Here is a 211,459-nt window from a genome sequence, read left to right as displayed (position 1 = left end):
CGCGTGGTCGGTGCGCTGACGCTGGACAACGGCTCGGTCACCCTCGCCTCCGATGGCAATTCCACCTTCCTGCGCGGCACCTCGGGTGCATGGAGCATCGCCGGCAACGGCGCCATCCTGTTCGGCGGCAGCCACAACGCGGTGCGCGCAAACAACTACCTCGGCTACGGCTCCGGCACCTACTCGCTCTCCATCGGCTCAGGCGTCACCGTCGCAGGCTCCAACGGCGGCTATATCTACTTCGGCAACAACGGCACCAACGCCGGCACCATCGAAGCGGCCACCGCCGGCCGCGAAATCGTCGTCAATGCCTGGAACACCACCGACACCTGGACCAACGCAGGCACCCTGCGCGCCAACGGCGGCATCCTCAGCCTCAGCGACGCCTGGTCCAGTGCCGGCAACGGCGCACGCATTCAGCTCGACAGCGGCACCCTCTTCCTCGGCGGCAGCTTCAATACCGCATCGTTCAACACCCTGGTCCGACCCGCCGACGCCGACCGCGGCACGCTCAACCTCGTCGGTACGCTGAACAACGCCAACGCAACCCTCAACCTCAATGGCGCAACCGGCACGCTCAACTCCGGCGGCACCATTGCCGGCGGCACGCTGGCCATCGACAACGCCTCCGGCGGCGCCTTCAACACCGGTTACGCCGGCATTTCCGGTTCGTCTTTCGGCGGCACCAATGTCGCCACCCTGGACAACGTCCGCCTGAGCGGCAGCACCACCGTCGCCAACGGCGGTGACCTGCGCGTGGTCGGTGCGCTGACGCTGGACAACGGGTCGGTCACCCTCGCCTCCGACGGCAGCTCCACCTTCCTGCGCAGCACCTCGGGCGCCTGGAGCATCGCCGGCAATGGCGCCGTCCTGTTCGGCGGCAGCCACAACGCCGTGCGCGCCAGCAATTACCTCGGCTACGGCTCCGGCACCTACAGCCTGTCCATCGGTTCAGGCGTCACCGTCTCCGGCTCCAACGGCGGCTACATCTACTTCGGCGACAACGGCACCAACGCCGGTCTGATCGAGGCGGTTAACGCCGGCAAGGAAATTTCGCTGAACGCGTGGAGCAGCAACAGCAGCTGGACCCAGTCCGGCACGCTGCATCTGGCCAATGGCGGGCAGTTCCACATCGGCGACAACGTCATCAATTCGGGCGTGCTGCGCGGCGCCGGCAGCATCAACGCCAGCGGCCGCACCATCACCAGCACCGGTCTGGTTCATGCCGAAGGCGGCGTGCTGTCGGTCACCGGCAACCTGACCCAGGCCGCCGGCAGCACGCTGCGCTTCGACATCGGCGGTACCGAGCGCGGCACCGGCCACAGCGCGCTGGACGTGAATGGCACCTTCACCTTCGGCGGCACGCTGCAGGTGGTGCATACCAACGGCTTCACGCCTGCGGAGAACGAAGCGTTCCCGCTGATCCGCTACACCACGCGCGCCGGCAGCACGCAGTTCGCCACGCTCGACGTGCCGGCCGGGTCCGGCTACGGCAGCTACTACGGGGTTGGCACCTATCTGCTGGCTCGTGGTACCGCACTGAACGGCCAGATCAATGAATGGATCTCGAACAGCAGCGGCGACTGGTCGACCGGCACCAACTGGTCGCTGGGTGTGGCGCCGAACAGCGCCACCATGTCGGTGCTGATGGACCGCGTCGGCTTCACGCCCACCGTCACCATCTCGTCCGGCAGCTGGACGGTCGGCGAACTGATTTCGCAGGAACACCTGACGATGACCGGGGGGTCGCTCACCGTCGTCGGTGAAACCGCGATCGCCGGCCAGCTCACGCTGAACAATGCAGCGCAGCTGCTGACCCAGGGCCACCTCGATCTGGGCGCGGTGACGCTGAACGGCAGCAGCCAATTCACCGCGCAGCAGGCGGGCCACATCGCGAGCTTCGTGCAGAACGGCGGCACCAGCACTTTCAACGGTGCCGGTCTGGCTTTCGACGCGATCGATATCCGCGGCGGCACGGTGAATTACAACGCGATGCTCGCCCTGCCCTCTCAGGCGCTGCGCATCGCGAATCACACCGCCAACCTGAATGCCGACCAGGGCCAGACGCTAATACAGCTGCAGTCGGGCACGCTCAACCTCAACCTGGGCACGCTCGCGTCGGACGTGGACATGAGCGGCGGCACGCTCAACGTGGCGGGCAACACGGTCGCGAATGGCCGGCTGGACTGGACCGGCGGCAACATCAATGGCAGCGGCACGCTGACGCAGAACGGCGTGATGACGGTTGGCGGCAATGGCAGCTTCGGCCTCGGTGGCGGCATCACGCTGGTCCATGCCAACAGCAGCGGCAACAGCCGCATGGCCAAGACCGGCAGCTATTTCTATCTGAACGGCAGCGGCACCACGCTGCGCAACGCGGCGGGCGCGGTGCTCACGCTGGACAGCACCGACAACACCTTCGGCACCTACTACAGCGGCGGCACCGGCGGCCTGCTGCAGAACCAGGGCACGCTGATCAAGACCGGCACCGGCGTGTTCCGGGTGAACAGCCCGACCCGCTTCGAACAGGCTGGCCTGCTCGACATACGCGCCGGCAGCATCGACCTGTCGTACGGCACCGGCAACGTGTTTTCGGGCAATACCGTGATCGCCGCCGACAGCGCGCTGACACTGACCGGGTCGCATACGACCACCTTCACCTCCAGCGCCCGCTTCAGCGGCGCCGGGCAGATTCAGCAGACCGCCGGCAGCACCGCGATGGCCGACGGCGTACGCATCGACAGCAGCCTGCGACTGAGCGGCGGTTCGCTGGGCATTGCGGGCACGGTGCAGCAGAACGGCGCCTTCACCTGGACCGGCGGCGAAATCAACGGCGGCGGCACCCTGGCGGTGTCCGGCGTGCTCGATCAGAGCGGCAACACGACGGTGTATCTGCGCAACGCCACCACGCTGCTGCACACCAACACCGGTGGCAGCAGCCGCATCGCCAATACTTCGAGCAGCGGCCTGAACATCGACAGCGGTTCGGTGTTCCGCAACACCGGCACGCTGACGCTCGACGTGGCAGGCAGCGGCTCGATCATGTACATCGATCAGGACAGTGGCAGCGCCAGCCTGTTCGAAAACACCGGCACGCTGATCAAGACCGGCAGCGGACGCGTGGACATCGGCACCTACGGCATGGTGTCGCTGCGCCAGGCCGGCACGCTCAGCATCGACGAAGGATGGATCACGCTGGGCGGCAGCGGCGGTACGCCGCCGGCCCACCAGATCAGCGGTGCGCAGTCCATCGCCTCCGGCGCCCTGCTGCAGGTAAGCGGCGGCCAGACCACACTGGCATCGACCGCCACCTTCGCCGGCGCAGGCCGGCTGGAGGTGGCCGGCGGAACGCTGGCGGTCGGCAACGGCGTACAGCTCGGCTCCGACCTCGCACTGGCACTGAGCAGCGGTACCCTGAGCGTGGCCGGCCAGCTGCAGCAGAACAGCCGCTTCACCTGGACCGGTGGCCAGATCAATGGCGGCGGTGCGCTGACCGTGGCCGGCGTATTCGAACAGAGCGGCAACACCACGGTGTACCTGCGCGACGGCACCACGCTGCTGCACACCAACACCAGCGGCAGCAGCCGCATCGCCAACACCTCGAGCAGCGGCTTCAACATCGAGAACGGCTCGACCTTCCGCAACACCGGCACGCTGACGCTGGACGTGGCGTCGGCAGGCGGCGTCATGTACATCGATCAGGACAGCGGCAATGCCGGTCTGTTCGACAACGCCGGCACGCTGATCAAGACCGGCGCCGGCCGGCTGGACATCGGCACCTACGGTCTGGTGTCGCTGCGCCAGACCGGTACGCTGAACGTCAATGCAGGCTGGATCACCTTCGGCGGCAGCGGTGGCACGCCGCCCGAACATCTGCTGGCGGGCACCCAGACCATCGCCAGCGGCGCCCGCATCGAGGTCATCGGTGGCACGACCCGGCTGGCGAGCGGCGCGACCGTGAGCGGCGCCGGTCCGCTGCGGCTGACCGGTGGCGTACTGGCCATGGATGACGGCATGAGCACCGGCATCACGCTGCAGCAGAGCGGCGGCACGCTGTCGGGTGCCGGCAGCAATACGCTGAGCGGCCGCTACGAATGGACCGGCGGCACGGTCGGCGGCAGCGGCACGCTCACCGTCAGCGGGGCGCTGCAGATCAGCGGCTCCGGCAGCTTCGGCCTCGACGGCCGCTCGCTGCGGCATACCAATGCGGCGGGCAGCAGTGCCCTCTACAAGACCGGCGGTTATCTGTACGTCAGCAACGGCGCGACCTTCACCAACGCCGCCGGCGCCGCGCTCTACATCGACACCGCCGGCGGCAATTCCGGCGTCTGGTATGGCGGCACGGCCGGCAGCTTCGTCAATGACGGCCTGCTGGTGAAGCAGGGCAACGGCACCTTCAACTTCTGGAACCCGGTCCGGCTCAGTAATACCGGCACGCTGACCGTGGCGCAGGGCACGCTGTTCGCCGACAACTTCACCAGCAACAGCGGCACGCTGCACACCCTGTCCGGCGCCGTTCTGAACACCGGCAATACCGCGCTCACCAACACCGGCACGGTGTCCGGACACGGCACGCTGGTGATCGGCGGCACCGGCCTGCTCAACCGCGGCATCGTCGCACCGGGCGGCAGCAACGAGGACGGCACGCTGCGCATCACCGGTCACTACACCCAGGCCGCCGACGGCACGCTGCAGATCGAGCGTGGCACGCCGGGCACCGATGCACTGGTGGTGAGCGGCACCGCCACACTGGGCGGCACGCTGACGGTGAGCTCGCTGAGCGGCTACACGCCGACCGCAGTGCAGAGCGACATCGTCAGCGCCGGGACGCTGACCGGCAGCTTTGCAACCGTCACACTGCCGACCGGCTACAGCACGCTGGCGGTCGGCAACCGGCAGGTACTGAGCTATGCCGGTGCGATCTGCGGCGGCATCTGCTGGGACGGCGGCGCCGGTACCAATCTGTGGACCGACGCTGCGAACTGGACCGGCGATCTGCTGCCGGGCCTGAATTCGCTGGTATTCATCGACCTGCAGAACGGCGTCAGCGTGCTGCTGAACAGCGGCACCCATACGGTCGCGTCGCTCACCACCACTGCCGGCAACACGCTCACGCTGGCCGGCGGTTCGCTCACGCTGAGCGGCGGCGCGTCCGGTCAGAACGCCTCGACGCTTGGCGGCAACCTGAACATCAGCGGCGGCACGCTGACCGCGAATGCCGCCACGTCGATCGCCCGGCTGGCGCTGTCGGCGGGCACGCTGGGCGGCAGCGGCGCGATCACCTTCACCGGCGCCGGATCGAGCTGGACTGGCGGCGACCTCACCGGCAGCGGCAGCACGATCCTGGCCGCCGGCTCGACGCTGGACTACGCCGCAGGCAGCCGCAGTTCCGCCCGCCGCGTGGACATCCGCCAGGGCGCGACGCTGCGCCACCTGTCCGGCGTGCTCACGCTGACCGGCGGCGCCAGCAATGCCGGCGTGATCGACGTCGCGCAGGGCGTGACCGCACGTTACGGCGGCAGCGCGGCCTATCTGCTCGACAGCAGCGGTCAGTTCGCCGGTGGCGGCCGGATCGAATTCATCAATTCGGCCCAGGCCACGGCAGCCAGTACCGCGCCGACCATCGCCGAATCGACCTTCACGGTGCGGGTGCAGGACAGCGCCCGCTTCACCGCGACCGCACCGACCGCCATTGCCCGGCTCGAACTGGCGGACAGCGCCCAGGTCATTGCGCAGTCCGGTCTGCAGGCCGGTACGCTGACCCAGACCGGCGGCACGCTGACGGTGAATGCCGCCTCCGCGGTCGGCCAGTACAGCTGGGCCGGCGGCACGCTGGCCGGTACCGGTGCGCTCACGCTGCTCGGCAACGGCAGCTGGACCCGCGGCACGCTGAGCGGCAATCTCGTCATCGGCAATGGCGCCACGCTCACGCTGAGCACCACCGGCAGCGACGACGTGCAGGGCACCAGCTACAAGCGCTTCGGCACCGGCTCGCTGAGCAACTTCGGCACGCTGGCCTGGCAGGAAGGTCATATCGACGTCGTCGGCAACGCCCGCGTCGATAACCACGGGCTGCTGGACATCACCGGCAACTTCAGTTTCGGCGACCGCTCGGTCGGCGTCGGCACGATCACGCTGAACAACCTCGCCGGCGCGCTGATCCGCAAGAACGGTGGCGGCGAAACCAGCATCGGTTCGCTGGGCATTCCGGGCGGCACCGCGAACTACGCGGTGGTGACCAACGACGGCGCGATCATGGTCGGCAGCGGCAGCCTGCGTTTCGGCGTCGGGTATTCCGGTGCCCAGGGTGGCGGCAGCTTCATCCACAACGGCCAGATCGACGTCGTGGCCGGCGCCTTGCTGGAATTCGGTGGCAGCCTGACCCACAACGGCCATACCTTCATCGACAGCGGCGCCACGCTGCGTCGCATCGGCGGCTTCACCAACAGTGCGGCGGGCACGATACAGGGCTTTGGCACGCTGGACGTCGGCAGCGGCAACACCTTCCGCAACGACGGCACGCTGCAGGTGGGCGACGTGTTCACTGGCGTGAACGCCCACGGCACGATGCAGGTGACCGGCAACTATCTGCAGGGCAGCGGCGGCCGGCTGCTGATGGCGGTTGGCGGCAGCGCCGCCGGCCAGTACGACCGGCTCGCGGTCAGTGGCAGTGCGACCCTTGGCGGCAGTCTGGTGGTGAGCGAAGCGGCCGGCTATGCACGCGATTCGGTGGCGATCGACCTGATCACCGCAAACGGCGGCCTGAGCGGCGGCTTCGGCACCGTGACCCTGCCGGCCGAGGGCTACGCCGTCGCGCAGGGCGTGAACGCACTGCGTCTGAACTACGCCGCCATCGTGTGCGGCGGCATCTGCTGGGACGGCGGCGCCGGTACCGATCTGTGGACCGACGCCGCGAACTGGACCGGCAATGTGCTGCCCGGTCTGAACGATCTGGTGTTCATCAGTCTGTCCAATGGTGGCCAGGTCCGGCTGACCGGCGGCGACCAGCGCATCGCGGCGCTGAACACGGGCAGCGGCAGCACGCTGACGATATCCGGCGGTGCGCTCACGATCACCGGCCTGTCCGGCGGCAGCAGCGTCGCTTCGGCCGTGGCCGGCGATGTGGTGCTGACCGGCGGCACGCTCACCGTAGGCGGTCAGGCGAGCTTCGCCGGCCTGCGCCAGAGCGGCGGCTTCAGCCAGTTCGACGGCATCGCAACGGTGAGCCGGCTCGCGCTGTCCGGCGGCGAGGGTGTCACGCTGCGCACCAACGGCCGCCTCACGGTGAGTGACAGCTTCGACTGGCGCGACCAGGCCGATCTCGACGGCGCCGGCACCTTCACCACCGCCGGCCTCACCACGGTCACCGGTTCCGGCGGCCTGGGCTTCGGCATCAGCGTGGACTGGCACAACACCGGTAACGTCAATCTGGTCAATGGCGCGCTGCTGCACTTCTACTCGACCAGCGACGGCAATGGCGGCGCACTGATCAACGAGGCCGGTGGCGTGATCGATCTGTCGGGCGGCAACGCACTGGCGCTCGGCACCCACAGCGGGCCGCTGTCGCGCTTCGTGAACGCCGGCACGCTGATCAAGCGCAGTGGCGGAGACCAGCGGCTGGAAGGCAACTACAGCTTCGACAACCTCGGCACGGTGCAGGTCGATGGCGGCCGCCTGGATATCCGCGTGTCGAATGGCGATGGCGGCGCCGACACCGGCCGCTACGTCAGCAACGCCACGCTGGCATTCGGTGCCGGCCAGCGCATCCTGGCCGCCGGCAGCGACATCACCGGCAACGGCGCGGTGGAGTTCTCCGGCGCCCGGGTGACGGTCAATGGCGGCTACGGCATCGCCGGCACAGGCAACACGCGCATCAGCGCCGGCCGCGCCGACTTCGCCTCCGCACTCACCTTTGCCAATACGCTCACCGTGCGCGGCGGCGTATTGAACTTCAACGGCAACACCGTGCTGAACCGGCTCGAAATGGGTTGGTCCGGCGGCGACCTGGCCACCTACTCGGTGCTCGGCGGCACCGGCACGCTCACCTTCACCGGCAGCGGCTCGACCATCACCGACGGCACGCTGGCCAGCGGCGTCGTGAGCGGTTACGACAGTGGCGTGGGGCCGCTGTACGTGCAGGCGCCAGACAGCCGGCGCAGCATCACCGTGGCCAGCGGCGCGTCACTCACCTTGGGCGGCAGCGAATACGCCGACCTGTCGGGCATCGCGCTGAACAACCAGGGCACGCTGTCGCTGGTGGGCAACATCCACATCCATCTCGACAACACGCTGGACAACGGTGGCACGCTGCAGATCGGCACATCGGGCACACCGCTGAACCAGATCGCCGATGTCGCATGGAATGCGCCGGGCAGCCTCGCCATACGCAACACCGGCACGCTGGAAAAAGTGCGCGACGGCAGCGCCTACCTGGTCGCCTCACTGGTGAACGAGGGCAGCGGCAAGGTCGATGTGCGGGCGGGCACGCTGCAACTGGCCGGCGGCTACACGCAGGGCAGCCAGGCCACGCTGGCCGTAGGCCTCGGCTATGGCACTGCCGGTCGCCTGCAGGCGGACGGGGGTGCCACTCTGGACGGTACCCTCGAGGTCGGCGAAGCGGCCGGTTACAACCGGGCCTCGATCGACGCCAACATCGTGCAGTCCGCCAGCGGCGTGACCGGCCGCTTCAGCACTCAGCGCCTGCCTTCCGACTACACCCTTGCGACCTCCTCGACTGGCATCAACCTGCGCTACAACCTGATCAGCTGCGGCGGCATCTGCTGGGACGGCGGCGCCGGCACTGCGAACTGGCTCGACGCTGCCAACTGGACCGGCGACCGTCTGCCCGGGCTGACCGACCTGGTGTTCATCAACGCCATCCCGGGCGCCAATGTCACGCTGAACGCATCGCCCGCGCAGACGGTGGCCGGCCTGACGATAGGCAACGGCAATAGCTTCACGCTGAATTCCGGCGTGCTCAACGCACCGACCACGGTGCAGGCTGGCGGCACGATGACCCTGCTGGGCGGCACGCTCAATTCCGGCGGACTGTTCTCCAACGCCGGGACCGCGAATCTCGCCGGTGGCGCGCTGAATGCCAGCCAGCTCGCCAACAGCGGCACGATGAACCTGAGCGGCAGCGCACTGAGCGCCGGTTTGATCACCAACAACGGCACGATGAACCTGCTGCGTGGCACGCCGGGCAACCTGACCAGCACCCGCTTCGACAACAACGGGCTGATCGTTGCCGATACCGGCAGCACCCTCGAATTCGGCAGCGGTGGCGGCATGATCTTCGCGAACAACGGCGACGTGCAGGTGCGCAGCGGCACGCTGTCCGTGCTGGCGCACGACACCGATGCCTCCGGGCCGGGCGCCGATACCGGCGACTATTCGGTGGCTGCCGGTGCGACGCTGCGCTTCCGCGACGCCTTCCGGGACTTCGGTCCGGGCTCGTCGGTCACCGGCGCAGGCAACGTCGAATTCACCGCGTTCTCCGGCGGCGCCTTCAACGTGAATGGTGTCTATTCGGTCGGCGGCACCACCCGCGTAAGCGGCAACACGCTGGTGAATTTCAACAGTAGTGCCAGCTTCGGCACGCTGGATGTCGCCGGCAACATCGGCGGCGGCGGCACGCTCAGCGTCGGCGACCTGATCTGGACTTCGGGTGCCATCAGCGGCACCGGCCGCAGTGTCATCGTCAGCGGCGACGCTCTGATCGACGGCCGCTCGCTCAGCCTGAACGGCGCGCGCCTGAACATCACCGGCAGCGGTCTGATCGATGCCGGCACCCAGCTCGCGCTGAACACCGGTGCCCAGGTCATCGTCGGCAGCGGCGCCACCCTGGGCATGGGCAGCAACAGCGTGCTGAGCGGCAATGGCAGCGTGGTCAACCGCGGCACGCTGGAAGGTACGGTGGGCGGCGGCAGCTCGAATATCGGCGTGCTGCTGTCGAACAGTGGCACGGTGAACGCGGCCTCCGGCAGCCTGGGCCTGACCGGCGGCATCCGCACCAGCGCTGGCTCCTCCTTCGTGATCGGCAGCGGCGCGACGATGGAACTGGGTGGCGATCTGCCGGACGACATCTTTGACCAGATCAGCGGCAGTGGCGCGCTGAGCTTCTCGTCGGCGGTGCAACCAGTGATCAACCGCAGCTTCGCCGCACAGGGTGGCACGCCCTTCGTGTTCAGCCTGCGTTCCGGTGCGACCCTGCGCAGTGGTCCGTTGCAGGGCGAACTGACCGGCCAGGCCGCGGGCTGGACCTATACCGCACCCGACGGCTTCAATGGCCGCCAGAGCGCCGTATTCGAACTGAGCAGCGGCGGCGGTACCGCGCTGATCAACGTCGTGTTCAACGTGGTGTCGTTGCCGGCGGTGACGCCGCCGGTGGTGCAACAGGTCACCGTGCCGCTGCTGCGGGACGTGTTCCAGCCACCGCGCATCGACGTGCCACCGGCACCGTCGGCGCCGCAGGTGTCCTCGCCGGTGAGCATCGCCAGCCTGGATGCCCTCGACAACATCGCCACCGCATCCGGCCCGCAGATGGAGCAGCCGCTGCGCGATTTCCGCGGCAGCCGTCTGCAGTGCCGCTAAGGAGAGTTTCATGCAAACGCAGCCCGCCCTCACCCGCCTGATCGCCGTCGCCACGCTGTTTTTGGCAGGCCAGGCGGCCGCCCAGACGCCCAGCCCGGCCGCCGGGCGGGTGAGCTATCTGTCGGGCACCATGTACGTTCAGACCAATGACAACAAGACCCGCATCCTGGCGCGCGACTCGGCCATCTACAGCGGCGACGTGATCACCACCGAAAAGAGCACGGTGGCGCGCATCGAGTTCGGTGACGGCTCATCGCTGGCACTGAAACCGCGCAGCCAGGTCAAGATCGACGGCTTCGCCTTCGACGAGGCGAAGCCGGAAAAGGACAGTCTGCTGTACAGCCTGGTGAAGGGTGGCCTGCGGGCGGTGACCGGCCTGATCGGCAAGCGCAACCGCGAGGGCTACCGCGCCAGCACGGTGACCGCGACCATAGGCATACGCGGCACCCGTTTCGGCATGCTGCTGTGCGACGAGAACTCGAAGGACGACCCGGCCTGCCTGAAGGCACTGGAAGAAGCGAAGGACCGCAAGGCCGGCGAACCGGCGCTGGTGTTCGACGTCGAGGAAGGCAGCATCGAGGTGAAGAACGAAGGTGGCAGCAAAACCTTCGAGGTCGGTCAGGCCGGCGTGGTGTCGAACAGCAAGTCTGCCCCGCAGTCGCTGCCGGAAAACCCGGGTCTGGACCAGTCTCTGCCCTCCTCCACCGCAGCGCGCCCGGGGCCTGCAGGCATGGGCGGCAGCACCGGCCTGGGCAGTGACAGCGACGCGTCCTGCACCGTGCAGTAAGGCGCTGTCTCGGGCGCCGTGCCTGCAACGCTGCATCGCGACGGATGCGCACAAAAAAGCCCGGCCAAGGCCGGGCTTTTTCATTGCGTCATCGCTGCGCTCACTTCACGCCGGCGATGCGCTTTTCCAGCTGGGCCACCGGCACATAGCCGGGAATGCGTTCGCCATTGCTCAGGAAGATGGTGGGCGTGCCACGCACCCGGTACTTCTCGCCCAGCGCCACCGACTTCTTCAGGCCGGCGGTGTCGCAGGAGGCGGCCGCGGCCGGCGGCTGCACGTTGGCGGTCATCCAGTCGCCCCAGGCCTTCTGCCGGTCGGCCGCGCACCAGATCGCTTCCGATTTCTTCTGTGAATCCGGGCCCAGCACCGGGGTCAGGAAGGTGTAGATGGTCACGTCATTCAGCGTGAGCAGTTCCTTCGCCAGCTTCTTGCAGTAGCCGCAGTTCGGATCTTCGAAGGTGGCGATCACGCGCTTGCCGTTGCCGCGCACCTGCTTGATCGCGACGTCCAGCGGCAGTTCGGCGAAATTGATCGCCGACAGCTGGTTCACCCGCGCCTGGGTGATGTTCTGGCGGGTTTTCGGGTCGAGTATCTCACCGATGATCAGATAGCTGGCCTTCTCGTCGGTGTAGAGGATTTCGCCGCCGACGCGGACCTCGTACAGACCGAGATAGGGGGTCTTGGTCACGCCCTCGACCTTGGCGCCGGCACCCAGCGTGGCTTCCACCGTCGATCGTATGGTGTCCTCGGGATTGGCCCAGGCCAGCGAAGCCGACAGTGCGCACAGCAGTGCGGCGGTGTGCTTGATGAACATGCAGTGTCCTCGTTGTGGCGCGCGGTGCGCGCCGATTAACCCAATGCGTAGCGTACCAGTGCGTTCCGTACGACCGGCACGCGCGCGGTCAGTTTCAATCCGGTATTGCGCAGCCACGAAAGTGCCGGCCACTGCGGCCGGAACAGTTCGTGCAGCGCGTGCGTGGTGAGCTGCAGCGCATTCACCTCTTCGGCGCGCCGTCGCTCATAGCGGCGCAGTGCGCGCAGATCGCCCAGCACGCCGCGGTCCAGCCCGGCCAGCAGCGCCGACAGCTCGCGCGCGTCGGCAAAGCCCAGATTCACGCCATGGCCCGACAGCGGGTGAATGGCATGCGCCGCGTCACCGATCAGCGCCACGCCGGACGCAACCACCCTCGGCACCTGCATCAGCCGCAGCGGAAAGCCGGCCGCCGGCGTCACCACTTCGAGCCGCCCCAGCATGTGATCGCCGGCCGCCGCGACGTGAGCCGCCAGTGTCTCCGCGTCGTATTGCAGCAGTTCGCGCCCCACCGCTTCCGGCGCCGACCACACCATGGACATGTGGCCGTCGGGCAGCGGCAGATAGGCAAGCACGCCGTCCGGCCGGAACCACTGCCAGGCAGTCCCGAGATGCGGCCGCTCGCAGCGGAAATTGGCCACCACGCCCAGTTCCGCGTAATCGGTGAAACGCGCCTCAAGCCCGGCCTGCGCGCGCACCCAGGACTGCACGCCATCGGCGCCGACCACCAGCGCCGCGTCCAGCGTGCGGCCGTCCTCCAGCGCGAGCCGGGCGCGCCCGCCCTCCACCGCCAGCGCCGCCGGTTTCGCGGGGCACAGCAGCGTCACATTGGCCTGACGCTTGACGCCTTCCCACAGTTCGCGGGCGATCAGGCTGGATTCGGCGATCCAGGCCAGTTCGCCCACGCCCACGTCGAAGGCGGAAAAATCCAGCTGCGCACCGCGGTCGCCGAACACCTCGATGCGCGCCATCGGCTGCAGCCGTGTGCTGTCCAGATGAGCCCAGGCGCCGATCTGGTCGAGAAAGCGCGCGCTCGACGGGCTGACCGCATAGACGCGCGCATCCCAGCCGCCGACCGGCCATTCCGGCGGCCGGCCTTCGACCAGCGCCACCGACAGCTGCGTGCGGCGCAAGGCCGCGCACAGCGCCAGCCCGGCCAGCCCGGCACCCACCACCACCACGTCGAATTCAAGATCCCGCTGCATCGAGCACTATCCGTTCATGTGCGGAGCAACCGCTGATTGTCCGGCGGCCCTCGCATTCTTGACAAGTCTTGGTCGCTCAAGGACAATCCGCGTCCTTTCGCGTGGTGATGTAGCTCAGCTGGTTAGAGCGACGGATTCATAATCCGTAGGTCGAGGGTTCAAGTCCCCCCATCACCACCACCTGTTTCAGACGGCCCGCAGCGATGCGGGCCGTTTTCATTTGTACGCGCCACCGCATCGACACGCGCCTTGTGCACCGCCTGCGCGATCGCCGGGCCGGACACCTTGCCGGCCGCTGCCAGCCGCTGCGCGATCGCACCGGCCTCCACCGACCGGAAGGCCGCGGCCGCGGCCCGCACGATGTCCGCCTGCGGATACCCCGCCTCGTCACGCCCGGGACGGCTGCGCGCGTCTGCTTCGCAGGCGAGCAGGATGTCCGCCAGCCGCTCCGGCTTGCGCATCACGTCCAGCCGCTCCAGCAGCTTCACCATCGTGTCGGCGCGCAGTTCTGCGGCGCGGTGCACATTCGTGTGCTCCTGCGCCACCAGGCGGCCGATGTCGGCGACATCTACCGGTACCCGCAGCCGCTCGGCCACCTCGCGTGCCAGCTTGGCGCTGCGGGCCTCGTGTGCGATGTGGCGCGGCCATTCTTCCTTCGGCGTGGTGCCCTTGCCCAGATCGTGCGTGACCAGCGCCCAGCGCGTGGCGAGCGAAGCCCCGTGTGCAGCGGCCCAGTCCAGACACTGCATCAGATGCAGGCCGGTATCGATTTCCGGATGGTGCTGCGGCGGCTGCGGCACGCCGAACAGCGCATCCGCCTCCGGCAGCACCACCTTGAGCGCGCCACAGGCGCGCAGCACCTCGATCATGCGCGAGGGCTTCGCTTCCATCAGCCCGCGCGACAGTTCCTGCCACACCCGTTCGGCCACCAGCGCATCGGCTTCGCCGTTGTCGACCATGTCGCGCATCAGCGCCAGGGTGTCCGGCGCCACGGTAAAGTCGTGGAAGCGCGCGGCGAAGCGTGCCAGGCGCAGGATGCGCACCGGGTCCTCGACGAAGGCCTCGCTCACGTGGCGCAGCAGGCGTGCCGCGATGTCAGCGCGTCCGTTGCACGGATCGATCAGCGTGCCGTCGTCGGCGCGCGCGATCGCGTTGATGGTGAGGTCGCGGCGGAGCAGGTCCTGCTCCAGCGTGACCGTGCGGTCGGCGTGAAACACGAAGCCGCGGTAGCCGGGCGCGGTCTTGCGTTCGGTACGCGCGAGCGCGTGTTCCTCATGCGTGACCGGGTGCAGGAATACCGGGAAGTCGCGGCCAACCGGGGTATAGCCGGCGGCCACCATGTCTTCCGGCGTCGCGCCGACCACCACCCAGTCGCGGTCGCCCGGCGGCAGGCCCATCAGCTCGTCCCGGACCGAGCCGCCGACGCGGTAGATCTTCATCTATCTGTGCGCCTTCGAGCGCGCGTGCTCGAAGCGGTCAGTCGGCCGGAAATCGGCCAGACAGGCGTCGATCTCGCTCTCCAGCGTCGCCGGCACGAAATCGAAGGGCAGCGTGCAGCCAGCGTCGCACACATTGTCGACCTGCATCGAGCGCAGGTTGTCGCGCGACATGAGCGTAGGGCCGGGCGCCAGTTCGAGCGCCAGCGCCTGCAGCGAGGCCAGCGGACCGGGCAGGCCGATCACGCAGCGCTCGGCACCGATGGCGCGGCCGGTCATCTTCACCAGTTCGCGCATGGTGTAGACCTTGGGGCCGCACAGCGCGAAGGTCTGCCCGATGGCCGCGTCATCGTCCAGCGCGCGTACGATGCAGCGCGCGACGTCGCGCACCGATACCGGCTGGTAACGGGTGTCCGCACCCGCCAGCGGAAACACCGGCGCGATCTTCAGCAGGCCGGCGAACATGGACAGGAAGCACTTGCCGTCGCCGAAAATGAGCGAGGGGCGGAACACGGTCCAGGGCACGCCACCGTTGCGGATGGCGATTTCACCCGCGGCCTTGGAACGCAGATATTCGGACGGTGCAGCGTCGGCCGCACCCAGCGCGCTGACATGCACCAGCCGCTGCACGCCGGCCGCCTTCGCCGCGGCGGCGATGGCCTTGGGCAGCGCGACGTGGGCGCGCTCGAAATCGCGGCCCCAGGGCTGGCCGCTGCGGGAATGCAGGATGCCGACGCAGTTGATCACCGCGTCCGCGCCCGCCGCCAGTCGCGCCAGTACCGCCGGGTCATGCACATCCGCTTCGACCACATCGACCATGGGCAGCAGGATGAGGTGCTTGGCGCGGTCACGGCGACGGGTCGGCACGATGACGCGCACATTGCGTTCGGCCAGCAGGCCGGCCACCTGGCTGCCGACGAAGCCGGCGCCGCCGATCAGAAGGACGGTTTTCGGGAACATGTGAACTCCGGGTCTGTGGGTCGAGACTCTGTGTATTGGGAAACCCAGGGGAAACTCAGGGGAAAGCTCAGATCGGGTCGTCCGGCGACGGGCCGGCGCCCGGCTGTATGGTGCCGAGACGTTGCTTGAGGCCCGGCTCCTTCAGGCCGAACACCAGGCTGTACATGACCGCATTGGTCATCACCTTCTTCACGTAGTCGCGGGTTTCGGTGAAGGGGATGGTTTCGGCATAGATGGCGCCTTCGAGCGGCCGCGCCGCGCGCCACTTCTTGGCGCGGCCCGGGCCTGCGTTGTAGCCGGCACTGGCCAGCACAGGGTGGTCGTCCAGACTGTCCAGCACCAGCCGCATATAGCTGGTGCCGAGCAGCAGATTGGTGTCGGCGTCGGCGATCTGCGACGGGTGATAGCCGTTCAGGCCGATCTTCTTCGCCACCCATTTGGCGGTGGCCGGCATCACCTGCATCAGCCCCTGCGCGCCGGCCGACGATTTGGCGCTCATGACGAAGCGGCTTTCCTGCCGCATCAGACCGTACACCCAGGTCAGATCGAGCGCGCGCGCATTCACGTGCGGCTCGACCGCCGCGCGCATCGGCGCGAGATAGCGCAGCGCGTAATCGTGTTCGGCCACGGTGCGGTCGGCGGTGGCGATCGCGCGGTCCCACAGCTGCCTGTTCACCGCCAGATGGGCGACCGCGAGCAGAGTGCGGTCGTCCGCTTCGCGGATGGCCCAGTTCCATTCGCGCAGCGCCTCGGTGCGCAGATCGAGCGCGAACAGCTTGAGCGCCCGCTGTATCGGCGGCATCAGTTCGGCGCGACGGATGTCTTCCGGCGTGGGTTCGGCCGCGGCCGGCGGCAGTACCGCCTGCTGGCCCAGTTCCTCGCGCGCCAGCAGGCCGTAGAACTGCGGCTGGTCGGCGATGCGGCGGTACTGTTCGCGCGCCTGGTCGACGTGACCGGTGGCGGCGCGGGCGCGGCCGTTCCAGTAGATCCACTCCGGCCGGTCAGCCAGCGCTTCCGGCATGCGGCCGGTGAAGTCGCGCACCGCCTTCCAGTTGCCGGCGCGCAGCGCAGCGCGGGTGCACCAGCCGAACACTTCATCGCCGGACAGATCGTCGTCGGCCGAACGGCACCACTGCAGCGCGCGCGCGTCGTGCTGCATGCCGCCCTGCCAGCCGAGCTGGCTGAAGGCATAGCCGCGCTCGCGCGGGCTCAGGCGTGCAGCGATCACTTCCAGCGCGCGTTCGGCGGCGCGCGCGTCGCTGCGGGCAAGCCGGGCGATGGCCATCAGCGCCAGTTCGCGGCCGCGCCGGGTGATCGAGAAGTTGGCCGGCTGACGGTCCAGCCAGCGGGTCGGATTGGCGACGATGTCATCCAGCACCCTGCCCGGGCGACTGGCTTCGGGCAGCAGGTCCAGCAGCGCGCCCGCCTGCCCCGGCCGCTTGGCTTCCATCTGGCGGCGGGCGCGTGCCCACACATCGTCCTCGCTCAGTCGGCCGGCATCGAACAGCGCGGCGAAGACCGGCGTGCACGCCGACGGGGCATCGTCCAGCGTGTCCCACAGCGCACGCGCCTCGGTGGCGGCGGCCGGGTCGCCCAGCACCTGCAAGGCCCGCGCGGCATGGCAGCGCAGATCGTTCTCGGGCGAGGGGTTCTTCACCGGCAGCTTCGCGTACTCGGCGCGGTAGCTGCTCCACTGTTCGTTCTTCGCCAGCAGGCGCAGCCAGTCGCTGCGCAGCCGCTGCGCGATCACGGTGTCGGCGTTGCGTTCCAGGAAGATGGCGACGGCATCGGGCGATGTCCGCTCCAGATCCATCTTCAGCCGGTAGTACTCGACATACGCGGCGAGCGGATAGGACTGCAGGCCGGCGGCATGACGTTCGAACAGCTGACGGTTGCCGGCGGCGAAGGCGTCGCGCGCGGCGAGGAAGGCGGCATCCTGTGCGGAGGCGGCTGCGGGGAGGAGCAGGCTGGCGCCGAACAGCAGCGCGCGCAGCGGGAAAAGCGGGAATCGTATGGCCATCTGCTAGTGTTTCCGGGTGTGCACGAATGATACCTCTCGCAGATGAATGTTCCCGACGATCGCGCGCGCCGCAAGGCGCTACGCCTCGAACTGGTCGGCCGCCGGCAGGCCATGGATGCCGCCACGCTTGCGCCGCTGCATGCCGCGCTGGAAACCCGGGTCGAGGCGCTGCTGACGCAGCTCAGGCCGGCTTCGGTCGGTTTCACCTGGCCCTACCGCGGCGAATTCGACGCACTGCCGCTGATGCGCCGCTGGCTGGCCACCGACCCGGCACGCTGGGCCGCGCTGCCGGTGGTGGGCGAAAAGGGCCAGCCGATGACCTTCCGCCGCTGGGCGCCGGACACCGTGATGGCGACCGACCGCTACGGCATCCCCTACCCGGCCGACGGCGAAGCCGTGGTGCCGGCACTGCTGCTCATCCCCTGCAACGGCTTCGACGGCCGGGGCTACCGGCTGGGCTATGGCGCCGGCCACTATGACCGCACGCTGGCCGCGCTGGTGCCGACACCGGTGGCGGTGGGCGTGGCCATCGAGGACGGCCGGCTGGACGACCTGCAGCCACAGCCGCATGACCTGCCGATGGACTGGATCGTGACCGAAGCCGACACCTTCACGTCACACCGCTGACGCGTCGGGCAGGCGTGCGCAGGCGGTCTATGCTGGAAGCAGTCCCGACCTGATCGCGCGCCTGCCGCACCGGGGTGCGTGCCTGCAAGGCCCTGCACGAAGGAGGACGTCATGAAGCGCATCTATTTCCTGCTGCCCGGTATCGACACCGCACGCAGCTTCGTCAACGACATGCTGGTCGCGCGCATTCCGGAGCGGCACATCCACGTGCTCGCGCGTCGCGGAACACCGCTGGAGGAACTGCCGGAAGCCAGCATGCTGCAGAAGTCGGATTTCTCGCCGGCGGCGCAGCGCGGTCTGGCGCTCGGTGGCGGGGTGGCCATCCTGGGCGCGCTGATCGGGCTGGCACTGTCGCCGGGCGCAGCCATGATGGCCGGCGGCGTGCTGCTGGCATCCGGTCTGGGCGGCGCCGGAGCGGGCGCCTGGGTCGGCGGCATGGTGGGGCTGACCGCGGCCAACTCGCATCTGAAGGCGTTCGCGAACGCAATCGAACAGGGCCAGATGCTGGTCATGCTGGACCTGCCGCGGACCCGCGTCGACGAAATCAGCGCGCGGGCGCACAGCCTGCATCCGCTGGCGATGCCGCAGGGCGCGGATCCGGACATTCCGGTCTTTCCCTGAGCCGGCTGCGCCGGACGACCGCGAAAAAAAAGCCGGGCCACCGGGCCCGGCTTTCTGCCTTGGAGAAGGCGACTTACTTCTCCATGATCTTCTTCAGGTTTTCGAGGCCGCTCTTGTACACGCCGGTCACGGCGGTCAGCGCGGCTTCGTCGTCCTCACCCTTCGGGGGGTCGTTGTTCATGTACTTGCGGTAGAAGGCGCCGCGCCACTCGACCACCGAGGTACCGCCGTCACCCGGCTTCACCGTGAGGTTGGAGCTGTAGTTGGTCACCGGCAGCGCACCGCCGTCCTTGGCACGGTAGGAGAACTTCTTGGCCGCAGGGTCGATGGATTCCAGCGTCTCGACCAGCTCGCCGCCACCCTTGAGCTTCAGCGTACGCACCGAACCGGCATTGCTGCCGTTGGTGGCGGTGCTGCTTTCCACCGCCGGGTGCCAGCTCTGCAACTGGGTGAAGTCGCTCACCTTGGCCCACACCGCGTCGGGGCTGGCCTTGATGGTGATGGTTTCGAAGGCCTTCTGGCGGGTGGGGCCGTGGGCATGGGCGACCGATGCGGCCAGCGACACGGCCAGCATCATGATGAACGCCGAAACAAAGCGCATGGGGTGACTCTCCTCGTTGTCAGAGTGGTGCGGCGAACCGCCCGGGAATTGAAAAGGCTTGAAACGATAGCGGCAACGGCGACCCCGATCAACGGGCTGCCGGCCGGTGGATGAAGCGACCGAATCCGCGCGGGTTGCGCCCGAGTTCGATGCTGCCCAGCGACTGCCCGGTCCGCGCGTCGTACACGCCGACCAGATCGTCCATCCAGCTCACGACCAGCAGTTTATCGCCGGCCACCGCCACGCCCTCGGGATAAACGACCGATGGCCAGGTCGCGATGACGCGGCGTGCAGCGGTGTCGATCACCGACACGCTGTCGCCCTTCTGGTTGGTGACATAGGCGCGGGCGCCATCTTCCGAAAAGGCGATGCCATACGGCGCCTTGCCCACCGGCAGCGTCGCGACCACGCGTGCCTGCGCGGTATCGACCACGCTCACGTCGTCGCTCCACACGTTCAGCGCATACAGCGTGCGGCCGTCGGGCGACAGTTCGAGCGCGAACGGATGGCTGCCGACCGCGATCGACGCGGTCTGCTTCATCGTTTGAAGGTCCAGCACGCCGACCGCGTTGTCATCCCGGTTGGCGACATAGACGGTACGGCTGTCCGGTGCGGCCACCAGACCGGCCGGCGCATTGCCGACCTCGATCTCGCCCAGCGCGGCGAGGCCGGCGGCGTCGAACACCAGCACGCGGTGCGAGAACCAGTCGGCCACCAGCACGCGGCGCCCGTCCGGCGTGACGGTGATGCCGACCGGGCTGCGACCGGCCTTCATCTCACCGGCCACGGTGCGGGTGGCGAGATCGATGGCGGTGACGCTGGCGCTGTCCGGACTGCTGATGAAGGCGCGGCCCGCCGCTTCGCTGACCCACACGCCGGCCGGCGATTTGCCTGCGGGCAGACGGGCAACGATGGCCGAAGCCTCGACATCGACCACCGTCACTTCGTGCGAGCCCTGGTTCGTGATGTAGGCCAGCGGCCCGGCCTGTGCCGCGGCGCAGACCAGCGCGCCCATCACTCCCGTTGCGCCGGCCAGCCAGCGGGACAGCCGCCGCACCATGCCCGCCGCCCGCCTCATCCGAGGAACAGCTTGTAGGCGGGGTTGGCGGTTTCTTCGGTGTAGTCGTAACCCAGCGCATCGAGGAAGCGCTGCAGCGCTTCGGCATGACCCGGCGGCACCTGCATGCCCACCAGCACCCGGCCGTAGTCGGCACCATGATTGCGGTAGTGGAACAGGCTGATGTTCCAGTCGCGGCTCATGGCATCGAGGAATTTCATCAGAGCGCCCGGGCGCTCCGGAAATTCGAAGCGGAACACCTGCTCGTGGCCGACGTCCGGGCTGCGGCCACCGACCATATAGCGCACGTGCAGCTTGGCCATTTCGTCGTCGGTCAGGTCCAGCGCCGGATAGCCGTTGGCCGCCAGATGACCGACCAGTTCGGCCGCCTCGGCACGGCCGGACACCTGCACGCCGACGAAGGCATGCGCTTCCTTCGCGTCCTTGTAGCGGTAGTTCAGTTCAGTGATGTTGCGCCGGCCAAACAGCGACACCAGTTCGCGATAGGCGCCCGGCCGCTCCGGCAGCGTCACCGCCAGCACCGCTTCGCGCGATTCGCCGATCTCCGCGCGCTCCGCGACGAAGCGCAGGCGGTCGAAATTCATGTTGGCGCCGCTGGCCACCGCGACCAGGGTCTTGCCCTTCACGTTGTTGCGCGCCGCCCAGGCCTTGGCGCCGGCCACCGCCAGCGCGCCCGCCGGCTCCAGGATGGAGCGGGTGTCCTCGAACACGTCCTTGATCGCGGCGCAGATGGCGTCGGTATCGACCAGCACCATTTCATCCACGTACTGCTGCGCCAGCCGGAAGGTTTCCTCGCCCACCAGCTTGACCGCGGCGCCGTCGGCGAACAGCCCGACACTGTCGAGCTGTATGCGCTTGCCGGCGGCCAGCGAACGCGCCATCGCGTCGGCGTCCGACGCCTCGACGCCGATGATGCGGGTGTTCGGGCGCAGCCGCTTGATGTAGGCCGCGACACCGGCGATCAGACCGCCACCGCCGACGCAGCAGAACACCGCGTCGATCGGCTTCGGATGCTGACGCAGGATTTCGACGCCTATGGTGCCCTGACCGGCGATCACGTCCGGATCGTCGAAGGGGTGCACGAAGGTGAGCCCCTGTTCCGCCTCCAGCTTGCGCGCGTGGGCATAGGCCTCGTCATAGGATTCGCCGGCCAGCACCACCTCGCCGCCGCGCGCCGCCACCGCGTCCACCTTGATGCGCGGCGTCGTGGTGGGCATCACGATGACCGCCCGGCAGCCCACCTTGGCCGCCGACAGCGCCACGCCCTGGGCGTGATTGCCGGCCGACGCGCAGATGACGCCGCGCGCGCGGGCTTCGTCCGACAGCTGGGCGATCTTGTTGTAGGCGCCGCGCAGCTTGAACGAAAACACCGGCTGCATGTCCTCGCGCTTGAACAGCACGGTGTTGCCGATGCGCCGCGACAGGTTGGGCGCAGCGTCCAGCGGCGTTTCGACCGCAACGTCGTACACTTGCGCGTTGAGGATTCTTTCGAGGTAGTCGGTTTGCATGATGGGTACGGAATGCGGCCCGCAGCGGCGCGGGTCTGGCCGCTGCGCAAGCCTGCAAGCCTAGCAGCGCGCGCGCGCCGTGGGCAAATGGCGGTCGCCGGCCGGTGTTGAGCATGGACTTCATGCCGGGCGCCGACGCCAGCCTGGCCGGGCTCGCGGCCGCCAGCTTCCTGTCGGCGACCATGCTGCCCGGCGGTTCGGAGGCGGTGCTGCTGGCGGTGCTGCTCGCACATCCGGAACAGCGCGACATCGCGCTGCTGCTGGCCACCGTCGGCAACACTGCCGGCGGCATGGTGAGCTACGCGATGGGCCGCTTCATCCCGCGCAAGGAACTGCCGGGCCGGCTGGCGCTGGTGCAGCGGCACGGCGCGCCGGCGCTGCTGCTCTCATGGGTGCCGCTGATCGGTGACGCGCTGTGCATCGCCGCCGGCTGGCTGCGGCTGCCGCCGCTGCGCAGCGCCTTCATGATGGCGCTGGGCAAGGGTGCCCGCTACGTTGTGATTGCAGGACTGGTGGCATGACCCGACCGCCCCGCCCGGCCTCGCCGCACACCACCCACCTCGCGCGCAATCTGGCGCTGCTGTGGACGCTGCTGATTGCCTACGCCAGCCTGCACCCGATGGGACCGGTGCGCGACGCCGGCGGCGACCTGTTCGGTTTCCTGCTCGCCCCCTGGCCGCGCTACTGGACACGTTTCGACGTGATCGCCAACGCGCTGGGCTATCTGCCGCTCGGCTTCCTGGCGGTGGCGGCGCTGACCCCGGGCCAGCGCCGCGCGGCGGCATTCGGCACGGCGGTGCTGCTGTCCTGCGGGCTGTCGGTGTCAATGGAAGTGCTGCAGCACTTCCTGCCCAGCCGGGTACCGTCCAATCTGGATGTCGCCTCCAATACCGTCGGCGGCGCGTTCGGCGCGCTGCTGGGCCTGCGCTGGGGAGCCCTGCTCGGCCACGGCGGCCTGCTGGCGCGCTGGCGCACGCGGCGCATCGTGCGCGGCCACATCGGCGAATTCGCGCTGCTGCTGCTGTTCCTGTGGTGGCTGGCGCAGATCGACCCGGACACGCCGCTGTTCGGCCTGGGCGACCTGCGCGGCCTGTTCGGGCTGGAGGCGCCGGTCGATTTCACCGAGCGGCGCTACCGCGCGGTCGAGATCGGCGCCTGCGTGTGCGCCATGGTGAGCGTGGGCGTGATCGGCTGGCACACGATGCGGGCGCGCAGTCTGTGGCTGCTGGGCAGCACCTTCGGCATCGCGCTGGCGGTGAAGGCCGGCTCGGGCGCGGTACTGGTGCCGGACGGCGGCGCCTGGCTGTGGATGACGCCGGGCGCGCTGGCCGGACTGGCGGCCGGCGCACTGGCGCTGCGGGTTGCGCTGTGGCTGCCGCTGTCGCTGCGCTTCGGCGTCGCCGCGCTGGCGCTGCTGGCCGGCGTGGCCCTGGTCAATCTGGCGCCGGACAACCCCTACCCGTCGGCTGTGTCGGACGCCTGGAGGGCCGGACACTTCTTCAATTTCAGCGGCCTGACCCGGCTCACGTCGGCGCTGTGGCCGTATTTCGCGCTGCCCTACCTGATGGCTTTGCAACTGAAGGAAAGCCGGGGCCGCCACGCTGCGCACGATCACCGATAATCACGCTTTCTCCGGAACCGCACCTCATGAGTCACTTCAAGCACCACGTATTCTTCTGCTGCAACCAGCGCGCCGAAGGCGAACAGTGCTGCGCCACGCTCGGCGCCTCCGCGCTGCGCGACTACGCGAAGCAGCGGGTCAAGGCGCTGGGCCTGTCCGGCGAGGGCAAGACCCGGGTGAACATGGCCGGCTGCCTGGACCGCTGCGACCAGGGCCCGGTCATGGTCATCTACCCGGAAGCGGTCTGGTACACCTATGTCGACCGCGAGGACATCGACGAAATCATTTCCGAACACCTGCAGCACGGCCGCGTGGTCGAGCGGCTGAAGGTCTGATGAATACGCGCATCCAGTCCGACCGCACGGTCATCGCCGGCCCGGTCGGCGGCATCGAGGTGCTGGCCGAGCAGCCGGACCATGCGCCGCGCGCGCTGGCGCTGATCGGCCATCCGCACCCGCTGTTCGGCGGCACCATGGAAAACAAGGTGGTGGTGACCGTGGCGCGCGCGCTGCGCGAGCTGGGCTGCGTCACGCTGCGCTCGCAGTTCCGCGGTGTCGGCGCCACCGAAGGCACGCACGACGAAGGCCACGGCGAAACCGACGACCAGCTGGCGGTCATCGAACACGGCCTGAATGCTTACGGCGACCTGCCGGTCATCGTCGCCGGCTTTTCCTTCGGCGCCTTCGTCGCCACCCGCGTGGCCGACCGGCTGGCCGAGGACGGCCGCCCGGTGGCCGGCATGGTGCTGGTCGGCCTGGCCGCCGGCAGTGTCGAGGGCATCCGCCATTACGAGCCGGGCCCGGTGCGCGAGGACGCGCTGGTGATCCACGGCGAGCGCGATCAGGTCGTGCCGCTGGCGAACGTGCTCGCGTGGTCGGCGCCGCAGAACCTGCCGGTGGCGGTGCTGGGCGATACCGGGCATTTCTTCCACGGCAAGCTGCATGTGCTGCGCCTGCTGATCGAACGCTGGTGGCGCGCCACCGCACCGGCCGGGCAATGAGCGCCGATCTGCCCGGCGTGCTGCTGGTCATGACCACGCTGCCCAACGCAGACACCGCGGCGCGCATCGCGCGCGCGCTGGTCGAAGGCGGCCACGCCGCCTGCGTCAGCATCGGCGCACCGGTGCGCTCGGTCTACGTCTGGCAGGGCGCGCTGGAGGACGCCAGCGAAGTGCCGCTGGCGATCAAGACCACCGCCAACGCCTACGACGCGCTGGAAGCGGCGCTGCGCGCGCTTCATCCGTACGAACTGCCGGAAATCATCGCGCTGCCGGTGACGCGCGGTCTGCCGGCCTATCTGCAGTGGGTGGACGCCGGCTGCGGCGGAGCAGGCCGGTCATGCTGATGCGCATCCTGCTGGTCTGGCTGGCACTGCTGGCCAGCCCGGCCCTGCGTGCCGGCCCGGAACTGCTGCCGCTGGAACAGGCGTTCAGGCTGTCCGCCCGGGTGATCGACCGCAACACGGTCGAAGTGCGCTTCGACATCGCCGACGGCTATTACCTGTACCGCGACAAGTTCGGCTTCGCGGCCGAACAGGCGGTGCTCGGCGTGCCGGACATCCCGCCGGGCAGCCGCAAGCAGGACGAAATTTTCGGCGAAGTCGAGGTGCACCGCGACAGCCTGCCGGTGCGGCTGCCGCTGACCGCCGCCGGCGGCAGCCCGGTCACGCTCAAGGTCAGCTCCCAGGGCTGTGCCGATGCCGGCGTGTGCTATCCGCCGACCGAACAGACGGTCAGGCTGGATCCGGCGCGGCCGGGCGAGCGGGTGTGGGCCGCCAGCGACCCGGAAGGACACGGGCTGCTGGACCGGCTGCGGGCGCAGACAGCAGGCCCTTCCAGCGAGACGCCGCGCGCTGCCTCGAAAGCCGACGCCGGCGTGGCAACGACCGCCGACGACGGCTCGTTCGCCCGCCGCCTGCTTGAGGAAGGCCACCCCGCCTGGGTGGTCGCCTGCTTTTTCGGCTTCGGCCTGCTGCTGTGCTTCACCCCCTGCGTGCTGCCCATGGTGCCCATCCTGTCCGGCATCATCGTCGGCCACGGCGCGCAGGTGACACGCGGACGCGCGCTCACGCTGTCGACCGCCTACGTGCTGGGCATGGCGGTGACCTATGCCGCGGTCGGCGTGGCGGCCGGGCTGTCCGGCACGCTGCTGTCGGCCGCGCTGCAGAACGCCTGGGTACTGGGCGGCTTCGCGCTGCTGTTCGTCGCGCTGGCGCTGTCCATGTTCGGCCTGTACGAACTGCAGCTGCCGACCGCACTGCAGTCGCGGCTGTCCGACAGCGCAAATCACCGCCGCGGCTCGGTCGGCGGGCTGGTCGCGATGGGCGCGCTGTCGGCGCTCATCGTCGGTCCCTGCGTCGCCGCGCCGCTGGCCGGCGCCCTGCTCTATATCGCGCAGACCGGCAATGCCGCGCTCGGCGGGCTGGCGCTGTTCGCCATGGCGCTGGGCATGGGCACGCCACTGATCGCGGTCGGTGTCGCCTCGCGTTCGCTGCTGCCGCATACCGGCCCGTGGATGGAGGGCGTGAAGCGCTTCTTCGGCGTGCTGCTGCTGGCCACCGCGATCTGGATCGCACAGCCGGTACTGCCCGGCCTGCTGGTCATGCTGGCCTGGGCCGCGCTGCTGATCGGCGCCAGCATGCATCTGCACGCGCTCGACCCGCTGCCGGCGCACGCGAAGGGGTGGCAGCGCCTGTGGAAGGGCGTGGGCGTGATCGCGCTGCTGGCCGGCGCCAGCATCCTGATCGGTGCCGCCGCCGGCTCGCGCGATCCGCTGCAGCCGCTTTCGGTGCTGCGCAGCGGCGCCGCGGCCGAAGCCGGGCCGGCTTTCGAGCCGGTGCGCAGCGTGGCCGAACTGGACGCCCGGCTGGCGGCCAGCACCGGCCCGGTCATGCTGGACATCTACGCCGACTGGTGCGTGAGCTGCCGGGAAATGGAGCGCGACACCTTCGCCCATCCGGCCGTGCGCGCGAAACTGGCCGGTTTCACGCTGCTGAAAGCCGACGTGACCGGCAACGACCCGGCAGATCAGGCACTGCTCCAGCGTTTCGGCCTGTACGGACCGCCGGGTACGCTGTTCTTCAGCGCTGGCCAGGAGGTCGAATCGGCGCGTACTGTGGGTTTTGTGCCGCCGGAGCGCTTCGTTGCGACGCTGGACCGCATCGCGGCCGTCAGCAGCGCCCGCTGATCGCGTAAAATCCTGCTTCCTTTCCCCGCATCGACCTTCCCATGTTTTCCGGCATCGTGGCCGCCGTCGGCCGCATCACCCGCATCGACCCGCTTGAACAGGGCGTCCGCCTGACCGTGGACACCGCCGGCCTGGGCCTGGACGACGTCGCGCTCGGTGACTCGATCGCCCACAACGGCGTGTGCCTGACGGTAATCGGCATGGACGGCCGCAACGCACAGTTCGACGTGTCGAAGGAAACGCTGGACTGCACCGTCGGCCTGGACGCGCCCGGCGAAGTGAATCTGGAAAAGGCGCTGCGCCTGTCCGACCGCCTCGGCGGTCATCTGGTCAGCGGCCACGTCGATGGCGTGGGCACGGTGCGCCGCTTCGAGCGCATCGGCGAATCGCACGAACTGGTCATCGTCGCGCCGCCGGCGCTGGGTCGCTACATCGCCCGCAAGGGCTCGATCACGATTCAGGGCGTGAGCCTCACCGTGAATCGCGTGACCGACGTCGACGACGGCTGTGAATTCTCGATCAACCTGATTCCGCACACGGTACAGGTCACCACGCTCGGCAGCCTGAAGGCAGGCAGCCGGGTCAATCTTGAAATCGACCTCATCGCCCGCTACGCCGAGCGCATGATGTCTGCAGAGGGCACACACAAATGAGCGCACTGGCGCCGGTCAAGGACATCATCGCCGACATCAAGGCAGGCCGCATGGTCATCCTGGTCGACGAGGAAGATCGCGAGAACGAGGGCGACGTGGTACTCGCCGCCGAGTTCGTGACCCCCGAGGCCATCAATTTCATGGTGAAGCACTGCCGCGGTCTGGTCTGCCTGACGCTGACCGAAGAGCGCTGCGCCCAACTGGGCCTGAAGCAGATGGTGCGCGACAACCGCACCCCGCACGGCACCGCCTTCACCGCATCGATCGAGGCCGCCACCGGCGTCACCACCGGCATTTCGGCCCACGACCGCGCCCGCACCATCCAGGTCGCGGTTGCCCGCAACGCCAAGCCGGAAGACATCGTGATGCCCGGCCACATCTTCCCGCTGCAGGCGCAGAAGGGCGGCGTGCTGATCCGCGCCGGTCACACCGAAGCCGGCTGCGACCTGGCCCAGCTGGCCGGGCTGGAACCCGCAGGCGTGATCTGCGAAATCCTGAAGGACGACGGCACCATGGCGCGCCTGCCGGACCTGATCGAATTCGCCGCCGAACACGGGCTGAAGATCGGTGCCATCCGCGACCTGATCGCCTACCGCGCCGCCAACGAGGCACTGGTGCGCGAAGTGTCGAGGCGCGAAGTGAGCAATGCCTACGGCCGCTTCACGCTGCACGGCTTCGAGGACACCACGACCGGTGAAATCCATCTCGCGCTGGTGAAGGGCGACATCACGCCGGACACCGAAACGCTGGTGCGGGTGCACGAGCCGATTTCGGTGCTCGACTTCCTGGACGCCGACAGCGACCGCCACAGCTTCAGCATCGACCGCGCGATGCAGCGGATCAACGAAGCCGGCAGCGGCGTCATCGTCATGCTGCGCCGGACCGAAACCGACGCCAGCCTGCGCACCCTGCTGACTGACCCGACGACTGCGCCGGCGGTACGCTGGGACGCGCGTACCTTCGGCGTCGGCGCGCAGATCCTGCGCTCGCTGAACGTGCGCAAGATGCGTCTGCTCGCCAGCCCGCGCAAGATTCCCAGCATGGCCGGCTTCGATCTCGAACTGACCGGCTACCTGCAAGACTGAGATGCTGGCCCCCACGCTCACTCCGTTCGCTGCACCCGAGGGGGCAGAGCCCATCCCTGGGGCGGCCCGGCGGATGGCGCGGCGCCCTCATCCAGCGCAATGAACAACTGACACGGACATCGACATGCCCCGCTTCAACGACATCCCCGAAATCGAGGAAAACCTCGACGGCAAAGGCCTGCGGGTCGCGATCGCGACCGCACGCTTCAACCCGGACATCGGCAACGGCCTGCTGTCGGCCTGCTGCGACGAACTGCGCAAGCTGGGCGTGGCGCCAGCCGATACGCTGATCGTGACCGTGCCCGGCGCGCTGGAACTGCCGCTGGTGCTGCAGCGCCTGGCGCTGTCCGGCAAGTACGATGCGCTGGTGGCACTCGGCGCGGTCATCCGCGGCGAGACCTACCACTTCGAGATCGTGTCGAACGAAATGGCGCGCGGCGTGGCGGACATCCAGCTCAAGACCGGCGTGCCGATCGCCAACGGCGTGCTGACCACCGAAAACGATGATCAGGCGATCGCCCGCATGCACGAGAAGGGCAGCGACTGTGCCCGTGCCGCGGTCGAAATGGCCCGCCTGCTCGCCACGCTGACTGAATGACCATGGACGCCAAACCCGACGCCCCGCGCAAGTCCGGCCGCCGCCTCGCCCGCGAATACGCGGTGCAGGGCATCTACCAGTCGCTGCTGTCCGGCAACGACGCACCGGCCATCGACGCCCACCTCAGCGAGGACCCCGGGTTTTCCAAGGTTGACCGCAAGCTGTTCCGCCAGCTGCTGAATGGCGCGCTGGATAACGCCGAGACGCTGCGCGGCCATTTTTCCGGCCTGATCGACCGCAAGATCGACGAACTGTCGCCGGTCGAGCATGCCATCCTGCTGGTGGCCACCTACGAACTGGCGCACATGATCGAAACGCCCTACCGGGTGGTGATCAACGAAGCGATCGAACTGACCAAGGAATTCGGCGGCGCCGACGGCCACAAGTTCGTCAATGGCGTGCTGGACAAGCTCGCGCCGGTGCTGCGCGCAGTCGAGGTCGAAGCGGCGCGCAACCGCCCGCGCGGCTGAGTCCGAACGCCTCCACAGCGATGCGTGCGGTGTGCGCCGCGGGCGCTTCAGACAGCTTTGACGCGCCGGCCGGGGCATCCGCATGAGCGCCCCGCAGCACACCGCCGCGCCCAGCCCGGAGTTCGATCTCATCCGCCGTCACTTCGTGCGGCCGATGCGCGCCGCCGCGCTCGGCCCGGGTGACGACTGCGCGCTGGTGTCCCCGTCGCCAGGCCACGAACTGGCGGTCACCAGCGACATGCTGGTCGCCGGCACCCACTTCCTGCCGGACACCGACCCGCGCCGGCTGGGCTGGAAAACGCTGGCGGTCAATCTGTCCGACGTCGCCGCGATGGGCGCGACGCCGCGCTGGGTCACGCTCGCGCTGTCGCTGCCCGGCTTAGACCACGACTGGCTGGCCGCCTTCGCCGCCGGCTTTTTCGACTGTGCCGACACCTTCGGCGTGGACCTGATCGGCGGCGACACCACCCGTGGCCCGCTCAATCTGTGCGTCACCGCCTTCGGCGAGGTGGCCTGCGGCCGTGCCGTACGGCGGGGCGGTGCGCAGGCCGGCGACCGCATCTGGGTGTCCGGCCAGCCCGGCCGGGCGGCACTCGGTCTGGCCGAACTGCTGGGCCGGCTCACGCTGGCGCCCGCGGCGCGCGCCGACTGCATCACCGCACTCGAACAGCCGCAGCCGCGGGTGGCGCTGGGCGCGGCGTTAAAAGGCCTCGCATCCGCGATGATCGACGTGTCCGACGGCCTGCTGGCCGATCTCGGCCACATCGCCACCGCCAGCAAGGTGTCGGCGGTGGTCGAGGACGCCGCGCTGCCCTGGACTGCGCTCGACGCCGCCTGCAGCGACCGCGCCGCGGTGCGCGACGCGCTGCTGGCCGGGGGCGACGATTACGAACTTCTGTTCTGCGCACCGCCCGCCGCCGACGCGGCGCTGGCCGCGCTGTCCGCCCGTCTCGGGCTGGCGCTGACCCGCATCGGCCACATCGAGGCCGGCCAAGGCGTCCAGCTGGTCGATGCCAGCGGCCGGTCAATGCCGGTGGCGCGTCGCGGCTACGACCATTTTTCCTGATCCGGCAGCCCGCCTGCGCACATGAAAACCAGAACACCCTATCCCGGCCCCAGCTTCCTGATCCACCCGGCCCACATGCTGGCCTGCGGCTTCGGCAGCGGACTGATCCCCTTCGCGTCCGGCACCTGGGGCACGCTGGCGGCGTGGCCGCTCTACCTGCTGATCAAGCCCTCGTTCTCCGACGGCGCGTTCGCGCTCTTCCTGCTGGTCGCTTTCGCGCTGGGCTCGGCCTGCTGCCAGCGCGTCGGGCGGGTACTGGGCGTGGCGGACCACGGTGCCATCGTGTGGGACGAAATCGTCGCCTTCTGGCTGGTGCTGTGGGTCACGCCGGTCGGCTTCTGGTGGCAGCTGCTGGCCTTCTTCGCCTTCCGCTTCTTCGACATCTTCAAACCGCCGCCGGCGCGCTGGGTCGATGTGAACATGAAGCACGGCTTCGGCGTCATGCTGGACGACGTGATCGCCGCGGTCTTTGCCGCGGTGTCGATCGCGATCGCCTGGCGGCTCTACAGCGCCCTGTTCTGACGAGAGAGGATGGCGATGGACGCGGAACTGCAGCGGCTGTCGGTGGACGCGGGGGCTGCGCTGAAGGCGGCAGGCGCGGTGCTGGCCACCGCGGAATCGTGCACCGGCGGCTGGGTAGCTGAAATCGTCACCGCCACCGCCGGCAGTTCGGCCTGGTTCGACTGCGGCTTCGTCACCTATTCCAACGCCGCCAAGCAGCGGATGCTGGGGGTCGCCGACGCCACGCTGAAGGCGCATGGCGCGGTCAGCGAACCGGTGGCGCTGGAGATGGCGCGCGGTGCGCTCGCGCATTCGGACGCGACGGCCGCGCTGTCGATCACCGGCATTGCCGGTCCGGGTGGCGCAGTACCCGGCAAGCCGGTGGGCACCGTGTGCTTCGGCTGGGCGCTGGCCGATGGCCGGATACGCAGCGAAACCCGGCATTTCGACGGTGACCGCGAAGCGGTTCGCCGACAATCCGCATGTCATACACTGGCTGTGCTCCTGGCTTTGCTGGGCGCGACGCCGCAAGACCCCGTGGCAAGAACTGTGCCATAATCGACCGCATTCAGACGAAAGGATTACGCATGGACGACAGCAAGGCCAAGGCGCTCGCCGCAGCGCTGGCGCAGATCGAGAAGCAGTTCGGCAAGGGCTCGATCATGCGCATGAGCGACGGCCAGCTCGAGAACGACATCCAGGCGGTATCGACCGGCTCGCTCGGGCTGGATATCGCACTCGGCATCGGCGGTCTGCCGCGCGGCCGGGTGATCGAGATCTACGGCCCGGAATCGTCCGGCAAGACCACGCTCACGCTGCAGGTGATCGCCGAGATGCAGAAGCTGGGCGGCACCGCGGCCTTCATCGACGCCGAACACGCGCTCGACGTGCAGTACGCCGGCAAGCTGGGCGTCAACGTGAGCGACCTGCTCATTTCGCAGCCGGACACCGGCGAACAGGCGCTTGAAATCGCCGACATGCTGGTGCGCTCGGGCGGCGTCGACATCATCGTCATCGACTCGGTCGCCGCGCTGACGCCGAAGGCCGAAATCGAGGGCGAAATGGGCGATTCGCTGCCCGGCCTGCAGGCCCGCCTGATGAGCCAGGCGCTGCGCAAGCTGACCGCCAACATCAAGCGCACCAACACGCTGGTCATCTTCATCAACCAGATCCGGATGAAGATCGGCGTCATGTTCGGCAACCCGGAAACCACCACCGGCGGCAACGCGCTGAAGTTCTACGCCTCGGTCCGCCTGGACATCCGCCGTACCGGCGCGATCAAGAAGGGCGAAGAGGTGGTGGGCTCGGAAACCCGTGTCAAGGTGGTGAAGAACAAGGTGGCGCCGCCGTTCAAGCAGGCCGAGTTCGACATCCTTTACGGCGAGGGCATTTCGCGCGAAGGCGAAATCATCGAGCTGGGCGTGCTGCACAAGTTCATCGAGAAATCCGGCGCCTGGTATTCGTACAACGGCGACCGCATCGGTCAGGGCAAGGACAACGTGCGCGAGTTCCTGCGCGCCAATCCGGCCATGGCCCGCGAGATCGAGAACAAGGTCCGGGTCGCCTGCGCCATGCCCGAACTGGCGGTGATCGCCGCCGACAGCAAGGCGGACGCTGCGTGAACGACGCGCTGCGCGAGAAGGCATTGCGCCTGCTCGCGCGGCGCGACCACAGCCGCGCCGAACTGGCGCGCAAGCTGCGCGATGACGGCGACGATGAAGCGATCGCCGCATTGCTGGCCCGGCTGGAGGACAGCGGCCTGCTGTCCGACGCCCGCTTCGCAGGCCAGTTCGTGGCGTCGCGCGCGGCGCGCTTCGGTACCCGCCGGCTGATGCACGACCTGAAGCAGCGCGGCGTGCCGGACAGCGAGGTGGGCGAAGCCCTGGCTTCGGTCGAACAGGACGAGCAGGCCCGCGCCCGCGCGGTGTGGGCCCGGAAATTCGACAGTCGGCCGACGGATGCGAAAAGCTGGGCGAAACAGGCCAGATTTCTGCAGTCACGCGGCTTTTCCGCCGATAGCATTCACAAGGTACTGCGCGAACAGCCCGAACAAGATGAGTGAGAACCGGACCGTCAGCCTGCTCAAGGTCGAGCGGCTGCGCAAGAAATACAAGTCGCGCCCGGTGGTGAAGGACGTGTCCTTCGAAGTCGGCAGTGGAGAAGTGATCGGCCTGCTCGGCCCGAACGGTGCTGGCAAGACCACCTGCTTCTACATGATCGTCGGCCTGGTCAGCGCCGACGGCGGCGAGATACAGCTGGATGGCGAGCGGCTCACCCATCTGCCGATACACCGGCGCGCGCACGCCGGCCTGTCCTATCTGCCGCAGGAAAATTCGGTGTTCCGCAAGCTGGACGTCGAGGAAAACATCCTCGCCATCCTGGAGCTGAACGAGAAGGACGCCGCGCGCCGCAAGGCAAGACTGGACGAACTGCTGGACGAACTGGGCATCGCCCACCTGCGCAAGAGCCCGGCCGCCGCGCTGTCCGGCGGCGAGCGCCGCCGGGTCGAGATCGCCCGTGCGCTGGCCACCTCGCCGCGCTTCATCCTGCTCGACGAACCATTCGCCGGCGTAGACCCGATCGCGGTGATCGACATCCAGAAAACCATCCGCTTCCTGAAGGATCGCGGCATCGGCGTGCTCATCACCGACCACAACGTGCGTGAAACCCTGGGCATCTGCGACCGCGCCTACATCATCAACGCCGGCGAGGTGCTGGCGAGCGGCCGGCCAGAAGAAATCGTGTATAACGAGAGCGTCAGGAAGGTCTATCTCGGCGAGCATTTCCGCCTGTAGACGACGGCCAGAACCGGTAATCATGAAGCAGTCGCTGCAACTCAAACTTTCCCAGCATCTCGCGCTGACGCCGCAGCTGCAGCAGTCCATCCGGCTGCTTCAGCTGTCGACCATCGAGTTCAACCAGGAGATCGAACGCTTCCTGGACGAGAACCCGATGCTGGAGCGCGACGACAGCGAGGCGACGAGCTATCAGCCGCCGCCCGACGGCATGGGCGGCGAGACGCGCGAACGCGAAAGCGGCCCGTCCGAAAACAGCGAGGCGCCCGCGGACAACGGTCCGCAGGACGGCCCGGCCGGCGGTGACATGGACGACTGGTCCGGTGAAAGCGGCAGCTACGGCTCGCGCAGCGGCGGCGATGACGACGACGGCGACTATCAGGACGTGCAGGCCGCCGGCACCTCGCTGCGGGACCACCTGTGCAGCCAGCTCGCACTGTCGCAGATGAGCGAACGCAACCGTTCGCTGATCCGCCTGCTGATCGAAGCGCTGGACGACGACGGCTACCTGAACCAGGAACTGACCGAACTGGTCGATCTGCTGCCGCCGGAAGAGGACATCGACCTCGACGACCTGTCGATCGCACTGCGCCAGCTGCAGAACTTCGATCCGGTCGGTGTCGGTGCGCGCGACCCGCGCGAATGTCTGCTGCTGCAGCTGAATGCGCTGCCGACCGATGCGGTGTCCACGCTGGCGCGCGTCATCATCGACCAGCACATCGACCTGCTGGCCGCCCGCGATTTCGCCAAGATCCGCCGCGCGGTCGGCTGCGACGAGGAACTGCTGCGTGCCGCGCAGTCGCTCATCCGCTCGCTCAATCCGCGCCCGGGCGCACAGTTCGCGCCGATCGACGCCCGCTACATCGTGCCCGACGTGGTGGTGCGCAAGGTGCGCGGCCAATGGACCGCCATGCTCAATCCGGAAGCGATGCCGCGGCTGCGCATCAACCGGCTGTACGCGGAAATCCTGCAGGGCCAGCGCGGCAGCGGCCTGTCCGGCCAGCTTCAGGAAGCCAAGTGGCTGATCAAGAACGTGCAGCAGCGCTTCGACACCATCCTGCGCGTGTCGCAGGCCATCGTCGAACGCCAGCGTCAGTTCTTCGAGTTCGGCGAAGTGGCGATGCGGCCGCTCACGCTGCGCGAGATCGCCGAAACGCTGGAACTGCACGAATCCACCATTTCGCGCGTGACCTCGCAGAAGTACATGGCGACCACGCGCGGCCTGTTCGAACTGAAGTATTTCTTCGGAAGCCATGTGGCGACCGAAAGCGGCGGGGCCTGTTCGGCCACCGCGATCCGCGCGCTCATCCGCCAGTTGGTGGGCGCCGAGGATGCCAAGCGTCCGTTGTCGGACTCGCGCATCGCGGAAATACTGGGCCAGCAGGGCATCGTCGTTGCGCGGCGCACCATCGCCAAGTACCGCGAATCCCTGAACATCCCGCCGGTCAGCGTGCGCAAGGCGATCTGAAACCGATCGCCCCGCATTTTTCGTCCCGTAACGAAAGGAGGCAGCATGAACCTCACCATCACCGGCCATCACCTTGAAGTCACCCCGGCCATCCGCGAGTACATCGAGACCAAGCTCGACCGCGTGATCCGCCACTTTGACCACGTGACCAGCGTTTCCGTGATCCTGTCGGTGGAAAAACTGCGGCAGAAGGCGGAAGTCACGCTGCACGTCCGCGGCAAGGACATCTTCGTCGAAGCCGAAAGCGAAGACATGTACGCCACCCTGGACAACCTGATCGACAAGCTCGATCGCCAGGTGCTCAAGCACAAGGAAAAGACTGGCGACCACTCGCGCGAAGCGCTGAAGCACCAACCGGCGGAGTGAGGCGGATGCGCTGCGAGGCGGGCGTATAATCCCGTTTTTGCTGCAGCGCAATCAACTTCACGGCGCGGTGACCGTTAACAGCGGTACCGCGCCCGCCGCGTGTCCGGAGTCGTTCCAGATGAATCAAGCTCCACGCCTTTCCCGCTCACCGCGTCCTGCGGGTGTGACCTGTCTCCACGAGGCTGCTCCTCGAGTGAAGTCATGACGCTCATCGCCAAGCTGCTGCCGGCGGCCAACATCTGCCTCGGTCTCGAGGCCAGCAGCAAGAAACGCGTATTCGAACAGGCCGGCCTGCTGTTCGAGAACAACCAGGGCATCGCCCGCAGCCAGGTGTTCGACAGCCTGTTCGCCCGCGAGAAGCTCGGTTCCACCGGGCTGGGGCAGGGCGTGGCCATTCCTCACGGTCGCATCAAGGGCCTGAAGGAAGCCATCGGCGGTTTCGTGCGCCTGGAAACACCGGTCGCCTTCGACGCGCCGGACGGCCGCCCGGTCAATCTGCTGTTCGTGCTGCTGGTGCCTGAACAGGCGACCGAACTGCACCTGCAGATCCTGTCCGAACTGGCCCAGATGTTCGCCGACAAGGCTTTCCGCGAACAGCTGCTGCAGGCCACCGAAGTGGCCGCCATCCATACCCTGTTCACTGCCTGGCAGCCTGCGCATGCGGAAGCTCAGCGTCGCGCGGCTGTTTGAGGACAACCGCGACCGCCTGCGCCTGCAGTGGCAGTGCGGAGGCGGTGAAACGCTCATCATCGCCGACCAGACCGGCCTGTCGCCGGCGGATCTGGTCGGCCACCTGAACACCATCCACACCCACCGGATCCAGGTCATCGGCGTGCCGGAAATCCTGTGGGCCGAATCGGTGCCCACCCGCAAGGTCGAGGACATCGTCGAAACCCTGCTGGACGCCCGCCCGCCGGCCTTCATCGTGGCGGACGGCGCCGAGCCGCCCGCCGCCATCCGCGCCGGCTGCGCGAACCGCGGCATCCCGCTGATCACGACCCAGCGCAGCGCCGCGTCGGTGATCGACCAGCTGCGCGCCTATCTGGCCCGGTCGCTGGCCGACCAGACCACGCTGCACGGCGTGTCGATGGACGTGCTGGGCATGGGCGTGCTGATCACCGGAGATTCCGGGGTCGGCAAGAGCGAACTGGCGCTGGAACTCATTTCGCGCGGCCACGGCCTGGTGGCCGACGACTGCGTCGACATTTCGCGCATCGCGCCGAACGTGCTGGAAGGCCGCTGCCCGGAACTGCTGAAGGATTTCCTCGAAGTGCGCGGTCTGGGCGTGCTGAACATCCGCACCGTGTTCGGCGAAACCGCCTGTCGTCGCAAGATGAAGCTGCAGCTGGTGGTGCATCTGCAGAAGCAGGTGAGCGGCCTGCCGGAAGCCACCCGCATGCCGCTGGACAACGAAATGATGGACATCCTCGGCGTGAAGATACGCAAGGTGGTCATCCCGGTAGCGGCCGGCCGCAATCTGGCGGTGCTGGTGGAGGCCGCCGTGCGCACGACCATCCTGAGCTTCCGCGGCATTGATTCCACGCTGGAATTCGTCGAGCGGCAGCGCCGCGCCCTCGGCGGGGAGGACGGCTGACCCGACTGTACATGACGATGACATAGGCATACGATGCGTGCGGCCGCCGACAGGGCGGCTGCACGCGTTCTGTCTTTCCATCCGTCACACAGTCAGGAGGTCAGTCATGCCGCACATCCGCCGTACGTTCGCTCTCGCCCTGATCGGGCTTTCCGTATCCCTTCTTTTCCCCGGCACCGCAAGCGCGGGCGCCCAGCAGGACCGCATGCGCGCCTGCAACAAGGAAGCGAAGGAAAAGACACTGAAAGGCGACGAGCGCAGCAGCTTCATGAGCCAGTGCCTGTCCGCCGGCAAGAGCGTCGACAGCAAGGAAAAGACCGCGCTCGCCGACCGCCGCAAGCAATGCCGCGCGGACGCCCGCGAAAAGGCGCTGAAGGGTGACGAACGCAAGGCCTTCATTGCGGACTGCGTGAAAGCCTGATGCCCGCCTGCCGGCCAGACCCACTGGCCGGCAGGCGTTCGTGCGCTATGCAACACCCGGCGCAGAAGCGCCGGCAGACGCCCTGTCCGGCTTTGCTATAGTCCAGCGGTATTCCAACGCCGGAAAATTCAATGGCGCGCCTGACCTCCACTGCCTGCTGCCTGCGCGCGCTGATCCGCTGTACCGGCACGCTGGTGCTTGCCTTCTCGGTGCAGTCGGCGAGCGCCTTCAGCTTCACCGAGGACGCGCAGAAGGATGCCGCCGAGGACGCCGCTCGCACCGCGGCCGCCAGCGCCGGTCTGGCCGCCCTGCCCCAGCCCTGCCTGGACGAACTGAAGCGGCGCAAGATCATGATCGTGATGGGCGAACGCTCCGGTGAGGGCATCACCGCCGACCAGGCCCGCTACAGCCCGCATTTCAACGCCATCCACAAGCGCCTGCAGAAGCTGGGCATCCGCACGCTGACCCAGCAGGAGATCCGCGCCCAGGTGGCCCAGGCAGAAGTGGATGCCTATTTCCGGAATGACCCGGACGCCGCACTCGCGGCGTCGAAGAAGCTCGGCGCCCAGCTGATCATGCGCGGCCTGATCGAGGCGCGCAGCGGCATGAATCCGGTGCTGCACATTCCGGAAGTGTCGGTCAGCATCGATTACGCACTGCTCACCTCGGGCGGCACCCGTCTGTCCGACGCATCCGCCAGCGCCGAATCCTATTCCGGCAGCGACACGCTGGCGATGGCACGCACGCTGATCGAGGAACAGGCGGACGGCGTTGTGAACCGGCTGCTCGGCGGCTACTGCGCCGCCCGGCCGGCCGCCGATGAAAAGAAGGGCAGCCGCAAAGGCAAATAAGCGCCGCGCAGCATGACCGCGCGGCCGATCAACGGAACGGTACGGTTCCGGAAACTTCAGGGAAAGGGACTTTCATGCAACTGAGCAGACTTCACACGGCCGTGCTGGCCGCCGCCCTCGGCGGCATCGCGACGCTGGCGCACGCCCAGCCCACGTTCGAAAGCGCCTCGCCGACCGCCGGCAGCAGCGTGTCGCAGAAGGCGAACGAAGGTGCCGACAAGGCCATGTACAAGGCCATCGAGTACACCAACAAATCCAAGCCGGGCCCGACCGTGATCGTCGTGCCGGGCGAGATCAAGAGCAATAACGCCACCTTCACCCAGAAGTTCGCCTCGAACAACATCGCCGACTTCGGCGAACTGGAACTGTCGCAGGCCAATTTCAAGGTGCTCGAGCGCTCGGACCTCGGTCCGCTGCTGAACGAGTTCCAGCTCGCCTACTCGATGGGCGACCCGGGTTCGGCCAAGAAGATGCTGCAGAAGGGCAAGCTCAAGACGACCAAGTACGTGGTGAAGTTCGACATCCTGAAGGCCGAGCAGGTCGCCGCCGCCAAGGAAGGCATCAGTGGCCGCGCGATCGGCAACATCATCGGCATTCTCGGCGGCAGCCGTGGCAGCTATGCCGCCGGCGAGGCGGTCGGCTCGGTCGAGACCGGTGCGGCGGCCGGTGTGTGGATCATCGGCATGCGCTACAAGATCATGGACGCCAACACCACCGAACAGCTGGCCCAGGGCTATACCGAAGAGAAGATGGAAGTCGGTGCCAAGGGCTCCTCCATCCTCGGCGTGTCGAGCAGCCAGGAAGGCGGCATCACGCTGGACGGCATGGTTCAGCGCCTGGTGCAGAAGTCGGTCTGGGAAATCGATTCGAAGTACAAGTAAGCGGCCGTGCTGTGCCCGCGTTGCGGGCATGGCGATCCGCGACACAGCCGGTCCTGCGGGCGGAGGCGTCCGCCTGAATTCCGACGGAGCAGCCGAGTGAGCATCCCCGCCAAGCTGGGCAAGTACGACATCCTGCGCGAACTCGGCCAGGGTGCGATGGGCATCGTCTACGAAGGGCGCGACCCGGTCATCGACCGGCGGGTCGCGATCAAGACGCTGAAACGCGAACAGCTGGAGCGCAGCGAGGCCGACGAGGTGATCGCGCGCTTCAAGCGCGAGGCGCAGGCGGCCGGCCGGCTCAACCATCCGAACGTGGTGGCCATCTACGAGTATGGGGAAATGAGTGGCGAGGAAGCGGACGGCACCGCCTTCATCGCAATGGAATTCGTGCAGGGTCGCGAACTGAAGGACGCCTTCGATTCGGACGAGCGCATCGCGCTGCCGCTGGTCGGACGCATCATGGGCCAGCTGCTGGACGCGCTGGAACACGCGCACCGCAACGGCGTCGTGCACCGCGACATCAAGCCGGCCAACATCATCCTGCTGGCCGACGGCACGGTAAAGGTGGCCGATTTCGGCGTGGCCCGCATCGAATCGTCCAATCTGACCCAGGCCGGCACCGTCATGGGCACGCCGTCCTACATGTCGCCCGAACAGTTCATGGGCCAGACCGTGGATGGCCGCAGCGACCTTTTTTCCGCCGGCGTGGTGCTGTACCAGCTGCTGACCGGCGAAAAGCCGTTCACCGGTGCGCTCACCACCATCATGCACAAGGTGCTGAAGGAAGATCCGCCCTGGCCTTCGGTGCTGAACGTGCATGTACCGGCACGTCTCGACGCGGTGGTGAAGCGGGCCATGGCCAAGCGGCCGGAAGACCGCTTCCAGAGCGCCGCCGACTTCCGGCGCGCGCTCGACGCCGCGCTGACGGGAGCGCCGGCGGACGAGGACGCGACCATGGTCAATCTGGGCGACGCCACCCTGTCGGACGCCACGCTGGCCACGGCGACCATGGCCGGCGCACCGCCTGCGGCTCAGGCCGACGCGACGCTGCAGCAGCCGGCGCGCCCACCGGTCAGTGCCGCGCCGGCAAGCGGCGCCGCAGCTCCGCGTCCGGACACGCCACCCACGATGCCGCCTCCCGCCGCCCGTCCGGCACCGTCCCGCGCACCGATTGCGGTCGCCGTGACGGCCGCGCTGGTCGCGGTCGCCGCCGGCGGCTGGCTGCTGACCCGGCCGGCGCCGGAGGCCCCTGCGGCACCGCCGCCCACCGCCCCGGTCGCGGCAGAGCCGGCCACAGCGGCGCCGGTAGCCGTCACCCCTGCGCCCGCGCTCGATCCGGGCGTGGCGGTGATCAGCGCCATCGGCCTCGCGGACCCGAGCGATCCGAAACTGGCCGACAACCCGGCCGCCGTGACCCAGGCGCTGCGCGAGGATGCGCGCCGGCAGATTCTCGAAAAGGCGGTGGCGCTGTTCGTCGATCCGAAGTCGGTGAACGCGCATTACGACGCACTGCAGGCCAGGCTGCTCGACCGCAGCGGCGACTTCATCCAGGCGGTACTCGAAGAAGGCCCGCCCCAGCTGGGCAAGGACGGCCTGATGGCCGGTCAGGTGAGGGCGGCGGTCAAGGTGCGGCAGGTACAGAAGTCGCTGAACCAGATGTCGCAGGACGAGCGGGTCGATTTCATCCGCAACAACGGCGACCCGAAGATCGCGGTGGCCGTCGCCTCGCGCTGGGCCGAGGGCGATCCCAACGCGCCGGCGCAGCGCTCGGCACTGGCCGAGAACACGCTGAAGCAGCACATCCAGGGTTTCGGCTTCCGCACCTGGAATGACGACGCCAATGCGGCCCAGAACGCGGATTTCACCGTGGACAGCGAAGTGCGCTTCAAGCGCCTGAGCGCGCGGCTGCCGGCTTCCGGCCTGGTGGTCGAGAAGGTGGTGCTGACCTCATGGACAGTACGCTGCACCGACCGCAAGACCGGCGAGGAGGTGTATCTGAACACCGCCGTGCCGGAAGGCACGAGCTGGGCGTCGGAAGAGAAGGCGCTGGCCGACATCGGCAGGCGGGTGGGCGAACAGTTCAGCCGCGATTTCTTTCTCAGCCACTTCCACTTCACCGCACGCCGGGTGGCGCTGCAGCTGACCGGACTGCCGGGCGAGGACGTGGCCGGATCGCTGCTGCGGGAAATCGCGTCGATGCGTGCCGTACTCGGCGCCGAGGTGAAAATGCTGGGCCGCGACAGCGCCGCCTTCGTGGTGGACATGTCCGGTGGCCTGGCGGATACCGGACAGAACGTGCAGGCCGGCATACTGATGCCGCTGTCGCGCAAGCTGGGGCGCAACTGCCTGAGCGTGGCGGCGAGCAGCCAGGACGCGGTCACGCTGGCCTTCGACGCCGGCTGCGCGACGCCGGACATGCTGGCCCGGCTGCAGACGCTGCCGCCGGCCGCGCTGATGGAGGCTGCGCCGTCGCGTCGTCAGGCGGTGGTGAGCAATCCGGATACGCTGAAGAAGATCAGCATGTGAAGCCGGTGCTGGCAGCCGCCGGCACCGCGCGGTGCCTTACTCCAGCACCTCGAAACTCATCAGGTCTATGCCCTGTTCCAGCGCGCTGTGACCGAAACCTATGGTGCCCTGGCCGCGCAGGATGATTTCCTCGCGCTTGAGCACCACCTCGTTCTCGCCCTCGATGCGCAGGAAGGTGCCGTTGGTGCTCTGGTCGATCAGCACGAACTTGTCGCGCCGGCGCTCGATGCGCGCGTGATTGCGTGACGCGCGCTGGTCCTTGATCACCACTTCGTTGCTCATGTCGCGGCCGAGTGTCAGCGGGCCGTGGGCGTTGTCCACGGTCAGTTCGGTCTCGCGGTAGCGCAGCATCAGCCGCGCGACGTTGTAGCTGGCGACGATGCTGGTCGCCTTCATCGTCAGGTCGGCGCCTTCCTGCCACAGCACCTCGCACACCCGCACGTCGTCGGTCTTGCCCTTCACCGTCAGCGCGTCGATTTCGCGTACCTGCGGCGCCAGGCTCAGCGTGACCGCGGAAATCGTTTCCGCACTGGTCATGATCTGCCCGGCCTTGGCCAGCCCGGCCATGCGGGACGCCATGTTGACGGTGTCGCCGAACACGTCGCCGTTTTCCTCGATCGCCGGGCCGTAGTGGAAACCCACCCGGATCGCCAGCTTCACGCCGGACACCGGCGGCAGGTCGGTCACCCGGTGCTGCATCTCGCAGGCGGCCTGTATGCCGGCATCGGCGGTCGGGAAGGTGGTCATCACCTCGTCGCCTATGGTCTTGATCACCCGGCCACCATGGCCGTCGACCACCCGGCTCATGCGGTTCAGGCAACGTTCGACCGCGCGCAGCGCCTCGGCGTCACCCAGCTTCTCGTAAAGCCGGGTGCTGCCGGACACGTCAGCGAACAGCACGCACAGAGAGGGATGTTGGGATGTCATGACTGGCCGGATGGGCGGGAACTTTGCGCCATTTTACAAACTAAGGCGACGCTACACGCACGCCTTCACCGCGGCAATACGACAAAGGTTCTACGGATGCGTCACAAATGCACGCTGCGCCCGCCGTCGACCGCGATGATCTGGCCGGTGATGTAGGGCGCATCGTCCACCAGGAAGCGTACCGTACGGGCGATGTCCTGTGGGTGGCCTTCGCGCCGCAGCAGCGTCTGCTGCACGATACGCTCGCGCTCGGCGGCGTCGAACAGGTCGTTTTCAGGCCACTGTATCGGCCCCGGCGCCACGCCATTCACCCGCACCTGCGGCGCCAGCTCGATCGCCAGCGCCCGGGTGAGCGTGGCCAGCGCGCCCTTCGAGGCGCTGTACAGCGCGTAGCCGGGCAGCGGCCGGTCGGCGTGGATGTCAGCAATATTCACGATGCAGCCGCCGCTGTCGCGCAGCGCCGGCGCGGCCGCCTGCGACAGGAACAGCGGTGCGCGGAAATTGCTGCCCGTAAGGTCGTCCCAGTCGCGCAGCGTGATGCTGCCGACCGGGGTCGGGTAGAAGGACGACGCATTGTTGATCAGCGCGTCCAGCCGGCCGAACTTGGCCACCGTCTTGTCCACCAGTTCCGGCAGCCGGGCCGTATCCAGCAGGTCGGCAGACAGGCAGCACGCGCTCTTGCCGCGCCGGGCGTTGAGTTCATCCAGCAGCAACAGCGCTTCCTCCGCCGACTGCCGGTAATGGATGGCCACCCGCCAGCCGCCGTCGTGCAGCGTGCGCGCGATCTGCGCGCCCAGCCGCCGCGCCGCGCCGGTGATCAGGGCCACCCTGCCGTGTTCGATCGCCATCTTTCCCTCACCGTAGTTCCGCCCGGCGGTTTGTCCGCCGTGTCTCAATGCCGCATTATCGCGGACCCGCGCCCGCGCGTTTGCCACGATTACCGCACCATGTCCCTGCCCCAGCCCGATGCCGAAGCCCTCGCCCACAGCGCCCGCCTGCGTGCGCGCATGCTCGAAGAGCTTGCCGGCAGCGGCTGGATGCCGTTCAGCCGCTACATGGAGCGGGCACTGTACGCGCCGGGACTGGGCTATTACAGCGGCGCGCTGCAAAAGTTCGGCAGCGGCGGCGATTTCGTCACCGCACCGGAGCTGTCGCCGCTGTTCGGCCGCAGTCTGGCCCGCCAGCTGGCCGAACTGATGGCGCACAGCGCACACAGCCTGATCGAGGCAGGCGCCGGCAGCGGCCGTCTGGCGGCCGATCTGCTGGCCGAACTGGAGCGACAGGGCGCGCTGCCCGAGCGCTACGCCATACTCGAACTGTCCGCGGACCTGCGAGCACGTCAGCAGGCGCTGATCGCAGCCGAACTGCCACATCTGGCCGGGCGCGTGCACTGGCTGGACAGCCTGCCGGAACAGTTTGACGGCGTCGTGATCGGCAACGAAGTGCTGGACGCCATGCCAGTCGAACGGCTGCGCGCCGGCACCGACGGCATCGAACAGGCCGGCGTCGGTGCCACCGCCGACGGCGCGCTCGAAATCGTGTGGCGACCGGCGCCGCCCGAACTGGCGGCCGAGGCACAGGCGCTCGGTTTCCGCGACGGCTACGACAGCGAAATCAATTTCGCCGCCCGCGCGTGGGTGGCCGAATGGGCCCGCCGCATCGGTCGCGGCGCGCTGCTGCTGATCGACTACGGTTTTCCTCAGGCCGAGTACTACCACCCGGACCGGCGCACCGGCACCCTGATGTGCCACTACCGCCACCATGCCCACACCGACCCGCTGTGGATGCCCGGCCTGAACGATCTGACCGCCCACGTCGATTTCACCGCGGTCGCCCAGTCCGCCTTCGACGCCGGCATGTCGCTGGCCGGCTACACGTCGCAGGCCAACTTCCTGCTGAACTGCGGCGTGCTCGACCTGCTCGACCGCGACGCCGACGCGCTGACGCGGGCACGCGAGAACACCGCGCTGAACCGGCTCACCTCGCCGGCCGAAATGGGCGAACTGTTCAAGGTGATCTGCACCACCCGCGGGCTGGACGATCTGCCGCTGCTCGGCTTCGCACGCGGCGACCGCAGCCACACGCTGTAGCGCGCGGGCGGCGCGCTCAGAAGCCGATCTTCTTCGGCCGGCTGGCCCGCCCCGCGTCGAGATCGACCGGCAGCAGGTGGTCGCGCTGCGCCAGCTTGGCATTGCCGAAGGCGGCCAGCAGCACCTTGCGCATGTCGCGCGGCGGCACCTCGGCCAGCCGCTCCAGCACTTCGTCCGCCGGTTCCGGCTCGAAGCCCCAGTCATGTGCGGCCACCAGTTCCTCGTACAGCGTGCGGGCGATGGAGCCGGCCTGCTCGCGGTCCGGCCGCGGCACGGTATAGACATTCATCCGGCTCAGGATGGGCTCCGGAATGGCGCGCTCGTCGTTGGCGGTGGACACCCACATGATGTGGCTCGCGTCGATGTCGACCTCGACGAATTCATCGCGGAACTGGCGCGCGGTGTCCTGTTCGAGCAGGCCGTACAGCGCGCCCATCGGGTCGTAGCGCGCGTCGCCGCCGGCCTTGTCCACCTCGTCCAGCACCATCAGCGGATTGGCATAGTCGCCGCAGACCAGTGCCTGCGCCACCTTGCCCGGCTTGGCGTGCGACCACTGCGACGAGGCACCGGACAGGATCCAGCCAGCGGTGAGCGAGGACATGGACACGAATTCGAAGCCGGTGCCCAGCACATTGGCGAGCTGGCGCGCGAAATGGGTCTTGCCGATGCCCGGCTCGCCGAGCAGCAGGATGGGGGTGAAGCTGACCGGCTCGTTGCCGGCCACCGCCAGCGCCAGCGAACGCTTCAGGTCGTCCAGTACCGGCGCGAAATTGGGGCAGCGCGCGTACAGCGGCCGCAGCCCCTCGAAGGACGAGGGCTTGACCACGTAGCGGGTGCCGCCCAGCGACTTCATCTTGGCGTAGAAGGCGGTCAACGCCTCGTTGCTCGAGGGGCTGCCCGCCTCCATCGCGCGGTCGACGTCACCGACGTCGTAGATCTCGCGGCATTCCGCCAGAGGAATCCGAATGTCCGCCTGCTCCATGGCTGGTCTCCCGAAACCTGATGACTGCATCCACGGCGCGCCGCACCGGTTTCTGGAGCGGCGCGCACCCGTAAAAGATGAAGCATCATTCGCGCCCGATCAAGTCATCGGGTGCATGCGGGCGGGCGTCAGCCGGCGGACGGTACGATGAGGCGGGCCAGCGTCGGGAAGCGGCTGGGCTGGCCGAGCAGCAGCCGCACCAGTTCGTCCAGCCATTCGTTGCCGGCGTCATCCGCCGGCGGGGTGTAATCGACCACGCCGAAACGTTCGACGTTCTGCAGCGTGAGCCGCAGCGTGAGCGTCGCGAAATCGGCCACCAGTTCGGCACGGCCGCGCACTTCCGGCGCAACATCGAACACCTGCGCACGCAGCCGGCCGTAGTCGTCGCGAGAGGGCTGTTCCTCGAACCGCAGCCCGTGCTCCTTCAGCGCCGCCCGCAGCGCGTCGGCCGACAGTGCGTCGCGCTCGCAACGCAGCACCGACTGGCCGCGCAACAGCCAGGAGAGCGAAACCCGGGCGAGCTGATCCGGTGCCTCCGCACCACGCTGGCGCGTATTCACGTCCGAGGTCAGCCAGGACAGGCCGCGCAGCACGCCCAGACCGAGCAGCGGGTAATCGCGCGCCACCTGGGGCCGGATCACGTTGAGCTGTGCGGACAGCTGGGTGAAGTAATCGCGTACCCGCATCAGGCGCTGCGACAGCGCCTGTTCCGCGCCGCTGCGCGCAGCCTGTTCGCCCCGCTGCATCTGCATCGCATGCGCCCGGATGCGCTGCGCCTCGCCGGCCAGATCCGCCAGCAGCGAGGACGACGCCGCAACCGGCTGAGCCGCCGTCACGGGCGCGGAAGCGTGCGCAGCGGGCGTCACCGGCGGAGTGGCCGGCCGCGGGACCGGCACATCGGTCAGGGTCGGGAAGGCCACGGCTGCGGGCGCGGATTCGCGGCCGCTCCGTGCGGCCGGCCGCCCAGCGGGCGTGGGAGCGATCGACACGTCAGGCGTACCACGGGCCGAAAAGGCATCGATGTCGGCCGCCAGTTCGGCCAGCACATCCTCCACCGGCGCTGACGGCTTGCCGGAGCGCCCTCGCCGGTAAGGCGGCGAAGCCTCCTCCACGCCTGGCGCCGGTTGCGTGGCCTCCTGCGCCGCGCGCGCCGGCGCGCCGGCCGCATCGACCACCGCGCCACGCAGCGCGACAGCCAGCGCGCCGGCATCGGCGTAGCGGTCCACCGGCGACTTGGCGAGCGACCTCATCACCACGATGTCGAGGTCGGGCGGCACTTCGGGGTCGAGCGCGCTCGGCGTGGGCGTGGGTGCGTGGGCGATGTTCTCCAGCACCGTGGCGAGCGAACCGGTCAGCGGCGAGCCGAAAGGCGGCCGTCCGGCCAGCATTTCGAACATCAGCGCGCCGAGCGAGAACACGTCGGAGCGCGCGTCGGGCGCCAGACCCTGCACCTGCTCAGGCGCCAGATACTGCGGCATGGCCGGCAGCGCGTCCGGCGAAGGTACCGGCAGGCCGAAATCGGTCACCGACACCCGGCCGTCGCCGTCGATCAGGATGTTGGACGCCTTCAGCCCGCCGTGCACCACGCCGGCGGCATGGGCACAGGCCAGCGCATCCGCCACCTGCAGACCGATGCTGCGCACCCATTCGAAGGACATGCGCGGCAGCACATCGAGCAGCTGGCGCAGAGAACGGGCATCCGGGCGCTCGCTGGCCACCCAGGGCTGACCGTCGGTGGCCACGCCCTGGTCAAGCAGCCGGACCACGCCCGGATGGCGCAGGCCGGAGACCGCCAGCACGCTGCGACCGAGCGCGCGGACATAGGCGTCAGGATCAGCCGCGATGTCGATGCGGAACAGCTTGATCGCCAGCGTGCGGCCGGCACCCGGCTCGGTCGCTTCGAACACCGCACCGCGTTCGCCGCGGCCGATCTCCCGTCCGAGCACGTAGCGACCGAGCCTGCGTACGTCGTTCATGCGCAGGCCCTCAGCGGCCGGTACGGACGGGCTGGGTACGAGGAGTCATGCGGGAGGAATCGGGCGGAGCGCTGCATGCGCAGCATATTACCCGGGTTGAATGAGACAGGCGCTCGCAGCAGCGAGATGAAGCGGAAGAAAATCAGCCAGACACACGCCGGCCGCAGCGGACCGGGCGTACGTGGATCAGGACGCCGGACGGCGCCCTGACTGTCATTCCTGTGCGCGGTAGATGTCGCGCAGATAGGCGTCCGGATCGGCCACTGCGCTGCGCGGACGCGCCACCGGCGAACGGCGGCCGCCGGCCGCGGCTTCGAGGTGCGGCAGCCATCCCGCGTTCAGCACTTCGTCGCCGTAATCCTGGCTGCGGCCGATCGACTTGCCGCTCATGAAATCGAACAGATCCATCTTCGTCTTCCCGTACCCGAGTGCCGATAAGGCGGCTATCGGCCGCGCGTGTTCCAGCCTTTAATCATCCGGACGGCCGATATGCCCGTTCACCGAAATTTCACACGGGCGGTGCCCCGTTCGTCCGCGACCTTGCCGGCCGTTCTTGCTGGACTAATCTGGAGAAGACTGACCTCCTCCCCGCATGTTCATGTCCGGCCGCTTCGCAACCGTACCGCTGCTTCTGCTGCTCTGCCCGGCCTCGGTCGCGCTCGCCGGTCCGGCGGAAAACCAGGCGCTGATCGACACCGCGCGTGCCCGCTGGGAAGGCTCGCCGCAGGCCGGCTGGATGGTCCGCATCCTGCCGCCGTCGGTCGATGCCGCCGCACTGCCTGAAGCCGGCTCCGGCGGCGCGGCCCTGCTGGCGCGCTACTGCGCGCAGTGCCATCACCTGCCGAACCCGGCCATGCATCACCCGGACAAGTGGCCGAAAGTCGTCCACCGCATGGTGGACCGGATGCGCGGCCACGGGAACAGAGGTGCGCAGATGAGACAGATGATGGGCGGTCTGGCCGCGCCGGACGAGGAAGAAGTACACATGCTGATCGGCTATCTGCGACGTAATGCACAGAAGCCGATCGATGTCGCCCGCTATCCGGACCTGGACACCCGGGGCCGCAGCTTCCGCGACGCCTGCGAGCAGTGCCACGTGCTGCCCGAGCCCGCCAGCCGGACCGCCGGGGAGTGGCGCCGGGTGGTGAGCCGGATGGAACGCAATATGGCGTGGATGAACAGGGTGACCGGCTCGCAGGCCGTGCCCGGCGAGCCGCAGCTCCGGGTGCCGGACATCCTGTCCTATCTGACGGCGCACGCGGCGCCGGCCACGCGCACGCGCTAGTTGCCGGTCTGGCAGTCCGGTTCGTCGGTCACCGAGCCGGCCAGCGTCTCGTCCAGCCAGTCGAGCACGCGCTGGGCCACCTTGCGCCACTCGGCTTCCAGCATCATGCCGTGGCCCATGCCCGGAAACACGTGAGGCAGTACGCCCAGCGCGCGCGCGGTCATTTCGGTCAGCGCCGGCGGGATGATGGGGTCGCATTCGGCGCCGAGCAGCAGCATGGGCGGACGGTGCATGCGGGCCGGCTGCGGCAGGTTGAACAGGGTCATGTCCCAGATCACCCGCGCCGATTCCGGCTGAATCCTGGCAGCCATCTGCTGCAGCCGTTCCATCGATACCGGCTGCGCGAACAGGGCGTCGCGCAGCGCGTCCAGCGACGTGCCGCCGCCGGCCAGCAGCGCATTCAGTTCGGACATCACGTCGGGCTTGCGCAGGACCAGCCCGACCGCCGACGCCCACAGTCCCTGCGGTGGCACCGAGGCCATCAGGACGGCGGCGGGCACCTGTCTCACCTCGAGACACTTCTGTACCACCATGCCGCCCATCGAGTGACCGATCAGCACCGGCGGCGTCTCGAATCCGTCCATCACTTCGAGCACGTCCCGGACGTAATCGTCCAGGCTGATCAGGTCCAGGTATTCGCGACCGGGGCTGCCGCCGTGGCCGGACAGCGAAAGCGCGCACGCGGTGTAGCCCGCATCGGCGAAGAAAGGCAGGAAATGTTCGTCCCAGCACCAGGCTGCGGTATAGGCGCCATGCACGAACAGCAGCGGCACCGCATGCGCGTGCCCGGCCGGTCGGCGGGTGAGGATTTCCAGGGGACCCTGGCGCTTGATCATGAAAAGGACTCCGTCAGTGACTCGATACTGTAACCGGAAGCAGCATCCGGGCCAGCGGACCTGTGGAGAGCTTGCTCAATCGGCGGTGACCAGCGCGGCGCCGGTTGACGGACGGACGGCTGGCGCCGGCGCGGCATCGGGCGACTGCGCCCAGCGCGAGTCCCTGAACCAGCGCTCCAGCGCATCGGCCGGTATCGGCTTGCTGATCAGGTAGCCCTGCGCCAGATCGCAGCCGAGCGCACGCAGGCGCTCCAGCACTTCTTCGCTTTCCACGCCTTCGGCGGTCACCTTGAGGCCCATGTTGTGGGCCAGTTCTATGGTCGAGCGGACGATGATTTCGTCGTTCGGGTTGTCCAGCAGGTGCATTACGAAACTGCGGTCTATCTTCATTTCGCTGACCGGCATCTGACGCAGGTAGGACAGCGAGGAATAGCCGGTGCCGTAATCGTCGATCGACAGCGCGCAGCCGGTGTCGCGCAGCGCCTGCAGATTGGCAAGCGCCCGCAGCGGGTCGTCCAGCACCGCGCTTTCGGTGATTTCCAGCGTAATCAGCCGGGCCGGACAGGCGTGCTGCCGCAGCATGTCGGCAAACACCGCCGGCAGGTCGGGGTTCAGCAGGTCGCGCGCAGAAATGTTGAGCGACACGTTCACCTCCAGCCCGTTCGCCAGCCACTGACCGCACTGTCTCACCGCGGCATTCATGACCCACAGCGTGATCGCCTTGATGTAGCCGGTCTGTTCGGCGAAGGGAATGAACTCGAAGGGCGGCACGAAGCCGCGGGTCGGGTGTATCCAGCGCACCAGCGCCTCGACGTGGTGAACACGGTCAGGCTGGGTGGAGACCTTGGGCTGGAAGTACAGCACCAGTTCGTCGCGCTCGACCGCCTTGCGCAGTTCGGACAGCAGCGACAGCCGCTCGACGTTCTGGTCCTGATGACGCGGGTCGTAGATTTCGGCCACCGAGTTGTGGCGCTTGGCCAGATACATCGCGATGTCGGCCTGACGCATCAGGTCGCGCCCGCTGACCCCCTGCTCCGGGCAGGCGGACACGCCCATGCTGGCGCTCACGTCCACCACCTGTCCGTCCAGATTCATCGGCTGGTTGATCGCTTCGGCGATGCGGCTGGCCACGCCCAGCGCCTGGCGGGCATCGGCATCCGGCAGCAGCACGGCGAACTCGTCGCCGCCCAGCCGTGCCACCTGATCCCGCACATTGCGCAGCGCTTCGCGCAGGCGGCGCGCCACCTCCTTCAGCAGCAGATCGCCGAAATCGTGACCCAGCGTGTCATTCACCATCTTGAAGCGGTCGAGATCGAGGCTGACCACCGCCACACTGGCGGACCGGGCACCGGCTTCGCGGATGTACTCGTCCAGCCGCTCGGCAAAGTAGGCGCGGTTCGGCAGACCGGTCAGCGCGTCGTAGTAGGCCAGTTCGGTGATGCGCGCCTCGCGTGAGGCGATGGTGCCGGTCATATGGACAAAGGCGTCCGCCAGCTGACCGATCTCGTCACCGCGCGCCACCGTCGGCGGCTTGCCGTATTCGCCGGATTCGACCCGGCGGGCGAACTCGGCGAGCCGGACCACCGGCGAGGCGATCGAGCGGCCCATGAAGGCGCTGGCCAGCAGCGCGACCAGCATGCCCAGCAGCGACAGCCCGGCCCACTCCCGGTACAGCCGCTGCCAGGGCGCCAGCGCCCGGTCCAGCGACAGCTGCAGCACCGCGCCAACCTGTTCCTGCCCGCCGGCATCGATCGCGTGCAGCCGGCTCACGTAGTCATGACCGCTCAACGACAGCGTCACCGGCTCGACCCGGATCGATGATGCCGGCACACGCTGCAGCAATTCGCTCTGGAGGGGCTCGGCCAGTGTGCTCGACACCAGTTTCCAGCCAGGCTGTTCGGCGCCCAGGCGGACAAAGCTCACCTCGAGCCCGGTCACGCCCTTCAATTCGTTCATCAGGCGCTGGTCGACGCCGAAGCCCATCACCACCCAGGCCACCGGCAGCGGCGCCATCACCGGCACCACCACCACCTGATAGAGGCTGCCGGACACGACGGCAAAGCCGCCCCCGTCCTGGGTGCTGCTGCGCCGTGCCTGTTCGATCAGCTGGTGCAGGCGGTCCGGCGTGCTTCCGGGATCAAAGGGCGAACTGGCGATGACCGACTCGTCCAGCGCCAGCAGCAGCATCAGGTCCGCACTGATGCGGCCGCCGTGATTGGCCAGCGCGGACGTGATGGTGTCCCGGTCTCCGCTGAGCAGCGCCTCGCGGAAACCGTAGTCGGCGGACAGCACGCGCGCCGCCTGGGTGAGCTGCCCGGTGCGTTCGCGCAGCATGCGGTCGAATACCCGATGGCCGGTCTGCAGTTCCTCGCGCGCGTCGTCGTGCGCGCTGCTGCGGCCGATTTCGCCGAACAGCAGCAGACCGCCGGCCTGGGTGACCAGCAGCAGCGCGGCACACCACGCGGCGATCTTCCACTTCAGGCCGACACGCATCATGAGCTTCAGGGCTTCAGCTCCACTGCCAGCGTTTCGTTCAGATCGCCGGCCACCTTCAGCGGACGCAGCGGCAGGTCAGGCATGCCGAGACGGCGCGGGTGCCAGACCTGGACCTGATAGTCGCCCGGCGGCACGTCGCGGATCTGCGCCGCGCCGTCGTTGCCCGACACCGCGAACCACGGGGTATCGACCACCGACACATAGGCCACCATCTGGTCGTGGATATTGCAGCCCAGCACCACCAGCCCCGCCTTGTCGAACACGACCGGCTTTTCCGGCTTGCCGCTGTACAGCTTCAGTTCGAACACCTTGGCCGGCGAAAAGGAATAGACGTGATGACGAACCGTATCGTTGTTCGGGAATTCGATGGCCGCACCGACCTGCACCGCGGACACCTGGGGCATGAAGCTCTTCCGCACCTGTTCGATGCGTGCAGGGCGCGGCGCGGGCAGATTCGCGCGGGACGCCGGCAGCAGCGCGATCACCACGCCATCCAGCGCGCGACCCGCGCTGTCGACCGTGCGGTAGGCCACCGTGGCGGCCTGTGCCGGACCGCCGGCACAGAGGGCGGCCAGGAACAGCGCGGCGGCCCGCAGTCGCGGGCGGAATGCAATAACGGACACAGTGCTCGTTCAAAGTGCAGACAGGAAATCGGATTTACGGGCGGGAACCCTTCTTTCTTGAGGCAGCCAGAGCGCAAGGCCGGAAAAAATCGGACCTCCGGCACTCAAGGGCCCCGCACCATCGCCCGTTCACGCCCCCGGAACATGACAACAAAGGGCCGGCCTCACGCTGGCCCCACCACGGAGATCCCGCCATGCCCCGCCACGCACCGCCGTATCACCGCACCCGCCCCACCGCCCTGGCCGCAGCCCTGCTTGCGTCCGCAACCGGGCTGACCGCCTGCGCACATCGTCCGGCTGACGTGCCGGGCACGCCCCGCAAGGAGCTGGTGCGCGCGGTCACCCAGGATCACCGGCTGATCAGCTTCAACGCCGGCCAGCCCGGTCGCCTGCTGTCCGACCTGAAACTGAGCGGACTGGCGTCCGGCGAAACGGTGCTCGGCATCGACTACCGGGTGGCCAAGGGCGATCTGTACGCGCTCGGCAGCAGCGGTCGCGTATTCCGGGTCGACGTCGGCACCGGCGCGCTGACGCCGGTCGGTACCCGGCCATTCGCGATCCCGCTCGAAGGGCGGCGCTTCGGCTTCGATTTCAATCCGGCGGCCGACCGCATCCGCATCGTGTCCGATGCCGGACAGAACCTGCGCGCGCACCCGGACAGCGGCGAACTGGTAGACGGCTCGGCCGACCAGCCCGGTCTGCAGCCGGACGGACAGCTGCAGTACGCTGACGGCGATGCGCACGCGGGCGTGGCGCCGCAGATCGTCGCGGCCGGCTACACCTACAACAAGGACAACGAAAAGATCACCACCAATTACGCGATCGACGCCGCGACCGGCACCCTGGTGCGCCAGGGCTCAGTGGAGGGCGCGCAGCCGGTGGTTTCGCCGAATCTGGGCCGGCTGTTCACGGTGGGCGGACTGGGCGTCGGCCCGGTCACCGACGCCCACTTCGACATCGCCGACCTGAACAATGCGGCGCTGGCCGCGCTCAGCACAGCGGGCGATGCGTCGGTGCAGCTGTACGAGATCGATCTGAAAAGCGGCCGCGCCACCCGCATTGGTCGGGTGGCGGACGGCCAGCCGCTGCGCGGCATCGCGATCGAACCCTGAGCCGCGTCGCCGCCCGCCGCAGGGCGCGGACCTACTCGTCGGCGAACTCGCAGTGGCCAGGGCCCAGTTCGGCCGCCTGGGTGGCAGCCCGACGGGCGGCGGCGAACATCGATTCGGCGCCGATGTAGCGGGCGTCGGCGATGGCAATGCCGACCGATACCGGCACCGGCACCTCTTCCGCGCCAACGGTGAGCGGCGCCGACAGCTCCTGCACCAGCCGGCTCGCCAGCTGTGACACCGCAGTGATCACTTCGGTCGAACCGGCCAGCGCGCGCGCGGTTTCGCCGGCGCGGAAGTCGGTCAGCAGCACCGCGAACTGGTAGTTGTCCATATAGGTCACCGCCGCGCCCGGCCCATTGACCGGACGGAAACGGCGCGCCACCCGGGCCAGCGCCTGTTCGATCGCCTCGCTGCCGGCCTGCGTCTGCGCGCCCGGCCCGGCCACGCCGGTCGCCTGTATCAGCTCGACCCCGGTTTCGGGGGGCGACAGCCGGCCGGCCAGTCCGCTCACATCCACCCACAGCAGCGCGAACGGGAAATCGTTCACCTGCGACTGGTGCAGCGTCCACGCCAGCAGCGAATCGAAGATGGCGCGGCTGGTCATGCCGGTGCGCGCCTCGAACCACATGCGGCGGCGCGCCTTTTCCTCCGCGCCACGGCGCTCGCTCACGTCGGTGATGAAGCCCTCGATCGCCAGCAGTTCGCCCTGTGACGAGAACACGCCGCGGCCCTGCTCCCACACCCACAGGTAGTTGCCGCTCACGTCGGCCACCCGGTAGGAAATCTGGTAGGGCTTGTGCTGGGCCAGACTGGCCTGCACCTGCGCCCACAGGAATTCGCGGTCTTCCGGGTGCACCAGGCTGCCGAAGGACACGCGGTGGTTCTCCACCAGTTCCCACGGTTCGTAGCCGATCAGGTCCACGCTGCCATCGCTGACGAATTCCATCGTCCACTCCGGGTCGTTGCGACCGCGGTACACCATGCCCGGCACATTGGCGAGCAGGGTGTTCAGGTAGCGCCGGCTCGAACCCAGTTCCTCGCCACGGCGACGGCGGGTCACTTCGCTCAGCGTACCGACCACGCCCACCAGATCGCCGTCCGGCAGCGTGCAGGTCTGCGCGCGCAGCATGACCCAGAACACGTTGCCGCCGGTGTTCACGAGACGGACCTCCATGCTCAGGTGATCGGTCTGTCCGCCGGCCACCGACAGCATGGCCTTGTCGACCGAATCCCGGTCCTCCGGGTGCACCGCGGCCGACAGCATGCGGCCCCGGCTTTCCGGCATGCTGCGACCGGTCAGCCGCTCCCAGGCCCGATTGACATAGGCGATGCGTCCTTCGGCATCGGTCTTGAACATGACCAGATCGAGCTGATCGAGCACCACCGACATCGAGTTCTCGACGCCGTCGCGCGCCGGTGCCACCGCCGCGTCGGCGCTGAACTGGATGAGCCGGCTGCCGGGCACCAGCGTCAGCGGAGAAATGCTGGCGTGCAGTTTGACCGGACCGCCGTCCGCACGCACCAGCCGCAGCACGCCTTCGGCATCGGTCGCGTCATCGGTGCCGGCAATCGCCATCAGCGTGGCGAAGCGCGGATGGTCGACCGGGTGCAGCAGATTGGTGAAGGGAAGACCGACCACCTGATCACCGCGGCCGCCGTAATGCAGCAGCGCGAGAAAGGCCTGATTGGCGAAAGTGATCTCCTGCCCCTGTATCGTGACCGAAGGCGACGAAATGTTGTGGCACAGTTGACCCGCCCACTGCTCCTGCTGCGCAGTGGCTTCAGGCCGGTGCGGGGAGCCCACGTACCAGGGCAGCTTGCGGGCCAGCCACAGCATGGACAGCCCGGTGACCAGCACCGCGACCGGCAGCACGTAAGAGGTCGTCGTACCGTGCCAGGAGCCGACCACCACCGAGAACAGCAGTGCCAGCATCCACGCTGAAAAAACGTACAGAGTCATGTTGATCCGATCCTTCTTCGGCCCGAGCGGGCGCTTCCCTCTGTATACCGGATTGGTGGCGACTCTGGCGGGCTGCATGGTGGCCGCCCTGCTCAGCGTGTGGGGCAGCGTCGAAATCGAGCAGCTGTTCCAGCAGGTGTTCGGCCGCCTGGCCGACCTGTGCAACGAAGGCAGCTACAGCGGCGCGGTGGTGTGCGACGCCTTCCGCAGCGTCGAGAAGTCGCTGCTGGAGCGGGTGGCGGTCATGCTGCTGCTGCAGGTGCTGTGCAGCGCGCTCATCCTGGCGGGTGCGCTGCTCATCATGAAACGCGCGCATGACGTGCTGGTGCGACGCACCGAATCCGCGCTGTCGCTGATGTCGGACAGCGCACGCGTGCGCGGCCGCGATGAGATCAGCCGGCTGATCGACAGTCTGGCCGAACTGAGCGCGCGTCAGGCCGGCTTCGAAGCCGAGGGCCGCTGGCGCCAGCAGACCAGCGGCGAACAGCTCCGGCGCAAGAGCCAGGCACTGCAGACCCTGCACCAGGTGGCGCGCATGTTCACCGACGGCGTGGTGTCCGAATTCAGCCTGCGCAACGGCCTGTCCCTGCTGGAAACATCGCTCGGCGCGCGCACCGCCGGGCTGGCGCTGAATCCGGCGGCGCACAAGGCGCTCGGCACCGTGGCGCTGCTGCATACCCGGGGCGAGCCGGCGGTGCTGCGTCAGCTCGGCGCCGAACAGAATGCGCGCGAGGTGAGCGCGCGGGTGGTGCCGCCCTCCGGCGACTGCGCCGCGCATTCGCTGGTGGTGCCGGTGTGCCGCGGCGACGTGTCGGTCGGCACGCTGGTGATCGAATTTCCGGAGAACGCGCGGGTGGACGACCCGCAGGTGAATCTGGCGGAAAGCTTCGCCCACCTCGCCGCGCTGGCGATTTCCAGCGTCAGCCGCAGCCAAGAGGAAAGACGGGTCGCGCTGATGGAGGAACGCAGCGCCATCGCCGGTGAACTGCACGACTCGCTGGCGCAGTCGCTGGCCTACATGAAAATCCAGGTGGCACGGCTGCAGCGCGGGCTGGACCGCGAGAAGCATCCGACCGATGTGGCGCAGGCGGCGCGCGAACTGCGCGAAGGCCTGTCCGCAGCCTACCGCGAGGTGCGCGAACTGATCGCCGCCTTCCGCGTGCGCATGGGTCCGGGCGGCCTGCTGTCCACGGTGCAGGACGCGGTGGACGATTTCGCGCAGCGCAGCGGTCTGGACATCAGCTTCGTGCACGACCTCGGCCGCTGTCACCTCGAGGTGAACGAGGAATTCCACGTGATGCAGGTGATCCGCGAAGCGCTGTCGAACACCGTGCGGCATGCGCGCGCCTATCATGTGTGGGTGAGCATGCACTACGGCCCGGAGCACCTGCTCACCGTGGTGGTCGACGACGACGGTCGCGGCCTCACCAATCCCTATACCGAAAGCAACCATTACGGGCTGAGCATCATGCGCGAACGCGCCCACTCGCTGGGCGGTGACGTGTCGGTGGTGCACCGGCCGGGCGGCGGCACCCGGGTGCAGCTCACCTTCGCACCGCAGAAGCTGCCCGCCGAACTTCTGACAGAAGGCACGACATGAGCATCCGCATCCTGCTGATCGACGACCACCCGCTGTTCCGCAAGGGCGTGGCGCAACTGGTGCGCGCCGACGAGGAACTGGAACTGGCCGGCGAAGTCAGCGACGGCGCCAGCGGCATCGCGCTGGCCGCCGAGGTCGATCCTGACCTCATCCTGATCGACCTGAACATGAAGGCGATGAACGGCATCGAAACGCTGCGCCAGCTGAAGGCGGCCGGCGTGCGCGGGCGCTGCGTCATGCTCACCGTGTCGGACGACGAACGCGACGTACTCGACGCGATGAAGGCCGGTGCCGACGGCTATCTGCTGAAGGACATGGAGCCGGAAGAACTGTGCGCCCGCATCAAGCAGTCGGTCGGCGGCAATGTGGTGCTCGACGCCAGCGTCGCCGGGCTGCTGGCGCATGCGCTGAATGCGCCGCCGGCCGCCTCGCACAGCGACCTGACCGAGCGCGAGCGGGAAATCCTCGGCCTGCTGGCCGACGGCCGCAGCAACAAGGAAATCGCGCGCGAACTGGGCATTTCCGATGCCACGGTGAAGGTTCACATCAAGCACCTGCTGCGCAAGCTCAACATGAAGAGCCGGCTCGAAGCCGCGGTGTGGGCGCTGCAGAACCCGCAGTTCAGACAGGCGCTGCAGGGCTGACCTGCAAAAAGCGCGGCGGAGCGCTCGCCCCGCCGCACAAGGGCGCCCGGACCGGGCGCCCACGAGGATGACCGCGGAGAACGCTCAGAAGGTGCGCTTCACGTAGAGCAGCCACTTGCTGTCGCCAGTGTCCTTGCAGCGCGTCTGCACACCGCCGGCGTTGTCGCAGATCGTGTACAGCGTCTTGTCCGCGTTGGTGTCGATGTAGGCCACCGCCGCCTGCCAGCCGCCTTCGAAGTTCTTCGTCACCCCCAGCTTCCAGTCGGTGAAGTCGTAGTCGCCGTAGTTCTTCACCTTCTGATGACCCACGTGCGCGTTCAGCACCCAGCTCGGCATGAACTCGTAGTTCGCGTTCAGCTCCAGGTAATCCGATCCGTCCGAATCCGCTCCGAACGACTTCTTGCTGAAACCGAAGTAGTCGGTCACCGCGTACGAGTACTTCAGCTGGATGAACTTCCAGCTCACCGCCGCGTTCAGCTCCAGCGTGTTCAGGCTCTCGGTGCCACCGCCCACCAAGTCGTACTTGCCGCCCGGGAAAATGAACTGCAGGAAGCCCACGTCCACCGTCCAGTCGCCGTAGGTCTTCGCGAAGCCGCCATACAGGTCGATCTCGCCGGTCGCGTTCGACAGTGCCAGATCGCTCACATTGGTACCCCAGATGCCCAGATAGGCGCCGCTCTCGTGCGCAAAATCGAAGCCGCCCTGCACCGCCGGGTTTTCCTGCGTGTACGAAATGCCGCGGAAGATGTACTGCGAGAACACGCCGATGTTCGACGTGATCGTGTACGCCGGCGCAGCCGCTTCTTCAGCCTGGGCCGACAGCGGCAGTGCGCCGGCCAGCAGCGCGCACAGCAGGACGTTCAGTCGGTTTCTTGTCATTGTTCAACTCTCCTCTTGCGGTGGTGAAATCGCCGGATCAGTGCCCGGCATGGGTAAGAAGGGACTGCGCCTGCAGCCAGTGCAGCGCGCGCGCCACCGCCTCCGGCGGCGCCTGCAGGTGCTGGCCGATGTCGGCGGGCGCGGCCGGTGCGCCGGCGTGCAGCAGTTCGTCCAGCCGGCCGAGGTCGATGCCGTCGATGAAGCGCACGCCGCGCGGGTGTTCGCCGCTCACCACCACGCGGCGTTCGACGATGTAGCCGTCCTCGACCACCGGCCGCGACGCGAAGGACGCGCGTCCCGGCCGCGTTCCCTGCAACGCAGGCAGCGAAGGCGCACGGGTCATGCGCGCCCAGAAGGCTTCGTCACGCCAGTGGGTTTCGGTCGCGTAATGCTGGTGCGCCGCCTCGATGCGCGAGCGGAAGACCGATTCGGCGCGCTCGTCGAGATAGCGCAGCGCCAGTGCCGACGACTGCGGCCGCCGCAGCAGCGTGTTGATCACCGGCACCGCGGCGATGGCGGCCGACGCCGCCTCGAACATGCCGTGGCCGGACAGCGGGTCGCAGGTGTAGGCGGCGTCGCCGATGCGCAGCCAGTCGGCTTCCGCGATCACACCGCGCAGTGCCGGCTGTATGCCGCGCGCCCGCGCCGGTCCGGTCGGCTGCAGCGCACGGCCGAAGCGGCGGGGCAGCCGGCCGAGCATCTGCATGCAGGCGGCGTGCGCGGCATCGAGATCGCCGTCGTGCGCGGCCAGCAGTTCCGGCAGCACCACCACCTGCACATGGGCGCGCCCGGCCGGGTCGACACCGCCCCAGGCCCAGCCGGCTTCGAAGGATTCGATGAAGGTGGTGCGCGGCTGCGCACGCGCGCCGTCGAAACTGCGGCCGAGCGACACCAGCGTGTGGCCGGCCAGCCGGTCAGCCGCGGTCTTGGGCGCGGTATGGCCGCGACAGTCGGCCAGCAGCGCCGCGCGCAGCGTCTGCCGGCGGCCGCTCGCGTGTTCGAAGGCGACCGCCCGCCCCGGCTCCGGCAGCGGGTCCACGCTGCGCACCAGTCCTTCCTTCACCTCGATGCCGGCGGCCTGCACGTCGCGCAGCAGCGCCTGGTCGAATGCGCTGCGCTCGACCACGAACTCGCCATTCATCTCCACTTCCTGCGCATTCCAGCAGGACACCCGCTGCCAGCGCGGCCCGAGCAGATCGAGCGCGTTGCTGCAGCCGGACTGGCGCAGCGCCTCCACCACCCGCTGTGACACGCCTTCCACCGCCGGCCGGCTGCGCCGGCTACCCAGCAGCAGCGGACGCATGCCGTGGCGCGCCAGCGCCAGCGCCAGCAGACAGGCCGCCGGGCCCAGCCCGAGCACGGTCACATCGCTCATGCCGTCATCTCCCTGCTTCCGGCCGGCGCACGCAGCGCCAGCCACAGTGCGCCGACCGTCGCCAGCGTGAGCCCCAGCCACAGCAGCGAAGCGAAGGGCAGCACGCGCAGCACCACCACCGCCTGCGCGGTCTGCGGCCCGCCTTCGAGCGCGGCCACCGCGGCCGAGGTGGATACCCACAGCTGCAGGTCGCGCGACCAGCTGCGGTCTATGAAGGGGTGCAGCACATAGCCCGGCCGGTCGGCGTAGCGGGCATAGCGGTAATCCAGGATTTCGCAGATCTGGCGCACCGGCCCGGCATAGCCGGCGAGGGCGCTGCGGCCGTCGCGGTACAGCGTCTGGCCGCGCAGCACGCCGTGCGCCGGCGTGTCCAGCTCCACCTCGGCCACCGCGCGGAAGGCTGTGTCTGCCGGACCGCGCCCGCCATCCGGCGTGCGGTCCACCGCCAGTCCGGTCACGCGGAAGGCATAGCCGCCCGGCGCCGCCTGCCAGTCGGCGCCCAGCCCGACCAGATGCTGGGAATAGCCGTTCAGCGCGGTCGCCACCAGCCCGCCCCACAGCGCGATCACCGCGCCCACGTGCAGCAGGCCCAGCGGCAGCGCATAGCCGGCCGAGCGCCGCGCATGCCAGGCGGCATGCACGCTCCACGCCGCACAGGCGAGCGCCAGATAGCCGCCGGCCAGCAGTGCGGCGTCGACCCGCGGCAGCAATGCCACGATCTGCTGCGACAGCACGCCACCGCCGGCATAGCGCTCCTCCAGCAGGCCGCCCTGCAGCAACACAGTGGCGCAGGCCAGCAGCACGATGAGCAGCGACGCCGCCGCGACGCGGGCCGACAGCCGGCGCAGGAAGAACCAGCCGCCGACCAGACCGATGAGCATCATCGGCCACAGCAGATGGCGCGCCAGCGCATAGCCGTCGACATCCCACTGCGCGAAGGCGGTGCGCAGCAGCGGCAGTTCGCTGCCGCGCGCCCAGCTGCGCAGCGTTTCGAAGAAGGGGCGCAGGTCGTCCGGCCGCGGCGTGCCCTGCCACTGCGCGACGCAGGCCCAGGCGATGTGCCCGGCGGCCCACAGGCCGATCAGCGCGAACCCGACCTGGGTGGCGCGCAGCGCCCAGGTCGCGACGCTGCTGCGATGGGCGGCGTGGGCCGCCACGCGCCGGCCACGCCACGCCATCGCGACGCCGGCGAGCAGCAACAGCGCGGCGATCGCCAGATGCGCCGGCCAGGTGTCGGCACCGACGTAGCGATGCGAACTGGCCAGCAGGTCGTTGCGGGTGACGCCCATGGCGAGCGCGGTCATCGCCGCGGCGGCCAGTGCGGTGGCCGGCACCCAGCGCCACATTGCACGGCCGGCGCGCCAGCCGCCGACGCCGTGCAGGTGGGCACCGAGCAGGCACCACACCGCGAATACCGCGGTCTGCACCGGATCCCAGTGCCAGACCTGGCCGTACATCGCGTCCTCGAACGCCCACACCATGCCGAAGCCGATGCCGGCGGTGAGCAGCGCCCAGGCCCGACGGGCGTGCGGCAGCGCAGTCGCCGGCCAGCGCGGGGCGGCACCGGCCAGCGCCTGCAGGGCCGGCGCGGCCAGCGACAGCGTCCACGCGTAGGCGGCCAGGATGAGCGGCGCGTGCAGCAGCATCCACACCTTCATCAGATGCGCGTTCATGCCCTGCGACGCGGACTGCGCCAGCCACGCGGCCGGCGTGGCGGCGAACGGCCGCAGCCACAGCACGATGAGCACATAGGCGGCCGGCAGCAGCGCTGCCGCATCAAGGCGAGCGGTGCGGGCGGCGGCACCGCGCGCCGCCAGCGTGACGCAGAAGGCGGCGAGCAGCAGCAGCGTGCCTTCGTCGCCGCCCCACAGATTGGCCAGCTTCAGATGCGCCGGCAGCGCGCTGCCGCTGTAGATCCAGACATAGCGCACGCCGGTGCGGTCGCTCAGCAGCAGCAGCGCCAGCGCACACAGAGCGCCCCACAGCAGGCCGGCGGACAGGGCCAGCGCCTGCGCACGGCGCGGCACACGCAGGCCGGCATGCAGGACCGCCGCCGCGGCCAGCGCGAGCAGCGCGTCGCCGGCATCGGGCAGTGCATACAGCAGCACGGCCGCGAGCACGGCCACCGCCAGACCGGAACGATCAGGCATGACGACGCTCCGGTCCGATGTGCAGCGCCATGGACTGCAGCCGCGCGCGCAGCGTGTGCGGCGCATGCCCTTCTTCCAGCAGTGCGGCCAGCAGGCCGCTCATGCGGGCGGTGGCGATGCTGGCGCCGCCGCCCAGATCGGGCCGCCCGGGGCGAATCAGCGGATGGGTGCCGAAATCGGCCGCGGCGGTCGACAGCCACGACACTTCGCCCGGCGCACAGCGCGCGTCACCGGTCACCGCGATGCAGTCGGCAAAGGCGGCCGGATACACCGGCGTACCGCGCGCCGGGGCGGACGCCACCAGCAGCACGCCCTGCGTCGCCACCTCGGCGCAGGCCGACGCCAGCCGGCGGCTGGGTGTCGCCATGCCGAAGCTCATATTGATCAGCTGCGCGCCCTGCGCCGCCAGCCAGTGCAGGGCGTCGACCACGCGCCCGACCTCGGCTTCGCAGGTGCGGTCGAACACCGGGGCCAGCAGCAGACCGGCTGACGGGCAGTGTTCGAGCAGCGCGCCAGCCACCTGCTGGCCGTGACCGCCCTCCCCACTCTGCAGCGCCTGCGGATCGGAACAGGCGAGCACCGCGTGCGCCAGCCCGGCGCCGACCGGGCCGTCTATCAGCCCCACCTTCACCATCATGCCGGTGCTCCCGGCGGGAAATCGATCACCTGGTCGAACTGCGCCGGGTCCAGCGCGCGATGGCTCACCACGATGCGGGTGGTGCGCGGCAGCAGCGCGTCGACCGCGGCCAGCGCGCGCGCTTCGAGCGCACCGTCCAGCGACGAGGTGCCTTCGTCGATCACCAGCACCGCCGGTTTCATCAGCAGCGCGCGCGCCAGCGCCACCCGCTGACGCTCGCCACCGGACAGCGACGCACCGCGCGGCCCGACCCGGGTCGCCAGCCCGTCCGGCAGACGGGCGGCGAAGTCGTCCACACCGGCGGCACGTGCCACCGCGGTGACGTCGGCCTCGCTGGCATCAGGCCGGCCGTAGCGGATGTTGTCGGCCAGCGTGCCGGTGAACAGCACCGCCTCCTGCGACACCACCACCAGATGCCGGCGCAGTGCCGCGCGGTCGATGCCGCGCAGGTCGATGCAGGCCAGCGACACCCAGCCGGCGCTCGGCTCGATCAGCCGCTGCAGCAGGTCGATGAAGGTGGACTTGCCGCTGCCCGACGGGCCGCGCAGCCACACCCGCGCACCGGCCGGTATCGTGAGGTTCAGTCCGCTGAAGGCGGCGCGCGGCGCCCCGGCGTGGGTACAGGCCAGATCGCGCACGACCAGATCACCGGCCGGCAGCGCGCCGTCAAGCAGATCGCCTGCCACCTCGGGCGGTGGCGGCACCGCGCGCAGTTCGTCCACCCGGCCGAGCGCCACCTTCACCCGCTGCCACTGCAGATAGAGGCCCATCAGGGCGTGCAGCGGCGCACTGGCGCGCTGCACGCAGGTGGCGAAAGCGACCAGGGTGCCCAGCGTGAGCGGGTCGCCGGCCAGCATGGACAGGCTGCCGACGACGAAGATGCCGATCACCGCCAGCGACAGCAGCAGGTTCGGAAAGGCGCCGCCCAGATAGCCCCACAGCTGGGCGGCCAGCAGGCGTTCGCGCACCGTGGCGTGCAGCCCGCCCAGCCGCGACAGTTCGCGCGACTCGGCGACATGGGTCTGTATGCAGCGCACCGCGCCCACCTTCTCGACCAGAAAGCTGGACACCTCGACGCCGGCGTCGCGCGACTGGCGCGAAAGCGCCTCGATGCGCGGCCGCACCCAGGACAGCACCGCGGCATTGACCGCCATCAGCAGCGCCAGAAGCAGCGCCAGCTTCGGACTGAGCAGGGCCAGCAGCAGCACGGTGCCGACCAGCGTCAGCAGCGAATTGATGGCCGACAGCAGCGCATCGACCGCGAAGCGCTGCACTTCGCCCAGGTCGCCTTCGAGGCGGGCCAGCAGATCGCCCTGGCGGGTGCGTGCGAAATAGTCCGGCGGCAGCCGGAGCACATGCGCGAACAGCGCTTCGCGCATGCCGTGAAGAATGCGGGCCGACGCACCCACGTGGATGCGCCGGCAGGTGAAGCCGATGGCCAGCGCGGCCAGCGCCAGTGCCACCATCCAGCCGCCGGTCGCCAGCACGGTGCCCGCGTCGCGCGCGAGGATGCCGTCGTCGATCAGCGTGCGGGTGAGCAGCGGCTGGGCCAGGCCGGCCAGCACCGCCAGCAGCGACAGCAGCAGCACCCGACCCAGCGCCGCGCGTTCCGGCCGGACAAAGCCGGCGGCCCAGCGGTACAGGTCGGACAGCCGCTGCGCCGCCGGCGCGGCGGCTGCGGCCGGCGACTGCGGTGCGACAGGCAGTGCGTCGGCCTTCATCGCTCAGCGCTGGAAGATGCGCAGCGAGGTGAGCACCTGATCGCCACCACCCGGCGTGCGGATGTTGCCGAGGCGCTTCAGCGTGGCGCTGTCGTACACCGCAATGTCGCCCTGGGTGCCGCCGATGTAGAGCTCCTTGCCGTCGCTCGACACATTGACGTTGTAGTAGGTGTGATCGAGATCGACCCGGTCCATCTTGCCGGTCTTCGTGTTCACCTTGGTGAGCTGGGTATAGACGGTATAGGTCTCGTCGCGGCGCACCGGATTGACCACGGTCGAAAACAGCACGACGCCGGCATTCTCGAATTCCTTGAAGTGCACCTTGTCGGTTTCGAGGTCGAGCGACCAGATGCCGGCGCGCAGCGCCGACGGGTCGCCCGGCTTCTTGTTGGCGTGCGTCACGTAGTAGGGCGTGGCGAACACATTGGTCTGTTCCCACTGCGGCCACACCGCCAGCGTGTCCGGCTCGCCCTGGTCGCCGTTCTTCCAGGTGCGCCACGGGTGCTGGCCCTTGACCGCACCGGTCTGCGGATCGAGCTTGAGCATGTCCCAGCTGAAGGCGTACAGCGTGTCGCCCTTGGGCGACCAGGCCAGCGTGGACACCCGGCGCGGCACCTTCAGCCTGCGTACCGGCTCGGCGTCGGTACCGGCATCGGTGCGGTAGATGGCGATGTAGGGATCCATCACCTTGTACTCGCCCGGCAGCAGCTGGGTCGGGTTCACATAGACCGCCAGTTCCTTGCCGTCCGGGCTGAGGTCCATCGGGAAGGGCGACTTGCCGCGGATGTCGCCGCCGGACAGTTCGGCGCGGAACACCTCCTTGCCGCTGTCCAGGTCGATGCCGGAAACGGTTTCCCAGCGGTTGTGGATGACATAGGCCACCTTGCCGTCACGCGAAGGCACCAGCGTGAGCGGGCTGTTGCCGAGCGAGGTATTGGGGATGGTGTGGGTCTTCACCACCTTGCGCTCCTTCGCGTCCATCACGAACACGAGGTTGGGGCGGGCGGCGGTCACCAGATAGTCCTTGGCCGCGGACGCGGTGGCCGGAAGGGCGCCGAGCAGCGCGACGCCGAGGCTGGCGGCCAGTGCGGCCGCCGTGGTCTTCATCTTCATGGTCAGGAATTCCTCTTGTCTGTACGCGGGCTTATTTCGGGAACACGCTCTGCAGCGCCTTCCAGTCGCGCGCCGCGTCGTCCTTGCCGGTGTTCCAGTCCTGGTAGTTGTGCAGCGTGTCCGGCACCTGGGCCGGCCACCAGCAGGGGTCGGCACAGCCGTAGAGATCGGCTTCCATCGGCTGGCACAGGCCGGCCACGCCGAGGAAAGGATCGAGCTCCCAGCCCGGGTCGAAGGTGGTGGCGCAGCCGGCGACGGCGGCGGTCATCGACACCACCTTCTCCACCGCCTCGTCGTTCGGGGCGGCTTCGATCTGGTGGGCCTTGCGGTTCAGCGGTTTCAAGCGGTTCATAGTTCAGAGCTCCTGTTCGCGACGTGCTGGTGAAGGAAGGCCGGGTTCTTTTCGAGGATTTCGAGGTAGGCCTCGATGCCGAAATCGACCCACTCCCTGAGCAGTTCGCAGTAGTGATAGACCGGCGAATGCGGGTCGCTGAAGTTGGCGTAGGACTCGTGGTAGCAGCCGCCCGAGCACAGGTTGCGGATGCGGCAGGTCGAGCAGCCACGTTCCGAGCGGTCGAGCGCGTTTTCGAGGAAGGCGCCCAGCTCCGCCTTGGCGATACCGGTCTCGACGTTGCCGAAGGTCGGCAGCTCCGAGCCGGTGAAGCGGTGGCAGAGGTTGAGTTCGCCCTTGTGATCGACCGCCAGCAGCCCGATGCCGGCACCGCAGGGCAGCGCCTTGCGGCGGCCCTCGTACAGGTCGGACAGCATCTGGTGCATGTTCGAGAAGCCGATGTTCCGGCCCTCGACCGCCGCCGCCACGTACTCGCGGCCCAGCGTCTTCATCGCGTCGAACACCGCGCGCAGTTCGTCACCGACCAGGTTGAAGGTGGTGACCGGGTTGCTGGTGACCGGCGCGAAGCCCACTTCGGCGAAGCCGATGTCGTCCTTCAGGTGATGGTGGATGGCCGCCACGTCGGAATAGCCCGCGGTCAGCGTCACCCGCGCCCCGACCGAGCGTGCGGTGTAGCGTGACAGCAGCATGCGCGCCTTCTTCGCCACCACCTCGTAAGTGCCCTTGCCGCCTATGGTCTTGCGGCGCAGGTCATGCACCGCCTGCGGGCCGTCCATGCTGATCGAAATGCCGAAAGAATGTTCGTTGAACCAGTCGGCGATCTCTTCGGTGAGCAGCGTGGCGTTGGTGGTGAGCGAAAAATCGACCTGCTTGCCCTCTTCGCGGCAGCGCTCCTCGGCGTAGGCGGTGACCGCCTTGATCAGCCGCATGTTCGACAGCGGCTCGCCGCCGAAGAACACTACGTTGATGCGGTCGCGCTTGGCCCCCTCCTTCAGCAGCAGCTCGATGCCCTTCTTCGCCTTGTCGAAGTCGAGCTTCTCGCCCTTGGACGGGGTGGTCAGGTCTTCCTTGTAGCAGTAGGTGCAGCTCAGGTTGCAGCCGGTATTCACGTTCAGCACCAGGGTGCTGAGCGGAAATTCGGTCACGCTGATGCCGGGGCCGTGGTCGGGCTGCGCGGGATCGCCGCGCAGCACGCCCAGCGACTTCAGATCCTCGATCGCGTCGGCGATCAGCGTGGGCGACCCTTGCCCCGAGAAGCGCTGCTGCAGCTCCTCGAAACTGACGGTCGCCTTCGGCCGCACGAAGTCGAGCACCTCGGTGGTCACGCCGTCGAGGTCGAAAATGCCGGTGCTGGGCACGTGCAGCAGCACGCGCCGCCCCTTCACTTCGACATCGTGGAAGGCGTGACTGTCCACATAGAGCAGATTGGCGTCGGACATGATGGCTGTTCCGGTGACGGCCCGCGTTCAGCGGATCGGGGGATCGTTGAAACGCTGCACGGTGACGATCAGCGGCGCGGTGGCCTTGACCGTGCGCGTGCCGTCCTTGACCACCGCGGTCACCTTCAGCTCGCCCGCGTTATTGGTCTTGTACTTGCGCTCGGGGTTGGGGCCGGCGTCATTGGTCATGAACAGGCCGTTCTGGTCGATGCGACCGGCGAACTTGGCGTCCTTCATTTCGGCCGCCACCTTGTTCAGGTTGTCGAAGGACCAGGCCGCCGGCATGGCACCCAGTGCCACGTCGTCAGCGGTACCCTTCTTGCCGTCCGCGCCCACGGTGTAAGCCAGCGCTTCGAGCTGGGCCGGCACCTTGTTCATCGAGCCGCCGTTGCCACCGACCCGCGCCATCGGGTGGTCCGGCGTGATCTTCACGTAGTCGATGCGCTGGAAGACCTTGAGCGCATCGCCGCTGCGCACGTTGCCCACCTTCACTTCGCGCGGGCCGCTCACGGCGTCCTTCGCCGATTCGACTTCGAGCACCACGCGGTCCGCGCTGCGTTCGGCCACCGACAGCACCTTCACGCCGCTGCCCAGGCTCACCTCACCGTCCAGCCCGACGCCATTGATGACCAGACGGCTGCGGGTACCGGCCTTCAGCGCCGCCGGCTGCACCGACAGCACCGCAGGCTGGGCACCGTCGGCGCGTACCGCGCGCAGCGTGCCGCCGATCGCGTCGTAACCCTCTTCGAACCAGCGGCCGGACAGGCTGCGACCGCCGTCTGCCAGCGTCATGATCTGGTTGATCGTGCGCTCGCCGCTCTTCAGCGTGGCGCGCCACTCGTGGCCGGTATAGACGATGGCCGAGCCCTTCAGCGTTTCGCTCTGGCCGTTCTCGAAACGCAGCACCATGGTCACCGCGTAGGCGTCGTCGCCGGTGCGCTGCACCGTGGCCGTGCCTTCGTAGGCGCCGGCACCCGGCTTGTGGCCGACCAGGCGCCAGCTGCCGCTGGCATCCGCCGGCTTCTGCGCCTTCCACTTGGTCCAGCTGTCGGATTCGAAGCCGTAGGTCTTGCCCAGCTCGACCACGGCGTCACCGTTGGCGATCTCGAACCAGTTGCGGTCACGACCGCCGGCCTGGATTTCGATTGCCGGGAACTGGCCGACGTGGAAGTGCACCAGCTTGCGCCAGTCGGCCTCGGTACGGCGCTGCACCGCGATGCGGCCATAGGAGTGGCAGCGTGCGCAGGTGTCGCCGATCAGCTTGTTGTCGAAGTGCTCGACCACGCTGGGCGTGCGGTCGACGATGTAGCGGTGAGCGGCCGATTCGTCCGGCGACAGACCGTAGGCGTCGGACAGGTATTTCACGATGGTGGCGCGCTCTTCGCGGCTCATCTTGACGCCGTGGGCGAAGCCCATGCGGGCCACCGTCATGTCCCAGCCCTCGGGTGTGCGGCGGCCCTCGCTGATGCGGTCCCACTTGCCTTCACCCTTGGCGGTGTGACAGGACGCGCACTTGGTATTGACCAGCGCTTCCGCCGCCGGCGCCGCGGCATAGGCCCCGGCCACCGCCAGCTGTGCAGCCAGCCCGGCCGCGAACGCGAATGCGCGCGGCAGGGCCCGGTTCTTGTCTGTTCTTCGCATTGCTTACCTCTTCCTGGATGTTCGAAAGAGGCGCCGCGCACACGGCACGGCGCCGGTGAATCACGGTTGCGGAGGAGCGCGCTGACCGTGCCAGGGACTATAGGAGGCGGGCCGGAGCGGGCGTTATCGGGAACCGGCCAAGGTTCCCTCGCGCACTATCAAGATTCGGCCTGTTCGTCGGAACGCCACGGAGCGGTGTATTGCCGCGCTCCGGGGGCAGGCCTAACATGGATTTCAAGAGGAGTAGCCAGGTCGCCGCGACGGCACACCGGCCCGGTCGAACCGGGCTGACAAGAGCCGCGCAGGTGCTTCGCTAGCAATGAACGCCGCCAACCCCACGCGCGTCGCGACCGCCGGATTTTCCGGCCGAGCACGCCGGCCACGAGCGGCGAAGGGAGTGAACGTGACAGTAGAACCCGCCCACAAGGCGCCGCCACCGGCTCAGCTGTGCTGCGTGGTGACCGAAGACCCGTGTCAGCACGCGGAAAGCCTGCCGCACTGGTCGCAGGAATATCTGCAGCTGACCAGCGGCGAGTTCCGCGGCCGCATCGTCGAAATGTCGTCCGGCGCGGTGCAGCTGTTCCGCGAATCGATGGACCAGGTGATCGACGAGAAGGGCCATCCGCGTCCTTCGTCCTACACTTTCGGCGTGCCGATCAACGTGCATCGCGGCGGCTACTGGCAGGCGCACGAAGTGGGCCGCGACAGCCTGCTCACGCTGTCACCGGGCGAGGAACTGCATTTCCGCACGCCGCAGGTGTCCGACATTTTCGCGGCCGTGATCGATGCCGATACGCTGGACGGCTATGCGCAGGCGGTGCTGGGCCACGAAGTGTCCACGCTGATCGCGCGCGCCCAGATGCAGACCCTGCCGTCAGCGGCGGCCATGCGCTACCGGCAGGTCCTGCACGAGGTCATGTGCTGCGTGCAGTCCACACCGGACGTGCTGACCCATGCGGCCTCGCGGCAGGCGGTGTCGGAATCCATCATCAACGCCTCGCTGACCGCGCTGCTGTCGATCTCGGAACACCCGGAGCGCAGCCGTGGCGGTCATGCCATCCACCGCGCCATCGTCGAGCGCGCGCGCAACTACATCCTGAACCGGCGCGACCAGCCGCCTTCGGTCAGCGATCTGAGCGCCCACCTGAAGATGAGCCGGCGCGGCCTGCATCACGCCTTCATGAACGTGCTGGGCATCAGCCCGGTCACCTTCCTGCGCTACGTGCGGCTGCACGGCGTGCGCAAGGACCTGCTGCATGGCGGGCCGGACATGACGGTGAGCAGCGCCGCCTGCAAGTGGGGCTTCTGGCACATGGGCATGTTCTCGTCCTACTACAAGGCGCTGTTCGGCGAATCGCCGTCCTCCACGCTGAAGCGCCCGCCGCAGGTGCGCAGCCAGCCATGGTCGTCCGGCCACGGCGACTGGCCCTTCCCCGGCATGCCCGACTGAAAAAAAAGCGGCCGGCCGCTCCGGAGGAGTCGGCACGGCCGGCCGGAGTGGACGCCGAGTGCAGGGGCTCGGCGTCCGCGAGGACCTCAGCAGGGTCGCGCGATCAGAAGGTGCGCTTCACGTAGAGCAGCCACTTGCTGTCGCCGGTGTCCTTGCAGCGGATGCCGTTGTCGCAGATCGTGTACAGCGTCTTGTCCGCATTCGTGTCGATGTAGGCCACCGCCGCCTGCCAGCCGCCTTCGAAGTTCTTCGTCACCCCCAGCTTCCAGTCGGTGAAGTCGTAGTCGCCGTAGTTCTTCACCTTCTGGTGACCCACGTGCGCGTTCAGCACCCAGCTCGGCATGAACTCGTAGTTCGCGTTCAGCTCCAGGTAATCCGATCCGTCCGAATCCGCTCCGAACGACTTCTTGCTGAAACCGAAGTAGTCGGTCACCGCGTACGAGTACTTCAGCTGGATGAACTTCCAGCTCACCGCCGCGTTCAGCTCCAGCGTGTTCAGGCTCTCGCCCGACGGGTCGTACTTGCCGCCCGGGAAGATGAACTGCAGGAAGCCCACGTCCACCGTCCAGTCGCCGAAGGTCTTCGCGAAACCGCCGTACAGATCGATCTCTCCGGTCGCGTTCGACAGCGCCAGATCGCTCACATTGGTGCCCCAGATGCCCAGATAGGCGCCGCTCTCGTGCGCAAAATCAAAGCCGCCCTGCACCGCCGGGTTTTCCTGCGTGTACGAAATGCCGCGGAAGATGTACTGCGAGAACACGCCGATGTTCGACGTGATCGTGTACGCCGGCGCCGGAGCCTCTTCGGCCTGGGCGGCAAACGGAACCGACAGGGACAGCGCGCCCAGCGACAGCAGGACGGAGCGGATCAGGGTGTTGTTCTGTTTCATGGCAGCAGTTCCTTTTGAATGAGGTGGTGAGCGGACAGGCCTCGCCTGTCCGCGACTGCAGATGCGTTCAGCGCCGGCACGCTGAAAAAGACCCGGTACATGCGGTGCAGGAGGAGCTGTCCCGCATGTACCGGCCAAGGTGAGGACGGTGTGCGCCGCCCCCCGGGGTCCACGACCCCTAGCGCTGACCCGCGCGGACTCGGGCCAGAGTGTGCCGGTAGCGTGCCCAGACGTAGGCGTCCATCACCATCACCGCATAGACGAAGAACCCGCCGGCATGACGGCCGACGAAGGAGTGCTCCGGCGTGGTGAGGTGCCAGGTGATGACGCCCAGGCTGAGCGCGAAGAAAAGCATGATCCACGCGCGCGTCAGCATGCCGTTCAGCACCTGGCCCATGCCGGGCAGCAGTGCAGCGACAAGCAGCACGAACAGCGGGTGGGGCGGACGGCTTTCGCGGTGTGCGACGGTGGTGCTCATGCCGCTTTCTCCAGTGGGGTGACCTTCAGGGCGGACGCGACATTCAGCGCCGCATCCAGCAGCGGCACCAGCATGTCGGGCGAGATGCGGGTGCTTTCCGGCAGCAGGGAGCGCAGCACCAGATAGTGCGCGCGCTGCACGCCGCTCAGCCGGTACACCAGCCGCACGCCGCGCGCACTGACCAGAAGCTCCTTGAACGGCGGATCCTCCGCCAGCGCGCCCAGACCGTCGCGCAGCCGCTCGAACGGCGGCCGCCAGCCGGCCGGGCTCACCTTGGCGATGTGGTGGACCGGCCAGTCCGCGGGCAGATCGATGCGCTCCTCCAGCTGCGCCGAGGCAGACCAGAACTCGATGTTCTGGGGCCGCATCAGCACGTCGAAGGTGCCGGCCAGCGGCAGCGGCGTGCGCAGCGTGAGCGACAGCCACAGCGACGGCACCTTGCGGTAGCCGATGTGGTCCAGCAGCGGCTGCAGCTCGAAGCTGGCGCCCTGGTAGCGTCCGCTCAGTCGCGGGTAGTCGGTGCCGCAGTCCTCGGTCACCGCCTCGCCGAACAGCGCGCGGCAGTCATCGAACACCGCGGCCCGCTCGGCCGCGAAACCGCGCTGCACCCGCCGGTGCCACAGTGCGAGCGCACCGCCCCCGACGGCCAGCGCAGCGATCAGCCCGGCTTCCATCTCAGTAGCCCTTCGGACGCGGCCACGGCATCGTGAATTGCTCGCCCCGCTTGACGAAGGGGTAGCGACGCACGACGAACCAGATCGACACCAGGATGTAGAACGCCATGATGGACAGCAGCGAGGTGCCGTAGCCCAGATAGGTGGCGAAGTAGGTGGCCGAACACAGCACGCCGAGCACGATGCAGGGGATCGGATGGTAGGGATGCACATAGCCCCGCTCGATCGATCCCAGCGGCCACAGCCGGCGGAAGCGAACGATGTTGAAGGACATGAAGGTGTAGCCCAGCAGACCCGACAGGATGGAGAAGGTGATCACCTGGTCCAGCAGCCCGGTGAAGGCGAAGGACACCGCGATCGGGATCAGGAACAGGATGGAGCGGTAGGGCGTGCGGTAGCGCGGATGCACGGCACCGAACCAGTGCGGCATGTAGCGGTCACGCGACATCGAGAACCAGGCACGCGATGCGTCGTTGATGCAGCCGTTGGCCGACGCGATGGCCGCGAACATGGTGCCGATGAACAGCATCACCTCCAGCTCGACGCTGCCCATCAGCCGTGCGGCGTCATAGAGCGGCGTGGTCGCCTGGCCGAGGTATTCCCACGGAATGATGCCGGTACAGATGTACCAGGTGAGCGACGCGGCGATCAGCAGCGTCATCATGCCGCCCATGGTGCCCATCGGAATCGAGCGACCGGCCGAACGCACTTCCTCGGCGGCCTGGCAGGTGCCCTCGATGCCCAGGTAGTACCACATGCCGAACTGCAGCGACGCCAGCACGCCGATCCAGCCATAGGGCAGATCGACCAGCAGGTCGCGGTGCAGCAGCACGCTCTGGCCATCGACCAGACCGCTGGCGTTGAAGAACAGCACCAGGATGGCGATGAAGGCGAAGGCGGTGATGACGAAGTTCACGGTCAGCGTCATGAACACGCCGCGGTAGTTCAGCCACGCCAGGAAGGCGATGGTGAGCACCACGAAGGGACGCGGATCGAGATCCGCCCCGTACTGCGCCGCCACCGCCTTCAGCAGGTCACCGACCACCAGCGCGTCGGCCGCCTCCAGCATGGTGTAGGCCATCACCAGGTAAAGGCCCACGTTGAAGGCCATCAGTGGCCCGATGATGTGCTTGGCCTGCGTGTACTGACCGCCGGCCGCGGCAACCGTGGAGGTCACCTCGGAGTCGATCATGGCCACACAGGTATAGAGCAGGCCGATCACCCAGCAGGCGATCAGCGAGCCATAGGCCCCGCCCTTCGCCACCGAGAAGTTCCAGCCCATGTACTCACCCACCAGCACAATGCCCACGCCCAGTGCCCATACGTGCACCGGTCCGAGCACCTTCAGCAGGGAAATCTTTTCCTGCTGTCCTGCGGTTGCTGCAGTTCCCATCATTCTCTCCCCTGTCGCGTGCCGGACGGCACGCCCAGATCAAGCGGTCACTCGTCGCCTTCGCGCGAACTGAGCAGGAAGTCTTCGCCGTAGGTGGTGCTGACGAAACGCGCATCGACCAGCATCCAGCCGATCAGCACGATCGAAAGACCCCAGGCGCCGTATTCCAGTGCGGACCAGAAATCCATGGCTCAATCTCCCTTGCCGACCCTGGGGCCGAAGCGTTCGTTGATCACTTCGCGGTACTCGCGGTCCGACATCTTCAGCATGAAGATGAAGTAGCCGGCGATCACGGCGATGGTGATGCCCAGCGACAGCGGTTCCACCTCGTAACTGAACTTCTTGGTCACGATGGGCTCTGCGGTTTCCGGCGTGTGACCCAGCTTTTCCCACTGGGCCTGCATCACGTCGTTCTGCTTGAGCTCTTCCCAGGTCGGCTTCGCCTTGTGCTCGGTGGCGGCCGACTCCGCGGCGGTACCGCCCATGAGCAGCGGCGCGAGCAGACTCAGATACACGAGCGCAAGCACCACCATGGCATCGATGAACTGGCCGAAGCCCTTCTGTACCGGCGGCTTGTAGACGTTGCGGGACATGTGCGTACTCCTCAGACGTCGACGTGAGCCGGGCGCAGTGCGGCCTTGCGGGCGCGTGCGCGATGCTGGTCGAGGTGGTAGATGTCGATGCCGTAGATGTGGTCACGGTCTTCGTCGTAATGACGAAGCATCGCGAACACCGACGCCGTGTTGAAGATCAGAACGAGTGCACCGGCGACCGTCAGCACCATGCCGACAGGCGTACCGAGAAAGCCGTGGGGAACGGCGAAGTACACGTAGCCAAGGGCGAACCACAGGCCGACCAGCATGCCAAGCGACATGGCACGGTCGCGGCCGAACATGCGCGCGATGCGCTTTTCGAGCAACGGGTCGAGCGGCTTCTTGCTTTTGCTTTGATCCATCTTGCTCTCCTCCTTTATGGGTGCATTTTTTGATGGGATGAAATCGTCAGCAGCAGGGATGTATGAATGCAGGGCGGGTGATGGGCGGCGGAAGGACTCCTTTCGAATGAGGTGACGGCGGGTCAGACGGTGGAACGCGAAAAGAGCTGGATCACGGCGACCCCGCTCAAGATAAGTGCGATGCCGGCAAGCGCCGCTGCATCCAGACGCTGTCCGTAGGCAATCAGGCCGATTGTTGATATCGCGACGATGCCCACACCCGACCACACCGCGTAGGCGATGCCGATGGGAATGGAGCGGAGCGAAAGCGACATGAGCCAGAACGCCACGACGTAAGCGATGACGGTCAATGCCAGGGGCAGCGGACGCGAAAAGCCCTCCACCTGCTTGAGCGCGCTCGTCGCGATCACTTCCGCGACGATGGCGCCCAGCAGGAGCAGCCAGCCATTCAAGTCCGCTGCCCCGGCATCACGCTGTGGATCAGTAGCCGTTGTGGCCCGGGATCCAGCTGGTGCCCGCCAGCGGGATGCGCGCCATGGCGGCGGCTTCCAGCGTCAGGGCGACCAGGTCTTCGCGCTCCAGGTGATGCACGTTCTGCTTGCCGCAGGCACGGGCGATCGTGGTCAGTTCCATGTTCAGCGTCTTCAGGTAGTTCTTGACGCGACGGGCACCGACGTCCGGCTGCAGACGCTGTTCGAGCACCGAATCCTGCGTGGTCACGCCGACCGGGCACTTGCCGGTGTGGCAGTGGTGGCAGAAGCCGGGCTGGGTGCCGAGGGCGTCGTAACCTTCGAGGGCCGAAATGTGCTTGCCGTCCTGGATGTAGGTTTCCGAGTTACAGCCGAGCGCGTACAGAATGCCCTGACCGATGGCGACCGCATCTGCACCCATGGCGAGCGCCTTGGCGACGTCGGCGCCGCTGCGGATGCCGCCGGACACGATCAGCTGGACCTGGCCCTTCATGTTCAGGTCTTCCAGCGCGTCGACCGCCTGGCGGACTGCAGCCAGCGTCGGGATGCCGATGTGTTCGATGTAGCAGGTCTGGGTGGCTGCGGTGCCGCCCTGCATGCCATCGACCACCACCACGTCAGCACCGGCGTGCACCGCCAGCTTGACGTCGTTGAAGGTACGGGTGGCACCCACCTTCACGTAGATCGGCTTTTCCCAGTCGGTCAGCTCGCGCAGTTCCTGGATCTTGATCGCCAGATCGTCCGGACCGGTCCAGTCCGGGTGACGGCAGGCCGAGCGCTGATCCACGCCTTGCGGCAGCGTGCGCATCTTGGCCACGCGCGGGTTCACCTTCTGGCCCAGCAGCATGCCGCCGCCGCCCGGCTTGGCGCCCTGGCCGATCACGACCTCGATCGCATCGGCGCGACGCACGTCGTCCGGGTTGAAGCCGTAACGCGACGGCAGGCACTGGTACACCAGCGTCTTCGACGAGTTGCGCTCTTCCGGCGTCATGCCGCCGTCACCGGTGGTGGTGGTGGTGCCCATGGCGGTGGCGGCACGGCCCAGCGATTCCTTCACGTTGGCCGACAGCGCGCCGAAGCTCATGCCGGCGATGGTGATCGGGATGTCCAGCTCGATCGGCTTCTTGGCGAAGCGGGTGCCGAGAATGGTCTTGGTCACGCACTTTTCGCGATAGCCTTCCAGCGGGTAGCGCGACAGCGAGCCGGCCAGGAACAGCAGGTCGTCGAAGTGCGGCAGCTTGCGCTTGGCGCCCATGCCGCGGATTTCGTACAGGCCATGCGCAGCGGCGTTCTGGATGTAGTCGATGGTCGAGCGGTCGAAGCTTGCGGACTCCTCCCGGGAGACGCGCTTGAACGAGACGGGTTTGATGTCCATTTGAGAATCCTTTGTATTCGGTGTCTGCCGCGCGGGAGGGCGGATCGTTCCGCGCCGTCCCGCTTGCCCACAGGGGGTGTCAGTACTCCTGGTTCGCGTCCGCGTTCCAGTGATAGAGCGTACGAGCCGAGGCAATCCGCTTGAACGACTTCGGATCGTGGTCCATGCCGGCCTTGGACAGCAGCTCGGCCAGCACCGCGTAATCGGCGTCGGTCATGTCCTCGAACTGGGCATCGGCACCGAGCGACTTCACGTTGCCGCGCAGGTAGATGACCGCTTCGTACAGCGAGTCGCCAAGCGCGTCGCCGGCGTCGCCGCAGATGACCATGCGGCCAGCCTGGGCCATGAAGCCGGAGAAGCTGCCGACGCTGCCGCCGACCACGATGTCCGCGCCCTTGAGCGAGATGCCGCAGCGCAGGCCGGCGTCACCGTCAATCACCAGCAGGCCGCCGTGGGCCGTAGCGCCTGCGCCGTTGGAGGCGAAGCCCTTCACGTGCACCGAACCGCTCATCATGTTCTCGGCGACACCGGTACCGGCGCTGCCGTGGATCACGACGCGAGCGTGCTTGTTCATGCCGCCTGCGTAGTAGCCGGCGTGGCCATGGACTTCCACGGTGACCGGGTGATTCAGGCCAACGGCGATGTTGTGCGCGCCGTCCGGGTTCAGCACCGAAATGTGGCGCTTGTCGCCTTCCTCAAGACCCTTGTGCAGGAAGGTGTTCATTTCGGTCAGCGAGCTGCTGGCCAGATCGAAGGTCATGCGTTCCATACGTACATCTCCTCGGGCGCGGGTTCGAACACGTTCGCGTGCTTCACGTCCGGCAGGTGGGCCAGCGAACGGAATTCCGACGCGATCGCGACGTAGTCATCGGTTTCGGCAACGACGGCCGGCTTGCAGGCGAACGGGTCGCGGATCAGCGCGAGCTTTTCCGGGGTGCCCATCAGGAAGGTGAAGAAACCGTCCAGTTCGTCGAAGCCCTTCTGCAGCGCGACTTCCAGGTCGTCGCCTTCACGCAGGCGCCACTCGAGGAAACGGCATGCGGCTTCGGTGTCGTTGTCGGTCTCGAAGTGGATGCCGGCCGGGGTGAGCTTGCGGCGGATCGAGTTCGGGTTCGACAGCGAGCCGTTGTGCACCAGGCAGAAGTCTTCACCGGCGGTGAAGGGGTGGGCGCGATCCGGCGTCACGGCCGACTCGGTCGCCATCCGGGTGTGACCCACGAGGTGCGAACCCTTCATCGACTTGAAGTCGTAGCGTTCTGCCACCTGGGCCGGGGTGCCGATGTCCTTGTACAGGTCGATCGTGCGGCCGGTGCTCAGGATGTGCAGCTTCGGGTGGTTCTCGCGCAGCCAGCGCTTGACCAGCTCCGGCGACACGGCGAACGACAGCACGGCGTGGTTGTGCTTCACGTCGATGTGCGCGTCGACATCGAGGTGTTCCTTCAGGGCGTGCGTCAGGCCGTGCCAGTTGAAGTCCGCACCGTCATCGGTGAGACCCGAGTACAGGCTCAGCTTGCGCGCGTTATCGGCCAGCGAGTCGCCGAACACGGCGAGACCCGCCGAGTCCGGACCGCGCTCGGTCATGCCGATCAGCATGGGCACCATCAGTTCGCCCAGGCGTTCCTTCAATGCCGGTGTCTTGACCAGCAGTCCAACGATTCCACACATATCCGTTCTCCGGCGATTGATCAGAAGAATTCGAGGTAGCTGTTCACTTCCCAGTCCGAGACGTGACGCATGTACTCGACCCACTCCATGTGCTTGAGACGCAGGAACTCGTCGACGACGGGACCCAGTGCAGAGCGGATCACTTCGTCCTTTTCGAGTGCCAGCAGCGCCTCATGCAGGTTCTGCGGCAGCACCTTAATACCGGCGGCATCAAGCTGCGCCTGGCTGTACTCGTACAGGTTGTCGTTCTGCGGCGCGCCCGGGTCGAGCTCGTTGATCACCCCGTCCATGCCGGCAGCGATCACTGCGGCGGTTGCGAGGTAAGCGTTGCAGGAAGCGTCCGGCAGGCGCAGTTCCAGGCGGCCGCCCGGGCTGCGGATCATGCCGCTGCGGTTGTTGCCGCCGTAGCAGATGTAGGCCGGTGCCCAGGTGGCGCCGGTCAGCGAGCGGCCGACCACCAGACGCTTGTAGGAATTGACGGTCGGGCAGCACAGCGCGGCCAGGGCCGGTGCGTGCTTGAGCAGGCCGGCGGCCCAGTGGTAGGCCAGCTTCGACAGGGCCAGGCCGTGCTTGTCCGACTTGTCCTCGAACAGGTTGCGCTTGCCGTCGCCGATGCTCATGTGCATGTGCAGGCCGTTGCCCGGACGATTCGAGAACGGCTTCGGCATGAACGAACAGATCAGGCCCAGTTCTGCGGCGATCTCGGCGGCACCCATCTTGAAGAAGGTGTAGTGGTCGCAGGAGGTCAGCGCGTCGGTGAAGGTGTAGTTGATCTCGAACTGGCCGTTCGCGTCTTCGTGGTCGATCTGATAGACGTCGATGCCGACCGAGCGCAGCGACTCGGACAGACGCTCGAGGAACACGCGGGCACGGGACAGGCCCTTGTAGTCGTAGCAGGGCTTGGACAGCGTGTCGCCCGGATCGGCCGGCAGCAGCTTGCCTTCGACCTTGCGCAGCAGCGAGAACTCGGGCTCCATGCCGGTGAAGAAGGTCCAGCCACGGGCGGTGATCTGCTCGAGCTGCTTCTTCAGCACGACGCGGGTGTCGTACTCGTGCGGCTTGCCGTGCGTGTGACCGTCACAGGCGATGCGGGCGTAGCCCGGCTGCCAGGGCACCAGCGAAAGCGTCGAGGCATCGCCCACCGCCATGTAGTCGGCGTCGACGTTGGGCGTCATGCCCATGCCCCAGATGGCGAAACCGGCGAAACCGGCGCCATCGGTGACCACGGTCTTGTAATGCTCTGCCGGCACCGACTTGGTCTTGGCCGACCCGTGGATATCGACGAACTGCGCCAGGATGTATTTGACCTGGTTTTCCTTCAGGAACTGCTGTGCTTCGCTGGGTGACATCACATTCCCTCCCTGTCCAAACGGCTCGTATCTGACTGAATTGCGCCGCCCCTCGACGGCGCGCTGTTTGTTATTGCTGTGCGAGCCGGCCGAGCGATTCCAGGCCGACCGCACCTCCTCCGAGATCCGAAGCCACCTCGACCAGCGTGGCCCACAGATAACCGCCATAGGTGCCGTCGCACCACAGCCGGTAATACGTTTCGCCGCCGCTTTCCATCGCGACCGCGGTGATGCCGACGCCGACCATCGACGTCATCGCCAGGCCCTGCGCCGCCGGCGACAGGGTGGTGAAATCGAAGGCGCAGGTCTGGCGGGTCAGTTCGAGTGCATTGCGGCCGGCCACGATCAGTGCGGCGTCATAGCGCGGCACCGGATACACGCCGTGTGTCGGCGCGGTCGCGCTCATCTGCGCGGTGCGGCCGCCACCCGGCATGTCCTCGACCAGGTACTCGGTATTGCCCAGACGCAGCACCAGCGTGCCGTCGTCCATGCGCAGCCAGCTGTTCATGCGTTCCGGCGTCGCGATGCCGAGGGCGTTCAGCCAGGCTGCGGCGCCCGGGCCCTTGACGCCGGCGCGGCGACGGAAGCTGAGGTCGCCGATGCCGGCCAGCGGCAGACGGGCCGCGTCGGCCGAACCGAAGGACGCCACGGTCTGCATGGTTTCGACCTGGGTCCACTTCGCCGCGTGCGGCGCCTGTTCGTCGAACAGAGGACTGATGCGAGTAGGGGCGAAGGGGGCGTTCATTCGATTTCCTTCTGGCGTTCGTCTTTCGGGTCGAAGAAGGGCGTGTCACACACTTCGGCATTCACCATGCTTCCGTCGGTCAGACGGATCTGGAAGGCGGTACCGGTTTCGGACATCGACGGCAGCACGAAGGCCAGGCCGATGAAGCGACCGACATGCGGGCTCCAGGAGATGCTGGTGACGCGGCCGGCGATGTCGCCGTCCTGGATGATCAGGTGACATTCCTTCGGCACTTCGCCGCTGTGGTTCTCGCCCAGGCGGAAGCCGACCAGCTTGCGCTTGAGCGGCATCTTGCGAACGATCTGCAGCGAGCGCTTGCCGGTGAAGAAGGGCTTGTCCAGCTTGACCGCCCAGTCCATGCCGACTTCGAACGGGTTGGTCAGACCGTCGGTGTCCTGGCTCACGATCAGGTGGCCCTTCTCCAGACGCAGCAGACGCTGGGCCTCGACACCGAACGGGCCGATGCCCGACGATTCGCCCGCCTTCATCAGCGCGTCCCACAGCGTGGCGCCGTATTCGGCCGGAACGTGAATCTCGTAGCCCCATTCGCCGACGAAGCCGACACGCATCATGCGGGCCGGGATGCCGGCGACCGTGCCGGAGCGCACCGCGAGGTAGGGGAAGGCGGCCGACGACAGATCCATGTCGGTCAGCTGGGCCAGCACCTTGCGCGAAGCCGGACCGGCCAGGTTCATCGCCGAGTACGAACCGGTCAGGTTGATCAGGCCGCAGTCCAGCTTCCACTCGATGTTCAGGCGGGACAGTTCGCGATACACGGTCGCCGCGCCCGAGCTGGTGGTGGTGAAGTAGAAGACGTCGTCGGCCACCCGCGCCACCACGCCTTCGTCACTCAGCACGCCGGACTCGTCGCACATGACGGCGTAGCGCGTGGCGCCCACCTTCATGTTGTCGTAGCGGCCGGTGTAGACCCGGTTCAGGAACTCGCCTGCCTGCGGACCGCGGATTTCCAGCTTGCCCAGCGTACCGACGTCGATCAGCGCCACCGCGGTGCGCACACGGCGCGCTTCTTCGCGGATGCAGTCGATGCGCGACTTGCCCGGCACCGCGTAGTACTCCGGACGTTCCCAGGCACCGGCCTGCATGAACACCGCACCGAGCGCGGCGTGACGGCCGTGCAGCGGCGAGTGGCGCTGCGGGCTGAAGCCGCGACCAGCCAGGTGCGACAGCGGCACCGGGTGGAAGAACGGACGCGCGGTCGTGGTGCCCACCTGCTGCGGCGACTTGCCGGTCAGGCGCGCCAGGATGCGCAGCGCGGTCATGTTCGAGTGCTTGCCCTGGCTGGGGCCCATGCCGACAGTCGAGAAGCGCTTCAGCAGCTCGATGTTGTCGTAGCCTTCCTGCACCGCGTTCTCGAAGTCCTTGACCTGCAGATCCTCGTCGAAATCGACGAAGTTCTTGCCGTCCGGATGAGCGACCACCGGCCAGGCATGCGACGGCGACTCGGTTTCGGCCGGCACCGTGATGCTGCCGCTGACTTCGAAACCGGCGTTCGCGGCGGCAGCGAGGCCAGCACGCTGGCCGTCGGTGATGCGCGATTCGAGGCGGAACACGCCATTCACCTTGCCGCAGGCGAACACGCCTTCCGGCAGCTGTTCCGGTACGAACTGCTGCAGCAGATCGTCGAAGCGCATGCGGGTGCCTGCCTGGTACAGCAGGTTGGCCGCCGGCGACCAGCCAGTGCTCATCGCAACGCCGTCGCAGCTGATGCGACGCTGCGAACCCGACACCACGCGGCCGGAGCCGTCGATGCGACAGGCGGTCACGCCGGCCAGTTCGCCCTTGCCGTCGGCGTGCGCTTCATACACTGCGTGACCGGCGAGGATTTCCACGCCCTTGGCACGCAGTGCGTCGGCCAGCGGCGAGGCCGGCACGCTGGCACGCATGTCCAGCACCGCGGCCACGGCGGCGCCAGCGGCCAGCAGATCGAGCGCGACGCGGTAGCCATCGGCGTTGGCGGCCAGCACGACCGCGGTGTTGCAGGGCTTGACCGCGTAGCGGTAGATCAGGCGCTGCATGGCCGAGCCGTTCATGATGCCCGGCAGGTCATTGTTGCGGAACACCGACGGCTGTTCGTACGCGCCGCTGGCCACGATGACCGACTTGGCGCGCATCTTGGTCATGCGGTTCTCGTCGATCAGCGGCACCCAGCGGTCGGCGTAGTAGGCGCCGGCATACGTGCCTTCGAGCAGGCGGATGCGCGGATGGGCCTTCACCTGCTGCAACAGCGATACGGTGTGCTGGCGACGCGCGCCGTCGGCACCCAGCTGGAACAGACCGCTGCCACCGGCGCGTGCGTTCTCGTCGCACACCACCACCGAGGCGCCGGCTTCGGCGGCCGACAGCGCGGCGGCCAGACCGGACGGGCCGGCACCGATCACCAGCACATCACAGAAGTCGTAGCGCTTCTGGGTGCGGATATGCGGGGTCGAGAAATCGACCACGCCCAGACCGGTGATGCGGCGGAACATCTTTTCCCACAGCGGGAACAGACGCTTGTTGTGGAAGGCCTTGTAATAGAAGCCGACCGGCAGGAAGCGCGACAGCTTGTTCAGGTGACGCGCCTTGTCGTTGGCCAGGCCACCGAAGGTGTTCACCGCGGTCAGGTCCATGCCTTCGCGCACCGCGACCACGTCGCCGCGGGTGTTGAGCTTCGGGCCGTCCTGCATCATGACGTTCACGTCATGGTTGGCGGCAGACAGGATGCCGCGCACCCGGTGATACTTGAAGCTGCGACCCTGGCTGCGCTGGCCGGCGGCCCACAGCGCACTGGCGATGCTGTCGCCAGCCAGGCCTTCGAACGAGCGGCCTTCAAAACGGAAGCGGACGGTGCGGCTGCGATCCAGCCACTCGTCGGGCATTGCGGGCAGGCGCTTCACTTGTCATCTCCATGCAGATAGGTGCGCAGCACCTTGTCCTTTTCGGTATCGCGTTCAGCGATGAACCAGGTATTCGACGGCGTGTGGCACCACCACTCCTTCTTCACGCCGGGTGCGCCGTTGCGGTGGAACACGTATTCCGCCCACTGGTCGTCGCTGCAGGTATCGGCATCGGGCGCCGGGCGGATTTCGCCCCAGTAGGCGAACTCCGAGATCGGCCGCGTGCCGTTGATCGGACAGGTCATCAGTTTCATGTCGTCGTCTCCGCTCTCTGTTCCGCGCTCAGTGACCCACGCTCGCCGCACCCTTCTCGCCGGTCAGCGAGTAGTTGCGGAAGCGGTCGAGCGAGAAGCCGGTGATCAGCTCGTGCGGCTTGTCATTGACGGCGGTCCAGGCCATGGTCTTGCCGCAGACCGGCGTGGCCTTGAAGCCCCAGGTACCCCAGCCGGAATCGAGGTAGAAGCCTTCGACCGGCGTCATGCCCATGATCGGCGCGAAGTCCGGCGTCATGTCGGCCATGCCGGCCCACTGACGCACCACCTTGGAGTGGGACAGGAAGGGGAACATGTCGAGCAGGTGAGCCGCGAGACCTTCCGGGAAGTCCAGCGTCGACCGGGTCGATTGCACTTCGTACGGATCGAGCGAGGCGCCCATCACCAGTTCGCCGCGAGCGCTCTGGCTGACATAGATATGCAGGCTGCCGGACACCAGGATGGTGTCGAGCCAGGGCTTCATCGGCTCGCTCACCATGGCCTGCAGCGGATGCACGAAGATCGGCGTCTTGAAGCCCACCATGTCGGTGATGCGCGGCGTGAAGCCGGCGACCGCACAGATGACCTTGTTGGTCGAGATGAAACCCTTGGTGGTATGTACACCGACCACCTTGCCACCCTTGACCTCGATGCCGGTCACTGCGGTCTGCTGGTGGATTTCCGCACCGCGCATGTCGGCGCCGCGACCGTAGCCCCAGGCCACCGCGTCGTGACGGGCCACTGCGCCCGGCGCGTGGTACAGCGCGCCCTGGATCGGCGCGTGGCCGCCACAGGACAGATCGATCTGCGGGGTCTGGCGCTTCACTTCTTCCGGACCCACCACTTCGGACGCGATGCCGTAGTGCTTGTTCACCTCTGCGCGCCAGCGCATCGTGCGCATCGCGGAATCGGTGTGAGCCAGCGTGAAGTGGCCGCGGGTGGAATAGAAGAGGTTGAGATCGAACTCGGTAGACAGGTCCTGGTACAGCTGCACCGACTTGTCGTAGAACTTCACGCCTTCCGGCGTGAGATAGTTCGAGCGGATGATGGTGGTGTTGCGGCCGGTGTTGCCGCCACCGATGTAGCCCTTCTCGAGCACCGCGACGTTGGTGATGCCATGATCACGGGCGAGGTAGTAGGCGCTGGCCAGGCCGTGCCCCCCACCGCCAATGATCACAACGTCGTAGGAGGGCTTGAGCTTGTCGTGAGCCGTGAACATCCGGGGTTCCGGATGGGACTTCGACAGACCGAATCGCAATAGGCGCCAGGGCATGTGCTTTCCTGTAGTCCAGACTGAAAGGGGGTCGCTTCTGCTGCAGTGCAGCGTGTTTCAAGAGAAGCAACTTTTTTTCTAATCATGAACCTTTTTTAAGCCAAGTCAACTTAAATTCTTTTTATGAAACCTCATGGGTAAGATAAAGTCAGGCATGGGGCAATGAAGACCCAAACAGACGGTGAAGGCGGAGACGCGATGTCCATACAAGAAGCCGCCCTGGAAGGCGAGCTGGAGCGCTACCTGGGCAACACCATTCGGGAGCTGCGGAGGGCCCACGGGCTGACCATCGCGGACATTTCCGAGCGGGCGGAGATCAGCCGCGGCATGCTTTCGCGGATAGAGAACGGCCAGACCGCGACCAGCCTCGACGCGCTGTCGCGGATCGCGCGCGCGCTGGGGGTGTCGCTGTCGGCGCTGTTCAAGAACTATCAGACCGATGGCGAAGGCGCCCAGCTGATCAAGGCGGGCGAGAGCATGGAGGTGGCCCGCCGCGGTTCGCGCGCCGGCCACATATACAACCTGCTGTCCTATCACCAGGGGCCGACCAAGCGCTTCGAGCCCTTCCTGATCACGATCGACCAGGACCAGCCGCCCTATCCGGTGTTCGAACATCCGGGCACCGAGTTCATCTACATGCTGGAAGGCTGCATCGAGTACCGCCACGGCAAGACGGTGTACGAGCTGCGTCCGGGCGATGCGCTCACCTTCGACGGCAACGTGCCGCACGGGCCGGAAAAGCTGGTGGAAGTGCCGATCCGCTTCCTGTCGGTCACGGTGTATCCGGAAGGCGGACACGAATAGGGCCGGGCGGCATCGGCCGCCCCGCAGCCGCTGCGGCCGTACGGCGCACAGCGAGGAGATTTCAGGGCGCCCGGACTTCGCACCCTGACCGGTCGGGCATCAGCCCGTGACTTCGCGCGACTTGATGGTGTAGCTGAAGGCGCCCGGGTCCAGGCTGTCGAAGCGGCCGCCGGCGGTTTCTCCCTGCGGATACATCAGGAAGGGCAACGTCGGGCCGGCCGAGCCGGGCAGCGCGATGTCATGACCGAAGTTGTAGGCCAGCCAGTTCATTTCCCAGGCGCCGAACAGCTTCTCGCGTGCAGCGACGACGACGTCATCCTTCAGTGTCAGACCCGGCTTCTCTTCCAGCACCACCTTGCGCACGTCGGCCGGATCGACCGGCACCCAGCCGAAGCCGGTGAGCCACACCTCGGCACGGCAGTGCTGCGCCTTCGATATGTCACCGGACTTGCCCAGACTCTTGTAGCCGAAACGCGAATCGGCGACACGGATGCCATAGACATCGCGCGCCGGCAGACCGACCGAGCGCGCCATGCCGACGAACAGCGCGTTGAGGTCGGCACACTTGCCCGACAGATTGCCGCTGACCAGCATGCTGCGGATGTCCCCCAGACCGCAGCCGCGGGTCTTGGGATTGCGCTCGGTGCGGTCGCACACCCAGTCGTAGAGCGCACGTGCGCGCTCCATGTCGGTCTTCGCGCCGCGCGTGGCTTCGAGCGCGGTATCGCGCACGATGCCGTCGGTCGGCAGCAGTTCGGTGGCGCGGGTGTAGAGCTGGCGGGTCGCATCGTCGAGATCCGCCACCTTGCCGGGCGACGACAGATCGAGCGCCCGGTCGCGGGTGCTCACCCGGCTCACCACCTCGAGTTCCGGCACGCCCTGGCCCTTGAGCCACTGCGCCACCAGCATGCGGCTGCCATAGACCGGATCGACCGCGATGCCGGCGCGCGCCGCATTGCCGCCCCACTCGTTGCCCAGCACCCGGATCCAGTCCGGCTGTTCGACCGAAGGCAGCGGAATCCACACCGTCACGTCGGTGTCGGTGGCCACCGGCTCGACCCGGGTCACCACCTCGAAGCTGCGCCAGCCGTGGGCCGGCGACGGCGCGAACGCCGCCCGGGCCACATGCGGCAGCGATGCCGACAGACCGGCCAGTGCAGACAGCTCTATGAAACGACGGCGATCCATGTACATCCTTCCTTTGTATGTCCGATTACTGCATGAGCCTGTTCAGCGTGGCGATGACCGATGCATCGGTCCAGTCCTGCGCGCCTTCCACCCGCGCCACGACGCGGTGTCGCGCATCCAGCACCAGGCTGTAGGGCAGCAGGGTCACGCCCAGCGCGCGGCTCAGCTTCTGGTCCCGGTCATGCGCCAGCGGCAGACCGGGGCCGGCGCCGCCGAGAAAGCGCTGCGCGTCCGCCTCGCGGTCTGCCACCGCCACCGTGAGCACCCGGATGCCGCGGGCATGCAGCGCGGCCAGTGCCGGAATTTCCTCGCGGCAGGGTTCGCACCAGGACGCCCAGAAATTGATCAGCAGCGGCTTGCCGGCGTACGGTGCCAGCAGCGGTGCAAGACCCGCCGCGCTGCCGGCCGGCAGCGCCTGGGGCGCCTGCACGCGCAGCTCATCCGCCATGGTCGGCGGCACTGACATCAGCACGAGAGCAGCGAACAGGGAACGCAGCAGGAACATGGGCGTACGGGTGGCTGAAACCGCCAGTCTACCTGCCGCCCGGCGCCCGCACCACGCTGTCACGACAGCGTCACGCACCCGTCACGTGCCTGCCTTGACCACGCCGGACACTGCCGGCATGCGCCGCTCCGAGCTCAGCCCCGACATCGCCTTCACGGTCGAACGCCTGCACGGCGCCGACGAAGCGCTGCGCATCGCGGTGGTGACCGAAACCTGGCCGCCGGAAATCAATGGCGTCGCGATGAGCCTCAAACGCATGGTGGACGGCCTGCTCGCGCGCGGCCACCGGGTGCAGCTCATCCGCCCCAGACAACACCCGGCCGACGCGCCGCAGCGCGACGGCCCGCTGCGCGAGGTGCTGGCGCGCGGCGTGCCCATTCCCAAGTACGGCAGCCTGCGGGTCGGCCTGCCGGCCAAGCAGAAGCTGGCCAAGCTGTGGACGCTGGAACGGCCTGATCTGGTTCATCTGGTCACCGAAGGCCCGCTCGGCTGGTCGGCCATGGCCGCCGCGCGCAAGCTCAAGCTGCCGGTCACCAGCGACTTCCGCACCAATTTCGACGCCTACAGCGCGCACTACGGCATGCGCTGGCTGAAGCGGCCGATCTCCGCCTATCTGCGCCGCTTTCACAATCTCGGCCACGCCACCTTCGTGCCCACCCGTGCGCTGCAGTCCCAGCTGGCCGACTGCGGCTACCGCAATCTCGAAGTGGTGTCGCGCGGCGTCGATACCGCGCTGTATTCACCGGCCCGCCGCAACCAGGCCCTGCGCGCTGCCTGGGGCGTCGGCCCGCAGGATCTGGTGGTCGCCTTCGTGAGCCGGCTGGCGCCGGAAAAGAACCTCGATCTGGTGGCGCGCGCCTTCGAAGCCCTGCGCGCGCAGCGTCCGGACGCGCGCATGCTGTGGGTGGGCGACGGCCCGGCACGGGAATCGCTGGCCCGCCAGTATCCGCACCACCTGTTCGCCGGCATGCGCAGCGGCGAGGACCTGGCCATGCATTACGCCAGCGCCGACCTCTTCCTGTTCGGCAGCCTGACCGAAACCTTCGGCAACGTGCTGACCGAGGCGCTGGCCAGCGGCCTGCCGGTGGTGAGCTACGCGCAGGCGGCCGCCGCGGAGCTGGTGGACGCCGGCCACAACGGCCTGCTGGCGCCGCCCGGCGACGAAGCCGCCTTCATCGCCCAGGTGCTGCGCGCCGGCACCGACGACGCGCTGCGTGCGCGGATGGCGACCGGCGCCCGCGCCAGCGTCGAAGGGCTGGACTGGGCGAGCGTCGCCGAGCGCTTCGCCGGCCGGCTGCGCGCGGCGGTGCGCAGCGCGGAAGACCTGCGGCTGGCGCGCGGCGACGGCCTCTGAAACCGCGCGCCGGCGGCCTGCCGGCGCCGTATACTCGCGGTTTTCCCCGACAGGCCCGCCCTTCATGTCCGTCCTCATCTGCGGCTCGATCGCCTATGACAACATCATGGTCTTCCCGGACCGCTTCAAGCACCACATCCTGCCGGACCAGATCCACATCCTGAACGTGTCCTTCCTGGTGCCGGAGATGCGGCGCGAATTCGGCGGCTGTGCCGGCAACATCGCCTACAACCTGAAGCTGCTTGGCGGCGAACCGCTGATGATGGCCACCGTCGGTCAGGACGCCGGCCCCTACTTCGAGCGTTTCGCGGCGCTCGGCATTCCGGTCACCCATGTACGCCGGATCGACGACGCCTTCACCGCGCAGTGCTTCATCACCACCGATCTGGACGACAACCAGATCACCGCCTTCCACCCGGGCGCGATGAGCTTTTCGCACGAGAACCGCGTGACCGACGCGCAGGGCGTGAAACTGGGCATCGTTGCGCCGGACGGACGCGATGGCATGCTCACCCACGCCCGGCAGTTCGCCGATGCGGGCACGCCCTTCATCTTCGATCCGGGCCAGGGCATGCCGATGTTCGACGGCAAGGACCTGCTGCACTTCCTCGAACTGGCCACCTGGTGCACGGTCAATGACTACGAGGCGCGCATGCTGTGCGACCGCACCGGCCTGAGCGAAGCGCAGGTCGCCGAAAAAGTTGAGGCGCTCATCGTCACCCGCGGCGCAGAAGGATCGCGCGTCTATCACGACGGCACGGTGACCGAAGTGGCCTGCGTACAGGCCGACGCGCTGGTCGACCCGACCGGCTGCGGCGACGCCTACCGCGGCGGCCTGCTGTACGGCCTGTCGCGCGGCGCCGGCATCGTGAATGCGGCCCGCCTGGCTTCGGTCATGGGCGCGATCAAGATCGCCCACCGCGGCGGCCAGAACCACGCGCCGACCCGCACCGAGATCGAGCGCCGCTACCGCGCCGCCTTCGGCAGCGCACTGGATTTCTGAGCGTCGAAACAACTGCTCACGATTACGGCAGGACGGCCGGACGGCGCACGCGTTAAATGAACGGTTGACCGGCCGCGGGCCGGTCAATGAGCAGCGAACACAAGGAGAACATGACATGAACCGCTTGGCGCTTCCCGCGCTGATGCTGGCCGGCATCGCACTGGCCGGCTGCCAGTCCAGCCTGTCGGGTGACACCTATTCGCGCGACCAGGCGCGCCGCGAAATGTCGGTGCGCATGGGCACCGTGGAAAGCGTGCGCCCGGTCACCATCGAAGGCACCAAGTCGCACGTGGGTACCGCCTCGGGTGCTGCCATCGGCGGTCTGGCGGGCGGCCGCGGCTCCACCGCCGGCGCCATCGCCGGCGCAGTGGTCGGCGGCGTCGCCGGCGCGCTGATCGAAGAAGGCGCCACCCGCCGTTCCGGCCTTGAAATCACGATACGGCTGGACAACGGCAACGTGATCGCAGTGGTGCAGGAAGGCGACGAGAAATTCAATCCGGGCGACCGCGTCAAGCTGGTCGGTTCGAGCGGCAACACCCGGGTAAGCAAGTATTGAAGCCGGAACCGGCCGCGCTCTGCGTCTGCGGCAGCGGTCGTCCGGCGGATGATTGCTGCGCCCGCTTCCACGCCGGCGAGGCCGCGCCGACGCCGGAGGCGCTGATGCGCTCGCGCTACAGCGCCTTCGTGCTGGACCGGCGTGACTACCTGCTGGACACCTGGCATCCGGACACCCGGCCGCAGGATCTGCCGCCGCCGGAACCGGGCCTCAGATGGCTGGGGCTGGAGGTGAAAGCGCACGCGCTGAGCGATGCCGACCACGGCACCGTGGAATTCGTCGCTCGCAGCAAAATTGCGGGTCGGGCGCACCGGCTGCATGAAACCAGCCGCTTCGTACGCGAAAACGGCCGCTGGTACTACCTAGACGGCGACTTCGCGCGCTGAGCGCGCGCCGCAGACCGGGACACGACGATTCCCGCTCAGTAGTCCTCGTCGGCGCCGCCCTCTTCCTCGTCTTCTTCCTCGTAATCGTCATCCGCCTCTTCGGCAACGCGCGCCTCGAGGAAGGCCTTGAAATCGTCCGGATCGCAGAACTCGTCGATGAAATCGGCCAGTACGCTGACCACCATGTCGGGGTCCCAGTCACACTGGTCGGCGGCGTCGTGGATCAGCTTTTCGGTGCTCATTGTCTTTCTCCCGAAGGAACACTGACGAGGTTGAAAACGGCTTTTGCAGCCTAGCACAGGCTCATTGCTTCGCCACCGTATCGGCGTTCTGGCCGAACAGCAGCTTGCGCGACTGTTCGTCCACCACCGGCCGGTCGCTCACCTGCGCACCGCGTTCATAGGCACGCACCGTGCCCGGCCGAGCCTGTATGGACTCGTACCAGCGCTTCAGGTGCGGGAAATTGTCCAGATCCATCTGCTGACGCCGGTGCGGCACCACCCAGGGGTAGGCGGCCATGTCGGCAATCGTGTAGTCGTCGCCGGCGATGAAGGCCCGCTCGGCCAGATGCTTGTTCAGCACGCCGTACAGCCGGCCGGTTTCATCGACGTAGCGCTTGATCGCGTAGGCGATGGGCTCCGGCGCGTACTGCACGAAATGATGGTTCTGCCCGGCCATCGGGCCGAGGCCGCCCACCTGCCAGAACAGCCATTCCAGCACCTGCACCCGACCGCGCAGATCGGCCGGAATGAAGCGCCCGGTCTTTTCCGCGAGGTAGAGCAGGATGGCGCCGGATTCGAACACCGACAGCGGCGCACCGCCGCCCGCCGGCGCGTGATCCACGATGGCCGGCATCCGGTTGTTCGGCGAAATGGCCAGAAACGCCGGCCTGAACTGTTCGCCGGCACCGATATTGACCGGCACGACGCGGTGTTCGAGTCCGGATTCCTCCAGAAACATCAACACCTTGTAGCCGTTGGGGGTGGGCCAGAAATGAAGATCGATCATGGCAGGCAACCTCGAAGTCGGAATTCCGGCGTCGACCCTAACCGCTTGCGGCAGTTCTGTCTGCCGGTGAGCGGCATGCGCGTGTCGGAGCGCACGCCGGCGCCACGTACAATGTCGCTTTCCCGCAACGGCAACACCCCATGCTCCAGCACGCCATCATTCCGGTCACCGCCTTCGCCCAGAACTGCACCCTGCTGTGGTGCGACGAAACGATGAAGGGCGCCGTCGTGGACCCGGGCGGCGACCTTGACCGGGTGCTGGCTGAGGTGAAGCGGCACGGCATCACGCTGGAAAAGATACTGGTCACCCACGGCCACCTCGACCACGCCGGCGCCACGCAGGATCTGGCGGAAAAATTCGATCTGCCGATCGAAGGCCCGCATCCGGACGACAGGTTCTGGATAGACGGTTTTCCGGTGCAGGCGCAGATGTTCGGCTTCCCGCCCTGTCGTCCCTTCGTGCCGACCCGCTGGCTGGCCGACGGCGACACGGTGACCGTGGGCAAGGTGACGCTGGACGTGGTGCACTGCCCGGGCCACACGCCGGGCCATGTGGTGTTCGTCGACCGCGCAGGCCGGCTGGCCCAGGTCGGCGACGTGCTGTTCGCCGGCTCGATCGGCCGTACCGATTTTCCGCGCGGCAACCACGGCGACCTGATCCGTTCCATCCGCGAAAAACTGTTCCCGCTCGGTGACGACATCCGCTTCATCCCCGGTCACGGTCCGATGTCCACCTTCGGCGAAGAGCGCAAATACAACCCCTACGTGGGCGGAAATCACTGATATGCAACTCGAACGCATCCTGCAGAGCCAGGGCTTCGGCACCCGCCGCGAATGCCGCGCGCTGGTGCGCCTCGAACGCGTCACCGTCGGCGGCGAAATGATCGACGATCCCTTCGTCGAACTCGACCCCGAAGGCCTTGAATTCACGGTCAGCGGCGAAGCCTGGCGTTATCACGAGAAGGCCTACGTGATGCTGCACAAGCCGGCCGGCTACGAGTGCTCGCAGAAACCCAAGCACCATCCTGCGGTATTCACGCTGCTGCCGTCGCCGCTGGTGGTCCGTGCGGTGCAGTGCGTCGGCCGTCTGGACGAGGACACCACCGGCCTCTTGCTGCTGACCGACGACGGCCAGTTCATCCACAAGCTCACCTCGCCCAAGCACGGCGTGCTGAAGCGCTATGTCGCCACCACGAAGCACCCGGTGGACGACGCCCAGCTCGCCGCGCTGCGCGGCGGCGTTGAACTGAACGACGCGCCCGGCATCTCGGTGGCCGCGCACGCGGTTGAACAGCTGGACGCGAACCGGCTCGCCATCACGATAGGTGAAGGCAAGTACCACCAGGTCAAACGCATGGTGGCCGCCGCCGGCAACCGCTGTGAGGCGCTGCACCGGGTGGCGGTCGGCCGGCTGAAACTGCCGGCCGATCTGGCGCCGGGCGAGTGGCGCTGGATCGATCCGTCGGAGGTGTAAGCGCATGGCCATCCAGACCGATTCTCTGCCCAGCGGGCCGCGCATCGTGTCGGCCGCACCGGCGAGCCCGCAGGAAGACGCGCTGGAGCGCGCACTGCGGCCGAAGCGGCTCGACGAATACATCGGCCAGCAGAAGATCCGCGACCAGCTCGACATTTTCGTCGCCGCGGCGCGCGGCCGCAGCGAGCCGCTGGACCACGTGCTGCTGTTCGGCCCGCCCGGCCTCGGCAAGACCACGCTGGCCCACATCGTCGCCGCGGAAATGGGCGTCAATCTGCGCCAGACCTCGGGCCCGGTGCTGGAGCGCGCCGGCGATCTGGCCGCGATCCTGAGCAATCTTGAACCGAACGACGTGCTGTTCATCGACGAAATCCACCGTCTGAGCCCGGTGGTGGAGGAAATCCTCTACCCGGCGCTGGAGGATTTCCAGATCGACATCATGATCGGCGAAGGCCCGGCCGCGCGTTCGATCAAGCTCGACCTGCCGCCCTTCACGCTGGTGGGCGCCACCACACGCGCCGGCATGCTCACCAACCCGCTGCGCGACCGCTTCGGCATCGTCGCCCGGCTCGAGTTCTACACCGCTGACGAACTGGCGCTCATCGTGCGCCGCTCGGCCCGGCTGCTGGACTGCGCGATCGACGACGCCGGCAGCCTGGAAATCGCCCGCCGCTCGCGCGGCACGCCACGCATCGCCAACCGCCTGCTGCGCCGCTGCCGCGACTACGCGCAGGTGAAGGCGGACGGCACCATCACGCGCGAGGTGGCGGACGCGGCGCTGGTGATGCTGGACGTGGACAGCGTCGGCCTCGACCTGATGGACCGCAAGCTGCTCGGCGCGGTGATCGAGAAGTTCGACGGCGGTCCGGTCGGCGTGGACAACCTCGCCGCCGCGATCGGCGAATCGCGCGACACCATCGAGGACGTGCTGGAGCCCTACCTGATCCAGCAGGGCTATCTGCAGCGCACGCCACGTGGCCGGGTGGCCACTGCGGCGATCTATCGCCACATGGGATTCGCCGCGCCCGGACCGGCAGCCGCCTCACTGTGGGACGACAAGCCGGCGGGCTGACGCCTGCCGGTCAGCGTTCGCCGTCGGCGGCGCGGCGGCGCATTTCGTCCAGCGCGGAATCGAAACGCGCGTCACCGGCGCGGATGTTCTCGATATACACCTCCCACGCCTCGACCCCCTGACGGGCCGCGATCAGTTCGCCCGGCCGCAGCGCGAACGCGCGGTCCTCGGCGCGGGTACGCAGCTTGGGCGGCGTAAACAGCACCAGCATTTCGCCACGGGCGAAAATGTCCTTGGCCAGCGCGACGCGCCGTGATGCCGCCGCCGGACCGATCGAGCCATTGGGCGTGGTGACGCGGCCGGTCAGCGAATCCACGCCGGTATAGAGCGCCGGATCACGCGCGCTCTGGCCAGCCTCGATCAGGTCTTCGATCTGCGCCATCACCTCGTCGCGCCGCTGCGGCTCTTCCAGCAACAGCGGAAAAACCGCTGCATTCATGCGCTTCGGGTAGTCCTCGAAATTGAGTTTCACCCGCATCGCCACCGCTTCGTCGGTCACGTTGCGACCGAGCGCGTCGAAGGCCTGTACCGCGCGCCCGACCTCCTCGATCGCGATACGGGCCAGCAGCGCGGCACGCGCATGGTGGTGGTGACGCAGCAGCAATGGCGCTTCATGCAGCAGCTGGCGGGCGTTGTCGATGGCCACGTCGCGCATGGTGCGCAGCAGGCGGGAACTGAGCGGGATGCTGACCAGGGATGCGGTGGACACGGCAGAACTCCGGTTACACGGGGCGGGCGTCGAAAAAAGCATACCCAGCGCGCCAGAAACCGTCCAGCACCGGCCGGCAACGGGAGCGGGCGCAGCCCGCGGGCGGGAATCGAGAATATCCCTAGCGGTGCAGGGCAAATTGCACGTGAGGCCGGACAGCGCCCCGCCCTATATTTCCGCATCCTTTCCGGAGATGTCCGCGATGTCCTCCTTCGCCTCCCGCCGGCGCCTGTCCGGCCTGATTGCCGTCACGGTACTGGCCTGCAGCGGTCTCGCGGCCGCCGCTTCGCCCTGGGCCGGCGACCTCGCCCCGATCGCGCCTGCGGACTGGAACCGCGCCCGCGCCGCCCATCTGCTGGAACGCGCCGGCTTCGGCGGCACGCCGGAAGAGGTCGACGCCCTGGCCAAGCTGACACCGGCCCAGGCAGTGCGCCGGCTGGTGCGCTTCGAAGGCGTGCCGGCGACAACGCTGCCGCCGTTCGAGCACTCCGGCGTGTTCGACGACGGACTGGATCCCTTTCCCGCCAGCCGGCCGGCCACCACCGATCTGGCGCGCGCCCAGGGCGAGGCGCTCGGTGTGCAGGTCAAGCAGGACGGCAACCGCCGCATGCAGCCGGTGGTGAACAAGTTCTTCTACTGGCTGCGCGCCAGCCGGCTGGAAACCGACCGCGTCGCCTACTGGTGGGCCAATCGCATGCTCACTTCGCCGCGGCCGCTGGAAGAGCGGATGGCGCTGTTCTGGCACGGTCATTTCGCCACCAACGAAGAGAAGGTGCGCGACTACCGCAAGATGCTGGCCCAGCTCGACCTGTTCCAGAAGCAGGGACTCGGCAACTTCCGCACACTGCTGATCGGTGTCGCGCAGGATCCGGCCATGCTGGCTTTCCTGGACGCCGGCGTGAACGTGAAAGGCGCACCGAACGAGAACTTCGCCCGTGAAATCATGGAGCTGTTCACGATGGGCGTCGGCCATTACGGCGAACAAGACATTCGCGAAGCGGCACGCGCCTTCACCGGCTGGAATTTCCGCGGCACCGCCTTCCACATCGACGCCGACCGCCACGACGATGGCCCGAAAGAGGTGCTGGGCCGGCACGGGCGCTTCGACGGCGTGCAGGTGATCGACATCATCCTCGACCAGCCGGTTACGCCGGAATTCCTGGCCAGCAAGCTGTACCGCCACTTCGTGCGCGAGGACATCGACCCTGCGCTGGCGGCCGAACTGGGCCGGCGGCTGAAAGCGGCCAATTACGAGATTGCGCCCTTCCTCGAAGGCCTCTTCCTGTCGCGCGATTTCTACGCGCCGGAATCGGTGGCCACCCGCATCAAGGGGCCGGTGGAACTGCTGGTATCGACCTACCGCAAGCTCGGCCTCGCCGAGGTGCCGGGCGTGCCCGACTTCAACGAAACCACCTCGGCGCTCGGCCAGCGCCTGATGCATCCGCCGACCGTGGCCGGCTGGGCCCAGGGCCGCAGCTGGATCACGCCGGGCCTGCTGCTGGAGCGCGGCAACTTCGCGCTGGACCTGGTGCTGCCGGACATCAACTACATCCCGGGCGACCGCTACCCGCTGGCCCAGGCCGGCTACGAAATCCGCGACCTGCACGAGCGGGTGCGCAGCGGACAGGACCTGACCACCGCCACCAAGCCGGGCGGCGGCGCAGGCGGCATGGAAATGATGGCCATGTCGACGATGAACGGCGACCGCAACGAGGATTTCAACACCCGCTACGGCAGCTACCGCGGCTGGCAGATGGCGGTGGAACGGGTGAAGCCGATTCCACGCACCGTGGCCCGGCTGGATCTGACCGGCATGGTGCTGGGCGCGGGCTGCCGCACCCCGGAGCAGGCGGTCGGCTATCTGGAAGGACGTTTCCTGTCGGTGCCGCTGGACGCGGCCACCCGCGGCAAGCTGTCCGCCTTCCTGCAGAAGGAACTGGGCACCGCCGACCTGAAGGCGGCCGCCAGCTACGCCGAAGACCCGCTGCGCGTGCTGCTGCACCTGCTGCTGAGCCGCCCCGAGTACCAGCTGGGCTGACCCGCCCCTACGCATCGACACAGCCTGAGCGCGCCCTGAACGCACCGGAGTCCGCACCATGAGTACAGATCACACCCGCCGCCGCATCCTGAAAGCTTCCGCCGGCCTGTTCGTGCCCGGCCTGTTCGGCACCATCGCCCGCGCCGCGGCTGCGGCCGAAGCGGACAACCGCATCCTGGTGGTGTTCGAAATGTCTGGCGGCAACGACGGCCTGAACACGGTCGTGCCCTACGCCGACGACCGCTACTACCGGCTGCGCCCCAATATCGGCATCCGGCCCGACAAACTGCGCCGGCTGGACGAGCGCTTCGGCTTCAACCCCGGCCTGGCCGGCTTCGAGCGGCTGTGGAAGGACGGACAGCTGGCCGTCGTGCATGGCTGCGGCTACGAAAACCCATCGTTCTCTCACTTCACGTCCATGGCCTACTGGCATACGGCCACGCCGAACAGCGGCGACGACTACGGCTGGGTCGGCCGGCTGGCCGACACGATGTCGCCCCAGCCCACGCCCAACTATGTGCTCAACATCGACAGCACGCAGTCGCTGGCGGTGCGCAGCCGGGTGCATACGCCGGTGGTGTTCGACGACCCGGAGCGCTTCATGCGCAGCGCGCTGCACGAAGAACGCGCCTTGCTCGACGACGTGACGGTGGCCAGCCGCGACAACCCGTCGCGTCGCTTCCTCGAACAGGTGGCGGTCAGCGCGCGTGAATCGTCGCTGGCGGTGCGCGAAGCCTGGTCGCGCTACAAGACGCCGATCGACTACGGCATCGTTCCGCTCGGCCTGCCCAAGGTGGCGGCCTGCATCGCGGCCGGCCTGCCGGCGCGGCTCTACTACGCCGGCTATCGCAACAACGCCTTCGACACCCACGTGCAGCAGCCGGACCTGCACCAGCGCCTGCTCACCTACACCGCGGACGCGATCAGCGGCTTCCTGCGCGACATGGAAAGACTGGGCCAGGCCGACCGCGTGAGCCTGCTCATCTTTTCGGAATTCGGCCGCCGCGCCGCCGAGAACACCAGCCTGGGCACCGACCACGGCACCGCCAACGTCATGTTCTTCGCCGGCAAGGCGGTCAAGGGCGGTCACTACGGCACGCCTTCCGACCTCGGCGCACTCGATGCCGGCGGCAATCTGGTGCATACGACGGATTTCCGCCACGCCTATGCCAGCGCGATCTACGGCTGGCTGAAGCTCGGTGCCGCCGATCAGGTGCTGAAGGGGCGCTTCGCGCCGGTGCCGGTATTCGGCTGAACCCGCCGCGCTGCCGGCTCAGCCCTGCAGCGCGCGCTCTATGAAGTGGCGCGGCACGCGCGTCTTCGGCACCCGGCCGCCGAACCAGCTGCGCACGTCCTCGTCCAGACCGATGCCGTGCATGTAGTTGTACAGCGCCTTGTTCAGCGCCACGCCCATCGCGTCATGGTCGGTACCGGTCGGATCGACGAAGCCGACGTCATTCTTCGCGAAAGTGACCGGCGGCAGCGGCTGCAGCGTGACGCCGTACTCTTCCGGATTCAGCCCGACCGGCGAATGCACGGTACAGGCGAAGCGGTGAAAGAAACCGCTCTGTATGCAGCCATGCTCGAACAGCTGGCGCACGTATTCCAGCGCGTCGACCGTGTCCTGCACGGTCTGGGTCGGGAAGCCGTACATCAGGTAGGCATGCACCAGGATGCCGGCATCGGCGAAGCCGCGGGTCACCCGCGCCACCTGCTCCACCGACACCCCCTTCTTCATCAGCTTGAGCAGCCGGTCGCTCGCCACCTCAAGCCCGCCGGACATGGCGATGCAGCCGCTGTCGGCCAGTTCGGCGCACAGCTCCGGCGTGAAGGACTTTTCGAAGCGGATATTGCCCCACCATGAAATGCTGAGGTCGCGCCGGCGCAGTTCGGCCGCCAGCGCACGCAGCGATTTCGGGGGTGCCGCCTCGTCGACGAAGTGGAAACCGGTCTGCCCGGTTTCGGCCACGATGGCTTCGATGCGGTCGACCAGCACCGTGGCGCTGGCGGCGTCATAGCGCGATATGTAGTCCAGGCTCACGTCGCAGAAGCTGCACTTCTTCCAGTAGCAGCCGTGCGCCACCGTGAGCTTGTTCCAGCGCCCGTCCGACCACAGCCGGTGCATCGGGTTGAGCATGTCCAGCAGCGACAGGTAGCGGTCCAGCGGCAGGCCGTCCCAGGTCGGCGTGCCGACTTCCTCGAACGGCACGTCCGGCTCGGCGAAATTCACGTAGCGCACCGCGCCTGCGCCCTCGTCCCCATCCGCCTCGCGCAGGAAGGTGCGCACCAGCCGCTGGCGCGAACGGCGGCCGGCAAGATGGTCGAGCAGCGCGAGCAGCGGCCGCTCGCCGGCGTCCAGCGTCACGTAATCGAAGAAGTCGAACACCCCCGGTTCGGCCAGTTCGCGCAGCTCGGTGTTGGCGTAACCGCCACCGAGCACGGTCACGATGGCCGGATCGACCGCCTTCACCGTCTGCGCGATGCGGAAGGCGGCGTACACCGAGCCGGGAAAGGGCACCGACAGCAGCACGACCTGCGGCCGGTGGCGTTCCAGCGCGGCGCGGGTCAGGCGGTCGAGCGCGCGATCGACCGCGGTCGGCTGTGCGGCCAGCGCCTGCGCCAGCGGATCGAAGCTGGGCTGGCTCTGCGCCAGCGATTCGGCGTAGCGGACGAATTCGAAACGCGGGTCCAGCGCCTCGCGGATCGCGTCCGCCACGTCGTTCAGATAGAGCGTCGCGAAATGGCGCGCGCGGTCCTGCACGCCCAGCGCACCGAAGGCCCAGCCCAGCGGATCGCCGCCCTCCGGGTCGATGTACACCTCCAGCGATTCGAAGCGCGGGCCCTCGGGCAGGAAGCCGCGCGACGCGATGCGGTGCGCCAGCGTCGGGTCGCGCCCCTGCAGGAAGGCCAGCGTCGCCGCCATGGTCTGCGCATAGCGCGGGTACTGCGCGGCGAAACTGGCCGCCGCGTGCGGCCGCTTCTTCTGCGGCAGCGCCTCGCAGGCATCGCGCAGCGTGGCCAGCCCGTCGCGCGACAGCAGATCCAGCACCAGTTCGAGCGCCAGATCCGCCTGCACCGCATCGACGCCGCGCGAACGCAGGAAGCCGGTCAGATAGGCGGTGGACGGGTAGGGCGTGTTCAGCTGCGTCATCGGCGGGACGATGGACAGCACACGCGGGACGGGGCTCGGAACGAGGGCAGGCGCGCTCATGGACATGAAAAAGCGGGACAACAGGCCGGCGAGGGTACCTGATGCCGCGACTATCCGCGCAATAGCTCACGCTGGGCGGCGAGATGGCGTCTGGCGGCCGCAAATTTAACAGGGTGTAACCGGCCTCCCCCCTATGATGCAGGTTGAAAGCGGCGCGCCCGGGGAGGCCGCCGCACGCCGTCAGTCCGAACAGCAGAAACACACGACACAAGAAGAAAGGCCGCAATGTCCTTCGCCTCGCCCACCGCGCTCACCGTGACCGCCCTGCTCCGCGCCCATGCCGACACCGATGGCCAGCAGGCCGCGCTGCTCGCCGCCGACGGCCGCACCGTCACGCGCGCCGCACTGGCCGCCGGCATGCGCGCGGTCGCCGCCCGCCTGCGGGCGCTGGGTATCGCGCGCGAAGACCGGGTGGCGGTGATCGCGCCGAACGGGCCGGACATGGCGCTGGCGGTGCTGGGCACGCTGTCGGCGGCCGCCTGCGCGCCGCTCAACCCGCAGTACCCGCGCAGCGAATTCGACTTCTACATCGACGATCTGGCGGTGCGCGCCATCGTGGTGACGCCGGACAGCCCGGCACTGGCCCGCGAAGTGTCGCAGGCGCGAGGCCTGCCGCTGATCGAGGTGGACACCGGCCTGTGTGCGGACGACGGCGCTGCCTTCTCCGACGACGCCTCTCCGGACGACATCGCACTGGTGCTGCACACCTCGGGCACCACCTCGCGTCCGAAGCAGGTACCGCTCAGTCAGGCCAACCTCGCCGCGTCGATGCGGCACGTCGCGGCCTCGCTGGCGCTGGGCGCGGACGACTGCGCGCTGAACGCGATGCCGCTGTTCCACATCCACGGGCTGGTGGCCGGCCTGCTGGCACCTCTGGCGGCCGGCGGCCGTACCGTGTGCGCACCCGGCCTGCAATTGCCGGCCTTCTTCGACTGGATGGATGCCTGCGGTGCCACCTGGTACACAGCGGTGCCCACCATGCACCAGGCGGTGCTGGCCGCTGCCGGCGAACGCCGGCCGGCCCGGCCGCTGCGCTTCATCCGCTCGTCCTCGGCCGCACTGGCCCCCAGCACGCTGTCCGCGCTCGAAGCGCACTTCGGCTGCCCGGTGGTCGAGGCCTACGGCATGACCGAGGCGGCGCACCAGATGGCCAGCAACCCGCTGCCGCCGCAGCCGCGCAAGCCGGGCTCGGTCGGCCGCCCGGCGGGTCCGGACATGACCATACTCGATCCGGCCGGGGCTCAACTGGAGGCCGGCATACGCGGCGAAATCGCGATCCGCGGGCCCAACGTGATGCGCGGCTACCACGCCAATCCCGACGCCAACCGCAGCGCATTCAGCGGCGACTGGTTCCGCACCGGCGACGAAGGCTATTTCGACGACGACGGCTATCTGTTCATCACCGGCCGGCTCAAGGAAATGATCAACCGCGGCGGCGAGAAGATCACGCCACGCGAAATCGACGAAGTGCTGCTGGGTCACCCGGACGTCGCGCAGGCGCTCGCCTTCGCGGTACCGCACGCCACGCTGGGCGAGGACGTGGCGGCGGCGGTGGTGCTGCGCCCGCACGCGGTCACTGACGCCGCCGGGCTGCGTGCCCACCTGTTCACCCGGCTGGCCGACTTCAAGGTGCCGAGCGAACTGCTGCTGGTCGACGAAATCCCCAAGGGCGCGACCGGCAAGATGCAGCGCATCGGCATGGCCGAGCGCCTGGCGTCCGCCCGCCGCTCGCCGCGCGAAATGCCGCGCGACGTGGTCGAGCGGGTGCTGGCCCAGGCCTGGGAGGCGGTGCTGGACAGTGCAGCAGCCGGCATCCACGACAACTTCTTCGCACTGGGCGGCGACTCGCTGAAGGCGGTGCGGGTGGTGGCACGGGTCACCGAACTGCTGCCGGTCGATCTGCCGACCACGCTGCTGTTCCGCCACCCGACCATTGCCGAACTGGCGCGGGCACTGCGCGAACAGATGGGCAGCGCACTGGTGGCCGAACTGGAAGCGCTGATCGGCGCCGCGGACGGCAACGCCAACGCCGCCTGAGGCTTCAGCGCGATGAACGGCCGCTCCGGGCAGCTCAGCCCTCGCCAGCTTGAAGCGCTGCGCGCCCGCGCACGCCCGGACGCGCTGCGCGCCCGCGCACGCCCGGACGCGCTGCGCGCCGGCCCGGCTGCGCAGGCACGCACGGCCGGCCAGACGCTGGACGACGGCCGACATGAACAGCTCTTTCCGGCCAGTTACACCCAGACCCGCATGTGGCTGCTGGAACAGTGGCCGGAAACCGGCACGCTGCACCACGCGGTGCGCCGCTGGCAGATCGAGGGCGCGCTGGACACGGTCGCGCTGCAGGCCGCGCTCGACGCCCTCATCGCCCGCCACGAGGCGCTGCGCACCGGCTTCGCCGAACACGACGGCGAACCCCGCCAGCGCCTGCTCTCCAGCGCACACTGCCCGATCGAGTTCATCCCGCACGATCAGCTCGACGCCCATGCGCACCGCCCCTTCGATCTCACCCAGCCCCCGCTGCTGCGCGTCGCACTCAGCACCGCCTCCGCCGCCTCCGCACCCGAACGCCACACGCTGCAGATCGTCCTCCACCACATCGTGTCCGATGGCTGGTCGGTGTCGGTGCTCAACCGCGAACTCGCCCAGCTCTACGCCGACGCCCTCCACCACCGCCCCTCCGCGCTGCCCGAACTGCCGCTGCAGTACCCGGATTTCGCGCTCTGGCAGCGACAGGCGCTGACCGGGCCCGCCTTCGACCGCCTGCTCGAGTTCTGGCGCCGTGAGCTCAACGAGCTGCCCACGCTCGCGCTGCCCACCGATCACCCGCGTCCGGCCCGGGCCGACCACCGCGGCGCGCGCCTGCCCATCACCGCCGATGCCGCCCTCACCCGCGACCTGCACGCGCTCGCCCGACAGCACGGCTGCACCCTCTACATGGTGCTGCTCGCCGCATTCCAGCTGCTGCTCGCACGCTACTGCGCACAGCGCGACGTGGTCGTCGGCACGCCGGTCGCCGGCCGCAGCCACCCCAGTCTCGACCCGCTCATCGGTTTCTTCGCCAACACCCTGGTGCTGCGCGCCGATGTCGATCCCGCCCTGTCCGTGCCCCGGCTGCTCGAACGCGTGCGCGCCACCTCGCTCGCCGCCTTCGACCACGCCGACATGCCTTTCGAGAAGCTGGTCGAGGCGCTGCGACCGGTCCGCGATCCCGCCCGCAATCCGCTCTTCCAGGTCATGTTCGCGCTGCGCAACATGCCGGCCGGCGCCCTGCAGCTGGAGGGCACAGACGCCCGTCCGCTGCCTCTGGACAGCGGTCTGTCACAGTTCGACCTGACGCTGGAGCTGAGCGAGCGCGACGGTGCGCTCGAAGGCGTGTTCGAGTACGCCAGCGCGCTGTTCGAGCCGGCCACCATCGAACGCATGGCCGGCCACTACGCCACGCTGCTGCGCGCATTCGCGCGCCACCAGGACCGCACCGTCGGCACTCTGCCCCTGCTCACCGACGCCGAGCGCGCGCTCATCGTCGAGCGCTGGAACGACACCGCCGTGCCCCGCAATCCGGCCGACACCCTGGTGTCCCTGTTCGAACAGCAGGTCGCTCGCTCGCCCCACGCCACCGCGCTCGTGCACGCCGGTACCACCCTCGGCTACGACGCGCTCAATCGCCGCGCAAACCGCCTCGCCCACCGCCTGCGCGCGCTCGGTGTGCGGCCGGGCGCGGTGGTCGGCGTACAGCTCGACACCTCGCCGGACTGGGCGGTCGCGCTGATCGGCATCATGAAGGCCGGCGCCATCTGCCTGCCGATGGACATCGCGCTGCCGGCCGCCCGCGTGCGCTGGATGCTCGACGACGCGGACGCGGTGCTGTGCATTGCGCAGCAGCCGGACGGTCGTGACCTTGGCCGGCCGCTGCTGCGGCCGGACGACGCGGCGCTGGCCGGCGAACCGGAAAGCGACCCGCGCCCGGACATCGACGGCGGCAGCGCCGCCTGCGTGCTCTACACCTCGGGCTCGACCGGCGAACCCAAGGGCGTGCTGCTGGAACACGGCGCGCTGTGCAACCGCATGCTGTGGCTGGGCAGCACCTTCGGGCTGGGCACTGACGACGCCATGCTCACCCAGGCCTCGCCCGGCTTCGACGTGTCGGTCGGCCAGCTGTTCGCGCCGCTGCTGCACGGCGGCCGCTGCGTGCTGGTCGACGCCGCGCGCCGGGCCGACAGCAGCGCACTGCTCACGCTGACCCGCGCCCACGGCGTCACGCTGTGGGATGTGACGCCGGCGATGCTGCACCTGCTGGTCGATGAAACCGACTTCCCGCTCTGCGGCACGCTGCGCCACGTGTTCTGCGGCGGCGAGGCAATGGACGCCGAACTGGGCCGGCGCTTCGCCGCCCGCTCGCAGGCCCGGCTGCACAATCTGTACGGCCCGACCGAAGCCGCGATCGACACCACCTGGTGGACCTGGCAGAACGACAGCGGAGACCTGCCGACCGATGCGCCTGCTGAAGCGCCCCCCATAGGCCGCCCGATCGCCAACGCGCAGGTGCGGGTACTGGATGCTGAGAACCAGCCGGTGCCGGTCGGTGTGGAGGGCGAGCTGTTCATCGGGGGCGCCGGCCTGGCCCGTGGCTACCTGAAACGGCCTGAGCTCAGCGCGGAGCGCTTCGTGCCCGATCCGTTCTCCCGGGTGCCGGGCGCCCGCCTCTACCGCACCGGCGACCGGGTGCGCTGGCGGGCCGATGGCAGCCTGAGCTTCGCCGGACGGCAGGACAGGCAGATCAAGCTGCGCGGCTTCCGCATCGAGCCGGGCGAGATCGAGGCCGCGCTCGATGCGCTGCCCGGCGTGCGGCAGGCCGCGGTCATGCCGGACGGAAACAGCCGCCTGATCGCCTGGGCCGCCGGTGACGGACTGGACGCGGCCGCGCTGCGCAGCGCGCTGGCGCGCACCCTGCCCGACTACATGCTGCCGTCCAGCATCGTGCTGTTGCCCCAGCTGCCGCTGACGCTGAACGGCAAGGTCGACCGCGACGCGCTGCCCAGACCGGCCCGGGACGTGGCTGGCGAAGGCCGCTCCGCCGCGCGCAGCCCGCGGCAGCAGGCACTGGCCGAACTGTGGGCCGACGTGCTCGAACGGCCGGCGGTCGGCGCGGACGACTCGTTCTTCGAACTGGGTGGCCACTCGCTGCTGGCTGCCCGGCTGGCCAGCCGCATCCGTCAGCTGTTCGGTGTCGATCTGCCGCTGCGTGCGGTGTTCGACGCACCCACCGTCAGCGCGATGGACGCGCTGCTGCAGTCGCTGCGCAGCGACGGGCGCCCGCAACCGGCCGCGCCGCAGCGCATGGCCCACGGAGACGAACTGCCCTGCGCCTTCGCGCAGAGCCGCCTGTGGTTCGTCGAACGGTGGGGCGCGAGCGCCGGCCTCTACCATGTGGTGAGCCGCTGGCAGATCGAAGGCGCGCTGGACACGGTCGCACTGCAGGCCGCGCTCGACGCCCTCATCGCCCGCCACGAGGCGCTGCGCACCGGCTTCGCCGAACACGACGGCGAACCCCGCCAGCGCCTGCTCTCCAGCGCACACTGCCCGATCGAGTTCATCCCGCACGATCAGCTCGACGCCCACGCGCACCGCCCCTTCGATCTCACCCAGCCCCCGCTGCTGCGCGTCGCACTCAGCACCGCCTCCGCGCCCGAACGCCACACGCTGCAGATCGTCCTCCACCACATCGTGTCCGATGGCTGGTCGGTGTCGGTGCTCAACCGCGAACTCGCCCAGCTCTACGCCGACGCCCTCCACCACCGCCCCTCCGCGCTGCCCGAACTGCCGCTGCAGTACCCGGATTTCGCGCTCTGGCAGCGACAGGCGCTGACCGGGCCCGCCTTCGACCGCCTGCTCGACTTCTGGCGCCGCGCGCTCGACGACCTGCCCACCCTCGCGCTGCCCACCGATCACCCGCGTCCGGCCCGGGCCGACCACCGCGGCGCGCGCCTGCCCATCACCGTCGATGCCGCCCTCACCCGCGACCTGCACGCGCTCGCACGCCAGCACGGCTGCACCCTCTACATGGTGCTGCTCGCCGCATTCCAGCTGCTGCTCGCACGCTACTGCGCACAGCGCGACGTGGTCGTCGGCACGCCGGTCGCCGGCCGCAGCCACCCCAGTCTCGACCCGCTCATCGGCTTCTTCGCCAACACCCTGGTGCTGCGCGCAGACGTCGATCCCGCCCTGTCCGTGCCCCGGCTGCTCGAACGCGTGCGCGCCGCCTCGCTCGCCGCCTTCGACCACGCCGACATGCCTTTCGAGAAGCTGGTCGAGGCGCTGCGACCGGTACGCGACCCGGCACGCAACCCGCTCTTCCAGGTCATGTTCGCGCTGCAGAACGCACCGGCGGACACGCTCGCGCTGAGCGGAGTGAAAGTGTCCGCCGAAGACACGCCGCACGTTCATGCGAAGTTCGACCTGATGCTGGATCTGGCCGAACGCGACGACGCAATCGAAGGCGTGTTCGAGTACGCCAGCGCACTGTTCGAGCCGGCCACCATCGAACGCATGGCCGGCCACTACGCCACGCTGCTGCGCGCATTCGCACGCCACCAGGACCGCACCGTCGGCACTCTGCCCCTGCTCACCGACGCCGAGCGCGCGCTCATCGTCGAGCGCTGGAACGACACCGCCGTGCCCCGCAATCCGGCCGACACCCTGGTGTCCCTGTTCGAACAGCAGGTCGCTCGCTCGCCCCACGCCACCGCGCTCGTGCACGCCGGTACCACCCTCGGCTACGACGCGCTCAACCGCCGCGCAAACCGCCTCGCCCACCGCCTGCGCGCGCTCGGCGTGGGACCCGACATCGTGGTGGCGGTGCGCATGCAGCGCAGCGTCGATCTGGTGGTGGCCATCCTGGCCACGCAGAAGGCCGGCGGTGCATGGCTGCCCATCGACCCGGACTATCCGGCGTCCCGCGCGCAGTTCATGTGCGACGATGCATCGGCGCCGGTGCTGCTCACGCAGCGGGCCCTGAAATCGGACTTCGACGCCGGCAGCGCCCACGTGCTGTGCCTGGACGATACGGCCGCACCCGCGGACGGACCGGACCACGATCCACCGCCGCTGGCCGGCCCCGATCACCTGGCTTACGTCATCTACACCTCGGGCTCGACCGGCCGCCCCAAGGGCGTCATGGTGAGTCACGCGGCCATCTGCAATCACATGCACTGGATGCGCTCGGAGTTCGGCTTCGCGGCTGATGACCGCATCCTGCTGAAAACCGGTATCTCGGCCGACGCCTCGGTGTGGGAACTGCTGGCGCCGCTGCTGTGCGGCGGCCAGCTGGTGCTGGCCGACGAAGGGATTCCGCGCGACCCTGCGCTGCTGGTGCGACAGGTCGAACGCGACCGCATCACCGTGATGCAGGCGGTACCGTCGCTGCTGCGTGCGCTGGTCGAGGAACACGGCTTCACCGGCGCGCCCTCGCTGCGCCAGATGTTCTGCGGCGGCGAAGCGCTGGCACCGGATCTCGTACGCCGCTTCCTCACCGGATCCGGCGCCCGCCTGCACAACCTGTACGGCCCGACCGAAGCGGCCATCGACGCCACCTGGTGGACCTGCAGCCGCGACGACGACGAAATACCGATCGGCCGGCCGATCGCCAACATGCGGGCCCACGTGCTCGACGGGTGCATGCAGCCGGTGCCCGTCGGCGTCGCCGGCGAGCTTTACCTGGGCGGCATCGGCCTGGCGCGCGCCTACCTCGGCCGGCCCGAACTGACGGCCGAGCGCTTCGTCGCCGACCCGTTCTCATCCGATCCGGGCGCACGGCTGTACCGCACAGGCGACCGGGTACGCAGGCGCGCCGACGGCAGCCTGCTGTTCCTGCAGCGGACCGACCACCAGATCAAGCTGCGCGGCTTCCGCATCGAGCCGGGCGAGATCGAGGCCGCGCTGACCGCGGATCCGTCGGTGGCCGAAGCGGTGGTGGTGCTGCGCGAGGACAGGCCGGGCGACCCGCGCCTGGTGGCCTATGTGCGTGGCCGCGACGGACGGCCGGACACCGCTGCACTCCGACAGTCGCTGACCCAGACACTGCCGGCCCACATGCTGCCGTCGGCGGTGCTGGCGCTGGACCGGATGCCGCGCACCCCGCACGGCAAGCTGGACCGCGACGCGCTGCCGGCGCCCGATTTCGCGGCCAGCCAGGGCGTCGCCACCGGCTCGCGCAGCCCGGTCGAGGCCATGCTGTGCGAACTGTGGGCGGATGTGCTGGCGCTGCCGCAGGCCGGGCCGCACGACCACTTCTTCGACCTGGGCGGACATTCGCTGCTGGCGGTGCGGCTGGTGAGCCGCATCGGCCGTCTGTTCAACATCCATCTGCCGCTGAGCACGCTGTTCGAAGCCCCCACCCCGGCCGAACTGGCACCGCGCCTGCAGTCGCTGCGCCAAGTGCTGCCCGCCGAAACAACGGTTGCGGTGACCGCCTCCTCCGATGCCGGACAGGCGCCATGCACACCGGCCCAGGCCGCGCTCTGGTTCATCGAGCGCTGGAGCGAACGCCCGGGCCTGTACCACATCGTCGAACGCTGGAATCTGCCCGAAGGCTGGGACGCGGACACGCTGCAGCGCGCGCTCGACGCGCTGGTCGCCCGCCACCCGTCGCTGCGCACCGGCTTCATCGAGATCGACGGCGAACCGGTGCAGCGCATCGACGCCAGCGCACGCTGCCCGCTGGAACGGATTTCCCCGGACGATGCGGACGCGCACGCACAGCGCGCCTTCGCACTCGATCAGCCGCCGCTGGCGCGGGCCGCGCTGTGGCCCGGCCCGGACGGCCGCACCATCCTGCAGTGGGTGGTGCATCACCTGGTGTCGGACGGCTGGTCGCAGAGCGTGCTGCGGCGCGACCTGTCCGCGCTGTATGACGGCGAACGGGCCGGCCGGCCGGCATCGCTGTCACCGCTGCGACTGAGCTGCGCCGACCATGCGGCACGGCTTCAGGCCCGGCTCGCCGGGCCGCGCGGCGCACAGCTGCTGGACTACTGGCGCAGCGCACTGGCCGACCTGCCGGTGCTCGACCTGCCGACCGACCGGCCGCGGCCGGCGCAGCCGGACTACGCCGGCGCCAGCGTCGAATGCATGCTCGACGCCGCGCTCACCGCCCGTCTGCGCGCACTCGCACGAAGCAGCGGCTGCACGCTGTACATGGTGCTGCTCGCCGCGTGGGCGCTGCTGCTCGCGCGCTGGAGCCGGCAGGACGACGTCGCCATCGGCACCCCGGTGGCCGGTCGCGATCAGGGCGAGTTCGACGGCGTGGCCGGGCTGTTCGTGAATACGCTGGTGATGCGCATCGCGGTGGCCGCCGACCAGCCGCTGCCCGCGCTGCTGGCCGATGTGCGCAGCCGCGTGCTGGCCGCCTTCGATCACGCCGACCAGCCGTTCGAAGGTCTGGTGCGCGCGCTGCAGCCGACCCGCGAACGCGGACGCAATCCGCTGTTCCAGACGCTGTTCGTGCTGCAGCCGGCCGACGACCTGCGCCTGCAGCTCGGCGGCCACCCGGCGGACGCGCTGCCGGTCAGCCGCCCGATCGCCAAGTTCGACCTGACGCTCGAAGTGCGCGAAGCCGGCCAGGCGCTGCAGATGTCGATCGAGTATGCCTGCGCGCTGTTCGACCACGACACGGTGGCACGCATGGCCGGCCATCTGTGCACGCTGCTGCACGCCTTCGCCGACCACGGTGACCGTGCGGTGGCCACGCTGCCGCTGCTCACCGCTGGCGAACTGCAGGCGCTGCACGCCTTCAACGAGAGTGCCACCGGCTATCCGGCCGACGCCACGCTGGCTTCGCTGTTCGAACAGGTGGTCGCCCGCCGGCCGCACGCGGTGGCGCTGACCGGCGACGGGCACACGCTGAGCTACGGCGAACTGAACGCGCGCGCCAACCGCATCGCCCACCGTCTGCGTGCGCTGGGCGCAGGGCCTGACCGCTGCGTCGGCCTGTGCATGAAGCGTTCGCTGGACCAGGCGGTCGCGCTGCTCGGCATCGTCAAGGCCGGCGCGGCCTACCTGCCGGTGGATCCGGACTATCCGGCGGCCCGCATCGACTACATGCTGCGCGACGCCGGCGTGACCGTGGTACTGGCCGCGCACGACGCACCGGCCCTCGACGGCGTGCAGCGCCTGCAGCTCGACGACGCCGGCATCGCCGCCGCACCGGCCGACAATCCGCCGCCTGCGGGCGACGCGCGCAGTCTGGCCTATGTGCTTTACACCTCCGGCTCGACCGGTCAGCCCAAAGGCGTCATGGTGGAACAGCGCAGCGTGGTGCGACTGGTGCGCGACACCGCCTACGCGAAGCTGGATGCCGACGAAACCTTCCTGCTGCTGGCGCCGCCCACCTTCGACGCCGCCACTTTCGAACTGTGGGGCGCGCTGCTCAATGGCGCACGCTGCGTGGTGCATCCGGAAGCGGTGCCGACCGCAGCCGGGCTGGAGGCGGTCATCCGCGAACAGGGCGTGAGCACGCTGTGGCTCACCGCCGCGCTGTTCAACACGCTGATCGACGAACGACCGGAGGCGCTGCGCGGGCTGCGCCAGCTGCTCACCGGCGGCGAGGCGCTGTCGGTGCCGCATGTGCGGCGCGCGCAGGCCGCGCTGCCCGGCGTGACGCTGATCAATGGCTACGGTCCGACCGAAGGCACCACCTTCACCTGCTGCCACACCATTGCGTCGCCGCTGCCGGAAGACTGCACCGCCGTCCCGATCGGCCGGCCGATCGCCAACACCACCGTCCATGTGCTGGACGCCGCCATGCAGCCGGTGCCGGTGGGCGTGGAAGGCGAGCTGTGGATAGGCGGCGCCGGCGTCGCGCGCGGCTATCTGGGCCGGCCGGACCTCAGTGCCGAGCGCTTCGTGCCCGACCCGTGGTCGGCCGAACCGGGCGCCCGCCTCTACCGCAGCGGTGACCGGGTGCGCTGGCGTGCGGACGGCACGCTGGACTTCATCGGCCGCAATGACGAACAGATCAAGCTGCGCGGCTTCCGCATCGAGCCGGGCGAGATCGAGGCCGCGCTCGCCGCGCTGCCCGGCGTGCAGCAGGCCGCGGTCATGCTGCGTACCACGCCGGCCGGCGAACGGCGACTGCTGGCCTGGGTGGCCGGCGAGGCGCTGGACGGCGCCGCGCTGCGGAGCCGCCTTGCGGCACAGCTGCCGACCTACATGCTGCCGTCGGCGGTGATCGCGCTCGAACGCTTCCCGCTGACCGCCAACGGCAAGCTGGACCGCGCCCGCCTGCCCGACCCGGCCGCGGCCAGCGGCGGCACCGCCGGCGCGCGACCGCGCGACGCGGCGGAGCGTCACCTGCTGGCGATCTGGGAAAGCCTGTTCGGCCGCGACGGCCTGTCGGTCGAGGACGATTTCTTCGCCATCGGCGGCCACTCGCTGCTGGCGGTGCGCATGGCGGACGCGATCGAACGCAGCTTCGGCCAGCGCCTGCCGCTGGACACCTTCTGGTTCCGCGCCCGTACCGTGCGCGCCATCGCCGGCCTGCTGCGCGATGCCAGCGGCCGCGTGCGCTGGCCGCTGCGGGTACCGATACGCGCCGGTGGCAGCCGGCCGCCGCTGTTCTGCGTGCACACGATAGGCGGCAACCTGTTCCACTACTTCGAACTGGCGCGTGCGCTGCCGGACGACCAGCCGGTGATCGGCCTGAATGCGGTCGGCGTCGGCGGCGGCGAACCGGCTCGCACCTCGGTGGAGGCGATCGCCGCCGACTGCATCGCAGCGATGCGCGAACAGCAGCCGCACGGTCCTTACCGCATCGCCGGTTTTTCCAGCGGCGGCACGGTCGCGTTCGAAATGGCGCAGCAGCTGCGCGCGGCCGGCGAAGACATCGCCTTCCTCGGCCTGCTCGATACCTGGGCGCCCGGGGTATACCGCCGCCCCGCCGGCAGCGGCCTGATCGGCCGCCTGCGCGCGCGGCTGCGGCCGCTGCTGCAGCGCGACCGGATCACCCACGCGCTGCTGCACGCGCTTGGGCTGAAGCCGCCGGGCGGCTTCCCGGACGGCGCCTCGGCGCACTGGTGGGCGCACTGGAGCTACCGGCCACGCATGTATCCGGGTCGGGTCGATCTGTACATCGCCGACGTGTCGCGACTGGAGGCGAGCGATCCGCTGCTCGGCTGGTCGCGACGGGTGGGCGGCAACCTGACCCTGCATTCGGTCAGCGGCAGCCACGGACTGATGATGAAGCCGCCGCACGTGGACGCGCTGGCCGCGCTGATCCGGCAACGGCTGGAAGAGGACATGGCCGGGGAGGCCCATGGCGTCTGAACCCCGCCCGCTGCTGCAGGGCGCGGCCGTGCACCTGTGGCTGGCCGAACGCGGCGACCCCGCGGACGACCGCGTGCTCGGCGCGGAAGAACGCGCCCGTGCGGCACGCCTGCAGCAGCCTGCAGACCGCGCGCTGTTCGTGCTCGCACACGCGGTGCTGCGCGAACTGCTTGCGCGCTACACCGGCGAACCGGCGGCCGATCTGCCGCTGTCGACTGGCGCGCACGGCAAACCCCGGTTGCCGCCGGGCAGTCATGACGACCTGCGCTTCAACCTGTCGCACTCGGGTGACGCGGTGCTGGTGGCATTGGCCCGCGGCCGCGACCTCGGCGTCGATGTCGAGGTGGTGCGCCCGCATGACGATCTGGATGCAGTGGCCGCCCAGGTGTTCGCCGACGACGAACGGGCCGCCATCGCCGCCGCCGGCGAACGCCGGCTCGATGCGTTCTATGCGCTGTGGACCCGCAAGGAAGCCTGCGTGAAGGCCTGGGGACGCGGCCTGGGCATTCCGCTGCGCGCCTTCAGCGTGCTGCAGTCGGGCGGCAGCGGCATCGTCTGTCCGGACAACGACGCCGCCAGCCGGCTGAGCTGCCGCAGCGTGGCCATGCCTGCGGGCTATGCCGCGGCGGTGGCGGTGTCCGGCGAACCCGGCGATCTGGTGTGCCGACGCTGGCGCGCGCCGGCCTGATGCGAGCGCAGCCGGGCGTCAGCCGCGAAGGCGTGCTGCCAGCGACAGCAGGCCGAGACCGGCCAGCATCATCGCGTAGCTGCCGGGTTCCGGCACGCTCAGCGCAAGCGCGTGCGAAGCCTGCACGTCCAGCGTCGGCGCCATCAGATAGACCAGGCCGTGATTGAAATTGCCGGCCGCATCGCTGGCCAGCGCGATCGACGTGCTGCCCGCACCCAGCACCTGGAAGGACAGCGTGGCCAGCGTCAGCGCGCCCTGCCCTTCATCGGCCACGCCCGGGAAGGCGGAGCCGGACAACAGGACGCCGGTGAATGCCGAATCGTCATTCCAGACCGGCGCCAGCGACACACCGAGCAGCTTCAGCAGACTGCCGTCGAAGGACAGGTCCATGCCGAACGCCAGCAGTTCGTCGCCGGCGCGTTCGCCGTCGAAGGGCTGCTGCAGCAGCACGTCCAGCGAGAAGGTCTGGCCGACCGAGGCGGCCGCGGTGCCGGACAGCGATACGGTGGCGGCATGGGCCGACAGGGTGCCGGCAGCGATCAGTGCGGCGACGAGGGTTTTCATCATCATGGGGATTCTCCTTGCGGGGCGGAGCACTCAGACCCCGCCCACAGTCATCACTGTTTGGTGAAAAGTGCGTACCAGAGCCTGTAGTCGGCCTGGCTGATGCAGCGGTCGGCGTCGAAATCGGCCAGCGGCTGGTAGCGCGCATCGCCCTCGCAGCTGCCGAGTGCGGCGCGCTGCGCGTCGCGGTCGGCCACATCGATGCGGCCGTCGCCGTTGATGTCGCCGCGCCGGCGCACGGTGAAGGGCAGCCGCGGAGCGGCTTCTTCGTAACCGTCGTTCAGCAGGAAGGCGACGTAGTACTCGCCGGCGGCCAGACCACTGAAGGCCGCCGTGCCGGCGGCACCGCCCGCGTAGCGCCACTGCACCGACGGGCTGCTGCTGCCCGGGGTCTGGGTCGAGCGATAGACGCCGATCCAGTCGGTCGCGTTGCCCGGCATGCCGGACCAGTTCACCGTCAGCGCGTCGCCGGTGCGGATCAGATTGCCGGCCAGGCCGAACACGCGCGGATCCGGTTGCGGCTCGCTGCCGGCGCCGACCGTGAAGTCCACCCGGTTCGACACTTCGGTGTAGGAGTCGTTGATGTACAGCGCGAGGAAGTACTCGCCGTCCGGCAGCGCGTCCGCTGGCGACAGGCTGCCGCCGGCGCGGCCATCGACGTAGTAGTAGGCCACCAGCAGGTCGATGCCCGGCGTGGCGCCCTTGCGGAACACGCCGATGTAGTCCTTGGCGGTGCCCGGACCGTCCGAGAAGCGGATGTCCAGACGCTCGCCGCTGGCCAGTGCGCTCTTCACCAGGCTCACGCTCGCGATTTCGCTGCCCACCGCGAACGGCACGCGGTCGGAAATTTCGAAGTAGGCGTCGTTGATGAAGAAGGCGGCGTAGTAGTAGCCCTTGTTCAGCGCGCCCAGCGTGACCGTGCCCGATTCGGTCGGGGTGTAGGCCCACACGGTGGAACCGATGCCGCCCGGCGTCTGGCCGACGCGATACACGCCGATCCAGTCTTTGGCACCGGCCGGCGCACCGCTCCAGCTGAAGGTCGGGCGCTCGCCGGCATTGAACTGCGTCTTGCTGATCGTCAGTTCCGGCATGTCGCCGACGTAGAAGGGCATGCGCGGCGCGATCTCGACATAGCTGTCGTCGGTCATGAAGGCGACGTAGTACTCGACGCCGGCCGCCAGACCGGAGAAGGCGAGCTGGCCGCTGATGCCCGACACATAGCTCCACTTCACCGACGGTGAAGCCGAACCCGGGGTCTGGCCCTTGCGATAGACCGCCACCCAGTCCTTCGCCTTGCCGCGGCCGTTCATGTACTCGATCACCACCGGTTCGCCCGGTGCCCACACCTTCTTCGCCAGACGCAGGGCCGGATCGCCGTCCGCACTGCCTTCGACCTTGAAGCTGCGCGCGTCCGACCACGGCGACCACTCGGCATTCGCGTCGCGGTGACGGGCACGGATGTAGTAACTGCCGTTGTTCAGGCCGTACGGCTGCACGGTATAGGTTTCGATGTCGACGCCGGCGTGGATGTCCACCGGTTCGTAGTCCGGCGCGCCGGTGTCGCCATAGACGTTCTCGACGTCGCGGATCAGGTCGACCACGGTGCCGGTGAAGGCGGCATCACGCGAAATCTGGAACTGGGTGCTGTTCAGCGCCATGCCGGACGGCGACCGGAAGGGCGACAGCGTGAAGCCGTGCGGCAGCGTGACCACTGCGCCGTCGGCGCTGCCGGTCAGTTCGGGTTTGTCCGGGCCGGCCGCATCGAGACGGCGCTCGAACTCATCGACCAGCCGGCTGCTGTAGGCGAAGCCCAGCTTCGGATGGCCTTCGGCGTACGACGACACCTTCATCGTGCGCGCATCGAGATCGAAATCGATCAGCTGCCAGGTCCAGTTGGCGATGGTTTTCTGCACGTCATCCATGTCGCGCTCGGTCGACTGGCCCCAGAACTGGTCCCAGGCGGTGCCGCCGCTGATGATGTGATAGACCGGCCAGTCGCGGGTCTGGCCGCGTGCGTACAGGTGGTGGTGGGCGCCGATGTTCAGCGCGTGCTTGCGGGTACCGGCCAGGATGGGCATCGCGGTGTCGCGGAACCACTGCGAAATGTCGCCGACGTACTGCTCCGCCTGGTAGGGGCGATGCACCACGCTGATTACCCAGTCCACGTCCGGATCGACGTTCGCGGCGGCCACCACCTTGCGCAGCCATTCAGCCTGCGCGGCGAAGTTCGACTCCGAATTCAGATAGACCAGCAGCACGCGGCCGACCTGATGCGCGTAGTAGCTTTCATCCGCGGCGGCGGCGAGGCCCTTGTAGCTGATGCCGTCGTAGAAGTTGTGCGCGCGCCAGTTGGCCAGGCCCGGGTCGTAATAGGTTTCGTGATTGCCCAGCGCGGTCATGATGGCCAGATTGCCGGACACCACCGCCGACGGCTTCATGTGCACGAATTCGTAGTGATCCAGCGTGCCGACATCGACCTGGTCGCCGTTGTTCAGCATCAGGTGCACCGCCTCTTCCAGCGGCTGGCCGGTCAGCGCCTGGATCTTCGCCTTCGCCGCCTGCAGCAGCGGCGTATGGCGGTCGTCGTTGCGCAACTGGTGATCGCCGGTCACCAGAATGCGGAAGTGGCCGCTCTTGCGCGCGGCGGTGGGCTGGGTGCGGAAGCGGAACACCGGCGACAGCTGACTGCCGGTGCGCACGCGATAGCTGTACAGCGTTTCCGGCTGCAGGCCGGTCAGCTGCACGCCGTGCAGCCGGTAGCTGGCGGCCAGCGTCTGGGTAGCCCCGGACGCGGTGCGGTCCAGCGGACCGCCATCGACGCCGTACTCGACCACGGATTCGTCGCCTTCGGCGGTTTTCCAGGTCACCCAGATCGAGTTCGCGGTGGGGGTCTGCAGATAGGGCGTGATGTCGGCAGCGACCGCAGCCTGCGCGGCGCAGGCATACGCGAGCGTCGCGAGCAGCGTGCGCAGCCGGCGGGGAAGAAGATGAAGAGTCATGATGAAGCAGTCCGGAAAGAGGCAAACCGGATTACATCGACATTGCGTTACAGCCGTATCCGGCGCGACACGGCGTGCATAGGCCTTTCGGATCACGTCTTTCGGATCACGCCTTCCGGATCACGGCCGTGGGCGCCGGTGCGCGGAAGTGCCGGCCGGGCCCGGCTTCTGCGCTATCGTCTGCGCCTCCGTTGACCGCTGCTCTACCGCTCCATGACGAACGACACGCTGATCGTGTTCGCCCTGCTGGGCCTCTGCGTCACCTGCTTCATGCTCAACCGTCCGCGCATGGACGTGGCCGCCCTGCTCGGGCTGATCGGCCTGGTGCTGTGCGGCGTGCTGGATCTGCGCGAAGCGCTGTCCGGTTTTTCCGATCCCAACGTGCTGCTGATCGCGGCTTTCTTCGTGCTGGGCGAAGGCCTCACGCGGACCGGCGTGGCCTTCCGCGTTGGCGACTGGCTGGTGGCACGCACCGGTCACAGCGAAGTGCGGCTGCTGGTGCTGCTCATGCTGTGCGTCGCCGGACTGGGGTCGGTCATGAGTTCGACCGGCGTCGTGTCGCTGTTCATTCCGGTCGCGCTCAGCGTGGCAGCGCGGATCGACGTCGCGCCCGGGCGGCTGCTGATGCCGCTGGCCTTCGCCGGCCTGATGAGCGGCATGCTCACGCTGGTGGGCACGCCGCCCAACATGGTGCTGAGCAGCGCGCTGGAACACGGCGGCCAGGCCGGCTTCGGCTTCTTCGACTTCACGCCGGTCGGACTGGCGGTGCTGGCAACCGGCATCGCCTACATGCTGGCGGTGCGGCGCTGGCTCGGCGCGTCCGGCGCCCCGCAAGCGCGGCGCCGTGACCGCCGGCTGCAGGATCTGGCCGACAGCTACGGACTGCGCGGCCGTACCCGCAGGCTGCGAGTCGGTGCGGCGTCACCGATGGCCGGCCACACGCTGTCGACGCTGCAGCCCCGGGTGCGCCACGGCGCCAACGTGCTGCTGATCGAACGGACCAGCCCGCTCGGCCAACGCAGCTTCACGCAGTCCACCCATCGCGCGCTGCAGCCGGGCGACGTGCTGCTGGTGGACCTGCCGCCGGACGAGCCTGCCGCCGATGCCTTCATTGCGGACATGAAGCTCGAACCGCTGCCGATGGACAAGGCCTGCATCGCGGCCATTACCCGGGAGTACGGGCTGGCCGAACTGCTGCTGCCGCCGGGCTCGGGCATGATCGGAAAAAGCGCGCTGGAACTGCGGCTGCGTGCCCAGCGCGGCCTCAACCTGATCGGGCTGCGCCGGCGCGGCCGCCAGCTGGCGGCCGATCCGCTGAAGACGCCACTGCGCATGGGCGACACGCTGCTGGTCGCGGCCAGCTGGAAGTCCATCCGCGAACTGCACCGGCAGGCGCACGATCTGCTGGTGCTGACACTGCCGGCCGAAATCGGCGAAGCGGCCCCGGCGGCCCGGCGTGCGCCGCAGGCCGTGTTCAGCGTGGTACTCACGATCGCGCTCATGGTGAGCGGCGTCGTGCCGAACGTCATCGCCGCACTGATCGGCTGTCTGCTGCTCGGCGCCTTCCGCTGCATCGACGTCGACGGCGCCTATCGCTCGCTGCACTGGCAGAGCCTGGTGCTGATCGCCTGCATGCTGCCGTTCGCCATCGCGCTGCAGAAAACCGGCGGCATCGACCTCATCGTCGGCCTGCTTCGGTCGACGGCGGGCGAGGCCTCGCCGCACGTCCTGCTGGCGCTGCTGTTCGTGCTGACCTCGCTGGTCGGCCTGTTCATGTCCAACACGGCGACCGCCGTCCTGATGGCGCCGATCGCGGTGGCACTGGCCGGACAGCTCGGCCTGTCGCCCTACCCGTTCGCGATGGCAGTGGCGATTTCGGCCTCGGCCGCCTTCATGACGCCGGTGTCGTCGCCGGTCAATACGCTGGTGTTCGGGCCCGGCGGCTACCGCTTCTCGGATTTCGTGCGCATCGGCGTACCGCTGACGGTACTGGTGCTCGCGCTGTGCATGCTGCTGTTGCCCTGGCTGTTTCCGTTCGACGCCGCGCTGCCCGGGCGCTGAGCCGGCTCAGGGCGTGGCGCGGATCGCGGTCGCGATGTCGGCCGCCAGCGCATCGACCAGGCGGCCGTGCGCGGCCACCAGTGCGTCGTAGCGGGCCGCCGCCACCGGCTCGCTGCGGCTGAAGCGGCCGCTGGCGATTTCGCGGCCGTCGCGCCGCACCGACCACGCGGCATCCAGCGCGACCGACGAGAAGCCGTCGGCGTCGAAGCGCAGCACATCCACCGGCACCGTGATATCCGGGCGCGCAATGCTGTTCTGCGGTGCGGCCACCACGCGCGCCAGACCGCTTTCGCGCGCGAGCGAAACCGCCAGACGCCTCGCCACTTCGGCCTTCAGCGCACCGGCCCAGCGGTGACCGTCCGCCGGCTCGCTGCGCGTGCCGTCGACGCGACGCACGATCTGCAGACGGTCCACCGCCTCCGGCAGCGACACCGGGCCGATCACCACCGTGGGCGAGGCGGCGCCGGCGCCGGCCGGCAGCGCGTCCGCAGCCAGCGTGTACTGGCGCGGCGCGGGCGAACTGCCGCAGCCGGCAAGCATCAGTGCGGCGCACAGGGCAAGAAGCGGTGCGAACGGAGTGCGGATCACGGCTTCTCCTCGGGTTTGCCGCGCAGCAGCGCCTCCGGATGGCGCTCCAGCGTGTCGGCCAGATGACGCAGCGCCTGCGCGGCGCGCGACAGTTCCTGCAGGCTGTCGCGCAGGTCCTGCTGCAGCGGGGCGTCGCTGGCCAGCAGACGGCGGCCGTCGGCGACCGCGGCGCGCGCTTCCGCCATGGCCAGGCGGGTTTCGTCCACGGTGGCGCGCACCTCGTTCGACGCCAGCCCGTCCAGCCGCGCCATCAGCGCTTCGGTGCGCTCGACCGCGCTGGCCAGGCCGGCGATGGCACGTCGCGTTTCGGCGGCGATGTCGTCCAGCGGCAGGCGGTCGAGCTTGCCGGCAATGCGCGCCAGCGTGGCCTGCAGCTCGTCCAGGCTGCCGCGCTGCGTCGGCAGCTGCGGCGGCCTGGACGCCCAGTTGGCGCGCGCCTTGCCGGCCCCGGGGAAGAAATCGAGCGCGACATAGAGCTGGCCGGTCACCAGGCTGCCATTGCGCAGCTGGGCCCGGAGGCCACGCGCGACCAGCCTGTCCATCAGCGCGTGGAAGGCCTCGCCGCTCAGTTCGCGCTCGGCGGCGTCACGCGAACGCATGCGCTCAGGGAACACCGCGATATCGACCTTGAGACCGACGTCCGCCGCATCGACATCGACATCCGGCGCGATCGCGATCACCTCACCGATCTGTATGCCGCGGAAATCCACCGGCGCGCCGACCGACAGGCCGCGCACGGTTTCGGTGAAGCGGAGACGCCAGACCTGGGCGCTGGCGCTCGGCTGCTTGAGCGCTTCGGCGCGGGTCGAGAACACGCGGAAGTCGGCGTCCGCCGGCGCCGGTTCGGTATCGCCGCCTTCCGGCGTTTCGAAGGCGAGCCCGCCGGCCAGAATGGAACTGACCGATTCGGTATTCAGCTGCAGGCCGTCGGCGCCCAGCCTGAGGTCGATGCCGCTGGCGTTCCAGAAGCGGGTATCCACCGTCACGTAACGGTCGTAAGGCGACTTGATGAACACCTGGATGTCGAGATGACGCCCCTGTTCGTCGAGCTTGAAAGCGGTCACCTGGCCGGCCTGAATGCGCCGGAAATAGACCGGGGTGCCGACATCCACCGAGCCGAGGTTGTCGGCGTGCAGCGCGAAGCTGCGGCCGGGCACGTCGAGCGCGATCACCGGCGCATCCTCCAGCGCCACGAAATCGCGGCGGGAGGCGTCGGTCTTGCCGGCATCCATGCCCACGTAGGCGCCGGACAGCAGCGTGTCGAGCCCGGACACCGCGCTGCCGGACACGCGCGGCCTGACCACCCAGAAGCGGGTGTCCTCGACCAGCAGCCGCTCCGCCTCGCGCGCCATCTGCGCCTCGGCCTGCACATGCGCGCCGTCGTCCGACAGCTTGACCCGGGTGATCACGCCGACGTCGATGTCCTTGTACTTGATGCGGGTCTTGCCCGGCTCCAGCCCGGCGCCGGTACGGAACTGCAGCGTGATGACCGGCCCCTGTTCCATCCAGGTGCGCGCGGCCAGGAAGAGCCCGATCAGCGCGGCGACGATGGGAATGATCCACACCAGCGGAATGCGGAAGCGGCGCGGCGGCTCGACGACCGCGGCGGGCAGCGCGGAGGGCGCGGGATCGGACGTCGGTTCAGTCATGGCGGGCAAGGTCGTCCGGGCCGGCGAGCGGGTCCCAGATCAGGCGGGGGTCGAAGGTCATGGCGGCGAACATGGTGAGCACCACCACCGCACCGAAGGCGATGGCGGCCGGGCCGGCCTCTATGGTGGCGATGCCGCGGAAATTGACCAGCGCCACCAGCAGCGTGATGACGTAGATGTCCAGCATGGACCATCGACCGACGAACTCGACCAGCCGGTAAAGCCGCGTGCGCTGCATCAGCCGGCGGCGCGAGCGGCGCTGCACCGAGGCGGTGAGCCAGGCCAGCGCGAGGATCTTCAGCAGCGGCACCACGATGCTGGCGAAGAACACCACCGCCGCCAACGGCCAGGAACCGCTCCGCCACAGGAACACCACGCCGCTCATGATGGTGTCGCGCTGGGTGCCCAGCAGCGACGAGGTGGTCATCATCGGCAGCAGGTTGGCCGGCACGAACAGGATGGCCGACGCGACGATGAGCGCCCAGGTGGTCGAGACGCTGGCGGGCTTGCGCAGATGCAGCGGCGCCCGGCAGCGCGGACAGCGCAGCGCGCGGTGCGCGACGTGGCGGGCGAGCTGGCCGCACACGTGGCAGCTCGCCAGCCCGGCTTCGCGCGCGGTGAGCCGTCCGCCGGCCGGCATCACGCCGCTCATGCGCCGGCGCCCGCCGGCGGCGCCTGCCAGAGCAGCCGGCTGTCGAAGGCGCGGCCGGCCAGCGTCACGGTCAGGATGAGCGCGGCCATCGCCCAGAAGGCCGGGCCGAGCAGCACCGTGGCCATGTGCGACAGCTTCACCAGCGACACCAGCATGCCGAGCAGGAACACCTCGACCATGCCCCAGGGCTGCACCGAGCGCACCAGCCGGAAGAAGGGCGCCATGCGCGGCGACACCCGGCCCAGGCGCAGAGGAATGAGCACCACCAGAATCATCGCCAGTTCGAGCAGCGGAAACAGCAGCGCAGTGCCGAACACCAGCGCGGCCACCGGCGTCATGCCTTCGGACCACAGCGCCTGCACCGCGCCGATCAGCGTCACCTCGACCCGTCGCCCCTGCATGTCGAGGCCGACCAGCGGCCACGCGTTGGCGATCACGTAGAGGATGGCGGCGGTCAGCGTGAGCGCCAGCGTGCGGTCCAGGCTGTCCGGCGGATTGCGCGCGAGAAGGGCGCCACAGCGCACGCAGCGCGCGGTCTGGCCGGGCGCGAGCGCGGGCTCGGTCTGCAGCAGATCGCATTCGTGGCAGGCGAGGGTCTGGGCGGGCAGCGTGAGGGACATGGGAGGCGCCGGAATATCCAGGGGGGATTGTGCGGCGGACCCGCCGCCGCGCGCAATCCACGGGCTGTCAGCGCGCGCCGACAGCGTCGCGTGCGGCCAGCTTGGCGTGGATGTAATCGGCGTGCGGAATGTAGAGCAGCTCGGCCACCTTCTTCATCACGTGCGCCTCATGCGCATGCAGGTGACCGTCGGCATAGGCGACCTGCCACATCAGTTCGATCACGCGCAGCTTGCGGTCGGCGTCGAAGGCGCGGTTGAGCTGGCCGGTGAAGCGCTGATAGTCATAGGCCTCGGCGGCGGTCGTGGTGGCCAGTTCGATCAGCCGCTCGACCTCGTCGCCGGCCAGCGCGAACTTGTCGCGCAGCGCCTGCATCGCGGCGGCGCGCTCGGCGTCGCCGATCTCCGGATCGGCGCGCATCACCTCGACCAGCAGCACCGCGGTGGCCAGCTGCAGCTGGTGTTCGGTGGCGGCCGGATCGGCCGCCGGCGCGGCGAAACTGTCGAACAGCTCTTTCAGGGTGCGGAACATCGGGTACTCACTCCATTCGGATTTTCATGCTCAGGTGCAGATCGCAGGCGACCGTCGGCGTTCCCGAACCGGCCCGCGGCCGCTTACAGCCCGACGCGGCTGACGGTCTGGCCGCCGGCCACCGGACGGTCGGACGGCAGCTGCGCGAATTCGCCCGCAAGGTGGTCGACCAGCCCGCGCACCGCCGGCAGCAGGCCGCGCCTCGACGGGAACACGACGTGGGCGATGCCGCAGCGCGGCGCCCAGTGCGGCAGCACGTCGATCAGCCGCCCGCTGGCGAGGTCGTCGCGCACCATCATCGTGGGCAGCTGGGCGACACCGATGCCGTGCAGCGCAGCACTGCGCAGCGTGGCCAGGTCGTCGGTCACCAGCCGCGGCGCGTGGCGCACCTGGGCGCTGGCGCCGTCCGGGCCTTCCAGTGCCCACAGGTGCTCGCGCTGCGCCGGCCCCCAGGCCACGCTGGCCACCGACGCCAGATCGGCCGGCACGCGCACCTCGCCCAGCGGCGCGATCAGATCCGGATGCGCGACCAGTCGCTGCAGGCTGTCGCCCAGCACCTTCATCACGAGGTCGGTATCTTCCAGCGGCGGAAAGCGCACACGGATGGCGAGGTCGAAGCCTTCGCGGATCACGTCCACGCGCCGGTTGGTGCTTTCCACATGGATCTGCACGCGCGGGCAGGCCGCCATGTAGCGGCTCAGCATGTCGGCCACCTGGTATTCGAGCAGCGCGGTCGGGCAGGCCAGCCGCACGATGCCCTGCGGCTCGGCGCGCGTGCGCTCGACCGCTTCCTGCGCCGCCTCGGCCTCGACCAGCATGGCCACGCAGTGGCCGTAATAGGCCTGGCCGATCTCGGTCACCGCGAAGCGGCGGGTCGAGCGCTGGATCAGCCGCACGCCCAGCTTCTCTTCCAGCAGCGCGATGCGCCGGCTGAGCTTGGACTTGTGCATGTCCAGCGCGCGGGCGGCCGGCGCGAAGCCGCCGTGCTCGACCACGCGGGCAAAGAAGTACAGATCGTTCAGGTCCTGCATGGCCTCTCCTATCGTTCCACCAATAGAACGCTGAATAGCGATTTTGCAGTCTGGCGGGCTGATTGTCGCGTATCTAGTATTCACCTCAACGCAGCACGGTTCAGACGGAACGGTGCGAACGAACAGGAGAAACGCCATGAAGAAGATTGCAGGTCTGTACAGCGCTCCCCGCCAGCACTGGGTCGGCGACGGCTTTCCGGTGCGCTCGCTGTTTTCCTACGACTCGATGGGCCGCCACGTGAGCCCCTTCCTGCTGCTGGACTATGCCGGCCCGGCGACCTTCGAGCCGTCGGACACGCCGCGCGGCGTCGGCCGCCACCCGCACCGCGGCTTCGAAACGGTCACCATCGTCTATGACGGAGAAGTCGCCCACCAGGACTCGACCGGCGCCGGCGGCGTCATCGGCCCGGGCGACGTGCAGTGGATGACCGCCGGTGCCGGCATCATCCACGAGGAATTCCACTCGCCGGACTTCACCCGCCGCGGCGGCCCGCTGGAAATGGTGCAGCTGTGGGTGAATCTGCCGGCACGCGACAAGCGCGCCGCACCGGGCTACCAGCATCTGGCGAAGACCGACATTCCGGTGGTCGAGCTGCCGGATGGCGCCGGACATCTGCGTGTCATTGCCGGCGAATACGCTGGACGCAAGGGACCGGCCCGCACCTTCACGCCGGTCGATGTGTGGGACCTGAAGCTGAAGGCCGGCGCCGACCTCGAACTGACGGTGCCGGAGGGCCACACGCTGGCGCTGGTGGTGCTGCACGGTCTGATCCGCGCCAATGGCAGCCAGCCGGTGCGCGAAGCGCAGATGGCGCTCTACCACCGCGAGGGCGGCGGCTTCTCGATCGCGGCGGACAGCGACGCCACCGTGCTGCTGCTGGCCGGCGAACCGATAGACGAACCGATCGCCGGCTACGGCCCCTTCGTGATGAACACGAAGGAGGAAATCCGCGAGGCGATCGACGATTTCAACAGCGGGCGTTTCGAAGCCGCGACGACCTGATCCGTTTCACCCCCTGCGCGCACCGGGGCGCGCAGGGATTCCTCCGCCGGATGCCACGAAGCCTGAAGACACCCAACCGGCACCCCACTTCAACTGCAAGGAGAATTGCCATGACCACGAAGACCTACAAGAAGCTGAACAAGGACGATGCCGTGATGCTGCTGGTGGACCACCAGGCGGGCCTGCTGTCGCTGGTGCGTGACATCGATCCGGACAAGTTCCGCAACAACGTGCTGGCCACCGCCGATCTGGCGAAGTACTTCAAGCTGCCCACCATCCTGACCACCAGCTTCGAACAGGGTCCGAACGGCCCGCTGATGCCGGAACTGAAAGAGATGTTCCCGGACGCGCCCTACGTCGCCCGCCCCGGCCAGATCAATGCCTGGGACAACGAGGACTTCGTGAAGGCGATCAAGGCCACCGGCCGCAGGCAGCTCCTCATCGCCGGCGTGGTGACCGAGGTGTGCGTCGCCTTCCCGGCCCTGTCGGCGATCGAGGAAGGCTTCGACGTGTTCGTCGTGACCGACGCCTCCGGCACCTTCAACGACATCGCCCGCCATTCCGCCTGGGACCGCATGTCGCAGGCCGGCGCCCAGCTGATCAACTGGTTCGGCGTGGCGTGCGAACTGCACCGCGACTGGCGCAACGACGTCGAAGGCCTGGCGACGCTGCTGTCCAACCACATTCCGGACTACCGCAACCTGATCACCACCTACAACGCGCTCAAGGGCTGAGCGCCCTCCGCGCACCGCCGTCGCGGTGCGCGGCATGTGAGCGCGGAACCGGCCGGTGCTGTCACACCGGTCGGTGCTTCAGCGTCTACAGAACGCCGCCCCTCACCGAGAGCACGATGACGAACGTCGCCCACACCTTTGATCAGCATCGCCAGCGCCTGACGGGCATCGCCTACCGCATGCTCGGTTCGCGCGCCGACGCCGACGACGTGCTGCAGGACGCCTGGCTGCGCTGGCACGAATCGGCGCCGGACGACCTGCGCTCGGCCGAGGCCTGGCTGGTCACCACAGTGACCCGGCTCAGTCTGGACCGCCTGCGCGCCCGCAAGGCGGAAACGCGGCACTACGTCGGCCCCTGGCTGCCGGAACCGCTGGACGCGGCCGACCCGATCACGCCGGAATCGCGGCTGGAACTGGCCGACAACCTGTCCATCGCCTTCATCGCGGTACTCGAACGTCTCACGCCGGACGAACGCGCGGCCTTCCTGCTGCGCGAGGTGTTCGATTACGACTACCCGGAAGTGGCGAAGATGCTGGAGCGCAACGAAGCGGCCTGCCGGCAGCTGGTGCATCGCGCGAAGGCGCGCGTCGGCGAGGACAGGCCGCGCTTCACGGTCGACCGCGCCGCTCATCTGCGGGTACTGCGTGCCTTCATGGCGGCGGCGCAGTCGGGCCGGCGCGACGACATAGAAAGCCTGCTGGCCGAGGACGCGATTGCGGTGTCGGACGGCGGCGGCAAGACCTGGGCCACGATCAAGCCACTGCAGGGCGCCGCCCGCATCGCCTGGCTGTACTACGCGGTGGCGCGCAACCCGGACATCCGTCTGGAATGGCGCGAGGGGATAGTCAATGGCGAGCCGGCCATCCTGCGCTTTCGAGAGGGCGCGCTGCACTCGACACTGTCCATCGTGACCGACGGCGAGCGCGTGGTCGCGCTGTATGGGGTGCTGAACCCGGACAAGCTCGCCGACTTCAATGCCGACCCGGCTGTCACAGGCGCGGCATCCGATGCGTCTTGCTGATGAGCGCGCCGATTCCGGTGCGCCCTGATAACGGAGACGACTCATGCACGGCCTGCGCCTGCCCTATTTCCGCCTCGCCGCGGACGCCTACAAGACGCTGTATTCGCTGTCCGACCTGCTCGGTCACGGCAAGCTGGACAAGACGCTGCTGGAACTGGTGTACCTGCGCGTATCGCAGATGAATGGCTGCGCCTTCTGCCTGGACATGCACGCCACTGCGCTGCGCGGCCTCGGCGAAGACAGCCAGCGCCTGGACACGGTGGCCGGCTGGCGCGAATGCGGTTTCTTCAGCGACGCCGAACGCGCCGCGCTGGACTGGGCGGAAACGCTCACCCGCATCGGCGACGGTGCGCCGAGCGACGCACAGTTCGACACGCTGAAGCGCCATTTCGAGGACGCGCAGATTGCCGAACTCAGCTTCGCCATCGCCACCATCAACGCCTGGAACCGCATTGCCATCTCGATGGGCCAGCCGGTCGAACGGAGGGCAGCATGAAAGCCCGCGCATGGCTGGCCGCATCGCTGCTGGCGCTGGCCGCGCCGGTGTTCGCCGCCGGGCACGATCACGGCAGCGGCGTGGCACAGCTGCTGAGCCAGAGGCTGCAGCCCGGCCTCGACGAGGGCGTCATGCTGGTCGTGACGCTGGCCCCGGGCGAAATCAGCGCGCCTCACCGTCATGACGCGCATGTATTCGTCTACATGCTCGAAGGCGAAGTGCTGATGCAGGTGCAGGGCGGCCCGGAACGGCGGCTCAAGCCGGGCGACGTGTTCGAGGAAAAACCGGGCGACGTCCACACCCAGGCGCGCAATCTCAGCCAGAGCGCACCGGCGCGCTTCGCGGTATTCATGGTGAAGAAGGCCGGCCAGCCCGCCGTGCTGCCGGTGAAGTGAGGCGCGGCGCGCGCCCGCGCCTGACCGGTGCCGGCGCGCTCTGCTATCGTCCGGCCATTCACTCCGACCGGACGCCCTCATGGATTTCGACGTCACCGTCTATCACAACCCGAAATGCAGCAACTCGCGCGGCGTGCTCGACATCCTGCGCGAGCGCGGCATCACGCCACACGTGGTCGAGTACCTGAATACCCCGCTCGACGCCGGCCAGATCGCGGTGCTGGTGGCCGCGTGTCAGGTGCCGGTGCGCGACCTGATGCGCAGCAAGGAAGCGATCTACGCCGAACTGGGGCTGGACAACGCGGCGCTCGACGACGACGCGCTGATCGCGGCCATCGCTGCACACCCGGTGCTGCTGAACCGTCCCATCGTCGTGACGCCGCTGGGCGCGAAGCTGTGCCGCCCGCCGGACACCGTCGTGTCGCTGCTGCCGGCGGCCGCGGCATGAGGAAGATGGGGCCGACCAAGGCCGAAACCGACGCCCTCCCGCCGTTCGCCGCGCTCACGCTGGAACGGATAGAAGTGCCGTCGACCGCCGACGCGCTGGCGGCCGCGATCGATGCGCTGCGCAGCGCCGGCGAGGCCGGCTTCGACACCGAATCGAAACCCACCTTCAAGCCGGGCGAAGTGAGCAGCGGACCGCATGTGGTGCAGTTCGCGCTGCACGACCGCGCCTGGCTGCTGCAGGCCGGCGATCCGGCACATCGCGCGGCCATCGTCGCACTGCTGGAAGACCCGGGTGTGCTTAAAGTGGGCTTCGGCCTGTCCGCGGACCGCGCACAGATCCGCGCCAACCTCGGGGCCACGCTGCGTGCGGTGCTGGACCTCGACGCGGTGTTCCGCCGCCGCGGCTACAACAGTTCGATGGGCGCGCGCGCCGCGGTCGGGCTGACGCTGGGCTGCAATTTCCGCAAGTCCAAGGCGGTCACCACCTCGAACTGGGCCATGCCGCGGCTGACCGACGCACAGAAGCTGTACGCCGCCAACGACGCCTTTGCCGCCTACTGCGTGTATCGCACGCTGTCGCTGAGCGCGCAGGAAAGACAGGCGCTGCTGCCGGACAGCTGAGCCGCTGTCCGCCGGCGAAGCACCGATTTCCCGCTGATCAGCCGAGCGCGCGCGTCATGTAGCGGGCGCCTTCGCCATAGCTGTCCAGCGCATGATGCGCATCGACCGGCAGGTAGCCGCGCTGTCCCCAGTACGCGGCGGCCTGGCCAACCGCCACCAGGGCCGAGGCGCGCAGGCCGCGGCACACCGCCGCGTCGTGGGCGGCTTCATACAGGGCCGCGGCGACACCGCCGCCGCGCGCACGCGCATCGACCGCACAGTCGTGCAGATACCAGTGGGCGGCCGGACGGGGCAGCGCCGCCAGCACGGTGTCGAGCGCCGGCGGCTTGCCCGCATGCCAGGGGTGGGACAGCAGATAGCCGAGCAGCCCGCCCTGCGGATCGGCCGCCACCCAGCACAGGTCGGGCGCCAGCGCCATGCGGTTCAGATAGACCGCGGCCGATTCCGGTTCGAAGGCGGCCGTGGCGTAGGCCGCGGCCTGCAGGCGCAGGATTTCAGGGACGTCGGCCGCCTGCATCGGCCTCAATACATGTTTCATCGTTTCATCGAAGCGGCCGCACCGGCGCGCTTCGTATTACAAGGGCCGCGCGGCAGGGCACGCCCGCCACGCGGCCTGACACAGACCGTCGGTCAGATCACCGGCGCCAGCCAGCGCTTCATGACCGGCTCGGGCAGACCCTTGCGCGCCGCCAGATCGGCCACCTGGTCGGCACCCACCTTGGTGATGGCGAAATACTGCGCGTCCGGGTGGGCGAGGTAGAAGCCGCTCACCGCCGCGGTCGGCAGCATGGCGTAGCTTTCGGTCAGCGACACGCCGATCGCCGCCTCTGCGTCGAGCAGACGGAACAGATCGCCCTTCTCGGTGTGGTCCGGGCAGGCCGGATAGCCCGGCGCCGGACGGATGCCGCGGTACTTCTCGGCGATCAATGCGGCGTTGTCGAGCTGCTCGTCGCGCGCGTAACCCCAGTCCTCGCGACGCACCTTGGCGTGCAGATACTCGGCAAAGGCTTCGGCCAGACGGTCGGCCAGCGCCTTCAGCATGATGCTGCTGTAGTCGTCGTGCGTCTTCTCGAACTCGGCCAGCTTCGCTTCGATGCCGATGCCTGCGGTGACGACGAAAGCCCCCGCCCAGTCGGCCACGCCACTGGCGCGCGGCGCGACGAAATCGGACAGGCAGTAATGCGGCTTGCCGGCCGGACGCTCGTGCTGCTGGCGCAGGTTGTGCCAGGTCATGGCCGTGTTCAGCCGGGTTTCATCGGTATAGAACTCGATGTCGTCGCCGCGGCTGTTGGCCGGCCACAGCCCGTACACTGCCCGCGCGGTCAGCCACTTGCCGGCGATGATCTGCTGCAGCATGGCCTGCGCGTCGGCCAGCAGCTTGCGCGCTTCTTCGCCGACAACAGCATCGTCGAGGATGGCCGGATACGGACCCGACAGTTCCCAGGTCTGGAAGAACGGCCCCCAGTCGATGTAGTCCACCAGCGCGGCCAGATCCTGGTCCAGGATCACCTGACGACCGACCGTATTCGGCTTTTCCGGAATGACCTCGGTCCCCCAGCCGCAGCAGTAGGCGTTGTCGCGCGCGTCGTTCAGCGACACCAGCTTCTGGCCCTTCTTGGCCGCGTGCTGTTCGCGGATCTTCACGTAGTCGGCCGCCACTTCTTCGGCATAGGCCGCGCGCTGGTCCTTCGACAGCAGGCTGGTGGCGACGCCGACCGCGCGCGAGGCGTCCGGCACATACACCACCGGGTGCGCGTAATTGGGGGCGATCTTGATCGCGGTGTGCGCACGCGAGGTGGTGGCGCCGCCGATCAGCAGCGGAATGTCGAAGCCTTCGCGCGTCATTTCCGACGCGACGTGGCTCATCTCTTCCAGCGACGGCGTGATCAGGCCGGACAGGCCGATGATGTCCGCCTTGTGGTCGCGCGCCGCCTGCAGGATGCGTTCGCAGGCCACCATGACGCCGAGGTCGATCACCTCGTAGCCGTTGCAGCCCAGCACCACGCCGACGATGTTCTTGCCGATGTCGTGCACGTCGCCCTTCACCGTGGCCATGATGACCCGGCCCTTGGTTTCGCCGACCTTTTTCGACGCCTCGATATAGGGCTGCAGGTGCGCCACCGCCTGTTTCATGACGCGCGCCGACTTCACCACCTGCGGCAGGAACATCTTGCCGGCGCCGAACAGATCGCCGACATGGTTCATGCCGGCCATCAGCGGGCCTTCGATCACCGCCAGCGGCGGCTTGCCTTCGGCTTCCAGCCGCGCGCGCACCTCTTCGGTGTCCTCGACCACGAATTCGGTGATGCCCTTGACCAGCGCGTGTTCCAGCCGCTTGTCGACCGGCCATTCACGCCAGGCCAGATCCTGCGTCGATTCCTTGGCCTGGCCCTTTACCGTGATCGCGAACTCGACCAGCGCGTCGCCGGCGCCCGGGTGGCGATTCAGCACCACGTCCTCGACCTTGTCGCGCAGCGGCTGCGGGATGTCCTCGTACACGCCGAGCTGGCCGGCGTTCACGATGCCCATCGACAGGCCGTTGCGGATCGCGTGGTACAGGAACACCGTGTGGATCGCTTCGCGCACCGGGTCGTTGCCGCGGAAGGAGAAGCTCACGTTGGACACGCCGCCGGAGGTTTTCGCGTACGGCAGGTTCCTGTGTATCCAGCCCACCGCTTCGATGTAGTCGACCGCGTAGTTGTCGTGCTCGGCGATGCCGGTGGCGATCGCGAAGATGTTCGGATCGAAAATGATGTCTTCCGGCGGGAAGCCCACCTGTTCGGTCAGCAGCGTGTAGGCGCGCTGGCAGATTTCGGTCTTGCGCTGATAGGTGTCGGCCTGGCCCTTCTCGTCGAAGGCCATCACGATGACCGCGGCGCCGTAGCGGCGCGCGAGCGTGGCCTGGCGCAGGAATTCGGCCTCGCCTTCCTTCATCGAGATCGAATTGATGACGCCCTTGCCCTGGATGCACTTCAGGCCGGCTTCGATCACGCTCCACTTCGACGAGTCGAGCATGATGGGCACGCGCGAAATGTCCGGCTCGGAAGCGATGAGCTTGAGGAAGCGCTCCATCGCGGCGACCGAATCCAGCATCGCCTCGTCCATATTGATGTCGATGACCTGGGCGCCGTTCTCGACCTGCTGGCGGGCCACCGCCAGCGCGTCGTCGAAGCGCGATTCCAGAATCATTTTCGCGAAAGCGCGCGAGCCGGTCACGTTGGTGCGCTCGCCGACGTTCACGAACAGCGCATCGGCGCCCACGTTGAACGCCTCCAGCCCGGACAGGCGCAGCTTGCGCTCGATCTCCGGCACCGCACGCGGCGGCATGCCGTCCATCGCCTTCGCGAACGCGGCGATGTGGTCCGGCGTGGTGCCGCAGCAGCCGCCGACGATGTTCAGGAAGCCGGACTGCGCCCATTCGCGCAGGTGATTCACCATGTCGGCCGGCGTTTCGTCGTATTCGCCGAAGGCGTTCGGCAGACCGGCGTTCGGGTGGGCGGACACGTGGGTGTCGGCCAGATGGGCCAGTTCCTCGACGTGCTGGCGCATGTCCTTCGGGCCGAGCGCGCAGTTGAAGCCGAAGGAGATCGGGTTCGAATGGCGCAGCGAGTTCCAGAACGCCTCGGCGGTCTGGCCGGACAGCGTGCGGCCGGAGGCGTCGGTGATGGTGCCGGAAATCATGATGGGCCAGCGCCGGCCGGCCTCGTCGAAGAACTGTTCCAGCGCGAACAGCGCAGCCTTGGCATTCAGCGTGTCGAAAATGGTTTCGACCAGCAGCAGGTCGGCGCCGCCCTCGGTCAGGCCGCGCGCCGCGGCGACGTAGTCCTCGACCAGCTGGTCGAAGGTGACGTTGCGGAAGCCCGGATCGTTCACGTCCGGCGACAGCGAACAGGTGCGCGAGGTCGGGCCGAGCACGCCTGCGACGAAGCGCGGCTTGTCCGGATTCTTCGCGGTGTATTCGTCGCAGGCCTCGCGCGCGATGCGCGCCCCCTCGACGTTCAGCTCATGGACGATGGCTTCCAGACCGTATTCGGCCTGCGAAATCTTGGTCGCGTTGAAGGTATTGGTTTCAATGATGTCCGCGCCGGCCTCGAGGTAGGCCGCGTGGATGCCACGGATCACGTCCGGCCGCGTCAGCAGCAGCAGGTCGTTGTTGCCCTTGAGGTCCTTCGGGTGATCGGCGAAGCGCGTACCACGGTAGTCGGCCTCGACCAGCCGGTGCTTCTGCACCATGGTGCCCATCGCGCCATCCAGAATCAGGATGCGGCGGGCCATCAGGGCCTTGAGCTGTTCGGTGCAGTCTGGACGAATCATCGGGTCTCTCCGTGGAGCGTCGACCCGTGATCATCGAAAGGCGGGGACAGAAACGAAAAACCCGCCGGACGCGGAAAGCGTGCTGACGGGTCGTGGGCAGCTCGCTTTAGCGGCATTTATAACGCGCCCGCAAGCTGGAGGCTCAAATCGGCGCGGACCCGCACCTTAAGGGGGTGCGGGGGACAAGTCAAGCCAAGCGCCCGGCCCGGCGGAGATCCAACCGATGCCTAGCTGCCAGCCCCATCCGCACACTGGGATCAACTTCTCCAACACATAACCTCGCGAACCGCAATACGCAACATGTCTGATGGATTAACAATACGAACGCAGCAAACATGCCAGTGACATACCAAAAGCAACTTGATCTGTTACAAACCACGATCAACGCGCGCTTGATTGCTCCCCCGAAATGATTCCTCCAATCCCGACACAGATGCATGTCAAAATGAGAATCGAAATGAGAGCACTCCCCGCGATTCTATGCGTGCTATTGCTTGCGTCATCAAACACACATGGTGCACCACTGTACTACTGGTGGAATCCGGGATGGAACTGCGCAGGCCCAATGCCGGGACCGCACTTTGAGGCATCTTCAGTAGAAGGGGTAATAGAAAGGGTAACGAAAGAAACGGCAATCCTCAGAGAGCAAATGCCAGGGTATTGCACGCAAATCGTATCAATTACCCCTAATGGGCAAGCCTACTACGACCCTTCATCCTACTTGCCGTGGATTATTCCTGTCCGTGTTCGAGTACGAGCCGGAGACACCTATTCCAATGGAAGCACCAGCATCCGAACAGCAGAACCCTCTGTCCCACCCAAGGAACTTGGCACACCCTCAAACTGCACCGGAAATCCGATTAACGACTCAAATGGGAACAAATTTGAAACAAGCAAAGACACGCCTCAAATAGGGAGCGGCACACTTGAATTCAACAGGTATTACAACTCCGGACCGCTAACGATAAAAAACGAGCTCGGCTGGGGTTGGTCACACAACTACTCAACCAGGATAGCCGTCGCCTACGACTACGCCACCGTTACCCTGCCGGACGGCAAGACCGTAAAATACAATTTGCTATCAAATGAATGGAAGCGAGAACTGGACAACTCGAACCCCTTGATAGAGCTTAAGGATTCATCCGGAGCAAGAACGGGGTGGCGCCTTCTGGATGTATCCGAAGGTATCCTTAGCGTATTCAGTCCGTCAGGCGTTTTACTCGAGCGTCGGTACTCAGACGGTACCTTCACCGTACTAGACTATAACATCCACATCGAACAAGGCGGCGACTCCAACCCGGGAACGCTGGACTCAGCGACGGACAACTTCGGGCGCCAACTGACGCTTCAACACGACGCCAACGGCGTATTGAACCGAGTTCGTTACCCATCGGGAAAAAATGACTACTTGAATGTCAATGGAAATTTGACTGGTGTTACATGGAATGACGGATCACAAACCATCTACCACTACGGAGAACCTGAAAATGCGCCGCTCGACTGGGGAAAACACCTTTTAACCGGATCAACATCAGAAGACGGACGCCGTTTTTCGACGTTCAGATACGACAGCAGCGGCAGAGGCATTGAAACCGGCCGACAAAATGGGATTGGTACTTACAAGATTTCTTATGACAACAGTGGAACTTCATATATCACTGACCCGCTGAATGTCACAAGAACTCACACTTATCAGTCTTCAGTAGGCGCGCGCTACCGCTCCACCTCGTCGCAACCGGGGGCACCGGGTTGCGATGCATCTTCCTCTTCAGTGCTGCGTGACACACGTGCCCGTGTTTATCGAAAAGTCGACTTTGCAGGGAACACCGTTTGTTACGGGAATGATCCGAATAGAAGACTTGCGCTGTATCAAATCGAAGGCTTGGTTGCCGCAGAGCCCTGCCCGGCCAGTCCGGCCGGCTACAGCCCGACGGTGAGCCAGCGCAAGACGAGCACCGAGTGGCATCCTCTGTGGGACCTTAAGGTCAGAGAAGCCCGTCCAAACAAGATCACCACCTGGGTGTATCACGGCAGGCCGGACCCCACTGCGGGCGGCGCCATTGCCAGTTGCGCACCGAGTGATGCGTACGTGTATGACACGGTCCCGATCGCCGTGCTGTGCAAGCAGGTGGAACAGGCGACGACGGACACCACAGGCGGCGCGGGCTTCAGTGCAACGGCCAGTGGGGCGCCGCGCATCTGGACCTACACCTGGAACCGCCACGGCCAGATGCTCACGGCCAATGGCCCGCGCACCGACGTGGCCGATGTGACCACCTACGAGTACTACCCGGACACCACGGCGAACTGGACGAAGGGTGACCTCAAGACGCTTACCAACGCGCTGGGGCAGGTGTGGTCCTTCACCCAGTACGACGCGGCGGGGCGACTGCTGTCGATGACCGACCCGAACGGTGTGCTCACCACCCAGACCTGGCACCCGAGAGGGTGGCTGACCAGCCGCACCACGGCCGGGGCGACGACGAGCTGGAGCTACTACCCCACGGGGCTGCTGCAGCGGCACACACGGCCCGATGGCCGCTACGACGACTACACCTGGGACGACGCGCACCGGCTGACCGACATCACCGACGCACTGGGCAACCGCACGCACTACACGCTGGACGCGGCCGGCAACGTCACGCAGGTCGACGTCACCGACGCGGGCGATCAACTCGCGCGCCAGCAGCGCACCGAGTACGACCTGCTGGGCCGTCCGTGGAAGCGCCGGGATTCGGCTGGCAACGTGACCGAACAGCGTCACGACGCGATGAACCGGCTGAACAAGCTCATCGACCCCAAGAACCGCGAGACGGACTACCAGTGGGATGCGCTGGGCAGGTTGCGGCAGATCGACGACGCGCAGCAACCGGTGCGCGGTGTCACCCAGGCGCAGTACGACGGCCAGGACCAGCTGAAGTCGCTGACGGCACCGAACGGCGCCAGCACGCAATTCACGGTCAGTGGTCTGGGCGACACCACGCAGGAGATCAGCCCGGACCGGGGCACGCTGATCTACACGCATGACGCAGCAGGCAACGTCACCCAGCGCACCGACGGGGTGGGTCGGGTGACGGGTTACACGTGGGATGCACTGAACCGGCCACTCACCGTGAGCTACCGGCCCTCGGCGGGAGGTGCCGTGAGCGAGACGGTCACCTACACCTGGGACGCCTCAGCCGGATGCAGCCACGGCGTTGGGCGGCTGTGCGCGGTGAGTGATGGCGCAGGCAGCACGACCTACAGCTACAACGACAAGGGCCACCTGGTGTCAGCCACGCGCATGGAAGCCGGGCAGACACACGTCACGCAGTACGTGCGGGATCTGTCGGGTCAGGTGCTCTCGTGGGTGGATCCGACCCGTTTCCAGTTTTATTCGGGTCGAGATGAGATCGGAAACATGAAATGGTTGCACATGACACGAGCAGGGCAGCCGGTCAGCACGATTGCAACAGACCTCTCCTATGACGCAACGGGCACGCTGACATCCTCTCGCATGGCCGCAGGGCAAGGGACCGGCTCTGTCGGCGTATCGCGAGAGTTCAATGAAGATGGTCTGCTCATCGATGGTCGGCTGGCATCGCCGGGCACACTGTGGTCATTCGAATGGACACAGGCATACGCGCGACAAGGAGAGGCTATTGAGGTGCAGGTCACGATAAGCCCTGCAGAAGTGCGTGGAGTTCTGATGATCTGCAAATCGCCGTCTATGCCATGTACGCCCGAAACCAAGCTCGGCGAGACTCGCGTCGACAGCGGCGGCACGTACACAGTGCGCACATCAACCGATCTACCGGTAGGAATCTATTGGGCGGGCATGCGGTTTGAGCCGTATCCCCCATTCAGAGCGCGTTTCGAAACTTCGATGAGACCACTCTTTATCGGGATTCCACCGAGCCAGTTGATCGACGATCTGTTGCCGTAAGCACATTCAGGGAAAGGACAAGAGCATGAAGATTCGCATCAAGTGTTGGGCATCTGCGATGGGGCTGTCGTTGTTGGCGGCGGGTTCGGTCCATGCGGCCACGCTGACCTGCACCGGGTTGGTCAGTGCGGTGACGGCACACGCTGATGGCAGTGTGTGGATCAAGGCGGCGTGGAACAACAATCCGGTGCAGGTCTGCAATACGGTGACGGCGTGGAAGTCTGTGCCGACGGAAGCGTGCAAGCGCTGGCATGCGGCGGCATTGCTGGCGCGTACGACGCAACAGACGCTGCAGGTGTATTACGGCAGCACGGCGGTAGCCAGTTGCGCGGGCATGGGCAGCTACGGTGCGGCGGATGCGCCGACGACGCTGACCAACCAGTAAGACAGCGAGCCCTTCCATGAGACGAGCACTGGGGTACGCGTGGATGCTGTGCATGGCGCTCGTGCTGTCCGGTGCGGTGCGCGCGGACAGCTACGAGTACGACGAACTGGGCAACCTGAAGACCCTGACGACGCCACGTGGGGCACGCGCTTACACCTACGACGAGATCCAGCGGCTGGATACGGAGACGGGCTACACCGGCAATCGGGATCACGCCTACGACCTGAACGGCAACCGCACGACGGACGGAGCCAGCGCACCGGGCACGCCGACCACGGCGACCTACACCTCGAACACGAACCGGATCGCGACGCTCAACGGTGCAGCGGTGACGCTCGACGCAGCGGGTCAGATCACGAACGACGGTCTGAACAGCTACACATGGGATGACGCCGGGCGGCTGAAGACGGTGAGCCGGGGCGGACAGCTCAGGGCAACCTACCACTACGACCACAAGCACCGGCGCACGAGAAAGGTGACGACGGCGGTGGCCCCTCAGGGGGCGAAGACGCTGGTGTATCACTACGACGATCAGGACAGGCTGATCGCGGAGACGACGCAGACGGGCACGCCGCTGCGCAGCTACGCGTGGTCAGACGAGAACCTGATCGGTCAGGTGGAGTACGTGGCGAACGCGACGAACACCGGGTACGAGATCGGTCGCATCGTGTATTACGAACTCGATCACCTGGGCACGCCGAGGCAGGCGCGTGAGCGCACGGGCACGGTGGTGTGGAGGTGGGAGTCGGACGGCTACGGCAACACGCTGCCCAATGAGGACCCGGACGGCAACGGACAGAAGACCTACGTGTATCTACGCTTCCCGGGCCAGTACTTCGACGAGGAGTCGGGGCTGCACTACAACTGGCATCGGTACTATGTGCCGAGGTTGGGGAGGTATCTGTCCAGTGATCCGATTGGGGTAGTGGGCGGCATCAACACCTATAGATATGCCAATGGGAATCCACTGAGCTTCGTTGATCCGCTCGGACTCGAGTCTGAGGTTGTGATCTGGCAACCTGCGGGCTGGGGTTCGTCCTCCTTCGGTCACGTGTCTGTCAACATCAACGGGACGACATATAGCTTTGGTCCTGATGGTATGTGGACTGGACAGACAAGCCAGTACATGGGCATGAATAGTTTTCGCAGCGGTGTCGGTACGATGCTGAAGCTAACCCCGCAGCAAGAAAAGAAGTTCGAAGCCTGCTTGAAAAATCCGCAGGGCAATTACAACGCGGTAGCCAACAATTGTGGCGCCCCGGCTCAGTATTGCTTGCAAAGCATAAGGATCAATCTGGGCGGCTTCACGCCGCTGCCCGTGAACTTCGGCAACAACCTCATCAACAGCGGAATTGGTCAGAGCTACAACTTCTATCCTGCCAGCAGACCATCGACTGGGAGCAGTGCGCCATGGGCAAGATAAAGCGGTCTCTGGCTGCAATTGCAGTGCTGGCAGTATTGATCTTGGTTGGCGTGGCCACCTTGGTCTGGCAAACGGGCTACTCAATATCCGAGATGGATTGGGATTCAGATGGAGAGACTTCCTTGGCTGAGTTGTGGCGTGCTATCGATGTGGGCCGCAGGTCGGCGAAGCGAGATGGAGTGTACTGTCAGGAGTTCTTCAACTTGAAAGATGGTCTGCCGATTCGCGTTGACTGTCCTGAATCTACGGCGAAAAAGTAATCCTCTTCCCGCTCTCTGCGTGGTAGTTGCTGGCTTGATCCAGCTGTACAGGCTATGGGCACTCACGCCCAGGCGCACTACAACTTCGGCCACCGCGAAGCCCTTCTCGGTGACCTGTTTGACCGCTTCGACCTTGAACTCCTCGGTGAAGCGTTGCTGTGACTTCTTCGTTTCCATCCACACCTCCATGAAGCATCATTCTGAGTCAGGTGGGTGTCTAGAAAACCCGGGGCGATTCACCTTCAGGCAACGGATTCGATGAAACCCAAATACGTAGCCACCTTTCGAGAGTGATCCGCAAAAATTCGAGGTTTTATCTCCATCAGCGACTTATTTCTGCAAAAAATTCAGGCAAGCGCTGGCCGGATTACCCGGCCAGCGTTGTTCTACTCACTTCGTGTTCAGCGACAGGATCCAGCCCACCAGCTTGCCGGCGTCGGCTTCGTTGATCGCAACCGCGTTGGGCGGCATGGCGAGGCCGGCGGCCTTGCCCTTCCAGTGGCTGTCGTAGGGGTTGGAGCCCTTCATGACGGTCTGGGTCAGGGTCTTCTGCGCGTCCTTGTTGCCGGCGTAGCGGGCGGCGACGTCACGCCAGGCCGGACCGACCGGCTTTTCGCCCGCCTTGGTCGACGGTTCGACGCTGTGGCACACGGTACAGCCGCTGCTGCCGGCCAGCTTGAGCATGGCGGCGTCGGTGGCTGCGTCGGCGGCGAAGGCGCTGCCGGCGGTGAGCGAAAGTGCGCCTGCTGCGACCGCACAGAGAATGGTTTTCATGGTGAAGCTCCCCTGATGAATGAATGGCATGGCGTCCGGACGGCGTTCGTGAAACCGTTGAGACGTCTCATGCCGTCACGCTAAGGCCCTGCAGGCCGTAGGGGATTGATGTGCATCAATCGCATGCTGCAACGCGCCATCTATCGCTTCGCACGCGAAGCGCTACGACGATCAGAAGCAGTTCGCTTCCGCCAGCTGCAGCCGGCAGCTCCACTGGAACTGTTCGCGCGCCTGCTTGATCGAGCGCTGGAACAGGGCGGTGGGTTCGGCCAGGATGGCGTCGGGCAGCGGCACCGTGGGCGTGGCACCGGTGCTGTTGGTGAAGAAGCGCAGGAAGCAGGTTTCTTCCTTGCCGCAACTCTGTTCGATCACCCGGGTGTAATAGTCGCGGTCGCGCGCGGAGGCCTCGGGCACCACGATGAACTGCATCAGGCCAAGGCGGCCGGCCAACGTCCAGTCGTTCGCGGCGGCCGGCTCGGTGGCAGCGGCAGGCAGCGCGCACGCGACCAGCGCGGCGCACATCCATGTCTTGCAGGGCGTGAAGCGCATCCGGCAGTCCTTTCAAGGGCGATGCCCTATCAGACTGCCGGCCGGCCTCAGGGTTCGCCGGCGGCGTCCGGCTTCGGTCCGCGCAGGCTGCCCTCGACCATGCGGTACTCGAACAGCCGGCATTCCAGCGCACCGTTGAACAGCGGCGTGCGGCGGCTGGCCTTCAGCTTGATCAGCTTCGGGAAGTCCGGATCGGCGGTGATGAAGTGACAGCGCCAGCCTGCATAGCGCTGCTTCAGCAGGTCGCCCAGCTTCGGGTAGAAGGCCTGCAGCGCGGTCTGATCTTCCAGCCGGACACCGTAGGGCGGATTGGTCACCATCACGCCGTGGTCGGCCGGCGGATTGCGGTCCAGCACGTCCGCCCCCTCCACCTTCACCACCCAGGGCAGCTTGGCCGCCTGCAGGTTTTCCTTGGTGCGCGCCAGTTCGCGGCCGGAAATGTCGGAGCCGAAGATCGGCAGCTCGCGCGGCGGCTGCGCGCGCGCGGCGGCGGCGTCGCGCACCGTGCTCCACACCCCTGCGCTGAACGGCGTGAGCTTTTCGAAGGCGAAGTCGCGGCCGAGGCCGGGCGCGATGTCGAGCGCCATCTGCGCGGCTTCGATCAGGAAGGTGCCGCTGCCGCACATCGGGTCGAAGAAGGGCTCCACCTTGTCCCAGCCGGACAGCATGATGATGCCGGCGGCGAGGTTCTCCTTGATCGGCGCCTCGACCGCGGCCACCTTGAAACCGCGCTTGTACAGCGGCTCGCCCGAGGTATCGAGGTAGAGCGTGGCTTCGCGGTCGGTCAGGAACACGTGGGCGCGCACGTCAGGGCTGGCGGTGTCGATGCTGGGCCGCTGACGGGTCTGTTCGCGCATGCGGTCGCAGATCGCGTCCTTCACCCGCAGGGTCACGAAATCCACGCTCTTCAGCGGCGAACGCACCGCGGTCGTATAGACGCGCAGCGTGCGCTTCGGGCTGAACCAGCGTTCCCACTGCAGCCCGTACGCCAGCTTGTAGATGTCGTCTTCCTTGCGGTACGGCCCCTGGCCGACCCGCCACAGCACGCGGGTGGCGATGCGGCTTTCCAGATTGACGGTATAGACCAGCTTCCAGTCGCCGGTGTAGCCGACGCCGCCCGGCACCACCTTCACGTCGGCGGCGCCGAGACCGGCCAGTTCGTCGGCCAGCACCGGTTCGAGACCGCGCGGACAGGGCGAGAAGAAGTGCTGGCCCGGCTTCAGCTCAGGTTCTTCGCGGACCACGCGGCGGACGGCGCGTACGCCGGGTCTGGGGGAGTTCGAAGGCGTATTCATGGCTCAGAAGGGCTTCAGCACGACCAGGATGACGACCGCGAACAGCGCCAGCACCGGCGCTTCGTTGAACCAGCGGTACCAGACATGGCTGCGGGTGTTGCGCCCGGCTTCGAAGTCGCGCAGCAGCCGTGCGCAGTAATGGTGGTAGCCGATCAGCAGCAGCACCAGCGTGAGCTTGGCGTGCATCCAGCCGCCGGAAATGCCCTCGCCCAGCCACAGCCACAGGCCGAAACCGACCGCCAGGCCGGACAGCGGCCCCATGAAGCGCAGCAGCTTGCGCGCCATCAGCAGCAGCCGGTCGCGCACCGCGACCTCCTCCGGGCCGAGCATGGCCAGATTCACGTAGATGCGCGGCAGGTAGAACAGGCCGGCGAACCAGCTGGTGACGAAAACGATGTGCAGGGCCTTGGCCCACAGATAGCTGCTTTGCATGGTCGACAGGGTCAGAAGGTCGTGGAAGGGGAATTCAGTGCGGCGGCCAGCACCGCGTCGACGTCGGGCCGCGCCAGGCGCAGGCGCAGTTCGCGCTTCATGCGACGGTTGTCCAGCACCCGCGATTCGCTCATGAAGGAAAGCGTCATCGGGCTCAGCCGCTGGCCGGCCTCGGCGCGCGCCACCCGCGGCGGGCGCGGCAGCCCGCAGGCATCGGCCACGCGGTCGAAATAGTCGGCCATCTTCAGCCGGGTGTCGTCGCTGGCGTTGTAGGTACGCCCGCCCCGCGCGCGGTGCAGCGCCGCCCAGGCCAGCCGGGCGAGATCGGCCGCGTCAATGTGATTGGTATGCACGTCGTCCTCGGCGCGCAGCACCGGGTCGCCGCGGCGCAGGCGGTCGAGCGGCAGGCGGTCCGGCCCGTAGATGCCGGGCGCGCGCAGGATGGATACCGCGACGCCGCGACGCGCCAGCGTGCGCACTGCGCGCTCGGCATCGACCCGCCGCTTGCCGCGTGCGCTGGCCGGCGCGAGCGGCCGGGTTTCCGGCACCACGGCGCCGGCGCAGTCGCCATACACGCCACTGGTGCTGATGTAGCACAGCCGCCGCACGCGGCCGGCGCCTGCCAGCACATCGACCAGCGCCCGGCTGCGCGGGTCGGTCGCTGCCCCGGAATTCGGCGGCGGCGCGAAATGCCACACCCAGCGGGCGAGCGACGCGATGCGTCGCAGGCTGCGCCGGTCATCGAGATCGGCCGCTACGCAGCGCACGCCCAGCGGCCGCAGCGCAGCGGCCGACTCGGCGCTGCGCACGAGCGCCAGCACGCGCACGCGACGCGTCAGCGCGGGCAGGGCGCGACGCGCGACGTCGCCACAGCCTACAATCAGCAGTCTTGACCGCGCGCCGCACCACGCAGCAGGGGCGGACCGTCGCGACCGTTTCGTTCTGTTCATTACCGGATTGTCTCACGCAGCCATGTCCTATCAGGTCACCCTCCAGCCCAGCCAGCACTGTTTCACCACCGATGCCGAAACCCGCCTGCTCGACGCCGCGCTCAGCGCCGGCTTCAACCTGCCCTACGGCTGCCGCAACGGCGCCTGCGGCTCGTGCAAGGGCAAGATCCTGTCCGGCACCGTCGATTACGGCCAGCATCAGGCCGGCAAGCTGACCGATGCCGAAAAGACCCAGGGCTACGCGCTGTTCTGCGTGGCCACCGCGCGCTCCGACCTGGTGCTGGAATGCCGCGAGGTCGGCGGCCTGAAGGACATCGCGGTGCGCACCCTGCCGACCCGCGTGCAGGAAATGCAGAAACTCGCGCCCGACGTGATGCTGCTCAAGCTCAAGCTGCCGGCCAACGAGCGCCTGCAGTTCCTGGCCGGTCAGTACATCGATTTCCTGCTCAAGGAAGGCAAGCGCCGCAGCTTCTCGATCGCCAACGCGCCGCACGACGATGAGTTCATCACGCTGCACATCCGCGAAGTGCCGGGCGGCCATTTCACCGGCCACGTGTTCAACAGCATGAAGGAGCGCGACATCCTGCGCTTCGAAGGCCCGCACGGCAGCTTCTTCCTGCGCGAGGACGTCGAGCGGCCGGTGGTCATGGTGGCCGGCGGCACCGGCTTCGCGCCGATGAAGGCGGTGATCGAGCACGCGATCAAGGTGGGCTACACGCAGCCGATCACGCTGTACTGGGGCGCGCGCACGAAGCAGGACCTGTACATGCATGAACTGGCCGAAAGCTGGACTGCCGCCCTGCCCGGCTTCCGCTACGTGCCGGTGCTGTCCGAGCCGGCTGCCGGCGACGCCTGGACCGGCCGTACCGGTCTGGTCCATCAGGTGGTGATGGCCGACCTGCCCGACCTGTCCGGCCACCAGGTGTATGCCTGCGGCGGTCCGGCCATGATCGATGCCGCCAGGGACGACTTCACCCGCCAGTGCGCGCTGCCGATAGAGCACTTTCACGCCGATTCCTTCACCTATTCGACCTGACCCACTTCATGAGCCAGAACGTCTTCCTGACCCGCGAACCGGTCGTCAACAAGCAGCGCGCCATCACCGCCACCCGCATGCGGGTACACGCCCCCGACTGCGCCACCGCGGTCCACGCGCTGGAAGCGCTGGGCGAGGACTGGCCGCTGGCCCGCCCGGTGTTCGTCGGGCTGGCCGGCTGCACGCCGGACGCCACGCTGGCCGACTGGATCGCGCCGGAAGGCGCCATGCTGGAGGTGAACGCGCCGTCGCTGGCCGACCCGGTCACCGCAGCGGCGGTGGGCCAGCTGGCCCAGGCCGGCCTGCCGCTGGTGCTGTCCGACTACAAGGCCGGCATCGGCCTGCCGGCCGGGCTGAATTTCCGTTTCGTGATGGCGGATGCCCGCGTGCAGCCGTCGGCCATCCAGGTGGCGGGCATTCCGCTGGCTACCGGCATCGAGGACGTGGCCGGTTTCGACGCCGCGGTAAAAGCCGGCTACGGCGGCGCCACCGGCTGGTTCTTCAAGGCCGGCCTGCAGGCCGCGGCCGGCAAGAAGCTGGCGCCCGGCCACGCGCAGATCGTGCGCGTGCTGAACCTGGTGCGCCACAACGCCGACGTGCAGAAGATCGAAACCGCGCTCAAGCAGGACGTGGCGCTGTCCTTCAAGCTGCTGCGCTACATCAACTCGGCCGGTTTCGGCCTGATGTGCGAGGTGCAGTCCTTCCGCCACGCGGTGGTCATCCTCGGCTACGAAAAGCTGAACAAGTGGCTGTCGCTGCTGCTGGTGACCGCGGCCAAGGACCCGTCCGCGCCGGCGCTGATGCAGGCCGCGATCGCGCGCGGCCGGCTGATGGAAGTGCTGGGCGCCGAATTCTTCCCGCGTGAGGAGCACGACAACCTCTTCATCACCGGCGCCTTCTCGCTGCTGGACCGCCTGCTCGGCGCGCCGATGGAAGCGGTGCTGGAGGAAATGACGCTGCCGGAGCGCATCAGCGACGCGCTGCTCGGCCGCGACGGCGCCTACACGCCCTTCCTGAAACTGGCGCGCGCCTGCGAGGAGCCCACCGCCCACGCGCTGGCCGAACTGACCCAGTCGCTCAGCCTGCGGCCGGACGCAGTCAATCGCGCCCAGCTCAGCGCGCTGAAGTTCGCGGATTCGCTCGAGTTCTGAGCGCGGAGCCCGTGGCTGCGGGGGGGCGCTGACAGCAGACCCCGCCCGCTGCGGCCACCGCATCCGCCCGAACAGGGCCGCTGCGCCGAGATCCGGCTCGGTTGCGGCCCGCCGCCGGCTCAGGCCTTGGACAGCGCCTTCAGCGCCTGCCGGATGCCGTCGGACACGCTGACGCCTTCCGGCAGCGTCTTCAGTGCCGCCTGCGCCTCGCGATCGCTGTAGCCGAGCGCCATCAGCGCGTTCAGGATGTCGGCGTTGGCGTCCGGCGCCACCGCCGACGCCAGCGACACCGTCGGCATCAGCTTGTCGCGCAGTTCCAGCAGCAGCCGCTCGGCGGTCTTCTTGCCGATGCCCGGAATCTTGGTGAGCCGGCCCGCCTCCTGCGCCGCCACCACGCGCGCCAGTTCATCGACCGACATGCCGGACAGCACCGCCAGCGCCATGCGCGGGCCGATGCCGCTGATCTTCACCAGCTGGCGGAAGGCGGCCAGTTCGGCCGGTCCGCCGAAGCCGAACAGGAAGTGTCCGTCCTCGCGCACCACGAAATGGGTGTGCAGCGTCACCCGCTCGCCGGTGGCCGGCAGGTTGTAGAAGGTGCTCATCGGCACATCGACTTCATAGCCCACGCCCTGCACGTCGAGCAGGATGCGGGGCGGATTCTTTTCCAGCAGGGTGCCGGTGAGGCGACCGATCATGAGGACTCCTGGGTGGACGGATGGGGTGCCGGGTCAGGGGGTGCGCTGCCGAGGGAGCGGCGCCACCGCCGCGACTCTGGCCGTGAGCAGAAGAAAGCGCCTTGCACGCGGCGGGTTCGCCACGCCCGGATTCAGGCCGGGCGACGCGCGATGATACGCCCGCCGCGGCGGCGGGCGCCCGGGCCACCGAGGGCGCCCATGCCGCGCGCGGCGTGCGCATGGCAGATGGCGCAGGCCAGCGCGTCAGCGGCGTCGGCGCCGGGGGCTGCGGCCAGCGCGAGCAGGCGGGCCACCATGTACTGCACCTGGTCCTTGTTCGCCTTGCCGTGGCCGACCACCGCCTGCTTCACCTGCAGCGCGGTGTATTCGGCCACCGGCAGACCGGTGGCGGTCAGCGCCGACAGCGCGGCACCGCGCGCCTGGCCCAGCAGCAGCGTGGATTGCGGATTCACGTTCACGAACACGATTTCGACCGCGGCATGCGTCGGCTGCCAGGTATCGACCACTTCGCGTATGCCGGAAAACAGCGTGGCGATGCGCGACGGCAGCGGCTCGCGTTCGTTCGAGGTGATGCGGCCGCTGGCGACGTAGCGCAGCTGCGCGCCCTCGGCCTCGAGCACGCCGAAGCCGGTGATGCGCAGGCCGGGGTCGATGCCCAGGATGCGCATGCGGCTCACTGCACCGGCGTGCTGCCGGCGTTGATGCGCTCGAGCTGCTCGCGGATGCGGATCGGATCGTCCGAGCGCAGCAGCTTGATCACGCGCGGCGCCACGTCGCCGCAGTCGCAGCGCAGCACCTCGCGCTTCACTTCCAGCAGCTGCGACGGATGCATCGAGAACTGGCGCAGACCCATGCCCAGCAGCAGGCGCGCGAACTGCGGTTCGCCGGCCATTTCGCCGCACACGGCCACCGGCATGCCCACCCGCTTGGCCTGGGCGATCACCTGCTGCACCAGCCGCAGCACCGCCGGATGCAGCGGGTCATACAGATGGGCCACCGCTTCGTCGGCACGGTCGATGGCCAGCGTGTACTGGATCAGGTCATTGGTGCCGATGGACAGGAAGCTGAAGTGGTTCATCAGCGTGCCCAGCGCCATCGCCGCCGCCGGAATCTCGACCATGGCGCCGACCTCGACCCGGTCGTCGAACTTGCGGTTGGCTTCGCGCAGCTGCTGCTTGGCCAGCGCGATCATCGCGAAGGCGGATTCGATCTCATGCTGGAAAGCCACCATGGGCAGCAGGATGCGCACCTTGCCGTAGTGGGCGGCGCGCAGGATGGCGCGCAGCTGGGTGACGAACATGCGCGGCTCGGCCAGGCAGTAGCGGATGGCGCGCAGACCCAGCGCCGGATTGGCTTCGCTGCGCTCGGCGCCGCGCAGCGCCTTGTCCGCGCCGATGTCCAGCGTGCGCAGCGTGACCGGCCTGCCCTTCATCGCCTGCACCACGCTGCGATAGGCCTCGAACTGTTCGTCCTCGTCCGGCAGCGCGTCGCGGTTCAGGAACATGAATTCGGTGCGGAACAGGCCGATGCCGTCGGCCTCGACTTCCTTCACCTGTTCGACGTCCTGCGGCAGTTCGATGTTGGCGAACAGCTGCACCTGTTCGCCGTCCAGCGTGGTGGCGACCGCCGACGTGAGGTGCTTGAGCTTGGAACGCTCGATCTCGATCTCGCGGGCGCGCAGCCGGTATTCGTCGAGGATGCGCTCGTCCGGATTGATGATGAGCACGCCGCGCAGGCCATCGACGATGAGCAGGTCGTCGTCCTGTATCAGCGTGCGCGCGTGGTGCATGCCGACCAGCGCCGGAATGGCGAGGCTGCGCGCGACGATGGCGGTGTGCGAGGTGGCGCCGCCGAGATCGGTCACGAAGGCGGCGATGCGCTGCGCCTTGAACTGGATCGTGTCGGCCGGCGACAGGTCGTGCGCCACCACGATGCTGTCGGTGTCGCGCCGGCGGGTGCTCATGCGGTTGCGCTTGCCGGCCAGCGCCTTGATCACGCGCTCGACCACCTGCACCACGTCGGCACTGCGGCTGCGCAGATAGGCGTCGTCGATCTGTTCGAACTGTTCGACCAGGCGGTCCATCTGGCGCTTGATCGCCCATTCGGCGTTGCAGCGGCGGCTGCGCACGTATTCGCAGGCTTCGTCGAACAGCGTCGGATCGTCGAGGATCATGCTGTGCAGATCGACGAAAGCCAGCAGCTCACTTCGGGCTTCGGTGCTGTCGGTCAGCAGTCCGCTGCGCAGTTCGGACAGTTCGACGCGTACCGCGTCGAAGGCCTTGCCCAGCCGGGTGACTTCGTCCTCGACCTTGCGCGCGGTCACGGTGTAATGGGCCACTTCAAGCGTCGCATGCGACACCAGATAGGCGTGACCGATGGCGATGCCGCCGGACACCGCCAGGCCATGCAGCGTGAAGGTCACTTCACTCGCCCTCGCCGAACTTGTCCTCTATCAGCGCCACCAGCGCGCTCATGGCCTGATCGGCGTCCGCGCCTTCGGTTTCGATCACGATGACCGTCCCCTTGGCGGCGGCCAGCATCATCACGCCCATGATGCTCTTGGCGTTGATGCGCCGGCCATCGCGCTCCAGCCACACCTCGCAGCCGTGGCGGCTGGCGACCTGGGTGAGCTTGGCCGAGGCCCGCGCGTGCAGGCCGAGCTTGTTGGTGATTTCGATCTCACGTCTTGGCATCGCGCCCCACCTTCATCGCCATCACTCCGTCGCGGCCACCGCTGACCGCCTTGTTGACCAGACCGTGCAGATCCTCGCGCTCACGGTAGGTGAGCGTGCGCAGCAGCATCGGCAGATTGACGCCGGCGACCGCCTCCACCCGGTCCGGCTCGCACAGCTTGAGTGCGAGGTTGGCCGGCGTGGCACCGAAAATGTCGGTCAGCAGCAGCACGCCTTCGCCGCTGTCGACCACCGACATCAGCCGGCGCGCCATCGGCAGCAGATCGAGCGGATCGTCCTGCCCGGACACGCCGAGCTGCGCGATCTGGGCCGGCCGCGTGTTGAGCACGTGGCAGGCGCACTGGATCAGCGACTCGCCGTAACTGCTGTGGGTTATCAGGAACAGCCCGATCATGGTGCGAGGTCTCCGTGTCGAGGCTGCATTCTATGCGGAGCGACGCCGCATGCGGCTACATCCGCGCACAGCGCTCGCAGTCCACCTGCACCGCGGCACCGTCCTCAAGCCGTACCGCGGTCAGCTGACCGCCCCACAGGCAGCCGGAATCGAGCGCGATCAGGTTGCGCGCGGTGCGGTAACCCAGGGCCGACCAGTGGCCGCACACCAGGGTGTGGGTGCGCCAGCGCGCGCCTTCGATCGCATACCAGGGCAGATGGCCCACCGGCGGTTCGTCCGGCTCGCCCTTGCTGTGGAAATCCATGTGCCCGCCCGGCGTGCAGAAGCGCATGCGGGTCATCGCATTGACGATGACGCGGAGGCGGTCCCAGCCGGCCAGCGTGTCGCTCCAGGCCGCCGGCTCGCTGCCCCACATGCGCGCCATGAACTCGACATGATCCGCGCCGCGCAGCGCCTGCTCGACCTCGCGCGCGAGGCCGAGCGCCTGCGGCACGTCCCAGTGCGGCAGCAGGCCGGCATGCACCATCGCGTGCGGCCCGTCCACATGCATCATCGGCCGGTGGCGCAGCCAGTCGACCAGTTCGTCGCGGTCCGGCGCGTCCAGGACGTGATGGAAGGTGTCGAGCCGGTGCAGCTTGCCGTGGCCGGCGGCGATCATCAGCAGCGACAGATCGTGATTGCCCAGCACGGTGACCGCCGCGTCGCCCAGGTCACGCACGAAACGCAGCGTTTCGAGCGACTTCGGACCGCGGTTGATCAGGTCGCCGACGAACCACAGCCGGTCGCGCCGCCGGTCAAAGCCGCAGCGTTCGAGCAGGGTTTCGAGCGGATCGAAACAGCCCTGCAGGTCGCCGATGGCCCAGGTACTCATGTGCCGCTCACGCGTTCGCCCGAGGCGGGCGCGGTCGGCAGCGGTGCCGGGCCGTCGTTCTGCGGCGTGTACTCGGGCACCCACTGCGCCAGTTCGCCCCGCAGCGCCGGCGGATCGGCCGGCAGCCCGGTACCGAGCCAGCGCTCCAGCCGTGCCAGCCAGAGCTCGTCATCGACCGAGCGCGCCCGCGCGATGCGCACCTTGGGGTGATGCGTCGGCCGCGTGGTTTCGTCACTGGCCAGCAGTTCCTCGTACAGCTTCTCGCCCGGCCTCAGCCCGGTGAATTCGATCTTGATGTCGGCTTCGGACATGCCGGACAGCCGGATCATGTCGCGCGCCAGATCGGCGATGCGCACCGGCTCGCCCATGTCGAGCACGAAGATTTCGCCGCCCTCGCCCATCAGCGCCGCCTGCAGCACCAGCTGAGCCGCCTCGGGAATCGACATGAAATAGCGGATGATGTCCGGATGCGTGACCGTGACCGGACCGCCTCGGGCGATCTGCTCCTGGAACAGCGGAATCACGCTGCCGGAGGAGCCGAGCACATTGCCGAAACGGACGCAGACGAAACGGGTGCGCCCCGCGCCCTGCATGGCCTGGCACACCATTTCGGCCAGCCGCTTGCTCGCGCCCATCACATTGGTCGGATTCACCGCCTTGTCGGTGGACACCATGACGAAACGCTCGACGCCGGCCGCCACCGCTGCGCGCGCGATCACCAGCGTGCCCAGCGTGTTGTTGCGCAGCGCCTCGGTGGCGTTGTCGCTCTCCATCAGCGGCACGTGCTTGTAGGCCGCCGCATGGAACACCACCTGCGGCTGCGCCTGCTGCAGCACGGCGCGCATCCGGGTCGCATCCTTCACGTCGCCGACCAGGCAGCGCAGCGCCAGCCCCGGATACAGCGCCTGCAGCTTCTGCTCGATGCGGTAGAGCGCAAATTCCGACGATTCGAACAGCACCAGCATCGCCGGCTTCAGCAGGGCGATCTGCACGCACAGCTCGCTGCCGATCGAGCCGCCCGCACCGCTGACCAGCACGGTGCGCCCGCCGATCAGGTGCTGCAGGCCGTCGTTGTCCAGCTGCACCGGTTCGCGCCCCAGCAGATCCTCGATCTCGACCTTGCGCAGCGCCTCGATGGACACCTTGCCGGACATGACATCCTCGATGCCCGGCACGGTGAATACCTCGGCGCCCGCCGCGGCCGCCAGGTCGGTGGCGGCACGGATGCTGGCACGCGCGGCCGACGGCATCGCCAGAATGACGTGTCGCGCCTTTTCCGCCTGCAGCACTTCAGGCAGGCTGGACACCGGCCCGTACACCGTATGCCCTGCCAGTTCGCGTCCCCACTTGAGCGAATCGTCATCGACCAGACCGACCACCCGCCAGTCCGGGCTGCGCTCGAGTTCCTTCACCAGGATGGCGCCACCGCGGCCGGCGCCGACCACCACCACCGGCCGGCCCTGGGCAATCAGGCCGCCGTAGAGGCGGTGTTCCTTCCACATCCGGTAGGCCACCCGGCCACCGCCCATCACGATGAGCAGCAGCAGCGGATAAAGCACCAGCAGCGAACGCGGGATGAGCAGCGGCCCTGGCCGGTACAGCAGCATCATCACGCCCAGCACCAGGGTGGACGCGGCCACCGCTTTCAGTACCCGGCGCAGGTCAGGCAGACTGGCGAATACCCACATGCCCAGATAGAGGCCTGCCCAGCGGCAGATGATGGCGTGCAGCGGCAGCAGAATGATGCCGCCGCTGAGCATCAGGTCGGTGTACTGATGCGGCCACACGAAGTTGAAGCGCAGCAGGTAGCCGCCGACCCAGGCGATCAACATCGCCAGCAGGTCGAATGCATACACCATCAGCGAACGGATGTTGCGGTTCATCGAATGTCCTGAGTGTCGTTCCAGGCGCGCCAGCGGCGGTCTATCCAGAGGCCGGCCGCCAGCAGCACCGCGGCCGGCAGCGCCAGCAGCGGTGGCGTCCACGCGCTGTCCAGCGCACGGGCCAGCAGGGCGCAGGCGGCACAGGTCGCCATCAACGCGTAGGCGAACCATGCCGTGCGCGCATGCCCAAACCCGGAGCGTACCAGCCGCTGGTAGAAATGTTCGCGATGGGCCTGCCAGAAGCGTTCGCCCCGCAGCATGCGGCGCGCCAGCGTCACGCTGGCGTCCACGATGAAGGGCGCGAACACCACCGGCACGAACCAGGCCGGCCAGACGCCGCGCAGCACGCCTTCGAGCCCGAGCGCGGCAGCCAGGAAACCGAGCGGGATGGAGCCGGCGTCGCCCATGAACACCCGGGCCGGATGCAGGTTGAACACCAGGAAGCCCGCGGCTCCGCCGGCCAGCGCCGCGGCCGGCACGGCAAGTTCAGGCTCTCCGGCGGCCGCGGCCGCCAGTGCACAGGCCCCGAAGCCGGACAGCGCCATGCCCCCGGCCAGCCCGTCGGAACCGTCCATGAAGTTGTACAGATTGGTCATCCACACCGTGAGCACTGCCACCGGCAGCGCCCACAGCCCGGGCAGACCGGCCAGCAGCACCAGCGCCGCCGCGGCCACGAAATGCATGCCGAAGCGCAGTCCGGTGGACAGGCCGTGGCGGTCGTCGGCGAAGGACACCCCCACGAGCACGGCGGCGGGCAGGGCCCACGGCGGCGCCACGCCGCTGACCGCCAGCGCGAGCACGCTGCCGGCCACGATGCCCCAGCCGCCCACCCGCGGCGTCACGCGCGTGTGCAGCGAACGGTGGTTGGGTTCGTCGGTGGCCAGACGCCAGGCCCAGCCGGTACGCAGCAGCAGCCAGAGCAGGCCAGCGGCACCGGCAGCCGATACAACGGCCGCCAGCAGTGAAGACAGGGCGACCGTCATGAAGCGGACTCCGCGGCGGCGCGGCGCAGCGCATCGGACGCGCTCACCGGCGGCGCCCAGCCGAGCAGCCGTCGCGCCTTACCGATATCGACCTCCAGACTGCCGCACAGGCGCTCGGCATCGGCAGAACGGCCGACCACGGCCGCTGCGGCCCGCAGCAGCGCGACCGGCACCGGCAGCAGCCGGGCGTGCCGGCCCCGGGCCTGCGCGACCGTGCGCAGCAGTTCAGGTGTGGACAGGCTTTCACCGTCGCCGGCCAGAAAGAGCTGGCCGGCGGCCGCCTCGCTGTGCAGGCAGGTCACGATGAGGTCGACCAGATTGTCGATGGCCACCAGCGTGCGCCGGTTATGCACCGCACCCAGCGGCAGCGGTACGCCACGCGCCATCCAGCGCACCAGACGCGCGAAGTTGCCGGGCGCGTGCGGGCCATAGACCAGCGGCGGACGGATCACAACCCACTCCATGCCGGTGCGCCCGCAGACCTCGCGCAGCGCCGTCTCGGCCTCGAGCTTCGATTCCGCATACGACCCCTGCGGCGCCGGCCTGTCGTCCTCGGTGAACGGGCGGTCGGCGCGCGGGCCATTCACGCCGATCGAGCTGATGAACAGGAAGCGCCGCACGCCGGCTGCCGCGGCCTGTTCGGCGAGGCGCCGTGTGCCGTCGACATTGATCCGGTGGAAATCCGCTCTGGCAGCCTCGCCGCCTGCCGGCTCGATGTGGACATGCGCGGCCGCATGCACGACCGCCGCGGCGCCGGCAAGCACCGGCATCCAGTCGGCCTCCGGCCCCAGCGCCGGGCCGCACACCGCGTCCGGCCCGCCCTTGCCCGGGGTGCGCACGATCGGTCGCACCGCGATGCCGTCAGCAAGCAGACGTCCGGCCACGGCGCGCCCGACGAAACCGCTGGCCCCGGTCACCACGACCGGGCCGCCCGACACGCCCGCCATCAGTCCGGACGCGCCACGAACTGGCGACCGCGCGACAGCACCTTGGACAGCGCGAAACGCGGCAGCGAGAACGGCAGGCCGTGCGATTTCAGCGCGTCGGCGATTTCGCGGTTCTGCCGCCAGATGTTGCCCAGGCTGCGGTTGGTGGTGCCGCCCATGCGCATCTTGACCAGCAGCTTGGGCAGATAGCGGGCACGCACGCGGGCCACTTCGAGGAAGCGCGACATGATTTCAACGTCGGCCGCGATGCGGTAGCGCAGGTCGAACAGCCCGTGCCGCGCATACACCTCGCGACGCGCGAAGAAGGTCGGATGCGGCGGGCACCAGCCGCGCAGGAACAGCCCGGGCCGGAAATCGCTGGACTGCCAGTAGCGCACGATGCGCGAGGTGTCGTCCTGCCGCACGTAGCAGAGGTCGCCGTAGCACACCTCGATGCCCGGGTCCTCGAACACGCCGGCCACCGAGGACAGCACGTCGGGCGACGGATAGAAGTCGTCCGCGTTGATGAAGCCGACGATGTCGCCGGTCGCCCGACGGATGCCTTTGTTCATCGCGTCATAGATGCCCTTGTCCGGCTCCGACACGAACACCTTTACATGGCCGCCCTCGCGCTCGACCAGCGCCTGGGTGCCGTCGGTGGACCCGCCGTCGATCACGATGTGTTCGACATCCGGATGGTCCTGGGCGGCCACCGACGCGAGGGTGTCGCCCAACGTGGCGACCGAGTTGTAGCAGACGGTGATGATGGAAATCTTCATGGATGTGTTGACTGCCCCTCTGAGGGCACTGCGGCTGCGATCACGATGAATGGCGGCGGTCGAACTCGACCAGTTGCTGCACGGCCTGATCGCCGGGCTGCCGGAACAGCGGGGCCGCGGCACGGATCTTTTCCAGCGGCCACGACCACCAGGCCAGTTCGAGCAGCGCCCGGATGGACGCGTCCGGATACCGGAAACGGATCACCCGTGCGGGCACGCCGCCGACCACCGCGTAAGGCGCAACATCGCGGGTGACCACGGCGCCGGCGGCGACGATCGCGCCGTCCCCGATGGTCACGCCGTCAAGCACCATCACGCCCGCGCCTATCCACACGTCGTTGCCTATCGTGACATCGGCCACTTCGTCGAAATGCAGCGCGTCGACGAAGGAAAAACCGGCCTGCGCCCGGGGCGAAAAGAAGGCGGGATGGGTGGACAGCCAGTGCGTCGGATGGCGGCTCAGGCCGCCGATCCGGGTGCGAGCCCCGATGCTGCAGAAAGCGCCGATCCGGCAGTTCTGGACACGCGCGCCGCCGATGTAGCTGGCCCGACCGACGCGCGCACTGAAGGCCAGTGTACCCGGCGTCAGCCGGTTGTAGCCCTCGAAGGTGGAGCGATCATCCGCATAGCTGAACACGGATGCATGGAAGCCGGGCAGGCGGCGGGCCAGCGCCCGCCGGCGCACCAGCACCCAGCGCAGCAGATCGAGCATCCGGCTCATGGCCGCACCGTCTGCCGGGCAGGGTCGGTCCACCCGACAAGACGCCGCAGCGGCGCAAGCTTCCGGTAGGCGAAATTCACGTAGCGGAGCCACTGCACCCGTCGGTAGTAACGGGCGAGCGTCGCCTTCGCTGCGGGGGACTCGACCGGTTCCGCCACCTCGACCTTGAGCCGCCCGCCCTGCAGCTGCACCGCATAGGGATCGAAGCGCCACTCCGCGCAATGAACACCGCTGCCGTCGATGCCGATATTGCTTACCAGCGACCGGACCGGGTAGAGGGACATGCGGTCGGCGAGCAGAGAGGCCGCATACCAGCGGATGAACCATGAATCGTTGCGGCCGGCGATCTGGTCCTTGAGCATGCGGGTGTAGTCGTGAGGCCCGTTGGCATCGAACGCGCCCAGCAGCTGCCGCGCCTCGAGTGCCTGCAGAAGCGCCGCTCCGTCAGACCGGAACAGGGACCAGCGGTCCTTCCAGGTGGCCCAGCCCCAGCTGTGCGGTGCACGCAGAAACAGGGTGTCGGCCGGGGTATCGAACATCACCGGATACATGTAGCCGCATACGCTCAGCACCCGCGGGTCATCAGCATAGGCATCGAGCGCGTCGTTCATGAAGGAGAGGAAACCGGGGGCGGTGGCCAGATCGTCCTCCAGCACGATGGCCCGGCCGAAGCGTCCGGTCAGATCGCTGACGCCCTCGATGATGGACCGGGCCAGACCCATGTTCGTGCTGCGCTCGACCACGGTCACCTGCGCAAAGCCGGTGACCGTGCGCACATACGCACGCACCTGCTCCACGAGCGGTGAAGCGGCAGGCGTGCGCGGGGCATCGGAAAAGATGAACAGCGGAGACGCCGCGGCCCCCTCGTTCGCGGCCAGCGCCTCGACGGTACGGCGCGTATGCTCCGGACGGTTGTAGACGAAGAGCGCGATCGGGGCGCGGGGCGTCACGGTTGGGAGAGGCAGCGGCGCATCCATAGTTCGGTACTCACCAGTCGATACACGTGATTGCCGCTGCCCTTGCGGCCCGAGGCGTGCCGGTCGATCAGGCGTGCAAGTGCCGCGCTGTCGCAGTATCTGCGTATGCAGGCGTCAGGCGCCAGCAGCAGATCGCGCACGAAGCGCCCGTTGTCTTCCGCCATCCACCGCTCCACCGGCGTGGGATAGCCTTGCTTGTCTTTTCGGGCCGAAATTTCCGGCTGCCCCGCCTGCAGCAAGTAGCGTCTGAGCAGCCATTTTGTACGCCCATCCGCGATCTTGAACGTCGCATCGCGGGCGAACAGCCACTCGACCAGACGGTAATCCATGAACGGCAGACGGGACTCGACGCCATGCGCCATGCTGACCGCGTCACCATACTGCAGCAGCGCCGGAAGGATATTTCTCGAATGGTCCTGGAGCAACCGTGCGGTCAGCAGATCGTGGCCCGCCGCCCGGCTGCCCGCCGGATGCGCTGCAGCGGCCCGGCCCTCCATGGATGCGCGGAAGGCCGGATCGAGCGCTGACGCCGCGCCGGCCAGCCCGCGGTTCGCCGTGATCAGCACCGGGAAGAGCTCGCGCAGCAGCCACTTGAACAGCACGGGCGCCGAAAAGGTCTGCGCGGAGGTCCTGACGGTACGGACCAGCGCGCCGAAGTCGGCAAACCCGCGCATGCCGCGAAGATGCTGCAGCACCGAAAGCGCTGCGTACTGCGGGTAGCCGCCGAGCGCCTCATCCGCCCCCTGCCCCTCGAGCAGCACATAAACGCCCTGCTGGCGCGCGGTCTTCATCAGGTGCCACAACGGATAGACCGCCGGAGAATAGCCCGGACTGTCCATGTGCCACGCGATATCCAGCAGCGTGTCCAGCCAGGACTGCTTGGGTGCTTCAACCTCCAGCGGTACGCTTCCGTAGGGACGGGCGGCGGCGGCGGCCCATCGCGCCTCGCCTCGCTCGTTCCCGCCATAGACCGAAGTGAAGCACTGCAGGCCTTGCGGAGACAGGCGCTGTGCCGATGCAAGGATGGCGGTGGAATCGAGGCCGCCGGACAGCGTGAGCCCCACCTTGACATCGCTGCGGGTGCGCAGCCGGACCGCATCGTCCAGCAGGCACGCAAACTCGCGGGCAGCCTCCTCCGGATCCTGCACGACGGACACCGGCGCAGGGTAATCCCAGTAGCGGCGGATCTTCGGTGCGCCGGCATCCGGACCGAACTCGGCGTAACAGCCCGCGGGCAGCGTCTTCACCGCTTCATAGAAGGTGTCTTCACCGGCGTGCAGTTCGCCTGCCGACAGAAACCGGAAGACGGTCGCATCGTCGGCTCGCCGCAGCTCGGGCGACAGTTCCAGCAGGGCCTTCGGTTCAGACGCGAAGGCCAGCCCCTCACGGGTGAGTGCGTAATGGAAGGGCTTCACGCCGAAGCGGTCCCGCGCCATGAACAGGGTGCGGGTCGCCGGCTGCCAGATCGCGAACGCCCACATCCCGTTCAGCCGGTTGAGCGCCTGCGGACCCCAGGCCCGGAAAGCGTGGAGGAGCACCTCGGTGTCGGTGGCCGTCCGGAACACGTGCCCGAGCGCCTCCAGCTCGGCACGCAACTCGAGGTAGTTGTAGATCTCGCCATTGAAGGTGATCACGTTGCCGAGCGCGGGATCCTCCATGGGCTGACGCCCTGCGCTGCTCAGGTCGATGATGGACAGCCGGCGATGCCCGAGCAGGATGCCGTCCGCGGCGTAGACGTCGCCGTCGTCCGGGCCGCGATGCCGCAGGGTGTCCAGCGCCCTGGCGAAACGCGCCCGCCCGTCCGTCGATTGCGTGGTGACCCACCCGAGAATGCCGCACATCAGCTCGACCCCGCACCCTGGGCAGCGGAACGCGTGCTCAACCTTGATTGCATGCCCGACCGGAATCGACGGAGCACACGGCGCGCCTTGATCAGCAGGACCGCAAGCTTCCCGAGCGGCGCCGGCATGTGCAGCATCAGTCTGAGCGTCAGGCTCACATACGGCACGCGGCTGGCCGCCTGTTTCATGCCCTCCAGCAGAGGGTCATCCACCCTGAGCCGGCAGGCACTCAGCATGATGAGCACATATACGAGCTGGTCGTAGATCTTCCGGTACTGCGTCCGGATGAACGCGGGCCCCAGCCAGTCGCAACGCCGCTCGACACGGTCCAGCATGATGTAGTTTCCGAAAACGATGCGGGCATAAGACAGCGGCTTGAACTGCCAGCCATTGACCGGCGTCAGTCCGACCACGTAGTTGCCGTCCAGGTGGCACCAGCGGATCGCGCGCGAGGACTCGACGAAGGCCCCCACCTGACAGAAATACGTGCCGAAATAGTGACTGATGTCCACGCCCTCCCAGAGCGCCCTCTTCATCACGAACAGCGGAAGAAAGGTGGGCAGCCATCCGCCGGTGCGGGCCAGAAAGCTGTCTATCCCGACGCCGAACTGATGCTGATCGCCGGCGACCGGCCGGATGGACGCACCGTCACTCTTGGCCTCTTCGACCCGCGTGTAGTTCAGGTGCAGGAAATCGAGTTCCGGACGCGCCAGGATCATGGCCGCAATCGCATCCAGCCCCTCGTGGAACAGGCGGTCGTCCTGACCGGTCAGCCACACGAAGCGCCCGCGCGCACGCGCCACGCAGGCGGCGAAATTGCGGTCCATGCCGAGGTTGCTTTCGTTGCGAAAGCACCGGAGACGCTGATCGGTCTGGCTGACCCGAACGACGAAATCCCAGGTCTCGTCGGTCGAGCAGTCGTCCGACACCACGATCTCGAAATCGCTGCGCGATGAGCGCAGCAGCTCGGTGATCAGCGTCTCGATGTACGGGTGACCGTTGTAGGTCGGAATGCAGACGGATATCAGTGGAGAGGTGCTGTCGGACATCGTTGAACCGGAAACATGCAGAGCGCCGCGGGTCGCCTATTTGGGCAAGCCGAGCATGATGTGGATGCAGCGCTGAAGTGCGACATCAGCCGAGCGATCCCTGTAGCGGACGGGCCGCCCTCAGCGCCCGAGCACCAGGCGATACAAGCGCCCGCGCAGCTTTGAATACGGGACCATGAAGTTCTGGAACGTGCGATCCCCAAGACAGGTAAGCGGAAAGAGCAGCCACCTCTCGACAGCGGCGAGAAAATGCATCAGCGGGCCCGACGAATTGGACATCTTCCTTATTGCATCGACCTGGGCGGAGAAAGCCCGCAGGACATCCGGTGCTGGCGCATCACCTCTCCAGCCTACAAAATAGAGATCCTGGCTCACCGGTATGTAAAAGAAGACCCACTTGCTGAACATGGCCGACAGATCGATATTTTTCAGAAAATCAGATTGTTCAAGATTCAGATAGTAATCCCATCCAATTTTCTGACTGCCGGGCGACTTTTCAGGCGAGGTCCGGGTTGTACCGTGCTCGAGCCGTCCGCGGGATGCACATGTAACAACTACCATACCGGAGCCCGAGGTCATCCGGTACATGTTGTTGAAAGTTTCAATCCAGAATGGATTATGTTCAAAACATTCGGAGGATATCGAAAGATCGAAGCTTTCGTCCGGCATTTTCAGCAGATGTCCAGACGAAACCACGTCGACGCCGGGGCCTTCAAAAAGATCCGCACCCAGGTACTCACTGCCATCGAATATCTTCCTGATCGAGCCATTTACATCATAGGACCCTATCTCGAGCACTCTGACGCCGCTCATCGATGGCAGGAAGAACTCACGAACCAGAGAGACGAATTTCAATTGTTGCGCATGCGCCATCTATAGATCTTTTCAAGTGTTCCCGAAAACACCACGCGGGCTGCGGTCAGCAGTATCGCCTGTGGCACCAGATACCACTTCCTCCAGTTTCTGAAAAATTCGCCCCAGATTATTCCGCCCAGATCTGCAGGTTTCACCCCGGATCGCATTCCCAGAATATTCTCAATGAAATCTGTCTTTTCGCGAGTCAGACTGACGCTGGGATAGGAAAAAAGCTGACGCGCCGTCTCCATATATCGCCTGTGATTATCATCCTGATATTCATCCACCATGCCGAGAGGCATCTCGGTATGGCTCAGATTTATCAGACGAGGCACACGTCCGAGAAGAAAATACGGAATCCCAAGCTCGACACAGTAAGCCAACTGCGACCCCCACTCCTGGGAAGACGCATAGGAGAATCTTGAAACAAGCTTGTAAAAGTTATCGACAAAATTATCCGCACTCGTATTTCCCGCGGTAACAATCGGGAAGCCATGTCGACGCAGCGTCTTGTACAAGCCTGACTTTATGTCGTGCATATGCAGGCAGAGAACGACAGGATGAAACTCCGGGGGCAAGGCACGCAACTGGTCAAAATACTCATCGCCACCACAGCCCTCAAGTTTGACGCCTGGAACGGTGTGCGTGTAGAAAACAAGGGTGCCCGAGGTCGAGTCCGCACGACGAAAGCCTTTAAGGCGCCGATAAGAGATCCACGGATGTTCGATATGAATCAACTTCTTTTTCGAAGCCGGATTCTTTTCGACCTTATCAGGGTGCCACGTAAAATGGACACTGCATCCGTTATTCAACTCATGGGGAAAAAGATTGGAATGAAGAGCTGCCCCGTGATCAGAGTACACATAAAGGGGAAACATCTTTGGATATCGAGCAGCCTCCCTGAAGCATTTTCCAAAACTGTAGACTTCAGCGGTCCAGCTGTAGCTGTGACGAATTTCGAAAGGACTGCGGATGCAGGCCGCCTCCAGTTCGTCATCCGTCATGCCAAGTGGGTTGATATGGACCATTGATAACGGAACAAAATGACTCAATCAGTGAAAGAAAGGCCATTCGCGTGGCCGCCGAGGTGAAGATACGGATGACTCACTTCAGCAAATCCCAAGACAAGGGCGTGCCACGCGCAACAGCAGAGGTAACAGCTCTGCCCATCACCACTTCATAGAACCCTGGTGCAAGCCCCAAACCGGGCCGGATTGCTCGTACATTCTGAGGCGTCAATACGTCGCCTGGCATAAGGTCCGCAGTAATGTAGAGAGAGCGCCGATACTGCAGGGACTTACGCTCGGCCTCCGTCGGCCCGTAGCTCACCTGGCCCAGCGCCTGCCAGGCGCGCTCGGTCTCCACCACCAGTTGCTCCATCTCATGTGGTTCCATCGAGAAGGTGGAGTCCACTCCGCCCTCGCTGCGGTCCAGCGTGAAGTGCTTTTCGATCACGCTGGCGCCGAGCGCAATACTGGCGACCGACACGCCGACCCCCATGGTGTGGTCGGACAGACCGACCTCGCAGCCGAACATTTCGCGCAGGTGCGGGATGGTGAGGATGTGAGTATTGGCCGGCGAAGCAGGATAGGTGCTGGTGCACTTGAGCAGCACTAGGTGCCGGCAGCCCGCCCCGCGGGCGGCGCGCACGGTTTCATCCAGTTCCGCCAGGGTGGCCATGCCGGTGGAAATGATGAGCGGCTTGCCGGTCGCCGCCACACGGCGGATCAGCGGCAGATCGGTATTCTCGAATGAGGCAATCTTGTAGCAGGGCACGTCCAGCGATTCGAGAAAGTCGACCGCGGTATCGTCGAACGGCGTGCTGAAAGGGATCATGCCCCGCGCGCGCGCGCGCTCGAAGATCGGTGCGTGCCAGTCCCACGGCGTATGGGCTTCACCATAGAGCCGGTAGAGCGAGGTGCCCGTCCACAGATTGCTCGGATCAGAAACGTAGAACTCGCGTTCCTCCAGATCCAGCGTCATGGTGTCCGGCGTATAGGTCTGGATTTTCAATGCGTGCGCGCCCGACTTTGCCGCGGCATCGACGATGGCTAGCGCGCGGTCGAGCGACTGGTTGTGATTGCCGGACATTTCGGCGATCACGAAGGGCGCCGCATCGCGCCCGATGCGGCGCCCACTGAGTTCGAATCCGGTAGGGGTCACGATGTCAAAGCCTCAGGAAGTTCAGCAGCACGTAGATCGACGGGTCGTAGGTGTTGGGCCGTCGCTCGTAATCGAGGAACAGGGCCGCATCAGCAATGTTCCACGAGACATGGCCCATGAGCAGCATGATCATCAGCGTGTCCGAACCTGACATGCGCAGGAAGGGCTCAGGTACGGTCGCCTCGAAATCCGTTTCCTGGACGCCCTCGGCCTGCAGATCGATCACGAAACGGCGCCGGCTGTCGGTGCAGTCAAGCACCAGGCGCCACTGCGGAAATGTCTGCCGGCGAGTCTGGACATCCCATAGCCGTTGCCGGGCATGCTGCATCAGCCGCTCGACGGGCACCGAACGTGCGAACATCACGCGTTCATGGTCATAGGGCTTATCCGCGAGGTGATCCGCAATGTACCGGTCCCGGTCGTCCTCGGAGAACATCCGGTAGGGTTCTGGCGGGTGTTTCGCGGCGGACTCGAGGTCGAAGGTCTGGCCCGAGTTGAGCAGAAGCAGACGGTCACCCAGACCTGCCTGCTCTACCTGCGATGCGACTACGCCCGGGCAGGAACCATGGGAGACGTAGCGGTTCAGATGCGAACGTGATCCACCCACGACGTACTGGTCCGCAAACGGCAACACGTAGCGTGGATCGATCTGCCGCGTGTTCTCTACGAAACCTGCGGTCCGTTGCTTCAGGATCCGGTCCTTCTCAGCCTGCTTCTGCCCGTCGGAGAGGTTCACGTAACAGCTGGGATAGCCGGAGCCCCCCGAATACGGCAGCAGCGCGAGATCGATCCGGGGATAGCGCTCCTTGAGATAGGCCACGCCAGCGGCATGAGGCTGGCAGTCGTTGGCATTGAAGATGACGTGGCCGTCCCAGCAGATCACGATGGACGAGTCAACCAGATAGGCCATCTCATTGGCCGGATCCGCTTCGATCATGTCCACGAAAAGATCGTCCGACAGTTGCATCCCCTTTCTCGGGGGAACCAGGTGCACCTTGTCGAAATTGAAATCGTTCGCTTTCAGGAACTGAGCGACGAAATTGGGCTGGCGATCCATGATGATGATTTCGGCATCCCGGTTGATATGCCGGATCGTTCCTGCCGAACAATGGTCCTCATGGATGTGCGAGATATATACGTAGTCGAATCTGCCCAGATCCTGAATCTCGGCCGCTGCCGGTGGCCAGTGAAACCACGACCCGTGAAATATCCCGTCGTCGAGCCAAGGATCGAACAGCATGCGCTTGCCGCGGTGCTCGAGAATGGCCGTCGCACCGCCGATGTTGGTGAACTTCATGCCCGGCCTCCGTCCTTTGACGCGTAGGCAATGACCTGCCGGCCAAGATCGACGCTGGCAAGCGCCTGGTAAAAGGTTTCCAGAACATCGGTTCTGCCGAGCCTGCGCAGATTCAACTCGAACGCCATGCGCCGCTCATGGCATTGCCGCCCAAGTTCACGATCGCCCACATACTTGTCGCCCATCAGAAGAAACATCTCAAGCGGAAAACTGGACTCAAGGTGCGAGACGGTGAAACCGGACGCGTCCAGCAATCGCTTCAGTGTGGATGCGCTGAAATAGTTCAGGTGGGCCGGCGGCGCAACCCACCACTGCGACAGACCGTGCAGCTCCTGACCCGCCACCTGGAACGCGTTGAATTCGTTGGGCACCTCCACGATCAGGAGCCCACCATCCTTCAGCACGTTCCGCTGGATCTCCTGGATGACGGTCACCGGATCCGACAGATGCTCCAGAACATTCATGAGCATCACCACGTCGAAACGTCGGCCGGCAAATACGTCCATGCGTTCCATGCCTGCCTGAACACCCTCAAGCCCGCAGGACTGAACGTAGGCCACGGCCTCGGGCGCGGGATCGAAACCCGAGCAGATGGCTCCACGGGATGCCAGATAGCGCATGGTCTGACCCCAGCCGCACCCGATATCCAGAATGCTGACACCCGCCAGCGGGCGCCCCAGCAGCGATTCAATCCGGCGCGCGATGTCTTCACGGTGGGCATCATGAAACTCGCGATCAGCCTCCTGCACCTCCAGAGCGGAGTTGTTGAAGGCCTTGTACTTCGTGCTGTAGAACTCCTCAGCGTAGAAGCGCGTGATTTCCTCCTGCGAGGGCGTCGGCTTCACCTGAAAGAAGCCGAAGTCAGGATGTTGTTCCAGCCGATAGCGAGCGTCGTTTGTCATGGGTTCTCCTGGAATATCTTTGCGGTTTCCTCTAATGGCCGGATGTAGCGACTTGCGCCTTCCCAGCCGAGATGCGCCACCACATCCAGTATCGACAGATGGCTGACAAAGGCTGCGGTGTTCCGTTGCGTGTAGGTAGCGGGCTGAAAATCGTGCACCCACAGTCGCGCCGGGGATAGTTCAGGAAAGCGGTCTTCCTGAAGGTACTCCAGAGCACCTGGCGGGGTGACGTATTCGGTCGCGCCCAGTTGCGCGAGGATGTCGATCAGGCGCCTCGTACGTGAGCCGCCTGTTCCGAGCACGCTGCTGCGCACGGTGGGCGTGGCGATGTCCAGCTTGCCCCGCAGCACCTCCAGCACGGCAATGTTCAGATCGGCCAGATGCACCAGAGACGTGTTCGACAAGGGCTCAACCGCCTCGAGCATCTCTTGCGCATATTTCTCCCGGGCATAGGTGTTGGCCAGAAGCGTCCGGTGCTTGCGACGCCACGGCGCAGCGTCATCAACACGCACCTCGTTGATGCTGGCGCCGAGGTGGCCCCTGAGTACGGGAACAGTCAGCCAGCCCGGCGCACCGTTGGCCAGAATCCGGTTGCGGTGATGCCAGGACGACCTCTCGAACTGCGCATCGTCGAGATACACGAAGCAGTCCACCTGTGCCATCAGGTTGAGGTAGCCTGCCCACGGCATGTAGGTCGGCTGCATGATTGCGCACTTCACCGCGCCCCCTCCTTGCCACGGCGAGCCATCCACTCGTGTTCGAGAATGGACCAGCGATGCTGGCTGGTGAAGGTACCGTTCCAAAGCAGCGCATCCCGCTCGGTACCTTCGAACACGAAGCCGTGCTTGCGGTACAGCGCTGCGGCTGCGACGTTGTCTGGCAAGGTATGAAGCCAGACTCGATGCAGGCCGAGTTCGTCGAATGCCTTGGTCAAGGTCGCCGACAGCGCCCTGTCACCCAGCCCTTGGCCCCGGGCAATCGGTTCGCCGATGTAGATCTGGAAATAGCCTGATCGATGCCGCTGCGTAAGCTTGAGCAAGACATTGCCGACGTGTCGACCGGTCGGATCGACGATCGCCCAGATCAGCGTATCGCCGTTGGCGTCGACCCATGACCGGTGGGATGCTTCAGTAACTGTACGCCGCAGGCCGAAACTGGCCTGGATGTCTGCGGAATTGAGCCATTCGACGGTCTTCCTGTCGTGACTCGTCTGATAGGTGGCCAGCACCTCGAATGCGCCCCGCTCGCTGGATTCAGGCATCGCCCCTCCCGCTGCCCTGCAGCCGCCGCAACAGGCGCTCGACACCTCTGCCGTCTACGGCGGACAGCCCAAAATTTCGCATGGCCGCGCGCGCGGCATCATCCTGCAGGAAATCTCGGATCCGGGACCTGAGCTCCGGCACTTTCAATTCCCAGGCCGGGCCGAGGAAACGACACAGCCCAAGCCGGTCGAGTCCCTCGAGGATGGGAATCTGATTCGGTGCGGTAGCCAGCAAGGCGGACGGCAAGCCAATGCAGGCCCGCTCCCAGGTCGCCGTACCCGGCGAGCCCAGGGCCACGCTGCAGGTCGCATAGTGACGCGCCATGTCATCGACCTGACGGACCCAATCCAGGCGGCTCCCGTGGCGTTCCATCAGCCGGTCCATGACCTGCTCGCTGCATATCCCCACTGCAGACACATCCAGGTCAGGTTCCACGTCCATCATGATGTCGATGCACTCAGGCATCCATTCCGCCGCTGAACCTCCGCCGAAAAATACATGTGCCCTGCGCACTTCGGGCCACAGGGGGGCACGCCCGTGATTCAGTGCAAACGCCGGCTTGAGCATGGCGTAACGCGAGCCCAGCAGCAGGTCAGCCGGTCCGGACACCCACCCGGCATAGTCACTCGTCTGCCGCCCCAGGCCCGGATCGACCAGAACATCGCAATCGTGGGCTCGATCCGCCAGATCGTCGACCACCAGAATGGATGAACTCAAGGATCGAGCCACGCGCTCCCATTGAGCGTCGAGGCCATAGTGGTCCACGACCCACCAGTCCACCGGCGTTGCAACGCTGCGGGCGTACCCGACGCATCCCCGGGCGTCTTCAGCCGGATCGCAGTCTTCGGGCAGGTCCAAAGAAAACACCGTGTGCGAGCGGCCATCGAGGAGACGTCTGGAAACGGCGTTCTGATGCCGGACCAGAAAATGGCATGTACCGCCCTGACCGGCAATGGCGTCGGCAAGTACGAGACATCGCGTCAGATGCCCCGCGCCGATATGGTCGGATGCATCCGTTCGGAAAAAAACGTTCACGTCTCTGCCTTCAGAGCCAAGGCCATGTGCAGCGCCTCAGCAAGCAGCCAGTCCTCCGGCGTGTCGATATCGACCACGCGGTGTCGCGGGAGAACCACGGCCACCGACTTCTGAAGGAATGGCGAGCGTCCATCGACAAAGGCGGCCGACGTTCCCCAGCAGAACTGCCCGGCATCGTGAAAAGCGGGCTCAAGATCCTGCGATCGGGTCAGCGAGTGCTCTGTCGAGAACATGCTCACCCCCCCCTTCGCGTCCAGCCTCAGAGCACGCTGGATCGGGTGACCATAGCTGGCGACGCCGAAGCAGAAGTCGCTGCCGCTCCGGACCATGCGCTCATAGGCGTCGGTCAGGACAGAGGGCTCAAGCAGAGGCGCAGTCGGGTAGATGCAGCAGACGTGCTCCGGATTGAGCCCCTGGTCCACATGCCATTCGATCGCATGGCGCACCACCGGCATGATGCCAGTGTGGTCATCCGCCAGTGCAGCGGGCCGCGAGAAAGGAACGAGACCGCCCCACTCGCGAGCTACAGCGGAGATTTCGGGGTCATCAGTGGACACCACGACGCGGTCGAAGCACCCGCTGGCAATCGCGGCCTCGATCGACCAGGCAATCATGGGCTTACCGCCGAACAACCGTATGTTCTTGCGCGGAATCCGCTTGCTGCCGCCGCGCGCGGGGATTACGGCAAGCCTCACGATGACAGCACCTCGGTCAGCGCCTGCACCACGGCATCCTGGCGATCCTCACCCAGGGTGTGGAACATGGGCAGGCTGATCGCTTCCCCGTAGTACCGCTCCGCTTCCGGACAGTCACCCGGCCGGCAGCCGAGCTGCCGATAGTAGGGCTGCAGATACACCGGGATGTAATGCAGATTGACGCCGATGCCACGTGCGCGCAAAGCTTCAAAGACATCCCGATGGCTGCTCGCGATTTCATCGAGCCTGAGCCGGATGACATAAAGATGCAGCCCGGAGTAGCTGTCCGGGTGCTGCCAAGGGGTAATCAGCGGCAGCGAGGACAGCAAACAATCGTAGCGATGAGCGAGCGCATGACGCTCCGCCACATACGCGTCCAGCCGCTGCAGCTGACTCAGGCCCAGCGCAGCCTGCAATTCGGTCATGCGATAGTTCAGCCCGAGCTCCAGCTGCTGGTAGTACCACGGACCGTCGGGCAAATGAGTCATTTCGTCGGGATCGCGCGTGATGCCATGGGAGCGAAGTCGCGCCATGCTCGCAGCCAATGCCGGATCCTGCGTCAGCGCCATGCCGCCTTCGGCCGTGGTGATGATTTTTACCGGGTGGAAGCTGAATACCGCGATATCGCTGTATCGACAGTTGCCGATGAACTCCCCGCGATACTTTCCGCCAATCGCGTGCGACGCATCCTCGATGATGCGAAAACCGTAGCGTTGGCCAAGCGCATGGATCGCCGCCATGTCGCAGGACTGCCCGCTCAGGTGCACAGCAACCACCACCTTGGGCAACCGACCCTGGCGTGCGGCGCCTTCGAGCTTGCGCTCAAGGGCCACCGGGCAAAGGTTGTAGGTACGCGGATCGATGTCGACGAACTCCACATCCGCACCACAGTAGCGGCCGCAATTGGCAGAAGCCACAAAGGTCACGGGCGAGGTCCACAGGCGGTCACCCGGGCCCAGACCCAGCGCAAGGCACGCAATGTGCAGAGCGGACGTCGCGCTGTTGACCGCGACGGCATGGGCCGCACCCACATGTCGTGCCACAGCTGCCTCGAAGAGCGGTACCACCGGCCCCTGAGTTAGATAATCTGACTGCAGCACCTCAACCACCGCCGCAATATCAGCGGGTGTGATCTCCTGTCGACCATAGGGAATCATGCTCAGATACTTCCGATCTTGTCGCGATTAGCGTCCATCCAGACCTGCAACTGCTCAGCACTCATCCACTCCTGATTGTTGTCGCTGGCGTATACGAAGCCTTCGGGCACCCTGCGCCCGTCCTTGATGCGCTCCGCACTGGTCGACCAGTTGTTGATTGCAGGCAGTATCTTGAAATGATGAGCGTATTCGTAGGTGTAGTACGCATCCTCCGCGCTGATCATCTGCTCATGCAGCTTTTCGCCAGGGCGAATCCCGACGATCTCGATGCGCGCTTGCGGCGCAATCGTCGCCGCCAGATCAACGACCTTCATCGAAGGAATCTTCTTGACGTAGATCTCGCCACCTTCCATGTCAGAAAAGGCGTGCCACACCAGTTCGACACCTTCCTCAAGCGAGATCATGAAACGCGTCATGCGCGCGTCTGTCACCGGCAGCACGCCGCTGTCCCGAATAGACATGAAGAATGGAATCACCGAACCGCGCGAGCCCATCACATTGCCATAGCGCACCACGGCAAACCGCGTCTCATGCCCACCTGCATACGAATTGCCGGCAACGAACAGCTTGTCCGACGCCAGTTTGGTCGCACCGTACAGATTGACCGGACTGCTGGCCTTGTCGGTCGACAGCGCCACCACGCGCTTGATGCCTTGGTCGATGCAGGCATCGATCAGGTTCATCGCACCGATCACGTTCGTCTTGACGCATTCGAAAGGATTGTATTCGGCTGTCGGAACGATCTTGGTCGCCGCCGCATGCACGACATGATCCACACCGTCGAGCGCGCGGTAGAGCCTGTCCTTGTCGCGCACATCCCCGATGAAGAAGCGTACGCGCGAATCACCCTGGTACTTCTTGGCCATCTCCCACTGTTTCATCTCATCGCGAGAGAAGATGATGATCTTTCGAGGGTTGTATCGCGCCAGAGTCATCGGCACGAACGTGTTGCCGAAGGATCCAGTCCCCCCGGTGATCAGAATAGAAGCATTGGTCAACATTGTGTTCAGTCCAGGGATGGGACAGCTTCGGGAGCCGTCTTGAAAAGTTGATCGAGCACTTCGGCCGGCGTACCGGTCTGCACTATGCGACCTCTTTCGAGCCGGCAAAGACGGTTGCACTGCTCTACCGTACTGAGCCGATGCGCCACGATGACAATGGTTTTCTGGCCATGCAGGGCCGCAATGGCCTTCATGACATCTGCCTCGGTACCCACATCGAGCGCACTTGTCGCTTCATCCAGTACGAGTATGGGCGGATCGCGATACAGCGCACGCGCGATACCTATGCGCTGGCGCTGCCCGCCAGACAGACGCACGCCACGTTCTCCGACAAACGTGTCCAGCCCTTCAGGCAACGCGGAAACCAGCTCATCCAGCTGAGCAAAGCTGATTGCCCGAGCAACGGCCTCTTCATCGATCTCATCTTCCGGCACGCCGAAAGCAACGTTCCGGCGTAACGAATCATCGGTCAGATAGATGGACTGCGGAACATATCCGATCAGTCTTCTCCAGCTCGACAGATCGGCCTGGATGGCCTGGCCATTCACCTCTACGCGTCCGGTTTCGGGCTCAAGCAATCCGAGCAGAAGATCGACCAGCGTACTCTTGCCGGATCCACTGCTGCCGACGATGCCAAACATCTCACCTGCCCGGATCTCAAGATTCAAATCCAGAAGCGCATGCTCGGAAGCACCGGGGTAGCGATAACTCACATCCTTCAATCCGAACGATTCCGAGAAGGAAAGGCTTTCTTCCGTCACCGCCTCGTCGCGCTCACTCGAAGAAGCCACCTTAGCAAGCTCCGAATGAATCAAGTCAAGTACCACGCGCCCGTAGCGCAAACCGTTGAGCGACGTCAGCACACGATTCACGGAGGGCATCAGGCGAAAAGCCGCACTCGCGAAGAGGCCGACCGCTGCCGCGATCTGCGGAGGCGTTCTGCCCTGTGAAAGCAGAACCGAAACCAGCACCGCAACGCCGAAAACCGCCGTGAATTCGAGCCATAGGCGCGGCCACTGCTGGAGACATAGCTGCCGCCCGCCGACCTTTGACACCACTTCGTTATGCACGGCAAATTGCCGAAGAAAGGCGGGCGCCCGTCCGAGCATCTGAACATCCTTGATGCCCGCCAACCCCTCCTGGATCAGTTGCAGGCGCGTGCCGTCATGAGACTGTCGCTCCTTGCCCCAACGGGTTACCCGTTGCCTCGATGACCGCAGAAAAATCACCGATGGCACGCCGGTGACGAGCGCCACGACCACCGCGCCCAGTGGTTCCAAATAGAAGAGCAGGCCGGATATGCCGACCAGAACGATCACTTCGGTAATCAAGAGCAGGCCGGGCACCAAGGCATGGGTGCAAAAGTAGGAGGCCTCGGTCGTTACGTTCCGGATGAGCTGTGCCGAATTGTTCTGAAGATGAAAGATATATGGCTGGTTCAGATACCGGGAAAACAGCTTGTGTGCGACCCGCGCCTGAACGGCAAAAGCGAAGGCCGCCTGCTTCCATGCAAGAAAGCCGAGAAACAGGGTTTTCAGAAAATAGACGGCCGCAAGCGCAACGACTGCGCCAAATGCCAGCATGGTTTTGGACGGATGGCCCAAAAAACCCAGCAGACCTGCAACGGCCGGGCTGTGCGCTGCCAGATCATCCTGAACAAGAAGCGCCATTGCCGGTACCACCAGGCCGATACCCAGTGTTTCAAAAACCATGCCGACCAGCATGAGCAGGAACAGCCCCCCCGCCGCCCTGCGCTGGTCAGGATCGAGCACCGCGAACACCTTGCGGGCCGCCGAAAACCGGGACGCTGCGCCGCTCATTGCCCGGCCTCTTCCTGCAAGACTTCGCCCGTCTGAACGTTCATGCGGCGCGCCTCGTTCTGCAGTTCCTCGATCTCCGAGCGCAGGGTTTCGTACTCCTGCAGCTTCTGCTTCAGATAGCGAAGCGACACCCGGGCCTTCTCCTCGAAACCGGCGGGCGTCAGGAAATACATATAGGCGAGCTTGTTGCGGCTGTTGCGGAAATTGCGCGCCTTGACCAGGCCGCGCTCGATCAGCGCGTTGAGGCAGAAATTGACCTTGCCCACACTGATGCCCAGCGCCTGCGCGAGCTGTCGTTGCGACAGTTCGGGGTTTGCTTCCAGCAATTTCAGCAGGCGGTATCGGGTCTGTTCGTCAAGCATCGTGCGTTCATTGATTGAACGCCCGAATTACACACGCAGCCGCCCTCACTGTCAATTCGGCCGACATCCGGCTGCTATGCTCGCGCCCTCATGATGCGCGCCTTCTACACCCTGATCTGGCTGCTCGGTCTGCCCTTCGCGCTGCTCCGCAGCCGGCTGCGCGGCCGGCGCGAACCCGGTTACCTCGAAGACCTCGGCGGCCGTCTCGGCCTGGGGCCGCAGCCCCCTGCCCGGCCCACGCTCTGGCTGCACGCGGTATCGGTCGGCGAAACCCGCGCGGCAGCACCGTTGCTGGCGGCGCTGCGGGCGCGCTACCCGGATCACCGCATCCTGATCACCCAGATGACCGCCACCGGCCGCGCCACCGCCCGCCAGCTGTATGGCGATTTCGCCGAATTCGCCTGGCTGCCCTGGGACCTGCCGTGGGCCCAGCGCGCCTTCCTGCGCCGGTGGAAGCCGGCGCTGGGCGTGGTGATGGAAACCGAGATCTGGCCCAATCTGCTGCAGGAATGCCGGCAGGCGGGGGTACCGGTGGTGCTGGCGAACGCGCGGCTGTCCGCCCGCTCCGCCGCACGCTATGCGCGCCTGGGCGGTTTCGTGCGCGCCGCGCTGCAGGACTTTTCGATGCTGATCGCCCAGACCGCGGAGGACGCCGCAAGGCTGTCCGCGCTCGGCGCGAGGCTGGTCGCGGTCGCGGGAAACCTGAAATTCGACATCGAGCCGCCGGCCGGTCAGCTCGACCTGGGCCGGCGCTGGCGCGAAGCGCTCGGCGCCCGGCGCGTGCTGCTGCTGGCGAGCACCCGGGAGGATGAGGAAGCCCTGCTGCTCGACGCCCTGCAGCCGGTCTTGCCGGACGACGTGCTGATTGCGCTCGTGCCGCGACATCCGCAGCGCTTCGACGAGGTCGCCGGCCTGATCAGGTCGCGCGGCCTCACGCTGCGCCGGCGCAGTGCCGGAGAGCTGCCGGACGCAGACACCCGGATCTGGCTGGGCGACGCGATGGGCGAAATGTTCGCCTGGTACGCACTGGCCGATCTGGCGCTGATCGGCGGCAGCTGGCAGCCTCTGGGCGGCCAGAATCTGATCGAGGCCTGCGCGGTCGGCTGTCCGGTCATCGTCGGACCGCACACCTTCAATTTCACGCAGGCCACGGTCGACGCCATCACCGCCGGCGCCGCCCGCCGCGCAGGGGATCCTGCCGAAGCGGCATCCATCGCGTCGCAACTGCTGGCCGATCCGTCGACGCTCACCGCGACCGGAGCCGCCGGCCTCGCCTTCGCCCGGGCTCACCGCGGCGCCACCGAGCGTACGATGGCGCTGATCGCGCCGCTGCTGCCGCCTACCTCACCCTGACCGCGCCCGCCTGCACATTGAGCCGCTGCCGGCCGTAGCCCGCGGGTATCTGCACGGTGCCGACCAGGCGATAGGGGCCGACCACGCTGGGCGCTGTCTCGACCACCGCCCGGCGCCCGGCCGCTGAATGGCTTTCCAGCCACCAGCCCTGATCGTCACGCGAGGTGCGCATGCCGAAAGGACGCGCCAGCGGTTCGCCGACGAACACGCCTTCGCCTGGCCAGGCCACGCTCTTCCAGTAGGCTTCGATCAGCGTTTCGCCCTCGGCGTAGAAGGTCATCAGGATGCCCGGGTGCGGAAACTTGCCGAGGTGGTTGCACGGCTCGACCACGGTGCCGTAGCTTGCGGTGGCGCCGGCTTTCAGCCATTCCAGCGCGCTCATCTGGGTCGGATTGTCGAGCAGCTGTCCGCCGAAGGAGGTCAGGTGATCGGCCGGTGCACCCGGCAGGAAACCCAGGCTGTCCAGCCCGGGCACCCTGACCGCCCCGGTAAAGAAGCCCAGGATGTCCTTGTGCCCGCCCGCTTCAGCAGCCGTCACGCTGAGCACCTGCAGTCCATTCAGCCGCTCCACCACTTCGTCGAAATAGAGCGCGCGCACGTTGCGCGCCGGGTCCTCGGTGCGCACCAGATAGACATGGCCCTTCGGGTAGCTGTAGTCGGCCGCGATGCCGCGGTCGATCAGCCGCCGGACCTGTTCCACCGACTCGCCGGCCAGCATCATCGCCGGCTTCGGTCGGGGCGCGTCGGGCGCGGCATTGCGCCCGCCGTTGAACAGGCCGCTGGCCTGGGTCGGTCCGCAGCTGGCCGAACAGAAGCGCTCGTCGTAACCGAAGGCGAAGGCCGACGTGATGCTCATGCACCCGGCCCGCCAGGGCTTGGTCCAGGCCAGCGCAAAGGCCTGCACGCCCGCCGGCAGCTTGCCATTCACCTCGGCGTACAGTGCCTCGAACTCCTGCCGGCTCAAGGCGGCCCGGTCGTGCGGCAGCCTGACCTCGATCACGTTGGCTTCCGGAATGCCGCGGCGCAAACGGTAATAGGTGCCGGCATCGACGCTGGCAGGGTCGGACACATTGACCACCACCGCCAGTTCAGCCGGACCGAGGGCACGCGCAGGACCTGCCGCACCCAGCATCAGCGCCAGCACCGCCATCAGACCATGGCGCCGAAGCCAGGCGGCTGCACGAAAAAAGACCGGAAAAAGCATGAGAACAGGTGACATCGAAGGGCGCAGGAAAGCCGACCGGCAGGAAAGCGGAAGTCTAGTGGAGCATTGTTTCGGGCGTCAGCCGGGGCACTCGCGTCCGGGAAAAAAACGGGCAAAAAACACGCATGACGGCCCGGTCCAATAGGCACGCCGATGCGAGACACCTGTCCGCAAACACCCATGGCAACATCGCGCGCGCAGTATCGAGCCGCTGCGCAGACGAACAACATTCCACGGAGGTGCTTCTGAATGCGTTACCAAGCCTATCGCGAACAATGCAACGCCGACAGTCTGACCGTCATCGAAACCGATGTGCCGCGCCCCGGTCCGGGTCAGGTGCTTGTGAAGATGCGTGCCGCATCGCTGAACTACCGCGACCTGTTCATCCTGCAGGGCCTCTATCCGGGCGTGGATTCCAAGGACCTGATCCCGCTGTCCGACGGCGCCGGCGAGGTGGTCGAGGTGGGTGCGGGCGTTGACCGCTTTGCCACCGGCGACCACGTGATCGGCACCTTCTTCGAAACATGGATTTCCGGCCGCCTGCAGCCGGCCTATTTCGGCAAGACGCTGGGCGGCACCACCACCGGCGTGCTGACCGAATACCGTCTTTTCCCGCAGGAATCGCTGGTGGCCAAGCCGGCTCACCTGAGCTTCGAAGAAGCCGCCACCCTGCCCTGCGCCGCGCTGACCGCGTGGAACGCGCTGTTCGAAGGCCCGGCCCCGCTGCGTGCCGGCGAGCGTGTGCTGGTGCTGGGCACCGGCGGCGTGTCGATGTTCGCGCTGCAGCTGGCCCATGCGGCCGGCGCCGAGGTGATTGCCACCTCGTCGAGCGACGCCAAGCTGGAAAAGGCGAAGTCGCTGGGCGCGACCACGCTGATCAACTACCGCAGCCATCCGGAGTGGGACCAGGAAGTGCGCAATGCCACCGGCGGTGCCGGCGTGCACCATGTGGTCGAGGTCGGCGGCCCGGGCACGCTGCAGCGCTCGATCGCGTCGCTGGGCCAGAACGGCCAGGCTCACCTGATCGGCGTGCTGACCGGCGGCGAAATCAATCCGCTGCCGCTGCTGTTCACCACGTCGACCGTGCGGGGCGTGTTCGTAGGCTCGCGTGAAATGTTCGAGTCGATGAACGCGGTTATTTCGCTGCACAAGATCCGCCCGGTGATCGACCGCGTGTTCGGCTTCACCGAAGCCCGCGCCGCGCTGGCTCACCAGCAGAGCCAGGCCCACGTCGGCAAGGTTGTCGTCAGCATCAACTGACGCCGCAGGACGGCGCCTCCGTGAGCGCGGAGGTGCCGTGCAGCCTTCCGGATGCGTTCAGAGTGTGCGCGCCGAAAAGGTATCGCAGCTGGCGAAATCGCCCTTCTCAAGCCCGCGCCTGAACCAGCGCACACGCTGTTCGGCGCTGCCGTGGGTGAAGCTCTCCGGCACCACCACGCCGCGCGCCTGCTTCTGCAGCGTGTCGTCACCGATCGCGGTGGCGGCCCGCAGAGCCTCCTCCACATCCCCCTGTTCGAGAATGCCGCGCGAGCGGTTGGCATGGTGCGCCCACAGTCCGGCAAAGCAGTCGGCCTGCAGCTCCATGCGCACCTGCAGCCGGTTGGCACCGCGCTCGTCGGTACGCTGCCTCGCCTGCTGCACCTTGTCGGCGATGCCGAGCTGGTTCTGCACGTGATGGCCCACTTCGTGCGCGATCACGTAGGCCTGGGCGAAATCGCCGGGCGCGCCGAAGCGGCCCTGCAGTTCGCGGTAGAAGGACAGGTCGAGATACACCTTCTGGTCGGCCGGGCAGTAGAACGGCCCCATCGCCGCCTGACCGGTGCCGCAGGCGGTGCCGGTGCCGCCGGTATAGAGCACCAGGCGCGGCTCACGGTACTGGCTGCCGGCCGCACGGAACAGCGCGCCCCAGGTGTCCTCGGTGTCGGCCAGCACGCGCGAGGTGAAGCGCGCGAGCGCGTCCTGCGCCGGATCGCCGCTGTCCTGCACACCCGGTGCGGCCGGCGCGTGCTGCTGCGCTTCCGGCGCCTGCAGGTTGCCGGCCACGTTCAGCACCACCGACGGATCCACGCCGAAATACATGGCAACCAGCGCCAGCACGATGGTGCCCACGCCGATGCCCCGGCCGCCGACCGGGAATCCGCCGCCGCCGCGCCTGTCCTCGATGTTGTCGCTTTCCCGTCCGTCGTCCAGTCTCATGCCCGCGCTCCCGCTCTTCGCAAGGCGCCATGATAGGCGGATCAGGTGGTGGCGGTATCCATCACCGGCAGCCACAGCGTGATGGTGCTGCCCTCACCCGGCGTGCTGACGATCTCGATCTCGCCGCCGTGCAGGTCCATGATTTCCTTCACCAGCGACATGCCCAGACCGGTGCCCGGAATGTTGCCGGAAGGGTCGGCGCGGTAGAAGCGCTCGAAGATGCGCGCCTGCTGCTCGGCGGTCATGCCAATGCCGTGATCCGCCACCCGGATGCCGGCCATCAGCTTCGAGTGCCGCGACGCCTCGACCACCGACAGCGTCACTGGCCCGCCGTCCGGCGAATACTTGAACGCATTGGTGATGACGTTGGTGAGCGCGCGCACCATCTTTTCGTGATCGACCCGTACCCGCGGCATGGCCCTGGGCAGTTCGAGCTCGATGCGGCGGGTGTCGTCCGGCGTCACCAGTCCTTCGATCGCCGCATTGATCAGCATGCGTACCGGCAGGTCCTCGTAGCGGAAGTCCTGGCCTGCGCGGGCCTCGATGCGCGCCAGGTCGAGCAGATCGTTGATCAGGTTCACCAGCACGCGCGACTGACGATGGATGATGCCGTACATGCGCCGGCGCGCGGTCGCGTCGTAATCGCGGTTCATCAGCAGTTCGGCAAAGCCGAAGATGGACGCCAGCGGCGTGCGCAGTTCGTGCGCCGCGGTGCTGAGGAACTCGCTCTTCATGCGGTCGATCTCGAACTGCTGCGTGATGTCGCGGAAGTAGAGCACCGCTTCCGACCGCCCCTGCGGCGCCACCCGCGCGCTGCGCTCGACCACGCGGTGTTCGGGCAGCTTCAGCCACAGCCGCTGCGGCTCTTCGCTGGACTGGTCCAGTTGCAGTTCGGGCCAGGGCTGTTCCGGGTCGGCCAGCGCGCGCATGCGCCGCTCGAACTCGGCGGCGCTCATCCCCAGCAGCTCGCGCTGCGGAATGTGGGTCATGCGCACGAAGGCCGGATTGATGTTGGTGATCACGCCGTCCGCGTCGACCGTGACGAATCCGTCGGGCGACAGCGCGAACACGGTGTGCAGGCGGTTGGTGCGCCGGATGAGCTTCTGCTCGAATTCGATGCGCTCGGTGATGTCGCCGAACACATCCACGTAATGCGTGAGCCGGCCGTCGTTGTCACGCACCGGCGACGACGACAGCGCGAGCCACAGATGCCGGCCGTCGGCGCCGGCCACCTCTGCGGTGGCGGTGAAGGGTTTCTCGTGCGCGATGGCCCAGCGCATTTCCTCGCCCACGCGATCCGGCGCCGCCGGGTCCGCCGCGTAGGAGTAGGGCTGGCCGATCACGCTGGCGGCGGTCCGGCCGGTCAGCCGCTCGAAGGCCGCATTCACGTAGACCACCGGATAGCCCGCGGTCTGCACGTCGCGGATGAGCACCGCCTCGTTCGACGATTCAAGCGCACGGTCGTGCAGCCGCATGCGGGTCTGGGCCGCCAGCTGTTCGCTGACGTCGCGCAGCAGCAGGGTGTAGGTGGTCCGGCCGTCGCGCATGAAGGCACTGACCGACACCGTGACCGGAAAGCCACGACCGCCGGCGCGCACGCCCTGCGCGTCCTGGTGCAGCGTCCAGCGCCGGCCGGACTGGGCGTCCGAAAGCTGCCTGGAGAACCAGCTGTCATCGAGCCCGGGCAGGAGGCGGGCCAGCGGAAGGCCGATCACCTCGTCGCTCCGGCGGCCGAACATGTCCGCCGCGGAACGGTTCATCGTAAGCACCATGCCGCTCTCGTCGGTGGTGACAATGCCGTCGGCAGCGGTATCCAGCACGGCGGAGAGCCGGCTTTCGCTGAGCGCGAGCTCATGGGTCATCGCCTGTGCGCTGCGGTGGGCACGCGCACTGATGGCCAGCTGCCGCAGCAGATGGAACAGCAGTGCACTGAGCACGCTGCCCATCAGCGGTACCAGCCACAGCACCACGTGATCAGACCGGAAATCCGCCGGTGCCCGGGTGCGCACCGTCCAGACATGACCGCCGAACTCGACTTCACGCCGGTCTTCCAGACCCGACAGGCTCTGGCCCGCCACCGCATTGCTGTAGAGCAGCGACGCGTCACCGATGTCCCGCCCGTCATGGACGCTCACCACAACGCGGTCCGCATAACCGCGCAGCGTACTGCCAAGCAGATCGTGCGCGCGGTAGGGGCTGTAGGTGTAGCCCAGCAGCGCGCGCCGTCGCGCCTGCACGCTGTCGGTCGGCATGCCGCGGGCGTACAGCGGGTAGTACAGCAGGAAGCCGGGCTGCACGCCCTCCTTGCCTTCCTGCACCAGGGTGACCTTGCCGGACAGCGCAACGTCGCCGGTGTCGCGCGCCAGGCTCATGGCCGCCGAGCGCGTCGGCTCGGAATTCATGTCGTAGCCGATGGCGCGCAGGTTCAGCGCGTTCAGCGGATGCAGGTAAAGAATGCTGTGGTATTCGTCGCGCGGCGTGTCGGGCCGGATCCGGTAATCCGGCACGTCCTTGCGCACCGATGCCTCGTGGGCGGCCTTGTCGGCGGCGCTCATGCGCACCGTCAGGCCGACCCCGAGAATGCCCGGGTAATTGCGGGGGAGGTTGAGCTCCTCCACGTAGTCCCGCCACTCCTCGCGGGTCACCTGCTCGCTGCCGCGCACCAGACCGGCCGCGCCGCGCAGTATTTCCTCGTGCGCGACCATGCGGCGTCGCATCTGGGCGACCACCTTGTCCACCTCGCTCTGGAAACGCTGCTCATCGACCGCGGCCATGCGCGTCCACAGCAGGGTGCTGATCGCGATCGTGATCAGCAGGCCGAGCGACAGCGCCGGCCAGGGCAGCCAATCGGGGATGCTGAACCGCTGGCGCACGCCGACGTCCCCGGAAGGCGCAGTCGCGCCGGCGGTCATCGCGGGAAAGTGCCTCCGAGCAGCGCGCCGATGCGGTCGAGCAGCTCCATCGGAGAGAAGGGCTTGGTCAGGTAGGTGTCGGCACCGGCCTCGCGGCCGGCTTCGATATCGCGCTGCTGGCCGCGAGCGGTCAGCAGAATGACCGGAACGCTGGCGGTGTCCGGCTGGCTGCGCAGCCGCCGGCACAGCTCCAGACCGTCCATCGTGCCAGGCATCATGACGTCAAGCAGCACCAGATCCGGCTTCTGCTGCTGCATCTGCAGCCAGCCGATGTCCGCGTTCTCCGCCTCGATCAGGTCGAACTCGCCGAACTCCAGCGTCATCCGGATGAGCTGGCGGATTTCCGGCTGGTCCTCGACCACCGCGATGCGGGCCGTCATGCCCCGCTCCCGACAGGAACGGAAAATAACGGACAGAACTGGAAACCGGTGCGCGCCATCGCAGCCTCAGGAAGGAAATCGTCCCGAAGCTTAACGACGTGCGCCGCTGAATGCTTGAGTCTTACAAATGTGGGTGATGTACCCACATCGGTCAGCTGCCGGCGAACACCAGAATGACCTGATCCACCGCCAGGCTCTCGCCCGCCGCAGCCGACACCTTCTCGACCACGCCGTCGCGCTCGGCACGCAGGATGTTCTCCATCTTCATCGCCTCGATCACCGCCAGCCGTTCGCCGGCCTTGACCGCCTGACCCGGCTTCACGCTCACTTCGCGCAGCAGGCCGGGCATCGGCGACAGCAGGAAGCGCGACATGTCGGGTGCGGCCTTGACCGGCATGCGGGCCAGCAGTTCGGCCGCGCGCGGGCTCATCACTTCGGCGTCAACCCGGACACCGCGGTGCTGCAGCCGGTAGCGCAGACCGATGCGTTCGACCTGCACCTCGAAGGGCCGGCCGTCGAGCTCGCCGCGATAGACCGGGTCCGACACCTTCCAGTCGGACACCAGCCGATGCGGCTTGCCGTCGATCATGACCACATGGTCGTCACCCTCGACCTCGAGCTGCACGAAGTGGCCGACGCCGCGCAGACGCACCACCGCTTCCGGCTTGATGCGGAACTCGTGGCCCGGCATCTGTCCGACGATGCGCGAGGCGCGTTCGTTGTAGCGCTGGTGCACGCTGGCCGCCACCGCCAGCAGCAGCGGCGCGTCCTCGAACCCGGCGACGGCCGGGTCGAAGCCCTGCGGATATTCCTCCGCGATGAAGGCGGTGGTGAAGCGACCGGCGGCGAAGCGCTCATGGCCCAGCACCGACGACACGAAGGCGATGTTGTGGTTCGGACCGCGGATGACGAAGGCGTCCAGCGCGTCGCGCAGACGGGCGATCGCCTCGTCGCGCGTGCGACCGTGGCAGATCAGCTTGGCGATCATCGAGTCGTAGTGCATCGACACTTCGCCGCCTTCATAGACACCGGTGTCGACCCGCACTGCGTCGGACTGCGCCGGCGGACGGTACTTCACCAGGCGGCCGACCGAGGGCAGGAAGCCTCGCGCCGGGTCTTCGGCGCAGATGCGCGCTTCCATCGCCCAGCCATCCAGCTTCACGTCGGCCTGATCGAAGGTGAGCGGCTGGCCGGCGGCGACGCGGATCATCTGTTCGACCAGGTCGAGGCCGGTGATCAGTTCGGTCACCGGGTGCTCGACCTGCAGCCGGGTGTTCATTTCGAGGAAGTAGAAGGACTTGTCGCGACCGACCACGAATTCGACTGTGCCGGCCGACTGGTACTGCACCGCCTTGGCCAGCTTCACCGCCTGCTCGCCCATCGCGCGCCGGGTGTCGGCGTCGATGAAGGGCGACGGCGCCTCCTCGATCACCTTCTGGTGACGGCGCTGGATCGAGCACTCGCGCTCGTTCAGATACACCACCTTGCCAAAGGCGTCGCCCAGCACCTGGATTTCGATGTGGCGCGGCTCCTCGACGAATTTTTCGATGAACACGCGATCGTCGTTGAAGGCGTTCTTCGCCTCATTGACGCAGGAGGCGAAGCCCTCGTGCGCCTCGGCGTCGTTGAACGCGACGCGCAGGCCCTTGCCGCCACCGCCGGCGCTGGCCTTGATCATGACCGGGTAGCCGATGCCGCGCGCGATCTCGACCGCGCGCTCCGGGCTTTCGATCGGATCGTTCCAGCCGGGAATGGTGTTCACGCCGGCTTCCTTGGCCAGCTTCTTCGACGCGATCTTGTCGCCCATCGCGGCGATGGCGTGCGTCTTCGGGCCGATGAACACGATGCCTTCGCGCTCCAGCGCTTCGCAGAAGGATTCGTTCTCCGACAGGAAGCCGTAACCCGGATGCACCGCCTGCGCACCGGTCGCCTTGCAGGCGGCGATGATCTTGTCGGCGACCAGATAGGACTCGCGCGCCGGCGCCGGACCGATGCAGACGGCTTCGTCCGCCAGTTCGACGTGCAGCGCGTTGGCGTCCGCCTCGGAGTACACCGCGACGGTGGCGATGCCCATGCGACGCGCGGTGCGGATGACGCGGCAGGCGATCTCGCCGCGGTTCGCGATCAGGATCTTGTCAAACATGGCAGGTCTCCGCGGCGAGGTCGCCCTCACACGCTGCGCGCGTGAAGCGAGGAGTGGGGTTCGCAGCGCGACCGCGCTGCGAGTCGCCGCGGTTCGCGATCAGGATTTTCGTAAACATGTTCAGTGCTCCACTACGGGAAGTCTGCTCGGAATTGCGCTGTGGGAGCGGCGACTCGCCGCGATCGCGACGCTTGCACGGAGACCGCGGCCATCACCGGCCATGATCGCGGCGAGGGCGCCGCTCCCACTGAATTTCGCACCCTGCATCACAGCGGAATGTTGCCGTGCTTGCGCCACGGGTTCTCGATCTGCTTGTCGCGCAGCATGGCCAGCGAGCGGCAGATGCGCTTGCGCGTTTCGCTCGGCATAATCACGTCGTCGATGAAGCCGCGCTTGCCGGCGATGAAGGGATTGGCGAACTTCTCGCGGTACTCCGCTTCGCGTGCGGTGATCTTGGCCGGGTCGTTCTTCTCTTCGCGGAAGATGATCTCCACCGCGCCCTTCGGGCCCATCACCGCGATTTCCGCACTCGGCCAGGCGAAGTTCACGTCGCCGCGCAGGTGCTTGGAGCTCATCACGTCGTAGGCGCCGCCGTAGGCCTTGCGCGTGATCACCGTCACCTTGGGCACGGTGCACTCGGCGTAGGCGTACAGCAGCTTGGCCCCGTGCTTGATGATGCCGCCGTATTCCTGTGCGGTGCCCGGCATGAAGCCCGGCACGTCGACCAGCGTGATGACCGGAATGTTGAAGGCGTCGCAGAAGCGCACGAAGCGCGCCGCCTTGATCGAGCTCTTGATGTCCAGACAGCCGGCCAGCACCAGCGGCTGGTTGGCGACGATGCCCACCGTGCTGCCTTCCATGCGCGCGAAGCCGACCACGATGTTCTTCGCGTAGTCGGGCTGGATCTCGAAGAAGTCGCCGTCGTCGACGATCTTCAGGATCAGCTCCTTCATGTCGTAGGGCTGGTTCGCATTGGCCGGCACCAGCGTGTCGAGGCTGGGGTCGAGGCGATCGGTCGGGTCGGTGCTCGGGCGCACCGGCGGCTTTTCGCGGTTGGACAGCGGCAGGTAGTTGAACAGCCGGCGCGTGTACATCAGCGCATCGACGTCGTTCTCGAAGGCGAGGTCGGCCACGCCGGACTTGGTGGTGTGGGTGGTCGCACCCCCGAGATCCTCGGCGGTCACTTCCTCGTGCGTCACCGTCTTCACCACTTCCGGGCCGGTCACGAACATATAGCTCGAATCGCGCACCATGAAGATGAAGTCGGTCATCGACGGCGAATACACCGCGCCGCCGGCGCACGGACCCATCACCAGCGAGATCTGCGGAATGACGCCGGAAGCCATCACGTTGCGCTGGAACACCTCGGCATAGCCGCCGAGCGAGGCGACACCCTCCTGGATGCGGGCGCCGCCCGAATCATTGAGGCCGATCACCGGCGCCCCCACCTTCATCGCCTGGTCCATCACCTTGCAGATCTTCTCCGCGTGCGACTCGGACAGCGAGCCGCCGAACACGGTGAAATCCTGCGAGAACACGAATACCAGCCGGCCGTTGATGGTGCCGTAGCCGGTCACCACGCCGTCGCCCGGCACCGATTCGTCGGCCATGCCGAAGTCGGTGCAGCGGTGTTCCTTGAACATGTCCCACTCTTCGAAGCTGCCTTCGTCGAGCAGCACCTCGATACGCTCGCGCGCGGTCAGCTTGCCGCGCGCGTGCTGCGCGTCGATGCGGCGCTGGCCGCCGCCGAGCCGGGCTTTCTCGCGCTTTTCGTCGAGCTTGCGGATGATGTCTTGCATCGTCAGTCCTCCGTGAATTCAGTCCATCGCCTGCAACAGCCGCAGCGCGGCCGCCGATGCAGGCAGGGTGCCGGCGGCCACGGCCGCGCGGATGTCCGGCAGCGCGGCACGCACCGCCGGGTGATGTTCGAAACGGTGACGCAGGCCCTGATCGACCAGCGCCCACATCCAGTCCAGCGCCTGCCGGCTGCGACGCGCCTCCCAGGCGCCGCTGGCCTGCATGGCGTCGCGATAGCGCAGGATGGCCGACCAGAACTCGTCCAGCCCGGCGTGCTTCACCGCCGACACCTTGAGCACCGGCACCGTCCAGTCGGGCGAGGCGGCGCGCAGCAGGTGCAGCGCGCCCTTCATCTGCTGCATTGCGCGCTCGGCGGCGGTTTCGTCGAGGTCGGCCTTGTTGAACACGACCACATCGGCCAGTTCGACGATGCCCTTCTTAATCGCCTGCAGGTCGTCGCCGGCGTTCGGCAGCTGCAGCAGCACGAACACGTCGGTCATGCCGGCGACCGCGGTTTCCGACTGGCCTACACCGACCGTCTCGACGATGACCACGTCGAAACCGGCCGCCTCGCACACCAGCATCGCTTCGCGCGTGCGCGCCGCCACGCCGCCCAGACTGCCGGCCGACGGTGACGGACGGATGAAGGCGTCCAGACTCTGCGACAGATGCTCCATGCGGGTCTTGTCACCGAGGATGGAGCCACCGGTGACCGTCGACGACGGATCGATCGCCAGCACCGCCACCTTGTGGCCGCGGGCGATCAGCGCCAGACCGAGCGCCTCGATGAAGGTGGATTTGCCGACGCCGGGCACGCCGGAAATGCCGACGCGGATCGAGCGGCCGGTGCGTGGCAGCAGCGCGCGCAGCACCTCGCCGGCGCGCAGCTGGTGATCGTCGCGCGTCGATTCGATCAGCGTGATGGTTTTGGCCAGCGCGCGGCGCTGGCCGGCCAGAACGCCATCGATCAGAGACTGATCGGAGGCGTCGATCACGCGACCTTCGCCCGGATCGCGTCCAGCGTGTCCTTGGCGGCCTTCGGAATCGGCGTACCCGGACCGAACACGCAGGACACCCCGTGGCCGTACAGTTCGTCGTAGTCCTGCGCCGGGATGACGCCGCCGACCACCACCACGATGTCGTCCGCGCCCTGGGCACGGAGAGCGGCGATCAGCTGCGGCACCAGCGTCTTGTGGCCGGCCGCCAGCGTCGATACGCCCACCGCGTGCACGTCGTTCTCGATCGCCTGGCGTGCGGCCTCTTCCGGCGTCTGGAACAGCGGTGCGATATCCACGTCGAAACCGAGGTCGGCGAAAGCGGTCGCGATCACCTTGGCGCCGCGGTCGTGGCCGTCCTGGCCCAGCTTGGCGATCAGGATGCGCGGGCGACGACCTTGCTCTTCGGCAAACTGGCTGACCTCCTCCTTCATCGCGCCCCATCCTTCGTCATCGGCCACCACGGACTGATACACGCCGCTCACCGCCTGCGTACTCGCGCGGTGACGGCCCCATACCTTTTCCAGCGCATCCGACACTTCGCCCACCGTGGCGCGCGCGCGCATCGCGGCGACCGACAGTTCGAGCAGATTGCCCTGGCCGGATTCGGCCGCGGCGGTCAGCGCCGCCAGCGCGGCATTCACCGCCGCGGCGTCGCGGCTGGCGCGGATGCGCGCCAGCTGCGCCACCTGCGATTCGCGCACCGCGACATTGTCGATCACCAGCACGTCGAGCGCGTCTTCCTTGTCCAGCCTGTACTTGTTCACGCCGACGATGACGTCGCGGCCGGAATCGATGCGCGCCTGCTTCTCGGTCGCGCACTTCTCGACCTGCAGCTTCGCCCAGCCGGATTCGACCGCTTTGGTCATGCCGCCCATCTGCTCGACTTCCTGGATGATGGCCCAGGCGTGGTCGGCCATGTCCTGGGTCAGCTTCTCCATCATGTAGCTGCCGGCCCAGGGGTCGATCACATTGGTGATGTGGGTCTCTTCCTGCAGGATGAGCTGGGTGTTGCGCGCGATGCGGGCCGAGAACTCGGTCGGCAGCGCGATCGCCTCGTCGAAGCTGTTGGTGTGCAGCGACTGCGTGCCGCCGAACACCGCGGCCATCGCCTCGACCGTGGTGCGCACCACGTTGTTGTACGGGTCCTGTTCGGTCAGCGACCAGCCCGAGGTCTGGCAGTGGGTGCGCAGCATCTTGGACTTCGGGCTTTTGGCACCGAAGCCATCCATGATGCGGCTCCACAGCAGTCGTGCCGCGCGGAGCTTGGCCACTTCCAGATAGAAGTTCATGCCGATGGCGAAGAAGAAGCTCAGTCGCCCGGCGAATTCATCGACGTCCATGCCGCGCGCCATCGCGGTGCGCACGTATTCCATGCCGTCGGCCAGCGTCAGCGCCAGTTCCAGGCCCTGGGTCGCGCCCGCTTCCTGCATGTGGTAGCCGGAGATCGAGATCGAGTTGAAGCGCGGCATGTTGCGCGCGGTGTATTCGATGATGTCGGCGACGATGCGCATCGACGGCTGGGGCGGATAGATGTAGGTGTTCCGCACCATGAATTCTTTGAGGATGTCGTTCTGGATCGTGCCCGACAGCTGGGCCTGCGGCACGCCTTGTTCCTCGCCGGCGACGATGAAGCCGGCCAGCACCGGCAGCACCGCGCCATTCATCGTCATCGACACGCTGATCTTGTCGAGCGGAATGCCGTCGAACAGCCGCTTCATGTCTTCCACGCTGTCGATCGCGACACCGGCCTTGCCGACGTCCCCGACCACGCGGGGATTGTCCGAGTCATAGCCGCGGTGGGTCGCGAGGTCGAACGCCACCGACACGCCCTGGGCGCCGGCGGCCAGCGCCTTGCGGTAGAAATTGTTCGATTCTTCGGCGGTCGAAAAGCCGGCGTACTGGCGGATGGTCCATGGCCGGGCCGCGTACATCGTGGCCTGCGGGCCGCGCACGAAGGGCGCGAAGCCGGGCAGCGTGTCGGCGCTGGGCAGGCCCTCGACGTCGGCACGGGTGTACAGCGCCTTCACCGTCAGGCCTTCCGGCGTTTTCCAGTCCAGATTGGCGGGGTCGCCGCCGGGCGCGGATTTGGCGGCAGCCTTCAGCCACGCTGCGTATTCAGGGTGGGCGCTGCCCGTCGTGTCGGCCATGGTTCTGTCCTTGCGCTGTACTTGCGTATTGCGGGTCGGCGCCGGGAGCGGGCATGCATGATGCCGGCTTGACTCAGCGCGCAGCGGAGAATACTTTATCCATAATTATGAATGCAAGCGGATGTTGCGGTGCGATAATCGCGGCGTCCCGTCCCTCCTTTCCGGCGTGAATGAAGACGGAAGGAGCCCGCCCCGGCATGCCGGAAGGTCAGGCGCACGGTCCGACCCGCGCCTCGCCTCCAGCTCCGGGCAGGGTTCTTCCGCGCTCTTTCGCGGTTGAACAGCAAGCCCATGAACAGCGAAACCCTGACCCCTGCCGCCGAAGCGATCGCCCCGCGTGCGCTCTACATAGAGGTGGCCGACCGGCTGCGCCGGCTCATCCAGAGCCACGCCATGGCGCCCGGCGAATGGATAGACGAACAGGCCCTGGCCACCCAGTACGGCATTTCACGCACGCCGCTGCGCGAGGCGCTGAAGGTGCTGGCCACCGAAGGCATGGTGGTGCTGAAGCCACGCCGCGGCTGCTACGTCGCGCAGATCAGCGGCGGTGATCTGGAAGAGATCTACCCCATCATGGCGCTGCTTGAAGGCGAATGCGCCGCCAGCGCCGCCCGCCGCGCATCCGATGCCGATCTGGCCGAACTGGGCGGGCTGCATCAGGCGCTGGAGCACAGCGCGGCCGCCCGCGACATCGACCGCTTCTTCGACGCCAACCAGCGCTTTCACCTGCTCATCCACCACATCGCCGGCAACCGGCGCATGGCGCAGATGATCGACGACCTGCGCGCGGTGCTGAAGCTGCAGCGCCACGATTCGCTGTATCTGGAAGGCCGGCTGGTGGCCTCGCTGGAAGAGCACCGGGTACTGATGGCCGCGCTGCAGGCGCGCGATGCAGAAGCGGCCCGTCGCGCGATGCAGGAGCACATCGAAAGCAGCCGCAAGGCGCTGAGCAGCTGAAGCCTGCCGCGAGGACGCCGCCCGGGCGACCCTCCAGATGTGGCCCGGCCGGCCGTAAAGCCGGTTGCCTCCCCGCCGCTGGCGGCGCAGGATGCATCCGCCCCGCCACGCTTCCGGAGTTCCCGTGAAAACCGCCGTCGTCTCTGCACTGCTCGCCTTCATCATGCCGACCGCGCATGCCCTCGAACTGCTGGTGCCCGCCTACTTCTACCCGGCCGATGACGGCGCCGCCTCGTGGCAGGCGCTGGCGGCCGCGGCACCCGGGGTCGGCATCACCGCCATCCTGAATCCGGACAGCGGCCCGGGCGCGGCGCTCGATCCGGCCTACGGTTCGGTGGTGAGCGGCCTGCAGGCCGCCGGCGGCCGCGTGATCGGCTATGTGCACACCGCCTACGGCACGCGCAGCGCCACGGCGGTGCAGGCGGAAATCAGCCGCTACTACACGCTGTATGGCGTGGACGGCATCTTCATCGACGAAATGTCGAACGACGCCGCGAAGCTGGGTTACTACCGCTCGCTGCACGACTACATCCGCGGGCTGGACGCCGACGGCTACATCGTCGGTAATCCGGGCACGCAGACCGCCGAGGGCTATCTGGCCACCGCTGACGTGCTGGTCACCTTCGAAAGCCCGGCCGCCGAATACGCCGGCTACGAAGCCGATGCCTGGACGCAGTCGCAGGACGCGTCGCGCTTCGCCCACCTGGTCTACGAAGTGCCGGACGCGGCGGCGATGCAGGCCACCATCGCCCGTGCCCGCGCGATGAATGTCGGTCATGTCTATGTCACCGACGACGACATCAGCAATCCGTGGGACAGGCTGCCGTCCTACTGGTCGGCCGAAGTCGCAGCCGTGGCCACCGTGCCCGAGCCGTCAGCCTGGGCGACGCTGGCCGCCGGTCTCGGTCTGCTCGCGACCCGGCTGCGCCGGCGCCGCTGAGTCGGCGGCCCGCTGGACAGGTCCGGCCGGCGAGCCTGACAATCTCCGCATGCATACCCGTCACCTCCGCCCATGCCGCTGACACCGAGCAAGCGCTGGATCGTGCTGCGCCATACCGGCCACGGGCACCCGTCTCCGCACCGCCTCCTGCGCGCACACCGGCGCGCGCTCTCATCGCGGAGACATCATGAACTTCAGTTTCAGACCCCGACTTCTTGACACCCTGCCCGGCTACGGCCGGAGCGCGTTCGCCAGCGACCTGTCGGCCGGCCTGACGGTCGGCGTGCTGGCGCTGCCACTGGCCATGGCCTTCGCCATCGCCAGCGGCATGTCGCCCACCGCCGGCATCTGGACCGCCATCGTCGCCGGCTTCCTGATTTCCGCACTCGGCGGTTCAAGGGTGCAGATCGGCGGTCCGACCGGCGCTTTCATTCCGATCATCTACGCCATCGTCGCCGACTACGGCATTCAGAATCTTCTGATCGCCACCATGATGTCGGGCGTGATGCTGCTGGCCATGGGCGCCTTCCGGCTCGGCAGCATGATCCGTTTCATCCCGCTGTCGGTGGTGATCGGCTTCACCAACGGCATCGCCGTCGTCATCTTCATTTCGCAGATCAAGGATTTCCTCGGGCTGAAGATCGAAGCGCTGCCGGGCGAGTTCTTCGGCAAGATGCGCGCGCTGTTCGACGCGCTGCCCACGCTGGACCTGCCGACGCTGTCGCTGTCGCTCGCCTCGCTGGCCGTGCTGCTGGGCTGGAACCGGGTGGCGAAGGACATCGCGTGGATGCGCCGGCTGCCCGGGCCGCTGGCGGTGCTGGTGATCGCCACCGCGGCCAACGCGCTGCTGCAGCTTCCGGTCGACACCATAGGCAGCCGCTTCGGCGGCATTCCGCGCGAACTGCCGGACATCGGCCTGCCGGCACTGTCGCTCGGCCTGCTCGGCAAGCTGATCGCACCGGCGCTGGCGATTGCGCTGCTCGGCGCCATCGAGTCGCTGCTGTCGGCGCGGGTGGCGGACAGCCAGATCGACGACCGGCACGACCCGAACCAGGAACTGATGGCGCAGGGCATCGCCAATGTCGCCGCACCGCTGTTCGGCGGCTTTGCCGCCACCGGTGCCATCGCGCGCACCGCCACCAATGTGCGCACCGGCGGCCGTACGCCGGTAGCCGGCATGGCCCACGCCGCGGTGCTGCTGGCCATCGTGCTGGCCGCCGCGCCGCTGGCCGCCCACATTCCGCTCGCCACGCTGTCGGCCATCGTGGTCGTGGTGTCAGTCAACATGGGCGAATGGCATGCGTTCGCGCCGTCGGAACTGCGCCGCTATTCGGCGCCCTACCGCACCATCCTGCTCGCCACCTTCTTCGTCACCGTGGTGTTCGACCTGACGCTGGCGGTTGAACTGGGCATGGTGCTGGCGAGCCTGTTCTTCATCTACCGCATGTCCGACCTGACCCGCATCGAACGGGTGCCGCTGGAAGCGCACTACGGCGTCGAAGCACTCACGCGCGCCGACGGCACGCCGCGCATCCTCGCCTACCGGCTGACGGGCTCGCTGTTCTTCGGCGCCGCCAACAAGCTGGAGAACCTGCTGCTGATGCAGGACGGCCACCCGGACGCGGTCATCCTCGACCTCGACAAGGTGATCAGCATCGACACCACCGGGCTGGACATCCTGCAGACCCTGCACCGCAACCTGGCGCGACGTGGCGCCACGCTCATCCTGTGCGACCTGAACGAACAGCCGGCTTCGCTGATCCAGCGCTCCGGTTTCGCGGCGCGGCTGGGTGAGGACAATGTCGCCGGCAATCTGACCGACGCCCTGCTGCGCGCCCAGCGCATTTCTCCTGCGCCGCCGGAGGCGCGCTATACCTGACGACCCGCCGGCCACGTCCCTCCTGAAGGCCTGCGCATCCGGACCGGCGCCACCGCGTCCGCGCGGACGCCCGGCGCTTCTTCGGAACCGTGCAGGAATGGCGCTATCCTGATGCCGCAGTGCCACGACCCGAACCACCCTGCCGCCGGGCCTGATCCGGAACACGCCCGACGCCCGCCCTGACATGCCAGCGAACTACGCCAGATTCCTCATCGGTCGCGAGCGGACACGCTCCGCCGACCGCCAGCTCGGATGCGTGCTTGCATTCGTTGCCGGCGCCATCAATGCCGGCGGCTTCCTCGCCGTCCACCAGTACACCTCCCACGTCACCGGCATGCTTTCGGCACTGGCCGACAACCTTGCACTCGGCCATTTCGCGCTGGTCGTCGACGGCATCGTCGCCGTCCTCGCCTTCCTGTCGGGCGCGATGTTCAGCGCCATGCTGGTCAACCTCGCCCGCAAGCGCGGCATGGCGAGCGCATACGCGATGCCGCTGCTGATCGAAGCGGCGCTCATCCTGGTGTTCGGCCTGCTGGGTTCCCGGCTCAGCGCGAACGAAACCTTCCTGGTGCCGTTCACGGTGGTGCTGCTGTGTTTCATCATGGGTCTCCAGAACGCGGTGATCACCAAGATTTCGAACTCGGTCATCCGGACCACGCACATGACCGGCGTCGTGACCGACCTCGGCATCGAACTGGGCAAGCTCGCGTACTGGAACCGCCAGCCGGACCCGCAACTGGACGTGCGTGCGGACCGGGACCGTCTGCGCGTGCTCTCGGCCCTGCTCTTCAGCTTTCTGCTCGGCGCGGTGTCCGGCGCCTTCGGCTTCAAGCTCGTCGGCTATCTGTCCACGCTGCCGATGGCGGTGCTGCTCGCCCTGGTCGCACTGGTGCCGGCGCTGGACGACGTGGTCAGGAAAAGACACGCCGGCTCGCAGGACTGAGGGCCGCCGCGACGGCTGATGCAGCGGCGGCCGATACGTCGTTTACCGTATTGGCCCTGCCGGCCGCATTCGCAGAATGGGAAGCCTCGAATCTTCCTTTCCACCCATTCCGCAGCGGAGGCCTTACATGCACCACGGAGACATTTCGAGCAGCGCCGATACCGTCGGCGTCGCCGTCGTCAATTACAAGATGCCGCGCCTGCACACCAAGGCCGAAGTGCTGGACAACGCGCGCAGGATCGCCGACATGATCGTCGGCATGAAATCCGGCCTGCCCGGTCTCGATCTGGTCATCTTCCCGGAGTACAGCACGCACGGGATCATGTATGACGCGAAGGAGATGTACGACACCGCCTCCGCCATCCCCGGCGAGGAAACCGACATCTTCGCGGCCGCCTGCAGGAAGGCCAAGGTGTGGGGCGTGTTCTCGCTGACCGGCGAACGGCACGAGGAGCACCCGAACAAGGCGCCGTACAACACCCTCATCCTGATGAACGACCAGGGCGAGATCGTCCAGAAGTACCGCAAGATCATGCCCTGGGTGCCGATCGAAGGCTGGTATCCGGGCGACTGCACCTATGTGTCGGACGGCCCCAAGGGCCTGAAGGTGAGCCTCATCATCTGCGACGACGGCAACTACCCGGAAATCTGGCGCGACTGCGCGATGAAGGGCGCCGAACTGATCGTGCGCTGCCAGGGCTACATGTATCCGGCCAAGGAGCAGCAGGTGACGATGGCCAAGGCCATGGCCTTCGCCAACAACTGCTATGTCGCGGTCGCCAACGCCGCCGGTTTCGACGGCGTCTACACCTACTTCGGCCACTCGGCCATCGTCGGCTTCGACGGCCGCACGCTGGGCGAATGCGGCGAGGAGGAAATGGGCATCCAGTACGCCGCGCTGTCCAAGCACCTCATCCGCGATTTCCGCAAGAACGGCCAGTCCGAGAACCACCTGTTCAAGCTGCTGCACCGCGGCTACACCGGCCTGATCAATTCGCGCGAGGGCGACAAGGGCGTCGCCACCTGCCCCTACGACTTCTATTCGAAGTGGATCAACGATCCGGAGGGCACGCGCAAGGCGGTCGAAGCCTTCACGCGCGACACCGTCGGCACCGAAGAATGCCCGATCGAAGGCCTGCCGAATCCGGCCACCGTCGGTCACAAGTGAAGCTGCACGACCCCGTGGCGCCGGATGATGCGCTGGCCGACTGGCGCATCGCGGACGAACCGTGGTACGCGCCGGTCGGCGGCGAGGTCGCCGCCTTCGAGGCGGCGCACGCGCGCGGCCTGCCGCTGATGCTGAAAGGCCCGACCGGCTGCGGCAAGACGCGCTTCGTCGAGCACATGGCCTGGCGCCTGGGCCTGCCACTGATCACCGTGGCCTGCCACGAGGACCTTTCGGCCGGCGACCTGATCGGCCGCTTCCTGCTGGACGGTCAGGGCACCCGCTGGCAGGACGGCCCGCTGACCCGCGCGGTGCGGCACGGCGCGATCTGCTATCTGGACGAACTGGTCGAGGCGCGCGCCGACACCACGGTGCTCATCCACCCGCTGACCGACGCGCGCCGCCAGCTGCCGCTGGCCGCCACCGGCGAACTGCTGCACGCGCATCCGGACTTCCGTCTGGTCGTGTCCTACAACCCGGGCTACCACGGCGTGCACAAGTCGCTGAAGGCATCGACCCGGCAGCGCTTCACCGCGCTCGAATTCGGCTACCCGGACGCGGCACGCGAGGCGGCCATCGTGATGCACGAATGCGGCGTCGACGAGGGCATCGCGAAGCAACTGGTGACGCTGGCCGAGCGCACGCGCCGGCTCGCCGGCGATGCACTGGACGAGGGCGCGTCCACCCGCATGCTCATCCACGCCGGCCTGCTGATCGCCGAAGGGCTAGCGCCGCGCACCGCCTGCCTGCAGGCCGTCGCGGTGCCACTCTCGGACGACCCCGAGGTGGTCAGCGCGCTGACCGCGCTGGTCGATGCCTGCATCGTCTGAATCCGCGCTGGCAGGCAGCCGGCCGCTGGGCATCTATCTGGATGCGCTGTGGTCGGTGCGGCCGCGCCTGACCCGGCTGGACAGCGCCGACGACCGCCCCCGCCCCATTCTTTCGTGCGCCGGCGCGCGGCCGGTGCTGCATCTGCCGCCGGCTGGCGCGCTGCTCACCCGTGCCCGGGCGGCGCACGCCGCCGCCCATCTCGCCTACGGCGGCGAGCCGCAGCCGCGCGCCCGGCTGAAGCCGGTGCAGCGCGTACTGCTGGAAACGCTGGAGGACGCCCGCGTCGAGTGGCGGGCGATGCAGGAGCTGCCCGGCCTGCGCACGCTGTGGGCGCCCTTCCATGGCGCCGGCCCGGACGACGGCAACGGCGTCGATGCGCTGCTGCTGCGGCTGGCGCACGCACTGTTCGACCCGGCACATGAGGACGGTCACGCCTGGATCGCCAAGGTCCGCCGGATGTTCTTCTCGGCCGACGGCCGGCTCGCGCTGGACACGCCGGAACGTCTGCGCGACGCGGCGTCCCGGCTGGGCAACGACCTCGGCCAGATGCGGCTGAATTTCAACGCCGCCGGCTGGCGGGTCGAGCCAGCCTACCGCGACGACAACCACCACCTGTGGATCGCCGACGACAGCCTGCCGCCGTCCGCCACGCCGCTGGAACGCGAGGACGCCGACAGCCACGGCAGCGGTGACGACAGCAACGCGGTGACGGCGGATCGCCCGCCGCCGCAGGCCACCGGCGGCGCCGACCACGGCGAGGGCGGCGCGACCGCGCTGTGGTCGGAAGCCCCGCTGCGCACGCTGCGATACCCGGAATGGGACCGGCTCATCGGGCGACTGCGGCCGGACTGGTGCACGGTGATCGAAAGCCGGCCGCTGAACGTCGACGGCGAGGCACTGCGGATGCGGCTGCTGTCTGCGCTGCGCCGGTTGCCGCCGGGCCGCCTGCGCGCTGCCGGCCGTCCGGGCAGCGGCCGCGCACGCGACGGCGAGGTGCTGCACACCGACGCGCTGATCGAGACGGGCATTGCGCTGCGCACCGGCACCCGGCCGCCTACAAGGCTCTATCGCGCAGCGCGTCCGGACGACGGCGGCCGTGACCTGCTGCTGCTGATCGACGCCTCGGCGTCCACCGCCCAGCCCTGCGCCGACCGCCGGCCGCTGCTCGAACACCTGCGCGACGCGGCATTGCTTGCGACCCATGAACTGGAGCGCATCGGCCACAGCGCCCGCGTGTGGGCCTTCGCGTCCGATACCCGGCACCGGGTGCGGGTGCAGCATCTGAAGGACGTACGCGAGGACGCGCTGGACGCCCGCGTATGCGCCCGCGCCGCCGGCCTGCGCAGCCACGGCTCGACCCGCATCGGCGCCGCGCTGCGCCACGCGGTCGCGCATCCGACCGGCGACCGTCCGCTGATCCTGCTGCTGACCGACGGCGAGCCGCACGACATCGACGTGCACGATCCGCGCTATCTGCCGGAAGACCTGAAACAGGCGGTGCGCGAAGCGCGACGCCGCGGCACCGAGGTCCGCTGCCTGCACGTCGGCACGGCCAGACAGGCCTTCGCGCTGCGGCACGCCTTCGATCCTGGCCGGTGCGTCACCACCAACCCGGCGCACCTCGTCCAGCAGGTGCTTGCCGGCCTGCAGTCGGGATGAAGGTGGCTTCCCTTACCTTACACGCGCACCGCCGCGATGCCGCCGCTCAAGCCCGCGGGGGCCGGGAGCTGGCAAGGGCTGGCGCTTCGTTCGCCTGCTGGAAATAGTCGATGAACACCCGCAGCCGCTGCGGCATCTGGGCACGGCTCGGGAAATACAGGTGGATGGCCGACATCGGCATCGCGTACTCGCCCAGCACCGCCTTCAGGCGACCGTCGGCGAGGTCGTCGGCGACCAGCGATTCCAGCGTCTGCACCATGGCCAGACCACGGCGGGCGAGATCGATCTCGGCATCGGCGTCATTGACGATGTAGCGGCCATCGACCTCGACTTCCAGCGGCCGGCCGTCGCGCTGGAAGATCCAGCGCATGGTGCGGCCACTGGAGGCGAAGCGGTAGCGCACGCACTCATGCCGGCCCAGGTCTTCCACCGAGCGCGGCGGCGGACGCTGGGTCAGATAGTCGGGCGCGGCCACCGTGATCATCCGGTTCGGCCCGCCGATCGGCACCGCCACCATGTCCGCCTCTATCGTGTCGCTCATGCGCATGCCGGCGTCGAAACGCTCCGCCACGATGTCGGCCAGCCCGTCATCGAGCGCGAATTCGAGCTTCACGTCCGGATGGCGCACCGCAAAACCGGCCAGATGGGGCGCGATGAGCACCTTGTAGGCCGGACGCGGCATGTTGATGCGCAGCGTGCCGGTCGCGCGGCCCTGAGACTGCGCCAGCCCCTCGAGCGCGGCGGCGAATTCGTCCAGACCGACCCGCACGCCGTCGTAGAAGCGCTCGCCCTCGTCGGTCAGCGACACGCTGCGCGTGGTGCGGGTGAGCAGCCGCACGCCGAGCCGCTGCTCCAGCGTGCGCAGGGTCTGCGACAGCGCCGACGCCGACACGCCGAGTTCGGCCGCCGCCCGCGTGAAGCTCGCATGCCGGGCCACGCATTCGAAGGCGCTGAAGGCCGGCAGCAGGGCCGGCTCGATCTTTAAGTTCTGCTTCATGGGGCTTACAAGATTAACCAGTCGATCTAAAAAAACAAAACGTCTATGTTTCGCAGTGTGTCGTGCGCGAATGACCTGCGCACATTCAGGCGAACGAGCGCACGCAGGCCTCGCCCGCGTCCTCCTGCCGCCCCCGGAGTATTCCCTCATGCACATGATCGCCCCGAACACCGGTCTGAGCCGTCGCAGCTTCCTGAAAATGGGTGCCGCGGCCGGCGGGGGTCTGCTGATCGAACTGAGCCTGCCCGGCGCGCGCGCACTGGCCGCGGACGCCGGGCCGTTCGCGCCCAACGCCTTCATCCGCATCGGCCGCGACGGCACGGTGACGCTGGTCATGCACAAGGTGGAAATGGGCCAGGGCACCTACACCGCCATTCCCCAGCTCATCGCGGAAGAACTCGAAGTGCCGCTGGACGCGGTGACGCTGGAACACGCACCGCCGGACCCGAAGTACGCCGAACCGCTGATCGGCGCCCAGATCACCGGCGGGTCGACCTCGATACGCGGCGCCTGGAAGCCGATGCGCGAAGCCGGTGCGACGGCGCGCGTGCTGCTGGTGCAGGCGGCCGCGAAAAAGTGGAATACGGACGCCGCGAAGCTGGTGGCGCGTGACGGCGCGGTGATCGACGCGACTGGCGGGCGACGGGCGCCCTATGGCGAACTGGTGGATATCGCCGCCACGCTGCCGCTGCCGACCGGTGTCGCGCTGAAGGACCCGAAGGATTTCCGCCTGGTCGGCCGGCCGGTGCGCCGCATCGACGCCGCCGGCAAGGTGAATGGCAGCGCCCGCTTCGGCATCGACACCGTGCTGCCCGGTATGAAGGTGGCCACCGTGGCCGCGTCGCCGGTGTTCGGCGGCACGCTGGCCGGTGTCGACGACGCCGCCGCGCTGAAGGTGAAAGGCGTGCGCCAGGTCGTGAAGCTGGACAACGCGGTGGCGGTGGTGGCCGATCACATGTGGGCGGCGAAACAGGGGCTGGCCGCCTGTGCGCCGCGCTGGAAGGACGGCGCGCACGCGAAACTCGACACCGCGCAGATCTTCGCCCAGCTCGAGAAGTCGTCGGAAAGCCCGGGTGCGGTCGCGCACAAGGCCGGCGACGCCGACGCGGCGATGAAAGCCGGTGCACGCCGCGTCGACGCCGTCTATCGCCAGCCCATGCTGGCGCACGCGACGATGGAGCCGATCAACTGCACCGTGGACCTGAAGGCCGATGGTCTGGACATCTGGGTCGGCACCCAGGTGCCGGGCATCGCGCAGGCGGTGGCCGCGCAGACCGCCGGCCTGAAGCCGGAGCAGGTACGCATCCACAACCATCTGCTGGGCGGCGGTTTCGGCCGCCGGCTGGAAGTCGATTTCATCGCCCAGGCGGTGGCCATCGGCAGGCAGGTGCGCGGTCCGGTCAAGGTCGTCTGGACGCGCGAGGAAGACATCCAGCACGACATGTACCGCCCGCCCTATCTGGACCGCATCAGCGCAGCAGTCGACGCCAAAGGCATGCCGGTGGCGTGGACGCACCGCATCGCCGGCTCGTCCATCATGGCCCGCTTCTTTCCGCCGGCCTTCAAGGACGGCGTCGATCCGGACGCGGTCGATGGCGCGGTCGAACTGCCGTACGCGATTCCGGCCATGCGGGTCGAATACCTGCGGGTGGAACCGCCGGCGGTGCCGACCGCCTTCTGGCGCGGCGTCGGACCGACCCGCAACGGCTTCGTGGTCGAAGGCTTCATCGACGAACTGGCCGCCGCGGCCGGGCAGGACCCGGTGGCCTACCGCCGCGCGCTGGTGAAGGATGGCCGCGCCCGCGCGGTGCTCGATCTGGTCGCCGAAAAATCGGGCTGGGGTACGCCGCTCAAGGCGGCGGACGGCGTGCGCGCCGGCCGCGGCGTGGCGCTGATGCAGGTATTCGGCAGCCATATCGCCCAGGTCGCCGAAGTCGAGGTGAATGCGGACAACGAAGTGCGCGTGCGCCGCGTCACCTGTGTCATCGACTGCGGCTTCGCGGTCAATCCGCTCACCGTCGCGGCGCAGATGGAAGGCGGCATCATGTTCGGCCTCACCGCCGCGCTGTGGAACGAAATCACGCTGGCTGACGGCCGCGTGCAGCAGAGCAATTTTCACGACGTGCGCATGATGCGGATGAACGAAGCGCCGCGCATCGACGTCCATATCGTGCCCAGCGGCGAAGCGCCGGGCGGCGTCGGCGAACCCGGCACCTCGGTGGCGATACCGGCGGTGGTCAACGCGGTGTTCGCCGCCACCGGCCAGCGCATCCGCACGCTGCCGATTGCGGGGCAGCTGGCGGCGAAGAACACCTGACGGCAAGCACTTTTCTGCGCGGGCCCGGCCCGCGATTTTCACCCACCCGGCGGCAGACACCGCCGCTCCGATGAGGGCTCAAACATGGCAACGATCAACCTGAATGGCCGCGACGTCGCGGTCGACCTGCCGGACGACACGCCGCTGCTGTGGGCGCTGCGTGACGGCCTGAACATGACCGGCACCAAGTTCGGCTGCGGCATCGCCATGTGCGGCGCCTGTACCGTGCATGTCGACGGCCAGGCCACGCGCTCCTGCGTGACGCCGCTGTCCGCGGTCAAGGGCAAGAAGATCACCACCGTCGAGGCGGTGGGCGAAGCCAAGGTGGGCGCCGCGGTGCAGGCCGCGTGGCAGAAGCTGGACGTGGTGCAGTGCGGCTACTGCCAGTCCGGCCAGATCATGTCGGCCACCGCGCTGCTCGCATCGAACCCGAAGCCGACCGACGCCGACATCGACGCCGCGATGAGCGGCAACGTCTGCCGCTGCGCCACCTACGTCCGCATCCGTGCGGCCATCCACGAAGCCGCCAAGTCCCTGGCCTGAGGAGCGCACAGATGATTTTCCGCATCGAGAACGCACTCCAGACCACCCGCCGCGGCTTCCTGAAGGGCGGTGCCGGCCTCGCGCTGGCGGTCATGACGCCCACGCTGGCGCTGGCCGAAGCAGGCGGCCCCGGCCACGCCGGCAGCGCGATGGTCGATGGCGAGTTTTCGCCGAACGCCTTCCTGCGCATCGGTACCGACGGCACGGTCACCGTGGTGTCCAAGCACCTCGAAATGGGCCAGGGCATCTATACCGGTCTGGCCACGCTGGTGGCCGAGGAACTGGACGCCGACTGGTCGCGGGTCAAGGTCGAGGGCGCGCCGGCCGACGCCAGGCGCTACAGCAACCTGTTCTGGAAGGCGCAGGGCACCGGCGGCAGTACCGCCATCGCCAACTCCTTCGAACAGATGCGCCGGGCCGGCGCGACCGCCCGCGCCATGCTGGTGTCCGCCGCTGCCGCGCAGTGGAAGGTGCCGGCATCGCAGATCACGGTGAAGAACTGCGTCGTGTCGCACGCGGCCAGCGGCCGCAAGGCCGGCTTCGGCGAACTGGCGGAAGCCGCCGCGCGCCAGCCGGTGCCGGCGAACGTGAAGCTGAAGGATCCGAAACAGTTCAACCTGATCGGCCGCAGCGCGCCGCGCGTGGACAGCGTCGCCAAGACCACCGGCCGCGCCACCTTCACCCAGGACGTGAAGCTGCCGGGCATGCTGGTGGCGGTGGTGGCGCATCCGCCGCGCTTCGGCGGCCGCGTGAAGTCGGTCGATGACAAGGCGGCACGCGCCGTGAAGGGCGTGAGCGACGTGGTCGTGATCCCGAACGGCGTGGCAGTGCTGGCCACCGACTACTGGACCGCGAAGAAGGGCCGCGACGCGCTCAAGATCGAGTGGGACGAGTCCCAGGCCTACCGCGGCAGCAGCGACGCCATCGTCGCCAGCTACCGCGAACGCGCGAAGACGCCGGGCCTGAACGCGCGCAACGACGGCAATGCCGAAGCGGCGCTGGCCAAGGCCGGCAAGGTGTATGAAGCCGAATACGTGTTCCCGTATCTGGCCCACGCATCGATGGAGCCGCTGAACTGCGTCATGAAGTTCGAGAACGGCCAGTGCGAGGTGTGGAACGGCGAACAGCTGCACACCGCCGACCAGTTCGCGATCGCCAAGGCCTTCGGCATCGAGCCGGACCGGGTGACCGTGAACATGGTGTATGCCGGCGGCAGCTTCGGCCGTCGCGCCAACCCGCAGTCCGACTATCTGCTGGAAACCGCGCAGATCGTGAAGGCGATCAAGGGCCGCGCGCCGGTCAAGCTGGTGTGGAGCCGCGAGGACGACATGCGCGGCGGCTTCTACCGCCCGATCTACCTGCACCGCGTGCGCGCCGCGCTCGACGCGAAGGGCATGCCGGTCGCCTGGCAGCAGCGCATCGTCGGCCAATCCATCATCGCCGGCTCGCCGTTCGAGCCGGTGCTGGTGAAGGACGGCATCGACGTGACCTCGGTCGAAGGCGCGGCCACGCTGCCCTACGCCATCCCCAACCTGAACGTGGACCTGCACACCACCAACGCCGACGTGAAGGTGCCCGTGCAGTGGTGGCGTTCGGTCGGCTCGACCCACACCGCCTACGCGACCGAGCTGTTCCTCGATGATCTGGCGATGGCCGCCGGCAAGGACCCGGTCGCCTACCGCATGGCGCTGCTGAAGAAGCATCCGCGCCACGCCGGCGTGCTGAAGCTGGCCGCCGAGAAGGCCGGCTGGAACAAGCCGCTGGCGCCGGCCGCCGACGGTGCGAAGCGCGGCCGCGGCGTCGCGGTGCATGAATCGTTCAACAGCTTCGTCGCCGAAGTGGTCGAGGTGACGGTGCAGAAGGACGGCAGCTTCAAGGTGGACCGCGTGGTGTGCGCGGTGGACTGCGGCATCGTGGTCAATCCGGACGTGGTGAAGGCGCAGATGGAAGGCGGCATCGGCTACGCGCTGGCCGCCGCGCTGACCGGCTCGATCACGCTGAAGGACGGCCTGGTCGAACAGTCCAACTTCAACGACTACCCGGTGCTGCGCATCAATGAAATGCCGAAGGTCGAGGTGCATATCGTGAAGTCAGCCGCCGCGCCCACCGGCGTCGGCGAACCGGGCGTGCCGCCGCTCGCGCCGGCGCTGGCCAGCGCGCTGCGTGCCGCTACCGGCAAGACGATCCACACGCTGCCGATCGGCGAACAGCTGCAGGCATGACCCGTCGCGGACGGTACGCGGCCTGACCGGCGGCGTACCGTCCGCGGCTCACGGAGATCCATCCATGGACAGTCTCGATCTCGAAGTCCTCACCCGCGCACGCGACTGGCTGCACGCCGGCCACCGCGTCATGCTGGCGACCGTGGTGCGCACCTGGGGCTCGTCGCCGCGTCCGCCCGGCGCGCTGCTGGCGCTGCGCGACGACGGCCGCGCGGTCGGTTCGGTGTCCGGCGGCTGCATCGAGGACGACCTCATCCACCGTCTGCGGCGCGACGGTCTGCCGCGCGATGCGCACACGGTGAGCTACGGCGTGACTGCAGACGAAGCCCGCCGCTTCGGCCTGCCCTGCGGCGGCACCCTGCAGCTGGTGCTGGAGCCGCTGGCCGACGCCGGCGCACTGGACGAGCTGCTGGACCGGCTGGCCCGCAACGAACTGGCCACCCGCCGGCTGGATCTGGCCAGCGGCCGCGCGACGCTGCACGCCGGTCACGCCGACCAGGGGCTGCACTTCGACGGCCACACGCTGATCAGCGTGTTCGGCCCGCGCTACCGGCTGCTGCTGATCGGCGCCGGCCAGCTGTCGTCGGCGCTGGCGCGCATCGCCAGCGCACTCGATTTCGCGGTGACCGTATGCGATCCGCGCGAGGAATACAGCGAGGAATGGAACGTGCCGGGCACCGTGCTCACGCGCGACATGCCGGACGACGTCGTCATCGCGATGCGGCCGGACGCGCGCACCGCGGTGATCGCGCTGACCCACGACCCGAAGCTGGACGACCTGGCGCTGATGGAGGCGCTGAAGTCGCCTGCCTTCTACGTGGCCGCGCTCGGCTCGCGTCACAACAACGATGCGCGGCGCGAGCGGCTGAAGGAATTCGATCTGAGCGAAGCGCAGATCGAACGTCTGCACGGCCCGGCCGGTCTGTACATCGGCAGCCGCACGCCGGCCGAGATCGCGGTGTCGATCGCCGCCGAACTGGTGGCGATGAAGAACGGCGCCGCCGCCGACAGCCTGCTCAACGTGCGTGACGCCAAGGCCGCGCTCGACATCGCGGCCGACACGCTGTCGTCGTGCGCGGTCGCACCCACCTGACACGCGCGCCTGCGGGCGCGCAACCGAACGGCGTACGGCCGCCGGGCAGACGACACCCCCCTCCGTCGTCGGTCCGGCGCGCCGGCACGCCGTACCCCGCCGTCACGGCGGTTTTCGCCTGATGCAGGGCATCCTGCTCGCCGCCGGTTTCGGCCGCCGCTTCGATCCGGACGGCCGCGTCAGCAAGCTGATGGCGCCGCTGCCGGACGGCCGCAGCGTGGCCACGCACGCCGCAGAAGCGCTGTGCGCCGCCCTGCCCGGCAGTCTGGCGGTCATCCGCCCCGGGCAGCCCGCCCTGGCGGCCCAGCTGCGCGATGCCGGCTGCCGCATCGTCGAAAGCGCCGCGGCCGAAGGCGGCATGGGCCATGCGCTGGCCGCTGCGGTCAGGGCCAGCGCGGACGCCGACGGCTGGCTGGTGGCGCTGGCCGACATGCCCTGGCTGGACCCGCGGATCATCCGCGCAGTCGCGGCCGCATTGCAGACACCGGAGGACATCGCCGCCGCCGCCTTCGCGGGCCGGCGCGGCCATCCGGTCGCCTTCGGTGCCGCGCACCGGCCCGCCCTGTGCGCACTGAGCGGCGACCAGGGCGCGCGCGAACTGCTGCGCGGCGCGACGGTGCGTCAGGTCGACAGCGCGGACGACGCGGTGCTGCGCGACGTCGATCACCCGCGCGACCTGATGCCGCCCCCGGCGGACGGCGGAACACCTCCCGGCCGATGATCGGTTAGTCTGCGGGCATTCAAGCCGCACCGCGGCGCGGACGCTATTCGCTCACGGCCCCACTTCTCTGAACGACTCATGGACCAACAGGTCAGTTACGAACATCTGGACGACGAGGGCGGCAGCTCGCTCACCGACCAGATGCGCTGGCTGCACGTACAGGTGCGCCAGCATCACCCCCAGGTGCATCGCATCGCGATCGCGCTGTATGACGCGCGGCATGGGCTGCTCAAGACCTATGTGAATTCGAGCGATGTGACCGACCCGCTGGCGCTGTACGAGCGCCCGCTGTCGGAGGTGCCCTCGCTGTCCGAACTGGCGTCGCGGCGCGAAAGCCGGGTGATCCACGACTTCACCCAGCTGCCGCTGCCGCACGGCGAGCACACGGTGTGGCTGCTGGCGCGCGGCTATCGCAGCAGCTACACGGTGCCGCTCTACCAGGCGGGCACGCTGCTCGGCTTCCTGTTCTTCGATTCGCGCAAGCCCGGCGCCTTTGACGGCCGCCTGCCGGACGATCTGCAGATCTACGTTCAGCTGTGCCGGCTGTCGGTACTGAACGTGTTCAACCTGTCGCACGCGGTGGAGGGCATGGTCAAGGTGGCGCGCGGGCTGGCCCACCTGCGCGACATCGAGACCGGCCGTCATCTCGACCGCATGTCGAGCTACGTGCGGCTGATCGCGCAGCGGGTGGCGCGCCACTACCGGCTGGATGACGAATTCATCGAGCATCTGTACCTGTTCTCGCCGCTGCACGACATCGGCAAGGTGGGCATCTCGGACAGCATCCTGCTCAAGCCGGGCCGGCTGAACGACAGCGAACGGCGGCTGATGCAGGGCCATGTGGAACTGGGCGTGAAGCTGATCAACGAAGTCATGCAGGAAGCCGGGCTGGCGACCACGCCCTATCTGGCCATCCTGCGCAACATCGTCGGCTGCCATCACGAACTGCTGGATGGCAGCGGCTACCCGCGCGGACTGCGCGGCGACGAGATTCCGCTGGAAGCGCGCATCGTCAGCATCGCCGACGTCTTTGACGCGCTCACCGCCGAACGGCCGTACAAGAAGCCCTGGACCAATGCGGAGGCGCTGGCCGAGCTGGCCCGGATGAGCGACCGCGGCCAGCTCGACCCGCACTGCGTGAGCGCCTTCGCCAGCTGCATCGGCGAAGTCGGCGCGATCCAGAAGCGCTTCGGCCTGTCCGGCTGAGCGCCTCTCAGGGCGCCGGTGCGGCCCGCGCCCGCGCCTGTTCCAGCGTGTCGCGCGCCTCCGGCGCCGACGGTTCGCGCTCCAGCCAGCCCTGCGCATACTGTGCCAGCGCGTCCCAGCGGCCTTCGTATTCGTACTGCACCGCCTGCAGGAAGGGCAGCCGCAGCTCTTCGCGCTCGGCCCAGAACGGGTGGCTGTCCGCGGTGCGCGGCTGTATGCCGGCGGCCAGCACCTCCGGCACCCAGTCGGCCGGCACCGCGAAGAACATGGTGTGGTCGGGGCTCAGCTTGTAGAAGGTGAGGATGCCCACCAGCCGCCCTTCCTCGTCGAACAGGCCGCCGCCGGACGCCCCCGCGGCGAAGGCCGCATTGCCGCGCAGCACCCGGCTGCCGTCCATCGCGTACAGCTGCTTCACCCGGCCGAGGTCGTAGGCGAAGCGGCCACCGGTGAAGCCCAGACTGAACACCAGATCGTCCTTGCGCAGCTGGCTGGACGGCAGCAGCGGCGCCGCCCGGGTATCGATCTGGTCCGACTGCACCACGCACAGGTCGCGCCGCCAGTCCGCCGCCACCAGGGTCACCGGCAGCGCTTCGCCGGTCTGCACCACCACCGCCCGGCTGGCATCGTTCAGCACGTGGCAGCTGGTGGCCAGCAGCCCGGGGCCGACCACCACCGCGGAACCGGACGAGGTGCCGCGCTCGGACTTCGCGTAGATCTGGAACACGGTGCGGGCGGCCACCGGCACCCGGTCGAGCAGGCCGGGCGGCGGCACGGTATCGACCGCGGCCGCCGGCGGCGCGAGCACCGGCAGCAGACAGGTCAGCAGGACGGTCAGACAGGCAGGGACAACGCGCTTCATGCGGAATCACCTCGCGGATGCGTGCGGCACACGACGTGCTTTGTCCGTCGGACAGTGCCCACGGTTCCAGGCACTTCGATCCCGCCCCCTTTCCGCCTCTTGCGCCTTTTCCGCCCCGCACATGACGCCTGCCCCTGTTCCCGCTGACGCCGCCGGCACCGAGTGCGGCTGGCCGGCTTCCCTCAGCCTGGCCTACCGCGCGCTCGACCACCGCACCGTGCTGGCGCATCGCGCGCATCACGGCCCCTTGCGGGTGCAGAAGGCGCTCTATCCCGAAGGGCCGGCGGTGTGCCACACGCTGCTGCTGCACCCGCCCTCCGGCATCGCCGGCGGCGACCGGCTGCAGGTCGATGTCGAGGTCGGCCCGGCCGCCCACGCGCTGCTCACCACGCCTGGCGCGGCCAAGTGGTACCGCAGCGCCGGACCGCTCGCGCAGGCGGAACAGCGGCTGCGGGTGGCCGCGGGCGGGCTGCTGGAATGGCTGCCGCAGGAGGCCATCGTGTTCGACGGCGCGCGCGCCCGCGCCTCGACCTGCGTCGATCTGGCGGCCGGCGGCCGTTTCATCGGCATGGACCTGTGGTGCCTGGGCCGCACCGCCAGCGGCGAGCGCTACCGCAGCGGCCGGCTGGCGGTGGATACCCGCATCCGGCTGGGCGGCCGCACGATCTGGCTGGAACAGGCGCGCATCGCCGGCGACGCGCCGCTGCTGGGCTCGGTCGCCGGCCTGGCCGGGGCACCGGTGTTCGGCACGCTGATCGCCGCCGGACTGGACGCCGACGACGCGCTGCTCGCCGCCTGCCGCGCGCTGCCGGACCCCGGCGGTCACGGCGGCGTCACCCGCCTGCCCCATCTGCTGGTCGCGCGCTGGCGTGGCGACTGCACGCAGGCAGCGCGGGCATGGTTCGTGCATTTGTGGTCGCTCATCCGCCCGGCCCTGGCCGGACGACCGGCGCAGACACCGCGCATCTGGAACACCTGAACCGACCGACCGCACGATGGAACTGACTCCGCGCGAAAAGGACAAGCTGCTCATCTTCACCGCCGCGCTGCTGGCCGAACGCCGGCGCGCACGCGGGCTGAAGCTGAACTACCCGGAAGCGGTGGCCTACATCACCGCCGCCATCATGGAAGGCGCGCGCGACGGCCGCAGCGTGGCCGAACTGATGAGCCACGGCACGACCCTGCTCAGCCGTGACGACGTCATGGAAGGCGTGCCGGAAATGATTCCGGACATCCAGATCGAAGCCACCTTCCCGGACGGCACCAAGCTGGTCACCGTCCATCACCCGATACCGTGAGGGCGGCATGAGCGACGACGACATGGAGCTGGCCCGCCGGCTCGCACGCTTCAAGCTGGGCGTGCGGCGCAGCCTGGGCGAGTCGGTGAACCTCGACGCGCTGCGCACCGATCTCGATTACCGCACCCGCACGCTGGCCGACATCGAGGAACGCACCGACGACGAAGACCTGCTGGTGAGCCTGCTGCTGGTGCGCGACATGCTCGAGCGCCGCAGCGACGGTGCGCCGGCCGACGACGGCACCAAGCCCGGGCGCGATTACCGTTTTGGTGCGCGCTCCGGCTGACATGAAGGACTGGACATGATCCCGGGACAGATGCAGGTCGCCGACGGCGACATCGAACTGAATGCCGGCCGCCCCACGCTCACGCTGGACGTGCGCAACAGCGGTGACCGGCCGGTGCAGGTCGGCTCGCACTACCACTTCGCCGAAACCAATGACGCGCTGCTGTTCGACCGCATCGCCGCGCGCGGCTACCGGCTGGACATCGCGGCCGGCACCGCGGTGCGCTTCGAGCCCGGCCAGATGCGCACGGTGACGCTGGTGGCGCTGGCCGGCGAGCGCCGGGTGTATGGCTTCAAGGGCCGCGTGCAGGGCTCGCTGGACAAGGTGCCGGGCGGCGCATGAGCGCCCGGCCGGGTGCAGGCTCGCAACGATTTCGAACCGATTCAATCTTCCTGAAAGGAGCACCGCAATGATGCAGGCACTGATGACCCTGACGCTGGCGTGGAGCGGCTACGCCTGGGCCCACCCGGGCGAACACCACGGCAGCATGGGCGACGCGCTGCTGCACCTGATGAGCGAGCCGGACCACGTGGCGCTGCTGATCGCGGCGGCGGTCGTCGGCGGCCTCGGCGGACTGATGATGCGCCGGCGCGCCCGCTCGGCCCGCCGCATGTTCAAGGACTGATCGACGCATGAGCACGCGCATCAGCCGGCAGGCCTATGCGGAAATGTTCGGCCCGACCACCGGCGATCGCGTGCGTCTGGCCGACACCGATCTGTGGATCGAGGTCGAGCGCGACTGCACGGTCTACGGCGAGGAAGTCAAGTTCGGCGGCGGCAAGGTGATCCGTGACGGCATGGGCCAGAGCCAGCGCTGCGCGGCAGAGGTGATGGACACCGTCATCACCAACGCGCTCATCGTCGACCACTGGGGCATCGTGAAGGCCGACATCGGCCTGAAGAACGGCTTCATCGCCGCGATCGGCAAGGCCGGCAATCCGGACATCCAGCCGGGTGTCGGCATCGTGATCGGGCCGGGCACCGAAATCATCGCCGGCGAAGGCATGATCGTCACCGCCGGCGGCATCGACAGCCACATCCACTTCATCTGTCCGCAGCAGATCGAAGAGGCGCTGATGTCCGGCGTCACGACGATGCTGGGTGGCGGCACCGGTCCGGCCACCGGCACCTTCGCCACCACGTGCACGCCGGGTCCGTGGCACATCCACTCGATGCTGGCCGCGGCCGACGCCTTTCCGATGAACCTCGGCTTCCTCGGCAAGGGCAATGCGTCGCAGCCGGCGCCGCTGCGCGAACAGATCGAAGCCGGCGTGATCGGCCTGAAGCTGCACGAGGACTGGGGCACCACGCCGGCGGCGATCGACACCTGCCTGTCGGTGGCCGAGGACATGGACATACAGGTCGCCATCCACACCGACACGCTGAACGAGTCAGGCTTCGTCGAAACGACGATGGACGCCTTCAAGGGCCGCACCATCCACACCTTCCACACCGAAGGCGCGGGCGGCGGCCATGCGCCGGACATCCTGCGCGCGGCCGGCCTGCCCAACGTGCTGCCGTCGTCGACCAATCCGACCATGCCGTACACGGTGAACACCATAGACGAGCACCTCGACATGCTCATGGTGTGCCACCACCTGGACGCGGCCATCGCCGAGGACGTGGCCTTCGCCGAAAGCCGCATCCGCCGCGAAACCATCGCCGCGGAGGACATCCTGCACGACCTCGGCGCCTTCTCGATGATGTCGTCCGACTCGCAGGCCATGGGCCGGGTCGGCGAAGTGATCATCCGTACCTGGCAGGCGGCGCACAAGATGAAGCTGCAGCGCGGCACGCTGAGCGACCCGGACGGCCGCTCGCCGGCCGCCGACAATTTCCGCGTGCGCCGCTACATCGCGAAGTACACGATCAATCCGGCGATCACGCACGGCATCGGCCACATCGTCGGCTCGGTCGAACCGGGCAAGCTGGCCGATCTGGTGCTGTGGCGCCCCGCCTTCTTCGGCGTCAAACCCAGCCTGATCCTCAAGGGCGGCATGATCGCCGCCGCCGCGATGGGCGACCCGAACGCGTCCATCCCGACACCGCAGCCGGTGCATTACCGGCCGATGTTCGGCAGCTACGCCGGCGGTCTGAAGACGTCGCTCACCTTCGTGTCGCAGGCCGCGCTGAACAACCCGAAAATCGCCGACCTCGGCCTCGCCAAGCGGCTGGAGCCGGTGCGCAACACACGCGCCATCCGCAAGTCCGACATGGTGCTGAATGGCTGGCAGCCGCGGATCGATGTCGATCCGGAGACTTACGAAGTGCGCGCCGACGGTGAAGCCCTGATCTGCGAACCCGCCGCGGTGCTGCCGATGGCGCAGCGCTATTTCCTGTTCTGAACCGGCGGGCTTCGCCCGCACACGACATGCTGCTGATCGAAACCTTCGCGCCGGCCAACGCCGTGCCGGCCGATACGCTGACGCTGACCTTCGAACTGCGCGCCAAGTGCAGGCTGCGCACGCGCCTGGATTCGGGCGAGGAGGTCGGCCTCTTCCTGCCGCGCGGCACGATACTGCGCGGCGGCGACCGGCTGGCCGGCAATGACGGCCGCGTTGTCGCGGTACAGGCCGCGCCGGAAACGGTGATCGAGGCACGCAGCGCAGACCCGCTGCTGATCGCGCGCGCCGCCTACCACCTCGGCAACCGCCACGTCGCGGTCGAGGTACAGCCGGGCCTGCTGCGGCTGGCCGCCGACCATGTGCTGGCGCAGATGCTGGCCGGCCTTGGCCTCGATGTGTGCGAGACGCAGGCGCCATTCGAGCCGGAAGCCGGCGCCTACGGCGGCCACCCGGCGCACCACACGCACGCCCACGCCGAACAGACCGGCGCGAAGCTGCACCTGTTCGGCGGCGGCGCATGAACACGCTGGCCCTGGTCCGCCTGCTGCATCTGGCCAGCCCGACGCTGCCGGTCGGCGCCTTCAGCTATTCGCAGGGGCTGGAATGGCAGGTCGATTGCGGCGCGATCCGGACCGAGGCGGACGCCGGGGCGTGGATCGCCGCGGTGTTCGACGCCGGCATCGCCACCTTCGAACTGCCCTTGCTGGCCGCGCAGATGCGCGCCTGGGCGGCCGACGACATCGCGGCGGTGCTGGACCTGAACGACGACTACCTGGCCAGCCGCGAAGCGGCCGAACTGCGGGCCGAGACGGTGCAGATGGGCTATTCCTGCCTGCAGCTGCTGAAGGCGCTGCCGGAATGCGCCGGCGTCGCTGCCCGCCTTGCCGACCGCGGCGACATCGCCTACCCGACCGCCTGGTCCGGCGCCGCGGTGGCGCTGGGCGTACCGGTCGAACCGGCGCTGACCGCCTGGGCCTGGGCCTGGGCGGAAAACCAGGTGATGGCCGCGATCAAGGCGGTGCCGCTGGGCCAGACCGCCGGCCAGCGCCTGCTGATGGCGCTCGGTGAGGCGATGCCGGCCCGCGTCGCCACCGCGCTCGAACTGCCGCGCGAGGACTGGAGCAATTTCGCGCCCGGCCTCGCGCTCGCCAGCTGCCGGCACGAAACCCAGTACTCGCGGCTGTTCCGATCATGAGCACGGCCACGCCGCACGCCAGCCGCCGCTGCAGATCCAGTGGGAGCGGCGCCCCCGCCGCGATGCGGCCTCGTTCACGGGCCGGAGTCCGATCCACCGCACCGTCGCGGCGAGGGCGCCGCTCCCACAATCCGGGCAAGGGTGCAGAGCGCGCGATCCGCCTGGTTCGCATGAGCGCCGGCAGGCCACAGTCCCGACCCAAGTGCGCAAACATGTGCCGCACCCGGTGGGCGCGACGCCCCGTCGCGATGCGGCCCAGGTCACACG

At 67.6% G+C, this 211,459-nt stretch carries 183 protein-coding genes, 1 tRNA gene, 1 pseudogene and 1 riboswitch; of the genes and pseudogenes, 84 read left to right on the top strand and 101 right to left on the bottom strand.

The genetic code is table 11. The features are described 5' to 3' along the window. On the top strand, nt 1-10,593 hold a 10,593-nt coding region (locus tag METUNV1_RS17930), incomplete at its 5' end, for a beta strand repeat-containing protein (RefSeq protein WP_158005297.1). A gap of 10 nt (nt 10,594-10,603) precedes the next feature. Beyond that, on the top strand, nt 10,604-11,380 hold the full coding sequence (locus tag METUNV1_RS17925; RefSeq protein WP_008064232.1) for a FecR family protein: 777 nt from the start codon (nt 10,604-10,606) through the stop codon (nt 11,378-11,380). A gap of 100 nt (nt 11,381-11,480) precedes the next feature. Here the strand turns inward: METUNV1_RS17925 and METUNV1_RS17920 are convergent, their stop codons facing one another. Both METUNV1_RS17920 and METUNV1_RS17915 read right to left on the bottom strand, forming a co-directional pair. Then, entirely contained in the window at nt 11,481-12,194 is a 714-nt protein-coding gene (locus METUNV1_RS17920) for a DsbC family protein (RefSeq protein ID WP_008064231.1), read from the bottom strand. A 35-nt stretch (nt 12,195-12,229) separates the two neighbouring features. Then, nucleotides 12,230-13,396 (bottom strand): UbiH/UbiF family hydroxylase, encoded by a 1,167-nt coding sequence (locus METUNV1_RS17915; RefSeq protein ID WP_008064229.1) that lies wholly within the window; start codon nt 13,394-13,396, stop codon nt 12,230-12,232. Nucleotides 13,397-13,499: 103 nt separating this feature from the next. Between METUNV1_RS17915 and METUNV1_RS17910 the strand changes: the two genes are divergently transcribed. Beyond that, nucleotides 13,500-13,576 (top strand) — tRNA-Met (locus METUNV1_RS17910). Here METUNV1_RS17910 and METUNV1_RS17905 read toward each other — a convergent pair. The 3 genes from METUNV1_RS17905 to METUNV1_RS17895 form a co-directional block, all read right to left on the bottom strand. Further along, nucleotides 13,555-14,835 (bottom strand): multifunctional CCA addition/repair protein, encoded by a 1,281-nt coding sequence (locus tag METUNV1_RS17905; protein ID WP_232416297.1) that lies wholly within the window; start codon nt 14,833-14,835, stop codon nt 13,555-13,557. The genes METUNV1_RS17910 and METUNV1_RS17905 overlap by 22 nt on opposite strands. Further along, nucleotides 14,836-15,792 carry a complex I NDUFA9 subunit family protein gene (locus METUNV1_RS17900; protein WP_008064227.1) on the bottom strand — a complete coding sequence of 319 codons (957 nt, stop codon included), beginning with the start codon at nt 15,790-15,792 and terminating at the stop codon, nt 14,836-14,838. A gap of 67 nt (nt 15,793-15,859) precedes the next feature. Next, nucleotides 15,860-17,812, bottom strand: a complete 1,953-nt coding sequence (locus METUNV1_RS17895; protein ID WP_008064226.1) for a lytic transglycosylase domain-containing protein — start codon at nt 17,810-17,812, stop codon at nt 15,860-15,862. Nucleotides 17,813-17,854: 42 nt separating this feature from the next. On the opposite strand from METUNV1_RS17895, the gene METUNV1_RS17890 reads away from it, so the two are divergent. Both METUNV1_RS17890 and METUNV1_RS17885 read left to right on the top strand, forming a co-directional pair. Continuing rightward, nucleotides 17,855-18,439, top strand: coding sequence for a 5-formyltetrahydrofolate cyclo-ligase (locus METUNV1_RS17890; protein WP_008064225.1), 585 nt, complete (start codon nt 17,855-17,857; stop codon nt 18,437-18,439). 111 nt (nt 18,440-18,550) lie between these two features. Beyond that, nucleotides 18,551-19,060: a hypothetical protein gene (locus tag METUNV1_RS17885; protein ID WP_008064224.1), complete on the top strand. Its 510-nt coding sequence runs from the start codon at nt 18,551-18,553 to the stop codon at nt 19,058-19,060. Between the two features lie 73 nt (nt 19,061-19,133). Here the strand turns inward: METUNV1_RS17885 and METUNV1_RS17880 are convergent, their stop codons facing one another. The 3 genes from METUNV1_RS17880 to ilvA form a co-directional block, all read right to left on the bottom strand. After that, a complete protein-coding gene (locus tag METUNV1_RS17880) occupies nt 19,134-19,661 on the bottom strand; it encodes an SRPBCC family protein (RefSeq protein WP_008064223.1) in 528 nt (175 codons plus the stop codon). A gap of 88 nt (nt 19,662-19,749) precedes the next feature. Then, nucleotides 19,750-20,739 (bottom strand): YVTN family beta-propeller repeat protein, encoded by a 990-nt coding sequence (locus tag METUNV1_RS17875; protein WP_008064222.1) that lies wholly within the window; start codon nt 20,737-20,739, stop codon nt 19,750-19,752. Then, a complete protein-coding gene (gene ilvA / locus METUNV1_RS17870) occupies nt 20,736-22,247 on the bottom strand; it encodes a threonine ammonia-lyase, biosynthetic (protein ID WP_043360258.1) in 1,512 nt (503 codons plus the stop codon). The genes METUNV1_RS17875 and ilvA overlap by 4 nt, the downstream gene beginning before the upstream one ends. Nucleotides 22,248-22,360: 113 nt before the next feature. Between ilvA and METUNV1_RS17865 the strand changes: the two genes are divergently transcribed. From METUNV1_RS17865 to METUNV1_RS17750, 24 genes are all read left to right on the top strand, one after another. Then, a complete protein-coding gene (locus METUNV1_RS17865) occupies nt 22,361-22,768 on the top strand; it encodes a YqaA family protein (RefSeq protein ID WP_008064220.1) in 408 nt (135 codons plus the stop codon). Then, complete coding sequence (locus METUNV1_RS17860) at nt 22,765-23,868, top strand: VanZ family protein (protein ID WP_008064219.1); 1,104 nt, start codon at nt 22,765-22,767, stop codon at nt 23,866-23,868. Before METUNV1_RS17865 ends, METUNV1_RS17860 begins: the two co-directional genes overlap by 4 nt. Nucleotides 23,869-23,894: 26 nt before the next feature. Further along, a complete protein-coding gene (locus METUNV1_RS17855) occupies nt 23,895-24,203 on the top strand; it encodes a (2Fe-2S) ferredoxin domain-containing protein (RefSeq protein WP_008064217.1) in 309 nt (102 codons plus the stop codon). Further along, on the top strand, nt 24,203-24,868 hold the full coding sequence (locus tag METUNV1_RS17850) for an alpha/beta hydrolase (RefSeq protein ID WP_008064215.1): 666 nt from the start codon (nt 24,203-24,205) through the stop codon (nt 24,866-24,868). The genes METUNV1_RS17855 and METUNV1_RS17850 overlap by 1 nt, the downstream gene beginning before the upstream one ends. Further along, entirely contained in the window at nt 24,865-25,212 is a 348-nt protein-coding gene (gene cutA / locus METUNV1_RS17845; RefSeq protein ID WP_008064212.1) for a divalent-cation tolerance protein CutA, read from the top strand. Before METUNV1_RS17850 ends, cutA begins: the two co-directional genes overlap by 4 nt. Continuing rightward, on the top strand, nt 25,206-27,053 hold the full coding sequence (gene dsbD, locus METUNV1_RS17840) for a protein-disulfide reductase DsbD (protein WP_193374327.1): 1,848 nt from the start codon (nt 25,206-25,208) through the stop codon (nt 27,051-27,053). Before cutA ends, dsbD begins: the two co-directional genes overlap by 7 nt. Nucleotides 27,054-27,094: 41 nt before the next feature. After that, nucleotides 27,095-27,706 carry a riboflavin synthase gene (locus tag METUNV1_RS17835; RefSeq protein ID WP_008064210.1) on the top strand — a complete coding sequence of 204 codons (612 nt, stop codon included), beginning with the start codon at nt 27,095-27,097 and terminating at the stop codon, nt 27,704-27,706. Beyond that, a complete protein-coding gene (ribBA, locus tag METUNV1_RS17830; RefSeq protein ID WP_008064209.1) occupies nt 27,703-28,791 on the top strand; it encodes a bifunctional 3,4-dihydroxy-2-butanone-4-phosphate synthase/GTP cyclohydrolase II in 1,089 nt (362 codons plus the stop codon). Before METUNV1_RS17835 ends, ribBA begins: the two co-directional genes overlap by 4 nt. Nucleotides 28,792-28,915: 124 nt before the next feature. Beyond that, on the top strand, nt 28,916-29,389 hold the full coding sequence (gene ribH, locus METUNV1_RS17825) for a 6,7-dimethyl-8-ribityllumazine synthase (RefSeq protein WP_008064208.1): 474 nt from the start codon (nt 28,916-28,918) through the stop codon (nt 29,387-29,389). Beyond that, nucleotides 29,386-29,859: a transcription antitermination factor NusB gene (gene nusB, locus METUNV1_RS17820; RefSeq protein WP_008064207.1), complete on the top strand. Its 474-nt coding sequence runs from the start codon at nt 29,386-29,388 to the stop codon at nt 29,857-29,859. The genes ribH and nusB overlap by 4 nt, the downstream gene beginning before the upstream one ends. 82 nt (nt 29,860-29,941) lie before the next feature. Then, entirely contained in the window at nt 29,942-30,925 is a 984-nt protein-coding gene (gene thiL / locus METUNV1_RS17815) for a thiamine-phosphate kinase (RefSeq protein ID WP_008064206.1), read from the top strand. 75 nt (nt 30,926-31,000) lie between these two features. Further along, nucleotides 31,001-31,447 carry a phosphatidylglycerophosphatase A family protein gene (locus METUNV1_RS17810; protein WP_008064205.1) on the top strand — a complete coding sequence of 149 codons (447 nt, stop codon included), beginning with the start codon at nt 31,001-31,003 and terminating at the stop codon, nt 31,445-31,447. 15 nt (nt 31,448-31,462) lie between these two features. Beyond that, complete coding sequence (locus tag METUNV1_RS17805; RefSeq protein ID WP_043360257.1) at nt 31,463-31,984, top strand: CinA family protein; 522 nt, start codon at nt 31,463-31,465, stop codon at nt 31,982-31,984. 29 nt (nt 31,985-32,013) lie between these two features. Then, on the top strand, nt 32,014-33,048 hold the full coding sequence (recA, locus tag METUNV1_RS17800) for a recombinase RecA (RefSeq protein ID WP_008064203.1): 1,035 nt from the start codon (nt 32,014-32,016) through the stop codon (nt 33,046-33,048). Beyond that, the gene (recX, locus tag METUNV1_RS17795) at nt 33,045-33,488 is read left to right on the top strand and encodes a recombination regulator RecX (RefSeq protein ID WP_008064202.1); all 444 of its coding nucleotides are present in this window, start codon (nt 33,045-33,047) and stop codon (nt 33,486-33,488) included. Before recA ends, recX begins: the two co-directional genes overlap by 4 nt. After that, nucleotides 33,481-34,221, top strand: a complete 741-nt coding sequence (lptB, locus tag METUNV1_RS17790) for an LPS export ABC transporter ATP-binding protein (protein WP_008064200.1) — start codon at nt 33,481-33,483, stop codon at nt 34,219-34,221. Before recX ends, lptB begins: the two co-directional genes overlap by 8 nt. 22 nt (nt 34,222-34,243) lie before the next feature. Continuing rightward, a complete protein-coding gene (locus METUNV1_RS17785) occupies nt 34,244-35,689 on the top strand; it encodes an RNA polymerase factor sigma-54 (protein ID WP_008064194.1) in 1,446 nt (481 codons plus the stop codon). Between the two features lie 45 nt (nt 35,690-35,734). Next, nucleotides 35,735-36,055 (top strand): ribosome hibernation-promoting factor, HPF/YfiA family, encoded by a 321-nt coding sequence (gene hpf, locus METUNV1_RS17780; protein WP_008064193.1) that lies wholly within the window; start codon nt 35,735-35,737, stop codon nt 36,053-36,055. A gap of 201 nt (nt 36,056-36,256) precedes the next feature. Beyond that, nucleotides 36,257-36,745 carry a PTS IIA-like nitrogen regulatory protein PtsN gene (gene ptsN, locus METUNV1_RS17775; protein WP_008064191.1) on the top strand — a complete coding sequence of 163 codons (489 nt, stop codon included), beginning with the start codon at nt 36,257-36,259 and terminating at the stop codon, nt 36,743-36,745. Beyond that, nucleotides 36,714-37,649, top strand: coding sequence for an HPr(Ser) kinase/phosphatase (gene hprK, locus METUNV1_RS17770; protein WP_008064190.1), 936 nt, complete (start codon nt 36,714-36,716; stop codon nt 37,647-37,649). Before ptsN ends, hprK begins: the two co-directional genes overlap by 32 nt. 106 nt (nt 37,650-37,755) lie before the next feature. After that, nucleotides 37,756-38,070 (top strand): PsiF family protein, encoded by a 315-nt coding sequence (locus METUNV1_RS17765; RefSeq protein WP_008064189.1) that lies wholly within the window; start codon nt 37,756-37,758, stop codon nt 38,068-38,070. A 131-nt stretch (nt 38,071-38,201) separates the two neighbouring features. Continuing rightward, nucleotides 38,202-38,921, top strand: a complete 720-nt coding sequence (locus METUNV1_RS17760) for a hypothetical protein (protein WP_008064188.1) — start codon at nt 38,202-38,204, stop codon at nt 38,919-38,921. Between the two features lie 74 nt (nt 38,922-38,995). Next, nucleotides 38,996-39,802, top strand: a complete 807-nt coding sequence (locus tag METUNV1_RS17755) for a hypothetical protein (protein ID WP_043360256.1) — start codon at nt 38,996-38,998, stop codon at nt 39,800-39,802. A gap of 96 nt (nt 39,803-39,898) precedes the next feature. Then, nucleotides 39,899-42,328: a serine/threonine-protein kinase gene (locus tag METUNV1_RS17750; protein ID WP_008064186.1), complete on the top strand. Its 2,430-nt coding sequence runs from the start codon at nt 39,899-39,901 to the stop codon at nt 42,326-42,328. 36 nt (nt 42,329-42,364) lie between these two features. Here METUNV1_RS17750 and METUNV1_RS17745 read toward each other — a convergent pair whose 3' ends face one another. Next, nucleotides 42,365-43,255: an adenylate/guanylate cyclase domain-containing protein gene (locus tag METUNV1_RS17745; protein WP_081471387.1), complete on the bottom strand. Its 891-nt coding sequence runs from the start codon at nt 43,253-43,255 to the stop codon at nt 42,365-42,367. Between the two features lie 101 nt (nt 43,256-43,356). Beyond that, nucleotides 43,357-44,103 (bottom strand): pteridine reductase, encoded by a 747-nt coding sequence (locus tag METUNV1_RS17740; protein WP_008064177.1) that lies wholly within the window; start codon nt 44,101-44,103, stop codon nt 43,357-43,359. 99 nt (nt 44,104-44,202) lie between these two features. On the opposite strand from METUNV1_RS17740, the gene METUNV1_RS17735 reads away from it, so the two are divergent. Next, the gene (locus tag METUNV1_RS17735; RefSeq protein ID WP_008064173.1) at nt 44,203-45,345 is read left to right on the top strand and encodes a class I SAM-dependent methyltransferase; all 1,143 of its coding nucleotides are present in this window, start codon (nt 44,203-44,205) and stop codon (nt 45,343-45,345) included. A gap of 16 nt (nt 45,346-45,361) precedes the next feature. Here METUNV1_RS17735 and METUNV1_RS17730 read toward each other — a convergent pair whose 3' ends face one another. From METUNV1_RS17730 to METUNV1_RS17720, 3 genes are all read right to left on the bottom strand, one after another. Next, nucleotides 45,362-46,327 (bottom strand): AAA family ATPase, encoded by a 966-nt coding sequence (locus METUNV1_RS17730; RefSeq protein WP_008064171.1) that lies wholly within the window; start codon nt 46,325-46,327, stop codon nt 45,362-45,364. A gap of 128 nt (nt 46,328-46,455) precedes the next feature. Continuing rightward, the gene (locus METUNV1_RS17725) at nt 46,456-48,303 is read right to left on the bottom strand and encodes a serine/threonine-protein kinase (RefSeq protein ID WP_008064170.1); all 1,848 of its coding nucleotides are present in this window, start codon (nt 48,301-48,303) and stop codon (nt 46,456-46,458) included. 213 nt (nt 48,304-48,516) lie between these two features. After that, nucleotides 48,517-48,711, bottom strand: a complete 195-nt coding sequence (locus METUNV1_RS17720; RefSeq protein WP_008064169.1) for a hypothetical protein — start codon at nt 48,709-48,711, stop codon at nt 48,517-48,519. Nucleotides 48,712-48,895: 184 nt separating this feature from the next. Here METUNV1_RS17720 and METUNV1_RS17715 point away from each other — a divergent pair, with 184 nt between their 5' ends. Next, complete coding sequence (locus METUNV1_RS17715; RefSeq protein WP_008064168.1) at nt 48,896-49,588, top strand: hypothetical protein; 693 nt, start codon at nt 48,896-48,898, stop codon at nt 49,586-49,588. On the opposite strand, the gene METUNV1_RS17710 is transcribed toward METUNV1_RS17715, so the two are convergent. The 3 genes from METUNV1_RS17710 to METUNV1_RS17700 form a co-directional block, all read right to left on the bottom strand. Continuing rightward, nucleotides 49,585-50,424: an alpha/beta hydrolase gene (locus tag METUNV1_RS17710; protein WP_008064167.1), complete on the bottom strand. Its 840-nt coding sequence runs from the start codon at nt 50,422-50,424 to the stop codon at nt 49,585-49,587. The genes METUNV1_RS17715 and METUNV1_RS17710 overlap by 4 nt on opposite strands. A 75-nt stretch (nt 50,425-50,499) precedes the next feature. Then, a complete protein-coding gene (locus METUNV1_RS17705) occupies nt 50,500-52,920 on the bottom strand; it encodes a bifunctional diguanylate cyclase/phosphodiesterase (protein WP_008064165.1) in 2,421 nt (806 codons plus the stop codon). Between the two features lie 5 nt (nt 52,921-52,925). Then, nucleotides 52,926-53,543 (bottom strand): hypothetical protein, encoded by a 618-nt coding sequence (locus METUNV1_RS17700; RefSeq protein ID WP_008064163.1) that lies wholly within the window; start codon nt 53,541-53,543, stop codon nt 52,926-52,928. 194 nt (nt 53,544-53,737) lie between these two features. Between METUNV1_RS17700 and METUNV1_RS17695 the strand changes: the two genes are divergently transcribed. Continuing rightward, on the top strand, nt 53,738-54,655 hold the full coding sequence (locus tag METUNV1_RS17695; RefSeq protein ID WP_008064162.1) for a DUF4394 domain-containing protein: 918 nt from the start codon (nt 53,738-53,740) through the stop codon (nt 54,653-54,655). A gap of 31 nt (nt 54,656-54,686) precedes the next feature. Here METUNV1_RS17695 and METUNV1_RS17690 read toward each other — a convergent pair whose 3' ends face one another. Further along, nucleotides 54,687-56,615, bottom strand: coding sequence for a PAS domain-containing protein (locus tag METUNV1_RS17690; RefSeq protein WP_193374326.1), 1,929 nt, complete (start codon nt 56,613-56,615; stop codon nt 54,687-54,689). A 55-nt stretch (nt 56,616-56,670) separates the two neighbouring features. Here METUNV1_RS17690 and METUNV1_RS17685 point away from each other — a divergent pair, with 55 nt between their 5' ends. Together METUNV1_RS17685 and narL are read left to right on the top strand one after the other, a co-directional pair. Beyond that, nucleotides 56,671-58,215 carry an ATP-binding protein gene (locus METUNV1_RS17685; protein WP_242059671.1) on the top strand — a complete coding sequence of 515 codons (1,545 nt, stop codon included), beginning with the start codon at nt 56,671-56,673 and terminating at the stop codon, nt 58,213-58,215. Continuing rightward, complete coding sequence (gene narL / locus METUNV1_RS17680) at nt 58,212-58,859, top strand: two-component system response regulator NarL (protein ID WP_008064156.1); 648 nt, start codon at nt 58,212-58,214, stop codon at nt 58,857-58,859. Before METUNV1_RS17685 ends, narL begins: the two co-directional genes overlap by 4 nt. Before the next feature lie 84 nt (nt 58,860-58,943). Here the strand turns inward: narL and METUNV1_RS17675 are convergent, their stop codons facing one another. The 9 genes from METUNV1_RS17675 to peaA are packed head-to-tail and all read right to left on the bottom strand — an operon-like array spanning nt 58,944 to nt 70,166. Then, a complete protein-coding gene (locus tag METUNV1_RS17675; protein ID WP_008064154.1) occupies nt 58,944-59,738 on the bottom strand; it encodes a TorF family putative porin in 795 nt (264 codons plus the stop codon). Between the two features lie 37 nt (nt 59,739-59,775). Further along, nucleotides 59,776-61,113, bottom strand: a complete 1,338-nt coding sequence (gene qhpG / locus METUNV1_RS17670) for a flavin-dependent monooxygenase QhpG (protein ID WP_008064153.1) — start codon at nt 61,111-61,113, stop codon at nt 59,776-59,778. Continuing rightward, complete coding sequence (gene ccsA, locus METUNV1_RS17665) at nt 61,110-63,263, bottom strand: cytochrome c biogenesis protein CcsA (RefSeq protein WP_008064151.1); 2,154 nt, start codon at nt 63,261-63,263, stop codon at nt 61,110-61,112. The genes qhpG and ccsA overlap by 4 nt, the downstream gene beginning before the upstream one ends. After that, nucleotides 63,256-63,900, bottom strand: a complete 645-nt coding sequence (gene qhpE, locus METUNV1_RS17660) for a subtilisin-like serine protease QhpE (RefSeq protein ID WP_008064149.1) — start codon at nt 63,898-63,900, stop codon at nt 63,256-63,258. The genes ccsA and qhpE overlap by 8 nt, the downstream gene beginning before the upstream one ends. Then, nucleotides 63,897-65,621, bottom strand: coding sequence for an ABC transporter ATP-binding protein (locus METUNV1_RS17655; RefSeq protein WP_008064147.1), 1,725 nt, complete (start codon nt 65,619-65,621; stop codon nt 63,897-63,899). The genes qhpE and METUNV1_RS17655 overlap by 4 nt, the downstream gene beginning before the upstream one ends. A 3-nt stretch (nt 65,622-65,624) precedes the next feature. Continuing rightward, nucleotides 65,625-66,734 (bottom strand): quinohemoprotein amine dehydrogenase subunit beta, encoded by a 1,110-nt coding sequence (gene peaD / locus METUNV1_RS17650; protein ID WP_008064145.1) that lies wholly within the window; start codon nt 66,732-66,734, stop codon nt 65,625-65,627. A 31-nt stretch (nt 66,735-66,765) separates the two neighbouring features. Next, complete coding sequence (gene qhpC, locus METUNV1_RS17645; protein WP_008064143.1) at nt 66,766-67,086, bottom strand: quinohemoprotein amine dehydrogenase subunit gamma; 321 nt, start codon at nt 67,084-67,086, stop codon at nt 66,766-66,768. After that, the gene (gene peaB, locus METUNV1_RS17640; RefSeq protein WP_008064142.1) at nt 67,083-68,525 is read right to left on the bottom strand and encodes a quinohemoprotein amine dehydrogenase maturation protein; all 1,443 of its coding nucleotides are present in this window, start codon (nt 68,523-68,525) and stop codon (nt 67,083-67,085) included. The genes qhpC and peaB overlap by 4 nt, the downstream gene beginning before the upstream one ends. 27 nt (nt 68,526-68,552) lie before the next feature. Beyond that, nucleotides 68,553-70,166: a quinohemoprotein amine dehydrogenase subunit alpha gene (peaA, locus tag METUNV1_RS17635; protein ID WP_008064140.1), complete on the bottom strand. Its 1,614-nt coding sequence runs from the start codon at nt 70,164-70,166 to the stop codon at nt 68,553-68,555. Between the two features lie 403 nt (nt 70,167-70,569). On the opposite strand from peaA, the gene METUNV1_RS17630 reads away from it, so the two are divergent. Continuing rightward, the gene (locus METUNV1_RS17630; RefSeq protein ID WP_043360282.1) at nt 70,570-71,616 is read left to right on the top strand and encodes a helix-turn-helix domain-containing protein; all 1,047 of its coding nucleotides are present in this window, start codon (nt 70,570-70,572) and stop codon (nt 71,614-71,616) included. 103 nt (nt 71,617-71,719) lie between these two features. Here METUNV1_RS17630 and METUNV1_RS17625 read toward each other — a convergent pair whose 3' ends face one another. The 16 genes from METUNV1_RS17625 to METUNV1_RS17550 all read right to left on the bottom strand — a co-directional run bounded on the left by METUNV1_RS17625 (nt 71,720) and on the right by METUNV1_RS17550 (nt 86,030). Continuing rightward, nucleotides 71,720-72,505, bottom strand: a complete 786-nt coding sequence (locus METUNV1_RS17625; RefSeq protein ID WP_008064138.1) for a TorF family putative porin — start codon at nt 72,503-72,505, stop codon at nt 71,720-71,722. Between the two features lie 178 nt (nt 72,506-72,683). Next, complete coding sequence (locus tag METUNV1_RS17620; protein ID WP_008064137.1) at nt 72,684-72,983, bottom strand: hypothetical protein; 300 nt, start codon at nt 72,981-72,983, stop codon at nt 72,684-72,686. Continuing rightward, a complete protein-coding gene (locus METUNV1_RS17615; protein WP_008064136.1) occupies nt 72,980-73,657 on the bottom strand; it encodes a hypothetical protein in 678 nt (225 codons plus the stop codon). Before METUNV1_RS17615 ends, METUNV1_RS17620 begins: the two co-directional genes overlap by 4 nt. A gap of 1 nt (nt 73,658) precedes the next feature. Then, on the bottom strand, nt 73,659-75,053 hold the full coding sequence (locus METUNV1_RS17610; protein WP_043360254.1) for an APC family permease: 1,395 nt from the start codon (nt 75,051-75,053) through the stop codon (nt 73,659-73,661). A 44-nt stretch (nt 75,054-75,097) separates the two neighbouring features. Next, nucleotides 75,098-75,238: a hypothetical protein gene (locus tag METUNV1_RS17605; protein ID WP_008064134.1), complete on the bottom strand. Its 141-nt coding sequence runs from the start codon at nt 75,236-75,238 to the stop codon at nt 75,098-75,100. A gap of 3 nt (nt 75,239-75,241) precedes the next feature. Beyond that, the gene (locus METUNV1_RS17600) at nt 75,242-75,643 is read right to left on the bottom strand and encodes a hypothetical protein (RefSeq protein WP_008064131.1); all 402 of its coding nucleotides are present in this window, start codon (nt 75,641-75,643) and stop codon (nt 75,242-75,244) included. A gap of 11 nt (nt 75,644-75,654) precedes the next feature. Beyond that, on the bottom strand, nt 75,655-76,005 hold the full coding sequence (locus METUNV1_RS17595) for a hypothetical protein (protein WP_008064129.1): 351 nt from the start codon (nt 76,003-76,005) through the stop codon (nt 75,655-75,657). Nucleotides 76,006-76,127: 122 nt separating this feature from the next. Continuing rightward, entirely contained in the window at nt 76,128-76,457 is a 330-nt protein-coding gene (locus METUNV1_RS17590; RefSeq protein WP_008064127.1) for a DMT family transporter, read from the bottom strand. Between the two features lie 28 nt (nt 76,458-76,485). Then, nucleotides 76,486-77,850 carry an FMN-binding glutamate synthase family protein gene (locus METUNV1_RS17585; RefSeq protein WP_008064124.1) on the bottom strand — a complete coding sequence of 455 codons (1,365 nt, stop codon included), beginning with the start codon at nt 77,848-77,850 and terminating at the stop codon, nt 76,486-76,488. A gap of 79 nt (nt 77,851-77,929) precedes the next feature. Next, on the bottom strand, nt 77,930-78,619 hold the full coding sequence (locus tag METUNV1_RS17580) for a GltB/FmdC/FwdC-like GXGXG domain-containing protein (RefSeq protein WP_043360251.1): 690 nt from the start codon (nt 78,617-78,619) through the stop codon (nt 77,930-77,932). After that, nucleotides 78,607-79,515, bottom strand: coding sequence for a class II glutamine amidotransferase (locus METUNV1_RS17575; protein WP_043360249.1), 909 nt, complete (start codon nt 79,513-79,515; stop codon nt 78,607-78,609). The genes METUNV1_RS17580 and METUNV1_RS17575 overlap by 13 nt, the downstream gene beginning before the upstream one ends. 20 nt (nt 79,516-79,535) lie before the next feature. After that, complete coding sequence (glnT, locus tag METUNV1_RS17570; protein WP_008064112.1) at nt 79,536-80,864, bottom strand: type III glutamate--ammonia ligase; 1,329 nt, start codon at nt 80,862-80,864, stop codon at nt 79,536-79,538. A 70-nt stretch (nt 80,865-80,934) separates the two neighbouring features. Further along, nucleotides 80,935-81,609, bottom strand: a complete 675-nt coding sequence (locus METUNV1_RS17565; RefSeq protein WP_008064110.1) for an N-methyl glutamate dehydrogenase/oxidoreductase subunit D — start codon at nt 81,607-81,609, stop codon at nt 80,935-80,937. Beyond that, nucleotides 81,606-84,488: a 2Fe-2S iron-sulfur cluster-binding protein gene (locus tag METUNV1_RS17560; RefSeq protein ID WP_008064108.1), complete on the bottom strand. Its 2,883-nt coding sequence runs from the start codon at nt 84,486-84,488 to the stop codon at nt 81,606-81,608. The genes METUNV1_RS17565 and METUNV1_RS17560 overlap by 4 nt, the downstream gene beginning before the upstream one ends. 14 nt (nt 84,489-84,502) lie before the next feature. Next, the gene (locus METUNV1_RS17555) at nt 84,503-84,760 is read right to left on the bottom strand and encodes a sarcosine oxidase subunit delta (RefSeq protein ID WP_008064106.1); all 258 of its coding nucleotides are present in this window, start codon (nt 84,758-84,760) and stop codon (nt 84,503-84,505) included. A 28-nt stretch (nt 84,761-84,788) separates the two neighbouring features. Beyond that, the gene (locus METUNV1_RS17550) at nt 84,789-86,030 is read right to left on the bottom strand and encodes an FAD-dependent oxidoreductase (protein ID WP_026187787.1); all 1,242 of its coding nucleotides are present in this window, start codon (nt 86,028-86,030) and stop codon (nt 84,789-84,791) included. A gap of 198 nt (nt 86,031-86,228) precedes the next feature. On the opposite strand from METUNV1_RS17550, the gene METUNV1_RS17545 reads away from it, so the two are divergent. Then, complete coding sequence (locus METUNV1_RS17545) at nt 86,229-86,834, top strand: helix-turn-helix domain-containing protein (protein WP_008064102.1); 606 nt, start codon at nt 86,229-86,231, stop codon at nt 86,832-86,834. A 99-nt stretch (nt 86,835-86,933) separates the two neighbouring features. On the opposite strand, the gene METUNV1_RS17540 is transcribed toward METUNV1_RS17545, so the two are convergent. Together METUNV1_RS17540 and METUNV1_RS17535 are read right to left on the bottom strand one after the other, a co-directional pair. Beyond that, complete coding sequence (locus METUNV1_RS17540) at nt 86,934-88,022, bottom strand: transglutaminase-like domain-containing protein (protein ID WP_008064101.1); 1,089 nt, start codon at nt 88,020-88,022, stop codon at nt 86,934-86,936. Nucleotides 88,023-88,047: 25 nt separating this feature from the next. Continuing rightward, nucleotides 88,048-88,527: a TlpA family protein disulfide reductase gene (locus METUNV1_RS17535; RefSeq protein ID WP_008064099.1), complete on the bottom strand. Its 480-nt coding sequence runs from the start codon at nt 88,525-88,527 to the stop codon at nt 88,048-88,050. Between the two features lie 118 nt (nt 88,528-88,645). Here METUNV1_RS17535 and METUNV1_RS17530 point away from each other — a divergent pair, with 118 nt between their 5' ends. The 4 genes from METUNV1_RS17530 (at nt 88,646) to METUNV1_RS17515 (ending at nt 91,826) form a co-directional block, all read left to right on the top strand. Further along, the gene (locus METUNV1_RS17530; RefSeq protein WP_008064097.1) at nt 88,646-89,881 is read left to right on the top strand and encodes a glycosyltransferase family 4 protein; all 1,236 of its coding nucleotides are present in this window, start codon (nt 88,646-88,648) and stop codon (nt 89,879-89,881) included. A gap of 64 nt (nt 89,882-89,945) precedes the next feature. Beyond that, a complete protein-coding gene (locus METUNV1_RS17525) occupies nt 89,946-90,884 on the top strand; it encodes a carbohydrate kinase family protein (RefSeq protein WP_008064094.1) in 939 nt (312 codons plus the stop codon). Nucleotides 90,885-90,999: 115 nt separating this feature from the next. Continuing rightward, a complete protein-coding gene (locus METUNV1_RS17520; RefSeq protein WP_008064093.1) occupies nt 91,000-91,440 on the top strand; it encodes an outer membrane lipoprotein in 441 nt (146 codons plus the stop codon). Then, complete coding sequence (locus tag METUNV1_RS17515; protein ID WP_008064092.1) at nt 91,437-91,826, top strand: YchJ family protein; 390 nt, start codon at nt 91,437-91,439, stop codon at nt 91,824-91,826. The genes METUNV1_RS17520 and METUNV1_RS17515 overlap by 4 nt, the downstream gene beginning before the upstream one ends. A gap of 35 nt (nt 91,827-91,861) precedes the next feature. On the opposite strand, the gene METUNV1_RS17510 is transcribed toward METUNV1_RS17515, so the two are convergent. Together METUNV1_RS17510 and METUNV1_RS17505 are read right to left on the bottom strand one after the other, a co-directional pair. Continuing rightward, nucleotides 91,862-92,068: a hypothetical protein gene (locus METUNV1_RS17510; protein ID WP_008064091.1), complete on the bottom strand. Its 207-nt coding sequence runs from the start codon at nt 92,066-92,068 to the stop codon at nt 91,862-91,864. 61 nt (nt 92,069-92,129) lie between these two features. Next, the gene (locus METUNV1_RS17505; protein ID WP_008064090.1) at nt 92,130-92,834 is read right to left on the bottom strand and encodes a glutathione binding-like protein; all 705 of its coding nucleotides are present in this window, start codon (nt 92,832-92,834) and stop codon (nt 92,130-92,132) included. Between the two features lie 140 nt (nt 92,835-92,974). Between METUNV1_RS17505 and METUNV1_RS17500 the strand changes: the two genes are divergently transcribed. The 3 genes from METUNV1_RS17500 to ruvB are packed head-to-tail and all read left to right on the top strand — an operon-like array spanning nt 92,975 to nt 95,379. Continuing rightward, the gene (locus tag METUNV1_RS17500; protein ID WP_008064089.1) at nt 92,975-93,616 is read left to right on the top strand and encodes an MBL fold metallo-hydrolase; all 642 of its coding nucleotides are present in this window, start codon (nt 92,975-92,977) and stop codon (nt 93,614-93,616) included. 1 nt (nt 93,617) lies between these two features. Next, nucleotides 93,618-94,307, top strand: coding sequence for a pseudouridine synthase (locus METUNV1_RS17495; RefSeq protein WP_008064088.1), 690 nt, complete (start codon nt 93,618-93,620; stop codon nt 94,305-94,307). A gap of 4 nt (nt 94,308-94,311) precedes the next feature. After that, nucleotides 94,312-95,379, top strand: a complete 1,068-nt coding sequence (ruvB, locus tag METUNV1_RS17490; RefSeq protein WP_008064087.1) for a Holliday junction branch migration DNA helicase RuvB — start codon at nt 94,312-94,314, stop codon at nt 95,377-95,379. A gap of 10 nt (nt 95,380-95,389) precedes the next feature. On the opposite strand, the gene METUNV1_RS17485 is transcribed toward ruvB, so the two are convergent. Then, nucleotides 95,390-96,088, bottom strand: a complete 699-nt coding sequence (locus tag METUNV1_RS17485) for an AbiV family abortive infection protein (protein ID WP_008064086.1) — start codon at nt 96,086-96,088, stop codon at nt 95,390-95,392. Nucleotides 96,089-96,290: 202 nt separating this feature from the next. Between METUNV1_RS17485 and METUNV1_RS17480 the strand changes: the two genes are divergently transcribed. Beyond that, nucleotides 96,291-98,126, top strand: a complete 1,836-nt coding sequence (locus METUNV1_RS17480; protein WP_008064084.1) for a DUF1800 domain-containing protein — start codon at nt 96,291-96,293, stop codon at nt 98,124-98,126. Nucleotides 98,127-98,184: 58 nt separating this feature from the next. Then, nucleotides 98,185-99,381, top strand: a complete 1,197-nt coding sequence (locus METUNV1_RS17475) for a DUF1501 domain-containing protein (RefSeq protein WP_008064082.1) — start codon at nt 98,185-98,187, stop codon at nt 99,379-99,381. Nucleotides 99,382-99,399: 18 nt separating this feature from the next. Here the strand turns inward: METUNV1_RS17475 and METUNV1_RS17470 are convergent, their stop codons facing one another. Further along, nucleotides 99,400-101,298, bottom strand: a complete 1,899-nt coding sequence (locus METUNV1_RS17470; protein ID WP_008064080.1) for a B12-binding domain-containing radical SAM protein — start codon at nt 101,296-101,298, stop codon at nt 99,400-99,402. Between the two features lie 264 nt (nt 101,299-101,562). Between METUNV1_RS17470 and METUNV1_RS17465 the strand changes: the two genes are divergently transcribed. Genes METUNV1_RS17465 through METUNV1_RS17455 form a run of 3 tightly spaced genes read left to right on the top strand, consistent with a single transcriptional unit; the run spans nt 101,563 to nt 114,340 of the window. Continuing rightward, nucleotides 101,563-103,374 carry an AMP-binding protein gene (locus METUNV1_RS17465; RefSeq protein ID WP_008064078.1) on the top strand — a complete coding sequence of 604 codons (1,812 nt, stop codon included), beginning with the start codon at nt 101,563-101,565 and terminating at the stop codon, nt 103,372-103,374. Between the two features lie 12 nt (nt 103,375-103,386). Continuing rightward, complete coding sequence (locus METUNV1_RS17460; RefSeq protein ID WP_008064076.1) at nt 103,387-113,652, top strand: non-ribosomal peptide synthetase; 10,266 nt, start codon at nt 103,387-103,389, stop codon at nt 113,650-113,652. Beyond that, nucleotides 113,642-114,340, top strand: a complete 699-nt coding sequence (locus tag METUNV1_RS17455; protein ID WP_008064072.1) for a 4'-phosphopantetheinyl transferase family protein — start codon at nt 113,642-113,644, stop codon at nt 114,338-114,340. The genes METUNV1_RS17460 and METUNV1_RS17455 overlap by 11 nt, the downstream gene beginning before the upstream one ends. Nucleotides 114,341-114,358: 18 nt before the next feature. Here METUNV1_RS17455 and METUNV1_RS17450 read toward each other — a convergent pair whose 3' ends face one another. Continuing rightward, a complete protein-coding gene (locus METUNV1_RS17450; protein ID WP_008064071.1) occupies nt 114,359-114,910 on the bottom strand; it encodes a cohesin domain-containing protein in 552 nt (183 codons plus the stop codon). A gap of 47 nt (nt 114,911-114,957) precedes the next feature. Next, nucleotides 114,958-117,903, bottom strand: a complete 2,946-nt coding sequence (locus METUNV1_RS17445) for a fibronectin type III domain-containing protein (protein WP_008064070.1) — start codon at nt 117,901-117,903, stop codon at nt 114,958-114,960. A 213-nt stretch (nt 117,904-118,116) separates the two neighbouring features. On the opposite strand from METUNV1_RS17445, the gene METUNV1_RS17440 reads away from it, so the two are divergent. Continuing rightward, the gene (locus METUNV1_RS17440; RefSeq protein WP_008064069.1) at nt 118,117-119,964 is read left to right on the top strand and encodes an SLC13 family permease; all 1,848 of its coding nucleotides are present in this window, start codon (nt 118,117-118,119) and stop codon (nt 119,962-119,964) included. 6 nt (nt 119,965-119,970) lie between these two features. Here METUNV1_RS17440 and METUNV1_RS17435 read toward each other — a convergent pair whose 3' ends face one another. The 6 genes from METUNV1_RS17435 to METUNV1_RS17410 all read right to left on the bottom strand — a co-directional run bounded on the left by METUNV1_RS17435 (nt 119,971) and on the right by METUNV1_RS17410 (nt 125,033). After that, on the bottom strand, nt 119,971-120,552 hold the full coding sequence (locus METUNV1_RS17435) for a PqiC family protein (protein WP_139026403.1): 582 nt from the start codon (nt 120,550-120,552) through the stop codon (nt 119,971-119,973). Then, nucleotides 120,549-122,201 carry a PqiB family protein gene (locus METUNV1_RS17430; RefSeq protein WP_043360244.1) on the bottom strand — a complete coding sequence of 551 codons (1,653 nt, stop codon included), beginning with the start codon at nt 122,199-122,201 and terminating at the stop codon, nt 120,549-120,551. The genes METUNV1_RS17435 and METUNV1_RS17430 overlap by 4 nt, the downstream gene beginning before the upstream one ends. Next, a complete protein-coding gene (locus METUNV1_RS17425) occupies nt 122,194-122,853 on the bottom strand; it encodes a paraquat-inducible protein A (RefSeq protein ID WP_008064066.1) in 660 nt (219 codons plus the stop codon). Before METUNV1_RS17425 ends, METUNV1_RS17430 begins: the two co-directional genes overlap by 8 nt. After that, a complete protein-coding gene (locus METUNV1_RS17420; RefSeq protein WP_008064065.1) occupies nt 122,850-123,473 on the bottom strand; it encodes a paraquat-inducible protein A in 624 nt (207 codons plus the stop codon). Before METUNV1_RS17420 ends, METUNV1_RS17425 begins: the two co-directional genes overlap by 4 nt. Before the next feature lie 67 nt (nt 123,474-123,540). Next, nucleotides 123,541-124,002: a tellurite resistance TerB family protein gene (locus tag METUNV1_RS17415; protein ID WP_008064064.1), complete on the bottom strand. Its 462-nt coding sequence runs from the start codon at nt 124,000-124,002 to the stop codon at nt 123,541-123,543. An 83-nt stretch (nt 124,003-124,085) separates the two neighbouring features. Continuing rightward, on the bottom strand, nt 124,086-125,033 hold the full coding sequence (locus tag METUNV1_RS17410; RefSeq protein WP_008064063.1) for a LysR family transcriptional regulator: 948 nt from the start codon (nt 125,031-125,033) through the stop codon (nt 124,086-124,088). A 136-nt stretch (nt 125,034-125,169) separates the two neighbouring features. Here METUNV1_RS17410 and METUNV1_RS17405 point away from each other — a divergent pair, with 136 nt between their 5' ends. The 7 genes from METUNV1_RS17405 (at nt 125,170) to METUNV1_RS17375 (ending at nt 129,751) form a co-directional block, all read left to right on the top strand. Then, nucleotides 125,170-126,036, top strand: coding sequence for a pirin family protein (locus tag METUNV1_RS17405; RefSeq protein ID WP_008064062.1), 867 nt, complete (start codon nt 125,170-125,172; stop codon nt 126,034-126,036). A gap of 110 nt (nt 126,037-126,146) precedes the next feature. Beyond that, on the top strand, nt 126,147-126,770 hold the full coding sequence (ycaC, locus tag METUNV1_RS17400; RefSeq protein WP_008064061.1) for an isochorismate family cysteine hydrolase YcaC: 624 nt from the start codon (nt 126,147-126,149) through the stop codon (nt 126,768-126,770). A gap of 116 nt (nt 126,771-126,886) precedes the next feature. Continuing rightward, entirely contained in the window at nt 126,887-127,792 is a 906-nt protein-coding gene (gene sigJ, locus METUNV1_RS17395; protein WP_008064060.1) for an RNA polymerase sigma factor SigJ, read from the top strand. Between the two features lie 43 nt (nt 127,793-127,835). Next, a complete protein-coding gene (locus tag METUNV1_RS17390; protein ID WP_008064059.1) occupies nt 127,836-128,288 on the top strand; it encodes a carboxymuconolactone decarboxylase family protein in 453 nt (150 codons plus the stop codon). Beyond that, nucleotides 128,285-128,683 (top strand): cupin domain-containing protein, encoded by a 399-nt coding sequence (locus METUNV1_RS17385; protein WP_008064057.1) that lies wholly within the window; start codon nt 128,285-128,287, stop codon nt 128,681-128,683. The genes METUNV1_RS17390 and METUNV1_RS17385 overlap by 4 nt, the downstream gene beginning before the upstream one ends. A gap of 79 nt (nt 128,684-128,762) precedes the next feature. Next, complete coding sequence (gene arsC, locus METUNV1_RS17380; RefSeq protein ID WP_008064056.1) at nt 128,763-129,131, top strand: arsenate reductase (glutaredoxin); 369 nt, start codon at nt 128,763-128,765, stop codon at nt 129,129-129,131. After that, nucleotides 129,128-129,751 (top strand): 3'-5' exonuclease, encoded by a 624-nt coding sequence (locus METUNV1_RS17375; protein ID WP_008064055.1) that lies wholly within the window; start codon nt 129,128-129,130, stop codon nt 129,749-129,751. Before arsC ends, METUNV1_RS17375 begins: the two co-directional genes overlap by 4 nt. Before the next feature lie 37 nt (nt 129,752-129,788). On the opposite strand, the gene METUNV1_RS17370 is transcribed toward METUNV1_RS17375, so the two are convergent. Both METUNV1_RS17370 and metH read right to left on the bottom strand, forming a co-directional pair. Then, on the bottom strand, nt 129,789-130,289 hold the full coding sequence (locus tag METUNV1_RS17370; RefSeq protein ID WP_232416299.1) for a GNAT family N-acetyltransferase: 501 nt from the start codon (nt 130,287-130,289) through the stop codon (nt 129,789-129,791). 92 nt (nt 130,290-130,381) lie between these two features. Further along, on the bottom strand, nt 130,382-134,065 hold the full coding sequence (gene metH / locus METUNV1_RS17365; protein WP_008064051.1) for a methionine synthase: 3,684 nt from the start codon (nt 134,063-134,065) through the stop codon (nt 130,382-130,384). 85 nt (nt 134,066-134,150) lie between these two features. Further along, nucleotides 134,151-134,229, bottom strand: a riboswitch (SAM riboswitch). A gap of 557 nt (nt 134,230-134,786) precedes the next feature. On the opposite strand from metH, the gene METUNV1_RS17360 reads away from it, so the two are divergent. The 3 genes from METUNV1_RS17360 to METUNV1_RS17350 are packed head-to-tail and all read left to right on the top strand — an operon-like array spanning nt 134,787 to nt 139,798. Further along, nucleotides 134,787-137,990, top strand: a complete 3,204-nt coding sequence (locus tag METUNV1_RS17360) for a DUF6531 domain-containing protein (RefSeq protein WP_158005296.1) — start codon at nt 134,787-134,789, stop codon at nt 137,988-137,990. 25 nt (nt 137,991-138,015) lie between these two features. Beyond that, nucleotides 138,016-138,375 (top strand): hypothetical protein, encoded by a 360-nt coding sequence (locus tag METUNV1_RS17355; RefSeq protein WP_008064048.1) that lies wholly within the window; start codon nt 138,016-138,018, stop codon nt 138,373-138,375. Nucleotides 138,376-138,427: 52 nt separating this feature from the next. Next, on the top strand, nt 138,428-139,798 hold the full coding sequence (locus METUNV1_RS17350; protein ID WP_197315221.1) for an RHS repeat-associated core domain-containing protein: 1,371 nt from the start codon (nt 138,428-138,430) through the stop codon (nt 139,796-139,798). A 293-nt stretch (nt 139,799-140,091) separates the two neighbouring features. Here the strand turns inward: METUNV1_RS17350 and METUNV1_RS17345 are convergent. From METUNV1_RS17345 to METUNV1_RS17320, 6 genes and pseudogenes are all read right to left on the bottom strand, one after another. Next, a pseudogene (locus tag METUNV1_RS17345) lies at nt 140,092-140,235 on the bottom strand (transposase); the annotation flags it as partial. Nucleotides 140,236-140,448: 213 nt separating this feature from the next. Then, complete coding sequence (locus METUNV1_RS17340) at nt 140,449-140,832, bottom strand: c-type cytochrome (RefSeq protein ID WP_008064044.1); 384 nt, start codon at nt 140,830-140,832, stop codon at nt 140,449-140,451. Nucleotides 140,833-141,003: 171 nt separating this feature from the next. Continuing rightward, the gene (locus METUNV1_RS17335; protein WP_139026401.1) at nt 141,004-141,381 is read right to left on the bottom strand and encodes a hypothetical protein; all 378 of its coding nucleotides are present in this window, start codon (nt 141,379-141,381) and stop codon (nt 141,004-141,006) included. Between the two features lie 47 nt (nt 141,382-141,428). Next, nucleotides 141,429-142,676, bottom strand: coding sequence for a THUMP domain-containing class I SAM-dependent RNA methyltransferase (locus METUNV1_RS17330; RefSeq protein WP_193374325.1), 1,248 nt, complete (start codon nt 142,674-142,676; stop codon nt 141,429-141,431). Between the two features lie 3 nt (nt 142,677-142,679). Continuing rightward, nucleotides 142,680-143,108 carry a CopD family protein gene (locus tag METUNV1_RS17325; protein ID WP_008064040.1) on the bottom strand — a complete coding sequence of 143 codons (429 nt, stop codon included), beginning with the start codon at nt 143,106-143,108 and terminating at the stop codon, nt 142,680-142,682. An 11-nt stretch (nt 143,109-143,119) separates the two neighbouring features. Further along, nucleotides 143,120-144,058 carry an SDR family oxidoreductase gene (locus tag METUNV1_RS17320; RefSeq protein ID WP_269746547.1) on the bottom strand — a complete coding sequence of 313 codons (939 nt, stop codon included), beginning with the start codon at nt 144,056-144,058 and terminating at the stop codon, nt 143,120-143,122. Between the two features lie 22 nt (nt 144,059-144,080). Here METUNV1_RS17320 and METUNV1_RS17315 point away from each other — a divergent pair, with 22 nt between their 5' ends. Both METUNV1_RS17315 and METUNV1_RS17310 read left to right on the top strand, forming a co-directional pair. Beyond that, on the top strand, nt 144,081-145,094 hold the full coding sequence (locus tag METUNV1_RS17315; RefSeq protein ID WP_008064028.1) for a CDP-6-deoxy-delta-3,4-glucoseen reductase: 1,014 nt from the start codon (nt 144,081-144,083) through the stop codon (nt 145,092-145,094). Between the two features lie 8 nt (nt 145,095-145,102). After that, nucleotides 145,103-146,245 carry an EAL and HDOD domain-containing protein gene (locus METUNV1_RS17310; RefSeq protein ID WP_008064026.1) on the top strand — a complete coding sequence of 381 codons (1,143 nt, stop codon included), beginning with the start codon at nt 145,103-145,105 and terminating at the stop codon, nt 146,243-146,245. A gap of 119 nt (nt 146,246-146,364) precedes the next feature. On the opposite strand, the gene ruvA is transcribed toward METUNV1_RS17310, so the two are convergent. The 27 genes from ruvA to METUNV1_RS17175 form a co-directional block, all read right to left on the bottom strand. Further along, entirely contained in the window at nt 146,365-146,940 is a 576-nt protein-coding gene (ruvA, locus tag METUNV1_RS17305) for a Holliday junction branch migration protein RuvA (RefSeq protein ID WP_008064024.1), read from the bottom strand. A 131-nt stretch (nt 146,941-147,071) separates the two neighbouring features. Continuing rightward, nucleotides 147,072-147,608, bottom strand: a complete 537-nt coding sequence (gene ruvC / locus METUNV1_RS17300; RefSeq protein ID WP_008064022.1) for a crossover junction endodeoxyribonuclease RuvC — start codon at nt 147,606-147,608, stop codon at nt 147,072-147,074. 5 nt (nt 147,609-147,613) lie between these two features. Continuing rightward, nucleotides 147,614-149,362 (bottom strand): phosphoenolpyruvate--protein phosphotransferase, encoded by a 1,749-nt coding sequence (gene ptsP, locus METUNV1_RS17295; RefSeq protein WP_008064020.1) that lies wholly within the window; start codon nt 149,360-149,362, stop codon nt 147,614-147,616. Between the two features lies 1 nt (nt 149,363). Then, nucleotides 149,364-149,633, bottom strand: a complete 270-nt coding sequence (locus METUNV1_RS17290; RefSeq protein ID WP_008064019.1) for an HPr family phosphocarrier protein — start codon at nt 149,631-149,633, stop codon at nt 149,364-149,366. After that, entirely contained in the window at nt 149,620-150,027 is a 408-nt protein-coding gene (locus METUNV1_RS17285; protein WP_008064018.1) for a PTS sugar transporter subunit IIA, read from the bottom strand. Before METUNV1_RS17285 ends, METUNV1_RS17290 begins: the two co-directional genes overlap by 14 nt. Before the next feature lie 55 nt (nt 150,028-150,082). After that, the gene (locus METUNV1_RS17280) at nt 150,083-150,898 is read right to left on the bottom strand and encodes a symmetrical bis(5'-nucleosyl)-tetraphosphatase (RefSeq protein ID WP_008064017.1); all 816 of its coding nucleotides are present in this window, start codon (nt 150,896-150,898) and stop codon (nt 150,083-150,085) included. Beyond that, on the bottom strand, nt 150,895-152,781 hold the full coding sequence (locus METUNV1_RS17275; protein WP_008064016.1) for a polysaccharide biosynthesis protein: 1,887 nt from the start codon (nt 152,779-152,781) through the stop codon (nt 150,895-150,897). The genes METUNV1_RS17280 and METUNV1_RS17275 overlap by 4 nt, the downstream gene beginning before the upstream one ends. After that, complete coding sequence (locus METUNV1_RS17270) at nt 152,778-153,764, bottom strand: MraY family glycosyltransferase (protein WP_008064015.1); 987 nt, start codon at nt 153,762-153,764, stop codon at nt 152,778-152,780. Before METUNV1_RS17270 ends, METUNV1_RS17275 begins: the two co-directional genes overlap by 4 nt. After that, nucleotides 153,761-154,711: an NAD-dependent epimerase/dehydratase family protein gene (locus METUNV1_RS17265; protein ID WP_008064014.1), complete on the bottom strand. Its 951-nt coding sequence runs from the start codon at nt 154,709-154,711 to the stop codon at nt 153,761-153,763. Before METUNV1_RS17265 ends, METUNV1_RS17270 begins: the two co-directional genes overlap by 4 nt. Then, nucleotides 154,711-155,469 carry a glycosyltransferase family 2 protein gene (locus METUNV1_RS17260; protein ID WP_008064013.1) on the bottom strand — a complete coding sequence of 253 codons (759 nt, stop codon included), beginning with the start codon at nt 155,467-155,469 and terminating at the stop codon, nt 154,711-154,713. The genes METUNV1_RS17265 and METUNV1_RS17260 overlap by 1 nt, the downstream gene beginning before the upstream one ends. 40 nt (nt 155,470-155,509) lie before the next feature. After that, nucleotides 155,510-156,190 carry a CatB-related O-acetyltransferase gene (locus METUNV1_RS17255; protein WP_008064012.1) on the bottom strand — a complete coding sequence of 227 codons (681 nt, stop codon included), beginning with the start codon at nt 156,188-156,190 and terminating at the stop codon, nt 155,510-155,512. Then, a complete protein-coding gene (locus METUNV1_RS17250; RefSeq protein ID WP_008064011.1) occupies nt 156,187-157,167 on the bottom strand; it encodes a glycosyltransferase in 981 nt (326 codons plus the stop codon). Before METUNV1_RS17250 ends, METUNV1_RS17255 begins: the two co-directional genes overlap by 4 nt. Further along, nucleotides 157,137-159,008: an asparagine synthase (glutamine-hydrolyzing) gene (gene asnB / locus METUNV1_RS17245; RefSeq protein ID WP_008064010.1), complete on the bottom strand. Its 1,872-nt coding sequence runs from the start codon at nt 159,006-159,008 to the stop codon at nt 157,137-157,139. The genes METUNV1_RS17250 and asnB overlap by 31 nt, the downstream gene beginning before the upstream one ends. Then, nucleotides 159,008-160,057 (bottom strand): glycosyltransferase family 2 protein, encoded by a 1,050-nt coding sequence (locus METUNV1_RS17240; protein ID WP_008064009.1) that lies wholly within the window; start codon nt 160,055-160,057, stop codon nt 159,008-159,010. Before METUNV1_RS17240 ends, asnB begins: the two co-directional genes overlap by 1 nt. A gap of 120 nt (nt 160,058-160,177) precedes the next feature. Then, nucleotides 160,178-160,930, bottom strand: coding sequence for a methyltransferase domain-containing protein (locus tag METUNV1_RS17235; protein ID WP_051165324.1), 753 nt, complete (start codon nt 160,928-160,930; stop codon nt 160,178-160,180). Beyond that, nucleotides 160,909-161,940 (bottom strand): hypothetical protein, encoded by a 1,032-nt coding sequence (locus tag METUNV1_RS17230; protein WP_157257868.1) that lies wholly within the window; start codon nt 161,938-161,940, stop codon nt 160,909-160,911. Before METUNV1_RS17230 ends, METUNV1_RS17235 begins: the two co-directional genes overlap by 22 nt. Before the next feature lie 76 nt (nt 161,941-162,016). Then, nucleotides 162,017-163,075, bottom strand: a complete 1,059-nt coding sequence (gene pseI, locus METUNV1_RS17225; protein WP_008064007.1) for a pseudaminic acid synthase — start codon at nt 163,073-163,075, stop codon at nt 162,017-162,019. A 4-nt stretch (nt 163,076-163,079) separates the two neighbouring features. Next, nucleotides 163,080-164,372 carry an MBL fold metallo-hydrolase gene (locus METUNV1_RS17220; RefSeq protein ID WP_008064006.1) on the bottom strand — a complete coding sequence of 431 codons (1,293 nt, stop codon included), beginning with the start codon at nt 164,370-164,372 and terminating at the stop codon, nt 163,080-163,082. Beyond that, nucleotides 164,369-165,274, bottom strand: coding sequence for a class I SAM-dependent methyltransferase (locus METUNV1_RS17215; protein WP_008064005.1), 906 nt, complete (start codon nt 165,272-165,274; stop codon nt 164,369-164,371). The genes METUNV1_RS17220 and METUNV1_RS17215 overlap by 4 nt, the downstream gene beginning before the upstream one ends. Beyond that, entirely contained in the window at nt 165,271-165,978 is a 708-nt protein-coding gene (locus tag METUNV1_RS17210) for a WbqC family protein (RefSeq protein WP_139026399.1), read from the bottom strand. The genes METUNV1_RS17215 and METUNV1_RS17210 overlap by 4 nt, the downstream gene beginning before the upstream one ends. An 11-nt stretch (nt 165,979-165,989) precedes the next feature. Next, nucleotides 165,990-166,535, bottom strand: a complete 546-nt coding sequence (locus METUNV1_RS17205) for a GNAT family N-acetyltransferase (protein WP_008064000.1) — start codon at nt 166,533-166,535, stop codon at nt 165,990-165,992. Then, complete coding sequence (pseG, locus tag METUNV1_RS17200; protein WP_081471385.1) at nt 166,528-167,571, bottom strand: UDP-2,4-diacetamido-2,4,6-trideoxy-beta-L-altropyranose hydrolase; 1,044 nt, start codon at nt 167,569-167,571, stop codon at nt 166,528-166,530. The genes METUNV1_RS17205 and pseG overlap by 8 nt, the downstream gene beginning before the upstream one ends. Beyond that, nucleotides 167,568-168,266 (bottom strand): pseudaminic acid cytidylyltransferase, encoded by a 699-nt coding sequence (gene pseF / locus METUNV1_RS17195; RefSeq protein ID WP_043360231.1) that lies wholly within the window; start codon nt 168,264-168,266, stop codon nt 167,568-167,570. Before pseF ends, pseG begins: the two co-directional genes overlap by 4 nt. Beyond that, nucleotides 168,263-169,423 (bottom strand): UDP-4-amino-4,6-dideoxy-N-acetyl-beta-L-altrosamine transaminase, encoded by a 1,161-nt coding sequence (gene pseC / locus METUNV1_RS17190; protein ID WP_043360227.1) that lies wholly within the window; start codon nt 169,421-169,423, stop codon nt 168,263-168,265. The genes pseF and pseC overlap by 4 nt, the downstream gene beginning before the upstream one ends. Nucleotides 169,424-169,425: 2 nt before the next feature. Then, nucleotides 169,426-170,424 carry a UDP-N-acetylglucosamine 4,6-dehydratase (inverting) gene (gene pseB, locus METUNV1_RS17185; protein ID WP_043360225.1) on the bottom strand — a complete coding sequence of 333 codons (999 nt, stop codon included), beginning with the start codon at nt 170,422-170,424 and terminating at the stop codon, nt 169,426-169,428. Between the two features lie 5 nt (nt 170,425-170,429). Next, nucleotides 170,430-172,244: an ABC transporter ATP-binding protein gene (locus METUNV1_RS17180; RefSeq protein WP_008063992.1), complete on the bottom strand. Its 1,815-nt coding sequence runs from the start codon at nt 172,242-172,244 to the stop codon at nt 170,430-170,432. After that, nucleotides 172,241-172,606, bottom strand: a complete 366-nt coding sequence (locus tag METUNV1_RS17175; protein ID WP_008063991.1) for a MarR family EPS-associated transcriptional regulator — start codon at nt 172,604-172,606, stop codon at nt 172,241-172,243. Before METUNV1_RS17175 ends, METUNV1_RS17180 begins: the two co-directional genes overlap by 4 nt. Before the next feature lie 90 nt (nt 172,607-172,696). Between METUNV1_RS17175 and waaA the strand changes: the two genes are divergently transcribed. Then, nucleotides 172,697-173,959 (top strand): lipid IV(A) 3-deoxy-D-manno-octulosonic acid transferase, encoded by a 1,263-nt coding sequence (waaA, locus tag METUNV1_RS17170; protein ID WP_008063990.1) that lies wholly within the window; start codon nt 172,697-172,699, stop codon nt 173,957-173,959. Here the strand turns inward: waaA and METUNV1_RS17165 are convergent. After that, a complete protein-coding gene (locus METUNV1_RS17165; protein WP_008063989.1) occupies nt 173,946-175,109 on the bottom strand; it encodes a TIGR03790 family protein in 1,164 nt (387 codons plus the stop codon). The two genes, waaA and METUNV1_RS17165, sit on opposite strands and share 14 nt — an antisense overlap. Before the next feature lie 303 nt (nt 175,110-175,412). Here METUNV1_RS17165 and METUNV1_RS17160 point away from each other — a divergent pair, with 303 nt between their 5' ends. Continuing rightward, nucleotides 175,413-176,423: a zinc-dependent alcohol dehydrogenase family protein gene (locus METUNV1_RS17160; protein ID WP_008063980.1), complete on the top strand. Its 1,011-nt coding sequence runs from the start codon at nt 175,413-175,415 to the stop codon at nt 176,421-176,423. Nucleotides 176,424-176,480: 57 nt separating this feature from the next. Here the strand turns inward: METUNV1_RS17160 and ypfJ are convergent, their stop codons facing one another. From ypfJ to scpA, 7 genes are all read right to left on the bottom strand, one after another. After that, nucleotides 176,481-177,359 carry a KPN_02809 family neutral zinc metallopeptidase gene (gene ypfJ / locus METUNV1_RS17155; protein WP_008063978.1) on the bottom strand — a complete coding sequence of 293 codons (879 nt, stop codon included), beginning with the start codon at nt 177,357-177,359 and terminating at the stop codon, nt 176,481-176,483. 41 nt (nt 177,360-177,400) lie between these two features. Next, nucleotides 177,401-180,232 carry a CHASE domain-containing protein gene (locus METUNV1_RS17150; protein WP_232416302.1) on the bottom strand — a complete coding sequence of 944 codons (2,832 nt, stop codon included), beginning with the start codon at nt 180,230-180,232 and terminating at the stop codon, nt 177,401-177,403. A gap of 35 nt (nt 180,233-180,267) precedes the next feature. After that, complete coding sequence (locus METUNV1_RS17145) at nt 180,268-180,651, bottom strand: response regulator transcription factor (RefSeq protein ID WP_008063975.1); 384 nt, start codon at nt 180,649-180,651, stop codon at nt 180,268-180,270. Between the two features lie 151 nt (nt 180,652-180,802). Continuing rightward, the gene (locus METUNV1_RS17140; RefSeq protein WP_008063973.1) at nt 180,803-182,794 is read right to left on the bottom strand and encodes an acetyl-CoA carboxylase biotin carboxylase subunit; all 1,992 of its coding nucleotides are present in this window, start codon (nt 182,792-182,794) and stop codon (nt 180,803-180,805) included. A 266-nt stretch (nt 182,795-183,060) separates the two neighbouring features. Continuing rightward, complete coding sequence (locus tag METUNV1_RS17135) at nt 183,061-184,593, bottom strand: acyl-CoA carboxylase subunit beta (protein WP_008063968.1); 1,533 nt, start codon at nt 184,591-184,593, stop codon at nt 183,061-183,063. An 18-nt stretch (nt 184,594-184,611) separates the two neighbouring features. After that, nucleotides 184,612-185,586 carry a methylmalonyl Co-A mutase-associated GTPase MeaB gene (meaB, locus tag METUNV1_RS17130; RefSeq protein WP_008063967.1) on the bottom strand — a complete coding sequence of 325 codons (975 nt, stop codon included), beginning with the start codon at nt 185,584-185,586 and terminating at the stop codon, nt 184,612-184,614. Then, complete coding sequence (gene scpA, locus METUNV1_RS17125; protein ID WP_008063965.1) at nt 185,583-187,736, bottom strand: methylmalonyl-CoA mutase; 2,154 nt, start codon at nt 187,734-187,736, stop codon at nt 185,583-185,585. The genes meaB and scpA overlap by 4 nt, the downstream gene beginning before the upstream one ends. Before the next feature lie 291 nt (nt 187,737-188,027). On the opposite strand from scpA, the gene METUNV1_RS17120 reads away from it, so the two are divergent. From METUNV1_RS17120 to METUNV1_RS17090, 7 genes are all read left to right on the top strand, one after another. Then, nucleotides 188,028-188,693 (top strand): GntR family transcriptional regulator, encoded by a 666-nt coding sequence (locus METUNV1_RS17120; protein WP_008063963.1) that lies wholly within the window; start codon nt 188,028-188,030, stop codon nt 188,691-188,693. 124 nt (nt 188,694-188,817) lie between these two features. Continuing rightward, on the top strand, nt 188,818-189,633 hold the full coding sequence (locus METUNV1_RS17115; RefSeq protein WP_008063962.1) for a spherulation-specific family 4 protein: 816 nt from the start codon (nt 188,818-188,820) through the stop codon (nt 189,631-189,633). A 187-nt stretch (nt 189,634-189,820) separates the two neighbouring features. Continuing rightward, nucleotides 189,821-191,512 (top strand): SulP family inorganic anion transporter, encoded by a 1,692-nt coding sequence (locus METUNV1_RS17110; protein WP_008063961.1) that lies wholly within the window; start codon nt 189,821-189,823, stop codon nt 191,510-191,512. A 184-nt stretch (nt 191,513-191,696) separates the two neighbouring features. After that, on the top strand, nt 191,697-192,455 hold the full coding sequence (locus METUNV1_RS17105; protein WP_008063960.1) for a YoaK family protein: 759 nt from the start codon (nt 191,697-191,699) through the stop codon (nt 192,453-192,455). A 127-nt stretch (nt 192,456-192,582) separates the two neighbouring features. Continuing rightward, nucleotides 192,583-193,623: an aliphatic amidase gene (locus tag METUNV1_RS17100; RefSeq protein ID WP_008063959.1), complete on the top strand. Its 1,041-nt coding sequence runs from the start codon at nt 192,583-192,585 to the stop codon at nt 193,621-193,623. Beyond that, nucleotides 193,620-194,450 carry a CbbQ/NirQ/NorQ/GpvN family protein gene (locus METUNV1_RS17095; protein WP_008063958.1) on the top strand — a complete coding sequence of 277 codons (831 nt, stop codon included), beginning with the start codon at nt 193,620-193,622 and terminating at the stop codon, nt 194,448-194,450. Before METUNV1_RS17100 ends, METUNV1_RS17095 begins: the two co-directional genes overlap by 4 nt. Continuing rightward, nucleotides 194,434-196,110 carry a nitric oxide reductase activation protein NorD gene (locus METUNV1_RS17090; RefSeq protein WP_008063956.1) on the top strand — a complete coding sequence of 559 codons (1,677 nt, stop codon included), beginning with the start codon at nt 194,434-194,436 and terminating at the stop codon, nt 196,108-196,110. Before METUNV1_RS17095 ends, METUNV1_RS17090 begins: the two co-directional genes overlap by 17 nt. 46 nt (nt 196,111-196,156) lie before the next feature. On the opposite strand, the gene METUNV1_RS17085 is transcribed toward METUNV1_RS17090, so the two are convergent. Further along, a complete protein-coding gene (locus METUNV1_RS17085; RefSeq protein ID WP_008063955.1) occupies nt 196,157-197,107 on the bottom strand; it encodes a LysR family transcriptional regulator in 951 nt (316 codons plus the stop codon). 148 nt (nt 197,108-197,255) lie between these two features. Between METUNV1_RS17085 and METUNV1_RS17080 the strand changes: the two genes are divergently transcribed. The 6 genes from METUNV1_RS17080 (at nt 197,256) to METUNV1_RS17055 (ending at nt 205,209) form a co-directional block, all read left to right on the top strand. Further along, the gene (locus tag METUNV1_RS17080; RefSeq protein ID WP_008063953.1) at nt 197,256-199,424 is read left to right on the top strand and encodes a xanthine dehydrogenase family protein molybdopterin-binding subunit; all 2,169 of its coding nucleotides are present in this window, start codon (nt 197,256-197,258) and stop codon (nt 199,422-199,424) included. Nucleotides 199,425-199,508: 84 nt separating this feature from the next. Beyond that, nucleotides 199,509-199,967, top strand: coding sequence for a (2Fe-2S)-binding protein (locus METUNV1_RS17075; RefSeq protein WP_008063950.1), 459 nt, complete (start codon nt 199,509-199,511; stop codon nt 199,965-199,967). 11 nt (nt 199,968-199,978) lie between these two features. Continuing rightward, on the top strand, nt 199,979-202,189 hold the full coding sequence (locus tag METUNV1_RS17070) for a xanthine dehydrogenase family protein molybdopterin-binding subunit (protein WP_008063949.1): 2,211 nt from the start codon (nt 199,979-199,981) through the stop codon (nt 202,187-202,189). Nucleotides 202,190-202,253: 64 nt separating this feature from the next. Continuing rightward, entirely contained in the window at nt 202,254-203,282 is a 1,029-nt protein-coding gene (locus METUNV1_RS17065) for an XdhC family protein (RefSeq protein ID WP_008063948.1), read from the top strand. A gap of 121 nt (nt 203,283-203,403) precedes the next feature. Then, nucleotides 203,404-204,003 carry a nucleotidyltransferase family protein gene (locus tag METUNV1_RS17060; protein ID WP_008063947.1) on the top strand — a complete coding sequence of 200 codons (600 nt, stop codon included), beginning with the start codon at nt 203,404-203,406 and terminating at the stop codon, nt 204,001-204,003. A gap of 78 nt (nt 204,004-204,081) precedes the next feature. Continuing rightward, on the top strand, nt 204,082-205,209 hold the full coding sequence (locus METUNV1_RS17055; protein WP_008063946.1) for an HD domain-containing phosphohydrolase: 1,128 nt from the start codon (nt 204,082-204,084) through the stop codon (nt 205,207-205,209). A gap of 7 nt (nt 205,210-205,216) precedes the next feature. On the opposite strand, the gene METUNV1_RS20145 is transcribed toward METUNV1_RS17055, so the two are convergent. Beyond that, nucleotides 205,217-206,068, bottom strand: a complete 852-nt coding sequence (locus tag METUNV1_RS20145) for a S1 family peptidase (RefSeq protein ID WP_008063945.1) — start codon at nt 206,066-206,068, stop codon at nt 205,217-205,219. Between the two features lie 121 nt (nt 206,069-206,189). Between METUNV1_RS20145 and METUNV1_RS17045 the strand changes: the two genes are divergently transcribed. From METUNV1_RS17045 to METUNV1_RS17010, 8 genes are all read left to right on the top strand, one after another. Further along, nucleotides 206,190-207,047, top strand: a complete 858-nt coding sequence (locus METUNV1_RS17045) for an urease accessory protein UreD (RefSeq protein ID WP_008063944.1) — start codon at nt 206,190-206,192, stop codon at nt 207,045-207,047. A gap of 16 nt (nt 207,048-207,063) precedes the next feature. Further along, the gene (locus METUNV1_RS17040) at nt 207,064-207,366 is read left to right on the top strand and encodes an urease subunit gamma (RefSeq protein ID WP_008063943.1); all 303 of its coding nucleotides are present in this window, start codon (nt 207,064-207,066) and stop codon (nt 207,364-207,366) included. Between the two features lie 7 nt (nt 207,367-207,373). Beyond that, complete coding sequence (locus METUNV1_RS17035; protein ID WP_008063942.1) at nt 207,374-207,652, top strand: hypothetical protein; 279 nt, start codon at nt 207,374-207,376, stop codon at nt 207,650-207,652. Nucleotides 207,653-207,667: 15 nt separating this feature from the next. Continuing rightward, nucleotides 207,668-207,994, top strand: coding sequence for an urease subunit beta (locus METUNV1_RS17030; protein ID WP_008063941.1), 327 nt, complete (start codon nt 207,668-207,670; stop codon nt 207,992-207,994). 67 nt (nt 207,995-208,061) lie between these two features. After that, nucleotides 208,062-208,277, top strand: coding sequence for a hypothetical protein (locus METUNV1_RS17025; RefSeq protein WP_008063940.1), 216 nt, complete (start codon nt 208,062-208,064; stop codon nt 208,275-208,277). Between the two features lie 7 nt (nt 208,278-208,284). Continuing rightward, nucleotides 208,285-209,997: an urease subunit alpha gene (ureC, locus tag METUNV1_RS17020; RefSeq protein ID WP_008063939.1), complete on the top strand. Its 1,713-nt coding sequence runs from the start codon at nt 208,285-208,287 to the stop codon at nt 209,995-209,997. A gap of 26 nt (nt 209,998-210,023) precedes the next feature. Next, the gene (gene ureE, locus METUNV1_RS17015) at nt 210,024-210,518 is read left to right on the top strand and encodes an urease accessory protein UreE (RefSeq protein ID WP_008063938.1); all 495 of its coding nucleotides are present in this window, start codon (nt 210,024-210,026) and stop codon (nt 210,516-210,518) included. Beyond that, on the top strand, nt 210,515-211,192 hold the full coding sequence (locus METUNV1_RS17010) for an urease accessory protein UreF (RefSeq protein WP_008063937.1): 678 nt from the start codon (nt 210,515-210,517) through the stop codon (nt 211,190-211,192). The genes ureE and METUNV1_RS17010 overlap by 4 nt, the downstream gene beginning before the upstream one ends. Nucleotides 211,193-211,459: the final 267 nt, after the last annotated feature.

Source organism: Methyloversatilis universalis FAM5, from assembly GCF_000214035.2.
In the GTDB taxonomy this organism is placed as follows: domain Bacteria; phylum Pseudomonadota; class Gammaproteobacteria; order Burkholderiales; family Rhodocyclaceae; genus Methyloversatilis; species Methyloversatilis universalis.
This window is presented reverse-complemented; position numbering and strand designations above follow the sequence as displayed.

What these genes read in the sequence shown, in the direction of transcription:
- METUNV1_RS17230 (WP_157257868.1), bottom strand. Translation starts at nt 161,940, where the DNA reads ATGGTCCATATCAACCCACTTGGCATGACGGATGACGAACTGGAGGCG.
- METUNV1_RS17025 (WP_008063940.1), top strand. Translation starts at nt 208,062, where the DNA reads ATGATGCAGGCACTGATGACCCTGACGCTGGCGTGGAGCGGCTACGCC.
- METUNV1_RS17675 (WP_008064154.1), bottom strand. Translation starts at nt 59,738, where the DNA reads ATGACAAGAAACCGACTGAACGTCCTGCTGTGCGCGCTGCTGGCCGGC.
- METUNV1_RS17285 (WP_008064018.1), bottom strand. Translation starts at nt 150,027, where the DNA reads ATGATCGGGCTGTTCCTGATAACCCACAGCAGTTACGGCGAGTCGCTG.
- ycaC (WP_008064061.1), top strand. Translation starts at nt 126,147, where the DNA reads ATGACCACGAAGACCTACAAGAAGCTGAACAAGGACGATGCCGTGATG.
- ribBA (WP_008064209.1), top strand. Translation starts at nt 27,703, where the DNA reads ATGAGCGCACTGGCGCCGGTCAAGGACATCATCGCCGACATCAAGGCA.
- METUNV1_RS17210 (WP_139026399.1), bottom strand. Translation starts at nt 165,978, where the DNA reads ATGCAGCCGACCTACATGCCGTGGGCAGGCTACCTCAACCTGATGGCA.
- pseC (WP_043360227.1), bottom strand. Translation starts at nt 169,423, where the DNA reads ATGATTCCCTATGGTCGACAGGAGATCACACCCGCTGATATTGCGGCG.
- METUNV1_RS17525 (WP_008064094.1), top strand. Translation starts at nt 89,946, where the DNA reads ATGTCCGTCCTCATCTGCGGCTCGATCGCCTATGACAACATCATGGTC.
- METUNV1_RS17600 (WP_008064131.1), bottom strand. Translation starts at nt 75,643, where the DNA reads ATGTCCCGCAACGTCTACAAGCCGCCGGTACAGAAGGGCTTCGGCCAG.
- METUNV1_RS20145 (WP_008063945.1), bottom strand. Translation starts at nt 206,068, where the DNA reads ATGAAGCGCGTTGTCCCTGCCTGTCTGACCGTCCTGCTGACCTGTCTG.
- METUNV1_RS17450 (WP_008064071.1), bottom strand. Translation starts at nt 114,910, where the DNA reads ATGATGATGAAAACCCTCGTCGCCGCACTGATCGCTGCCGGCACCCTG.
- METUNV1_RS17495 (WP_008064088.1), top strand. Translation starts at nt 93,618, where the DNA reads ATGCAACTCGAACGCATCCTGCAGAGCCAGGGCTTCGGCACCCGCCGC.
- METUNV1_RS17355 (WP_008064048.1), top strand. Translation starts at nt 138,016, where the DNA reads ATGAAGATTCGCATCAAGTGTTGGGCATCTGCGATGGGGCTGTCGTTG.
- peaB (WP_008064142.1), bottom strand. Translation starts at nt 68,525, where the DNA reads ATGTCCGACGCCAATCTGCTCTATGTGGACAGTCACGCCTTCCACGAT.
- METUNV1_RS17690 (WP_193374326.1), bottom strand. Translation starts at nt 56,615, where the DNA reads ATGACTCTGTACGTTTTTTCAGCGTGGATGCTGGCACTGCTGTTCTCG.
- METUNV1_RS17620 (WP_008064137.1), bottom strand. Translation starts at nt 72,983, where the DNA reads ATGAGCACCACCGTCGCACACCGCGAAAGCCGTCCGCCCCACCCGCTG.
- dsbD (WP_193374327.1), top strand. Translation starts at nt 25,206, where the DNA reads ATGCTGATGCGCATCCTGCTGGTCTGGCTGGCACTGCTGGCCAGCCCG.
- METUNV1_RS17105 (WP_008063960.1), top strand. Translation starts at nt 191,697, where the DNA reads ATGCCAGCGAACTACGCCAGATTCCTCATCGGTCGCGAGCGGACACGC.
- METUNV1_RS17555 (WP_008064106.1), bottom strand. Translation starts at nt 84,760, where the DNA reads ATGAAACTGATGACCTGTCCGATCAACGGCACGCGGCCGATCTCGGAG.
- METUNV1_RS17390 (WP_008064059.1), top strand. Translation starts at nt 127,836, where the DNA reads ATGCACGGCCTGCGCCTGCCCTATTTCCGCCTCGCCGCGGACGCCTAC.
- METUNV1_RS17415 (WP_008064064.1), bottom strand. Translation starts at nt 124,002, where the DNA reads ATGTTCCGCACCCTGAAAGAGCTGTTCGACAGTTTCGCCGCGCCGGCG.
- METUNV1_RS17875 (WP_008064222.1), bottom strand. Translation starts at nt 20,739, where the DNA reads ATGAGGCGGGCGGCGGGCATGGTGCGGCGGCTGTCCCGCTGGCTGGCC.
- METUNV1_RS17855 (WP_008064217.1), top strand. Translation starts at nt 23,895, where the DNA reads ATGAGTCACTTCAAGCACCACGTATTCTTCTGCTGCAACCAGCGCGCC.
- narL (WP_008064156.1), top strand. Translation starts at nt 58,212, where the DNA reads ATGAGCATCCGCATCCTGCTGATCGACGACCACCCGCTGTTCCGCAAG.
- METUNV1_RS17900 (WP_008064227.1), bottom strand. Translation starts at nt 15,792, where the DNA reads ATGTTCCCGAAAACCGTCCTTCTGATCGGCGGCGCCGGCTTCGTCGGC.
- METUNV1_RS17090 (WP_008063956.1), top strand. Translation starts at nt 194,434, where the DNA reads ATGCCTGCATCGTCTGAATCCGCGCTGGCAGGCAGCCGGCCGCTGGGC.
- METUNV1_RS17885 (WP_008064224.1), top strand. Translation starts at nt 18,551, where the DNA reads ATGAAGCGCATCTATTTCCTGCTGCCCGGTATCGACACCGCACGCAGC.
- ilvA (WP_043360258.1), bottom strand. Translation starts at nt 22,247, where the DNA reads ATGCAAACCGACTACCTCGAAAGAATCCTCAACGCGCAAGTGTACGAC.
- METUNV1_RS17100 (WP_008063959.1), top strand. Translation starts at nt 192,583, where the DNA reads ATGCACCACGGAGACATTTCGAGCAGCGCCGATACCGTCGGCGTCGCC.
- arsC (WP_008064056.1), top strand. Translation starts at nt 128,763, where the DNA reads ATGGATTTCGACGTCACCGTCTATCACAACCCGAAATGCAGCAACTCG.
- ruvC (WP_008064022.1), bottom strand. Translation starts at nt 147,608, where the DNA reads ATGCGCATCCTGGGCATCGACCCCGGCCTGCGCATCACCGGCTTCGGC.
- cutA (WP_008064212.1), top strand. Translation starts at nt 24,865, where the DNA reads ATGAGCGCCGATCTGCCCGGCGTGCTGCTGGTCATGACCACGCTGCCC.
- METUNV1_RS17545 (WP_008064102.1), top strand. Translation starts at nt 86,229, where the DNA reads ATGTCCATACAAGAAGCCGCCCTGGAAGGCGAGCTGGAGCGCTACCTG.
- METUNV1_RS17160 (WP_008063980.1), top strand. Translation starts at nt 175,413, where the DNA reads ATGCGTTACCAAGCCTATCGCGAACAATGCAACGCCGACAGTCTGACC.
- METUNV1_RS17465 (WP_008064078.1), top strand. Translation starts at nt 101,563, where the DNA reads ATGTCCTTCGCCTCGCCCACCGCGCTCACCGTGACCGCCCTGCTCCGC.
- METUNV1_RS17070 (WP_008063949.1), top strand. Translation starts at nt 199,979, where the DNA reads ATGATTTTCCGCATCGAGAACGCACTCCAGACCACCCGCCGCGGCTTC.
- METUNV1_RS17260 (WP_008064013.1), bottom strand. Translation starts at nt 155,469, where the DNA reads ATGAAGATTTCCATCATCACCGTCTGCTACAACTCGGTCGCCACGTTG.
- METUNV1_RS17745 (WP_081471387.1), bottom strand. Translation starts at nt 43,255, where the DNA reads ATGACATCCCAACATCCCTCTCTGTGCGTGCTGTTCGCTGACGTGTCC.
- METUNV1_RS17320 (WP_269746547.1), bottom strand. Translation starts at nt 144,058, where the DNA reads ATGAACAGAACGAAACGGTCGCGACGGTCCGCCCCTGCTGCGTGGTGC.
- METUNV1_RS17755 (WP_043360256.1), top strand. Translation starts at nt 38,996, where the DNA reads ATGCAACTGAGCAGACTTCACACGGCCGTGCTGGCCGCCGCCCTCGGC.
- METUNV1_RS17425 (WP_008064066.1), bottom strand. Translation starts at nt 122,853, where the DNA reads ATGAGCGGCGTGATGCCGGCCGGCGGACGGCTCACCGCGCGCGAAGCC.
- scpA (WP_008063965.1), bottom strand. Translation starts at nt 187,736, where the DNA reads ATGGCCGACACGACGGGCAGCGCCCACCCTGAATACGCAGCGTGGCTG.
- METUNV1_RS17595 (WP_008064129.1), bottom strand. Translation starts at nt 76,005, where the DNA reads ATGGATCAAAGCAAAAGCAAGAAGCCGCTCGACCCGTTGCTCGAAAAG.
- METUNV1_RS17540 (WP_008064101.1), bottom strand. Translation starts at nt 88,022, where the DNA reads ATGGATCGCCGTCGTTTCATAGAGCTGTCTGCACTGGCCGGTCTGTCG.
- METUNV1_RS17060 (WP_008063947.1), top strand. Translation starts at nt 203,404, where the DNA reads ATGCAGGGCATCCTGCTCGCCGCCGGTTTCGGCCGCCGCTTCGATCCG.
- METUNV1_RS17805 (WP_043360257.1), top strand. Translation starts at nt 31,463, where the DNA reads ATGGACGCGGAACTGCAGCGGCTGTCGGTGGACGCGGGGGCTGCGCTG.
- METUNV1_RS17625 (WP_008064138.1), bottom strand. Translation starts at nt 72,505, where the DNA reads ATGAAACAGAACAACACCCTGATCCGCTCCGTCCTGCTGTCGCTGGGC.
- hprK (WP_008064190.1), top strand. Translation starts at nt 36,714, where the DNA reads ATGCGGAAGCTCAGCGTCGCGCGGCTGTTTGAGGACAACCGCGACCGC.
- METUNV1_RS17860 (WP_008064219.1), top strand. Translation starts at nt 22,765, where the DNA reads ATGACCCGACCGCCCCGCCCGGCCTCGCCGCACACCACCCACCTCGCG.
- METUNV1_RS17460 (WP_008064076.1), top strand. Translation starts at nt 103,387, where the DNA reads ATGAACGGCCGCTCCGGGCAGCTCAGCCCTCGCCAGCTTGAAGCGCTG.
- thiL (WP_008064206.1), top strand. Translation starts at nt 29,942, where the DNA reads ATGAGCGCCCCGCAGCACACCGCCGCGCCCAGCCCGGAGTTCGATCTC.
- METUNV1_RS17550 (WP_026187787.1), bottom strand. Translation starts at nt 86,030, where the DNA reads ATGCCCTGGCGCCTATTGCGATTCGGTCTGTCGAAGTCCCATCCGGAA.
- METUNV1_RS17850 (WP_008064215.1), top strand. Translation starts at nt 24,203, where the DNA reads ATGAATACGCGCATCCAGTCCGACCGCACGGTCATCGCCGGCCCGGTC.
- METUNV1_RS17530 (WP_008064097.1), top strand. Translation starts at nt 88,646, where the DNA reads ATGCGCCGCTCCGAGCTCAGCCCCGACATCGCCTTCACGGTCGAACGC.
- METUNV1_RS17705 (WP_008064165.1), bottom strand. Translation starts at nt 52,920, where the DNA reads ATGATGCGTGTCGGCCTGAAGTGGAAGATCGCCGCGTGGTGTGCCGCG.
- METUNV1_RS17610 (WP_043360254.1), bottom strand. Translation starts at nt 75,053, where the DNA reads ATGATGGGAACTGCAGCAACCGCAGGACAGCAGGAAAAGATTTCCCTG.
- METUNV1_RS17055 (WP_008063946.1), top strand. Translation starts at nt 204,082, where the DNA reads ATGGACCAACAGGTCAGTTACGAACATCTGGACGACGAGGGCGGCAGC.
- METUNV1_RS17325 (WP_008064040.1), bottom strand. Translation starts at nt 143,108, where the DNA reads ATGCAAAGCAGCTATCTGTGGGCCAAGGCCCTGCACATCGTTTTCGTC.
- METUNV1_RS17205 (WP_008064000.1), bottom strand. Translation starts at nt 166,535, where the DNA reads ATGCCTGAATCCAGCGAGCGGGGCGCATTCGAGGTGCTGGCCACCTAT.
- lptB (WP_008064200.1), top strand. Translation starts at nt 33,481, where the DNA reads ATGAGTGAGAACCGGACCGTCAGCCTGCTCAAGGTCGAGCGGCTGCGC.
- METUNV1_RS17730 (WP_008064171.1), bottom strand. Translation starts at nt 46,327, where the DNA reads ATGGAGCAGGCGGACATTCGGATTCCTCTGGCGGAATGCCGCGAGATC.
- recA (WP_008064203.1), top strand. Translation starts at nt 32,014, where the DNA reads ATGGACGACAGCAAGGCCAAGGCGCTCGCCGCAGCGCTGGCGCAGATC.
- METUNV1_RS17340 (WP_008064044.1), bottom strand. Translation starts at nt 140,832, where the DNA reads ATGAAAACCATTCTCTGTGCGGTCGCAGCAGGCGCACTTTCGCTCACC.
- METUNV1_RS17420 (WP_008064065.1), bottom strand. Translation starts at nt 123,473, where the DNA reads ATGTCCCTCACGCTGCCCGCCCAGACCCTCGCCTGCCACGAATGCGAT.
- METUNV1_RS17330 (WP_193374325.1), bottom strand. Translation starts at nt 142,676, where the DNA reads ATGAATACGCCTTCGAACTCCCCCAGACCCGGCGTACGCGCCGTCCGC.
- METUNV1_RS17605 (WP_008064134.1), bottom strand. Translation starts at nt 75,238, where the DNA reads ATGGATTTCTGGTCCGCACTGGAATACGGCGCCTGGGGTCTTTCGATC.
- METUNV1_RS17520 (WP_008064093.1), top strand. Translation starts at nt 91,000, where the DNA reads ATGAACCGCTTGGCGCTTCCCGCGCTGATGCTGGCCGGCATCGCACTG.
- METUNV1_RS17010 (WP_008063937.1), top strand. Translation starts at nt 210,515, where the DNA reads ATGAACACGCTGGCCCTGGTCCGCCTGCTGCATCTGGCCAGCCCGACG.
- METUNV1_RS17765 (WP_008064189.1), top strand. Translation starts at nt 37,756, where the DNA reads ATGCCGCACATCCGCCGTACGTTCGCTCTCGCCCTGATCGGGCTTTCC.
- sigJ (WP_008064060.1), top strand. Translation starts at nt 126,887, where the DNA reads ATGACGAACGTCGCCCACACCTTTGATCAGCATCGCCAGCGCCTGACG.
- METUNV1_RS17510 (WP_008064091.1), bottom strand. Translation starts at nt 92,068, where the DNA reads ATGAGCACCGAAAAGCTGATCCACGACGCCGCCGACCAGTGTGACTGG.
- METUNV1_RS17575 (WP_043360249.1), bottom strand. Translation starts at nt 79,515, where the DNA reads ATGTGTGGAATCGTTGGACTGCTGGTCAAGACACCGGCATTGAAGGAA.
- asnB (WP_008064010.1), bottom strand. Translation starts at nt 159,008, where the DNA reads ATGTGCGGCATTCTCGGGTGGGTCACCACGCAATCGACGGACGGGCGG.
- ypfJ (WP_008063978.1), bottom strand. Translation starts at nt 177,359, where the DNA reads ATGAGACTGGACGACGGACGGGAAAGCGACAACATCGAGGACAGGCGC.
- METUNV1_RS17915 (WP_008064229.1), bottom strand. Translation starts at nt 13,396, where the DNA reads ATGCAGCGGGATCTTGAATTCGACGTGGTGGTGGTGGGTGCCGGGCTG.
- METUNV1_RS17135 (WP_008063968.1), bottom strand. Translation starts at nt 184,593, where the DNA reads ATGCAAGACATCATCCGCAAGCTCGACGAAAAGCGCGAGAAAGCCCGG.
- METUNV1_RS17905 (WP_232416297.1), bottom strand. Translation starts at nt 14,835, where the DNA reads ATGAAGATCTACCGCGTCGGCGGCTCGGTCCGGGACGAGCTGATGGGC.
- METUNV1_RS17035 (WP_008063942.1), top strand. Translation starts at nt 207,374, where the DNA reads ATGAGCGACGACGACATGGAGCTGGCCCGCCGGCTCGCACGCTTCAAG.
- METUNV1_RS17440 (WP_008064069.1), top strand. Translation starts at nt 118,117, where the DNA reads ATGACGAACGACACGCTGATCGTGTTCGCCCTGCTGGGCCTCTGCGTC.
- peaA (WP_008064140.1), bottom strand. Translation starts at nt 70,166, where the DNA reads ATGCGAAGAACAGACAAGAACCGGGCCCTGCCGCGCGCATTCGCGTTC.
- METUNV1_RS17715 (WP_008064168.1), top strand. Translation starts at nt 48,896, where the DNA reads ATGTTCATGTCCGGCCGCTTCGCAACCGTACCGCTGCTTCTGCTGCTC.
- hpf (WP_008064193.1), top strand. Translation starts at nt 35,735, where the DNA reads ATGAACCTCACCATCACCGGCCATCACCTTGAAGTCACCCCGGCCATC.
- METUNV1_RS17760 (WP_008064188.1), top strand. Translation starts at nt 38,202, where the DNA reads ATGGCGCGCCTGACCTCCACTGCCTGCTGCCTGCGCGCGCTGATCCGC.
- METUNV1_RS17265 (WP_008064014.1), bottom strand. Translation starts at nt 154,711, where the DNA reads ATGGCGGGCGTGTCGGGCGGCCCGGTCGTGGTGACCGGGGCCAGCGGT.
- ccsA (WP_008064151.1), bottom strand. Translation starts at nt 63,263, where the DNA reads ATGCCTGATCGTTCCGGTCTGGCGGTGGCCGTGCTCGCGGCCGTGCTG.
- METUNV1_RS17310 (WP_008064026.1), top strand. Translation starts at nt 145,103, where the DNA reads ATGAGCCAGAACGTCTTCCTGACCCGCGAACCGGTCGTCAACAAGCAG.
- ureC (WP_008063939.1), top strand. Translation starts at nt 208,285, where the DNA reads ATGAGCACGCGCATCAGCCGGCAGGCCTATGCGGAAATGTTCGGCCCG.
- METUNV1_RS17030 (WP_008063941.1), top strand. Translation starts at nt 207,668, where the DNA reads ATGATCCCGGGACAGATGCAGGTCGCCGACGGCGACATCGAACTGAAT.
- ptsN (WP_008064191.1), top strand. Translation starts at nt 36,257, where the DNA reads ATGACGCTCATCGCCAAGCTGCTGCCGGCGGCCAACATCTGCCTCGGT.
- METUNV1_RS17890 (WP_008064225.1), top strand. Translation starts at nt 17,855, where the DNA reads ATGAATGTTCCCGACGATCGCGCGCGCCGCAAGGCGCTACGCCTCGAA.
- METUNV1_RS17235 (WP_051165324.1), bottom strand. Translation starts at nt 160,930, where the DNA reads ATGGCGCATGCGCAACAATTGAAATTCGTCTCTCTGGTTCGTGAGTTC.
- METUNV1_RS17505 (WP_008064090.1), bottom strand. Translation starts at nt 92,834, where the DNA reads ATGATCGATCTTCATTTCTGGCCCACCCCCAACGGCTACAAGGTGTTG.
- METUNV1_RS17785 (WP_008064194.1), top strand. Translation starts at nt 34,244, where the DNA reads ATGAAGCAGTCGCTGCAACTCAAACTTTCCCAGCATCTCGCGCTGACG.
- METUNV1_RS17480 (WP_008064084.1), top strand. Translation starts at nt 96,291, where the DNA reads ATGTCCTCCTTCGCCTCCCGCCGGCGCCTGTCCGGCCTGATTGCCGTC.
- METUNV1_RS17215 (WP_008064005.1), bottom strand. Translation starts at nt 165,274, where the DNA reads ATGACAAACGACGCTCGCTATCGGCTGGAACAACATCCTGACTTCGGC.
- METUNV1_RS17145 (WP_008063975.1), bottom strand. Translation starts at nt 180,651, where the DNA reads ATGACGGCCCGCATCGCGGTGGTCGAGGACCAGCCGGAAATCCGCCAG.
- METUNV1_RS17475 (WP_008064082.1), top strand. Translation starts at nt 98,185, where the DNA reads ATGAGTACAGATCACACCCGCCGCCGCATCCTGAAAGCTTCCGCCGGC.
- METUNV1_RS17405 (WP_008064062.1), top strand. Translation starts at nt 125,170, where the DNA reads ATGAAGAAGATTGCAGGTCTGTACAGCGCTCCCCGCCAGCACTGGGTC.
- METUNV1_RS17110 (WP_008063961.1), top strand. Translation starts at nt 189,821, where the DNA reads ATGAACTTCAGTTTCAGACCCCGACTTCTTGACACCCTGCCCGGCTAC.
- METUNV1_RS17255 (WP_008064012.1), bottom strand. Translation starts at nt 156,190, where the DNA reads ATGAGCCGGATGCTCGATCTGCTGCGCTGGGTGCTGGTGCGCCGGCGG.
- METUNV1_RS17290 (WP_008064019.1), bottom strand. Translation starts at nt 149,633, where the DNA reads ATGCCAAGACGTGAGATCGAAATCACCAACAAGCTCGGCCTGCACGCG.
- METUNV1_RS17080 (WP_008063953.1), top strand. Translation starts at nt 197,256, where the DNA reads ATGCACATGATCGCCCCGAACACCGGTCTGAGCCGTCGCAGCTTCCTG.
- METUNV1_RS17430 (WP_043360244.1), bottom strand. Translation starts at nt 122,201, where the DNA reads ATGACTGAACCGACGTCCGATCCCGCGCCCTCCGCGCTGCCCGCCGCG.
- METUNV1_RS17535 (WP_008064099.1), bottom strand. Translation starts at nt 88,527, where the DNA reads ATGTTCCTGCTGCGTTCCCTGTTCGCTGCTCTCGTGCTGATGTCAGTG.
- METUNV1_RS17175 (WP_008063991.1), bottom strand. Translation starts at nt 172,606, where the DNA reads ATGCTTGACGAACAGACCCGATACCGCCTGCTGAAATTGCTGGAAGCA.
- METUNV1_RS17585 (WP_008064124.1), bottom strand. Translation starts at nt 77,850, where the DNA reads ATGGACATCAAACCCGTCTCGTTCAAGCGCGTCTCCCGGGAGGAGTCC.
- METUNV1_RS17120 (WP_008063963.1), top strand. Translation starts at nt 188,028, where the DNA reads ATGAACAGCGAAACCCTGACCCCTGCCGCCGAAGCGATCGCCCCGCGT.
- METUNV1_RS17280 (WP_008064017.1), bottom strand. Translation starts at nt 150,898, where the DNA reads ATGAGTACCTGGGCCATCGGCGACCTGCAGGGCTGTTTCGATCCGCTC.
- ruvB (WP_008064087.1), top strand. Translation starts at nt 94,312, where the DNA reads ATGGCCATCCAGACCGATTCTCTGCCCAGCGGGCCGCGCATCGTGTCG.
- METUNV1_RS17720 (WP_008064169.1), bottom strand. Translation starts at nt 48,711, where the DNA reads ATGGATCTGTTCGATTTCATGAGCGGCAAGTCGATCGGCCGCAGCCAG.
- METUNV1_RS17925 (WP_008064232.1), top strand. Translation starts at nt 10,604, where the DNA reads ATGCAAACGCAGCCCGCCCTCACCCGCCTGATCGCCGTCGCCACGCTG.
- METUNV1_RS17180 (WP_008063992.1), bottom strand. Translation starts at nt 172,244, where the DNA reads ATGAGCGGCGCAGCGTCCCGGTTTTCGGCGGCCCGCAAGGTGTTCGCG.
- qhpE (WP_008064149.1), bottom strand. Translation starts at nt 63,900, where the DNA reads ATGATGGTGAAGGTGGGGCTGATAGACGGCCCGGTCGGCGCCGGGCTG.
- METUNV1_RS17085 (WP_008063955.1), bottom strand. Translation starts at nt 197,107, where the DNA reads ATGAAGCAGAACTTAAAGATCGAGCCGGCCCTGCTGCCGGCCTTCAGC.
- METUNV1_RS17140 (WP_008063973.1), bottom strand. Translation starts at nt 182,794, where the DNA reads ATGTTTGACAAGATCCTGATCGCGAACCGCGGCGAGATCGCCTGCCGC.
- ureE (WP_008063938.1), top strand. Translation starts at nt 210,024, where the DNA reads ATGCTGCTGATCGAAACCTTCGCGCCGGCCAACGCCGTGCCGGCCGAT.
- METUNV1_RS17455 (WP_008064072.1), top strand. Translation starts at nt 113,642, where the DNA reads ATGGCGTCTGAACCCCGCCCGCTGCTGCAGGGCGCGGCCGTGCACCTG.
- METUNV1_RS17075 (WP_008063950.1), top strand. Translation starts at nt 199,509, where the DNA reads ATGGCAACGATCAACCTGAATGGCCGCGACGTCGCGGTCGACCTGCCG.
- METUNV1_RS17220 (WP_008064006.1), bottom strand. Translation starts at nt 164,372, where the DNA reads ATGAAGTTCACCAACATCGGCGGTGCGACGGCCATTCTCGAGCACCGC.
- METUNV1_RS17695 (WP_008064162.1), top strand. Translation starts at nt 53,738, where the DNA reads ATGCCCCGCCACGCACCGCCGTATCACCGCACCCGCCCCACCGCCCTG.
- METUNV1_RS17270 (WP_008064015.1), bottom strand. Translation starts at nt 153,764, where the DNA reads ATGACGGTCGCCCTGTCTTCACTGCTGGCGGCCGTTGTATCGGCTGCC.
- METUNV1_RS17500 (WP_008064089.1), top strand. Translation starts at nt 92,975, where the DNA reads ATGCTCCAGCACGCCATCATTCCGGTCACCGCCTTCGCCCAGAACTGC.
- METUNV1_RS17040 (WP_008063943.1), top strand. Translation starts at nt 207,064, where the DNA reads ATGGAACTGACTCCGCGCGAAAAGGACAAGCTGCTCATCTTCACCGCC.
- METUNV1_RS17880 (WP_008064223.1), bottom strand. Translation starts at nt 19,661, where the DNA reads ATGCGCTTTGTTTCGGCGTTCATCATGATGCTGGCCGTGTCGCTGGCC.
- METUNV1_RS17250 (WP_008064011.1), bottom strand. Translation starts at nt 157,167, where the DNA reads ATGGATGCGCCGCTGCCTCTCCCAACCGTGACGCCCCGCGCCCCGATC.
- METUNV1_RS17375 (WP_008064055.1), top strand. Translation starts at nt 129,128, where the DNA reads ATGAGGAAGATGGGGCCGACCAAGGCCGAAACCGACGCCCTCCCGCCG.
- METUNV1_RS17725 (WP_008064170.1), bottom strand. Translation starts at nt 48,303, where the DNA reads ATGAACGACGTACGCAGGCTCGGTCGCTACGTGCTCGGACGGGAGATC.
- METUNV1_RS17350 (WP_197315221.1), top strand. Translation starts at nt 138,428, where the DNA reads ATGGCGCTCGTGCTGTCCGGTGCGGTGCGCGCGGACAGCTACGAGTAC.
- METUNV1_RS17920 (WP_008064231.1), bottom strand. Translation starts at nt 12,194, where the DNA reads ATGTTCATCAAGCACACCGCCGCACTGCTGTGCGCACTGTCGGCTTCG.
- waaA (WP_008063990.1), top strand. Translation starts at nt 172,697, where the DNA reads ATGATGCGCGCCTTCTACACCCTGATCTGGCTGCTCGGTCTGCCCTTC.
- METUNV1_RS17835 (WP_008064210.1), top strand. Translation starts at nt 27,095, where the DNA reads ATGTTTTCCGGCATCGTGGCCGCCGTCGGCCGCATCACCCGCATCGAC.
- METUNV1_RS17865 (WP_008064220.1), top strand. Translation starts at nt 22,361, where the DNA reads ATGGACTTCATGCCGGGCGCCGACGCCAGCCTGGCCGGGCTCGCGGCC.
- METUNV1_RS17710 (WP_008064167.1), bottom strand. Translation starts at nt 50,424, where the DNA reads ATGATCAAGCGCCAGGGTCCCCTGGAAATCCTCACCCGCCGACCGGCC.
- METUNV1_RS17045 (WP_008063944.1), top strand. Translation starts at nt 206,190, where the DNA reads ATGACGCCTGCCCCTGTTCCCGCTGACGCCGCCGGCACCGAGTGCGGC.
- qhpC (WP_008064143.1), bottom strand. Translation starts at nt 67,086, where the DNA reads ATGAACCGCTTGAAACCGCTGAACCGCAAGGCCCACCAGATCGAAGCC.
- METUNV1_RS17445 (WP_008064070.1), bottom strand. Translation starts at nt 117,903, where the DNA reads ATGACTCTTCATCTTCTTCCCCGCCGGCTGCGCACGCTGCTCGCGACG.
- METUNV1_RS17370 (WP_232416299.1), bottom strand. Translation starts at nt 130,289, where the DNA reads ATGAAACATGTATTGAGGCCGATGCAGGCGGCCGACGTCCCTGAAATC.
- peaD (WP_008064145.1), bottom strand. Translation starts at nt 66,734, where the DNA reads ATGAAGATGAAGACCACGGCGGCCGCACTGGCCGCCAGCCTCGGCGTC.
- METUNV1_RS17065 (WP_008063948.1), top strand. Translation starts at nt 202,254, where the DNA reads ATGGACAGTCTCGATCTCGAAGTCCTCACCCGCGCACGCGACTGGCTG.
- qhpG (WP_008064153.1), bottom strand. Translation starts at nt 61,113, where the DNA reads ATGAGCGATGTGACCGTGCTCGGGCTGGGCCCGGCGGCCTGTCTGCTG.
- METUNV1_RS17895 (WP_008064226.1), bottom strand. Translation starts at nt 17,812, where the DNA reads ATGGCCATACGATTCCCGCTTTTCCCGCTGCGCGCGCTGCTGTTCGGC.
- METUNV1_RS17560 (WP_008064108.1), bottom strand. Translation starts at nt 84,488, where the DNA reads ATGCCCGACGAGTGGCTGGATCGCAGCCGCACCGTCCGCTTCCGTTTT.
- METUNV1_RS17740 (WP_008064177.1), bottom strand. Translation starts at nt 44,103, where the DNA reads ATGGCGATCGAACACGGCAGGGTGGCCCTGATCACCGGCGCGGCGCGG.
- METUNV1_RS17275 (WP_008064016.1), bottom strand. Translation starts at nt 152,781, where the DNA reads ATGAACCGCAACATCCGTTCGCTGATGGTGTATGCATTCGACCTGCTG.
- METUNV1_RS17315 (WP_008064028.1), top strand. Translation starts at nt 144,081, where the DNA reads ATGTCCTATCAGGTCACCCTCCAGCCCAGCCAGCACTGTTTCACCACC.
- METUNV1_RS17810 (WP_008064205.1), top strand. Translation starts at nt 31,001, where the DNA reads ATGCTGGCCTGCGGCTTCGGCAGCGGACTGATCCCCTTCGCGTCCGGC.
- METUNV1_RS17165 (WP_008063989.1), bottom strand. Translation starts at nt 175,109, where the DNA reads ATGGCGGTGCTGGCGCTGATGCTGGGTGCGGCAGGTCCTGCGCGTGCC.
- METUNV1_RS17240 (WP_008064009.1), bottom strand. Translation starts at nt 160,057, where the DNA reads ATGTCCGACAGCACCTCTCCACTGATATCCGTCTGCATTCCGACCTAC.
- METUNV1_RS17615 (WP_008064136.1), bottom strand. Translation starts at nt 73,657, where the DNA reads ATGGAAGCCGGGCTGATCGCTGCGCTGGCCGTCGGGGGCGGTGCGCTC.
- METUNV1_RS17410 (WP_008064063.1), bottom strand. Translation starts at nt 125,033, where the DNA reads ATGCAGGACCTGAACGATCTGTACTTCTTTGCCCGCGTGGTCGAGCAC.
- METUNV1_RS17580 (WP_043360251.1), bottom strand. Translation starts at nt 78,619, where the DNA reads ATGGAACGCATGACCTTCGATCTGGCCAGCAGCTCGCTGACCGAAATG.
- METUNV1_RS17655 (WP_008064147.1), bottom strand. Translation starts at nt 65,621, where the DNA reads ATGAAGGCCGACGCACTGCCTGTCGCACCGCAGTCGCCGGCCGCAGCC.
- ruvA (WP_008064024.1), bottom strand. Translation starts at nt 146,940, where the DNA reads ATGATCGGTCGCCTCACCGGCACCCTGCTGGAAAAGAATCCGCCCCGC.
- glnT (WP_008064112.1), bottom strand. Translation starts at nt 80,864, where the DNA reads ATGTCACCCAGCGAAGCACAGCAGTTCCTGAAGGAAAACCAGGTCAAA.
- pseB (WP_043360225.1), bottom strand. Translation starts at nt 170,424, where the DNA reads ATGTTGACCAATGCTTCTATTCTGATCACCGGGGGGACTGGATCCTTC.
- METUNV1_RS17735 (WP_008064173.1), top strand. Translation starts at nt 44,203, where the DNA reads ATGTCCCTGCCCCAGCCCGATGCCGAAGCCCTCGCCCACAGCGCCCGC.
- ribH (WP_008064208.1), top strand. Translation starts at nt 28,916, where the DNA reads ATGCCCCGCTTCAACGACATCCCCGAAATCGAGGAAAACCTCGACGGC.
- METUNV1_RS17335 (WP_139026401.1), bottom strand. Translation starts at nt 141,381, where the DNA reads ATGCGCTTCACGCCCTGCAAGACATGGATGTGCGCCGCGCTGGTCGCG.
- METUNV1_RS17565 (WP_008064110.1), bottom strand. Translation starts at nt 81,609, where the DNA reads ATGAACGCCCCCTTCGCCCCTACTCGCATCAGTCCTCTGTTCGACGAA.
- METUNV1_RS17385 (WP_008064057.1), top strand. Translation starts at nt 128,285, where the DNA reads ATGAAAGCCCGCGCATGGCTGGCCGCATCGCTGCTGGCGCTGGCCGCG.
- nusB (WP_008064207.1), top strand. Translation starts at nt 29,386, where the DNA reads ATGACCATGGACGCCAAACCCGACGCCCCGCGCAAGTCCGGCCGCCGC.
- metH (WP_008064051.1), bottom strand. Translation starts at nt 134,065, where the DNA reads ATGATTCGTCCAGACTGCACCGAACAGCTCAAGGCCCTGATGGCCCGC.